Raw genomic sequence first — 230,686 nt, 5'->3', positions numbered from 1 at the left:
CTTCCAATAAATGGTAAACAAACAAAACACCAAAGCTATGCTTTGGTGTTTTGTTTGTTCTATAAAAATTATAGGTAGTTTTCAATAGGTTCACAAGAACAAACTAAGTTTCTATCTCCGTAAGCATCGTCTACTCTACGTACTGTAGGCCAAAATTTGTTTTCAGCAATATTATCCATAGGAAAGGCTGCTTTTTGTCTAGAATAGCTAAATTCCCAATGGTCGCTCGTAAGCATTTTTTGAGTATGCGGAGCGTTTTTTAGAATTGATGTGTCATCATGATTATCCAGTTCATCAATTTCTTTTTTGATACTTAACATGGCTTCAATAAAAGTATCCAGTTCTTGTTTGTTTTCACTTTCAGTAGGTTCAATCATCAGAGTACCTGCAACGGGAAAAGAAACGGTTGGTGCGTGAAATCCGTAATCCATCAAACGTTTGGCAACATCTACCACCTCAACTCCTTTGGATTTGAATGTTCTAAAATCAACAATCATTTCGTGTGCACAAAATCCGTTTTCACCAGAGTATAAAATTTCGTATGCTGTTTCTAATCGTGTTTTGATATAATTTGCATTGAGGATGGCATTTTCTGTAGCCGATTTTAATCCTTTGGCTCCAAGCATTTTTATGTATCCGTAAGATATTAAACAGACCAATGCAGAACCCCAAGGGGCAGCAGAGATAGATTTAATTGCATTTTGACCTCCAGTTTTTATGACAGGGTTAGAGGGTAGAAAAGGAGCTAAGTGTTTTGCAACACATATAGGTCCTACTCCTGGTCCTCCACCTCCATGAGGTATAGCGAATGTCTTGTGTAAATTTAAGTGACATACGTCTGCACCAATTTTTCCCGGACTTGTTAGTCCTACTTGAGCATTCATATTGGCACCATCCATATATACCTGGCCTCCGTTATCATGAATAAGTTGCGTAATTTCTTTAATTCCGCTCTCAAAAACACCATGGGTAGAAGGATAAGTAACCATTAAACAAGATAAATTATCCTTGTGCATTAGGGCTTTTTCTCTTAAATCGTCAATATCAATATTACCTTCTTCGGTAGCTTTTGTAACCACTACTTTCATTCCTGCCATCACTGCAGATGCAGGATTAGTTCCGTGAGCAGATGACGGAATTAAACAGATGTTTCTGTGATAGTCGTTTCTAGATTCGTGATAAGCTTTGATAACAAGTAGTCCTGCATACTCACCCTGAGCACCCGAGTTGGGTTGTAGTGAAGTGGCGTGAAAACCAGTAATCTCGTTTAAATCTTGTTCTAAACTTTTTAAAACCTTTTGGTATCCTTGGGCTTGCTCCACAGGTACAAAGGGGTGAATGTTTCCCCAATTAGGCCAACTTAGGGGCAGCATTTCGCTCGCAGCGTTCAATTTCATGGTACAAGAACCTAAAGAAATCATAGAATGATTGAGTGATAAATCTTTACGTTCTAATTTTTTAATGTATCGCATCATTGCTGTTTCAGAATGATGTGTGTTAAATACAGGATTTGTTAAAAATTCACTATCTCTTTTAAAAATTGATTTCACATCAACTTCTTCAATTTTATGAACAGCTACAAAGTTTTTATCCGTTGCTTTGGTTAGAATTTTTATGATCTCGTTAATATCATCAAGATTTGTAGTCTCATTTATTGCTATAGAAATAGAAGTTTCTGAATTATATAAAAAGTTAACATGTAGTAACTCAGCAATTTCTTTTACCTTTTTTGCTGATGGAACTTCTATGTTCAAAGTGTCAAAAAACACCTCGTTTACTTGATTAAATCCTAAGTTTCTTAGAGCAACGTTAAGAGTGTGCGTATGATTTAGAATTTTTTGAGCGATGTATTTTAATCCTTTAGGACCGTGAAATACTCCATACATACCTGCCATTACAGCTAGTAACACCTGTGCTGTACAAATGTTAGAAGTTGCTTTTTCTCTTTTTATATGTTGCTCTCTAGTTTGCAAAGCCATCCTTAGAGCTCTATTACCATCTAAATCCTTAGTAACTCCAATAATTCTTCCAGGTAAGGATCTTTTGTAAGCTTCTCTAGTTGCAAAATAAGCAGCGTGAGGTCCTCCATATCCCATAGGAATTCCAAATCGTTGTGTTGTACCTACCACAATATCTGCTCCCCATTTTCCTGGAGGTGTCAGTAAAGTCAAACTTAATAGATCTGCTGCGACAGCAATTCTGGCTTCAACTTCGTTGGCTTTTTTAACAAAGTTCTCGTAATTAAGAACTTTACCATTTTTACCTGGATACTGAACCAAACCACCAAAAACATCATTGGTAAATTCAAATGATTCGTGGTCTGCTAGTATAATTTCTATATTTAGAGGTGTTGCTCTAGAGTAAAGTACATCAATGGTTTGCGGGAGCACGTTGTCCGAAACAAAGAATTGGAGTGCTTTGTTCTTTTTTTGTGTTCTACTACGTGTGTTATATAGTAAAATCATAGCTTCTGCAGCAGCAGTACTTTCGTCCAATAAAGAGGCATTGGCTATTTCCATTCCTGTTAAATCAGTTACCATTGTTTGGTAATTTAACAAGGCTTCTAGTCTTCCTTGGGCAATTTCTGCCTGATAAGGAGTATAAGCAGTATACCAACCCGGATTTTCTAGAATATTACGTTGTATAACTCCTGGTGTAATAGTGGGATGGTAGCCTAAACCTATATAGTTCTTGAATAGTTTATTTTTTACAGAAAGTTTCTGAATATGTTCCATGTATTCATATTCGCTCAAAGCAGTATCTAATTCTAAATCTTGCTCAAGTAAGATGTCGCTAGGAACCGTTTTCTTGATTAATTCTTCAATAGATGCTACATTAATAGCCTTTAACATTTGATTTTGTTCATCGTTGTTAGGGCCTATATGTCTTTGTGCAAAAACGTCTGTTTTCATTCTAAAAAAATAAAAATTAAGGACCACAAAAATAGGCATAATAAAAGTTTTATTTTTGTTTCCGTATCAAATGTTTTTATCAATTTTAAATCTAAATGTTGATAAGTCGATCATGCTTATGAAAATATTTTACACCTTATTTAGATTTTATGTTTTCAGCAATTTACACGTGTCGTTGTCAGTTGCTTGTTTGGTATTGGTAAACGGCAAATTTTTGGGTAAAGAAGTGTTTGCAGAATCTATCCTGTTGGGTTGCGGAACTTTTATAGCCTATCATTTAATTAGATACATAAATAGGTTTAAATACGGAAAAGAACATTTATTAGATCAATTCAGTAATCAGCATAAATCTACGATTAAATTGTTGATATGTATTGCTTTCGGAATTTCTGTGTTTTTGCTTAAAGAAATAGAAATATCTCAACTACTTAAAATATTGCCTTTTGGAATTTTAACATTGCTATATGCTTTTAGTTTCTTCAATGTAAAGGGAGTTAGATCTTCTTTGAGATATGTTCCTTTTCTTAAAATATTTTTGATAGGTTTTGTATGGTCTGGGGTAACAGTATTTTTTATCGAGGACTTAGATGTAACATCTATGCTGTATTTTATACAAATCATGCTTTTTGTTATAGCCCTAACAATCCCTTTTGATATTAGAGATCTAGAGTTTGATAGAGGAAATGTTAAAACTATTCCTATGCTGATTGGTATTCACAACACCAAATGGGTGGGGGGTGTATGTGTGGTATGTGCATTATTGATTCATATGACTATTATGAAATCATATTCTTTGTCGTTTGTACTAGTGAGTATTGCTTTGGTCTTTTTAATTGTAAGAACTAAAGCATCGCAATCAAAATATTTTGCTGCCTTTTGGGTAGAAGGAATTCCTATACTTTGGCTGGTTTCTAGTTATTATATATAAAAAAAACTCCACTGTAATAGTGGAGTTTTTTTTTAAAACGGCTGGTATTTGCTATTCTGTAATGTAATTTAATACAACATCCACATCTACAACATTCCATGTCTTACTGACTCCATCTTCTCCAGTATGAAGAGCTTCACAAGCTTTATGAATGGATGCTAATGCCTTTTGAGCGTTCCATTTATTGATATCAATGGTAGCTTTTAAATAAGAACTATTTCCTTGTTCCTCTAAGGTAAAAGGTAAATCGTGAGTTTCGTTATTCATATCAAAAGCGATAATTCCAGAATTACCTTCAATACTTTTAACAGTAGCAGACAAAAGTTCCGTGTTGTCCATAAATCCAAAAAACAAAGATTTTAATTTTGCATCTCTCACCCCATTGTTACTGAAAATACTACTTACAGGAATAGATACTTTAACACCTGTTAGCGCTGCTGCTTTGGTAGCTGCTTTCTCGTTGTTTTCAATGTTCACCTTTTGGAATTGACCTTTCACTCCTTTTTTGTCCGTAAACTTATAACCTGTCCAGTTGACAACAACGGTTTCTGCATCTAATTGATAAGTAGTTTCCGCAGGGTTCGAACTAACTTTGGTTTCTTTTTTACTCTCTTTACATGCTGTTAACGATATTACAGCAAGTAGCATAATGGCTAATTTTTTCATATGAAATTTGTTTTGATTAAAGTTATATGACTTGATTGGTATGTTTCTCAACAAGCTTGATATATTCTTTTTTCGCTTTTTTAGGGGATATGCCTCTTAATTGCATCCATGCATTAAACTTAAAAGAACTTCTAACATCTTCGCTATCTTGGTTGGCGTTAAAGCTAAAATGATCTCCTTTAGTGGCTTGCTTAAAATAAGCATAGAATTCCAACATTACATCAGGAGGTAAAGGCTCCATAGTAGAAGCAATCTTTACCGCTTTGTCAAATCTATCTTGTAATAAATCATCATCCTTACTCATGTTTACATCTAGTTTTATAGAGAAGCAATAACATCTTCCGCACCTTTAACTTTCTGATCTAAAGATACATTAATTTTAGCATCTAGTGGAAGAAATAAATCAACTCTAGAACCAAATTTAATGAAACCTGCATCCGTACCTTGTGCAACTTCTTGTCCTTCTTTTGCGTAATTGACGATACGTTTTGCTAGTGCTCCCGCAATTTGACGATACAATACTTCCCCAAAAATTTTATTTTCCACAACTATAGAAGTTCTTTCGTTTTCTTCGGATGCTTTAGGATGCCAAGCCACTAAATATTTACCTGGATGATATTTACTGTATTTAACCAATCCACTTAGTCCATAACGAGTAACATGTACGTTTAACGGACTCATAAAAATTGAGACCTGTAATCTCTTGTCTTTAAAGTATTCGGGCTCGTATACTTCTTCAATCACAACAACCTTTCCATCTACCGGAGATACTACATGGTTGTCCGATATTTTGGTGTTCCTTTTAGGATTTCTAAAAAATTGTAAAATAATATATACAAAAAATAAAAGAATAGCATATATAGAATATTGCAACCAAGCTAAATCTGTTAATAAGAAATAGGTGAAATCTGCAATAATAATTGCTAAAATAATAGTGACTTTAATAATTAGTTTTCCTTCTTTGTGGAACATAGTTTAAGAAATTAGTTGTAAGTAAAAATAAATAAAAGGTGAGGCAAATAATAAGCTATCAAAGCGATCTAAAACACCACCGTGACCAGGTATTAAATTCCCACTATCTTTTATATTTGCGGATCTTTTAAACATAGATTCTACCAAGTCACCCAAACCACCAAATACACTCACAACAATGCTTAAACCAAGCCATTGTACCAATGTATATTGTGTGAAATAATAGGATAAAATAGTAGCTGTAATCAGTGTAAATAAAACTCCTCCCGCTGAACCTTCTATAGTTTTATTTGGAGATATTTTTTCGTATAATTTGTGTTTACCAATGGTTTTTCCTGTTAAATAGGCAAAGGTGTCTGTAGACCAAATTAGTATAATACAACCTAAAAAAGTAGTTCCTTCGTAACTACCAGCAGCGTTGCAAAAAGGAATTGATAGAATAATGGTAAAAGGGATGATAGCGTATAGGTAAGTTAAAAACACGATACCTATATCTGTAAACGGATTTTTGTTTTTTCGATTAAATAAAATAATAAGAAAAGCAAAAAAAAGTAAAACATAAACAAAGCTGTCGTTAAGAATATTATTGGACAGCTTATTGCCTAAGTTAAACTTAGAACTTAAAATTTTTATACTTCCAGCAGAAAGCACAAAAGTAATTACTCCTAAAATATTAAAGAATGGAGATTTATAGTTACTTAATTTTTGAAATTCAAAAATGGCAACAATCATAAAAAAGAAAAATAAAATATAAAAAGAAAAACTACTATACAAAGTAGCGCTAATTAGTATAATGATAAATATAATTCCTGATATAGCTCTTTGTAGCATAATAATTTTTTATAGGTCTTCAACAAGTATCAAATACAAATTCTTACTATTTGAAACCCCATAATTTAAAAAGTTATCTTTGTTTTTTTCTATCTGATAATTCCGTATTGCACAGATGTTGGTGGGTAACTTGTCTTTACAGTTAGATTTGATTCCTGTTAAACCTTCTCCCATATTTTTTACTATTTGGCTAGTTTTAGCTATCACAATAAAATTAGCATTTAATTCACCAAGTCTCTTTTCACTGATTTGATTGGAAGACAACATAATATTTCCAGAGTCGGCAACCAAATGCTCGCACTTGGTAAAAAATGGCTTATGAGCGTTGATGTTACTGGTTGATGAAATTTTAATTTTATCAAGTAATTTGATAAGTTCTTTATTGTTACAAGATAAATCTGTCCATTGGTTTTCTAACAAAATACGATGCAAGGTTTGTTGCGCTTCACATTCGTTGACACAGTATAGAAATTTACCACCTTTATTGATAAAGTTGTTAACAAACAAATCATCTAAAGACAATACAACGGGTTGTTCGTTGATTTTTTGATCTTTAGATGACGGTTTGGTATTTGAAGTTTTAAAAAATTTACTAAATAAACTCATCAAATAATCCCTTTATAGGGTTTAGTTTGTAACCTCTGTATCTTCGGTTGTGATTTCTTCTTTTTTAGGCTCTAACTGGTTGTCATCATTTAAAAAAGCTCTTTCTCCAAAAATTTTAACTAAGTCGTCTTTAAAAATAACTTCTTTTTCTAATAAACGCTCAGCAAGTTCAGTCAACTTGTCTTTGTTTTCTGTTAAAATTTGAATAGCTCTTTTGTACTGACTTTCGATAATGTTACTAATCTCCTCATCAATTAATTTAGCAGTTGTTTCGCTATAAGGTTTGGTAAATCCATATTCTTGTCCACTAGAATCGTAGTAAGTTAGGTTACCAACTTTATCGCTCAAACCGTAAATGCTAACCATAGCTCTGGCTTGTTTTGTCACTTTTTCTAAGTCACTTAAAGCACCTGTAGATATTTTATCAAAGATGATTTTCTCTGCAGCTCTACCCGCTAAGGTAGCACACATTTCATCTAACATTTGCTCTGTACGAACAATCATTCTTTCTTCTGGTAAATACCAAGCAGCACCCAAAGACTGTCCTCTAGGAACAATGGTTACTTTTACCAATGGAGCAGCATGTTCTAACATCCAACTTGCAGTAGCATGTCCAGCCTCGTGAAAAGCAATAGTTTTCTTTTCTCCTAAAGAGATAATTTTATTTTTCTTTTCTAAACCTCCAACAATTCTGTCAACAGAATCTAAAAAGTCTTGATTTTCGATAATAGTTTTGTCGTTTCTCGCAGCCATTAAAGCAGCCTCATTACACAGGTTAGCAATATCAGCACCAGAAAAACCTGGAGTTTGTTGTGCTAAAAACTCAACTTTAACATCATCGCCAACCTTTAAAGGTTTTAAGTGAACTTTAAAAATTGCTTGACGTTCGTTTAAGTCTGGTAAATCAACATAAATTTGTCTATCAAATCTACCTGCACGCATTAGGGCCTTATCTAACACGTCTGCACGGTTTGTGGCAGCAATTACAATCACGTTGGTGTCAGTACCGAAACCATCCATTTCTGTTAACAATTGATTCAGCGTGTTTTCACGTTCGTCATTACCACCAGTCATGTTATTTTTTCCTCTAGCTCTACCAATGGCATCAATCTCATCGATAAAAATAATAGAAGGAGATTTTTGTGCAGCTTGTTTAAATAAGTCTCTAACTCTAGAAGCCCCAACTCCAACAAACATTTCAACAAAATCTGAACCAGATAAAGAAAAGAAAGGAACTCCCGCTTCTCCCGCAACTGCTTTCGCTAATAAGGTTTTACCTGTACCAGGAGGTCCTACTAATAGAGCTCCTTTAGGTATTTTACCTCCTAAATTGGTGTACTTTTCAGGTTTTTTTAGGAAATCTACAATTTCTTGAACCTCTTCTTTAGCTCCTTCTAAACCAGCAACATCTTTAAAAGAAATTTTAACTTTTTGTTTTTCGTCAAATAATTTAGCCTTGGATTTTCCGATGTTAAAAATTTGACCACCAGCACCTCCACCACCAGCACCACCAGACATCCTTCTCATAAAGAATATCCACAGTCCTAATATCAGCACAAATGGTAAGAAACCAATTAAAGAGTCAAGCAAGTCTGTTTTACTAACATTTTTAACATCAATGGTCAAATTATATTCATCTTTGTTTTCTCTAATAATATTTTCAAAGTTCTCTAAACTACCAAAGTTGTACGTTAACACAGGTTTTTTAGGAGCCCACGGTAATGCAGTATCTTCGGTTTTAGAGGTATATGCTTTTTGAGCCTCTTCAGTTAAATAGATTTCAGCATAATCGTTATTAACAATAAAGATTTTTTCTATACTGTTAGATCTTAATAATTCATCAAACTTATTTCTAGAAATATCTGCTCCAGAAACTGAAGAATCAAAAAAGTTAAACGAAAGAATAACTGCTATAATAGCAGCGTAAATCCAATAAGAATTGAATTTAGGCTTGATACCATTAGGCTTGATATTTTTTTTGTTATTTGTTTTGCTCATTATGTATAAATGCTTTTTACTTTATGAAGAAATTTTTGTGATTTTGGCATCACCCCAAAGGCCCTCTACATCGTATAATTCTCTAGTAGGCTTTTGAAAAACGTGTACCACTACATTGATGTAGTCTATTAAAATCCAATTAGCTTGGCTTTCTCCTTCTACGTGAAAAGGTTTTTCTTGTGCTTGTTTACCCACAAATTTTTGAATAGATCCAGAGATAGCGCTAACGTGTGTGTTGGAGTTCCCAGAACAAACCACAAAGTAGTCACAAATTGTATTGTCAATTTCTCTCAAATCAATCAATTGTATATCTTCACCCTTTAATTCGTCAATCCCCTTGATTACGGTTGCAATTAACTGATCTGTACTTACGTGTTTTTTAGACATTAAAAAATCTTTAGTTTTGTAGCAAAGTTATCGATTTTCAAACGATTCTTAATGCTAATATAATTATAATTTATAGGTGAACTTAATCAAACTTAATGCCATCGACTCTACAAGCCTTTTTTTAAAGGAATTGGCAAAAAATAACGAGTTAGAAAATTTTACAACAGTGGTTGCCGATGTACAATCTGACGGTGTTGGACAGATGAATACAAAGTGGCATTCTGCAGATGGTAAAAATTTATTATTCACCACTTACGTGTGTTTAAAGGAGTTGGATATAAAATATCAACCTTTGATCAGTTTTTTAGTTGCTACCAAATTAGCAGAAGTCTTAAAAGTATATTTAAATAATCACACTAAAATACAAGTAAAGTGGCCTAACGACATAATGTCATACAACGACAAGCTAGCGGGCATATTGGTAGAAAATGTGATTAAAAATGGGAGAGTGGCATCTACTTTTATAGGAATAGGTTTAAATGTCAATCAGCTTAGTTTTCCAAGTTTTTTATCGAATGTAACTTCTATGTCACTCATTACAGGATTAGATTATTCTAAAGAAGTATTGTTAGAAGCAATTTTGAACGAGTTTGAAAGCGTCGTAAACAAGGAGTATATTTTAAGCCATCAAGAACAAATTAAAAAAGATTATATGGCAAACCTGTACAAACTAAAAACTCCTTCTATGTTTAGAGACCAAGATGAAGAAGTTTTTATGGGTAAAATTATAGATGTTACTCCTAGCGGCTTATTGAAAGTCGAAAAAGAGGATGAGTTGATTTATGATTATGCTGTGAAAGAAATTACTTTTCTTTAGATTCTTTTTAAGTTTTCGCTTAGTGTATTGATAAAATTAGTCAAAGGCTTTTTTACCATCATAGCCATCATAGGGTTAAATTTGCCGTCAAAAAAAAGTTGTGCTTTAGTATTGTTTTCGGCTACTGCTTTTAAAACAAAGGTCAGGCTAAAATCTAATTTTCCAGATGCTGCTCCAAAAACAATAGTTTCGTGTGGTGTTGTCTCTTTTAAAAGCAGTCTTATTTCTGGCATTCCAGACAAGGCAAACAAAAATGAATCTTTATCAGCTTCAAACTTTTCGATGTTATCAGGCATCATAGATTCAAAATTTTGTAAATCACTTAAATAATTGAAAACAGACACTGAAGATTTTTGAATATGTACAATCGGAGTTTCAAGTTTCATAAATTGTTATTTTTTCTAAGAAAGCAAAAAGCATCTTAAAATTAAGATGCTTGGTATTGCGGTGTAATTGTTTTTTAGTCTTCTTCGTTAGTCCACTGGTCAGGAGCTTTTCTCCAAGTTTGTACCAATGCCAACTCAGTAGGGGTAATGTAGTTGTCTTTTACAGCTTGTTCTAGCAAAATTTTGTAGTTGCTTAACGTTGTCAAATCTATATTAGCTTTTTCAAAATTTTCATCAGCAACGGGAAATCCATAAGTAAAAATAGCCATCATTCCTTTTACATTTACGTCCGCTTCTTTTAGAGCTTCTACTGCCTGTAAACTACTTTTACCAGTACTGATTAAATCCTCTACCACCACTACGTTAGAGCCTTTTTCTAGGTAGCCCTCAATTTGGTTTTTTCTTCCGTGTTTTTTGGGTTCTGGCCTAACGTAAACAAAAGGTACTCCCAGTTCTTGAGCAATAAGTACACCAATGGCAATTGCACCAGTAGCAACTCCTGCAATTACGTCTGGCTTACCGTACTTATCTTCAATAGCTTTGGCCATATTAATTCTTAAAAAATTTCTTATGGCAGGGTAAGAAAGCGTTATTCTATTGTCGCAGTATATTGGCGATTTCCAACCAGATGCCCATGTAAAAGGATCGTTAGGTTGTAGTTTAATAGCTTTAATTTTTAAAAGCTGCTCTGCGGTATTATTTGCTGTATCTTTGTCAAAAATCATGAGGCAAATGTATAAAGTTTTTATTAATGAAATTCCTGTTTTTTTTACTGATAACGATACCGTTTTAGACGGGTTTAAAACGATAAAATATCAGGAACTAGATTTTCATTTTTTTGTTAGTGAGATTCAAGAGAATCCTTCGGTAAAAATAAATGTTATTTGTGAGAATTTGCCTAATGATTGGTTAAGTTTTTTAGAAAACTTTGAGGTTAGAGAAGCCGCGGGTGGGGTAGTGCAAAACAAATCAGGTAGTTATCTATGGATTCACAGGTTTGGTAAATGGGATTTACCCAAAGGACACATAGAAAAAGGAGAGTCAAAGGAATTGGCAGCGATGAGAGAGGTTGAAGAGGAGTGTAATGTGAGCGGCTTAGTGATTGATAAACCATTACCAACTACTTATCATGTGTTCTTTCATCAAGAAAAAAATATAATGAAAGTTACTTATTGGTTTAAAATGTACACCCATCAGCAAAATCAAGAATTAATCCCTCAAGAGGAAGAAGGAATTACTGAGGTTTATTACAAAACCAAAGAAGAATCGTTAAAATGCTTGTCTAATACTTATAAAAATATAAAATTATTATTACTTCCTATTTTATAAGTTTGTTGTGTAAATAAAAGAAAAATATATCGTCTTACATTTAAATTTACTTTTTATGAAACTAAGAACAGCATGGTTCAAATGCCTTTTGATATTCACATTTTTTACGACTTCTGCACAAGTCTTTAATCCTGTAACTTGGACAACTTCTGTTGAGCAAAATAAAGAAGGAGAGATTGTATTGGTGTCTGTAGCTCACATTGAACAGGGTTGGCATTTATACGCGCAAGATATCAAAGAAGGAGGTCCTATTCCTACTACGTTCTATTACCCTAAAGAACTAAAATTAGATGGAGCTACTTTAGAAGAAGAGGGGGAAGTTGTAAATGACCCTACGTTTGAAATGGAACTCAAGTATTTTGAGGAGAAGGCTAGATTTGAACAAAAAATAATATTGAATTCAGCAGAGAATGAAATAAAGGCATCGGTAGAGTATATGGTGTGTAACGATGAAATGTGTTTACCCCCTAAAGAGGTAGATTTAATTTACGATGTCTCTTCTGTAAAAAGAGTAGATTCTAGTACAAAAGAACAAAATGAAGTTGTGAGCAAAGTGGATAAGAACAACAAAAAACAAAGTTACTGGATGTTGTTTTTACTAAGTTTTTTAGCAGGGCTTTCAGCATTGTTTACCCCATGTGTGTTCCCTATGATTCCAATGACAGTAAGCTTTTTTACCAAACAAAGTAAAAATAAAGTAGTTGGTATAAGAAATGCAATTATTTATGGAGTTAGTATTATTGTTATTTACGTATTGCTGGGGTCATTAGTGGTAGGAGCTTTTGGAGCAGATTCTTTAAATAAATTATCTACCAGCGTGGTTTTTAATATTGCGTTTTTTGTGATTTTAGTCTTTTTTGCCTTGTCTTTTTTAGGAGCATACGAATTGGTGTTGCCAAGTTCTTGGGGAACTAAATTGGATGAAAAAGCAGATAGAGGAGGGCTTGTAGGAATCTTTTTTATGGCCTTGGCCTTGGCTGTAGTTTCGTTTTCTTGTACGGGTCCCATTGTAGGTACAGCACTGGTAGAGTCCGCAGCACACGGAGGCATTGCACCTATTATTTCTATGTTAGGGTTTTCTTTGGCAATTGCCTTACCGTTTACCATGTTCGCTATTTTCCCAGGCTGGATGAATTCTTTACCAAAATCAGGAGGATGGCTAAACACGGTAAAAGTAGTATTAGGCTTTTTAGAACTGGCCCTAGCATTCAAATTTTTGTCGAATGCTGATTTGGTGATGCAAGCACATTGGTTAGAAAGAGAAGTTTTTATTGCTATATGGATTGTTCTATTTTTAATGTTAGGACTCTATTTACTAGGAAAAATAAGATTACCTCACGATTATCAAGCAGTTGAACAATTATCTGTAACCAGACTTGTGCTGGCCATGATAAGTTTTGTGTTCGTTGTTTATTTGATTCCAGGATTGTTCGGGTCCCCCGTTAAATTGGTTGGAGCCTTTGTACCTCCTTTAGAGTATAGTGAATCTATCACAAGATTCAATGATAGAGATTTAAATAATCGACTAAAAGAGTTGCCAGAAGGGGCACATCTCTTAGAGCCATATAACATTTTAGCGTTTAATGACTACGAAAAGGGATTGGCTCATGCAAAAAAAGTAAACAAACCAGCTTTGTTAGATTTTACAGGTTATGCCTGCGTGAATTGTAGAAAAATGGAGCAAAACGTGTGGGCGGATGCTAAGGTGTTAAAGCTGTTGCAAAGTGATGTGGTACTAATTTCTTTACACGTAGACGATAGACAGCAATTTGAAGAACAAGAAATTTCTAAGCGTACAGGTAAACCTTACAAGTACAAAGGACAAAAGTGGTCTGAGTTGCAAGAAGTAAAGTACAAAACCAATGCACAGCCATTTTATGTAATCACCGATGCTATGGGGAATGATTTAAACAGTCCTATAGGTTATAATCCTAACGTTAGCGAATATTTAAGCTGGTTGACGGAAGGGATAAATCAGTTTGAAAACAAGTAAACTAACAAATTCTATAAAGGAGGCGGTTAGGGTTACATTGTAGCGTCTAAAAAATGAATTAGTGGATTTTTTACTAAAATAAAAATTGTATATTTGCAATCCTTTTTAGCGAGCTAGGTTTATATAAAAAGGAAAACAAATCATATTTATAACATCTTTAGCAATATTCACTCGCATTATAACTGACTATTAGTTAAATACAAATTTATTTAGACACATGTCTGAAGAAAACACAAACGCAGTTGAAGCGCAAGAGCAAGAAACTGTACAAGTAGACCCACAACAATTTTTAGCAGATTTTAACTGGCATAAATACGAAGAAGGTATTGATGAGGTTGATGAGGCTCAATTAAAAGAGTTTGATGCTGCATTAGAAGGAACTGTAGGTTTTGTTAATGAGCGTGATGTAATAGAAGGAACAGTTGTTCGTATTACAGACCGTGATGCGATCATCGATATTAACTCTAAATCAGAAGGAGTTATTTCTTTAAACGAATTCCGCTACAATCCTAACTTAGCTGTTGGAGATACTGTAGAGGTTTTAGTTGATAGAAGAGAAGATCACTCAGGACAATTAGTATTGTCTCACAAAAAAGCAAGAGTAATCAAAGCTTGGGATAGAGTTATTGCTGCTCAAGAATCTGGTGAAGTAGTTAACGGATACGTTAAGTGTAGAACTAGAGGAGGTATGATTGTTGATGTTTTTGGAATTGAAGCATTTTTACCAGGATCTCAAATTGATGTGAAGCCAATTAGAGATTACGATCAGTATGTAGACAAGACAATGGAATTCAAAGTGGTCAAAATCAACCATGAATTTAAAAACGTTGTTGTATCTCACAAAGCGCTTATCGAGGCTGATATCGAAGTTCAGAAGAGAGAAATTATCTCTGGATTGGAAAAAGGTCAGGTATTAGAAGGTATCGTGAAAAACGTTACTTCTTACGGTGTATTCGTAGATTTAGGAGGAGTAGATGGTTTAATTCACATTACAGACTTATCTTGGTCTAGAATCAATCACCCATCTGAGGTAGTTGAATTAGATCAAAAATTAAACGTTGTAATTTTAGACTTTGATGACAAGAAAACTAGAATCCAATTAGGATTAAAGCAATTGTCTCAACATCCTTGGGATGCTTTAAATGCTGACTTATCTGTTGGTGATAAAGTAAAAGGAAAAGTTGTTGTTTTAGCTGACTACGGTGCGTTTATCGAAGTTGCTGAAGGAGTTGAAGGATTAATTCACGTTTCTGAAATGTCTTGGTCTACACACTTGCGTTCTGCACAAGATTTTGTAAAAGTAGGAGATGAGGTTGATGCTCAAATCTTAACTTTAGACAGAGAAGAGCGTAAAATGTCATTAGGTATTAAGCAATTACACCCAGATCCATGGGCTGATATTACTTCTAAATATCCTGTAGGTTCTACACATAACGGAGTGGTTCGTAACTACACTAACTTTGGTGTGTTTGTTGAACTAGAAGAAGGAATTGATGGTTTGGTATACATTTCTGACCTATCTTGGACTAAGAAAATTAAGCACCCATCAGACTTTGTGGCTGTAGGAGATAAATTAGATGTTCAAGTATTAGAATTAGATACTGAAAACAGAAAATTAAACTTAGGACACAAACAAACTCAAGATAACCCTTGGGATGCTCACGAAGCTACTTTCGCTTTAAATACTGATCACGAAGGAACAGTAAAAGAGAAAACTGATAAAGGAGCTGTAGTAGAATTCGCTGGAGGTGTTGAGGCATTTGTACCAGGACGTTTATTAGAAAAAGAAGACGGTTCTAAAATTGGAAAAGGAGATACTGCAATTTTTAAAGTAATTGAGTTCTCTAAAGAATTTAGAAGAATTGTTGCTTCTCACACAGCTACTTTTAAAGAAGCTGAAGCTAAGAACATTAAAGCTCAGGCTAAAAAAGTTGAATCTGCAGAAAAATCTACTTTTGGAGATATCGCTGGATTGGCTGACTTGAAGAAAAAAATGGAAGGGAAATAAATCGTCCTCTATTTTATAAATATAAAAGCTGTTTTGATTCGTCAAAACAGCTTTTTTTTATGGGGTCTTTGTATATTTACTTTTGCTACTACGCTAGTTAAGAATTAAAATAAAAGATTATGATATTAATTGCTGATGGCGGTTCCACCAAAGTTGATTGGTTTGCCTTAAACTCAGACAAGACAGATAAATACAAAACAAAAACAGAAGGTTTAAACCCTGCTATTGTTGACGAAGATATTTTAAAGGAAAGAATTTTAGGGAATATAAATTTACACGAATCTAGAGAAGAAGTAACCCGTGTTTTTTTCTACGGAGCCGGGTGTGGAACTCCTAAAGCTATCGCTACTCTAAAAAAAGTTTTTCAGGAAATTTTTGTAAATGCTGATATTGTAGTAGCTGAAGATATGTTGGGAGCCGTATATGCTGCATCGGAGGCAGAGCCAGCCATTGTGTGTATTTTGGGTACAGGTTCTAATAGTTGTTATTTCGATGGTAAAAACATTCACAACTGTACTACTTCCTTGGGTTGGGCTATTATGGATGAGGCAAGTGGGAATTACTTTGGGAAAAAACTAATCAGGGATTATTATTATAAAATTATGCCAGATGAAATCAGAGTTAGGTTTCAAGAAAAGCATAATATGGAAGACGATTACATCAAAAGTGAATTGTACAAGGGTGATGCTCCCAATACATTTTTGGCTACCCACGCTGCTTTTATGTTCGACTTTAAAGAACATATTTATATTAGTACTATGATAGAAGAAGGGGTAGACGAGTTTTTTAGGTACAGAATTTTACCTTATCAAAAGGGAAAGGAAACACCTGTCTATTTTATTGGTTCGATTGCTTATTTTTTTGCTGATATTGTAGCTAAGGTTGCTAATAAATACAACCTACAGTTCGCAGGTTCCATACAAAGACCTATTGATAATATGATTGCCTATCATAAAAAGCACTTGATAAAATAAATTACAAAGAGGATACTTGATTGAGTATCCTCTTTTTTTAATTAACGTCTTCTTCGATTTTTATTTTTCTCGTTGTAAGTTGTCGAGTAGAACTTCTTAGATCGATTGTTATTCCTATCGTTATTGTACTCTTTTCTGGTTATTCTACGTTTGCCACTATTATAATTATCGTACTTTCTGTACTTAATACTGGGTCTGTTGTAAACATAAGATTTAGAAATAATTCGCTTGGGTTGATATAAGTGGTGATGAATGGTAGGTCTTTGATAACTATTATAGACAGGTTTGTAATAGTGATTTACACTATTTATATAACCAGAGCAAGTGTATTGATTGCCGTAATTTTGATAATTAATATATAAGCCCCCTATAGCGCATAAGTAACCGTATCGATTGTAATCAATACTGATGTTTCCTATTTGAATTACTCTCCCAAATCCGTCGTAAAAAATATTCGTTCGGTTGATAGCTGTGACGTCTCCGTATCTGTTTCTTTGGACATACGGAGTGTAATTGCATCCTGAATTAAAACTGATATTGAGGTTTCGAGCTCTAGAATAAACCTGAGAAGATGAATTATTAAGTATATTAAAATCAAATTCGCCATTTTTAAAAACAGCGTATTCTACACCTTTTTCAACAAATACAAAAGGTTGTTCGTACTTGGAGTTTTGGTTTGCAGCATACAAACTCGTAAAAGTGAAAAAGGAAAAAAGGCAAAGTGTGAATATTTTCTTCATAATGTCTAAATTTAAATGAATACTTGTTTCTGTGTTCTTTGAAACCTAACATGAGTTAGATTCCAAAGAACATGCCACAAATTGCTAACCTATACGCACAAAAAAAGCTAGTTACCTTTTGGGTAACTAGCTTTTTTTTAAAACAGATAAAATATTATTTAATATCCTCTAACGTTTTAATAGTTTTTAATCCTTCTTCTATCTTCATCATTTGACTTTTTAAAATCTCTTTGATAGAAGGTGGTGTATCAGTATCGTAAATTACATCTTTGTAATCATCAATAGCTTTCTTTTCTCCAGTAATAGATTCTTCTAACATCGCTTCTGCATTGTCATCAGTAAAGTAAGCCTTTAAGTCCATCCAAGCTCTGTGAGTAGCTCCTAAGGTACTAGAATCGGAATCGAAACTTTCTCCCATTCGAGTAATTTCATTTTCTATTTCGCTTGCAAACAATCTTCTCTGAGAAGCTTTGGTCTTAAAATAAGTTTTAAGTCCAATATGTTTTGTCTTATCACTTGCTTTTTCGAATCCTAAGATTGAATCGTGTGTTCTTGTTAGTAATCCTTGTAAATTTTCTGTAATTGTTTCTTGTGCTGTTTTCATTTGTATAAATATTTTTAGATTGATACTTTTTTGATGTGTATCGGTTTAAACATCGTTGTATAATACAAACTTACAGAGATAAAGCACTTAAGATTAACTCTTTTGATATGAATATGAACTTATATGAAATGAGGCTCAAAAACTTTAAATAAGCTCTAAAACTCTTTCTAAAGCCATCCCTCTAGAACCTTTAATTAAAATAGTTGAACGATTACATTTTATATTTCCATCTTTTTGTAAATCTTCAAAAGACAAATAGAAAGTAGCTCCATTTTGCTTGTGTTCATAAAAATGTTGACCCACGAAAACAACCGTGTTAAAATTACAGCTTAAGGCTTTAGATACTATTTGGGCATGCTCCTTATGAGTTGCCTCTCCAAGTTCAAACATATCTCCAAGAATCACTACTTTTTTTTCGTCTGATAGAGAGTTTAAGTTGTCGATTGCGGCTTCCATACTAGTTGGATTCGCGTTATAAGCATCCAATATAATTTGATTGCTGTTTTTTTCTATAATTTGCGATCTATTGTTCGTAGGAATATAGCTTTCTATTGCTTTTTTAATGTTACGATCATCGATGTTAAAATAGTCTCCAATTTTGATGGCAGCAATAATGTTGTTGTAATTGTATTTGCCAATTAAATTACTTTGAATTACGCTGTTGTTATATGCTATTTGCACACAAGGTGTAAGCTCCAAAAGCGGAGTTTCGTGAGGGTCTATCCAAATGCAATTGCACAGGTCAGCTTGCTCTACCATTCTTTGTTCTTGTAGGTTTACAAAAGCTTTTCCCTCAGAGTTTGCTATATAATCATACATTTCAGATTTTCCTTGAACAATACCCTCTTCAGAACCAAAGCCTTCTAAATGTGCTTTTCCAAAATTGGTAATATACCCAAAATTAGGAGCGGCTATAAAACACAAATGTTGAATTTCTTTTAAGTGATTGGCCCCCATTTCCACAATACCCATTTCGGTGTCTTTGGTCATGCTAAGTAGCGTTAAAGGAACTCCAATATGATTGTTTAAGTTTCCCAAAGTAGCAGAAACTTTATACTGGGTTGATAGAATTTCTCTAATTAACTCTTTAGTGGTTGTTTTACCATTGCTTCCTGTTAAGGCAATAGTAGGAATGGCTAAATACTCTCTATGGTAGTGTGCTAGTTGTTGTAGTTTTTCTAATACATCATCTACTAGTATTGTTCTGTCATCAATATAAAATTCACTTTCATCTATCACTACGTAAGAAGCTCCTTTTTCCAAAGCTTGTTTGGCAAAAGTATTAGCGTTAAATTTCTCTCCTTTGAGTGCAAAAAAGATAGCTTCTTTGTTAATTTTCCTTGTATCTGTAGTAAAGTTTTGTTTTTGCTGTATAAACAGTTTGTGTAAATCTTGTGTTTTCATAAACTACTGTAATAAGGTCATTAACGATGCTATGTAAACTCCGGCCGTTTCCGTTCTAAGTCTGTTGTGTCCCAGCGTAACGGGTATAAAGTTTTGGTGAATTGCGTTCTCTATTTCTTTAGGAGTAAAATCTCCTTCAGGCCCAACAAGAACTAGAATGTCATTTTTGGGTTGGGCAATATGTTGTAAGTATTTTTTATTGTTTTCATCCTCACAATGTGCGATGAATTTTTGATTTGCGTGTTGATTTTTTAAAAAAGTATCGAAACTAATAGGTTCGTTAAACACAGGTAAATAACACTGTAAAGATTGCTTAACAGCAGATTGAATAATTTTTTTCATCCTATCTGTTTTAATCACCTTCCTTTCGGAGTTTTTGCAAATGATGGGTGTTATTTCATCAACACCAATCTCAACTGCTTTTTCTAAAAACCACTCGTATCTATCATTTAATTTGGTAGGAGCAATAGCGATATGCAATTTAAAAGGTCGGGTACTTTTTTTATGTTCGACGTTGGTAATCTTAACATTGCATTTTTTTTCATTAGCAATAGTAATTTCTGTGGTAAAAAAATAACCACGACCATTGGTAATATAAACAGTATCACCTTCTTTTCGTCTTAATACCTTAATAAGATGTCTACTCTCTTCCTTGTCAAAAGTATAGGCAACATCTTCTACATGAATGTCTTCACTGATAGATAGAATCATACGATGTGCTAAAGAATTTAGTAGCTTAACAAAGCATCATCTACTTCTTCTTTTTTCTTTTTAAGTTTTTCTTCTCTCTTTTTTCTTTTAGCCTCGGCTTTCTCAGCTCTTTTTCTAGCTCTCTCTTGTTTTTTAGTATCTACAATTTCATCTAAAAAAGCCTCTTTCTTAAATTCTTTTTCAGCGGGCTGTTCAGGTTTTGAGATTTCCGCTTCGTCATCATCATCTTTTTTACCTTTCACATCAATCCATTTATCCTTGTGTCTATCAATTCGGTAAGTAGCATGAATTCCAAACTCTGAACCTCTAAGTTCTCCAAAGTTGTAGTTAAAGTTTGCAGCAACCGCTAAATTTCTGTTGATTAAAAAAGGAATTCCAGTACCTACACTGTAATATTTAAAACTATCAGCGTTAGATGGGCTTAGTTGATGTAGCTTAAATTCAGTATAAGGGTTAAATCTTCTGAAAAGAACGTAAGACCCCGATAAAGAATATACAAATTCAGGTAAGTCACTACCAATAAACTTATATTCAAATTGATTGTTTACTCTCAGTTTTTTAGATACATGATTTTGAGTAATGATGGCAGTAGAAAAGCTACTTCCGCTATTCCCAAAACTGCTATTGGTGAGTGGTGTGTTAAAATGAGCGCTTACAGCTACTGTAGGAATTAATCCGTTGGTTAAAAAAGAATGTCTTTTTTTCCAACTCCTGGTCATCTCAACAGTTTCTTTAGGTCTATAGTCGAAAACCATATATTTTAGTCCCACAGCTAGCACTTCAGTACCCGTATCATTGATACCACCAATTTCGCTAGACCTAAATTCGTGTACTAAAGAAGCTTCCAATTGTTCCTTCCAAAAACCGTATCTAAAGTTGAACTCATTACCAAAAGACTTAGTAGTGGTTCGGTTTTGTTCATTATTTTCTACATATGCTTTGTTTTCGAACTGAAAAACATTGGTACCAACAGCATAGGGAGTTTCGGTATTTCCAGGCTTGCTAGCATTAATTACATTGGTGTATTGTGCATTACTCAAAGACGTAAACAACAAACAACCACAGAGAAGACTAAATATTCTATTCATAATTTAAAATAAAAATACAGTTGTAAATATAATATTTTAAAATGGGCAAGGTAGGTTCGTTTTCAAATTATTATTTTTGAAGGATTAAAGAAAGGATAAATGGAAGAAGCAAGCATTTTAGGTTTTTTAAGAACCCTACTGATTATTTTAGCGATCTACTATATTGTAAAGTTTTTTGTGAAGTATATTGCTCCAGTTTTATTGGTAAATTACGTTCAGAAAAAAACAGGGCAACAGTACACTAAAACAAAACCCAATCAAAAAGAGGGAACTACTACGATTGACAAGAAACCAAAGGATAAAAACGTTATAAAAGACAATGTTGGTGAGTATGTTGATTATGAAGAAGTAGATTAACCAAGAAAAATAACATGTTGAAAAACAATTTTCAGTACAAACAGCTAGCTGTTTATATAGGCGTATTAATAGCCTTTTGTGCGGTAGCACTTATTTATTTTAAACCAGTTTTAAGAGGCGACAAAATATTCCAAAGTGATATTGCTCAATTTAGAGGAATGTCTAAAGAGTTAAAAGATTTTAGAGAAAAAAACGGGAAAGAAGCTTTCTGGACAGATGCTGCTTTTGGTGGAATGCCGTCTTATCAATTAAGCACCTACTATCCTCATGATTATATCAAAAAATTAGATAGTGTGATCCGGTTTATACCTAGACCAGCAGATTATTTGTTTTTATATTTTGTTGGTTTTTTTGTGCTTCTTACCGTACTTAAGTTCGATTGGAAATTGGCTCTAATCGGTTCCCTAGCTTTTGGATTTTCCACCTATTTTGTAATTATTTTAGGAGTAGGGCACAACGCAAAGGCACATGCTATAGGTTATATTCCTTTAGTTCTGTCGGGTGTTTTATTGCTTTTTCAAAGAAGGTTTTTGTTGGGTTTTATACTAACAGCTGTTGCAACAGGTTTGGAGCTTAATGCAAGCCATCCTCAAATGACTTACTATATGTTGTTTCTGTTTTTGTTTGTAGGAGCGTTTTACGCAGCAGATGCCATAAAAAACAATAAAGTAAAAGAAATTATCAAGCCTATTTCTTTTGTGATTTTGGCGATGGTAGTAGGGGTATTGATTAATGCGCAAAGTCTGTTGGCAACTAAAGAGTACGCATCTAATAGTACTAGAAGCAAATCAGAATTAACAATAAATCCTAATGGAAGCCCCAAAGAAATTACTTCGGGTTTATCTAAAGACTACATTACAGAGTATAGTTATGGAATTTTAGAAACCTTAAATTTGATGGTGCCTAGATTTACTGGGGGGGGCAATAGTGAGCCCTTGAGAGAGGATTCTAATACCTATCAATTTTTATCCTCTAAGATAGGACCCAAACAAGCGGCTAATTTCGCTAATAACGCACCAACCTACTGGGGGGATCAACCTATTGTCGCTGCACCAGCTTACATAGGTGTTGTTTTTGTTTTGTTATTTTTTATTGGATGCTTTTTGGTTAATGGATGGATGAAAAAGGGATTGATAGCAGCTACTATTTTTTCTATTTTGATGAGTTGGGGGAAGAATTTTGGACTTCTCACCGATTTTTTTATTGATTATATTCCATTATACAACAAATTTAGAGCCGTATCTTCCATTCAAATTATTGCAGAAATTACCATTCCTTTGCTAGGAATGTTGGCTTTGAAAGAGTTGTTTTCTGATGAAGTATCTAAAAAAACAAAATTAGAAGCTATCAAAAAGGGTGCGAGTATCGTAGGAGGATTACTAGTGGTTTTTGTGTTTGTAGGTGGTTTTGTATATTCTTTTGGTGGAGTAAACGATGCTTACTACAATCAACAACTACCTGGCTTTTCAGGAGCATTACAAGCAGATAGAAAAGCCATTTTACTTGCTGATGGAATTAGGTCTGTTATTTTAATCTTAATAGTTTTAGGAGTTGTTTGGGCTGTAGTTCAACAGAAAATCAAAAAGCAATATGGGATTTTAGTAATAGGTTTGGTACTGTTATTTGATACGGTGAGCGTGGCAAGACGATATGTAAATGACGAAGATTTTTTACCTGCTTATAAAGTTGAAAAGCCTTTTAGCAAATCAACTGTAGATAAACAGATTTTACAAGATAAAGGACATTACAGAGTTGTGAATTTAGCGAGTTCTTTTATGAATGATGGTGCTACGTCTTATTATCACAAGTCTATAGGAGGCTATCACGCTGCCAAATTAAGAAGATATCAAGAATTGGTAGATTTTCATATTGCTAAAAATAACATGGAGGTATTTAACATGTTACATACCAAATATTTTATTGTACCTACAGAAAAAGGGGGGAAGCAAGTACAGCAAAATCCAGAAGCAAATGGAAATGCTTGGTTTGTGAATCATATTATAAAAGTTAACAATGCCAACGAAGAAATTTTAGCATTGGCAGATTTTAATTCCAAAACTGATGTTGTCATCAATACCAACGAGTTTACAGTCCAAAACATTTCTAAAGATACAGATGCTCGAGTGGCTTTAAAGTCTTATCAAGCAAATCAATTGACTTATGAGTACACAGCTGCAAAACCGCAATTGGTAGTGTTTTCCGAAATATACTATCAACCAGGGTGGAATGCCTACGTAGACGGAAAATTTACAGACCATATCCGAGCTAACTATGTATTAAGAGCAATGAATGTTCCTGCAGGAAATCATGTTATAGAATTTAAATTTGAGCCAGAGGTTATACAAAAAGGAAGTGTAATCAGTCTCATAGGTTATGGCTTGCTACTACTCTTAGAATTCGGCGTTTATTTAATGGAAAAGCGTAAGAAATAAAGTCAAAACACGAATCAATTTTTCCAAAAAGAACATTATTAAAAACAAACTTTGTCAACCACCACAATGGGGTTGAAACTGAGATAATTTGATTCATACTCCTAGAAACACACCAATGAGAAAAAAGATATTAATTGTAGTAGGTACAAGACCCAACTTTGTTAAAATTACACAGTTTAAAAAACAAGCATTGCATCAAAATATAGACTTGAGGATTGTACACACGGGTCAGCATTACGATGAAAAGATGTCTGACATCTTCTTAAAACAGTTTGGAATTGAAATCGATTATTTCTTAAGTATCAGTGGGAAAACACCCAATACACTCATAGGAGAAATTATCTTAAAATTAGAAGAGGTAATTCATCAATTTAAGCCAGATATGATATTATCTGTGGGAGACGTAAACTCAACATTGGCAGCTTCTCTAACAGCCAATAAATTAGGAGTGAAACTAGGACATGTAGAAAGTGGACTTAGAAGTCTTGACAGAGAAATGCCTGAAGAAATTAATAGAATTTTGGTGGATGAAATCTCGGATATTTGCTTTGTTACGGAAGAAAGTGGTGTAGAAAATTTGAAAAAAATAGGTAAAAAAGATCATCAAATAGCGTGGGTCGGAAACACGATGATAGATACTTTAGTTCATTTTAAGAATGAAATTGAAGCCTCTATGGTGTTGGATGAATTTGCGTTTGAAAAATATGTACTGGTTACTATGCACAGGCCAAGAAATGTTGATTCAGAAAAGAGTTTACAAAAGCTGGTCAGTTTGTTAAAAGAACTTACCAAAACGATTCAAGTTGTATTTACGTTGCATCCTAGAACGGAAAAAAATTTGCATAACTGTGGACTGCTATCTATACTAGAGAACATGGAAAATTTAAACGTTATACCTCCCCAAAACTATTTTGCTTTTCAAAAATTAGTCAAATATGCTTTTTGCATCATTACAGACAGCGGTGGAATTCAAGAAGAAACTACTTTTCAAAAAATTCCCTGTATTACACTCAGAAACAATACGGAAAGACCTATTACAATCACAAAGGGAACGAATCAATTGATGTCTTTTGATAATGAAAAAATCCTATCACACTTGAAAACTATTAGTGAGGGTCATTTTAAAAAAGGAGAAATACCTTATTTATGGGGTGGAAATGCAACAAGTAGAATTTTATCTGCATGTAAAGAATTTTTAGGATGAAATACGTAGCAATGGTAGTAGATGCTCCTTATCCAAATGATATAAGAGTAAGGAAAGAAGCTGAATCGTTGGTACAAGACGGTTTAAAAGTAGTTGTCGTTTGTCCTAGAAAAAAAGGGGATTTTGTAGAAGAGGAAGTTAACGGAGTTTTAATTCACAGAATCGGTAAAAATTATACCCATACAAAAAAAGGATTACACGATATATTCGAAAGTTTTTTTGACATTAATTTGTTGTTCTATTTTGGAATTAAAAAAGTTCTAAAAAGGTATGAGGTGGATTTTTTACATATCCACGATTTGCCTTTAGCAAGCACGGGTTACAAATTCAAGAATAAAGTAAAAAAGCTTATTTTGGATATGCACGAAAATTATCCAGAGGCCTTAAAAACTTGGTTTGCATGGAAAAAGAATCCAATCATAAAAATCAAAAATTGGATTTTTATGAATCCTATTTTATGGTCGCGTAAAGAAAAAAAATACTGTGAGAAATATGATGTTATCGTATGTGTAGTAGAGGAAATGAAGCAAAAATTGATGAGTAACTTTAAGATATCTTCAAAAAAAATGATGGTCATCTCTAACTACGAGAAAAAAGAATTTGCTAGTAATTTTTCAAGTACAATTTCTCAAAATATTATTACGGATAAAGATTTTTCTATTACTTACGTTGGAGGTTTTGGTCCTCATAGAGGTTTGGATGTCGCTATCAAAGCGATGCCTGTAATCGTTAATAAAATACCCAATGCGACTCTTTTTTTAGTAGGTAAGGGAAGCGTTAGCGTTGAGCAAAAGCTAAAAGAGTTAGTTATTGAGTATAAGGTAGAGAAAAACATAAAGTTTATAGGGTACAGACCTTTTCAGGAGGTGTCTACCATCATGCAAAAATCAAACATCAACATTATTCCACATAAATCTAATGGGCATACCGATAACACGATTCCTCACAAATTATTTCAAATTATGATGAGTAATAGTTTATTATTGGTAAGTTCTTGCAAGCCCTTAAAAAGAATTGTTGAAAAGTACGATTGCGGAATTGTTTTTAAAGCTGATGATGTTAAAGATTTTGCTGATAAGACAATCATGATTTTTGACAAGGGTAATTCATTAAACTACAAAAAAGAAAATGCCCTTGATGCAGTAATGAATCAAGGAGAGAATTGGGAAAAGGAAAGTTTAAAATTAAAACAAGTATATCATTTATAAACTTTGAAAGTACTAATCATTACATATTATTGGCCACCAGCAGGAGGGTCTGGAGTGCAACGTTGGTTAAAGTTTGTAAAATATTTACAAGATTTTGGAATTACTCCTGTGGTGTATACAGTTGAAAATCCAGATTACCCTATTTTGGATGAAACGTTACAAAACGAAATTCCAGAGGGAGTAGAAATTATAAAGCAACCTATCTGGGAACCCTATCAATTAGCATCAATATTTACAAAAAAGAAAAAGGTAAAAACAAGTGCTGGTTTTTTAGGAGCTCAAAAAAGTCTAGCTTCAAAAATAGCATCTTATGTAAGAGCAAATTGTTTTATTCCAGATGCTAGAATGTTTTGGATTAGACCTTCGGTAAAGTTTTTAACAAAATACCTATCAGAGCATAAAATTGACGCTATCATATCTACAGGGCCTCCACATACTACACATATGATTGGTTTGGGGATAAAAAACAAACTGAATATGAAGTGGATTGCAGATTTTAGGGATCCGTGGACTGAGATTGATTATTTTCATCAGTTACCACTAACAAAAAAAGCAATTAGAAAACATCAAAATTTAGAAAAAGAAGTTTTACAACAGGCTGATGAAGTGCTTGTTGTGGGAGATACCATGAAAAAAGCATATGATTCATTTTCTAATCATGTACATGTGATCACTAATGGTTTTGATGGAGCCATAAACAATCATCCAACTTCTTTAGATAGGGATTTTACTATTACCCACATCGGTATGTTAAATGCCGATAGAAATCCTATTGCTTTATGGAGAGCCATTAGCGAATTAAAATTGAAATGGACTATTCAATTAATAGGAAAAGTGGCCGATGAAGTTAAGCAAAGCATTAACGCTTATGGATTATCTCATCAAATAAAATATATTGACTACTTACCTCATGACGAGGTCCGTCAATATCAAAAAAAATCGCAAGTATTATTATTAGCAGTAAATAATGTACCTAGTGCTAAAGGAATTGTTACAGGTAAAATATTTGAATATTTACAGGCTAAAAGACCTGTCTTAGCGATTGCTCCTGTAGACGGAGATTTGGCAGTGATTTTAGAAAAATCTAAAGCGGGTTTTGTTGTTGATTTTAATGAGGTGGAAAAATTAAAAGAAATACTTGTAGATTTACATCAACAATACAAACAAGGCACGTTGATGGTGAGTTCTGTTGGAGTAGCGCAGTATCATAGAAAAGCATTAACAGCACAGCTAGCAAAAATTATTAAAAAGTAGTTTGAAAAAAATAGTAACCATATTAGGGGCAAGACCTCAGTTTGTGAAAGCTGCGGTGCTGAGTAGAATTATCAATCAGCATGGCAAAATTCAAGAAGTCATTATACATACAGGTCAACACTACGATGACAATATGAGTAAAGTTTTTTTTGAGGAAATGCAAATACCCAAACCTAAATACAATTTAAATGTTAACGGGCTAGGGCATGGAGCTATGACAGGACAAATGCTAGAGAAGATAGAAGAAGTTTTATTAATTGAAAAACCCGATGCTGTTGTAGTGTATGGAGACACAAATTCAACATTAGCAGGGGCATTGGCAGCACAAAAAATGGGAATTAAAATTGCTCATGTAGAAGCAGGTTTACGATCTTATAACATGACTATGCCAGAGGAAGTAAATAGAATTCTGACTGATAGAATTTCTAATTTATTATTGTGTCCTACGCAAACAGCTATCGATAACTTAAAAAATGAAGGCTTTGATAAGCATGCCATAGAAATTACAAACTCAGGAGATATTATGAAAGATGCTGTTTCTTTCTACGGAGAATTATCAAAAGAAAAAGCAACCATTTTACAATCCGAAAATTTGAAAGCGAACAATTTTGTCTTGGCAACGATTCACAGACAAGAGAATACTGATGATATTAAGGTTTTAAAAGGAATTTTTGAAGGCTTAACGGAGGTAAATAAACAACAAAAAGTTGTAATGCCTTTACATCCTAGGACTAGAGCCATATTGTTGAAACATGATTTAACATATCCTTTGACGTATATCGAGCCCGTGGGTTATTTTGATATGTTAGCATTATTGAGTAATTGTAGTTTGGTGGTGACAGACAGTGGAGGTTTGCAAAAAGAAGCTTTTTTTAATAAAAAAGCGTGTGTAATTGCTAGAAAAGAAACAGAGTGGGTGGAATTGGTTAAGAACGGTTATGCAACTTTGGTTGGAGGAAGTTCTAAACAAATGATTGAGGCATACCGTAGACTTTCAGCAAAAGATTTAGATTTTTCTATGCCATTGTATGGTGAACGAGTAGGGGAGTCCATTTATAAAGCAATAGAAGAATTAGTTTGTTAGCAATGAGCATTTGAGAATAGACGAGAACGAAAAGCATCTCGACTCCGCCCGATGACCTTAAAAAGTCTAAAGAAGTTACGCTTTTTACCCGTGATGGTGAGAAATATTATTTACGTAAAAAGAAGAATTAAGTAAAACTACAGGGTGTTCGAGCGGAGTCGAGAACAAAAGTAATTTTAGATTTATTTAACCAACAACCAACAACCAACAACCAACCAGCATGGGAATTGTTCTAAAAGAATCTTATAAAAACACACTAACGTTGTTTGTCGCTATTTTTGTAGGGGCTATCAATACGTTGTTTTTATATGTATACTTTTTAGATCCTAAGTATTACGGGTTGGTTACTTTTATACTATCAACAGCATTTATACTGAAACCCATCATTGCTTTAGGGGTAAACATCAGCATCATTAAGTTTTTTTCGTCTTTTAAAAATCAACTTAATAAAGATAGATTTTTAAGTACAGTTTTATGGTTACCATTATTTTTAATGATACCAGTAGCCCTTTTTGGAGCAGTTTTTTATGATAAAATATCCAGTCTTTTGTCAGAAAAAAATCCATTGGTAAAGAATTACACTTACCTCATTTTTTTGGTGGCGATTGCTGCGGCTTATTTTGAGATTTTTTACGCTTGGGCAAAAGTCAATTTAAAATCAGTTTTTGGAAATATTTTAAAAGAGCTTTTTGTTAGAATAGCGGCTTCTGTTTTATTGGTAGGAGTTTATCTAAAGTGGATTAACAATCATCAATTTGTGCTTTGTTTAACAGGAGCTTATTTTTTGCAAATGCTTATCATGATGTTTTTTGCATTTCGTTTGTACAAACCAGTATTCACTTTTAAGTTACCCGACAATTTTAAAGAGATATTAAAATACAGTTTATACATCATCTTAGCAGGTTCAGCAGCCACTATTTTATTAGATATTGATAAGTTTATGATTCCTCAAAAAGAGGTGTTAGAACAAGTAGCGTTTTATGCGGTTGCGGTTTACATAGGTTCTGTTATAGAAATTCCCGGTAGAGCAATGAGTCAAATTGTACAGCCTTTAACTGCCAAAGCTTTGAATGAAGATAACAATGAGAAGGTTTTAGAATTGTATCAAAAGACATCTATTAATTTACTGATAGCTTCTGGATTGATTTTTATTCTGGTGAATGCTAATATATCATCCTTATATCAACTGTTGCCTAGAGATTATACAGAAGGAGTTTGGGTAGTCTTTATGATATCCTTAGTAAAAATGTATCATATGTTTTTAGGAAACAACGGGTCAATTATATCTAACTCCAAATTTTACAAAGTACTACTGCCTTATGGTCTGGGAATGGCACTTACCGTAATTATTTTAAACAATTGGTTGATTGAGGCTATTGGAATAAACGGTGCGGCTTTATCTACGTTAATAGTTGTCTTTATATTTAATACGATTAAACTAGCCTATGTGAAATCTAAATTCAGCATCCAACCGACCACCTCCAAAACTTGGAGCGCTTTACTTTTGATCACTAGTCTATCTGTTATCGGAATTTGGGTGGAATTTAATTTGCATCCTATCATTAATATTTTACTCAAATCCTTTTTACTGATAACTATTTATCTATATGCAGTGGTAAGATTTAGATTGTCGGAAGATATATCCTTGCTTTGTGATCAATTTTTTATAAAGATTAGGAAATAGAATTTGACAACATACTTTTGTAAAACCATATAGAATCACTATATTTGCAGCCGATTTAAATTAATTAAAAACAATCATTATGAATCATTACGAAACTGTTTTCATTTTGAATCCCGTTTTATCTGATACTCAGGTAAAGGAAACAGTACAAAAGTTCGAGGACTATTTGGTTTCTAAAGGTGCCGAAATGTTGCATAAGGAAGATTGGGGGCTAAAAAAATTAGCTTACACTATCGAAAAGAAAAAAAGTGGATTTTACCACTTATTTGAGTACAAAGCAGCTGGTGAAGTTGTTTCTCCTTTCGAATTAGAATTTAGACGTGACGATAGCGTAATGCGTTATTTAACTGTAAAGTTAGATAAGCACGCTGCTGCATGGGCTGAAAAAAGAAAGTCTAACTTAAAATCTGCGAAGTAATTATGGCATCAATTGATCAACAAGCAAAAGGAAATGCTAAAGGAGACGTAAGATACTTAACTCCATTAGACATTGAAACTAAAAAAGAAGCTAAATACTGTAGATTTAAGAAAAAAGGAATCAAATACATCGATTATAAAGATGCAGATTTCTTAATGTACTTAGTAAACGAGCAAGGTAAAATTTTACCAAGACGTTTAACAGGAACTTCTTTAAAATATCAACGTAAAGTTGCACAAGCTATCAAGAGAGCTCGTCACTTGGCTTTAATGCCATATGTTGGTGATTTATTAAAATAATAAGTAGACAATCATGCAAGTAATATTAAAACAAGACGTTGAGAACTTAGGGTTCGCAGACGATATCGTAGAGGTGAAGAACGGTTACGGACGTAACTTTTTAATTCCTACAGGAAAAGCTGTTTTAGCAACTGAGTCTGCTAAAAAAGTATTAGCTGAAACTTTAAAGCAACGTGCTTACAAAGAAGCTAAATTAGTTGAAGAAGCTACTGCTACTGCAGAGGCTATTAAAGGATTAGAAATTAAATTGACTTCTAAAGTAGGTCAAGGAACTAAATTATTTGGTTCTATTTCTAACGTTGATGTTGCTGAAGCTTTAGGTAAAGCTGGTCACTCAATCGAAAGAAAATTCATCAAAATTGCTGGAGGATCTATCAAGCGTACTGGTAAGTATACTGCTGCCGTTCGTTTACATAGAACAGTTACAGCTGATGTAAACTTTGAAATTATTGCTGAGTAGTCTTAGTAATTAAATCATATCAAAAGTTCATTCCGAAAGGAGTGAACTTTTTTGTTTAAACACGATAAGTTTTATCGTCATGCTGAACTTGATTCAGCATTGCATTACACATTTTAAGTATCGCTGTAAATAATAACAGGATGAGACCCTAAAATAAATTTAGGGTGACGAGTACGTAAAATATACTCAATCTTTAAACTATAAGTCATGAAGTACATTCAACTAACCAAAGAGCAATTAGAAGAATTACACCAAGAGTTTGCCACTTTTTTAGCATCGCAACAAATTGATGTAAAAGAATGGAACGAGATTAAAAAAAGTAAACCTGAGGTTGCTGATGAGGAGTTAAATATTTTTAGTGATTTGGTATGGGAAGATGTATTGACCAAAGCTGAATATTTAGAGCATTTTTCTAAAAATAGCATTAATTTATTTTACTGTACAGAGGGTGTAATCCAAAGAATTATGATTAAATCTAATGACGAATCCATAGATTTAGCTTCTCAGGAGGGAATTCAAGTGTTACTAAATAATCCTAAAAGTAGTCAGTTTGAATTTTTTAAAGGGGCCAAAAAATACAGCAAAGAGAGAAATTTAGAAATTTTTGATTTGGTGCTAAAAGGGTCAAATATCAATAAAGAAGGAATCTTGTATCAGAATTTTAAAAAGTTTGTAGATTAAGGAGTTATGAATCAAGATTTATTAAATTACCTAGAGACTTTTGTAACGGAAAAAAGGAAAGCTGCATTTAAAAAAGTGTTGAGCAATAGAACTAGGCATTTTGCGGTCGTGTTAGAAGATTTATTTCAAAAACACAATTGGAGTGCAGTGGTACGTAGCTGTGATGTTTTTGGGGTTCAGGATGTTTATACCATAGAGAATAAATACAGAGCATACATATCTAATGGAGTAGGAAAGGGTTCTCAAAAATGGATTGATTTTCATCGATTTAAAAACAACGAAAATAACACTCAAGATTGTGTAGATGCGCTCAGAGAAAATGGTTATCAAATTATTGTAACCACTCCCCACGAAGAATCTTCTTTTGTAGCAGATTTTGATATTTCTAAAAAATCGGCCTTTGTTTTTGGTGTAGAAGGAACGGGAGTTTCTAACGAATTAATGTCTAAGGCAGATGGTTATTTAAAAATACCCATGGTGGGTTTTACAGAAAGTTTGAACGTGTCTGTAGCGGCAGCAATTACTTTGCAAAATACAACTGATAGATTGAGGAGGTCTGATTTAAATTGGCAATTAACAAAAGAGGAACAAGACGAACTTTACGCTCAGTGGATTGAAAAATCGATAGGCTCTGTAAAGCAAATCAAAGAAAGATATTATCAAGATAAAAAGTCATAAAACTAAAACAGAAAGCTATTGAGCTTCCTGTTTTAGTTTTATAATGGCATTGTTTGGATTATTTTTATCATACTTAACCATGTATGTTTTGTGTAGTATCTCGTTTTTTAAGTGATGCGCTACCTCTTGCGTTTTGATGTACTTCTGTTGATTCACAATGTAACTAAACTTACAAAAGGGCAATTTTCCTCTATGAAATACATGGGTTACAGTACCTGTGGTTTGTATTCCATTTGACTCTAATTGATTACTGGTCTTGGTTTTAACTACGAGTATTGTAACAACTGTAACAGCAATAATTACAAGGATGATTATAAACTTCATATTTGTTAAGGTTGTAATTTAACATCTTTAATAGTAGTTATATACTCACATCTTTCAAAAATAAAGGCAAAATTGTTGGTTACCACTGTATTGTTTTCTTTTTTACCAATGGTGATGTCTATCCAGTAATTGGGACAAGGCTTTTCGTGAACGTTGCTCTTGGATCTATCCCATTCTCCTTTGTGAAGTACATATTTAATATCTAAAGAATCCAGTTTATATTTATCTAAACTAAGCTGTGCCTTTTCAGAAATTTTAAAAGTGTCTCTCAGCCTCAACTGACTCAAAACTCTAGCGTTTGGTCCGTAATTAAAAGAAGTACCTTTTTGTTTATTAATGTAGGTCAAAGCAACCACACCCAAAGCCAAGCCTACCAAATAGTATCCAAACCTTCTGATGAGTTTGGCATCTATTTTATGGATCAATTCTTTAATCATTTTAGTAAATTTAAGACTTCAAAAGTAATTAAGTCTTATGTATTTATAAGGTTATTTATGATTAAATTATAAGCAAATTTATATCGGTAAAAGGCAAATCAAACCATTCTCCTACAGCCTTTTTGGTGAGTACTCCTTTGTACATATACATTCCACTTCTTATAATATTATCATATTTGACAGCAGCTTCAAAACCTCCTTCATCCCCAACAGTTAGTAGGTAAGGAGTAATAATGTTACTGATGGATATACTAGCCGTTTTTGCATATCTAGATGGAATGTTGGGAACTCCATAATGAAATACACCATACCTAGAAAAGGTAGGGCTACTGTGAGTGGTAAGTTCAGAAGTTTCAAAACAACCTCCTCTATCAATACTAACGTCAATAATTACAGCACCTTCTTTCATTACAGAAACCATATCTTCCGAAACTACAATAGGAGCTCTAGTTTTACCTTTAATCGCACCAATAACTACATCACAACGCATCAAGGCTTTGTTTAAAGCTTTGTGGTGTATAGTTGAGGTGTACACTGGATTGTTTAGGTCTTGTTGAAGTTGTCTTAACTTAGTGATAGAATTGTCAAAAACTTTTACGCTGGCTCCCAACGCTTGAGCCGATTTTGCAGCAAATAAACCAACGGTTCCTGCTCCTAAAATAACTACTTCGCAAGGAGGAACTCCACTAATGTTTCCTAACAATCTACCAGAACCTCCATTTTCTGCATTCATGATTTCAGCAGCTATTAAAATAGAAGCTGTTCCAGCGATTTCGCTCAACGATTTTACGATAGGATAGCTATCATGATCATCTTTGATAAAGTCGAACGCGATGGCTGTAATGCGTTTGTTAGCTAGAGCTTTGTAATATTCTTTAGATTGTGTTTTAAGTTGCAAGGATGATACTAAAAAACCATGCGGTCTCATATAATCAATCTCTATTAAAGAAGGAGGAGATACTTTTAAAACCAAATAGCATTGAAAAACTTCTTCGGTGTTATAAGATATAATTGCACCAGATTCGGAGTATTCTTTATCCGTAAAATTAGAAGCCAATCCAGCACCAGATTCTATAATAATTTTGTGTCCCTGTAAGGTCATCGCAGCAACAGCATCTGGAGTTAAGCAAACACGTTTTTCTTCGTGACAAGTTTCTTTGGGAATACCAATGAAAAGATCTCCTTTTTTAGGTTTTACAGCCAATCTCTCTTCTTGAACGTGAAATTCAATTTTACCAAATGCAGTTGTGTGTTTTCCCATAGACAAAGTAATGTTGAGTACAGGCTAATCTTTTAGTAACAAAGTTCTAGAGTTGTCTTCGTTTGTCTCAATTGTAATTACCTGCGCATCTAAAGGTAATAAATTTTCTATATTCTCGGGCCATTCAATAAAAGACCATCGGTTATTGTAGAGATATTCTTCAATACCCATATCGTAGGCTTCGTTTTCATCTTCAACTCTATAAAAATCAAAATGATAAAGGATTTCGTTACCCTTGGTTTCATATTCATTTACCAATGAAAAGGTTGGAGAGGAGCTGATGGTGCAGCCTAGTTGTTTGGCTATTTCTTTAATTAATGTCGTTTTACCAGTTCCCATAGAGGCATAAAACAATAAAGTTTTGCTCTTACTATGCTCAATAATTTTGGCCGCAACTTTTGGAAGTTCGTTTATTGAATAGGTAATTTCCATATAAATTGTTTGTGCACTCAACTGGATTCGAACCAGCACGTCCATAAGGACACTACCCCCTCAAGGTAGCACGTCTACCAATTTCGCCATGAGTGCTTTTGGTATTACAAATATCTTTTTTTATTTAAAATAACACTAAAAAAAATTTAAGTATTTACAACTGAAAACTGTCTGGCGGTGAATTTAAAATAAGCCAAAATGTGATTTTTTTAAACAAAAAAACCTAACTACTTAATTAGTTAGGTTTTGTGACCGGGCTGGGGCTCGAACCCAGGACCCTCTCCTTAAAAGGGAGATGCTCTACCAACTGAGCTACCAGGTCAATGAGGGTGCAAATATAAAGGTTTTTTTAAGTCTAAAAACTTTTTTTCAAATCTTTTTTCTAGGATATTTGTAATCGTTAAGCAAACAGATAAATAAATATGAAAGTAATTCTTTTAGGTTATATGGGGTGTGGAAAATCGGCCATATCAAAATCGTTGAGCAGACAATTGCAGGTTAAAAGAATAGACTTAGATGACTATATAGAACAAAAGGAACAAAGATCCATTACAGAAATATTTTCTAACAAAGGAGAAGTGTATTTTAGAAAATTAGAAACTAGCACATTAAAAGAATTGCTAGATAGCGACGAAAATTTTGTACTCTCTTTAGGAGGAGGAACTCCCTGTTTTGGTAACAACATGGAGTTGGTGAATGAGAAAGGAACTTCTGTTTATTTGAGTGCCAACATTCCTACTTTAGTGGAAAGGTTGTTGCCTGAAAAAAGTAAAAGACCTTTGATAGCTAGAATTACAGAAGAAGACTTACCTGAGTTTATAGGAAAGCATTTATTTGAGAGAAGGCATTTTTACTTACAAGCCAAAGTTGCAGTTTTGGTTGACAATAAATCTGTATCACAAATCACTTCGGAAATTTTAGCAAGTCTGTAGTTTATTAACACAAATAAGCAATAGAATCTGTTTCATTACTAAAATCAACTTCTATATGCTCCTGTAAAGAAGTAGATAAAGAAATTCCTTTAAAATCGGCTTTAATAGGGTATTTTTTATGATTTCTATTAACTAGCACAGCGGTTTTAAATGAAGCTAGAGGAACTTCTAAAAAATGCTTAACTCCATAAATAAGTGTTTTACCAGAGTTTAAAACATCATCTACAAGAACAATATTTTTATTTTGATAAGCTTCTTCAGAAATACTAGTTTCTATTTTTGATAAAGGATTCTTTTTATCCAAAAACAATTCACACAAAGTAATTTTTAAATCGCTAATTTTTTCTAGGTGGGCTTTTAGGTGCTGAGAAAAAACAAATCCATTGCCTTTGATTCCTGCTAAAACAATTTCATCAGTATCATAATTATGCTCTAGAATTTGAAACGCAATTCTCCTTGTTTTTTGCGTAATTTCTTCGTGATTTAAAATAATAGACTTGTTCATGTACAAATAAGTTTAATTTTCGTTGTCAAATGTATTGTTTTCTTGATAGTCATCTAAATCTCTTCTATCTTTTTTACTAGGTCGTCCAGCTCCTTTTTTTCTATAATAATCTTTGGCAAATTTTAACAAATCTGTATGCTCAAACGCTTCTTTAGGAGTGGTATCTTTTCTATATAAATCTACCAATTTGGCACCCACTCTGTTGGGAGGAATGTCTAAAACTTCTAGCTGATAATTAATTTGATTTTTTCTGACAATTATTTTTTCTCCAATGTATACTTCTTTAGAAGGTTTTACGTTAATACCGTTGAGCTTTACGTGTCCTTTTTTGCATGCATCGGTGGCAATAGAACGCGTTTTAAACATTCTTATAGTCCATAAATATTTGTCTATTCGCATATAGAGATTTGTAGAAGTTTATTTTTTTGCTAAGATATGAAAATTGTAAATTGCGATTTCAAAATTAATAAATATGAATTTTAAAAATATATTCTTCGCTTTATTATCAATCCTGCTAGTTAGCTGTGAAGAAGATGAAGTTGATGTACTCACACCTCAAGAAATCTATGATAATGATAAGAGCAATATTGAAGCCTTTATCAATGCAACTTATTATGATGAGTCTATTGATATGTTTAAAATTATTGACGATAATCAGGTTTCTTTAAAGAATGATCCTAATTTAACTCCAGTGACATATAGAAGGGAAGGTATAGACTATATCGTTTACGTTTACAAAACAAAAGAGGGTAGTAATATCTCTCCTGACAGTAATGATATTGTAAAAGTAGGATTTGAGTATTTTAATTTTATAGCAAACGACGAAGGGAATTTCCCTCAAATAGATTTATTCAACCAAAATACTGGAATTAGCAACATCGAAAGAGAGCGTACTTTTTTTAGAAATTTAGCCACAGAAGACAATGCGTATACAGCAACTTTACCTCTTTTTAAGTCTGGAGATGTTGTAGAATCGGTTAATGGTCCAAGAACATTTGAAAATTCAGGTGAAGGGCTTTTGATAGTTCCTACCGGATTAGAACCAACAATAAATGGAGGGGTGTTCAGGCAAACGCTAATTATTAGAATTCAATTAAGGAATGTAACCGAAGTGACTAACCCCAATTAGTCACGATATCGTATATACAAAAAATTAAAAACCTCGTCACCACGAGGTTTTTTGCTTTTAAGTAGCTATCAAAATCAATTTTTGAAGGGTATTCCAATTACGAGTAGTAGCTGTGGTTTGTGTTGTTTTTTCGATGTATGAATTATTCAGCTTAGAGTCACTGTATTGGGTGTGATAACGTATGTGAATGATGGAGTTGTTTACACTGAACAGATCATTTCCAAAATTAGAGAGCTCTAACTGGTTAAGTTGTTTCTGTTTACTCAACGTAAAAGTTACGTAGTTCTTTTTGTCTAAAATTTCGTAAGGATGTTGGTCTAAAATAGCTTTAAACTCATCTACTTTGTAACAAAAGGCAGTAATTTTATAATGATAATTTGCATCAATAAAATCTTCGATTATTTTTCGAATGTTATGAGCAGAAGCAATCGTTGAGGTGATTATAAAATTTCCACTTTGAATATAACTTTTTACTTCCTCAAAACGAGAATCTTGTAATAAAACTTGACAAAATTCTTTCATCAAAATTTTGTTTTTACCAGACACGTTTATCCCTCTAAGTAGTACGATATACTTCATTTTTTACAAATCACCAGATTGTTTAAAAGTATGATTAATATTAGTTTTTTAGAAATTTTAAGTCTTATTTTTGTGTAAAAGACTAGAACATTATGAGTAAAGCTATTTACATTGCGGCTTCACATTCTAACAGTGGTAAATCTATAGTTACTTTGGGTTTAATGCGTTTGTTGTTGGGTAAAACAACCAAAGTAGGTTACTTAAAACCTGTAATTACCACTAAAAAGAATCAAAAAGACTTTCATATAGAAACTATATTATCTCATTTTGATTTAGATATCGAATACAAAGATGCCTATGTGTTTACAGGTAAGGAGGTAATTACCAAAAGGAACCAGGGAAAAAGTGGAGAGGTGATAGATACCATCATCAAACGATATAAAAAATTGGAAGCTAAATATGATTTTGTATTGGTGGAGGGGACGGATTTTGAAGGGAATGCTACTTCTTTTGAAGCAGAATTAAATGTTAACATAGCCAAAAACTTGGGAATTCCTGCTTTGATTATCAGTAAAGCAAAAAAAGGAATATCAGTGCACGACCTTATTGAAAGCACAAAATTAATTTACGACACTTTTACCAGAGATGAGGTTAATGTTTTGTCGGTTATCATTAACAAAGCCAATAAAAAACACGTAGAAGTGATAGAGGAACATTTGTCTAAAATTGTTCCATCATCTGTTATCAAATCTATCATACCTTATTCTAATAAATTATCCAATCCTACTGTGGCAGAAATTGTTAGAGAGTTAGATGCAGAAATAATGTTTGGAGAGGATGGTTTAAATAATCCTATTGGAGCTTATGGAGTAGGAGCTATGCAGTTGAGAAATCATTTAGAGCATTATGCGGACAACTATTTGGTAGTTACTCCTGGAGATAGAGCAGACATAATTTTAGGTTCTTTACAAGCAAACAGCTCAAAAAATTACCCTAAAGTATCAGGAATTGTCTTAACAGGCGGGTTAAAACCAGAAAAAACGATTTTAAAGTTGATTGATGGTTTGTCTGATGTAGTTCCAATTTTATCCGTAAAGACGGGAACTTTTGAGGCTGCTACTAATGTAGCCAATGTACAAGCGCAGATTTACAAAGAGAATACGGATAAAATTTTAGCCTCTATCAGAATTTTTGACAAGTACATTCCAACATCGGAACTCACCCATCAGTTAATCAAAACAAAAGTAGTGGGAATGACTCCAAAAATGTTTCAGTATAACATGATTGATAGGGCTAGTAAAGTAAAAAAGAAAATTGTGCTTCCCGAAGGAAACGATCCTCGTATTTTACAAGCTGCTGCCATGTTAGCCACGTTGAGTATTGTTGAAGTAGTATTGTTGGGAGATATAGAAGATTTAAAATTAAGAGCAGAAAAAATTGATGTTGCCATTAATTTTGATAAAATAAAAGTGCTGAATCCTGCAAGCTCAGCATATTTTGAAGACTTCGTAAACACATTTTACGAGCTGAGAAAACACAAGGGAATGAATCTAGATACTGCTAGGGATACCATGACCGACGTTTCCTATTTTGGAACTATGATGGTTCATAAGGGATTGGTAGATGGAATGGTTTCTGGAGCAGTAAACACAACGCAACATACCATTAGGCCAGCTTTGCAGTTTATCAAAACCAAACCTAATGTATCTGTAGTGTCTTCTATCTTTTTTATGTGTATGGATAATAGGGTGGCCATTTTTGGAGATTGTGCCATCAACCCAGACCCTACAGCAGAGCAGTTGGCAGAAATTGCAATTTCTTCGGCAGACTCTGCAGCCAATTTTGGAATAGAGCCAAGGGTGGCTATGCTGTCTTATTCCTCAGGATCCTCGGGAAAAGGAGCTCAAGTAGATAAAGTAAGAACAGCGACAGAAATTGTAAAAAGCAAACGTCCCGATTTAAAAGTAGAGGGACCAATTCAATACGATGCCGCTGTAGATAAAGGAGTAGCTAAGAGTAAAATGCCAAATTCCGAAGTAGCCGGAAAAGCTACAGTGTTGGTTTTTCCGGATTTGAATACGGGGAATAATACCTACAAAGCTATTCAGCGAGAAACAGGTGCTTTGGCTATTGGTCCAATGTTACAAGGATTGAACAAGCCAGTAAATGATTTAAGTAGAGGTTGTACGGTAGATGATATTTTTAATACAGTGATTATTACCGCTATTCAAGCACAAGAATTATAAAAAGCAAAAATGAATATATTAGTTATAAATTCAGGAAGTTCTTCTTTAAAATATCAAGTGATAGACATGCCGTCAGAAACAGTAATTTGTGACGGTTTGATAGAGCGCATTGGTCAAGAAAACTCAAATTTTGTGTACAATCCTGCAAATGGTAAAGAGGTTTCTGTGGTGGCTGAGATAGCCAATCACAAAGAGGGTTTATCTACCTTAGTTAAACATTTATTAGATGCTAACATTGGAGTTCTAAAATCTACTAAAGACTTAAAAGCTATTGGGCACAGAGTGGTACACGGTGGAAATACGTTTTCTAAAACTCAAATTGTTACTCCTGAAGTAAAATCAGAAATTAAAGGTTTGTTTTCTTTAGCTCCATTGCATAATCCTGCAAATTTACTGGGGATTGAAGTATGCGAAGAGCTATTCCCACAGGCAACCCAAATTGCTGTTTTTGATACGGCTTTTCATCAAACAATCCCTTCTAAAGCTTATAAATATGCCCTTCCGAAAGAACTAACGGAAGAAAAAAAAATAAGAGTTTATGGTTTTCATGGAACTAGCCACAAATATGTATCAGAAAAAGCTAATGAGTTTTTAGGAACAGCTCAAACAAAATTAGTCACCTTACATATTGGTAACGGTGCTTCGGTATCTGCCATCCAAAATGGAATTTGTGTAGATCATTCTATGGGATTTTCTCCTACCACGGGTTTAGCCATGGGGACCAGAACTGGAGATATTGATCCTTCTGTAATTTTACATTTAATAAAAAATGTAGGTTACTCTGCAGAACAGGTGAGTGACATTTTAAACAAAAAAAGTGGGATGCTTGGTATGACGGGTTATTCTGATTTTAGAGATTTGGTGGGCCAGTCCAACGCTGGAAACAAAGTGTGTAAAGAAGCTTTAGATTTGTATGCCTACAGGGTTAAAAAATATATTGGAGCGTATACCGCTGCCATGAATGGTTTAACTGCTATTGTTTTTACAGCGGGAGCAGGTGAAAATAGTGTAGACTTAAGAACTTTGATCTGCGAAAATTTAGAATACTTGGGAATTGAATTGGATGTTGAGTTGAATAACCAACGTCCTAAAGAAACAACTTTAATTAGCAGTAAAAACTCAAAAGTAAAAGTGTTGGTAATTCCTACTAACGAGGAGCTAGAAATTGCCAAACAAGCATATAAATTGATATGACTACGAGTTTAACAAATCCAAATCTCAACTTTTTTAACGCAGTAACGTAAGCATGATATAAGGATTACGAATTTCTAAAATTTTCGTTTCCAGCAAATTTCGATATAAAATTATACTAATAAAGTTAACTCACAATTCAAGAGTATAGTTTGCGGTATAAAATCCCTATCAATTCTACTTATCCAACGGATTTTTTCTCAAGCGGAGCACACGCTAATATGAGCAGAGAGTTTTGTAATTACTAGCGACTAAAAACGACCAAAGTCATTATTTAAGGATATAAAAATTATGACTCAACAACTTTGGTTTATTGAAAATGTGAATTTGTTTGGAAAATTGTGTCCCCATAAATTCAAAGACTATGCTGCTTGTCACCAATTTTTAAATTTTAAAAAGAACGATTACGTATACTTTTCTTTGGACAGCGCTAGCAAATTATTCTTGATTCAGTCCGGAAAAGTAAAAATAGGTTACTACACTCCCCAAGGAGATGAGGTTGTTAAAGCGGTATTAAAAAAAGGGCAAGTTTTTGGAGAAAAAGCGCTTTTAGAGCAAAATACTAGAAATGAATTTGCTAAAGTGCTGAATAATAATACCTCTGTATGTCCCATAGAAGTAAATACACTACATGATTTGATGAGAGATAATCAAAATTTTGCTTTAAATATTTACAAATTCATCAACTACAGAATTAAAAAGTTAGAGAGAAGATTAGAGATTCTAATGTTTAAAGATTGTAGAACTAGAGTGACTGAGTTTTTATCCGACTTGGCTAAAGATTATGGTGCTGTAAACCCTATTACTCATCACACAGAAATTGAACACCCCTACACACAAAAAGACATTGCTAGCTTAATCGGTACTTCTAGGCCGAGTTTAAATATTGTGTTAAACGAGCTAAAGGATGAAGGTTTAATAGCGTTTAATAGAACTAAAATTATTTTAAAAAAAGAGCTATGTGTTAGCTAGCTAACATAATTAATAAACAAGCTCATCTAAATTTGATTTTATAATTAAAATCAAAAACAAAATGAAGAATAGAATTTTTGCAGCTAGTTTGCTATCATTAGGAATGCTCTTAGGATCTTGTAGCGATGACGATGACAACGCTAATGCACAAGCGAGTAATGATAATTTAGAATTATCAATTAGCGGTTTAGAAAATTTGGGACCTAGTTATGTTTACGAAGGTTGGATTATTGTAAATGGAGATCCCGTTTCTACAGGTATATTCACAGTTGATGACAACGGTTCTTTTTCAAAAAATTCTTTTGAGGTGGATGAAACAATGCTAGCAAGTGCTACTAAGTTTGTATTGTCTATTGAACCTACGATTGATCCAGATCCAGCACCTTCTGAAACTAAAATGTTAGCGGCAAATTTCTCTGGAAATTCTGCAGCGGTAATTGCCAATTTAGTTCCAGGAATTAACGCAGCGGGAGATGGTGAATTTGGTAACGCAAACGGAACTTATTTTTTAAGAACTCCTACAGACGAAACTGGAACCAACAATGGCAATGATGAAAACGGAATTTGGTTTGGAACACCTGGAGCACCACCAACAGCAGGTTTAAAAGATATGCCAGAGCTTGAAACCACTTCAGGATGGAGATACGAAGGATGGGTGGTTGTAGATGGTAAACCACTTTCTACAGGTACATTTACCAAATTTGACGAAAGAGATGCTGAGAATTTATTTAGTGGTATTGAGAATGCAGGACCACCTATCCCTGGAGAAGACTTTTTCTTGAATGCACCTGACGGGTTTACTTTTCCATTGGTATTAAATGGAGATGGTACTACAATGACAGTTATTTCATTAGAGCCTTTTCCTGATAATTCAGTAAAACCTTTTTCCATTAAACCACTAGTAAGCACCATTGAAAAAGATGCTGCCACAGCACCTACAACGCACGCGTTCGGAGCTAATTTGGGTAGTTTTCCTTCAGGAATTATTAAAAGAAAATAGAGGATAAGTAGTGATAAATGATAAATAAAAAAAGGTAGATGATTGAGATCATCTACCTTTTTTGCTTTATGATAAGGCTACCATCCAAAGAGATTCTTGCCCTGTAATAAATAATCTTTTTTGCTCAGTATCAAAAGTACAATTACTCACAATGTGTGGGGTAGGTATCTTACCTATTTCTGTACCTTCAGAGTCAAAAATAACAATTCCAGACTTTGAACTAGACCACAGCCATCCCCTGCGATCAATGGCAAAACCATCTGCAATTCCATCTTTCACCTTTGCGAAAAAACGTTTGTTTTTTAATGCCTTACCATCCCAATCAAAAACGTAGATTCCAACAGATTCTGGATCGTCCTGTGGAGTTTGAGAAATATAGAACTTGGTTTCACAAGGAGAGAATCCCAAACCGTTAGGTTGATTAGCCTCAACCATCAATAACAGTTTATAATCGTTTGTATATTGATATACGCTGGTGTGTTTTAAATCCGATTCAATAGGATATCCCTCCGCAGGCATATCAATGCCAAAAGTAGGATCTGTAAACCAAATATTTCCTTTTTTGTCAGTAATGATGTCGTTAGGAGAGTTTAATTTTAACCCTTTGTAATGATCGATTAGTATCTTGAAATCGTTATCTACAAACTTGCTGATTCCTCTACGTCCATGTTCGCAACTGATTAAGTTACCATGGATGTCTATGGTATTCCCGTTATTAAAATAGCTTGTCTTAGTCAATAAACCTACGGTTCCATCTTCTTTCCAACCAAAAACTCTTCTTCCTCTAACATCACTCCATACCAATGTTTTGTTTTTTTCCCACCAGATGGGACCCTCACTCCAAATAGCATCGTTATACAATAAGCGTAGGCATTTCTTTTCTTTTAAAACAGGCTTTAAACGGTCGTCGTAAATTTCCACATCGTTGGTATGAAGTACCTGCGGAGTATGGGCTTGTTTAATAATACGAGTAAAGTTCATGCTAAAACGGATTTTTGGTTTGTGCTGCAGGAGAAGTTTCAAACTGAATGACCATTTGGTAGCAAGGTTCGTCTCCTACAGTTCCAGATTTGTGTCCCTTTTTACTGTCAATTTCTTTGGTACCTATGTCCTGACCAAAATGAATATCTCCAGGCCCCATCTCTACTCTGTTACCGTCTTGTGTTTCTATAAACCAAGTCCCTTTAGTAGGAATTACCCATTGTGGTTTAGGGGTTTCATGCCAGTCTCCAACCCAACCCACGGGTAAAACAGTAAATTTAATATCAGAAACTTTACCTGGAAATGGTTTTAACCATTGCGGGTCGGCACCTTCACCCATATTTTTTTTACCAAACCCGGTCATAAAAGTTTCATCAATTCTACTTTGTTTGTTTTCATCAACCCACATATGTAAAAAGGGGAATTTCGGATTTTCTTTATCGTTGCTCATTGCGTTGTGTTTTTTAAATTATGTTTCTCCCTCTAAAGTATTTAAAGACTGTATATATGCTGTTGATGGCTGTCAATTGTAACATTGAGATATTTAAAGCACTAGTTGTGGTAGTCACACCGTTTGAATTCGCTTCTATCAAATGTTAAACAAGTAGATGATACACAAACAAAATCGACAGATTTTAGCTTGCGAACTAAGTAGTGAGTAAAGTTTTATTTAAGACTATAAATCGTATATTTGCAAGTCAAAATAAGGGGTAAGATAAGTTTGTATTTCCGACCCATAAGCCAAACAAAACACATGGCAAATATTAGAGAAGAACTTAAAAAACGAATTTTAGTATTGGATGGTGCCATGGGTACCATGATTCAGCAGTACAAATTCACCGAAAAAGATTATAGAGGGGAGCAATTTAAAGATTGGCACGTACCCGTAAAAGGGAATAACGATATGCTATCTATTACGCAACCTAAAGCGATTAAGGAAATTCACGCAAAGTATTTTGAGGCTGGAGCAGACATTGCCGAAACCAATACCTTTTCATCAACTACTATTGCCATGGCAGATTACGAGATGGAAGATGCTGTTTATCAATTGAACTACGAGTCTGCCAAAATAGCTAAGGAAGTAGCAGGTGAGTTTACGGCAAGAGAGCCTCACAAACCTCGTTTTGTAGCTGGATCTATAGGGCCTACGAACAGAACTTTGAGTATGTCTCCAGATGTTAATGATCCTGGCTACAGAGCCGTTACTTTTGATGAACTAAGAATTGCGTACAAACAGCAATCCGAAGCTTTGTTGGACGGAGGAGTAGATATCTTATTGGTAGAAACGGTTTTTGACACCTTAAATGCCAAAGCTGCATTATTTGCAATTGAAGAAGTTAAGGACGAAAGGAATATAGATGTGCCTGTTATGTTAAGTGGAACAATTACAGATGCTTCGGGAAGAACTTTATCAGGTCAAACCGCAGAAGCTTTCTTAATATCAGTGTCTCACATTCCGTTGTTAAGTGTAGGTTTAAATTGCGCTTTGGGTGCTGATGCCTTGGTACCACACTTAGAGGCTATTGCTAGTAACACACCTTACGCAGTATCGGCACATCCTAATGCAGGATTGCCAAACGCTTTTGGAGAATACGATGAGACACCTAGCCAAATGGCCACACAAATACAAGGTTATTTAGATAAAAGTTTGATTAATATTATTGGAGGTTGTTGCGGAACTACTCCTGAACATATACAAGCAATTGCAGACATAGCCGCCAAAGCAGAACCGAGAAAAGTTGCTAACAACTAGTACAAAGTAAATAGTAGTTAGTAGTCAGTTATATTTTATGAGACTTTGTACTTTGTACCCAGTACTCGTAACTAAGCGAAAGTAATGAGCGAAATAAAACAAACCAAATACATGAGATTATCAGGTTTAGAACCTCTAATTCTAAGTCCTGATATGAATTTTATCAACGTAGGAGAAAGAACCAATGTAGCAGGTTCTCGTAAGTTTTTACGATTGATTAAAGAAGAGCAGTATGACGAAGCTTTGGCTATCGCGTTGCACCAAGTAGAGGGGGGAGCACAAATCATTGATATTAATATGGATGATGGATTGATTGATGGAAAAGAAGCGATGGTTCGTTTCTTAAACCTAATCATGGCAGAACCAGATATTGCTCGTGTTCCTATTATGATTGACTCCTCTAAATGGGATATTATAGAGGCTGGTTTACAAGTAGTGCAAGGTAAATGTGTGGTTAACTCAATTTCCTTAAAAGAAGGAGAAGAGAATTTTAAAGCCCAAGTCAAAAAACTAAAAATGTATGGTGCTGCTGTCATTGTAATGGCTTTTGACGAAGTGGGACAAGCAGATACTTATCAGAGAAGAATAGAAATAGCGGAACGATCTTACCGTATCATGGTGGATGAGTGTGGTTTCCCTTCCGAAGATATTATTTTCGATTTAAATATTTTTCCTGTGGCTACAGGAATGGAAGAACACAGAAGAAATGCCATCGATTTTATCGAAGCAACGCATTGGGTTCGTACCAATTTAACCAATGCAAGTGTTAGTGGAGGGGTGAGTAATGTTTCTTTTTCTTTTAGAGGAAACAACCCTGTACGTGAGGCAATGCACTCCGTGTTTTTGTATCATGCAATCAAAAAAGGGATGAATATGGGAATTGTAAACCCTGCTATGTTGGAGGTTTATGATGATATTCCTAAAGATTTGTTAGAACACGTAGAAGACGTAATTTTAGATAGACGTGACGATGCTACGGAACGTTTGTTAGATTTTGCAGAAAGCTTTAAAGGAGAAAAGAAAACAGAGGCACAAACATTAGCGTGGAGAGAATTACCGCTACAAGAAAGAATTACCCATGGATTGGTCAAAGGTATTGATCAATTTATTGTGGGAGATGTAGAAGAAGCACGATTGCAAGTAGCCAAACCCTTGGAAGTAATTGAAGGTCATCTAATGATTGGAATGGGGGTTGTAGGAGACTTGTTTGGAGAAGGTAAAATGTTTTTACCCCAAGTGGTAAAATCTGCCCGTGTGATGAAAAAAGCAGTAGCTCATTTAATGCCTTTTATAGAAGCTGCTAAGGATGAGAATAGTCCACCTCAAGGAAAAGTATTGTTGGCTACGGTAAAAGGAGATGTCCACGATATTGGTAAAAATATTGTAGGAGTTGTTCTAGCCTGTAACAATTACGCAATTGTGGATTTAGGAGTCATGGTGCCTCCAGAAAAAATATTGCAAGCGGCCATCGATGAAAAGGTGGATGTGATAGGATTGAGTGGTTTGATTACTCCGTCTTTGGATGAAATGGTGCACATAGCCAAAGAAATGAAGCGTTTAGATTTTAAAATCCCATTATTAATTGGTGGTGCTACAACTTCTAAAGCACATACAGCCGTTAAAATTGCTCCAGAATACGACGGAGGAGTTGTCCATGTGTTAGATGCTTCTCGTTCTGTACCCGTTACAAGTACACTAATTGGAGAAGACAAGACTGTTGCAAAAGCGTTTAGAGATAAAACTTATGCAGAGTATGATAAAGTCCGTGAAGGATTTTTAAGTAGAGCCAAAAAGAAAGTTTATTTACCGTTGGCAGAGGCAAGAGAAAACAATTATAAATTAGAGTTTACTCCTGATACGGTTTATACGCCACGCAAAACGGGTGTTCAAGTAATTCATGATTTACCACTAGAAGAATTGTTACCATATTTTGATTGGACTCCGTTTTTTCAATCTTGGGAGTTACACGGTAAATTTCCAGCTATTTTAAAAGATGAGGTGGTAGGTGCACAAGCTACGGATTTGTATAAAGATGCTAAGGAAATGTTAGATACCATAGTTGCAGAAAAATGGTTTACGGCCAAAGCTGTTTATGGACTATTTCCTGCCAATAGGGTGAATTATGATGATATTGAGTTGTATGCGGATAAAGATAGGAAAGAAGTGTTACAAACTATGTTGACTTTGCGTCAACAATCTAAAAAAGCAAAAGGTAAACCTCAAAGAGCTTTGGCAGATTTTATAGCTCCTAAAGAAACAGGATTGGAAGATTATATAGGTGCTTTCTGTGTAACGGCTGGTTTTGGAGTAGAAGAAAAAGCCGAAGAGTACAAACAAAACTTAGATGATTATAACAGTATTATGGTAAAAGCGCTGGCAGATAGATTTGCAGAAGCTTTTGCTGAATATTTACATGATAAAGTTAGAAAAGAAGATTGGGGTTATGCGAGCGCAGAAAATCTGTCTAATGAAGATTTAATTAAAGAAGCTTACCAAGGAATTCGTCCAGCACCAGGATATCCATCTTGTCCAGACCATACAGAAAAAATTCAGTTGTGGGAGTTGCTAAACGTTAAAGAGAACATAGGAGTAGAGTTAACAGATAGTTTGGCCATGTTTCCTACAGCATCAGTTTCGGGACATTATTTTGCACATAAAGATGCCAATTATTTTGGTTTGGGTAAAATAACAAAAGAGCAGGTTCATGATTTTGCAGCAAGGAGAGGAATTTCAAACGCAGAAGCAGAACGATGGTTAAGCCCTAATATGGCAGAACAATAAAACTTGTAAGTATCAAAAGGAATTATAGACTCATAAGAAAAAGTAATTAATGATATAACCTAATAGCTAAAATATTTCTATATTTTTGCTTTAGTAATTAAGAAGATAAATACATTAAAACATAAAATTATGGCATTAGAAATTACAGATGCAACGTTTGAAGAGGTAGTATTAAAGTCAGATAAGCCAGTATTGGTAGATTTTTGGGCAGCTTGGTGTGGACCTTGTAGAATGGTTGCTCCTATTATAGATGAGTTAACAGAAGAATTTGCTGGTAAAGCAGTCATTGGTAAAGTTGATGTAGATGCAAATCAAGAATTTGCTGCAAAATACGGAGTAAGAAACATTCCAACAGTATTAGTTTTTAAAGGAGGAGAAATTGTAGATAAGCAAGTAGGAGTAGCTCCAAAAGCAACATACGCAGAAAAAATTACTGCTAATTTGTAATAAATTAATAGTTAATCATTACAGAAAGACCACTTTTAAGTGGTCTTTTTTTTGCGTAAAATATTGATAAATAGTAAGATAAAATGGCAAGGTTTTTATTGCTTAAAAAACATTAAAAATCTTTTTGTATAACTAGTGTTTAGTTGTATATTTGCCAGCGCTAATAGCAACGGTCTGGTAGTTCAGCTGGTTAGAATACCTGCCTGTCACGCAGGGGGTCGCGGGTTCGAGTCCCGTCCAGACCGCAAAAAAGCTTCAACATCTGTTGAAGCTTTTTTTGCTTTAGTGAACGCTGTGCGAAATTTAAATTAGATGTCAGATACAATGCTGATTTTTATATCCTAAGCACTAATTGTTATTATTTATTTTCCCTTCATTGCTGAATAGTAAATCATTTAAATTTCTAGACTGATAGATATCAAATAAGTTTCAAGCCAAAAAATTGAACATTACATTGAGTGAATCACATCGCTATAGATTGGTAATTAAACGTTTAACTCATCAATAAAAAATTAAGCTAAAAAATAACTTTCGAGTATTTGGTAAAGTGTAAAAAGGTTGTATATTTGCCACCGCTAACAGCAACGGTCTGGTAGTTCAGCTGGTTAGAATACCTGCCTGTCACGCAGGGGGTCGCGGGTTCGAGTCCCGTCCAGACCGCGAAAAAGCTTCAACATCTGTTGAAGCTTTTTTATTATAACAAATATTGTACGCTATTTAGATCCAAAAGCTAAAAAAAGCGTTCAACATAAGAATGTAAATCGAGTTGTATTCTTAAAGCACTGATTCATCGTATTATTTGTTATAAAAAGAAAACGACAACCAAAGTTGCCGTTTTAAATGTTTTCACAACGGAATAATCCTTATTGTGAATTGATTTCAAATTGTATTGCTAATTTAATTTTTTTTTATGAAGTAATGACATAAATAATTATATTTAATTATAACGTTTTATAAATTAAAATAATTTCTTTTAAAAACGAAGTCAATTCACTATTGCTCTTAGGCAATAGACATATAAAAAATAGCATGAAAAAAATTTTAGGATTAGACTTAGGGACAACCTCCATTGGTTGGGCCTTAGTTCGTGAAGCAGAAAACAAAGAAGAAGTATCAGAAATCGTAAAACTTGGTGTCAGAGTCAATCCACTTAGTACAGATGAAATTACTGACTTCGAAAAAGGGAATTCTCTAGCTGTCAACGCAGATAGAACTTTAAAAAGAGGTGCTCGCAGAAACTTGCAACGTTTTAAACTAAGGAGACAAAATTTAATAGAAATTTTGCTGAAAAATAATATCCTTAAATCAGAATCTATTCTTACAGAAACGGGAAAGAACTCCACTTTCGAAACACTTAGTCTTAGGGCTAAATCGGCTAAAAAGCGCATTGAAAAAGAGGAACTTGCTAGGGTTCTATTGACCATTAATAAAAAAAGAGGATATAAAAGTAGCAGAAAAGCTAGAAATGAGGAGGAAGGAACCTTAATTGATGGTATGGCTGTGGCAAAAGAATTGTATGACCAAAATGTAACCCCAGGTCAATACGTCTATCAATTATTGAAAGAAGATAAAAAGTACGTTCCAGATTTTTATCAATCTGATTTAAAAAATGAATTTTTAAAAGTATGGGAGTTTCAAAAGCAATATTACTCAGATGTTTTAACGGACGAATTATTTCGAAATTTAGAAGGTAAAAACAAAAATCAAACATGGGCGATTTGTAAAGAGCCTTTTGATATCAAAGGAATTACTCAAAAAGGTAATGCAATTAGCAAAAGATTAGAAAAGTATAAATGGAGAAATGAGTCTTTAAATATTAAAATTGATTTAGAAACTTTAGCGATTGTACTACAGGAAATTAATAATGATTTAAACAAATCAAGCGGTTATTTAGGAGCTATAGGTGATAGGAGTAAAAAGTTATATTTCAACAAAATAACAGTAGGGCAGTATTTATACAGACAGATTCAAAATAATAGACACACCAGTTTGAAAAACCAAGTTTTTTACAGACAAGATTATTTAGATGAATTTGAACAGATATGGGAGACTCAATCTAAATTTCATTCTGAACTAACAAGCTCTTTAAAAGAGGAAATTTGAGATATGTATTGTCCTGAAATAGGTTGACCTTTTTTTGGTTATTTAAAAGGTTAATAACTCGAGTTTGTTTTTGTTTCTTCGGTACGATTTGTAGTTTATATTTTGATTTAAGTGGACGTGTTTTGGTGTGTATAAATCAAGACTACAATGTGGACGAAGATTATTATAAATATCGACTGCCTTTTTGGTAATCATTTTTGCTAATTTAAGATTTTTTATGGCATTTTTTAGCCCATATTCATATTTTAAGGTTCTGTTAATTCTTTCTGCAATTGCATTTTCGTAAGGGTCGTATTGTTCGGTCATACTCATTATTATTCCATTGTCTTCGGCAAACTTTGTATAGTTAGGATTACAATATTGGAAACCTCTATCTGAGTGATGAATCAATTTTTGATTAGGATACTTTCTGTTTTTGATAGCCATTTTAAGGGCATCTAAGCAGAGTTCAGTCTTCATGTTGTTATCTATCTTATAGCCCATAATTTTCTTAGAATACGCATCTGTAACGAGCGCTAGGTATGCATGTCCTTTATCTGTTTTAATATATGTGATATCCGTTACCCAAACTTGTTCGGCTCTAGTGGGTACTTTGTCTTTAATTAAGTTCTTGTATTTGTAAAATAGGTGCTTTGAATTGGTGGTTACATGATAGTTTTTGTTTCTTTTAATCAGTAGTTTATGATTTTTTAGAAATGTAAAAAACTTATCTCTTCCCATTTTAATTCCAAGGTTTTTGAACTTGTTTTTGAGTTCATGATATAGTTTTTTAGCTCCTAAGAACTGTCCAATTTTGTTACGACATTCCTTTACAAGCTTGATGATAATTTGTTCGTTATGTAGTTGTTTTTGATGATTTTTCAAGCGTTTATAGAAAGCTTGTTTACTAATCCCAAAACATTGAGTTAACCATTTTCTTTTAAACGGTTTTGTTTCTTTTTCTGAATCTCGTCTGCTAAAGTTTTGGACAATGACTTTTTTGACAACTCGGCTCCAGTGATGATTTCCATGTTGGCTATAATGTCTTGTTGAAAATCTTTCACGAATTCAAGTTCTTCAATTTTCTCTTTCAATTTTTTGATTTCGTCCTGTTTACTCATCGCTTTTTTCTTTTGCTCTAAGGTAGAATATTTTTTAATCCAATAATCGATAGAAGATCTAGGAACGTTATATTTTTTAGCAGCAAAGTTGGTAGAAATTTGACCGTTTTGAATTTGATCAATGATGAATAATTTGAGTTCAAAACCTACTTTGGTGTACGTTTTTTTTCGGCAGTGTTGTTTTTGATTACTTTCCATAAGTGACTAATATTAGATGAATTTTTAGTCAACCTATTTCAGGATTTCGTGCATTCAATGTTCTAACGCAACAACTGTTGCAATTTTTTGATTAATACTAAGCTACATTTTTTAGTTCAGATTCCAATATTTCTTTAGGGGTTTTATAACCAATAATTTTACGAGGTCTATTGTTTAATTTTTCTTGAATTTCGATTAGTTTTTTCTCATCAATTTTATCGAATTCAGTTCCTTTAGGTAGGTCTCTTCTAATGATTCCATTGGTGTTTTCATTAGTACCTCTTTCCCAAGAAGAGTAGGGATGCGCAAAGTAAATTTTCATACCTGTTTTCTGGGTTATGATTTCGTGTTTAGCCATTTCAATTCCGTTATCGTAAGTCATAGATTTTTTAAGAATATTATTAAGTTGATTTAATTTTTGGGAGAACATTTTCGCAACTTCATCAGCTTTTTTAGATTTAAGTTTTACGATTATCGTGTATCTAGATTTTCTTTCTACGATAGTTCCAATAGCAGATTTATGTCCTTTACCAATAATTAGATCTCCTTCCCAATGACCAATTTCTAATCTGTTCTCAATATGTTTGGGTCTATTGTCTATGCTGACTTGGTTGATGATTTTTGACCCTTTACCACGTACTTTTTTGATAGGTCTTCTTCTGTTTTTTTTACGCACGAGTAGTTTGATTAATTTTTTATTTAGAACTGCTTGTGGTCTAGTGTAAATATGTCTATAAATAGCTTCATGTGATATTGACATGATTGTATCGTTAGGGTATTGGATTTTAATTCTCCCTGAAATTTGTTCTGGAGTCCATTGTTTTAAGAGTCCTTTGTAAACATAATTTCTCAACTTTTTATGAGTTGATATTTTATCAAGATTTCTTTTGTTAGCGTAATCATCTTTAGCACACCAATCCGCAATTTTAGCATCATATTTACCTTTTCCATTAACAAACCATTTATTAATTTCTCTAGAGATTGTAGAGCGAGATCTGTTGAGTTTTTTAGCGATGTATGCTTTGGATTTCTCTTCGTTTAAAAGTGTTTCAATTATGATTCTTTCGGCAAGTGAAAGTCGTCTATGTTTTTTACTCATTTTACAAATCTATTATTTTAAGATTTGTTGCGTTAAGTTACTGAATAGACCTTTCATTTATATAATTATTTACAACGGCTCTGGCTAAGGTTAGTGTGGGAGTTGATAATCGACAAATTATCGGATTAGCTACTGAGCTTAGACTTATTTTATAGTTTTTACTTCGGCGGATTAAAACTAATTAAATAAGTTTAAGTGGACAAAGTAAAGAAGCCAAAAACTTCGAGAAAACTGAAAAACCCACATTAAGTTTAGCCGTTGTTGTAAATAGTTTATTTTAATTTGTTTTCAATTATTTGTATTCGCTTTAATAGAGATTCTAAAATTTTATTTTTTTTCTCAAGGGTCTCTATTTTTTTTTCTTGCTCAATTGTATACAGTGTTAATTCTTCAATTTTTTGAAGTAATTTAGAGTTCATTTCACCTAATAAAATACCGTTTAAATTTACATCTTCTGAAGTAGGAATATCTTTTAGATGACCTTTTTCTTTTATGTGCTTTTCCACTTCTTTTAAAGTAGGAAGTTTGTATTTTTCTGTAAAAACAAAATCAGCCCATCCAGTTTCAACTTTAATTTCTTTTGCTCTGATTTTTCCATTTACTGCAAGTTTCCAATTATCTCCAGGATTTAAAGTACCAATACCTACATTACTATTAGTTCTAGATACGGATAACGAAATTACATCAGGTTGTCCTACTATACCTATCCCTCCTCCTTTGTTACTTCTTAACAATGCCCAGTCACCAATATCAGAATCTCTATATATTATAAGATTACTGTTTTGATCGTCCATTTCCAGTAATTTAGATTTTAATGAGACTTTAGAAAAAATTTTTTCAGAAGAATAAATATTACCACTAACATCGAGCTTTTGAGTAGGTTTTTCAATTCCAATTCCAACATTACCATCAATATAAGATAAGTTATTTATTTCTCTTTGCCATTGGTATGAAGATCCTAAAATGTTAGGAATCACATCACTTTCATGACTCTTTATTTCCTTAATAAACGTTCGTAGATAATATTTTGAGTTATGATTAGTTTTAATTTTTACTGTATTATTATCTATAAATAATAAAGGATGATTTGAAGATTTTCCACTTATATTTACAGCTCTTAATTTCCATTCATTATTAGAGAACCAAACTAAGTATTCAGCTCCACTCTTAGTTCCAGTATTTCTCGTAACTATTTGAATTCGATAAATATTTTGAGAATTTAAACTGTTGTTTTCTAAATCAGTTACTTCAAGGGGGCTAGATGAACTTACATAAAACTCTTTAGAGAATTCTTTAGTACCTACTAATTGAGAATACGATTTTTTTAAAGTTAGCAATAAAATTAAGGTTAAAAGTATTTTTTTCATTTATATAATTATTTACAACGGTTTTGGCTTAAGGTTAGTGTGGGGGAGATAAATCAGCGATTTATCGGATACGCACTAAGCTTAAGCCTTTTTGTTTAGTTTTTAATTTGTTTGTCAAAAGCTAAATCGAAAAGGATTTAGCGACTTAGTAAATATACACAAAACATCGGATTAAAAATCAAGCCCGCATTAACTTTAGCCGTTGTTGCCTACTGCCATTTTCATAACTACTTTTCAGTCGAATAGTTACGATAAATTCACGTTTCAGCTTTTCAGTTACTTAGCTACGATTATTTCGACGTTTCAGCTTTCGGTTACGCGTTTATGATTATTTCAACGTTTTAGTTTTGCGGTTACGTGGTTACGATTACTTCAATTGTTTCAGCTTTCGGTTACGTGTTTATGATTATTTCAACGTTTTAGTTTTGCGGTTACGTGGTTACGATTACTTCAACGTTTCAGCTTTCGCTTACGTAGTTACTATTATTTCAACGTTTCAGTTTTTCAGTTATGTAGCTACGATAAATTCAATGATAAGGTAAGAGAATTCTATTCCGTAAAATTTTTCGTCACGGTTGTAGGCAACGGTTTTAGCTATGATTAGTACAGAGTTAGACAAAGAATAATGTGTCGGACTAAGACTAAAGCAGAAACCTTTTTTTTTGTTTTTAAATTTTAAAATTAAAACTAACAATAAAGGTTTTTGTGACCAAGTAAAACAGCTACAAACTTTGAGGCTAGGAGTGAAGCCTGTATTAATTATAGCTGTTGTTAACTTAATTTAGCATTTCGATTCAAAATTTCAAAAGAATAGTGATTTTTCAAATACATAACTTATATAGAAAAATCGTTCATATTTTCAGATTATAGATATTTAAGCATATTCAAATTTCAAGATTATTCACTTTCAATAAACTCTTCGGAACATCTTCTGATATTTTCGTTTAGTAAAAACTATTTCGATTTGATTCAAATTTTCAAGATTAGTTACGTTCAGCGAAGTCTTCCACACGTTTCCATATTTTAAAAGGTTTCAAATTTCAGCGTACAATTCGGCACGTTTTATTTGATTGTCAAGAGAGTTTTCGTTCGTGTTTTCAGTAGCTCAAAATTCGAAAGTTAGTGAAGATTTTTCGGCTGCGAGCTCGGGACTTTTTTAAGTGATTTTTTACAGAAACGCTTATCTATTTACCGTTAATTTAAATTCCTACGCCTAATTCCACCGGAATTAGTGGGCTATTTAAGTTAACGGCTTTAGCTATGATTAGTACAGAGTTGGACAGAGAATAAAGTGTCAGACTATGACTAAAGCAAAAACCTTTTTGTTTGTTTTTATATTTATAACTAAAACTAACAATAAAGGTTTTTGTGACCAAGTAAAACAGCCACAAACTTTGAGGCTAGGAGTGAAGCCTGTATTAATTATAGCTGTTGTTAACTTAATTTAGCATTTCGATTCAAAATTTCAAAAGAATAGTGAATTTTCAAACACGTAACTTGATAGAGAAATCGTTCATGTTTCACATAGTAGACATTTCAGCGTGTTTAAATTTCAAGATTATTCACCTTCAACAAACTCTTCGGAACATCTTCTGATATTTTCGTTTAGTAAAAACTATTTCGATTTAATTCAAATTTCCAAGATTGGTTAAGTTCTGCGAAGTCTTCAACACGTTTCTGCATTTCTAAACAGTTTCAAATTTCAGCGTACAATTCGGCACGTTCTATATGATTGTTAAGAGAGTTTTCAAACGTGGTTTTCGACAATTCAAAATTCTAAAGTCAGTGAAAAATTTTCGGCTGCGAGCTCGGGGTCTTATTAAATCTATTTTTGGAGAAACTCTTACTTATTTACCGTTAATTTAAATTCCTGCGCCTAATTCCACCGGAATTAGTGGGCTATTTAAGTTAACTGTTTTGGCTAAGCTTAATGTGGGAGTTGATAATCGGAAGATTATCGGACGAGCCACTTAGCTTAGACTTATTTTATAGTTTTTTCTTTCGTCGATTTAAAACTAATCAAATAAGTTTAAGCGGACAAAGTAAAGAAGCCAAAAACATCGAGAAAACCGAAAAACCCATATTAAGTTTAGCCGTTGTTGTGTTTTCGTGATTTTCATAGTTACGATTAATTCGGCGTTACTACTGAATCTTTTCGTGGTTGCGAATAATTCAGCGTTGTTACAGAATCTTTCCGTGGTTCTGATTAATTCAGCCTTGCTACTGAATCTTTTCGTGGTTGCGATTAATTCGACGTTACTTCTAAAACTTTTGGATTTGTGATTAATTCAGCGTTGTTACAGAATCTTTTCGTGGTTGTGATTAATTCAGCGTTGTTACAGAATCTTTTCGTGGTTGTGATTAATTCAGCCTTGCTACTGAATCTTTTCGTGGTTGCGATTAATTCGGCGTTGCTACTGAATCTTTTCGTGGTTACGATTAGGTCAGCATCGCTACTGATTTCAAAAGTATTTGAATTGTAAACTACATTTTCGGCGGAAAATCACCATGAAACACAACTGCTCTGGCTAAGGTTAGTGTGGAGGAGATAAATCAGCGATTTATCGGATACGCACTAAGCTGAAGCCTTTTTGTTTAGTTTTAATTTATTGTCGAAAGCTAAATCGAAAAGGATTTAGCGACTTAGTAAATATACACAAAACATCGGATTAGAAATCAAGCCCACATTAACTTTAGCCGTTGTTAGCCATCCGGCTTTTTTCTGATCTAAAATTCTAAATGATTTTCTCCTCCAATTTTATGGTTTATTTTTTGTCCCATTCCGCCAGTTACATATCCAGCAACAATTTCGTTCTTTTTTTCTCCGTTTTCTTGATACTTAACACTAATTGAACAATCACCTGTAATTCCAACCCAAATAGTTTTACTTTCGTTCGGTTCGAGTTCCGAAATATATTCAGTTTCGCAGCCGATAATATTTATTTCAGTTAGCTTATTTTCGGTTGTATTTGTAAATGTAATTCGCATGTTTCCAATTAACAACATAGTGAACCAAACATAAATAAATAGAATCGGAATGTTTAAAAGTGTATCGTCCTGAAATAGGTTGACCTTTTTTAGATGTTTAAAAGGTTAATAATTCCAGTTTGTTTTTGTTTCTTCGGTATGATTTGTAGTTTATATTTTGATTAAAGTGCACGTGTTTTGGTGTGTATAAATCAAGACTAAAATGTGGACGAAGATTATTATAAATATCGACTGCTTTTTTGGTAATCATTTTCGCTAATTTAAGATTTTTTATGACATTTTTTAGCCCATATTCATATTTTAAGGTTCTGTTAATTCTTTCTGCAACTGCATTTTCGTAAGGGTCGTATTGTTCGGTCATACTCATTATTATTCCATTGTCTTCGGCAAACTTTGTATAGTTAGGATTACAATATTGGAAACCTCTATCTGAGTGATGAATCAATTTTTGATTAGGATACTTTCTGTTTTTGATAGCCATTTTAAGGGCATCTAAGCAGAGCTGAGTCTTCATGTTGTTATCTATCTTATAGCCCATAATTTTCTTAGAATACGCATCTGTAACGAGTGCCAGGTATGCATGTCCTTTATCTGTTTTAATATATGTGATATCCGTTACCCAAACTTGTTCGGCTCTAGTGGGTACTTTGTATTTAATTAAGTTCTTGTATTTGTAAAATAAGTGTTTAGAATTGGTGGTTACATGATAGTTTTTGTTTCTCTTAATCAGTAGTTTATGATTTTTTAGAAGTGTAAAAAACTTATCTCTTCCCTTTTTAATTCTAAGGTTTTTGAACTTGTTTTTGAGTTCATGATATAGTTTTTTAGCTCCTAAGAACTGTCCAATTTTGTTACGACATTCCTTTACAAGCTTGATGATAATTTGTTCGTTATGTAGTTGTTTTTGATGATTTTTCAAGCGTTTATAGAAAGCTTGTTTACTAATCCCAAAATATTGAGTTAACCATTTTCTTTTAAACGGTTTTGTTTCTTTTTCTGAATCTCGTCTGCTAATGTTTTGGGCAATGACTTTTTTGACAACTCGGCTCCAGTGATGATTTCCATGTCGGCTATGATGTCTTGTTGAAAATCTTTCACGAATTCAAGTTCTTCAATTTTCTCTTTCAATTTTTTGATTTCGTCCTGTTTACTCATTGCTTTTTTCTTTTGCTCTAAGGTAGAATATTTTTTAATCCAATAATCGATAGAAGATCTAGGAACGTTATATTTTTTAGCAGCAAAGTTAGTAGAAATTTGACCATTTTGAATTTGGTCAATGATGAATAATTTGAGTTCAAAACCTACTTTGGTGTACGTTTTTTTTCGGCAGTGTTGTTTTTGATTACTTTCCATAAGTGACTAATATTAGATGAATTTTTAGTCAACCTATTTCAGGATTTTACAAAGCATTAATCCGCTTGTCTTTAGTAGTTTTTTTCGATTTTCAGAGTCGTTATTTACTTTTCTCAGCGTTAAAATCAGCATGATTATATTAAAAATTCCTACAACAATTATAAATCCATAACCGACAAAAAGTAATTGCCAATTAGATGTCAAAAAATATATTCCAAAAATTAGAGTTCCGATAATGAATGAAATAAGAGCTGTCTTTTTTCCTAATGCTATTTGTTTCTCGGTTGTCATTTCAGCTTGTGTGTAACGGATTTAGCTATGATTAGTACAGAGTTAGACAGAGAATAATGTGTCGGACTATGACTAAAGCAAAAACCTTTTTGTTTGTTTTTAAATTTTAAAATTAAAACTAACAATAAAGGTTTTTGTGACCAAGTAAAACAACGACAAACTTTGAGGCTAGGAATGAAGCCTGTATTAATTATAGCTGTTGTTAACTTAATTTAGCATTTCAATTCAAAATTTCAAATGAATAGTGAATTTTCAAACACGCAACTTAATAAAGAAATTGTCTATGTTTTCAAATAGTAGATATTTCAGTGTATTTAAATTTCAATATTATTCACTTTCGACAAACTCTTCGGAACATCTTCTGATATTTTCGTTTAGTAGAAACTATTTCGATTTGATTAAAAATTTCAAGATTAGTTAAATTCTGCGAAGTCTTCAACACGTTTCTGCATTTCTAAACAGTTTCAAATTTCAGTGCACAATTCGGCACTTTCTATATGATTGTTAAGAGAGTTTTCAATCGTGATTTTCGACAATTCAAAATTCCAAAGTCGGTGAAAAATTTTCGGCTGCGAGCTCGGGGCTTTATTTCAAGTATTTTTTTGGCGAAATACTTGTTTACCTACCGTTAATTTAAATTCCTGCGCCTAATTCCACCGGAATTAGTGGGCTATTTAAGTTAACGGCTTTAGCTATGATTAGTACAGAGTTGGACAGAGAATAAAGTGTCAGACTATGACTAAAGCAAAAACCTTTTTGTTTGTTTTTAAATTTTAAAATTAAAACTAACAATAAAGGTTTTTGTGACCAAATAAAACAGCCACAAACTTTGAGGCTAGGAGTGAAGCCTGTATTAATTATAGCTGTTGTTAACTTAATTTAGTATTTTGATTCAAAATTTCAAAAGAATAGTGAATTTTTAAACACGTAACTTATATAGAAATATCGTTCATGTTTTCAGATTATAGATATTTCAGTGTATTTAAATTTCAGTATTATTCACTTTCGGCAAACTCTTCGGAATATCTTCTGATATTTTCGCTTAGCAAAAACTATTTCGATTTGATTCCAATTTTCAAGATTAGTTACATTCTGCGAAGTCTTCAACACGTTTCTGCATTTCTAAACAGTTTCAAATTTCAGCGTACAATTCGGCACGTTCTATATGATTGTTAAGAGAGTTTTCAAACGTGGTTTTCGACAACTCAAAATTCTAAAGTCGATAAAAAATTTTCGGCTGCGAGCTCGGGGCTTTTTTTAAGTGATTTTTTAGAGAAATACTTGTTACCTACCGTTAATTTAAATTCCTGCGCCTAATTCCACCGGAATTAGTGGGCTATTTAAGTTAACGGCTTTGGCTAAGATTAGTGTGGGAGTTGATAAATCAAGGATTTATCGAACGAGCCACTTAGCTTAGACTTATTTTTAGTTTTTATCTTCGTCAGTTAAAACTAATCAAATAAGTTTAAGCGGACAAAGTAAAGAAGCTAAAAACACCGAGAAAACCGAAAACCCCATATTAAGTTTAGCCGTTGTTGTACATTCGGCTATTTACTAGCTAAATATTCATTCGCGGTTAAAACAGGAAGTTTAGAATTTTTAAAATCTTTTTTATTTCGAGTTATAATAATATCTACTTGATTTTCAATAGCAGAATAATATTGTAATCCATCCTCAAAATCGGAAAAATTCTCATCATTAAGTGCTAACTCAGTAACCTTATCGTCTAATGATAAAGTTTCAACGAGAACTTTAAACTTACGTAATATAGTTCTAGCTTCTTCTTTTGACTTTAATTTTGTCAGAATATAATTTGTATTCGCAAAACTCAAAGATGAAACGGTCAATGTAATTACGTTTTTGTCAGCTAAAGAAAATAAGGTAGCTGCTTCAGTATAAAATTCTTCACGCTTAGCTAATAAATCTATTATTATATTGGTATCAATTAGTAAGCGACTCATTTATATTTTTCTATTAAAAAATTAGTATAATCGTCTTTTGAATTACCTGTGCTATCTAGATTGATTACACCACTTAAACTTTCAACTAGTGGAGTGATTTTATTCGTTTCAGTCTTTTTTTTTGTCAACGAAGATAGGTATGATTCAATAAGTTTAGATAAGCTAACTTTATTAGACTTAGCATAATTTTTAGCTTGCTCAATCACAGATTTATCGAGACTCAAAGTTAATTTAGTATCCATAATTAATTCATTTACGTACAAATATAATTAATTTACACGTAAAATTGATTTTTTCGGATTGTATTTTTTGCTGATATACAACGGCTCTGGCTATGGTTAGTGTGGGAGAAGAAAATCATAGATTTTCGAGAACGCACTAAGCTGAAGCCTTTTAGTTTAGTTTTTAATTTTGTTGTCAAAAGCTAAATCGAAAAGGATTTAGCGACTTAGTAAATATACACAAAACATCGAATTAAGACTCCAGCCCACATTAACTTTAGCCGTTGTTGGGCAATGTTTTCATCAAGTTTCATTTTCAATAATTAAAATAGTGATTTATAGATAATAAAATTAATTTTTTCATATTACACTACACGTTGTCTAAATCTTGTAATATATAAATCAACTTTCTATTTTTCATTAACTTAATAAATTCAAATATTTGTTTTCTTAATTAGGTGTCTTTATTCTAATATTTGTTGTTGCCTACTTTTTTAAGTTGTTTATTTTCAAGAATATATTTATGAATATTAATTGTTTTAGGCCAAGGAAGGATACAAGCTTCTAGCTCTTTAACGTAAATTACTCCTTTGTAAATTTTATCAAATTCAAAGCAATACTCGGGTTCAAATCCAGATACTACTTTGAGTTTTCCATTGTAATTTATATAAACTGCTGCTTGTTTGAATAAAAAACTATTTGCATCAGCTTCAGCCAGTCCAAATACTACAATAGCATCATTTAAATTATCATTATTTAAGTCTCCAATTATTACTTTTCGATGATGGATTTTTAGATTATGAGATTTTTCAATTTTAGGTGAATAGTTGTCAAACATAGTTAATGCTTGTTTTTTAATATTATCTTGTGAATAAATTGAATTTATAACGCAGAATAATAAAAGTAAGATTTTCATTTTTTTTCAAATATTGCCCAACGGTTTTGGCTAAGCTTAGTGTGGGAGTTGATAATCGGAAGATTATCGGACGAGCCACTTAGCTTAGACTTATTTTATAGTTTTTTCTTTCGTCGATTTAAAACTAATCAAATAAGTTTAAGCGGACAAAGTAAAGAAGCCAAAAACATCGAGAAAACCGAAAAACCCATATTAAGTTTAGCCGTTGTTGTGTTTTCGTGATTTTCATAGTTGCGATTAATTCGGCGTTACTACTGAATCTTTTCGTGGTTGCGAATAATTCAGCGTTGTTACAGAATCTTTCCGTGGTTCTGATTAATTCAGCCTTGCTACTGAATCTTTTCGTGGTTGCGATTAATTCGACGTTACTTCTAAAACTTTTGGATTTGTGATTAATTCAGCCTTGCTACTGAATCTTTTCGTGGTTATGATTAATTCAGCCTTGCTACTGAATTTTTTCGAGATTGAGGTTAATTCGGCGTTACTACTAAATCTTCTCCCAGTTACGATTAGGTCAGCATCGCTACTGATTTCAAAAGTATTTGAATTGTAAACTACATTTTCGGCGGAAAATCACCATGAAACACAACTGTTTTAGCTATGATTAGTACAGAGTTAGACAAAGAATAATGTGTCGGACTAAGACTAAAGCAAAAACCTTTTTTTTTGTTTTAAATTTTAAAATTAAAACTAACAATAAAGGTTTTTGTGACCAAGTAAAATAGCCACAAACTTTGAGGCTAGGAGTGAAGCCTGTATTAATTATAGCTGTTGTTAACTTAATTTAGCATTTCGATTCAAAATTTCAAAAAGAATAGTGGATTTTCAAACACGTAACTTAATAGAGAAATCATTCATATTTTCAGATAGTAGACATTTCAATGTATTTAAATTTCAAGATTATTCACTTTCGGCAAACTCTTCGGAACATCTTCTGATATTTTCGTTTAGTAAAAACTATTTCGATTTGATTCAAATTTTCAAGATTAGTTACGTTCAGCGAAGTCTTCCACACGTTTCCATATTTTAAAAGGTTTCAAATTTCAGCGTACAATTCGGCACGTTCTATATGATTGTTAAGAGAGTTTTCAATCGTGATTTTCGACAATTCAAAATTCCAAAGTCAGTGAAAAATTTTCGGCTGCGAGCTCGGGGCTTTATTTCAAGTAGTTTTTTGGCGAAATACTTGTTTACCTACCGTTAATTTAAATTCCTGCGCCTAATTCCACCGGAATTAGTGGGCTATTTAAGTTAACGGCTTTAGCTATGATTAGTACAGAGTTAGACAGAGAATATAGTATCGGACTAAGACTAAAGCAAAAACCTTTTTTTTTGTTTTTAAATTTTAAAATTAAAACTAACAATAAAGGTTTTTGTGACCAAGTAAAACAGCTACAAACTTTGAGGCTAGGAGTGAAGCCTGTATTAATTATAGCTGTTGTTACACACTGGCTTTTTCAATTTTATTTAAAAGAGAGACTATTTCCTCATGCGGTACTTTCCAATTTAATTGTTTGAAAGGTGTTTTGTTAAGTTTTTCAGTCATTTCTCGGATTACGGAAGAGTTAAAAATAGGATATTCATATTTAAAATAATTTAGTTTTTCAACATTATAGTTAAGAATACCTGTCATTTGTCGGTTGTTATTTGTCGAGTGAAATCTTATGTTTCCAATAATAGAGAAAATTGTTTTAAATTCAATATTTATATTTTCATATAGTAACTGATTATATAAATTTTCTATGAACATGTCGCCGATTTTGTCAATATCTTTTACAGAAAATCTAGGAATTATAACCGAGAAAAATGTTTCAGCATTCGAAATAAGTATGCATTTCTTTTTCGCTATGTGTAAAACTGTTGCATTCCAATTTCCGAGATTTTTTTCAACAGTTAAATGACTATTTTCAATTTTTTCATGAATGATTTTTTCAAGTTTCTTTGTAGTGAAAATTTTGGTCATCGGCTTGTGTGTAACGGCTCTGGCTAAGGTTAGTGTGGGGGAGATAAATCAGGGATTTATCGAGTACGCACTAAGCTGAAGCCTTTTTGTTTAGTTTTTAATTTGTTGTCAAAAGCTAAATCGAAAAGGATTTAGCGACTCAGTAAATATACATAAAACATTGGAGTAGGACAGAAGCCCACATTAACTTTAGCCGTTGTTAGCTACAGATGCTTTGCTCAAATATAATACCTTTCAAATCTAAGCTTTCAAGGTGTTTTTTTAGACGTTCGGATACATGGATTTCATTACTTAGAGAATTGAAATTAAATAAGTCGATTTCATTCATTTGAGTTATTTTAAGTTTAATCTTTTCAGCTTCTATCCAGCCCATTTTTCCTATTTCTTTTTCTCGTATGATTAGGTCTTGAGTTGAATTAATTTTGATTTCACGTTGTTTAAAACCATATTCGGTTATAAAAAATTTTGAATTAATAAAGTCGATCCAATTCAGATTCTCAGGGTTACATAAATGAAGCCAGAAATACTCTTCACCTTTTTTCCAGAATTTTTCTTTGATTGTTGCTTTGAAAAATTTATGATTTATTAGATTGAATTTTTCAAGTTCAAATTTAAGTTTTTTGCTAATTAATATTCCAGATGCGTTGATAGCAACTTGTCCAATAATATCGGATAGTTTTCCTTTTTTATTCAGAGTGAATTTGAGTTTAGGTTCAAAATTAGGGAATTCGTAATGTTTTAATGAATGAGCATCTTTTAGTGAATAACAATTCACTTGAGGAAAAGTCTTACCAACATCTTCACTATTAACATTAACTTTCATGGTCCAGAAACTCATTTTATAAGTGTAGTTTGAAATTTGTAGCTAACGGGTTTGGCTATGATTACTTTGGTATTTAAAAACAACGCCCAATCGAAAATAACCAAGCCAAAAACCTTTTATTATTTGTTTAACTAAAATAATAAAAGGTTTTTAGCGAGAACGTTAAAAAGAAAAAACTTTGAGAAATAAATCAAAACCAAAGTAATTATAGCCGGTGTTACCCAACGTTTTTTATTTTTTGAATGAATTCATCAATAAGATCATTCAACTCAATATTTTCTTCTATTTTCTTTTCCTTAAAGAGTTTTACTATTTCTAATTTTGTCTTTTTATTAATTCTTTTAGCAATGTCTAAAATTGATATTTCTAATTGTTTAATTAATTCTGTTTCAAGTCTAGGTTTAATCCAATTATTAATTGTTAAATCACTTTCCGAAAATTCATTAATTAATGATTTCTCTATATCATTTATATAATTTTCAGTCTGATTTAATTTTTTTCTGACTTGATGTTTTCCTTCGAGTTTATATGCAAATATAGGGTCAATTTCAGATAATTCTTCAATTGTTTTATCCATATTAATCTCTACTTTCCCGTACTTTAAATTATTATCAGTTTTATTTTTTAAATTTTCAGAAATGACTGGCATTATTTTTTTAAAAACAATTTCTGAATCAGCTTTATCAATTTCTCCTATTTCTTTGGAGTACTTTATTATGAAGTATTCAAAATATTTTAATATTTCTTTTTCTAGTTCTATATCTTTTTTAAGTAACCATCTTAGTTCTAAAAGATTGTAAATAACTTTTTTTAATTTTTTTCTATCATTCTTCTGTTCTAAATTATACTTTCCATATTCGGATAATCCCCAGCCAAAGAATAATGTTAATATCGGGAAAATTTTATCTATCCAGTTCATTTTTCATAATGTTGGGTAACGTTAAATATATGGCAAGTTGGGCAAAAAAAAGCGATTAATATCGGTTTAGCCACAAGCCAAATCTTTTGTGTTTTAACTTTCCTCTTTTAATACCAAATCAAAAGATTTAGCGATTTTGCAAATAGACAACGACCTTTCGGTTAAACACTAATTGCCCTATTTGCCATATATAGTGTTATAAGCTTTTTATTTTTTGAATTCCAACTTTTCAAGTCGCGATTGTAATTCAATAATTTTTTTGTTTAACAAAATAAGTTGCCCATTCTTTTTTTCAAGCTTTTCTATTTTAGAGTCTTGAGATTTTAGTTTTTTCTCTTGCTGGATTGTGTAAAGAATCAGTTCCTCAATCTTTTGGAGTAATTTAGAATTCATTTCTCCTAGAAAAATTCCATTTTTTTCTACTTCTTTGGCACTTGGGATATCTTTTAAATGGCCATTTTCTTTTATGTGGTTTTCTACCTCTTTAAGCGTTGGTAATATATAATTATCATAAAAAACAAAATCAGACCAATTACTCATTAATGCTACTTTGACTTCAGTAGCTGCAATTTTTCCGTTTACACCTAGTTTAAAACCTTGGGTGTCGGTTGTTCCAATACCTAAATTACCAGAACTGATTATTACATCTTTAAGGAACTCAGTGTAGTTTGATCCAGCAGTCCATTTCACCCAATTTCCACCGTTAGTGTTATCGTGTATTTTAAAAGTACTTCCAAATCCAGCAAGTTGAATATCCATCCACCCTCCTTCAGGAGTTTGAATTCTATTAAATCCATAAATATTCCTTGAACCTACAGCATTTATATTGGCATTAATTCTAATATCTTTAAGAAATTCGGTGTAATTTACTCCCGCAGTCCATTTTAACCAACTTTGTCCGTTTGTATTATCTCTAATTTTGAATGAACTTCCTGCTCCTAAGAGTTGGATATCCATCCATGCTCCATTTCCAGTTTGTATTCTGTTAAAACCAGTTATATTCCTAGTCGATTCGTTTACAGTTTGAGCATTACTCCCTAAAAATGTGTTAATTAATATAATTGATAATAATATTTTTTTCATTTTTATGTGTTTAGATAAGTGTTATTATTTAGAGCAATTGCTTATAACGGGTTCGCATAAAAAAAGTGTGGGATTAGGAAATCAGGGATTTTCGAATCGCGTACTGAGCTTATGCTTATTTATAGTTTTGTTTCTTATCGAACTAAAAATAGTAAATAAGTATGAGCGGACATAGTAAAGAAACAAGAACCTTCGAATTAAGCCACAAAACCCACATTTTTTTTATGCGTTGTTGTAATACGTTATTTCTTTTTTCGTCCATTTCTCTTTTCCATTTTTGGAACACCATCACCTGGGCTGATTTGAGTAATAACTTTTAAATTAGGCATTAATTCAGAGATAATTTTTGCAATTGGTTTTCTTGCCTTTTTGTTTATTTCAAAGGCTTTTTCTAAAATTTCTCCTGTAATCATTTCTCCTTCTTTGGCCATAATCATTGATTGTCTTCTGAATGTTGCATTTTCTTCATCGTCTGTTGTTTTTAGACATTCATCAACAATTTTAAGATTCTCAGGATTTTCTAAAACAGATATACTTTCTCCATATGGATGTTCATAGGACACAAAATCTCCAGCTTGTTTTAGCATTTCAATAGTAAATAAATCACTATCAGAAAAGGGAATGTGATAATCATTAAATTTTAATATAATTCTATTATCCACTTTCATTTGAATGTGATAATGAGGTTCTTTTCCATGAGTAGAATTTTCATGACCTCCTAAGTCAGATTTTCCTATTGAAAAAGCCCATTCAATATTTTTATAACGATATGTAGTTTCTAGATATGATTTTTCAGATGTTTCAGATTTTAAATCATTTATATTTCCAAACGGTTTCTCAATATTAGCTAACCACCTGAAATAAGCGTCTAATCGAAAAAATCCGATTGGTTTAGATAAATATTGCTTTAAGTACTTTTTTTTAAATCCTTTAGGGTACGTAAACCAATGAAAACATTCTTTGTCTGAATTAAAATAGTCTATTTTCTCATTACATAAGTAACAAATTCCTCTATCTAGTTCTCTAGTAAAGTTTTCATATTCTATTTTATCTTCTTCAATTTGTTCTTGGTTTTTTCTTTCAATTTCATCTTGAGAAAAAGATTGTAAAAAACTTCTTATGTCATAATTTTCAAATTTATTCATAGCTAAATATAAGATGTATTACAACGGTTTTGGCTTAAGGTTAGTGTGGGGGAGATAAATCAGGGATTTATCGAGAGCGCACTAAGCTGAAGCCTTTTTATTTAGTTTTTAATTTGTCGTCAAAAGCTAAATCGAAAAGGATTTAGCGACTCAGTAAATATACACAAAACATTGGAGTAGGACAGAAGCCCACATTAACTTTAGCCGTTGTTAGGTGTAGTCTTATTTCAGTTTGTTTTTTAAATTCATTCTTCCGTGTAAGACTCTAGTTATTTCAATTTCAGTATTTTCTATTTTTCGATAAAATACAATATGCTTTTTTACTTTTAGGCCGAATAAATCTTTTCTTATCTCTTCATAATTTTTACCTAATGAAGGATTGTATGATATATCTTCGAAAGTTGAAATTAACTTTTCATAATATTTATCCGCTTGGTGTTCGGACCATTCTTCAAGTGTATATTCCCAGATGCTAGTCAAATCGGCAACAGCTTTTTTAGTCAGTGAGTATTTAGCCATTCAACCTATTTTTCGTCTTCAAAGATTCTAAATGTTTTTTGGGATTAAATTCTTCAGCAATACCGCTTTCTATTCCTTCGTTGATAGCATTTTTAAGAGCTATAATTCTTGTCTCTTCTTCTTCTAATAATCTCAAACCGGCTCTGACAACTTCGCTAACATTTTTAAATCTCCCATCGGATATTGTTCCCTGTACGAAACTGTCAAAGTAATTTCCTAGAGTTATAGATGTATTTTTATTCATTTTGAATGTTTTAACAAATATACCTAAAATTGGTATATTTTCAAAATTTTCATATTACACCTAACGGTTTTAGCTATGATTAGTACAGAGTTAGACAGAGAATAGAGTTTCGGACTATGATTAAAGCAAAAACCTTTTTGTTCGTTTTTAAATTTTAAAATTAAAACTAACAATAAAGGTTTTTGTGACCAAGTAAAACAGCCACAAACTTTGAGGCTAGGAGTGAAGCCTGTATTAATTATAGCTGTTGTTAACTTAATTTAGCATTTCGATTCAAAATTTCAAAAGAATAGTGATTTTTCAAACACGTAACTTAGTAGAGAAATCGTCTGTGTTTTCAAATAGTAGATATTTCAGCATATTCAAATTTCAAGATTATTCACTTTCGGCAAACTCTCTGGAGCATCTTCTAATATTTTTCGTTTAGTAAAAACTATTTCGATCTGATTCAAATTTTCAAGATTAGTTAAGTTCTGCGAAGTCTTCAACACGTTTCTGCATTTCTAAACAGTTTCAAATTTCAGCGTACAATTCGGCACGTTCTATATGATTGTTAAGAGAGTTTTCAAACGTGATTTTCGACAATTCAAAATTCTAAAGTCAGTGAAAAATTTTCGGCTGCGAGCTCGGGGTCTTATTAAATCTATTTTTGGAGAAACTCTTACTTATTTACCGTTAATTTAAATTCCTGCGCCTAATTCCACCGGAATTAGTGTGCTATTTAAGTTAACGTCTCGTATATGAAAAGTAGCGCTGAAAATAAGCTTTTACTTTTCGGATAAACACAAGCCGAATTTTTAAATTTTATTATTTATCTTTTTTATTGGAAATCGTCAAATTTAAAAATTTGGCGACTTTCCAAAAATGCCCAAACCATTATGTTAGCAACTACTTGTGCTATTTTTTATATACATTGTTAGGCACAGTATTTTTCCGCACTTTATTTCATTTTCTGCCTTTCTTTAGCTAAAAAGTCAGTTATATTTCTAATCTGTTTATCAATGTCTTTTTAGCTTTACGAAACTATATATTAAACTTCTCTTTTTTCCGTCTGTTAGCTTATCGAAAATTACTTTTGAATCCGCATCTTGTTCAAGAAAAACAGTCAGAACCTCTGGCATTTCAACTCCTAATTGGTCTGGGTCTTCATCAATTCTGTAATTAACTTCTTCTCCGATTTCTTTATTTAGTTCCTCAAGATATTTTCCAGCAATGATTACATAAAAATTTCCGTCTCCCAAATGATTCAGACCACAGCGATAAGAAATTTTTTCATCAATGGTGCAAATCATTCTCGTAGCTTTTTTTTTACTAAACTGATTTATTATTTCTGAATCGAGTTTTAAGTAATAATAACCACCTTTTCTCTTTTCGAGTTGTTTTATTGTCTGTATTCCCTGATGCGTTTTCATTCTTAAATTGTCCGTTATGCGATAAGTTCAATTCGTACTATTTTATTTTTTAAACGCGGTTTCTTTTGTTTCGCGTAGGTTGTGTATTGTCCTGAAATAGGTTGACCTTTTTTGGTTATTTAAAAGGTTAATAATTCCAGTTTGTTTTTGTTTCTTCGGTACGATTTGTAGTTTATATTTTGATTTAAGTGGACGTGTTTTGGTGTGTATAAATCAAGACTACAATGTGGACGAAGATTATTATAAATATTGACTGCCTTTTTGGTAATCATTTTTGCTAATTTAAGATTTTTTATGACATTTTTTAGTCCATATTCATATTTTAAGGTTCTGTTAATTCTTTCTGCAACTGCATTTTCGTAAGGGTCGTATTGTTCGGTCATACTCATTATTATTCCATTGTCTTCTGCAAATTTTGTATAGTTAGGATTACAATATTGGAAACCTCTATCTGAGTGATGAATCAATTTTTGATTAGGATACTTTCTGTTTTTGATAGCCATTTTAAGGGCATCTAAGCAGAGCTGAGTTTTCATGTTGTTATCGATCTTATAGCCCATAATTTTCTTAGAATACGCATCTGTAACGAGTGCTAGGTATGCATGTCCTTTATCTGTTTTAATATATGTGATATCCGTTACCCAAACTTGTTCGGCTCTAGTGGGTACTTTTTCTTTAATTAAGTTCTTGTATTTGTAAAATAAGTGTTTAGAATTGGTGGTTACATGATAGTTTTTGTTTCTTTTAATCAGTAGTTTATGATTTTTTAGAAATGTAAAAAACTTATCTCTTCCCATTTTAATTCCAAGGTTTTTGAACTTGTTTTTGAGTTCATGATATAGTTTTTTAGCTCCTAAGAACTGTCCAATTTTGTTACGACATTCCTTTACAAGCTTGATGATAATTTGTTCGTTATGTAGTTGTTTTTGATGATTTTTCAAGCGTTTATAGAAAGCTTGTTTACTAATCCCAAAACATTGAGTTAACCATTTTCTTTTAAACGGTTTTGTTTCTTTTTCTGAATCTCGTCTGCTAATGTTTTGGGCAATGACTTTTTTGACGACTCGGCTCCAGTGATGATTTCCATATCGGCTATGATGTCTTGTTGAAAATCTTTCACGAATTCAAGTTCTTCAATTTTCTTTTTCAATTTTTTGATTTCGTCCTGTTTACTCATCGCTTTTTTCTTTTGCTCTAAGGTAGAATATTTTTTAATCCAATAATCGATAGAAGATCTAGGAACGTTATATTTTTTAGCAGCAAAGTTGGTAGAAATTTGACCGTTTTGAATTTGATCAATGATGAATAATTTGAGTTCAAAACCTACTTTGGTGTACGTTTTTTTTCGGCAGTGTTGTTTTTGATTACTTTCCATAAGTGACTAATATTAGATGAATTTTTAGTCAACCTATTTCAGGATTTTACAGTTTTTTTGCTTGTGTGTAACGGCTTTAGCTATGATTAGTACAGAGTTAGACAGAGAATATAGTGTCGGACTAAGACTAAAGCAAAAACCTTTTTGTTTGTTTTTAGATTTTAAAATTAAAACTAACAATAAAGGTTTTTGTGACCAAGTAAAACAACGATAAACTTTGAGGCTAGGAGTGAAGCCTGTATTAATTATAGCTGTTGTTAACTTAATTTAGCATTTCGATTCAAAATTTCAAAAGAATAGTGATTTTTCAAAAACGTAACTTAGTAGAGAAATCGTCTATGTTTTCAAATAGTAGATATTTCAGTGTATTTAAATTTCAATATTATTCACTTTCGGCAAACTATTCGGAACATCTTCTAATATTTTCATTCAGTAAAAACCATTTCAGTTTGATTTAAATTTTCAAGATTAGTTTAGTTCTGCGAAGTCTTCCACGCGTTTCATTTCTAAACAGTTTCAAATCTCAGCGCAATTCAGCACGTTTCGTTTAATTGTCGGGAGACTTTTCAATCGTATTTTCGACAACTTAAAATTCTAAAGTGTATAAAAAATTTTCGGCTGCGAGCTCGGGGTCTTATTAAATCTATTTTTGGAGAAACGCTTATCTATTTACCGTTAATTTAAATTCCTGCGCCTAATTCCACCGGAATTAGTGGGCTATTTAAGTTAACGGTTTTGTATATGGCTCGTAGCGTGCAAATTAGTGATAACTATTCGGTTAAGCACGAGCCGAATTTTTTAATTTTCTTATTATCTTTTTTTCTCAATAAGCCAAATTAAAAAATTTGGCAGACTTTGCAAATATGCCTTAACTTCGGTTAAGCAACTAATTAGCTATGAGCTATATACGGTGTTGTGCGTAGTTTTTTTATTCCAAATCCCAATCATCAATTTCAAACCACGCAGATTTTCCTTTCTTTAAATACTTTACTATTCTTTTCTCTGGTCGAGTCCATTTTTTTGTTTCCTCATTCAAAATCCGAATGTTATCATTATTGTAAATTACTATACCTTTTCTATCACAACTTTCAATAACCTTGACTTTGATTTTTAAATTTTCAGCATCTTTCTCAATTAGAATTCCTTTAACCAAACAGGTGTCGTCCATCCATTTATCTTCTTGACTTTGGCTGGCAAATTCATAATTATAATTGAACTCCAAAACATCGCCAATATTAAATTCAGCGAATGTCTCTTTCTTTTCTTCCAATTCTTTTTTTTCGCGTTCTAATTCATTCGCTTTTGCTTTTTCTTCCCATTCTACATATTCTTTTACCTGTTCCTCAAATCTTATATCTTCATTCTTTAAAGAACGGTAAAAACTTTCTAAAATCACAACAGACATTGATTCGGGATGACCAATTTTACTATCCCGAAAAAATTTGGAAAGTCGAGAACCTCCCCAAAGTTGCCAGTTATTCCTCATCCACAACCCAATCCCAAATCGATAATTTCCATTCACATAATCTTTTTCGGCAAGTTTGGTAATTTCCACTTTTAAGCTGTCTGAATAAATTTTATTTAGTGAGTTTATTGCATCATCAAGGTCTTTCGGAATGTAATGTCCTCTCAAGCTATCTATTGTATATCTAACTTTATCTTCCTCATTCCATTTTAACTCTAATTTTTTAAAAGGTTCAATTATCTTTTGTTCGTCAAATTTTCCATTGTTTAGATATTCTTTAAAGGCAATTAAAATAATTTCTGTCTGATGTTGAGATACACCTTTGTCGTCCAAATACTTTACGATTCTTGAACCGTAATTATCTCTATCGGTCCAATTAAAAATGGTCTCGTATTTACCTCCCCAAGGATAGCTTATTTTTTTTATTGTATCGTTTCCACTTATTTTTATTAGACTTTTAATACTATCAGAAGCGTGAGTATTAAGATAAGAAACTGCTTTTTCCAAATTCTTTGGTGATTTAGTTTCTTGTCCGAATGTTGCAATGGAAAAAAATAAGAGTAGTAAAGTAATCGAGAGTTTCATTTTTCAGTTATTTAGTTTCTCGAAAATAATTCGGTTCTTTTAATTACAAAAGTCATAATGAGTGAACTATGTTTTTGGTTGAGTAACGAGGTTTCTTAAATTACGCACAACGGCCTTAGCTATGATTAGTACAGAGTTAGACAGAGAATAAGGTGTCGGACTATACTAAAGCAAAAACCTTTTTGTTTGTTTTTAAACTTTAAAATTAAAACTAACAATAAAGGTTTTTGTGACCAAGTAAAACAGCCACAAACTTTGAGGCTAGGAGTGAAGCCTGTATTAATTATAGCTGTTGTTAACTTAATTTAGCATTTCGATTCAAAATTTCAAAAGAATAGTGAATTTTCAAACACGAAACTTATATACAAAAATCGTTCATGTTTTCAGATTATAGATATTTCAGCACATTTAAATTTCAAGATTATTCACTTTCAACAAACTCTTCGGAACATCTTCTGATATTTTCGTTTAGTAAAAACTATTTCAGTTTTATTTAAATTTTCAAGATTAGCTGCTTTTTACGAAGTCTTCTACACGTTTCCATATTTTAAAAGGTTTCAAATTTCAGCGTACAATTCGGCACATTCTATATGATTGTTAAGAGAGTTTTCAGTCGTGGTTTTCGACAATTCAAAATTCCAAAGTCAGTGAAAAATTTTCGGCTGCGGGTTCGGGGCTTTATTTCGAGTAATTTCATAGAGAAATATTTGTTTACCTACCGTTAATTTAAATTCCTGCGCCTAATTCCACCGGAATTAGTGAGCTATTTAAGTTAACGGTTTGGCTAGGGTTAGTGTGGAGGAGATAAATCAAGGATTTATCGGATACGCACTAAGCTGAAGCCTTTTTGTTTGGTTTTTAATTTGTTTGTCAAAAGCTAAATCGAAAAGGATTTAGCGACCTAGTAAATATACACAAAATATCGGATTAGAAATCAAGCCCACATTAACTTTAGCCGTTGTTACACACTGGCTTTTTCAATTTTATTTAAAATAGTGACTATTTCCTCATGCGGTACTTTCCAATTTAATTGTTTGAAAGGTGTTTTGTTAAGTTTTTCAGTCATTTCTCGGATTACGGAAGAGTTAAAAATAGGATATTCATATTTAAAATAATTTAGTTTTTCAACATTATAGTTAAGAATACCTGTCATTTGTCGGTTGTTATTTGTCGAGTAAAATCTTATGTTTCCAATAATAGAGAAAATTGTTTTAAATTCAATATTTATATTTTCATACAGTAACTGATTATATAAATTTTCTATGAACATGTCGCCGATTTTGTCAATATCTTTTACAGAAAATCTAGGAATTATAACCGAGAAAAATGTTTCAGCATTCGAAATAAGTATGCATTTCTTTTTCGCTATGTGTAAAACTGTTGCGTTCCAATTTCCGAGATTTTTTTCAACAGTTAAATGACTATTTTCAATTTTTTCATGAATGATTTTTTCAAGTTTCTTTGTAGTGAAAATTTTGGTCATCGGCTTGTGTGTAACGGATTTAGCTATGATTAGTACAGAGTTAGACAGAGAATAATGTGTCGGACTATGACTAAAGCAAAAACCTTTTTGTTTGTTTTTAAATTTTAAAATTAAAACTAACAATAAAGGTTTTTGTGACCAAGTAAAACAACGACAAACTTTGAGGCTAGGAATGAAGCCTGTATTAATTATAGCTGTTGTTAACTTAATTTAGCATTTCAATTCAAAATTTCAAATGAATAGTGAATTTTCAAACACGCAACTTAATAAAGAAATTGTCTATGTTTTCAAATAGTAGATATTTCAGTGTATTTAAATTTCAATATTATTCACTTTCGACAAACTCTTCGGAACATCTTCTGATATTTTCGTTTAGTAGAAACTATTTCGATTTGATTAAAAATTTCAAGATTAGTTAAATTCTGCGAAGTCTTCAACACGTTTCTGCATTTCTAAACAGTTTCAAATTTCAGTGCACAATTCGGCACTTTCTATATGATTGTTAAGAGAGTTTTCAATCGTGATTTTCGACAATTCAAAATTCCAAAGTCGGTGAAAAATTTTCGGCTGCGAGCTCGGGGCTTTATTTCAAGTATTTTTTTGGCGAAATACTTGTTTACCTACCGTTAATTTAAATTCCTGCGCCTAATTCCACCGGAATTAGTGGGCTATTTAAGTTAACGGCTTTAGCTATGATTAGTACAGAGTTGGACAGAGAATAAAGTGTCAGACTATGACTAAAGCAAAAACCTTTTTGTTTGTTTTTAAATTTTAAAATTAAAACTAACAATAAAGGTTTTTGTGACCAAGTAAAACAGCCACAAACTTTGAGGCTAGGAGTGAAGCCTGTATTAATTATAGCTGTTGTTAACTTAATTTAGTATTTTGATTCAAAATTTCAAAAGAATAGTGATTTTTCAAACACGTAACTTATATAGAAATATCGTTCATGTTTTCAGATTATAGATATTTCAGTGTATTTAAATTTCAGTATTATTCACTTTCGGCAAACTCTTCGGAACATCTTCTGATATTTTCGTTTAGTAAAAACTATTTCGATCTGATTCAAATTTTCAAGATTGGTTAAGTTCTGCGAAGTCTTCAACACGTTTCTGCATTTCTAAACAGTTTCAAATTTCAGCGCACAATTCGGCACGTTCTATTTGATTGGCTAAAGTGTTTTCAATCGTATTTTCGACAGTAAAAAGTTCAAAAGTCGACAAAAAATTTTCGGCTGCGAGCTCGGGGCTTTTTTTAAGTGATTTTTTAGAGAAATACTTGTTTACCTACCGTTAATTTAAATTCCTGCGCCTAATTCCACCGGAATTAGTGGGCTATTTAAGTTAACGGTTTGCATAAGAGAAGTGTGGGAGTTGATAATCAAAGATTATCGACGAGTAACTGAGCTTATGCTTATTTATAGTTTTGTTTCTTATCGAACTAAAAGTAGTAAATAAGTATGAGCGGACATAATAAAAAAGGACAGAACATCGAAGTTAGCCACAAAACCCACATTTCTTTTATGCGTTGTTGTAAGTAGTATTTTCATATAGAAAAACCACATTATTTACGTCAATGTAATAGTCTACATAAAATTCATATTTAGTTGAGTAATAAGTTCCTTTATAAAAATCTTCTTCATATTCCAAAGTGCTTTTGTCGGATAGTTTTATCTCATTAAAATAATTTATATCTATTGAGTTTAGAATAATTTCAAAATCATCAATTCTTATTTTTTCTAAAAGAAGTCCTTCTGTTGTTATTTGTTTGAATTTTTTTATGGATAATGAATTGTTTATGTACCTTTTTCTTATCAAATCAAAATCATTTTTAATTAAATGTTTAATCAAGATCAGTCCAGTATTAGTTAAGCTTTCATAATTAATTTTAATTTCTTCAGTTCTTTTCCAGATGTAACTGAAACTATGATTTTCTTCTTTCGTATTTATTAATTCACAATTATGAAAATGATTTTTTATGTGCTTTTCGATAGGGTTACATTTAAAAAACAAACTAAAATCAATAAAACGATCTAGATAATGAATTTTAAAATTATTTATTTTTTCTAAAGCATCATAGTATTCGATAAGAGTTATTCGGTTGTATAATACCTCAGTATAATAATAACTCATTATTTTGGATTTTTGAGTGGTATCTATTTTATCTATATATGATAAAAGTTTCTCTCCAAAAGTTTCTCGTTTATCTTCAGTGTCTAATTTTTTTTGAATAAACTTTTCCTTTTCAGTTTTACTAACCTTATTTGATTCTATAAGAAAAGCATGCATCTTTTTAATTAATAGATAGTTTTTCACATCCAAACCAGCTTTCGATATAGTATAAAGATTACCTAAAACAGGTATTTTTTTTAAAACATCATCTTTCATGAAAGAATCTAATATAATTTCAGCATTGTCAGTAGTCAATTTAATTATTTTAGATTTTGAATCTTTCATATTACTTACAACGGTCTTGTGTATGAAACGTAGCGTATAAATAAACGCTAACTTTTCGGATTTAGCACGAGCCGAATTTTTTATTTTTATGTTTAATTTTCTTTTCTAAATATAACCAAATAAAATATTTGGCGTACTTTGTAAATATGCAAAACCCTCTCGGAAAGCCTATAATAGCTATGTTTTATACACGTTGTTGTAAGTAGTGCTTCACGTTCAGCTTGGTTTTCCGATGTTTATTATTTAGTTCCAATGTGAGCGTTGGCAAGACATACTCTTTTGCAATTTTTGGCGTAGCGTTGGCTGTAGCGAATTGCGAATGTGTATGGCTTTGAGCTTCGGCTTTATTCATATATTCCTTTCAATTAATTCCATGTATTCAATTCCAATACTAAACCGGATTTAATATGTCAAAAAGAATATTACCGGATAATGTCATATTTCGTAACATATCTTCTTCTGTGATTTCAGGCACAGTTCTATCTCTAAATGTTGTATTTAATCCGTTTGTTGCTTTTTCAATTGTAAAAGGACTTTCCTTAATTTTAATTAATAAATCATTAATAGTCATTGGTTCAGCTGGTATACCTGTTGGAACTGCATATTGAACTCCTTCTCTTGACCAATCTTTAAAAAAGATTACAATTGGACTTTTTGTTTTCGTACCGTCATTGTCAACTTCATAAATGTTTTTAGCAATTTCAATTTGTGCAGTATAACTTATTGCTGCTAAATCCAAATTAAAAACACTTCCTTTTTTAATCAGCAAAGACCGAGTTGGTAGTTGTAAATTTTGTAAATCCTCAATTACTTTAAAAGCCTTTTCTAAATCGTTTTTGTAAATCGGACTATCGATATCATTATGCGATAAAGGATTAAAAAGTATAGTTTTATAATTGTAGAGACTAGAAATTAATTGACTAGGTGGAATTAAACCTAAATCTTCGTAATATGTTTTTAACCTATCTATAAGAGTTTCTAGTTTTAAAGGTTTAACGTAAGATTTTATTCCTTCTCCAAAAGTATATGTCTCCAAAAGTTTATCTTTAAAAACACGCTCACATTCTTTTCTTAAATTAGTTGCGCATTCAGGATAATCGTAAGCATCAAAGTAAATTTTCGCTTTTTCTATGTAAGTCTTTATGTGTGTATTAATTTCTGGACCATTTGCACCTTTGTAAAACTCAATAAATTTCCAATTATCTAAATTTTGCTTTGCTACCTCATACCAATGTCTATCGTAAGTCGTAATAAAAACTTGAAAATCAGGAAAATCCTCTTTTAATACTTTAAGTAATTTTAAGCGATTGGAATTGTCTAATCCAATTAGAATATCGTCCAGAAACAAGGGTTTTATATCTGCTGAAAACGGACTTTGTTTTTTTATTGTTCCTAAAAAAATGCTGATTGCTATTGCAGATAATTTTGCTTCATTTAGTGTAAACTGCGGATTGCTGTTATCTATATTTACTCCTTTAAAAGCTATTTCTAATAGTATTTTCGCTTCAGAAATGTTTCCTGATTCATCTACTTGAATTGTATTCCTTTTAAACTCTATTACAATTTCAGGAATGAACTTTTGTAAAATAGGATTTACACTTGGTGCTAAATAATTTAAATTAGTTTCACCTTCTCCTGGTTTTAAGAAAAGAGCGTTAAGAACAGCATTAAAGCGTATTGCTTTACGTTCTACAGATGCTTTTTTCTGTCTTTTGTAATGGAAAGATTGTCCTTTACCATATGGTTTCTTACTTTCGGTTACCACATCATTCCATAATTCACCTAACTCTACACCACCTGTAATAGAAGATTTGTAGTGTTTCAAAATACCATTAACTAATAAATCAAATACGTTTATCTTCTTATCAATTTTAATATTGTGAACTGCTAATAGATGTTTATAGGTTATAAAACTTTTTAATCGATTGGCATCTATTATTGACGGTATGTCTGTGTCTTTGGTATTTTCGTTTAACACATTTTTAGTTCCACCATCAAATTCTACTTCAATAGAACAATCTAGTAAACCATCATCCAAAAACATATTTCGAAGCCTAGACATTTGAATAGGCTCAACACTCGATTGAAAAAAGTCTTTTAATGCGTAATAAAATGAACTTTTTCCAGCACCATTTTCACCATAAATAAATATGTTTTTACATTCAACAGGAATTGTCTCTTCTTTTTGAAACGATTTGTATTTATTTATTATTATGGTTTTTATTTTCATCTATATTCAATGGTTGTATTTAGTTCAGTATCTATTTCTATTTTAAAGCTTCTTTAATTATGCGAACTTCCTCTATGCTGTCTAAAGTTTCGATAGCATAGCGTACAGGATGGTCTGGATGATATAATCGCTCATACTCACTTTGTATAATACCTAGCTTTTCTTCATCTCTCATATTATCATTTATAGGTTTTAGGTCTGAAAGGTGTTTTAGTATAGATTTATTAGCAGAATGAAATGACTCTATAAAAAAGGTTTCATAAACACCTGAATCAATTACTGTTGTGAAATAATCTGATATTAAACTATCATTTACATCATTCATCAGAAACATTACGTAATCAACCATTACTGTTAATTCTGATTTATAATCATTTAAATAATTACTAACTGGTAGTGAGTAATAATGAAAAATTCTAGTTTTAGTGAATGCTCCTTCTGTTCTGCCAAAGGCTAACAGAACCATAATGAAATGTATCAATTCAGAATGTAAAAGTGCTAAAATTGTCTCTAGAGTATATCTTTTGTCAATTAAAAAACCTGAATATAAAGTCGACAAAGCATAATAGCCGTCTCTATCTATTGTGGCAATTATTTTGTCACCTGTTTCTCTTATAATAATTTTATCGTTCTCAAATAACTCTGGGTCTCTTGGGTTTGCAAGATGACTACCATAATCAACATATCTCCAATCTTTAATTTTCCATCTATCAACATTTTTTCCTCCAATTAATTTTTGCCAACCTTTTATTTCTTCGTTTGAGATATACTTGTTATTATTACCTGTATCAATACCATCTTTTATTTTAAATACACTATCTAGTTTAATAGAATTATCGTAAATCTTATCTAAAAGCTCCTTATACTCAACTTTTCTTAATGTAAATGAACAGTTGTCTTCTTTCAAGAAAAATTCCTTCGAACCCCAAAAAATACTTTCTTTACTAATAGAACCTACTTTACATTTGAGCAAATAATTATCTTTTTTATGATTAGACCAAGAGACAATCATTGAATGAACTACCGCACCTTTAAAAACCTTGTCATCTAATTCTATTAGCTCATTCACACCATTATTCAAAAGATTTAATCTAATTTTTTTACTATAGAAGTTATCCATTAAATTACTTGGTATAATGTAAGTGGTCAATCCTTTATGTTTCATTAAAGAATTAGACATCAAGACAAACACCTCATAAGAATCAATTTTAAATTCTAAATCAGGATATTGTTTTCGAAAGTTATTTTTTTGAACCTTACTTAAGGTAGCTCCGTAAGGTGGGTTTCCAATAACTACATCAAAACCGCCTTTTTCTCTCCATACTTCAGAAAAATAAAGTTTAAAATCAAAATCTATTTTATAACCTGCAAATATTTCAGCTGTATCTAATAGCTCTCTAATTTTGGTGTTTATTTTGTTTCGTAATTCTTTTTTACGTCTAGCATTGGTTACGTTATAAAATTCTTCTTTTAGTCCTTCTAATTCTTTTTCTACTTCTAAATCTCGCATTGTGCCATCTGGCATTCCAATCAAAGAGTTGCCACAAACAATTTTATAATCGAGGTTAGGTAATGTTTCTATAGGTTCAAAATCATCTTCATCCACTACTAAAGACAACCATAAGCGTAAACGTGCAATATCTATGGCAGAACGGTCTATATCTACTCCATAAATGCTTTCTTGTATAATGTGTTTTTTAAGTCGATACACATAACGACTTTCATTTACACTTTCACGTTCTTGGAAACCAAAATCAATGAGTTTATTATTTAAATAAGTATAACTTAAATGTGGTTTTAAAACCAATTGAGCGATTACCAATTCGTGTAACAAGCCTACAGGAAATGCTCCAGAACCAATTGCTGGGTCGCAAATGCGTATTTCTGTCAACTTTTTATCGATAACATCTGCATTGTTACGCACACTTTCTGATAACTGAAATTGATAGGTTTTTGTTTCGCCTCTTTCTGCAACACGTACATCGTTTTCTAATGCCAAATGACCTTCACGTATGTATTTTTCAATATCTTCTTTAGGTACAAGAATTTCGTTTATATCTGACTGAATGGAATGCTGTCCATTATTACCTTCGTTACCGAACATATTGGTTTGGTCATTTCCAATTTCTTGATAGGCGTTATTGTAATTGTTAAGTGCATTATCTAAATAGTGTATCAAACTTTCTTGACACATATAATGTACAATTTCACGAGGTGTATAGAACGCTCCTTTACTTTTTCGTTCTTTAATCTCTAACATATTTTCGAAGACTTTCCCTAACATTTCTGGGTCAACAGCAACTTCTTTGTCAAGAGGTTCATCTTCCTTAATGGTAAAGTTGTAACGGTCGAATACATCTAGAATTCCTGTTCCGATATCTCCAGACTTGTTTTTTTCATCGTTTCTGAAAAGGTCTGTTGGGATTGAAATATTAGCATTTTTCCAATCGTATTGTGCTTCAAAAAGTCCACCATTTAAAAATGGAATACGACCATTAAAACGAGGATAAAATGAGTTGTCATTATTGCGTTCTTTCGCTAACGCTTCATAGAATAGATATTGTAAATAATCTTTAAAGAAGTTTTTGTTATTATCTAAAGATTCGTCATACAATTTTTGCAAGAAATCTCTTTTTCCCTTTCCCCATTTTTCATTCTTTGGTACACCTAACCATCCTTTTTTTTGCAAAAAGTATAAGAATACTATTTGCCCTAATAATTTTTTGGTAAATCCAGAAGCGTCTAATTGACCATCTTCAAATATGGATACGTCTTGTTTATCAAAATGCTCGTAGACTTTAATATAGAGGTTTTTATATTGCTCGAAAAATTCATCAGTAACACGTTCAATACTAAACGCTTTTTCTAACTCTGCAATAGTTGGATTATTTGCTATATTCTGTAAAAGAGGTAATAGCTGGGTTTTAGCTGTATGCGATTTTTCATATTCACCAACTATAAAAGAATAACGCTTTGCAGGTGTAAATTCTTTACGCATTTTTACCTTTTGCGTTTCTTCATCCATATAAGCTTGGATTTCTCTTTTTACAAAAGAAAAACGCCAGTCAAAACCTTCATCCTCTTTAGAGTAAAATGCAATCAACGCATAATCTTTTTCAAAATTATTGAGATGCTTTGTTACAAAATTTCTCAATGCAGTACGTGCTCTTTCTAATTTTGAAACGTTTTTAACTTGAACAATAAGGACATCTAAAGCCTCACCTTCTGGGTCGATATATTTACCAATACGTTTGTAATAACTTATGTGGTCACGTTGGTCTTCCCATATGGTGTTACCACTTGCTTTGTAAGGTTTTATTTCAAAATCGTTCAATAAGTTCTGAATGAAGTTGGTAAACTTTACTTCATCAAACGCTTTATTAAAAGTTTTATCTATAAGATTAATCGCAGAATTTTTATCCATAATTAACTGTTGGTAATATATCCTGAAAGAATCACTTCTCTTTTTTGGAATTTATTATTGTTTTGTTTGTTGATATCCATTCTGATACGTCCATACTTTCTTAATACTTGTAAAACGTGCAATGGTTCAATAACTTTCTCTAATTCTTTTTTGACTATTTGAGCTGTTTTTTTTGCCATTTTCCCTTCTTTGAGCGTGGTTTTTGCAGCTGTAATAAACTCTTCGTCTGTTTCTGTGAAACCTTTAAAGTTTTTAAATAGTTTATCCTTGATGATTCGGTCTTCAATATATTTCGCATTTGAGCGACCTCTATTACCACCTATTTCTTCTTTTGCAGTAGTGTCAATTGTGAATTTCGCTCTGTTTGTTTGCAACATAGGGAAGAAGTTACTTGGTACTTTTCCTCTTGGTGTTTGCGGTTTACATTCTAATTCTTGTACAGCATCAAAAAATGTTGCTTCATCAGATTTGCCACTTTGGAACTGATAGAACTTTTTAAGTTTACCAATTCTAAAAAATGTTATCATTTTTTGAAGCTCTAACTCTTTATTTACAAATCCACTTCGTGCCTTTTTTGGAAGATTTTTAATTCGTTCAAATACATCAGGATTATTGTCTCGAATATCTCGAATAATTTCTAAATACTTTAATTCAGAATCACCAACTTCATCTTCACCTGAATATGCTTTTTTGTTATTTAAAGTGTTGAAAAGCTCTTGACTTCCAAATTCTTCACCATCGCTTAAATATTTGGCATCTTCTCCTAAAATATCGTGAAACATTTGAATCTTGTTTGTGATATTTATTTCTAAACCCAAATGAGCATCGGAATGCGTTGTTGGGAAAAAGTTGTAGATATATACAAATGGGAACGTGCTACCTAAACGATTAACACGTCCAGCACGTTGTAAAACTCTTGTTGGATTCCAAGGTAAATCATAATTTACAAGTACATTCGAGCGATGTAAGTTGATACCTTCTGCCAAAACATCGGTTGTTATTAATAGCCTTATGTTATTAACTTGGTCTGCTTTTTTACGATTAGGGTCGTAATTGCATTGAATAATATCTCTAGAAACGTTTTGATTTGATAAAAGTGTTTTATTACTATGTCTACCACCAATACTAGAGAAAAACATTACCTGTTCTGGAAATTCGTCTATTAAAGCTTCATATAAATAATCACCAGTTTCTTTAGATTCTGTAAAGATTACAAGCTTATTCTTTTTAAATATTTTATCTGTTTTAAGTTCATTAACGAACTTCTCTAATTTTGGGTCTTCGTTTACAGTTGCCCAAACATCTCTTATATATTCAAGAATTAATAAGTCTTTATTTAATTTATCAATGTAGTCTTTTGTAAAGTCTTCAGATTTGTATTTATGTGCTTTATCTTCATTAACTAACTCTTCTAATCTATCAATATCATCATTTTCTAATAAGTCATAGACATTTACTTTCTTACTGATGTATATTGTCCCAGACTTGTACATATCAATAAAGTTCTCGTAAGATTGAATAAATCGACCAATACTCATACGAAAAGCGTGGAAACTACTTTCTAGACGCTTTACTAAAATACCTTTCATAAATCCACCAACGTTTCGTTGTTGTTGCTTTTCAAATTCAGAAAGTTGTTTGTTTCCTTTATAAAATAATAAAGGTGTATAACGAGCGTATGTAAATTCTAATAGTTGTTGAATGGTAGATTTAAAGATATGCTCTAAATTTCCTTCATATTGATATACAATTTTATTTGGGTCATTTAGAGTAGGGAAGACCAAGCCTTGTTTTTGCATATCATTTTTGAAGTACGTCATAACATCGTTACGAGTACGCCTTACCATTACATAACGCAACACATTGTTGCGAATATCGTCTGAAATTTCTTTTATGAGTTGTTTGTATTCTGGTTCTGCCTTATCAACTTTGTTAAGACGTGTTCTCAATCCTGCAAAATATTTTTCAAGATTTGGAACTCCAGGAATAGTCGAGTTTTTTGGTGATTGAAATAGCTTTAATTGAGCAAAAATATCATTAATCGTATTGTTCAGAGGTGTTGCAGTTACTAGAATTACTTTCTTATTAGTGCAAATTTCTAGTAAGTCTGCATAGGCTTGTGTTCCTTCATTTCTAAATCTATGTGCTTCGTCAACTACTATATAATCATAACGTTCTGTTCCTTTTTTGAGAATGTGAGGTAACTTACCTAACGACTCTACTTCAAAACTTCTAATTCCAAAATCGAAAAGAGAATCTTTCCAATAATCTTTTAAAACTGGTGGACAAATTACTAAAGTACGACCAATCAATTGTTGTAGTAATAAGGCAGTTATGAATGTTTTACCTAAACCTACCACATCAGCTAAAAAGACACCATTATACCTTTCGAGTATTTTTTTGGATTGGATTGCAGCTTGACTTTGGTATTTAAGCTTCATAAAACCATCAGGTAAAAATGGGTCGAACTCATCTTCAAGGTTTATATCTTCTTCTAGATATTCATAAATTAATTTTAGATACAATTCGTAAGGTGAAATGTTTTCGCTTAACCAAGTTTTCTTTTCTATTGTATCAATAAAGTCTTCTGAAATATCTACAGATTCAGCCCATAATTTGTTGAATTGGTCTTCTGCGAAGAGTACGTCTCTTTTAGTTCTTAATTCAACATTAAATTCTCGATTTGCAATTAAACCAGATTCTGAAAAGTTACTTGAACCTGTAATTACGAAACCATAATCTCTATCATCTGGCTCGAACTTTCCTATATAAACTTTGGCGTGAATATTTTTTGAAGGATAAGCTCTTATCTCTAATTTTTTTCCATTTCCGTGATATGCTTTGTCAATTTCTGGGTCTTGGCATTCTGTATTTAAAAACTCAATAAACTTTTTAATTCCTAATTCAAGTTTATCTTCATTCTCATTTGCATCTTCAATTTCTTCTTTGAGATTTTTTTGGTAAACTTTTTTTGTTCGTTGATGAGATTCCAAATCCATCATTGACATTTGTTCATTATATGCTATGATGTCATATGAATCTTTATCTACATTCAGACCAACTAATATTCTGATTTTTTCTAATGGCTCTAGCGATTCATATATTCTATGGAAACCACTCATTCTAAAATAACCTACTAAAACATCAAAGAGTTGAGTATCTCGTAAGGTTGATTTGAACCTACTTAATAGGCTGTGTCCTTCTTCGTTTGTAAAAAATGTTAAGTCGGTTTGGTCTATGTTTGACATATTAATTTTTAATCTATCTAAAGTTCTGTTCTTTCAATTATTAATTCTTTGATTCCAACATTTAAGATTTCAGCAATCTTGTACAAGTCCTCCAAACTGGGTTGGCGTTTGTTTTGGGCATAAGAGTGTACCATATTGTAACTCTTTCCAAGTTGTTCAGCTAACCAGATTTGTTTTATTCCTTTTTGTTTTAAAACCTCTTTTATTCGGTTCATTTTGAATTTTTTTAATTCAGTTCACTAATGTAATTAAGATTTTTCACATACTCACTAAATGAGTATTAAAATTATCATTCCGTAAAAGTGTGTGGTGGGAAAAGGCAAGCTCTTTTTATTTTTTGAGGTACGAGAAAAATGAAATGTGCTTGACTGTGCGGTTGGCTTTTTTAATTTAAATGTTGAATTTTAGCTCGATTTTCGCATTACTTACAACGGCTCTGGCTAAGGTTAGTGTGGGGGAGATAAATCATTGATTTATCGGATACGCACTAAGCTGAAGCCTTTTTGTTTAGTTTTTATTTTGTTGTTTAAAGCTAAATCGAAAAGGATTTAGCGACTCAGTAAATATACACAAAACATCGGATTAGAAATCAAGCCCGCATTAACTTTAGCCGTTGTTGTGTTTTCGTGATTTTCATTGTTACGATTAAGTCAGTGTTACTACTAAATCTCTTCATGGTTGCGATTAATTCAACGTTGCTACTGACTCTTTTCGTGGTTGTAATTAATTCAACGTTGCTACTGAATCTTTTCGCGGTTGTGATTAATTCAACGTTACTTCTTAATCTTTTCGTAGTTGTGATTAATTCGGCTTTGCTACTTAATCTTTTCGTAGTTGTGATTAATTCAACATTGCTAATTAATCTTTTCGTAGTTGTGATTAATTCAACATTGCTACTGAATCTTTTTCTGGTTGCGATTAAGTCGATGTTACTATTTATTTAAAGAATATTTGATTTGCAAATTACATTTTCGGCGGAAAATCACCATGAAACACAACGTTGTTGTATATGGTTTGTTGCGTGTTTTAAGCACCTAATTTAGCAAATACAAACCGAATAGAAAATCCGCGAGAATTTTCGTAAGTAGGCTAGAACTAGCAATAAATTATATACGGTGTTGCCACCAGTTTTTTATTCTTCTGCTCGTTTCTTTTCAACTTTCAGAATATTATTTTGAATATCTTTCATTATTATTTTTCCCCACCAACCAGCATAAAAATTAAAAGTTGTATTCATTTTGAAATTACTATATAAATGCAAACGATATTTTCCTTCGTTCAGTTTTTCAAGTTCATAAGTTCCGTTTAATACATCAAAATATTTTCCTCCGATTAAAATGTGTTCGTCAAGAGTTGTAGATGGAATTTCGTAAGTATTAGCCTTAATTGAAAAGACCATTTTCTTATTTTCTTCATATTCTGTAACTGTTTCTCTGAATATTAGTCCGTTTGTAAAAATTGCTTCTCGATAAGCACCAACTCCATTATAATTTAATTCGGCTTTTAAAGGTCTTGGAAATCCTAAAAACTCTGTCAAATATCCAGTATCTTCTTCTTTTTCAATTGTTTTAACTCTTGTTATATTTTCCCAGATTTTTTCTGCACTTGAATTAATATCTATATATGTATAAGCTTTATATGTTCCTGGAATTTTTTCAATTAACTGTTCAACTGGTGAAATTAAAAAAGGAATAAGGATAAGTAACGAAATGTTTAGTCTGTCATTTCTTCTTTTTAACTTTAAATAACCGCCAATTAATCCACCTATTGATGCTGCTATTAGGAAAATGGGAAGAATCATTAACCAACAAGCCCAACCTTCAATTGCCAAGGCAAGTGTGATTATGAGAAATAAAATTATTGGAATCCAAGGTGTGAAAATCCGATACCACAATTTTTGAACTTTATTTTTGTCGGAAAGATAGACAGTTAATGCACCAACTATTGTTGGAAGAAGAAAAAGAAATGTAACTGACATTACAGAAAACAATTCATTCCAATCTTTAACTCCGAAAGCTAATCTTAAAACTATTGCGTAGAGAGTCGGAATTCCAATTGCAATAAGTATGTTCTTTAAGTTTTTGTTCATTTTTTAATTGGTGGCAACGGTCTTGTGTATGAAATGTAGCGTGCAAAAAGACACTAACTTTTCGGATTAACACAGAGCCAATTTTTTATATTTTGTTTTAACTTTTCAGTTTTAAAGCCAAATTAAAAATTTGGCGGTCTTTGTAAATAAGCACAAACCTTTCGATTTAGTACTTATTTAGCTATGTTTTATATACGTTGTTGCCAGCAGTTATTTTAGTTCACTTTTCTCTATTTCCTTTATGGATTGTCCTTTGTCATTTTTCCAAACATTTCTTCCATTAACAGAATATCCGAGAATTACTGCAGCCGCAGCTGAAGCACTTGAAAAGAGATAATTTCTCGCAAAATATAAATCTCCGTTTGGTTTTTTCTGAATTACATTTTCAGCTATTAGGGAATCTCTCAAATTTCCATAACCATAATTTTTAGTTGGATTTTTAGAGACATTCGAACTTTCAATAACTACAAGTCCTTCGTTTGTTTGTATAGCATTAGCTTCAATTCCGCTTACACTTAAATTCAGTTCTAAATCTCCAGTAGCATTTATAATTATATTATTTTCAGTTGTTGCTGTTAATGCAATTTCAGTCTCGTGAATGTTCTTAAAAGCAATCGGGTTTTCCAAGAATTTATGACCCAACGTTCCTGTAAGTACTTTAATATTAGATAAAAACTCCTCCATTGCATCTCGGTCGGGAAGAGGAAGAGAGCTTAAAGTCGGATTATTTCCATTTTTGAGTCTATATCTTTTTGTTTCATTTGCTATTTGAACAATTCTACTTTCAAGATATTTTATGTGTGACTTTGTTAGATTGTCATCTTTACTTGTAAATAGAATTACTTCGTTCCAAAAGTCTTTTTTAGAATCGTGATTTTTCAATCTATCCCAAACATTTTCAGCTTCTCCAACATAAGCGATTTGTTTTAAAGTATCTTGCTCATAACCAATCAGGAAATAAACTCCTTGTGTGTTTATCTCTTTGGAGAAGTGTTTATTTAATTCCGATATTTTTGTTCTAGGACAGGAAAGTGCTTGAATTGTCTGATTAACAACTTCAGCAAATTTGATTCCGGTAACACTACCTTCTTTTAAATAAATTCTAATACTTTTTCCTAATGTCATTGATTTCGTTTAATTGCTGGCAACTGTTTTGGCTAAGCTTAGTGTGGGAGTTGATAATCGGAAGATTATCGGACGAGCCACTTAGCTTAGACTTATTTTATAGTTTTTTCTTTCGTCGATTTAAAACTAATCAAATAAGTTTAAGCGGACAAAGTAAAGAAGCCAAAAACATCGAGAAAACCGAAAAACCCATATTAAGTTTAGCCGTTGTTGTGTTTTCGTGATTTTCATAGTTACGATTAATTCGGCGTTACTACTGAATCTTTTCGTGGTTGCGAATAATTCAGCGTTGTTACAGAATCTTTCCGTGGTTCTGATTAATTCAGCCTTGCTACTGAATCTTTTCGTGGTTGCGATTAATTCGACGTTACTTCTAAAACTTTTGGATTTGTGATTAATTCAGCGTTGTTACAGAATCTTTTCGTGGTTGTGATTAATTCAGCCTTGCTACTGAATCTTTTCGTGGTTGCGATTAATTCGGCGTTGCTACTGAATTTTTTCGAGATTGAGGTTAATTCGGCGTTACTACTAAATCTTTTCCTAGTTACGATTAGGTCAGCATCGCTACTGATTTCAAAAGTATTTGAATTGTAAACTACATTTTCGGCGGAAAATCACCATGAAACACAACGGTTTTGGCTTAAAATTAGTTTGGTGTTAGATGAGCAACGCCCATTCGGAAGAACCACTAAACAAAAACCATTTAATTATTTTTTGAGTTAAAAATAAGGTAAATGGTTTTTGTGGCAAAGTAAAAAAGCCTAAAACTTCGAGAAAGGAGAGAAGCCCAAATTAATTTTAGCCGGTGTTGGCATATGCAAGTTCCGCAGCTACGTTTTCACTTCACCTTTTACGTTTCTACAAACGCAATTATAACTTTATTTTCGTAGTTATTTTATGTTTCAATGATTTTACTAATTCCTTTTTAATTTTCGTTTCCACTGACTTGTTCGCAATTTTATAGCTTTCGGCATTGTTACTGTTTGATTTTCAGGGCTACGATTTTCAGCGCTTCTACTGGTTTCATTTTCGTAGCTGCGTTTCATTCAGCATTGCTACTAATTTTTCACATAATTCCAATTTTCAGCGTTTCACCTATCTTTTCAATTCTTAGCAAATTATCCTGTTAAGACTTAATTTTCGGATTTAGTTTTTACGCGTAAGATGTAAGCTAGATTTTCTTAGAATAGGTCTATTTTATTTGAACTGCGCGAAATCAGACGTGATTTCGACCTTGTTTATGCCAACGGCTTTAGCTACGATTAGTACAGAGTTAGACAGAGAATGTAGTGTCGGACTATGACTAAAGCAAAAACCTTTTTGTTTGTTTTTAAATTTTAAAATTAAAACTAACAATAAAGGTTTTTGTGACCAAGTAAAATAGCCACAAACTTTGAGGTTAGGAGTGAAGCCTGTATTAATTATAGCTGTTGTTAACTTAATTTAGCATTATCGATTCAAAATTTCAAAAGAATAGTGATTGTTCAAACACGTAACTTATATATAAAAATCGTTCATGTTTTCAGATTATAGATATTTCAGCACATTTAAATTTCAAGATTATTCACTTTCAACAAACTCTTCGGAACATCTTCTGATATTTTCGTTTAGTAAAAACTATTTCGATTTGATTCCAATTTTCAAGATTAGTTACGTTCTGCGAAGTCTTCCACACGTTTCTATATTTAAAAAGTTTTAAATTTCAGCGTATAATTCGGCACGTTTTATTTGATTGTCAATAGAGTTTTCGTTCGTGTTTTCAGTAGCTCAAAATTCGAAAGTTAGTGAAGATTTTTCGGCTGCGAGCTAGGGGTTTTATTTCCGAGTAGTTTTTTGAGAAATACTTGTTTACCTACCGTTAATTTAAATTCCTGCGCCTAATTCCACCGGAATTAGTGGGCTATTTAAGTTAACGGTTTTGGCTTAAGGTTAGTGTGGGGGAGATAAATCAGCGATTTATCGGATACGCACTAAGCTTAAGCCTTTTTGTTTAGTTTTTAATTTGTTTGTCAAAAGCTAAATCGAAAAGGATTTAGCGACTTAGTAAATATACACAAAACATCGGATTAAAAATCAAGCCCGCATTAACTTTAGCCGTTGTTGCCTACTGCCATTTTCATAACTACTTTTCAGTCGAATAGTTACGATAAATTCACGTTTCAGCTTTTCAGTTACGTAGCTAAGATTATTTCGACGTTTCAGCTTTTCGGTTACGTGGTTACGATTACTTCAATTGTTTCAGCTTTCGGTTACGTGTTTATGATTATTTCAACGTTTCAGCTTTCGGTTACGCGTTTATGATTATTTCAACGTTTTAGTTTTTCGGTTACGTGGTTACGATTACTTCAATTGTTTCAGCTTTCGGTTACGTGTTTATGATTATTTCAACGTTTCAGCTTTCGGTTACGCGTTTATGATTATTTCAACGTTTTAGTTTTTCGGTTACGTGGTTACGATTACTTCAATTGTTTCAGCTTTCGGTTACGCGTTTATGATTATTTCAACGTTTCAGCTTTCGGTTACGCGTTTATGATTATTTCAACGTTTTAGTTTTTCGGTTACGTGGTTACGATTACTTCAACGTTTCAGCTTTCGCTTACGTAGTTACTATTATTTCAACGTTTCAGTTTTTCAGTTATGTAGCTACGATAAATTCAATGATAAGGTAAGAGAATTCTATTCCGTAAAATTTTTCGTCACGGTTGTAGGCAACGGTATTGTATAAAATCAGTTTGGGGAGAAAGCTCGTTAGAGTTTCGAACCGTGCTGATTTAGTTAGTTTAAAAGTACAGAACTTAGGGAAAGAAACCAAGCCCAAATTGTTTTTATACGTTGTTAGCTTTAGTATTTTTCAATGTTACTGCACGTTTTCCACAAGGAGAGATAATAAGGATTCTGTCAAACATTAAATCAAAATTTATTTTTTTTGATAATTCAACTAATTCATTTTCAACGATTCCATAGCCTATGTTATCTATTAATGCAAGCCACCAATTATTATATTCAGATTTAAAAGTGAGTATTTTTTCATATTTTTCGGGTATTATTTGTTTCAAACTTTTAATGATCTCACTTAAAACAAACACCCAGTTATCCAAATCATTCGAAGCTCCAATGAAGTATTTAGATTTTAATTTGTGCTCCGAAGGAAATATATCTAATTTGAGATTATTATTTATTTCATAACTATGACTTTCATTCATTCTTGAACTATGATATTCTAATATAGAACTGATTTTTTTCTTTATTTTAATATTATAATTGAGAGGTCTTGAGTATGTAATTCCAACAAAAGCAGATTTATTATAGTTTATATTTCCAAAATTTTCTATTTGCTTACGAATTTTAGGAATTATATTGAATTGAATTTTTTCAAGCGGAATCTCGTTCTTAAAAATATTCAGTCGTCTAACTTCTACAGCAATTTTATTATTCAATTCAAAGTCAGGGGTTCTTTGTCCTTTCGGCTCAAAGATTATTTTTTCAAAACCTATAGAGTTGAAGTAATTTTTAGCTATTTTTTCTTCCTGTTTCAATATTAAAGCTAACGTTAAATATATGGCATTTAGGGCAGAGGACAAGCAATTATTTTCGGTTTAGTACTAAGCCAAATTTTTGCATTTTGTTTTATCTTTTCTTTATAAAGCCAAATCAAAAGATTTGGCGACCCAGCAAACAAGCACAAACTTTTGAATCGACTTAAATCGCCCTATTTGCTATATATAGTGTTGTGCACTGTTTTCAATTTAGATAAGGTGTGTTTTAATTGGCCTTTAATTTTTTGGACCAAATAGTTAAATCGCAATCTGTTTTTAAAAGTAGAAAAAGCTCTGGGTATTTTTTCTTGCAAGATTCTTTTTCTTGAGGAACATACCCTAGCTTAGAATACCATTTTTTTAAAAATTCTTTTGTGTGATGTTTCCAGTTTGAAGGTGTTAATAATTCAAGTTTCATTATATTTAATTCATTAGAAACAGCCCATTCTTCAGCTTTTTTAATTAATTTATTTCCAATTCCTTTTCTTTTATAGTTGATATCTACTGAGAGCATTCCGAATTCTCCTGTTATTCCATCTTTCATTTTTTTTACTAATACAGTTCCAATTATTAACCCTTTCTCTTCAGCAACAATCAATTGGTTATTTCTTATGTTCTTTTTTAATTCATTAACAGAGGTTCTATTTGAATTTACTGCCCATAGACCTTCTTCCCCTTTTTCATATGTTTTATTAATCAAATTGCAAATAGAATTGATTGTTTGATCAGAGAAATCATTGCGTTTAGCAAAATAAATTTTTAATGTTTGATCCATCATATTATGTTATTTAGATAGTGCTATTTTCCTCCAGCAATATCAATTAAAGCTCCTGACGTATAACTTGCTTCTTCTGATATTAACCAAACGACAGCTTTTGCTATTTCAATTGGTTCTCCAATTCGTTGCATTGGAATTAGTTTCTTAACATCATCAAGTCTATTAGGTGTTTTATGTATTTCTGTTTTTATAAAGCCGGGTCTTATAGCGTTTACTCTTATCCCGATAGAAGCAACTTCTTTAGCTAACCCAATTGTAAATGTATCAATAGCGCCTTTAGAAGAAGCATAATCAATATATTGATTAGGAGAACCTGATTTGGAAGCTCCTGAAGAGATATTAATTATACTACCTCCTAATCCGTTCTGGTTTATTGACATTCTATTAATGGCTTCTTTAGAACAAGCAAAAGTCCCGAAAACATTTGTGTCAAAAGTCTTTTTTATTCTTTCTAAAGGCATATTTGCTAAATCCGATTGAGCTTCTAATACTCCAGCATTATTAATTAATCCAACTAATTTCCCATCAATTTTATCAATTTCTTTGAAGAGTTTAATTATATCTTCTTCTTTTGATATATCAGCTTTTATTAAAGAGCCTGTTCCTCCATTTAAGTGTATTTCATTAATTACTTCTATTGCTGAATTCTCATCATTTCTGTAGTTGATACATATGAAGTAATCTTTTTTTGATAATTCTAGAGAAATGGCTCTTCTTATGCCTCTATTTCCTCCTGTGATGAGAATGATTTTTGCCGTTTTTTGGTTTTAATAGTGCACAACGGGTTTGCATAAGGACAGTGTGGGAGTTGATAGGCAAAAGTCTATCAGCCACAGACTGAGCTTATACTTATTTTTAGTTTTGTTTTTTGTTGAAATTAAAATTAACAAATAAGTGTGAGCGGACATAGTAAAGAAGAACTAAACTTCGAATTAGTCCACAAAACCCACATTGTTTTTATGCGTTGTTGTGCTCTGTTTTAAGATTTTAACCAAGTCATTCTCTAAAATTATCGTAAGGTTGAATTAAAATTTCGAAGTTACCATCTGTAATTTTATCTGATAAAGATGTCTCAAAATTAAAAATGTTTGATTCAAATTTTCCTGTAATAATAAAATTACCATTACAGAATCTTTCTTTCTTTTCGATGATGAACGAGGATTTATTATGATTAAAGGATTGAATTTGTTCTTTGACATCTCCATAATCATAATACCAGTCATTAATATTTGTATTTGATCTATAATTATCAATTGAATCATTAGTATACCATATTTCTACCCCTTCAAGTTGATTTTTATAATCAAATCTATATTTCATACTCTCAGTTTTTATAAGTGTATCAAAATCAAAATAATTTAAAGTCATATGTCCATATCTATCTCTCCTCAAATGTTCTCGTGAAATTTGATAATATAGAGATAGACTTATCCCTTGATTGGAAGTGTTTTTTCCATAAATATTATATCCAATTCTAATAGAATCATTTTTATATGAACTATCTCTAGATAGTCCTATTTTCGATAGATGATTTACCTTATAGTGTACGATTTTGTTATTGAGTTTAAAATTGATGTATGAGCTATCAATTTTCTCCAATCCATTATCACAAGATATGTTATTTTGTTTTAAGCCTAATTGATCATCAGGTTTGTCACATTTACTTAGTATGGAAACAATTATTAATAATATAAATATTTGATTTATTTTCATTGTCATTTTCTCAAATAGTGCACAACGGCTCTGGCTAAGGTTTGTGTGGGAGAGATAAATCAAGGATTTATCGGATACGCACTAAGCTGAAGCCTTTTTGTTTAGTTTTTTAATTTTGTTGTCAAAAGCTAAATCGAAAAGGATTTAGCGACTTAGTAAATATACACAAAACATCGGATTAGAAATCAAGCCCGCATTAACTTTAGCCGTTGTTGGGCACAGTTACGATATATTTTGTTTTATTCATTTCTCCTATTTTGTTAAACAAGCCTAATTCAATTCCTTTTTTCAAGTCTCTTGTTGCCGTGGAAGAAGAAATATTTTTAAAAGTATTCATATAATCCTTTCGAGTAAATTCACTAATATCTAGTGAACTAAAATATTTAATTCTTTCTCCTGTGTTGAAATTTCGATTATTAAAATTTAATAAACTGTCAAGAGAATTTTCAATTATAGATAACATATATTCTACAAAGAGTGTAGATTTTCCTAGCTTATCACATTGAGAAAGTACCCTATAGTATTCATTTTGATTTGAACTTATTAGAGTTTCAAAAGGAATATATTCGAATACAGTGTATTTTTCCAATAGTATTAACGTTTGCCATAACCTTCCCATTCTTCCGTTTCCATCTATGAAAGGATGGATGAATTCCATCTCATAATGAAAAACACAACTTTTAATAAGTTCAATCTCATCGGATTCTAAATAGTTAAATAAGTCTTTCATTAAAAAAGGAACATTCTCAAAAGGAGGAGCTAAATGTTCAACCTTAGCACCTTTAACTATTCCAACACCTTGTTTCCTATATTTTCCAGGATGTTCCATCAGTCCATTCATTAATAAATGATGGGCCTGTAAAAATGATTTTTCAGATATGGATTTAAAATCATTTACACTTTCATATACTTTTATGGCATTGATTACCTCAATAACATCTTTTTCAGGTCCAATAACTCTTTTATTATCCAATAAAGCTGTTATTTGTTCTTCGGTTAAAGTGTTTCCTTCAATTTTCAGTGAAGAATGAATTGTTTTTATTTTATTTTGTTTTCTAAGGGTAGGAGATGGTTTATCTAGAAATGTTGCGTTAATTTCTCCTAATTTTTCAGATATAGTAGAGATTAATTTTAAAATTCGAGGAGTTATATCGTAAGGTGGTTTCATTTATTGATACTATCATTTGATGCTATCAAAGATAATTCAATTATGATGTTATTAGATGTTTTTCGTGGTAAATTTTATTGTGCCCAACGTCTCGGCTATGGTTAGTACGGGAATTAAAAGTAATTAATTTCCGATTAAGCACTTAGCCAAATCTTTTTATTTTGTTTTATCTTTTTCTTTTTAAAGCCAAATCAAAAAGATTTGGCGGACTTCGTAAATATGTGTTAACTTTGGGTTAAGCACCAAAACCCGTATTAATTATAGCCATTGTTAGGTAGCGTATTTATTCATTTTTTATAAAATTCTCATATTCATTTGTCTTCATAATCGTTGATTGATATGGAACTATTGCATTTGGGTCTTCGTCATTATATTCGTCAAAAAATTTACCGATTAAATCCACTTTTATTAAATCTGGTTTGGTGTCAGGAAAATAATACAGTCCTCTTTTTTCGCCAAGAATAACCAAATTACTCTTCTGTTTTTTAGAATAGTAATTAACATATTTTGCTGATTGCTCCACAAGTTCAAATATTCCATTTTCAGATATTTCACGTTCAACACCGCATCCGTGTTCCAATAGTTTGAAATTGATTGTTTTCGGAAATTCAATTGAGTCTTTTGTTATAATCTCAAAGATTATATCAGTTGAATAACAGTCAGGTGCTCCGCAATCGAAACTGTGAAGATTAAAGGGAAGTTCGAACTTAATATTATCGTTTATTTGATTTACAAGTCCTCTGATATATAATTCTTGTAAAACACTATTAGACTTTAGATTTTTATTCGGTTTTGAATTCAGAATTAAAATTCGCAAAGAGTCTTGAGTTTCTTCAAAAGTCAATTCTGTATTAATTACTTTTTCATTTTCCGTAATTATTTTTTCAGATACAACTTCAGTCTGGACATTAATTTTCTCCTTTTTCTCTTTAATAGAACAGGATATAATTAGTAGACTAAAAAAGAAAAGAGTAAGTCTCATAGTTTTGTTTTCGTTGATTTTGTCATATGCTACCTAACGGGTTTGGCTAAGCTTAGTGTGGGAGTTGATAAATCGAGACTTATCGGACGAGCCACTTAGCTTAGACTTATTTTATAGTTTTTCTTTGTCGATTTAAAACTAATCAAATAAGTTTAAGCGGACAATGTAAAGAAGCCAAAACTTAGAGAAAGAACCCAAAACCCACATTAAGTTTAGCCGTTGTTAGGCATTGGTTTTATTTTGCTTCTAATTTTTCTAATCTTTTTTGTATTTGAATTAATCTTAAATTTAAAAGTTCGAGTTCTTTAATTTTTTTTCCCTGTTCAATAGCGTATAAAGTTAATTCTTCTATTTTTTGCAATAGTTTAGTATCCATTTCACCAAGATGAATCCCATTATTTTTGACCTCTTCAGCATTTGGTATGTCTTTCAAGTGTCCTTTTTCTCTTATATAATTTTCTACCTCTGTTAATGTTGGTAAATTATAGTTTTTATCAAAAACAAAATCAGCCCAATTATTATATAGAGCAACTTTTACTTCTGTAGCGGCTATTTTTCCATTTACACCAAGTTTATAACCTTTAGTGTCTATTGTTCCAATACCTACATCTCCATTTCTTGTAATTCTGACTCTTTCTGCCCCAAATGTTGAAAAACCTAGAAATCCACCAGAACCGCTTTGACCTCTGTAAAATGAAATAAAACCATTGTTTTCATCATTATCATATTTTAATCCCAGTCTGAAAGATTCCACATCCGTAGGTTGAGTAGTCAAAGTTTTTGTATACAATGAAAATTTACTTTCGTTAGCATTGGCTAAAATTGAACCGTAACTATTATTTCCGTTATTAATATGTAATTTTGCATTAGGAGTTGTTATTCCAATTCCAATATTTCCATTGTTTTTAATAACAAATTTAGTTCCATCATTATAAAATCCTAAATCTCCAACACCAGTTCTTCCGTTTTCAATATTCCAATCTATGTTGTTAGTAGAATCAAATAATTGAATAAGTGGAATATTATTTTGAGTTGTAGAGGCAATAAGTCTACTACTCTTAATACTCCCATTTACCTCTAATCTCGAGTCGGGAGTAGCTGTTCCAATTCCAACATTTCCATTTCCTGTAATTCTCATTTTTTCAGTTTGTCCATTTGAATAACTTGCTTGAGTGAAAAATTGCATTCCATAAGTATTATTACCAGCACTTTGAGTTATTGTTCTTAGAGATGTTCCAAAAGTATCATATTCTCCATGATTTATTGAATGAGCAATCATAACTGCAGAAGAGTTATCACTATTGTTTAAATTTCGAATTAATAGGTTACCTCCCTTTATTTCAAGTTTTGACAATGGATTGGTAGTTCCAATTCCAATATTTCCATTTTTGTATATAAAATCATTTTTTAGCCCTGTTTCTGTTTGTATTTTCTCTTGAGCTTTAATACCAAAACTCATTCCAATTAACGTAATTAATAAAATTCTTTTTTTCATAGTATTTTTATTTTGCCTAACGGTTTTGGCTACGAAATGTTTGGAGTTTGTAATCAGCGACGTATCGATACTTACTTAAACAAAAGCCATTTAATTATTTTATTTAAAAGTAATATAAATGGCTTTTGTGACAAAGTAAAAAAGCACTAAACTTCGAGAAATCAGGGAAGCCCAAATGTTTTGTAGCCGGTGTTGTACTGCGTTTTTTCGCTATTTATATTTCTTTCTTCAGTTTATTTGGATTTTGACGCGTATCAAATATCGTAACAATTGTAATTTTTTCACGAGTATATCGATAGAATAAAGTCGTTTGTTTCGTTATTACACATTTATACAATCCAATTTTATTTTCAGATTGAGGAAAACTTTCAGGATTAATTTTTATTAAGTTGATGTTTTTATCTAACTTTTTTATGAAGTCCGACTTAACTTTTAAACTCCAATTTTCAAGAAGAAATTTAAATAATTTTTCAAGTTTTTTCTCAGCCGTTTTTGAAATAATTACAGTTCTATTCATTATCTGTGAGAAGCCATAAAAATTTCATAATCGGTTGTTTTACCTTGAGAAATTTCTATATCAGCATTGTTGATTTCTCGCTGTTGTTCAGAACTGAGTTCATCCCATAAATCAGAAGTTTTATCTTTCTTTAAAATGTTTTTTATAGACTCAATTATTGAAGGATTGTTTGTGTTTATTAACAATTTCATTAATTCTAACTTTTCTGCTTGTATATCCATAATTAAAACATTTATTACAAAAATAGCAAATTTCGATTTGAATATAGTTTTTCGGGGTTATTATTTAATGCTGTACAACGGGTTAGTATAAGCTTCAGTTTGGGTTTTGAAAATTTATTTTCGAACCAAAATTAGAAGCTAGTTAAAAATAACAAATTTTGTTTTTTTAATATAGCCCCAAATTGAGTTTATACATTGTTAGCTAATGTTTTTCATTTCAATTATAACATTAATTAATACTTCAACATTTTGATATTCTTTATCTAAATCCATAGCTACTAATTTTTCAAAATGTTTTAAATAAGGATCTAATGTATTCTCTTTTGATGTAGTTTTTAGATGTATAAAACTATTTCTAACCTTACTTAATTGTAATATTTTCGAATATCTATTCTGATATTCTTTCTGGTTTTTAATTTCTTTAATTAGAGGAATTACTTCACGGAATTTATCTTTTAAATTATAATTCTTTTCAATCTCGTTTTTAAAGTCTTTCTTTCCATCTTTTTCAATAATTAATTTTTCTGGAATAAGATTATTAATAAAAGACTCAACAGTCATTATTAAAAAAATAAGAGAACTTATTTTATTCAAAATAAACTGATTGTATACTTGTTGATTTAGAACTTTTACATTAAAATTTTCACTTAGATTAAATTCTGTTTCAACATTTAATTTAAACTGATTTTCCATCTCCCTAATTTTAAGATTTAGGGATTTTGAATTAGCTAAAAAGAGCATATAAGGTTCGGGCATAAAACCTGAGTAAAATTTATTCTTGAAGTTGATTTGGGTAAGATATTTTACGGTCTCATTAAATAACAGAATCCAAGTTGTTGATTTTCCCTCTTTGGTGTATTTTTTAAAATGAGAATCTTCTCCTTTTTTTACTGGAACTTTATTTATTTCATCTTGCGTAATACTATATTTTTTTAAATTAGATTCCATTTTTTAATGTTAGCTAATGATTTTATTTGGAATGCTTTTTTCTTTTATCCGCCTCTTTTAATATCAAGTAATATATTTCAATAAGTATTTTATCAAGCTTCCTATTAATATTATAAACTTCAAAAGATATATTATAAATCAAAGTAGTATCTAAACTATACATGTTATTTATTAACAAAAGTGCATCTTCATTTTTATGTGCTGAAGTTTGATTTCTAGCTGGAATTAGCATTTTCTCATGTTGCTTTCGAACATTTGATAATTCCTTATGTATTGCTTGAATTCGGGTTATATATTTATGATACTTATTTTCTTTTAATTCATTGATGAACTTTTTTCCAATTAAGGAATTAAAATCTTTCAAATATTCAGCAAGGATTAAGCATAACATTCTAGCACAAAGTAACTTTTCAAATCTCCTATCAGAAAGTCTAATTCTTTCAAAGAAGAGTGTTAAGTCAGCTTGTACTATATACAAATGGAGTTGTGTATTAAGGATATTATCAAATCGATTTATGCCGTAATTTTTCGTTTTTTCACTAAAAGCTCTAGTCATTTCTGCAGAGGTTTCAGTCAACTCCAAATTCTTATAAATTACTTTTTTTAACTCTTCTTTACTTTTTTCTAAATCATCAATTTGTTTAAGTAAGTTTTTATCTTTTTTACTAAATATTTTTCTTAGGATCATAGCAATATTAGCTAACGGGTTTGGCTTAAGGTTAGTGTGGGAGAAGAAAATCATTGATTTTCGAGCACGCACTAAGCTGAAGCCTTTTGTTTAGTTTTTAATTTTGTTGTCGAAAGCTAAATCGAAAAGGATTTAGCGACCTAGTAAATATACACAAAACATCGGATTAGAAATCAAGCCCACATTAACTTTAGCCGTTGTTACCTTTTCGTTTTTTCAGAACGTAACTATTTATTCAGCGTTGTGATTTTTTCAATTCGTGTAGCTATTTTTTTAAAATTAATAATCTCATATAACTCCTCTAAGATGACTGCTAAATTTTTAGTTATTCTAAATTCTGCCTTTTAAACTCAGATTCAATGTTTTCAAAGCGTGTCTTAACAATTGATGTATTTATCCAGTAATTCAGAAGATAAAGAATTGTTGAAATAATAATTCGACTTGTCAAACTAGTTCCATTTGCCCAAAAAAAGATAAAGGAAGCAATACTGAATAAAGCAGATTTAAAATAATAGAATCTATCTCAATCTTCCAATTATTTTTGTTGTATTCACCAGCAATTGTCGGCTTAAACCTAGGGGCAGTCCTTTTGGCATAAGTTTTAATTGAATTTTTAAATTTAAGGCTTATTGTATCTGTAACAGTAAAATCATTTTTCTCTAGAATGTCAATTAGTATTTGTTTGTTTTTATCTGTAATTTCAATTGTAGATTTAATTTTCATTCCAATGAAAGGTAACGGGTTTGCATAAGAATAGTTTGGGCTAAAGAATCGAAAATTATCGAAGCTGTACTAAGCTTAAACTTATTTTATGTTTTTAATTTTTTCTTTTCTTAAAAATAGTAAAATTAAGTTTAAGCGACATTGTAAAAAAGCTTAAAACTTCGATAAAGTACTAAACCCCAAATTGTTTTTATGCGTTGTTAGCACCTGGCGTTTTCAATTCGTAATTTGTACTTCTTCCTCCTGATTCTTCCTGTTTTAAGATATCTTTTGAAATTAAATCTTTGATATCTCTAAGAGCAGTATCTGTAGAACATTTCGTGATTTTTGCCCATTTTGACGTCTTTAATTTGCCATCAAATCCATCTAGAAGTTTGTTTAGCATTTTTCTTTGTCTACTGTTTAAATCAGTTTCCTTATGATATTCCCAAAAATTAGATTTATCTAAAATTTTTTGAAACGTTGTTTCTGTCAATTGAAGTGAACTGTACAAACAATTTAAAAACCATTCTAACCATTCTGTAATATCTCCAGAGCTATGTTGAACTTTTTGTAAAACAGAATAATATGTCTTCTTTTCTGCTAAAATTTGATTTGATAAACTGTAAAATCTCAAAGAACTATTCTCAGATTTAGCTAGAAAAAAGTCAGTCAATGCTCTTGCTATTCGTCCATTTCCATCATCAAAAGGATGTATTATTATAAACCAAAAATGTGCTATCGCAGATTTAACCACGAGATCTATTTTATTTTCATTATTTATCCAGTCAAGCAAAATATTCATTTCTGTTTGAATATTGTCATGATGTGGTGCTTCAAAATGAACTTTTTCTTTTCCCATTGGACCAGAAACGATTTGCATTTTATCAGTTCTATAGCATCCTGTGTCTATTTTATATAATCCACTGTATCCAGTTGGAAATAAAGAGGCATGCCAACTAAATAATCGCTCATTTGTTAAGACTCTATCGTAATTTTTTGTGGCGTCCAACATCATTTCTACAATGCCTTCAACATCACGGCTTACGTGAATAATTCCTGAAGTTTTTATTCCAAGTTTTTGAGCAATAGAAGATCTGACTTGTTCATAATTTAGAAATTCTCCTTCAATTTCGGAAGACTTTAAAACATCTAAAGTTAAAGTTGATAAATAGGTTTCTTCTTTGAGCGTAAATCCAATATTGCTCATTTTTCCAAATATCTTGCCTTGAAGATGTCTAACCTTACCTAAAATACTTCCAATTTTCTTTTCATTCCAAGTAAAGTTTGGCCATTGATTATATTGATAAATGTATTTGAGCATTTGCGGTGAATGTAAGTTTATTTACCGCAAATATAATGAGAATAAAATATTTATTCACCGCATTTAGATTTTTTTTGCTTGGTGCTAACGGCTTTAGCTATGATTAGTACAGAGTTGGACAGAGAATAAAGTGTCAGACTATGACTGAAGCAAAAACCTTTTTGTTTGTTTTTAAATTTTAAAATTAAAACTAATAATAAAGGTTTTTGTGACCAAGTAAAACAGCCACAAACTTTGAGGCTAGGAGTGAAGCCTGTATTAATTATAGCTGTTGTTAACTTAATTTAGCATTTCGATTCAAAATTTCAAAAGAATAGTGAATTTTCAAACACGTAACTTATATAGAAATATCGTTCATGTTTTCAGATTATAGATATTTCAGTGTATTTAAATTTCAGTATTATTCACTTTCGGCAAACTCTTCGGAACATCTTCTGATATTTTCGTTTAGTAAAAACTATTTCGATCTGATTCAAATTTTCAAGATTGGTTAAGTTCTGCGAAGTCTTCAACACGTTTCTGCATTTCTAAACAGTTTCAAATTTCAGCGCACAATTCGGCACGTTCTATTTGATTGGCTAAAGTGTTTTCAATCGTATTTTCGACAGTAAAAAGTTCAAAAGTCGACAAAAAATTTTCGGCTGCGAGCTCGGGGTTTTTTTTAAGTGATTTTTTAGAGAAATACTTGTTTACCTACCGTTAATTTAAATTCCTGCGCCTAATTCCACCGGAATTAGTGGGCTATTTAAGTTAACGTTCTTGTATATGGCTCGTAGCGTGCAAATTAGCGATAACTATTCGGTTAAGCACGAGCCGAATTTTTTAATTATCTTATTACCTTTTCTTTTCAATAAGCCAAATTAAAAAATTTGGCGGACTTATAAATATTCCTTTACTTCGATTAAACAAATACCTAGCTATGAGCTATATACGTTGTTACCACACGTTTTTACTCGGTTTCTTCTACTGCTTGTTTCGGACTTGGAAAACTTGTTCCAACTCTTGGGTCCATTATATTTCCACCAAATCCTGTTTCTTCATCAGATAATTTGTCCGCAATTTCCAATAGTTTTGTCTTAAATTCTTCTCCGCCAATTTTTTTCAGAGAACGAATTGCAATAACTTTTTCAAAATTGTCATTATTCTCGCTTTGTATAAATTCGAATAGGAATTCTTTCGTGATTTTGTCATTTAGTAATGACATAAGTTGAACAGAAGAAACCTTTGAGTGAAAATTGTTAGATTTCGCAAATTTTTGCAGTCTTCTAAATTCGATTGGAATATCTAATAAATAAGCTGTTTCTAAAGAAGCGTGTTGTAAAAAGAAAGTTGAAATTTCATTTTCCTCAAATCCAGCTGGTTCTTTTTCAATCTGCTCGTTTATAAACTCCATTACCAAAGTTTTATCGTATTCAAGATTATGATAATAGTTCCAAATTGCTTGATAAGTCAATTCGTAAATATCTTTTGGAATTAAAGCTTGATGATAACTATGACGATAGGTTGCAAAAACATTATTTTCTTCGTCTAATACTGCAAAACCAGATGTCGGTGTTGGAATTGCAAAATTCCCATCTTCCTTTTTCGTTAGTAAGAAATATAGTTTTTGTCCTTTCTCAAAGTCATAATGAACTCCTTGACCTGAAGAACTTCCCAAGTTTAAAAGTGAAAATCCATTGATTAAAATTCTATTTGGTAAATTATTTTGTCCGAAATTTTGCAGAATTTCAAGATGAACTCCAAGACTGTCTAATTCAATTACATTCGCAAGTACAAAATATTCCGCTTTTTGAATTATTTCTTTCTGCCAAGGTTCGTTCCAAGTTTCCGCTTTTAAATTGGTTTGAATTCCAAGCGTTAAAATCAGAATTACTAAAAGTTTAATTTTATGCATAATGTTTTTTTCAAATGTGTGGTAACGGCTCTGGCTAAGGTTAGTGTAGGGGAGATAAATCAGGGATTTATCGAGAACGCACTAAGCTGAAGCCTTTTTGTTTAGTTTTTAATTTGTTTGTCAAAAGCTAAATCGAAAAGGATTTAGCGACTTAGTAAATATACACAAAACATCGAGAAAGAAATCAAGCCCACATTAACTTTAGCCGTTGTTGGGCTTAGTTTTATCGGATTTTATTTAATTCAACAGTCATCAAATTTTTATAATAAAAATGCATTCCGATATATAATGGCATTCCTATCATAAAATATATTATTGCATCAAATTGGGATCTTTGAGCACCAGTTACTTTATAGAATTTTTCTTGAACCAAAAACGATTTTATTATATAAACTAGAAAAGTAATTCCAATTACTAGCGAAAGTAAACTCAAAACAGGTAAAATATTCTCTGATATTTTCAATATTAAAAGAACTAAGTAAGTTACAAAAGCAATTTTAGAATATTTACTAAATGCATTATATAACTCTTCGGAATCCTTGAATGTTTCATTATTTAGATTGCCCTGAAGGTCTAGCATTTTACTGTTTATTCCTCTTTCGTTTAAAATTTCTAATGTTTCATTTCGTAACTCAATACTGTAGCCATATTGTTTATAATTTTTCACAATGTCAGTTAGTTTTTCGTCTGAAAATTTTAAAAGCTTTTCTCTCATGGTTTCTTTTATTGTTTAGCTATTAATCCTTATTCGGTTGTGAAGTAACTTTTGCTATATATATTTCTATTTGTTACACAAAAGTAATATTAGTTAACAAAATATTGAAATTTTTCACTTTTTGTTAAAATATTTTAGGACTTCACGATGTGTTCAATTAAGCCCAACGCGTTTGGCTAAGCTTAGTGTGGGAGTTGATAATCGGAAGATTATCGGACGAGCCACTGAGCTTAGACTTATTTTATAGTTTTTACTTCGTCGGATTAAAACTAATCAAATAAGTTTAAGCGGACAAAGTAAAGAAGCCAAAAACATCGAGAGAACCGAAAAACCCACATTAGGTTTAGCCGTTGTTGGCAACTGGCACTTTTCCTCTGACTTCATTCAGTTTCATTGTCATAGAAATAGCTTTGGTTTCAACCCATTCATTATATTCTTCAATTGCTTTTAATCTCAAATCGTTGTCTAAATATCCTTCTTCAACCATTTGAATAGAACCAGCAACTTTAGACCAAATTCCAACTTTTGATTTAAAATCTTCTCTATGCTTTTCGTAATGCTCGTTTGAGTTTATTTTTTCAATTTCAACTAATCCAATTTCCTTCATAAGGAGAGGTAAATCATCCGCAATTCCATTATTCATTCCCGCATCATTTCTCCATTTTAAGAAAGTCTTATAAAATTCTTTCATAGTTGTTGGTGGTTCAGGATTCCATTCTAAATTATTGTGATTATAATCTAGAATTGAAATTCTTCCATTTGGTTTTAACAATGATTTCATTTTTAATAATGCTTCTTTCGGATTACTTAACCATTGTAAAGTTCTTGCAGAAGTAATTAAATCAAATTTTTCATTAGTTTGAAAATCAAATAGGTCGAAATGTAAAAGCTTTAAATTTTCAATATTTTTGTATGTTTCATTTCCACTTTCTATAAATTTTGCTGTATTATCTATACCTGTAACTTTTCCTAATTTGCCAACAATGTTTGCAATGTCTTTAGAAATAGAACCAGTTCCGCAACCAACATCTAAAACAGAAATCCCTTCTTTCAGAATCGGTTCAAGAGTTCTATAATCAATACTTAAACTTCTATTGTCGAATATTTTCGTGGCTGCTTGCCCATCTCTTTCTATATGTTTATTATCTTTCATGGATTCATTTTCGCTTGTTGCCAACGGCTTTAGCTATGATTAGTACAGAGTTAGACAGAGAATATAGTGTCGGACTAAGACTAAAGCAAAAACCTTTTTGTTTGTTTTTAGATTTTAAAATTAAAACTAACAATAAAGGTTTTTGTGACCAAGTAAAACAACGACAAACTTTGAGGCTAGGAGTGAAGCCTGTATTAATTATAGCTGTTGTTAACTTAATTTAGCATTTCGATTCAAAATTTCAAAAGAATAGTGATTTTTCAAAAACGTAACTTAGTAGAGAAATCGTCTATGTTTTCAAATAGTAGATATTTCAGTGTATTTAAATTTCAATATTATTCACTTTCGGCAAACTATTCGGAACATCTTCTAATATTTTCATTCAGTAAAAACCATTTCAGTTTGATTTAAATTTTCAAGATTAGTTTAGTTCTGCGAAGTCTTCCACGCGTTTCATTTCTAAACAGTTTCAAATCTCAGCGCAATTTAGCACGTTTCGTTTAATTGTCGGGAGACTTTTCAATCGTATTTTCGACAACTTAAAATTCTAAAGTGTATAAAAAATTTTCGGCTGCGAGCTCGGGGTCTTATTAAATCTATTTTTGGAGAAACTCTTACTTATTTACCGTTAATTTAAATTCCTGCGCCTAATTCCACCGGAATTAGTGGGCTATTTAAGTTAACGGCTCCGTATATGAAAAGTAGCGCTGAAAATAAGCGACAACTTTTCGGTTTAAACACAAGCTGAATTTTTAAATTTTACTATTTATCTTTTCTATTGGAAATCGTCAAATTTAAAAATTTGGCGACTTTCCAAAAATACCCAAACCGTAGTGTTAGCAAGGACTTTCGCTATTTTTTATATACCTTGTTGTGCGTAGGCTTTATTTCTTTTTTAATTTCAGTAATATATTTTCTAACCATAAAAAAAGAAGGCCAATCAAATCTAACATTATTATGCTGAACATTCAAGTATATCGATTTCCCTCGTAAAATAAAGTTTAAATGTGCACTGCTAAATAGACTTCGTTTTTCGGCCTGTAAAAAATTATTGTTTTTGTATAGAAAGTTTAATTTTTTATCTGCTGTGATTTTTCCTATTAAAGCTCTATTTTCTTTGATTGTTTTGTTTGTATTAATTACAAAAACTTTATTTGATCTTTTGTGTTTTAAAATTGATAGGATTATAGATGCAATTATTAACAATGTTATCATTAAATCATATCTCAAAAAACTCTCAAATATTATTGTAAAAGGCAATATTAGAAGTACACCAAACATCATTATATCAGTAATAAAAGTGAAGTAATTCCAGAAATTTTTTGTATAAATCAATCTTTTTTTATCGATAGTCTTTTCAAAATCAATATTTTTTAGATTATATACCATTATAATTTTTTTCTTGAATTAGTTTTATGAATATAATAATTTTTTTTCAACGTTTAGTTTTAGTTGCTTACGCACAACGGTCTAGTATAAGAATAGTAGCGGATTTTTACACACTAACTTTTCGGTTAAGCACAGACCTTTTTTTAATATACTTACTTTCGTTTTAGCGATTATACCGCTATTATTTTTATACATTGTTACCACCAGTTATTTATTCATAAGTTGTATCAGTATTCCTAATATTCCAATTATCAAACACAAAGGGATAAACCATTTCGAATCAGCTTTCGCAAATTCAGTATTCTTTATTTTTTTAAATAACCCAACATAATTAAAATCACCAATTACTCGTAAAATAAAAATGGAAGGAATTATCCAACTTCCATAGGTAATTATCCAATTCGGAATTTGAAAATTGATTAAGCCTATTTTTATAAAATAGATTAAACCAAATGAAATTAAGCCAATGCCCACAATTACAGTAGCAATTTTTGGTGGTTCCATTGCTTTTTGTCCAGCTTCTTTTGTGGGTAAAGCTTTTTCAAGTCCCCATTTTCCGCCCAAAAACCAATAAAAGTGGATAAAACCTAGTGAAGAAAAAACAGCAAATAAAATTATGCATAATACTGTTATCATATTTTTGCCAATTGAAAAATTTGTTCATTCTGTTTTCTATTAACAGACGAAGGTGTTAATCTCAACATTTGATTACGCAGACCAATTAATACTGGGTTTGTAAGATGTGCCATTTTTCCAACAAGCCAACTCGCTTTCACTACTTGATGTGCTTTAGGCAATCTTAAATTTTGATATTCGGAAAATGCTTTAGTAGTTTTATATTTGCTCAAACATTCTGAAAGAACATAAGCATCTTCTATGGCTTGACAAGCACCTTGTCCCATATTTGGGGTTGTTGCGTGTGCAGAATCTCCGATTAAGCAGACATTTTCTTTATACCAAATATTTGTTGGTTTTAAATCAGAAATTTCGGCAGTATTTATTTGTTCTTTTTTAGTTGATTTTATAATGCCTTTAATTACTGAATTGTAATCGCTGAAATACTGTTCTAAATCGTGGATAGAAAACTCTTTTTTATTTTTTTTGAACGATTTTAAAGCATACCAATAAACTTTATTTCGGGCAATTTGAACAAATCCAAAACGTTCTGATTTTCCCCAAGCCTCGTTTAGTTCGTTTCTGAATTTTATTGGTAATTCGTATTCCGTAATACCTCTCCAACATATTTGATTAGCATTTCGTATGCTATTATTCGGGAATAAATTTTGTCTAACTACTGAATTTAGTCCATCAGCACCCAAAACCGTTGAGGATTGTATTCGTTCCCCATTTTCAAATTCTAACGAATATCCATTTGTGGTTTCAACTATTGAAGTTAGTTTATGGTCAAGATTAATTTTGGTCGATTTTAATTTGTCAATTAATATCTGTTGTAAAGTTCCTCTATGAATTGCAATGTTTTTAGTGTTATGTTTTTGTTCAAAATATGACAAGTCGATTTTAGAAAGAGGTTTTAGGCTAGATTTGGTAATATTCATTGAAGAAATTGGATTTCCATTTTCCTCAATTAGTTTTCGCAAGCCTAACTTTTCATAAACTTGCATTGCATTATTAGCCAAAATAATTCCCGCTCCAACTGGTTTTATTTGTTCAGCTTGTTCAAAAATTCTTGTTTTGATTCCTTTTTGTTCAAGTGCAATAGCGGTAGTTAATCCTCCTATTCCTGCTCCAATAATATCTATGTTCATAAATGTTTTGTATTGTCCTGAAATAGGTTGACCTTTTTTGGTTATTTAAAAGGTTAATAATTCCAGTTTGTTTTTGTTTCTTCGGTACGATTTGTAGTTTATATTTTGATTTAAGTGGACGTGTTTTGGTGTGTATAAATCAAGACTACAATGTGGACGAAGATTATTATAAATATTGACTGCCTTTTTGGTAATCATTTTTGCTAATTTAAGATTTTTTATGACATTTTTTAGTCCATATTCATATTTTAAGGTTCTGTTAATTCTTTCTGCAACTGCATTTTCGTAAGGGTCGTATTGTTCGGTCATACTCATTATTATTCCATTGTCTTCTGCAAATTTTGTATAGTTAGGATTACAATATTGGAAACCTCTATCTGAGTGATGAATCAATTTTTGATTAGGATACTTTCTGTTTTTGATAGCCATTTTAAGGGCATCTAAGCAGAGCTGAGTTTTCATGTTGTTATCGATCTTATAGCCCATAATTTTCTTAGAATACGCATCTGTAACGAGTGCTAGGTATGCATGTCCTTTATCTGTTTTAATATATGTGATATCCGTTACCCAAACTTGTTCGGCTCTAGTGGGTACTTTTTCTTTAATTAAGTTCTTGTATTTGTAAAATAAGTGTTTAGAATTGGTGGTTACATGATAGTTTTTGTTTCTTTTAATCAGTAGTTTATGATTTTTTAGAAATGTAAAAAACTTATCTCTTCCCATTTTAATTCCAAGGTTTTTGAACTTGTTTTTGAGTTCATGATATAGTTTTTTAGCTCCTAAGAACTGTCCAATTTTGTTACGACATTCCTTTACAAGCTTGATGATAATTTGTTCGTTATGTAGTTGTTTTTGATGATTTTTCAAGCGTTTATAGAAAGCTTGTTTACTAATCCCAAAACATTGAGTTAACCATTTTCTTTTAAACGGTTTTGTTTCTTTTTCTGAATCTCGTCTGCTAATGTTTTGGGCAATGACTTTTTTGACGACTCGGCTCCAGTGATGATTTCCATATCGGCTATGATGTCTTGTTGAAAATCTTTCACGAATTCAAGTTCTTCAATTTTCTTTTTCAATTTTTTGATTTCGTCCTGTTTACTCATCGCTTTTTTCTTTTGCTCTAAGGTAGAATATTTTTTAATCCAATAATCGATAGAAGATCTAGGAACGTTATATTTTTTAGCAGCAAAGTTGGTAGAAATTTGACCGTTTTGAATTTGATCAATGATGAATAATTTGAGTTCAAAACCTACTTTGGTGTACGTTTTTTTTCGGCAGTGTTGTTTTTGATTACTTTCCATAAGTGACTAATATTAGATGAATTTTTAGTCAACCTATTTCAGGATTTTACATTTTTTCTAATTGGTGGTAACGGTGAGTATAAGCAACGTAGGGCAGAGTGTGTACTCTAACTCCAAGTTTATAACTAAGCCAAATATACTATTTTGTGTTTATCTTCAATATTGAAACACCAAATTTTATATTTGGCGACATAGCAGATAAGCTCAAACCTCTCGAACAAACTTAATCCGCCCTATGTTTTTTATACATTGTTAGGCACTTTTTACTTTAGGACCAAATGTGTTAAAATCAAAAGCTCTATACACTTTTCTAATGTTTGTATGAGCATTTGAAAAATCATTATTGTTCAAGATGTTTGCTAATACGGGTAAATCTTCTGATTCTGGCATAATGGTCGTCATTTTAGCAATCCAGTATTTTTTTACTGATTTTTCTATAGTTTCATCAATTACTATTTTTTCTAATACTTCACCAACTGATATTTTTTCTTCGAATAGGTCTTGTAGATAATGTTCATAATCTTCAGAAAGCCCTTTTAATCCATTTTTATTATAAAAGAGATGAAGCTTGTCTAATTGTAAATTGAAAGTATTTATTTCAGATACTATTTTTGTTATAAATACGGAGTTGGTTTCGATTGGTTTGTCATTTTCAATAGCCTCGATTCCTCCGAGAACAAGTGTTGCGTTTTTCTTTAGAGAACTGTTACCATATTTAGAAGCCTTTTTTATACAGGACTTTAATTGACCTAAATCCTCAGTTTTTCTAATAAAAAACCAATAGGGAGCGTTTGTATTGTTTTTGGCTATATTAATTGCTTCAATAATAAAAGGCCAAGATTGATGTGCCGTAAATTTCTTGTCTTTTTTTAGTATTTTTAATTCGTCTAAATCAAAAGAGAAAGCATTGTAAATAGAGGTTTTTGGAGGTAAGTCTAATTGTTTGTTTTTATTTAATCTTCCATTTGCATTTGCAACATCTGCATCAAATTGGTCTTTTATTTGAGTGAATTCTGATTTCAATGATTGTACTGAGATAGGTATAGCTCCTTGAATATCTCTACCAACTATTCTCACATCTAAGCTATCAGTACTATCTGTAACTTTATTTAAAGTAACAGGGTTTGCTTTTTCTAATGCATTAATCAGATAGACAATATCTGTTTTTTTTGGAGCAATTTTTATGTTCTCAAACTTAGATATCCATTCGGGTAATTCTTTAGGAATCTCAGGTAAAATTAAGAATAGAGAAGAAATAATTGATTTTTGTTCTTGAAGATTTTTAGTTTCATTAAAACGTTTGTATAAATCATTTATAACCAAATCAGAGTCAATTTTGATGCCAATTAACTCAGGTATTTTTGTTAAATACGGCTTAAAGTTATTGGATTCTCCTATTAATTTTAAGAAACAGCTTACGTTTTGGAATAGTGAAGCAACTAAGTCATAATTAATTCCATACCCATTATGAAGACCATTTGCCCTTCCTGTAATTATTAGTTGAAACCGACTTGTTAAACTTAATAATTTATCAATATGTTGGATAGAATTACTTATGCCGTTTGATAAGAATAAAATATTTGAAGATGATTGTTTTAATAGGGTTCTAAAGTCAGATAAAATTTCAGAAGCTGTTTTGTATTTTGCATTTTTATAATCACGATAGATACTTTTTTTTCCTAGTGCTTGAATTAAAATAGAACTCATAGCTAATTCAATAGAAGTTCCTATCAAACCAATTTCAGGAGAGTAACGCACTTGTTCCATTTTTAAAACATCTCGTCTAAATGAACAAATTCCAATTTGAGCTAACCCTAGAGATTCTATACTTGCTTCAATTAATCTTACTGTATCATTTTTTAATAATCTGGGCATTCGGGTTGGATTTAATCGTGCCTAACGGACTTGTGTATGAAACGTAGCGTGTAAAAATACGCTGACTTTTCGGATTTAGCACAGAGCCGAATTTTTATATTTTGTTTTTAATTTTTCATTTTTTAAAAGCCAAATTAAAAATTTGGCGGACTTTCTAAACATACACAAACCTTTCGGTTAAGCACTTATTAGCTATGTTTTATACACCGTGTTGTAGGTAGTTTTATATTTCTTTATCCATAATCACAATGTTTTTTCCATCTATTTGGTATCTATCAATTTCCTTCCACCCTTTTCTTATGTATAAAGATTCAGCAGTATGAGTAAATAGGTAAATCTTTTCAAACCCTTTTTTTTGAGCTTCCAATTCAATTTCTTCTAATAATTTTCCGCCGAGTCCTTTTCCTCTCACTTCAGGTTTAGTAAACATCAAAGCAATCCAAGGAGAATGATTTTCATATTCTTTAATTCGGTTTTGTATTCCAACCTTATGATAAAGTCCACCAGTTCCGATTGGAGTCTTTTGGTCAGTCATTAAGACTTGGAAAATCACATTTCCATTTGAGTTATCTGCTAAACTTTCGACTGTTTTTTGTTTAGGTATTTTCCATTCATTAAAATACCAATCTGAAATTTGATTTATAATCTCAGTTTCCGTCGAACTTAATTTTTTGTAATCAATTTTCATTTTTTTTGGTAATTACCTACAACGGTCTTGTATATGAAAAGTAGCGGGTTTTACACACTAACTTTTCGGATTATAACTGAACTTAAATTTATAAAAATCATTTTTCGTTTAAGCAACAAACCGCTATTTTTTATATACGTTGTTGTGTTTTCGTACTTTTTTTTCGCAAACTTGCTAGCGTTGGTAAAGACATACTCTTTTGCAATTTCTGGCTTATGTGGTGGCTGTAGCGAATTGCAAATGTGTATGGCTTTAAGCGTTGGCTTATCCGTTCACAAATATGTGATTCGTAAATAAAGTATGTGGTGCACTCACTAAATTGATATCAAATTTCAATGAAGGCTCAACTCTCGAACTTGCATTATGAATTCTAAAAGATATTTGCCAACCTTCGTTCAAAGAAACCAATAATGTCGTAGTCGAGTTTTCTTGATAGACAATTTCGATTAATCTTGTCGGCAATTTTAGTTTAGGAATCTTCGCTTTTGGTTTTATCTTCTCAAAAGGTAAATTCAAAGTTCCGTGTAAATTGTAAGCCTGAATCTCAACTTTCTTTTTGCCTTTGATGACTTTGTAAAAATCTTGATTTCCAATTAAATATTGTACCAAATTTTCCGCTACAATACTTGGATTTCCTTTGTCCAAACGAAGTAGTTCTTTTCTAAAAGCATCTAAAATTGGCAAATACACAACTTGATGCATATTTTCAATTGAAGTCCACTTGGTTGATTTGTCTTTTGCTCTCAAATCAGAAAGCATATCAAATATAGGATTGATTTCGTCAAAGTAATTTTTAGAACAAGAAACGCCTAACCACTTTTCTCCAAAGTTGATTTTGTTGGATAATCTTGAATGCTTAACTGCTCTGTGATTGTTTTTAGCAGAAATACCAATTTCCCACTTTTGTAAAGAGCGAATCATTAAAACGTCTCGTACATCTCCAGTCTGTCCAGCTTGGTCACTTACTAATTCTAAAATCAAAATATCATATTCGCTAATTCCATTCGATAATCTAGGCTCAATATCAATAAGAAAATTAATCGAAGCACTTGCAGTTATTCTAAAAGTGTCTTGTTCAGATTCGCTAAAATTATCAAAAAATCCTTTAGCTGTTTTATAAGGTTCGTTTTTTGTAATTGAAACGCTTGTTATAGTTTTTAAACGTTCGTAAAATTCAAAGAGTAAAGCATATTCGAACGCTTTACCATTAATTGTTTGACTAGCCATAAATTATGAAAGGGTATTTTCTAATTCTAATTTTTTCTTGGTAACTCGTTTAGGTTTCTTTTCTGCATTCTCGATTTGAGATTTAATACTTATGGCAATATGTTTGGCCAAATTTACAGGAACTGCATTTCCAATCATTTTATATCCAGCAGCAATATGATTGTAATGAAAAACAAAATCGTTCGGAAAAGTTTGGATTCTTGCACACTCTCTGACGCTTAATCTGCGATATAAATCTTCTTTTCCTGGAACAAAAACACGTATATTTTGCTCAATGAATTTCATTTTAGGTGCTTGTGGATGAATTGGTGCGTGTCTTCCACCAGCTTGAATTGTAAAAGATTGTTCATCCCAACTCCTTACTCTATTTCTTGACATAAACATTGAAGAAAAACCACCAATCATATATTCGTGATTTGGTACTTTACAATTTTCTTTGTTTGTTTTGTTACCTTCTTTTGCAGGAACAACGGAATCTTTTAAATCCGCTATCTTTTGCTCAAGTGTAACTTTCTTTTTTAGCGGTTGAGGAAATTGAAATTCAAAACCTAAGTCTTCTCGAATGCCAACAAAGAATACTCTTTTTCTATCTTGAGGTACACCAAAGTCAGATGCATTTAATAATTTAAAAGACAATCTGTAGCCAGCATTTTTAAACATTTCTTTAATGTTTTTTAAAGCTTCGCTATGTCTTTCCAATAACATTCCGCTCACATTTTCGGCAAGAAAGAACTTTGGCTGTTTAGCTTCTAATATTCGGATAAAGTCATAAAATAATTGTCCTCTTTTATCATTTATTCCACGTAGTGAACCAGCTTCACTCCAGCTTTGACAAGGTGGTCCGCCAATAATTCCATCGCATTCTGGAACTTCGTCAGATTCTATATCTACGATACTTCGTCTGTTAAGTATTGTGCTTTTATGATTCTTCTCGTAAGTTTCCCAAATATCTTTGTCATATTCGTTTGCCCAAACAACATTAAATCCTGCTTTTTCAAATCCTAAATCTAGTCCGCCAGCTCCTGCGAAAAATGATACTACATTCATATATTATTGTGTTTGAAGTGATTTATTAAGTGTTCTTCTATATTCTGCTTTTTCCTCGGCAACTTGCAAAAGTTGTTTTGTACAATTAGTTTCGTAAATATGTTTTCCAATTTGGTCAGTCACATATTCATTTCGCAATTCCGTAAGATTGAGTTTGAAGATTTTGGCAAGTTTTGGTAAACGTTTTTCATCGAAGTCTCGTTTTCCGTTCTCGATTTTGCTCAAGTTTGCAGAGTCCAAATTCAGTTTGGCCGCAAGTTGAGTTAAAGTCAATTCGTTTTCATTTCGTAAAAGTCGGATGTATTCTCCAAATGTGGTTTTCATAAGACTTGTCATTTTTTGACAAATCTAAATGTTTTAATTGGAATATTCAATTCGAGCGTTGGGAAATTTTAGCTCTTTTGGTTTTTTAAGCGTTGGAACTAGCGTGTTGGCAAAAACCGAAAGTGCTAAAATATGTGGCTGGCAGTATGAAACACAACGTGTTTGTATATGAAAAGTAGCGTGTTAGTATACTAGATTTTTATTATTAAAACTATAGTAACAAAAAGAGCAAAACTTTATGTCTTGTACTTAATAAGCTATTTTTTATATATGTTGTTAGCTGAATTATTCGAATTGAACATTTTCATCAAATTTCCAAAAATTTGTAATATGACCTTTTATTTTTATAGACTTAATATTATTATCAATGCATTCTAAATATCTTAATCTATTATTATTTGTCAAGTCTAGATGAGTTAATAAGTTTTTATTACAATAAAACAGTTCTATGTTAGGGTTGTTTTTCAAGTCTATTTCAGTTAATTTATTCCTTGAACAGTTTAAAGTTTCTAATTTTAGGTTATTGGAAATATCAATGTATTTTAAATTGTTATTATATATGTCTATATAGGTAAGTAAAGTGTTATTATAAACCTTAAGATCATCAATATTATTTGACTCAATATTGACAGCTTTTAGAAGTTTATTTGTGTTCAAATCAAGGGAGTTTAAATCATTATGACCTACAAAAAGAGATTTTAAAGATGTACATTCTTTCAAATCTAATTCTTTTAAATTATTATTGGTAATATGTAATTCAGATAGATTTACAGCACCTGCTAAACTGATATCATTTAACTTATTAAAAGAACACCAAAGACTTATCAATGAGTTTTTATTTTGGTTTAAATTTATATTAGTGAGTTTATTATTATTACACTGAAGGTATTTCAAACTATCATTAATTATTAAAGAATCAAGCTGATTATTATTACAATATAAACCTTCTAATAATTGGTTTTTTGACACATTTAAACTTTTAATAGAGTTGTCGTGACATATAAGATTCCTTAAATTATTAAAATGTTCTATTCCTGATAAATCTGTTATTTGCTTGTTTTTTAAGTCTAATCTAACGATGTTTTTAATCGTTTCTTTATCTACATACCCATCAAGACTATCATCATAAGATAGTCTTATCAATTCTGTTTCAAACGCACTATCGACTATGTTTATTTTTTCAAATGGAGGTTTGTTTTTAGCGTCTATTATAGTTTCATCATTAGAACAATTTATGATTAATAGAGGTAGAATGTATAATATAATTTTTTTCATGTTTCTGCTAACGGCTTTAGCTATGATTAGTACAGAGTTGGACAGAGAATAAAGTGTCAGACTATGACTAAAGCAAAAACCTTTTTGTTTGTTTTTATATTTATAACTAAAACTAACAATAAAGGTTTTTGTGACCAAGTAAAACAGCCACAAACTTTGAGGCTAGGAGTGAAGCCTGTATTAATTATAGCTGTTGTTAACTTAATTTAGCATTTCGATTCAAAATTTCAAAAGAATAGTGAATTTTCAAACACGTAACTTGATAGAGAAATCGTTCATGTTTCACATAGTAGACATTTCAGCGTGTTTAAATTTCAAGATTATTCACCTTCAACAAACTCTTCGGAACATCTTCTGATATTTTCGTTTAGTAAAAACTATTTCGATTTAATTCAAATTTCCAAGATTGGTTAAGTTCTGCGAAGTCTTCAACACGTTTCTGCATTTCTAAACAGTTTCAAATTTCAGCGTACAATTCGGCACGTTCTATATGATTGTTAAGAGAGTTTTCAAACGTGGTTTTCGACAATTCAAAATTCTAAAGTCAGTGAAAAATTTTCGGCTGCGAGCTCGGGGTCTTATTAAATCTATTTTTGGAGAAACTCTTACTTATTTACCTACCGTTAATTTAAATTCCTGCGCCTAATTCCACCGGAATTAGTGGGCTATTTAAGTTAACTGTTTTAGCTATGATTAGTACAGAGTTAGACAAAGAATAATGTGTCGGACTAAGACTAAAGCAAAAACCTTTTTTTTTGTTTTAAATTTTAAAATTAAAACTAACAATAAAGGTTTTTGTGACCAAGTAAAATAGCCACAAACTTTGAGGCTAGGAGTGAAGCCTGTATTAATTATAGCTGTTGTTAACTTAATTTAGCATTTCGATTCAAAATTTCAAAAAGAATAGTGGATTTTCAAACACGTAACTTAATAGAGAAATCATTCATATTTTCAGATAGTAGACATTTCAATGTATTTAAATTTCAAGATTATTCACTTTCGGCAAACTCTTCGGAACATCTTCTGATATTTTCGTTTAGTAAAAACTATTTCGATTTGATTCAAATTTTCAAGATTAGTTACGTTCAGCGAAGTCTTCCACACGTTTCCATATTTTAAAAGGTTTCAAATTTCAGCGTACAATTCGGCACGTTCTATATGATTGTTAAGAGAGTTTTCAATCGTGATTTTCGACAATTCAAAATTCCAAAGTCAGTGAAAAATTTTCGGCTGCGAGCTCGGGGCTTTTTTTAAGTGATTTTTAGAGAAATACTTGTTTACCTACCGTTAATTTAAATTCCTGCGCCTAATTCCACCGGAATTAGTGGGCTATTTAAGTTAACGGCTCTGGCTAAGGTTAGTGTGGGGGAGATAAATCAGGGATTTATCGAGTACGCACTAAGCTGAAGCCTTTTTGTTTAGTTTTTAATTTGTTGTCAAAAGCTAAATCGAAAAGGATTTAGCGACTCAGTAAATATACATAAAACATTGGAGTAGGACAGAAGCCCACATTAACTTTAGCCGTTGTTAGCTACAGATGCTTTGCTCAAATATAATACCTTTCAAATCTAAGCTTTCAAGATGTTTTTTTAGACGTTCGGATACATGGATTTCATTACTTAGAGAATTGAAATTAAATAAGTCGATTTCATTCATTTGAGTTATTTTAAGTTTAATCTTTTCAGCTTCTATCCAGCCCATTTTTCCTATTTCTTTTTCTCGTATGATTAGGTCTTGAGTTGAATTAATTTTGATTTCACGTTGTTTAAAACCATATTCGGTTATAAAAAATTTTGAATTAATAAAGTCGATCCAATTCAGATTCTCAGGGTTACATAAATGAAGCCAGAAATACTCTTCACCTTTTTTCCAGAATTTTTCTTTGATTGTTGCTTTGAAAAATTTATGATTTATTAGATTGAATTTTTCAAGTTCAAATTTAAGTTTTTTGCTAATTAATATTCCAGATGCGTTGATAGCAACTTGTCCAATAATATCGGATAGTTTTCCTTTTTTATTCAGAGTGAATTTGAGTTTAGGTTCAAAATTAGGGAATTCGTAATGTTTTAATGAATGAGCATCTTTTAGTGAATAACAATTCACTTGAGGAAAAGTCTTACCAACATCTTCACTATTAACATTAACTTTCATGGTCCAGAAACTCATTTTATAAGTGTAGTTTGAAATTTGTAGCTAACGGTCTTAGCTATGATTAGTACAGAGTTGGACAGAGAATAAAGTGTCAGACTACGACTAAAGCAAAAACCTTTTTGTTTGTTTTTAAATTTTAAAATTAAAACTAATAATAAAGGTTTTTGTGACCAAGTAAAACAGCCATAGACTTTGAGGCTAGGAGTGAAGCCTGTATTAATTATAGCTGTTGTTAACTTAATTTAGCATTTCGATTCAAAATTTCAAAAGAATAGTGATTTTTCAAACACGTAACTTATATAGAAAAATCGTTCATGTTTTCAGATTATAGATATTTCAGTGTATTTAAATTTCAATATTATTCACTTTCGGCAAACTCTTCGGTACATCTTCTGATATTTTCGTTTAGTAGAAACTATTTCGATTTGATTAAAAGTTTCAAGATTAGTTAAATTCTGCGAAGTCTTCAACACGTTTCTGCATTTCTAAACAGTTTCAAATTTCAGCGCACAATTCGGTACGTTTTATATGATTCTTAAGAGAGTTTTCAATCGTGGTTTTCGATAATTCAAAATTCCAAAGTCAGTGAAAAATTTTCGGCTGCGAGCTCGGGGCTTTATTTCAAGTAGTTTTTTGGCGAAATACTTGTTTACCTACCGTTAATTTAAATTCCTGCGCCTAATTCCACCGGAATTAGTGGGCTATTTAAGTTAACGGCTTTAGCTATGATTAGTACAGAGTTAGACAGAGAATATAGTATCGGACTAAGACTAAAGCAAAAACCTTTTTGTTTGTTTTTAAATTTTAAAATTAAAACTAACAATAAAGGTTTTTGTGACCAAGTAAAACAGCCACAAACTTTGAGGCTAGGAGTGAAGCCTGTATTAATTATAGCTGTTGTTAACTTAATTTAGCATTTCAATTCAAAATTTCAAATGAATAGTGAATTTTCAAACACGTAACTTGATAGAAAAATCATTCATATTTTCAGATAGTAGATATTTCAGCACATTTAAACTTCAAGATTATTTACTTTCGGCAAACTCTTCGGAACATCTTCTAATATTTTCGTTTAGTAAAAACTATTTCGATTTGATTAAAATTTTCAAGATTGGTTAAGTTCTGCGAAGTCTTCCACACGTTTCCATATTTTAAAAGGTTTCAAATTTCAGCGTACAATTCGGCACGTTTCGTTTGATTGTTGAGAGAGTTTTCGTTCGTATTTTCGATAATGTAAATTTCCAAAGGCAATAAAGAATTTTCGGCTGCGAGTTCGGGGCTTTTTCTAAGTGATTTTTTAGAGAAATACTTGTTTACCTACCGTTAATTTAAATTCCTGCGCCTAATTTCACCGGAATTAGTGGGCTATTTAAGTTAACGGCTCTGGCTAAGGTTAGTGGGGGAGATAAATCATTGATTTATCGGATACGCACTAAGCTGAAGCCTTTTTGTTTAGTTTTTAACTTGTTATCAAAAGCTAAATCGAAAAGGATTTAGCGACTTAGTAAATATACACAAAACATCGGATTAGAAATCAAGCTCGCATTAACTTTAGCCGTTGTTGTAAGTAGTTTTTTTACTCTACAATTTTTCGAAATAATTGAATGTATTCTTTTTCATAAACAAGTCTCATTTCAGATTCATTTATAGAAATAACGATATCATTTGACACATCTAAAAAATTCCCTTTATTATCTTTTCTCCATTTCTTATTAATTAATTTCTGAGTAAAAACAATCAATTTTCCTTGTCTAGAATTTTTAGGAATAACCATTTCAAATTGAATCTCATTTTCAGATACTAGTTTCCAATTTCCTTTATCTATATTTTCTTCTGTAAATTTCTTTGAATAAGTTCCGTCTTCATTGATTATAATATCTGGTCCATTTGCCTTGACAATATTTTCACCACGCTTAACTTCTTTTATTTCATTTTCATTTTTATCGATTGTTTTCTGAAATTCCCATTTACCAATTAAATCAGTTTTAATATTTTGGGAAAATACGTTTAAACAAATCAGACATAAACCAATACTCAAAAATAGTTTCATTTTCATTTTTTTTATTACTTACAACGGTCTTGTATATGGCTCGTAGCGTTTAAATTAGCGATAACTTTTCGGTTATGCACAAGCCAGATGTTTAAATTTTACTATTTATCTTTTTTATTGGAAATCGTCAAATTTAAAAATTTAGCGACTTTCCAAATAAGCCATAACTTCGATTAAGCAACTACCAAGCTATGAGCTATATACGTTGTTGTGCACAGTTATTTTTCGATTTCATTTTCCACTAATTGCTCTAAAGCTTCAAAATTTTCCTGTCCTGAAATAATTTCTTCAGCTTTAGCTCTTAAATCAAGATATTTAGTTTCTATTAATTTGTCTTCCTCAAAAGATAATGATTCTAAATTTTCATTAATCATAGAATGTTTTAATCCTATTCTTGACGACCAAGAGCCAATACTAACTCCAATATATAAAATTGCTCCAAACCTCCAAGAACAACCATCTGTTCTACAAGCTCTATAAAACATTTTGTCTGCTCTACGTCTTTCTCTATAAGTTACATTTGGATTATTTCCTTCTCCAACAAAATAATCGTGAACGACAGAAGCTCTTCTGTAAATACCAACAAATGGTGAACCAATAAAACCCCAAAGTCTTCTAGGAATTGTGGCACCGTTAAGTTCTCCACCTTTTGGTGATAGCCAGACTTTTCCTTTTTTGTCTGTATAAGAAAAATCTTCCTCAAGTATCATAAGTCTATTTCCTTTCCATCTTGTCAATGGATAACCGCTGAATTTTGCCATTTTAAAAAATTCTATCTTCTGCAATTGATTCTAAAACGTCAATCATTTGAGGTCCATCAATATTTTCTCCATCAATTATCGATTCTGCCATATTACCTATTTCATAAGGTGCAGTATTATCAAAATACCCACAATTATGTCCAAATTCAATTATACTATTATTGACATTATTATCTAATGCGTGAATACATTCGTGAATGATTGTATTTGTAATGGAATTAGTTTCGCGATAAATTTTTCTAACGTTAAGAAAAACTGTGTTAGGACGACTTTTGACAAAATAGCCTAATACTTTACTCCATTTCCATTTTGGTTTATATAGTTTTACTTCGATATTCATTTCAGAGTCACTTAAAAGCTTTGATATTTCTTTTGGACTTTTTTTAGAACAACTAAAACCTGGATGTTTTTCAATTAAGTCAAACAATATGTCTGAGTTAAGAAGTTCATTAGCATCTTCAACAGCTAAAATAATTTGAGTTTTTTTTCCTTCGTAATTTACTTTCATAATATTTAGTTTAAAGTTTGGTTTAATTGTGCACAACGGCTTTAGCTATGATTAGTACAGAGTTAGACAGAGAATATAGTGTCGGACTAAGACTAGAGTAAAAACCTTTTTGTTTGTTTTTAGATTTTAAAATTAAAACTAACAATAAAGGTTTTTGTGACCAAGTAAAACAACGACAAACTTTGAGGCTAGGAGTGAAGCCTTATTAATTATAGCTGTTGTTAACTTAATTTAGCATTTCGATTCAAAATTTCAAAAGAATAGTGATTTTTCAAACACGTAACTTATATAGAAAAATCGTTTATGCTTTCAGATAGTAGATATTTCAGTGTATTTAAATTTTAATATTATTCACTTTCAACAAACTTTTCGGAACATTTTCTGATCTTTTCGTTTAGTAAAAACTATTTCTATTTGATTCAAATTTTCAAGATTGGTTAAGTTCTGCGAAGTCTTCAACACGTTTCTGCATTTCTAAACAGTTTCAAATTTCAGCGTACAATTCGGCACGTTCTATATGATTGTTAAGAGAGTTTTCAAACGTGGTTTTCGACAACTCAAAATTCTAAAGTCAGTGAAAAATTTTCGGCTGCGAGCTCGGGGTTTTTTTTAAGTGATTTTTTAGAGAAATACTTGTTACCTACCGTTAATTTAAATTCCTGCGCCTAATTCCACCGGAATTAGTGGGCTATTTAAGTTAACGGCTCTGGCTAAGGTTAGTGTGGGGGAGATAAATCAAGGATTTATCGAGTACGCACTAAGCTGAAGCCTTTTTGTTTAGTTTTTAATTTGTTTTCAAAAGCTAAATCGAAAAGGATTTAGCGACTTAGTAAATATACACAAAACTTCGAATAAGAAATCAAGCCCACATTAACTTTAGCCGTTGTTGGGTAATCGTGATTTTCAAAGCTACTTTTTCAATGACTTTTGTTTTTTAAAGCCATTTGCTTTCAATTTTCATGTTTCGACTGTAGAGTCACAGAGCTATTTTCTATGTTCTCAATGTGAAATCATACATTCACTTTTTCATATTTTAGTGAGTTTTGAGCTTTTCAACTTTTCATGCTTCATTTTTTGTATTTCAGTTGTAATATCTCGGAGTATTTTTTCATTTCAGAGAGATTTTTCGTTTCGGCTTATGCGTTTCAGTTTTAGATTTCAGATAGATACTGAATATTTTCAATAAGTCTTACGTATTTCACCTTTGCGTTTCAATTGTAAAATCGCATAGCTACAATTTGCATTTTCAGAAATAATTCAAGAATTTTAATTTCACGAATTGGAGTTGAATTTCGGCGGAAAATCACCATGTTACCCAACGGCTCTGGCTAAGGTTAGTGTGGAGGAGATAAATCAGCGATTTATCGAGTACGCACTAAGCTGAAGCCTTTTTGTTTAGTTTTTAATTTGTTGTCAAAAGCTAAATCAAAAAGGATTTAGCGACTTAGTAAATATACACAAAACATTGAATAAGAAATCAAGCCCACATTAACTTTAGCCGTTGTTGTGTGTAGGTTTTTTCAAGTGGTTTAATTGCTCCATTCGTAGAAATTACAACTTTCGTTTAATTCAAATCCAGTTTTAGGATATAAGCTATTTCCAATTAAATTTGATTTTTCAGTTTCTAAAGACATTCCACAAGCGTTAGTTTCTCGAACAAGTTGTTTCGCTCTTTCAATTAAACCAATTGAAATCCCTTTTCCTCTTTGGTTAGGATTGATAAAAAGATCGTTTAGTAGCCAGAATTTTTTCATTCTCGTTGATGAGAATAGCGGGTATAGTTGGATAAAACCAACTAATTTATTTTCGTTTTCAGCGACAAATATTTCAGAATCATTGTTTTCAATTCTTTCTTTCAAAAATATTTTAGCTTCTTCAAGATTAGAATCTTTTCTGTAAAATACTCTGTAACCGTTAAATAATTCTGCAAGTTGATTTAGGTCTTTTTCGGTAGCTTTTCTATAGTTCATTTTTATAATTCTTCAATTATTGATGTTCCTTTTGATTTATCTCCAGAGGTCCATTCCCATTTCTCATGTAAATGGATTTTTCCATTAGGTAATATTTCAGGAGTAGATTTACATATTCCAGTCATTAACTCGTTTTTGGAATTCAATTGATGATATCTCATTTCAATTTTTCCACTTTTGGAAACGATTCCAATTAAATGACCTGTTTTAATTTTTCCTCCAGAATATTTAGATGTTAGAATATTACCTTCTTGTCTATATTCAAAAATAGTTTCTTCTGAAGTTTCTCCATTTTCGGTATTACTGATAGCTTTAAATTTTTTTCCGTTATAATTCATTTTGATAAACGATTTCATAATGTTCAACTTTAGGGAAAGGATCATAATAATCATGCAATAATTCTTTCCACCTCAAATATTGTTCAAATTTTCGGAAACCTATTTCGTGACTTTCAATATCTATCCAATCTACTAGTAGAATATCTTGATTTTCAATTTCAATACATTTTCTCAAAGTATGAGATTTGTATCCTTCAATAGAACTTACGTATTGACTAGCTATAGCAAAGTCTTTTTCGAATTTATCTTCGAGATTATCTTTAACGTTTAATATCGCAACTTCAAGTATCATTTTCAGGAGTTTTTTTTTGACTTACACACAACGGGTTTGGCTTATGGAACGTTTGGGTTTTAAAGACACAAAGTATAGAAAAAGCCCCAAGCAAAAGCCATTTAATTATTTTACTTTAAAAGTAATGTAAATGGCTTTTGTGACAAAGTAAAAAAGTCTAAAACTTCGAGAAAGGAGGGAAGCCCAAATGTTTTATAGCCGGTGTTGTACACTGGCCTATTTATTATTTAATTTTTTGTCAGCATTTAGTAAATATTCTAAATCAAAATTTTCAATATTATATTCATCTAGATGCATTCTTAAAGTGAATTTCTTTGTTTTTTCTACTGAGTCTGTAGCTTTAATTTTAGTTAAGATTTCTTTTATGGTAATTTTCTCGTTTTTAACTACCTGCATTAGAATGTCCCATGTTTTTATATCAATGAAAAATAAATTTTCAATAGGTATTATTCTTAAGTCTTCGTTAGTACAGATCTTTAAAGTTTCTTCTTTTAAGAATTGCTCCCATATATCAAATGAATTTCCTAAATATAAATTTTTATATGTAATTATAACCCCAAAATATTCTTCAAATTTATTAAGCTTATTAGCTACATTAATCATTTGTTTAGCATACGCTTTAACCAGATTCTTTCTAAATTCATTAGCTAATAGATTATCTTTTGGATTTATACTTACGTATGGTTTTATTTCAATGGCTTTTACTTCAATTAATATATTTTCTTCAATTATATAATCAACAAGGTTATTTTTAATACCTAATTCTAGCTTTAATTCATTTTCAGTGATTAATTTAATGTGATTTTCTTTAAGACCTAATTTTACATATTTCTCAAGTCTCATTCCAAATTCAGTTGTGAATTCAGGGTCTTTAGATTTTAAATATTCATATATAAAATAAGAAAAGTTAGGTTGAAGAATATCTTTATAAGGTATAATGTATTTTCCTTTATAAAATAAAAATGGTTTTCTAGTAAAAAAAGAAGTTTCAAAAGGTTGCAAATTATAATTTCTTATTACCCTACTATCTTCTAATAAATCTTTTTTAATGGTTTCTTTTGAAACACTTAACAAATCGATATATAATTTTATTGTTTCTGGTTTGTGAATTGCTGTTATAAATTTTAAGAGATTATTAGATAGATAACCATCGTATTTAAAAATTTTAGTGTTAAAATTAGAGGTTAATAACCAGATTAATTTAGATATTTGTACAAACTCTTCTAATTTTATACCAGTGAGTGAATAAAAAGAATTACTGATATCATATTTATGCTTTAAGTCATTAAATATAATTAATTGTCGAGCAAATGTATCCCAATATGCTCTATGTTGATATATAAATTGTTGACTAGCTAAAATTGTAAAAGTCTTACTAATAGGGTGATTTTTTTTTATTAAAAATGTTTGATGTGACATTTCTAGTTCATCAATTTTTTTTATGATGTTTTTTAAATCTCTTATTGTTGCTGGTTTTGATTTGTAATTTTTTTCTGAGAACTCTAAGTTCCATTTTAAAATCAGTAAAAGATGCCAATATGGAGTAGGGGTATCTAATTTTTCAAACTCTGATAATTTACCTAATAATAAACTAGTCAACGAATCAAATGTAAGTTTCTTTATCTTATTTCTAATTGGATTAAAATACAATATTCGGAAAGTTTTTAACGGCTTGTGTACAACGGGTTTGCATATACTCAGTTTTGGGTGAATGGATAAATTAAGTATCAGTTTCAAAACCAAGCTTTTATAAAAGTAGCGAAGTAGGGTGTAATAACAAAGACCAAAATTGAGTATATGCGTTGTTACCTACAGTTTTATTCAATTAATACCGTTTGCTTAGTTATAGTATTGGATTTAATTTCCATTTTTATTAAATCATTAGCTTTTATATTCAATTTCATAGGAAGTTTAGATTCATACCTAGTTAAAAACTTATGCTTTCTATCATATTCCACAATTCCACTTCCGCTTCCTTCAGCTTTTACATCAACTTGTTTCTGACTTAAATCCATTTCTATTTTTTGTTTAATATCAAATAATGCAATTTTCTTATTAAAATTCTTTAGAGTATAAATCGTATTTATTTTTAACTGTACAGGTTTCATACCTTGAATAGGTATAGTCATTGGAATATTCTGTTCAAAACTTTCGCCAATCTTTATTGGTTTTTTGGGGAATGATATTTTTTGTTGTAAATTTTCCATTAATGAACTAATAGTTTTTTTCATTGTTTCATTTAAGTCTCCTCCAACTATAGAATCAATTTTAAAATCTTTCTGATTAATATATTTTCCAATCATTCTTAGACTATCTAGTGGACTTTTTTTTGTGTCCTTTTTCCCGTTCATAATAATTGAAGAAGTAATATGTCCAAATTCTAATATTGCAGGTATTTCTTTTTCTTTATTCCTTTTACTTGTTTTTATTATAGTTGGAGTTACTTTTTCAATATCCATTATCATTGGGTTTTGTATCCCTCTTGATTTGAAGCCTTCCAATAGTAATGAATCTGCAATGAAAGTAATTGAAGATTTTGCTTTGGTTGATAAATGCGTTTTATAAATTGTTTTAGGTTTCATTATAATTTCAAGCTTTAAACTTTTTTGAGAAAAAACATTTAAAGACACTAATACAATTAAAAAAGATAATTTTATTTTCATGTGTTTTATTGTAGGTAACGGCTCTGGCTAAGCTTAGTGTGGGAGTTGATAATCGGAAGATTATCAAACGAGCCACTTAGCTTAGACTTATTTTATAGTTTTATCTTTATCGACTTAAAACTAATCAAATAAGTTTAAGCGGACAAAGTAAATAAGCCAAAAACATCGAGAAAACCCCAAACCCCACATTAAGTTTAGCCGTTGTTGTGTAGCGTTCTTTATTCAAAACAAAGATTGTTGATTTTCATTTATTACTTTAATTTTATTATTCTCTATTTTAAATTTTGCTATTGACTTACGTTTATCATTTAATTTTATTTCAGAGTATAAATATTTAAATTCTTTGATAATATTATGAAACTTACTGTATGGGTTTTGTTTTTCATGTATTTCAGAGTATGTTATATATTCAATATTTATGTTACTCTCAGTTGAATAATATGTATGTGTTTTAATATAAATATTATCTTCAGTTTCACTTAAATTATGATATTTAAATATTTCGTTATCGTATTTTTTTAAATATGATTTGACAATAGGGTATTTAAAACATTTACGATAATATTTAAAATCCTCATCATCCATTTTCATTTGATTATAATATTTCCTCTTTTTTTCTAAATGTCTCTGTAATCTAAGTTGCTCTTCTAATTTATTATTTTCAAGTATTTTAATTTCCTCGAGTTGTTTTAATCTTTCTTTTTTTAATTGAATTATTTCTCTTCTTTTTTGTATTGAATTATATGTGCTTAATATATTTTTTGCTTCTATTTCTAGTGATAGTAAATTTTCCAGAAAATAAGTTTTATCCAAAGAATATGAAAGTTCATTATTAGGATTAATTACTCTATAAATTTTATCTTTAAAATCTATGAAAAGATTGTTTGATTTACCATATAGAGAGTTTATCCATTTTGACAATTTATTTTTTATCTTTTCATTATTTAAAGAATATTGAAGATATTCTTCTAAATTATATTTAGTAAAGTCTATAACTAAGTAGGGAATTAATTTATTTTTTGAATGTGCTATATATCTTGAATTCATTTCATCAATATTAACACTTAAAGTGTGTTGAAATTCAATAGCAATATTTTCAATTAAACTATCAATTCGATGATATTCATTATCAACTTTAATTGTTCTTTCATATGATTTAACACCATATTTTTCAAAACCATAGAAATTCTCAATTAGGTCATATTGCCAGACTCTATGCCATTCACTTAGTTCATAGTCTTTCTTTCCGTCATTAATTACTGATTTTCGCCTTATATATGGTTTACTTTCCCTCATTACAGAGATAAAGATTGTACCATGATGATCATACCATGTTTCTTTTTTAGGAAACTTTTGTTTTGTGAGTTTTTTTGCTGTTGCCCAACGGCTCTGGCTAAGGGTAGTGTGGGAGAGATAAATCAGGGATTTATCGAGAACGCACTAAGCTGAAGCCTTTTTGTTTAGTTTTTAATTTGTTTGTCAAAAGCTAAATCGAAAAGGATTTAGCGACTTAGTAAATATACACAAAACATCGAATAAATCCTCAAGCCCGCATTAACTTTAGCCGTTGTTAGCTTTAGTTTTATTCAGATTTAATTCCAAAATTGGTCTTCTTTAAATATGGAATCAGGTAGTTTTTCTAAGTTGATTTTTGAGTTAAGTTTTATCAATACTTTGTTAAACCCTGTTGAATCATTTGTGTAATAACTTTTCAAATATTCAAGATATAAATAGTTTTGTCGTCTATATTCTTCTAATAATGTTTTAATGTACAAATCTTCACTGATATTTGATGCAATCTGTAATTTCTTGTTTGAGTGTTCGAAGGTTCTAGTATGACTTTCAGGAACTTTATCCAAGTAGTTAAATGCTTCTCTATAGTTTCCAGATTTTAATTCAGAGTTAGAGTAATTGTAGTAAGTATTAGCTTTGTATCTATTACCATTTCTATTACTTGCAATATATTTTGAATTTAGATTCATTAAATTTTTCAGTTTTTCACTAACCCAAATATTATCCTTTAAGGATAGTATATCCGTTATCCATATTTTACTTTTAATTTTTTCAATTCTAAATTTGCAAAAGTCAATATTGTTATCATATGTTGATACTAATGATAATATCGCTGTATTACCTTCGATTTCTGTATCAGCTAAATATATTTTACCATTTAATTTTTCAATTACTTCAATATATTCAAGACTATAATTGATTACTTTTTCATTAAAAAAACTTTCAAAATAAGCATTCAGTACTGTACGTTCAGTATTTGATAATTTTGAGATTCGTTTTTTGAAATTATCTTTGTTCCAAGAAGTTCTCACAAATTGATAATTATAGAGATTTATTTCATTTATAAGTTGATTAGAAAACTCAGAAAATTCAGATTCAGGTAAATTCGATGTTTTCTTTTTTTCGGTTTTACAACTAATTAATAATCCTACAAGTATAAATAGTTTTATAAATTTAGATTTCATTTTTTCGCTATTAAAGCTAACGGGTTTGCATAAAAAAAGTGTGGGATTAGGAAATCAGGGATTTTCGAATCGCGTACTGAGCTTATGCTTATTTATAGTTTTGTTTCTTATCGAACTAAAAATAGTAAATAAGTATGAGCGGACATAGTAAAGAAACAAGAACCTTCGAATTAAGCCACAAAACCCACATTTTTTTTATGCGTTGTTGTAATACGTTATTTCTTTTTTCGTCCATTTCTCTTTTCCATTTTTGGAACACCATCACCTGGGCTGATTTGAGTAATAACTTTTAAATTAGGCATTAATTCAGAGATAATTTTTGCAATTGGTTTTCTTGCCTTTTTGTTTATTTCAAAGGCTTTTTCTAAAATTTCTCCTGTAATCATTTCTCCTTCTTTGGCCATAATCATTGATTGTCTTCTGAATGTTGCATTTTCTTCATCGTCTGTTGTTTTTAGACATTCATCAACAATTTTAAGATTCTCAGGATTTTCTAAAACAGATATACTTTCTCCATATGGATGTTCATAGGACACAAAATCTCCAGCTTGTTTTAGCATTTCAATAGTAAATAAATCACTATCAGAAAAGGGAATGTGATAATCATTAAATTTTAATATAATTCTATTATCCACTTTCATTTGAATGTGATAATGAGGTTCTTTTCCATGAGTAGAATTTTCATGACCTCCTAAGTCAGATTTTCCTATTGAAAAAGCCCATTCAATATTTTTATAACGATATGTAGTTTCTAGATATGATTTTTCAGATGTTTCAGATTTTAAATCATTTATATTTCCAAACGGTTTCTCAATATTAGCTAACCACCTGAAATAAGCGTCTAATTGAAAAAATCCGATTGGTTTAGATAAATATTGCTTTAAGTACTTTTTTTTAAATCCTTTAGGGTACGTAAACCAATGAAAACATTCTTTGTCTGAATTAAAATAGTCTATTTTCTCATTACATAAGTAACAAATTCCTCTATCTAGTTCTCTAGTAAAGTTTTCATATTCTATTTTATCTTCTTCAATTTGTTCTTGGTTTTTTCTTTCAATTTCATCTTGAGAAAAAGATTGTAAAAAACTTCTTATGTCATAATTTTCAAATTTATTCATAGCTAAATTGTATTGTCCTGAAATAGGTTGACCTTTTTTGGTTATTTAAAAGGTTAATAATTCCAGTTTGTTTTTGTTTCTTCGGTACGATTTGTAGTTTATATTTTGATTTAAGTGGACGTGTTTTGGTGTGTATAAATCAAGACTACAATGTGGACGAAGATTATTATAAATATTGACTGCCTTTTTGGTAATCATTTTTGCTAATTTAAGATTTTTTATGACATTTTTTAGTCCATATTCATATTTTAAGGTTCTGTTAATTCTTTCTGCAACTGCATTTTCGTAAGGGTCGTATTGTTCGGTCATACTCATTATTATTCCATTGTCTTCTGCAAATTTTGTATAGTTAGGATTACAATATTGGAAACCTCTATCTGAGTGATGAATCAATTTTTGATTAGGATACTTTCTGTTTTTGATAGCCATTTTAAGGGCATCTAAGCAGAGCTGAGTTTTCATGTTGTTATCGATCTTATAGCCCATAATTTTCTTAGAATACGCATCTGTAACGAGTGCTAGGTATGCATGTCCTTTATCTGTTTTAATATATGTGATATCCGTTACCCAAACTTGTTCGGCTCTAGTGGGTACTTTTTCTTTAATTAAGTTCTTGTATTTGTAAAATAAGTGTTTAGAATTGGTGGTTACATGATAGTTTTTGTTTCTTTTAATCAGTAGTTTATGATTTTTTAGAAATGTAAAAAACTTATCTCTTCCCATTTTAATTCCAAGGTTTTTGAACTTGTTTTTGAGTTCATGATATAGTTTTTTAGCTCCTAAGAACTGTCCAATTTTGTTACGACATTCCTTTACAAGCTTGATGATAATTTGTTCGTTATGTAGTTGTTTTTGATGATTTTTCAAGCGTTTATAGAAAGCTTGTTTACTAATCCCAAAACATTGAGTTAACCATTTTCTTTTAAACGGTTTTGTTTCTTTTTCTGAATCTCGTCTGCTAATGTTTTGGGCAATGACTTTTTTGACGACTCGGCTCCAGTGATGATTTCCATATCGGCTATGATGTCTTGTTGAAAATCTTTCACGAATTCAAGTTCTTCAATTTTCTTTTTCAATTTTTTGATTTCGTCCTGTTTACTCATCGCTTTTTTCTTTTGCTCTAAGGTAGAATATTTTTTAATCCAATAATCGATAGAAGATCTAGGAACGTTATATTTTTTAGCAGCAAAGTTGGTAGAAATTTGACCGTTTTGAATTTGATCAATGATGAATAATTTGAGTTCAAAACCTACTTTGGTGTACGTTTTTTTTCGGCAGTGTTGTTTTTGATTACTTTCCATAAGTGACTAATATTAGATGAATTTTTAGTCAACCTATTTCAGGATTTTACAGTTTTTTAATGTGCTACAACGGTCTAGTATAAGAATAGTAGCGGATTTGCACGCACTAACTTTTCGGTTAAACACAGACCCTTTTTATATTTTCTTACTTTGGATTTAGCGATTAAACCGCTATTATTTTTATACATTGTTGTCTGTAGTGCTTTCTATTCTTTCGTAAATATTTTCGGTGTTTCACTTATTGGTAAAGGACTTGCATCAGCTATTTTTATTAGTGATGAAAAAGCAAATGCCTCTCCTAAAACCAAGGCTTGTTGTTGTTTCAAACTTGTAAGTAAATCAATTTGACTTTTGTCGTCATATTCTATTGTGTTTCTTACAAATTCTAAATCCCTATTGTTGGTTATTTTATGAACTATTAAAGAATTACATTGAGAAATTACTGTATTAGAAACCTCAGACGGTCTTTGGGTCGACACTAATAAGTTAACTCCAAATTTCCGTCCTTCTCGGGCTAATTTTTCGATATAGTAATTATTCATTTGGTCAGTTGATGAAGTAGAAATATATCTGTGAGCTTCTTCTAAAACTAATAAAATATTATCCTTGTTTCTATTTGCAGGATTGGACTTGTAATTAAAAATGCTTTTACTAATCATATATACCAAAAGAGCTAAAATATCATTTGAAACTCTTAACGATAATATTAGAACGCTTTCATTTGGTGAGTCTAGAAAATCTTCAATTGAATTTCCTTCTTTTTTGAATACAGAATCAAATCTTTCATCTGACGAAAAATGTTTAATTCTTTTTACAATATGTTTTAAAAAACCAATCGTGAAATTATCTTTATTTCCTTTGTAATCAAGAGGTACAGCATTTTCAATCTCTACTTGTAATTCCGAAAATTCATAGTAGATTTTTGCATCTGCATTTGTGTGATTTTTTAATTTGAGAACAGCCTCTTTTAAATACGGTATTACATTGGGGGAATCTTCTTTAAGTAACTCTGTTAACTCATAAAAACTTAAATCTTTATGAGACAATTCTAAATCAGAATAGTCCTTCAAAACGACCCAATCTGGCTTTGCAGAGTCTGGCGAATTAAAGATTTCAGAGTATTCTTCATTTGAATCAATAATTATAGTCTTCAGTTTTTTATTAGTAGTATTTAGTAATCTTCCTTTTTCGAGATATACACCTTGAAGAATTGATGTAACTGTACAAGACTTTCCACTACCTGTATTTCCAAATACTGCACAATGTTTGCCAAAAAGAATATTTGGGTCAGCATTTATACTAACTTGATTATAATATATATCGCTCCCAATCTTTAAGGTCGCTGTATCACTTTTGATTGTTGAATTATAAATTGATTCTAACTGTTTTTCATCAACAGTAAAGACATCAGAATCGAGAGTTGGGAAAAAATCAACACCTCTTTTGAAACTATTATTAATAGGATTAAACGAACCAATAAGTCTAATTTTAGATATAATAAGCTCTGTTTTGGATGAAAATAATGCTTCTCTTTCTTTTGATGGTTCAAGTTGTTCGAATATTATACCAATTGCATTTTGAGCATTGAAAAGTGGTATTGAAATGTAGCTATTTAGCATACCTACAATATGTAGTCCATTACCCGAAGATATTGGTTTTGAGAAAATATCCTTATCGTGAATTATTTCTAAATATCGATTTGTAATTCTATAGACTTGTCCGATTTTGAATGCCATACTCTTTTTATTTAGATAATTCTTTTAATGTTTCGATAAGAGTATCTTTTGGCTGAATAAATGAATTTAAAGGAATCAAATATTTCACAATATTTGTAAAATCTCCTACTAAACTTCCTTCAAAAATGATTATTCTGTTATCACTCGAACTTCTGTTTTTAAGAGTTTGTAAAAATTCAGGACTTGTATCATTAATTAAGCTATACGAGTGAATTATTAGAGTTAAGTTAGGATTGTATAAACCTGTCCTGATGATGTCATTTATGTGTTCGTCAATAAATGAATATCCTATTACTACAAGAGTATTCTGGGTCTCTGTTAAAGATTTAGAAAAGTTTCTAAATAGTTCTGAATATGGTAAGTCTAATGAGTATGATTTTTTAGTTTGTATTGGATAAATCATAATAGAGTCAAATCCAATATCCTCTTTTTTTGATGTGTCAGAAATTTGCACCTCTTTTACATTATACAAATCATTGATGTTTTCAGCATATTGCCAAGAAATACTACCGTGAAGTTTGTATATATTTAAATAGGTTGAAATCCTCTTTCCTTTTTGACTTGAATCTTGTTTGATATATGTTTCATTATGGAATGTGTCAGGGTCGAATTTTCTCATATGAACACCTCTAAATCCATTATTATAACTTACTCCTATTTTCTCGCAACCATTTTCAAATGCTAGGTCATAATTTGGTGTGAAAATTTTAGGTCTATTTAAAGTATCTTTTCTACTAATTATCTTATTAATAAATAATTCGTGAATACTGAGTTTGTCTTTCACATAATCTATTGGAAATGGAACATAATTTTCAACGAAAATCTTTAGAGATTTATCCAAATAATTTTTTATTTCAGTCGCTGAATCTTCATCTTCTTTGTTGTTTAGATAGTATAAATATTCCTGGTTGATTTTATCAAATTTCTTTTCTAATAAATCATCCGATTCTAAAAACTTAATTAGTTGTGAAACATATTCTTTTGGTTCTGATAAAGCTTTTAATTCAGCGATAACTGTAGCAAATGGATTTTCATCTTTATTAATAGTTTTCCCTCCAATACTTACAGATGTTCCTGAGCCACATAAAAAATTCAAACTTTCGTTCAAATAATATTTTGCGAGCTTACTTAACGGAACTTTCTCCTCATCCTTGAAAAAGTTACTTAATTCTGTCTCGTTTGCAATGTTTTCATCAGGAAATTCAGACACTATTGTTTTTCCTTCAATTGTTATTTGATTCTCCATATTATTTTTTTCGCATTACAGACAACGGCTCTGGCTAAGATTAGTGTGGGGGAGATAAATCAAGGATTTATCGAGTACTCACTAAGCTGAAGCCATTTTGTTTAGTTTTTAATTTATTTGTCAAAAGCTAAATCGAAAAGGATTTAGCGGCTTAGTAAACATGTACAAAACATCGAGAAAGGAGAGAAGCCCACATTAACTTTAGCCGTTGTTGTAAATAGTTTATTTCATTTTGTTTTCAAGAAAATTTATTCTTTTAATCAACGATTTTAGATTAATATTTTCTTCTTCAATTTTGTTCAACCTTTTTTCTTGAGCAATTGTATAAAGAGTTAATTCTTCAATTTTTTGAAGTAATTTAGAATTCATTTCACCTAAATTAATTCCATTTTTAATTACTTCTTCAGTGCTTGGAATATCTTTTAAATGTCCATTTTTTTGAATGAATTTTTCGACCTTTAATAATTCAGGTAATGTGTAATTCTCATAGAAAACAAAGTCAGACCAATTAGGAGATTCTACTTTTATTTCTCTGGCTCCAATAGAACCTTCAACGGCTAGTTTATGACTTCCTGTATTAGAAGTTCCAATTCCTACTTTTCCTCCACCATTAGCTAGGTATACGTTTGCTAAACTATTGAATCCAATAGCGACATTGTCATTTTTGTATCTATTTAAATGTAACCAGTGTGAGTTACCAGATGTTTCTATACCCTGGTAACCGTCAAACTTAATGAGATAGCCATTACCAGTATCTATCAAACTTTTACCTACGACATGTAGTTTTTCTTCGGGGATAGACTTTCCAATACCTACTTTATACTGATTAATTCTCAATACAGAAACTCCAGTATGGTCTGTAAATTCAAATCCTCCATCAAGATTAGAACTGTCCATACTATTTGTAAATCGAATCATTTGATTTGAACCTCCAGAGGAATATTGTTGAATAGACCTATTTGGCCATCCCCAGTATATTTTATTAGTATTAGAGCTAAATTTTAAATTACCATTTATTTCTAATTTTTCTTTAGGGTCAGAAGTTCCAATTCCTACTTTTCCTCCACCATTAGCTAGGTATACGTTTGCTAAACTATTGAATCCAATAGCGACATTGTCATTTTTGTATCTATTTAAATGTAACCAGTGTGAGTTACCAGATGTTTCTATACCCTGGTAACCGTCAAACTTAATGAGATAGCCATTACCAGTATCTATCAAACTTTTACCTACAACATGTAGTTTTTCTTCGGGAATAGATTTTCCAATTCCTATTTTATACTGATTAATTCTCAATACAGAAACTCCAGTATGGTCTGTAAATTCAAATCCTCCATCTAGATTAGAATTATCCATACTATTGGTAAATCGAATCATTTGATTTGAACCTCCAGAGGAATACTGTTGAATAGACCTATTTGGCCATCCCCAGTATATTTTATCGGTATTAGAGCTAAATTTTAGATCTTGAGAAAATGAAAGAGAAGAACTAACAGCGACAAGTAGGGTTATTTTTTTTATCATAGTATTTAATTATTTACAACGTTGTTGTGTATGATTAGTTGCGTGTTTTAAGCACTAAAGTTAGCAAATAAAACACAGATAGAAAGTCCGCGAGGACTTTCGTAAATTGGCTAAAACCAAGCAATTAATTATACACGGTGTTGTAAACAGTTTTTATTTCAACCATATTTGTTTTCTTACGAAACTTGGTATTTGTAATATCCAATAATGGTCTTTTGTTTTATCTAAATCAATATTCAAATTAGATTTGTTTGACATATTCATTAAAGTTAGATTATGCATTTGACTTTGTGTTATGAAATACAGATTCTCTAAATCAAATTCGGTCTTTAATGGATATTTATCTTTGTCGTGTTTATAAACGTAATCTCCTTTTTCGAGATATTGATTTAATTTTAAAAATTCAGTTATATATGTATATTCTAATTCCATAATTTATGCTTGTTCATAAAATTTACCTTGATATTTTGAAATTAAAGTCGGTAAATTTAAATTAAGATTCAATTGTTTTTTTGCTACGTCAATTACTACAGCCCAAGTCCCAATTGGACTTATTGGTGAGTTTGATAAATATTCTGAAAGATTTATATTTTGTACCATTATTGTTTGTGGACTAAATTCAAGACCAGAAACAGCTCCATATTCAATATTATGAACTTCATCAGTCTCAATATCTATATCGTTAATAATTGGTGCGTTTCTCGCTTCTTCTTGCAAAGTTTTTGTGATTGCTATATCGAAAACTTTTCCATTAATTTCAATCCAAGAATGGTCAAAAAAATAGTTGTTAGCTTTGACCTCTCCTAATTTCCATTTGCAATCAATTCCAGATTCTTTTAATAAAACATATATCGCAGAACTACTTTCGTGACAGGCTCCTTTCCAATCTAATTTATAAGTTATATCTAAAAAGTCATTAAAAATTTTTCCGATAATTTCTTTCTTTTCTAAATCTTCAATCGCTTTATTTAGATTGATTTTCCAATGTTTGTTCGGCATTTTCTTAAATTGTTTACAACGGTCTCGTATAAAAATAGTAGCGGATTTTTACGCACTAACTTTTCGGTTAAACACAGACCTGTTCTTTAATTTACTTAATATTGTTTTAGCGATTAAACCGCTATTATTTTTATACATTGTTGGCAGCTGCCTTTTATTCTTTTTCAACACTTTCAGGTGTTATTACCTCTTTGTTTTCTTCTTTAAAAAATTTCGATTCTTTTTTAAACGCTTTATATTCTTCGGTTTCTCTAAAATCTTTTAAAATCGGAAATTCTTCTAGTCTTTCAATATTCGTTTGATTAGTTTCGAGTACAATTGGTAATATGTTTAGTACTTTTTCTGTCTCGCCTCTCAAAGCAAAAAGTCCTAGTTGAAAGATTTCTTTTTTATCTGAAAAATCCGCTTTTTTAATATCGTTTTCTATGGCTTTATAGTCATCCATCTCTTTTTTGCATAACCAATAATTAATTTGGGCAATAACTTTGTCTACTGGATTAACTTGAGCATCTTTTAAAGAAAAAAAGCATAATCCCTCGCAAATATCCCATCTTGAATGTATTAAATTTTCATATACAATATCTCCAAGTATTTCTCCTCTCTTTATATCTTCTGGACTTAATTTTTTCCAAAGTTCTGCTCCGATTAATATAAATGCTTTTTGAAGTTTACAAATGGCATTATCTAAATATGATTTATCAACAGATAATTTGTCATTAAGGGATATACCTTTCCGTTGATTTTCTGATACTTTTGATAAATAAATCGAGTTTACAATTCCTCCATTATGAACAAAAAGATTTCTTCTTTGATAAACCTCTGTTAGTTCATCTTTAATGTCTTTGAGATAGCCTAACCCAAGAGATAATTCTGATTTCAAAAGTGTAATCCAACTTTCAAAGTTGCCTCTTAAAATTTCATCAATTTTCACATCAATTAGATATTTTTCGGCATCTTCGATTGTTCCGAAAGTCTTTAATTCGGTTAAAGTCATTGTTCTTTTTTGAACACCAGCAGATTCAGGGTGTTTATCGTAATAGAAATGTAATAATTGCGAAAAAAACCATTCAACTGAACTTAATGTAGAAATTAGCGAATTGGTATATAATAATTCTATATGTTCCCTGTTCTTTTTTGCATTATCTAAATGTTTTGAAATTTCATTATTTGAATTGGAGATTTTTATAGAAACCCTCTTTCCATCTTCATCTTCCTTTTTTTCAAATTTAACTTCTGGTATTTCCTTGTATTTCTCGTCTAATTCTTTTGCTATTTTTTCTTGAAACTCAATAAATTTTTCTTTGTCTTCATCTTCAATTTTTTCTCCATTACTCAAAAATTCTTTAAGCATTGCCGATAAAATAATAGGCTGAATATGTTTGTCGTGTTCCTCGAATTTTTCAGTTAGAAAAGGGTCGATTAATTCTACGAAATCTCGTAATCCTATTAAATTTTCGTTGAAATCTGTAATTTGTTTATCTAGCATTTAGTTTCTTTTTCAGGTTGCTGCCAACGGCTTTAGCTATGATTAGTACAGAGTTGGACAGAGAATAAAGTGTCAGACTATGACTAAAGCAAAAACCTTTTTGTTTGTTTTTATATTTTATAATTAAAACTAACAATAAAGGTTTTTGTGACCAAGTAAAACAGCCACAAACTTTGAGGCTAGGAGTGAAGCCTGTATTAATTATAGCTGTTGTTAACTTAATTTAGCATTTTGATTCAAAATTTCAAAAGAATAGTGAATTTTCAAACACGTAACTTATATAGAAATATCGTTCATGTTTTCAGATTATAGATATTTCAGTGTATTTAAATTTCAGTATTATTCACTTTCGGCAAACTCTTCGGAATATCTTCTGATATTTTCGCTTAGCAAAAACTATTTCGATTTGATTCCAATTTTCAAGATTAGTTACATTCTGCGAAGTCTTCCACACGTTTCTATATTTAAAAAGTTTTAAATTTCAGCGCAATTCAGCACGTTTCATTTAATTGTCGGGAGAGTTTTCAATCGTATTTTCGACAACTTAAAATTCTAAAGTGAACAAAAAAAAATCGGCTGCGAGTTAGGGGCTCTATTCCGAGTAGTTATTTGGAGAAACACTTCTTTATCTACCGTTAATTTAAATTTCTGCGCCTAATTCCACCGGAATTAGTGGGCTATTTAAGTTAACGGTTTTAGCTATGATTAGTACAGAGTTAGACAAAGAATAAAGTGTCAGACTATGACTAAAGCAAAAACCTTTTTTTTTGTTTTAAATTTTAAAATTAAAACTAACAATAAAGGTTTTTGTGACCAAGTAAAATAGCCACAAACTTTGAGGCTAGGAGTGAAGCCTGTATTAATTATAGCTGTTGTTAACTTAATTTAGCATTTCGATTCAAAATTTCAAAAAGAATAGTGGATTTTCAAACACGTAACTTAATAGAGAAATCATTCATATTTTCAGATAGTAGACATTTCAATGTATTTAAATTTCAAGATTATTCACTTTCGGCAAACTCTTCGGAACATCTTCTGATATTTTCGTTTAGTAAAAACTATTTCGATTTGATTCAAATTTTCAAGATTAGTTACGTTCAGCGAAGTCTTCCACACGTTTCCATATTTTAAAAGGTTTCAAATTTCAGCGTACAATTCGGCACGTTCTATATGATTGTTAAGAGAGTTTTCAATCGTGATTTTCGACAATTCAAAATTCCAAAGTCAGTGAAAAATTTTCGGCTGCGAGCTCGGGGCTTTTTTTAAGTGATTTTTAGAGAAATACTTGTTTACCTACCGTTAATTTAAATTCCTGCGCCTAATTCCACCGGAATTAGTGGGCTATTTAAGTTAACGGGTTTAGCTATGGTTAGTACAGAGTTAGACAGAGAATATAGTGTCGGACTATGACTAAAGCAAAAACCTTTTTGTTTATTTTTAAATTTTAAAATTAAAACTAACAATAAAGGTTTTTGTGACCAAATAAAACAGCCACAAACTTTGAGGCTAGGAGTGAAGCCTGTATTAATTATAGCTGTTGTTAACTTAATTTAGCATTTCGATTCAAAATTTCAAAAGAATAGTGATTTTTCAAACACGTAACTTATATAGAAAAATCGTTCATGTTTTCAGATTATAGATATTTCAGTGTATTTAAATTTCAGTATTATTCACTTTCGGCAAACTCTTCGGGACATCTTCTGATATTTTCGTTTAGTAAAAACTATTTCGATTTGATTCAAATTTTCAAGATTGGTTAAGTTCTGCGAAGTCTTCAACACGTTTCTGCATTTTCTAAACAGTTTCAAATTTCAGCGCACAATTCGGCACGTTTCGTTTAATTGTCGGGAGAGTTTTCAATCGTATTTTCGACAGTAAAAAGTTCAAAAGTCGATAAAAAATTTTCGGCTGCGAGCTCGGGGCTTTTTTTAAGTGATTTTTTAGATAAATACTTGTTACCTACCGTTAATTTAAATTCCTGCGCCTAATTCCACCGGAATTAGTGGGCTATTTAAGTTAACGTTCAGTATAAAAAACGTAGGGCAGGTGATAATCGATACGTTTCGGATTGGCACTAAGCCAAATATAAATATTTTGCTTTTATCTTTTTTGTTGAAAATGCCAAATTTTATAGTTGGTGACTTTGTAAATAAACTCAGGTTTTTCGGGAAGCCTAAACCCCCTATGTTTTTTATACATTGTTGTATGTAGGCTATTTTCTCGGTAAGAAGAATCCTTTAATACAGCTCATATTCCTAATACAAATTTGAATGTGACTTTTCTTTTGTATTCCAGCTCCAGGATAAGCGGGACCTCCTTCTATAAAGACACCTCTTGTAGAGTCAAATTCTTTTAAAGAACTTGTTTTGTTTTGATTAACCTCTTCTTTTATTTGATTATGAAGATATTCAATTACAGCACAATCAAGTTCCCTAATTAAAAGGTCTTTATGTTCATCCTCCTTTACATCCTTATTCTTGGGTAATGTTTTTCCAAGGGTTTTAAAATCCTTTTCCATTAACTCGTAATATTGAGTAAGAACATTTATAAATTCGCTATCGATTAAATCAAGACAATAATCAAGTGTGAACACAACTCCAATGACTGAAGCTTTTTTTATTTTACCTCTTTTTTCTTTGTCTTTTGCCCACTGTAAAGCTCTGTCGTAATTGTTTTCCCAAATATAAAATCCGTGACCTAACCAGTCAAATGGCTTTTCACTAATTTTTACTTTTTTAGGTTTGGTAAGAAGTTCTTGAACTACAGATTCATCACATCCGTGAAATCCGATAATAAGGTTAGACCTTGAACTATACATTTATTCAGCTATAGTAAGAACACGCTCAAGATTAGGGAAAGCTTTTGTTACTTTTCCTTTTTTATTAACTATTCCAGCAGAATTTAATGACTTTATAGCAACCTCTTTAGAGTTTCCTTTTTTCTCTAATTTTTTTGCCAATGCTAATAATAATGATGTTTGGGTCTTGTTCATAAGAAATGAATTTGATATCAAATATACAATAATTGAACCAATATTGTTCAGTTTTACGTTTATTTTTGCTTACATACAACTGTTTTGGCTAAGCTTAGTGTGGGAGTTGATAATCGGAAGATTATCGGACGAGCCACTTAGCTTAGACTTATTTTATAGTTTTTTCTTTCGTCGATTTAAAACTAATCAAATAAGTTTAAGCGGACAAAGTAAAGAAGCCAAAAACATCGAGAAAACCGAAAAACCCATATTAAGTTTAGCCGTTGTTGTGTTTTCGTGATTTTCATAGTTACGATTAATTCGGCGTTACTACTGAATCTTTTCGTGGTTGCGAATAATTCAGCGTTGTTACAGAATCTTTCCGTGGTTCTGATTAATTCAGCCTTGCTACTGAATCTTTTCGTGGTTGCGATTAATTCGGCGTTGCTACTGAATCTTTTCGTGGTTATGATAATTCAGCCTTGCTACTGAATTTTTTCGAGATTGAGGTTAATTCGGCGTTACTACTAAATCTTTTCCTAGTTACGATTAGGTCAGCATCGCTACTGATTTCAAAAGTATTTGAATTGTAAACTACATTTTCGGCGGAAAATCACCATGAAACACAACGGTTTTGGCTTAAGGTTAGTGTGGGGGAGATAAATCAGCGATTTATCGGATACGCACTAAGCTGAAGCCTTTTTGTTTAGTTTTTAATTTGTTTGTCAAAAGCTAAATCGAAAAGGATTTAGCGACTTAGTAAATATACACAAAACATCGGATTAAAAATCAAGCCCGCATTAACTTTAGCCGTTGTTGCCTACTGCCATTTTCATAACTACTTTTCAGTCGAATAGTTACGATAAATTCACGTTTCAGCTTTTCAGTTACGTAGCTACGATTATTTCGACGTTTCAGCTTTTCGGTTACGTGGTTACGATTACTTCAATTGTTTCAGCTTTCGGTTACGTGTTTATGATTATTTCAACGTTTCAGCCTTCGGTTACGCGTTTATGATTATTTCAACGTTTTAGTTTTTCGGTTACGTGGTTACGATTACTTCAATTGTTTCAGCTTTCGGTTACGTGTTTATGATTATTTCAACGTTTCAGCTTTCGGTTACGTGTTTATGATTATTTCAACGTTTCAGTTTTTCAGTTATGTAGCTACGATAAATTCAATGATAAGGTAAGAGAATTCTATTCCGTAAAATTTTTCGTCACGGTTGTAGGCAACGGCTCTGGCTAAGGTTAGTGTGGGGGAGATAAATCAAGGATTTATCGAGTACGCACTAAGCTGAAGCCTTTTTGTTTAGTTTTTAATTTGTTTTCAAAAGCTAAATCGAAAAGGATTTAGCGACTTAGTAAATATACACAAAACTTCGAATAAGAAATCAAGCCCACATTAACTTTAGCCGTTGTTGGGTAATCGTGATTTTCAAAGCTACTTTTTCAATGACTTTTGTTTTTTAAAGCCATTTGCTTTCAATTTTCATGTTTCGACTGTAGAGTCACAGAGCTATTTTCTATGTTCTCAATGTGAAATCATACATTCACTTTTTCATATTTTAGTGAGTTTTGAGCTTTTCAACTTTTCATGCTTCATTTTTTGTATTTCAGTTGTAATATCTCGGAGTATTTTTTCATTTCAGAGAGATTTTTCGTTTCGGCTTATGCGTTTCAGTTTTAGATTTCAGATAGATACTGAATATTTTCAATAAGTCTTACGTATTTCACCTTTGCGTTTCAATTGTAAAATCGCATAGCTACAATTTGCATTTTCAGAAATAATTCAAGAATTTTAATTTCACGAATTGGAGTTGAATTTCGGCGGAAAATCACCATGTTACCCAACGTTGTTGTATAAGATTAGTTGCGTGTTTTATGCACTAAAGTTAGCAAATAAATCACAGATAGAAAGTCCGCGAGGACTTTCGTAAGTAGGCTAAAACCAGCAATTAATTTTATACGGTGTTAGCTGTAGTAATTTATTCGAACAAATTAAAATTAACACTTTGAGTAATTCTCAAATTATTCCCATTATCATTCCAATATTCTTTGAATGCTTTAATATTTTTGGTTTCTAACTCATTCCAATAATCAGGTGAAATTGCCCAAGTTTCTATTTTAGTTGCGAATAAATCAGTCAATTTCTTTTCAAAATCTACACCAGATAGTTTTTTCCAAGAAGTAATATATTCTTTTATCCAATTATCCGCTTTTGATTTATGATATCCAATTATTAAAGTTAATTTATCTTCTTGTGGAATTAAGTTTATAAAAATATAATTCAATACTTTTTCTGAATCTTTTAAAACTTCCAGAGTATGTTCTGTGGGATTTATTGGGGAATAAACTGCTGAAGCACTAATTGGTATAAAATCATAATCAATTTTTTCAAAGATGTAATCTGTTGTATTATATGAATTATTGATTTCGAGTTCCATAACATCTTTATACCAATTCAAATCTTGAATTCCCATTGTATTCGCCTCAATTTGAGATTTAGCCATTTCTAAAAATTGAAAGTTAGTTCCAAATTGACTTGAGTTTTTTATTCTTTCAAATAAGTCAACATTAATCATTTTTTTTCTTACTTCTGCACATAATGAACGATATGAAAATAATAAATGGCTACTGTAATCATTAAGACTATGTTCTTTTGTTTCTATTGGTGCAAAAACATCTGTATCGTGGGAATTACAGAATAAAGGATATGACATAGCATTATTTATTCCAATTGGTTTGATACTAATAATTCCTTCCTTTTCTGCCTTAAAAAAATCATTTCCTTTAATTTGAATAATATGATTATTAGAACTAATAAAATTCAGAATTCCATTTTTTTGTAATAAATGAGAATTAATTGAATTTTCTTCACATATTAAACATTTATGTTTTTTAGTTCTTGCATTTTTAAACATATTCTGCAAAACTTTAAAATCCTGTTTCATTTTTTTATTCACGAAGGTTTTGATTTATTACAGCTAACGGCTCTGGCTAAGGTTAGTGTGGAGGAGATAAATCAGCGATTTATCGGATACGCACTAAGCTGAAGCCTTTTTGTTTAGTTTTAATTTATTGTCGAAAGCTAAATCGAAAAGGATTTAGCGACTTAGTAAATATACACAAAACATCGGATTAGAAATCAAGCCCACATTAACTTTAGCCGTTGTTAGCCATCCGGCTTTTTTTCTGATCTAAAATTCTAAATGATTTTCTCCTCCAATTTTATGGTTTATTTTTTGTCCCATTCCGCCAGTTACATATCCAGCAACAATTTCGTTCTTTTTTTCTCCGTTTTCTTGATACTTAACACTAATTGAACAATCACCTGTAATTCCAACCCAAATAGTTTTACTTTCGTTCGGTTCGAGTTCCGAAATATATTTAGTTTCGCAGCCGATAATATTTATTTCAGTCAGCTTATTTTCGGTTGTATTTGTAAATGTAATTCGCATGTTTCCAATTAACAACATAGTGAACCAAACATAAATAAATAGAATCGGAATGTTTAAAAGCATTAATCCGCTTGTCTTTAGTAGTTTTTTTCGATTTTCAGAGTCGTTATTTACTTTTCTCAGCGTTAAAATCAGCATGATTATATTAAAAATTCCTACAACAATTATAAATCCATAACCGACAAAAAGTAGTTGCCAATTAGATGTCAAAAAATATATTCCAAAAATTAGAGTTCCGATAATGAATGAAATAAGAGCTGTCTTTTTTCCTAATGCTATTTGTTTCTCGGTTGTCATTTCAGCTTGTGGCTAACGGCTCCGTATATAAAAAGTAGCGCTGAAAATAAGCTGTAACTTTTCGGATAAACACAAGCCGAATTTTTAAATTTTACTATTTATCTTTTTACTTGGAAATCGTCAAATTTAGAAATTTGGCGACTTTCCAAAAATGCGCAAACCATTGTGTTAGCAACGAACTACGCTATTTTTTATATACATTGTTGCCAGTAGTTATTTATTCAAACAGTTTTGAAGTTTAATAATTTCCGCTGGATTTTTATGATTTAAAAGAAACAGAAAATAAAATTTTATCGAGAATTCAATTGAAATTCCCCAATCCTTATTTTCTAGAATTTTCTCTTTCCTTTTAGTTTCTCCGTCTTTAATAAACGTTTCGGTTTCTGCTGAAACTCCTCCGTGAACGTAAGAGGATAACTTGTTGTATTTTTCTAAAAAGTCAAATAACATATTATGCATTGCCTTTTCTTCTTGTGTAACTTTTTCGTGCTCAAAAAGATATTTTATTATTTTTCTGATTCCGAACTGCGAAGCCCTTTGATGAATAGAGTCAATTTCTCGTTGCTCCATACTTTCAAATATTCCATATTTTTCTAAATAACCTTGAATATTTTCGTGCTTTGGATTGCCTTTTATTTTATCTAATTTATAATAATAGTTCTCACGTTTTATAATTTCCGATTTTAGGTATTCATCAAAATATTCGTTTCCAATTCTATCATTTTTATCGGTCGTAGTTTTAAAATACATATAATATCCGACCAAATAATGCTCAAGCAGAATTCTTAATAATACTTGTGAAGAGTAAAAATTTCCATCGCTATTGTCCAATGATTTCTTAATCAACTCGATTTGTCTAACCTTCGAATAAATAGTTAGCATTGATTTCGGATAAGAGTGTTTTTCAATCCGCTCTTCTATATCGCTTAGATAATCGTCGTAAATTTCGCTAATTATTCTATGTCTGTTCTCGATGTTCATAATTACTGGCAACGGTCTCGCATATGAAAATCAGCGTTTAAAACGCAGCGACCTATCAGCTAGTAAATAAACAAAATAAATTAACACTAACCAACGAGAAAACCTAAAACAAAGCTGTTTTTTATATGCAGTGTTGGCAAATCGTTTTTCATACACGGCATATTCATTCAGCCGTTTTTAATGAGTGAAATTTAACAACTATCACCATGCATAAAACACTAATAAAACTACAGATATTAAAAAAGAAACTAAACAACCTAAAAAAGAAAATAAAATCGTGTAGTAATAAAATTTTCCAGTTCTTATTGTTTTTGATTCCAAATCCGAGAGGTGCTGTTTTACTCCCAGTTTTTCAAGTTTCTTGCCAAGAATGTAATAATCAATTGTTATCATGGAAATACAAATTACTCCGAAAAAAATGGATAGTAATAGAATACAAAGAAGATAACGATATACGCAAATGTTGTGATTCTTTGGATCGGATAAAGTTGCAAGAAGTACAACTAATGAAGATCCTAAAAGAATGATATTATTTACAGTTTGAGTAAGAAGCTTGTTAGTCGCTTCGTTTTGGATTTCTATTCCTTTTTCAAGAAGTGTTTTCTGGCTTTCTTTATTCATAAATTAATAAATTTTTCATAGCTGTGTGTATTGTCCTGAAATAGGTTGACCTTTTTTGGTTATTTAAAAGGTTAATAATTCCAGTTTGTTTTTGTTTCTTCGGTACGATTTGTAGTTTATATTTTGATTTAAGTGGACGTGTTTTGGTGTGTATAAATCAAGACTACAATGTGGACGAAGATTATTATAAATATTGACTGCCTTTTTGGTAATCATTTTTGCTAATTTAAGATTTTTTATGACATTTTTTAGTCCATATTCATATTTTAAGGTTCTGTTAATTCTTTCTGCAACTGCATTTTCGTAAGGGTCGTATTGTTCGGTCATACTCATTATTATTCCATTGTCTTCTGCAAATTTTGTATAGTTAGGATTACAATATTGGAAACCTCTATCTGAGTGATGAATCAATTTTTGATTAGGATACTTTCTGTTTTTGATAGCCATTTTAAGGGCATCTAAGCAGAGCTGAGTTTTCATGTTGTTATCGATCTTATAGCCCATAATTTTCTTAGAATACGCATCTGTAACGAGTGCTAGGTATGCATGTCCTTTATCTGTTTTAATATATGTGATATCCGTTACCCAAACTTGTTCGGCTCTAGTGGGTACTTTTTCTTTAATTAAGTTCTTGTATTTGTAAAATAAGTGTTTAGAATTGGTGGTTACATGATAGTTTTTGTTTCTTTTAATCAGTAGTTTATGATTTTTTAGAAATGTAAAAAACTTATCTCTTCCCATTTTAATTCCAAGGTTTTTGAACTTGTTTTTGAGTTCATGATATAGTTTTTTAGCTCCTAAGAACTGTCCAATTTTGTTACGACATTCCTTTACAAGCTTGATGATAATTTGTTCGTTATGTAGTTGTTTTTGATGATTTTTCAAGCGTTTATAGAAAGCTTGTTTACTAATCCCAAAACATTGAGTTAACCATTTTCTTTTAAACGGTTTTGTTTCTTTTTCTGAATCTCGTCTGCTAATGTTTTGGGCAATGACTTTTTTGACGACTCGGCTCCAGTGATGATTTCCATATCGGCTATGATGTCTTGTTGAAAATCTTTCACGAATTCAAGTTCTTCAATTTTCTTTTTCAATTTTTTGATTTCGTCCTGTTTACTCATCGCTTTTTTCTTTTGCTCTAAGGTAGAATATTTTTTAATCCAATAATCGATAGAAGATCTAGGAACGTTATATTTTTTAGCAGCAAAGTTGGTAGAAATTTGACCGTTTTGAATTTGATCAATGATGAATAATTTGAGTTCAAAACCTACTTTGGTGTACGTTTTTTTTCGGCAGTGTTGTTTTTGATTACTTTCCATAAGTGACTAATATTAGATGAATTTTTAGTCAACCTATTTCAGGATTTTACAGTGATTTCAATGTTTGCCAACGGCTCTGGCTAAGGTTAGTGTGGGGGAGATAAATCAGGGATTTATCGAGTACGCACTAAGCTGAAGCCTTTTTGTTTAGTTTTTAATTTATTGTCAAAAGGCTAAATCGAAAAGGATTTAGCGACTTAGTAAATATACACAAAACATTGGAGTAGGACAGAAACCCACATTAACTTTAGCCGTTGTTGGGCAATCGGCTTTATGCAATATTTAAATCTTCATTTAACAATTCAACATTAAAACTAATTTTCGCATTAAGAGCTTTAAAAACTTTTAATATCGTATCAAATCTAGCATTGGTCAAATTATTTTCAATTTTAGAAATTTGGGCTTTTTGCACACCTACTAATTCTCCAAGCTGAGCTTGAGTTAAATTTCTTTCTTTTCGGGCTTTTTTGATAGTTTCAGAAAGTAGTTCTAGTTTTAATTCATTCTCAAACTTGTCTCTATTTTCAGTTCCTATTTTCCCAACGTATTTTTCGGTTACACTTTCAAGTGAATATGTTTTCATAATAACTACTTTTAATTTTTTTTAGATTGAAAATACTCGTTTTTAATTTTCTCTGCTTTGTTTAATTCTTTTTTCGGCGTTTTTTGAGTTTTCTTAACAAAGCCATTTGTTCCAATAACTAAGGTATCTGTTTTTGAGGATTTATCCCAGAAAGCTAAAATTCTGTATTGCTTTTTGTTGTAGAGTGTTCTAAACTCCCATATTTCATCATTCAACTTTTTGAAAAACTTAGTATCAAGTATTATTTGAGATTTTCTCATATTTTGTAAAATCTTCTCGACAGCTTTCTTTTCAATTGAGTCAAAGAATTCAATTACATTTTCTAGAATTTTAATTTCAAAGTTTTTCTTCATTTAGATTTTTAGTTATATATCTAAAAGCAAAGATAATGTTTCTTTTTTAGGAAACTTTTGTTTTGTGAGTTTTTTTGCTGTTGCCCAACGGCTCTGGCTAAGGGTAGTGTGGGAGAGATAAATCAGGGATTTATCGAGAACGCACTAAGCTGAAGCCTTTTTGTTTAGTTTTTAATTTGTTTGTCAAAAGCTAAATCGAAAAGGATTTAGCGACTTAGTAAATATACACAAAACATCGAATAAATCCTCAAGCCCGCATTAACTTTAGCCGTTGTTAGCTTTAGTTTTATTCAGATTTAATTCCAAAATTGGTCTTCTTTAAATATGGAATCAGGTAGTTTTTCTAAGTTGATTTTTGAGTTAAGTTTTATCAATACTTTGTTAAACCCTGTTGAATCATTTGTGTAATAACTTTTCAAATATTCAAGATATAAATAGTTTTGTCGTCTATATTCTTCTAATAATGTTTTAATGTACAAATCTTCACTGATATTTGATGCAATCTGTAATTTCTTGTTTGAGTGTTCGAAGGTTCTAGTATGACTTTCAGGAACTTTATCCAAGTAGTTAAATGCTTCTCTATAGTTTCCAGATTTTAATTCAGAGTTAGAGTAATTGTAGTAAGTATTAGCTTTGTATCTATTACCATTTCTATTACTTGCAATATATTTTGAATTTAGATTCATTAAATTTTTCAGTTTTTCACTAACCCAAATATTATCCTTTAAGGATAGTATATCCGTTATCCATATTTTACTTTTAATTTTTTCAATTCTAAATTTGCAAAAGTCAATATTGTTATCATATGTTGATACTAATGATAATATCGCTGTATTACCTTCGATTTCTGTATCAGCTAAATATATTTTACCATTTAATTTTTCAATTACTTCAATATATTCAAGACTATAATTGATTACTTTTTCATTAAAAAAACTTTCAAAATAAGCATTCAGTACTGTACGTTCAGTATTTGATAATTTTGAGATTCGTTTTTTGAAATTATCTTTGTTCCAAGAAGTTCTCACAAATTGATAATTATAGAGATTTATTTCATTTATAAGTTGATTAGAAAACTCAGAAAATTCAGATTCAGGTAAATTCGATGTTTTCTTTTTTTCGGTTTTACAACTAATTAATAATCCTACAAGTATAAATAGTTTTATAAATTTAGATTTCATTTTTTCGCTATTAAAGCTAACGGCTCTGGCTAAGGTTAGTGTGGGGGAGATAAATCATTGATTTATCGGATACGCACTAAGCTGAAGCCTTTTTGTTTAGTTTTTAATTTGTTGTCAAAAGCTAAATCGAAAAGGATTTAGCGACTTAGTAAATATACATAAAACATCGGATTAGAAATCAAGCCCGCATTAACTTTAGCCGTTGTTGTGTTTTCGTGATTTTCATTGTTACGATTAAGTCAGTGTTACTACTAAATCTCTTCATGGTTGCGATTAATTCAACGTTGCTACTGACTCTTTTCGTGGTTGTAATTAATTCAACGTTGCTACTGAATCTTTTCGCGGTTGTGATTAATTCAACGTTACTTCTTAATCTTTTCGTAGTTGTGATTAATTCGGCTTTGCTACTTAATCTTTTCGTAGTTGTGATTAATTCAACATTGCTACTGAATATTTTTCTGGTTGCGATTAAGTCGATGTTACTACTTATTTCAAGAATATTTGATTTGCAAATTACATTTTCGGCGGAAAATCACCATGAAACACAACTGTTTATGTGTATGAGAAGTAGCGGACCAAAAAGCACTTCACTTTCAGTTTGGTACTAACTTTACAAAAAGTACTGACCTTCGATTTAAGCACTGAAACCGCTATTTCTTATACACGATGTTAGCCGTTCGTTATTTTTTCGTTCGTTTGTCTGTTCATATTTTTTTTCAAAAGTTGTCTAATTGATGTCAAGTGTCCAAACAGTACAATTGGCACAATAAATGTCGGCAGCCAACTAAATGGAAAATATAAAATCGCAATGTTTGGTTGGTCAAATGCAAATTTTTGAATTGGTGATGGTACTGAAAGTAAAGCATTCAATACAATATTTATCAAAAGTCCTAAACAGACAAAGTTCCAAATCAAAATCATTGTTCGACTTAATTTCTGTTTTGTCAAACCAAAATAGGCTATTAAAGGTGCTGTAATTCCAGCAAGTATGTCAAAGTTTCGTCCCTCAAAAGTCATCAATTCAGGAATGGTTTTGTTTAAGAATAGCCAAAACAAAACGATCTCAACAGGTATTCTCACGATGTTCAGATAGGTTAAGTTTTTAAGCGGTAAACTGTCAATAAATTGTCTGCCCTTCGATGTTATAAAAAACAGAATAATTGTCAAAATTGTCGGCAAAATTCCCAATAGCATTATTTTTGGTGGAAAAGAATTTGTATCTGAATTGTAAATATTTTTAAATGTCAGAACTGCCTGAATTGTCAACCAAATTGTCGAACCAATAAAAATTGGCATTGCTTTTTTTCGTGTCAGTTCAGAATTTGAATTTCTAACTGACCAAATAAAAAACAATAAAGTTGTGACTGTTGTCAGTCCAAAAGTCAACGAAATATATGTCGGTAAATTCTCAATCATTTTTCTGTCTATTCGATATTTAAAGTGTCGGTTTTACAATGACGGCTAACGGTCTTGTGTATGAAACGTAGCGTATAAATAGACACTACCTTTTCAGATTTAGCAAGAGCCAAATTTTTAATTTTAATGTTTAAATTTTCTTTTCTAAATATACATAATTAAAAATTTGGCGAACTTTGTAAATAAGAAAAACCGTTCGGAAAGCCTACATTAGCTATGTTTTATACACGTTGTTGTGTGTAGTACTTTTTAGAGTACTAATGTTTTTTCGTAAATTCTATTTATTAAATTTTCCTTTCTTCTCTCTAAGGATTCTACATTCCATTTGTCCTCTTTCATAATATCTTGAGTAATAACAAATGAAGAAATTACATTATCAATATTAGCATAAGCATTTTTCTTTTCGTCAAAATTATAGTTTTGTGCTTGAACATTTTTTCTTAACGACAAAAGTGTAAGATTAGCCAATGAATTTGTCCAGTTTTCAGTTTCTTGTTCGGTAAATATTTCTGACCAATCTTCGTTTAAAGTTTGAGGTAGAATATGCTCTAAATGCAAGTTTGCACTCAAAGGAATAAAATTCTCTTTGTTGTCGTCAGTTGAAAAATACTCAACCAAAAGCAAAACTGCTCTATCCCATCGTCTTCCATAAACATATGAACTTTGTAATTCTTCTTTGAATGATTTTGTAGTTCCGTAATATTCTAAATTAGATTTTAGTTCTTCTTTTATTTTCTCAATAGGTGAGTTGTTCTTAATTAATTTTAGAACATTAAAAGATGATTGTTTAATTCTTGCTACTGTTTTACCAGCTATCCAATTTTGATAATAATAAGCGACTAATAATTTTGTTAATCCTTGAATATCTTGATAGTTCTCAAAAATTGCTGTTGAAATAATTGCGTTCCAATAAATTTTATGTCTCAAATATTTTAAACAAAAAATGTATTTATTCTGCAAACTATGAAGTTTAATATAAGCATCTGAAAAATCGCTAATTTCTTTTATAGTATCGAGTGAGTTTTTTTCTTCTTTTTTGAAAATATCAAGAAGTTCTTTATCTAATCTGCTTTTTGGGTTTGAAGCTAACTTGTAATATAAATATGTATTTAGCATACTGTCTATATCTAATTCAGCAAACTTTAAATTGGAAATTATATTTTCCCATTTAGATTTAAACGCTGTCATATCCTCTTTACTTGACAACTTAACCATTAAGGAAGATTTTAAAATATCTATTGAACTTAATGGCATTCCTCTGTCGTTAAGAACATTGAAAATTTGTATGGCACTATCTTGCGAAGGGCAAGTAATAACTGCAAGAACAACATTTTCGTAAAACCAAATTATGAAATCCTCAACATTTATTTCTTCTGCTTTTACTTTCTCGGTAAAGAATAAATTTATGTAATGAGCATTCGCCAAATATTTTTTCTTTTTTAGTTCTCTTTCTATGTTTTTAAAATCTATAAACTCAATTTTTTTAAGAACATCGGATTCAAAGTCAACTTGATATTTCTCGTTTGTTAAGAAACGTAATTTTCGTTTACTCTCTTCGTATTCGTCTTGTATAGAGTTCGATATATATTTAAGGGCTTTTTTTCCTAAAACTTCTTCGTATAAATCTCTGAATACACAAGCCATTATTGTAAAAGTGGTTATTCTCTGCTGTCCGTCAATAACATCGAATCGATTGTCATTATTGTTTTCCACTAATACGATTGAGCCACAAAAATAATTTTCATTGTCGTTTCTTGAAAATGCACTTACTAAATCGTCTATTAAGTCAGATATATTTTCTTTATCCCACGAATATGGTCTTTGATAATCTGGTATTTGGTAAAATTTTTCATCATCTGCTAAAATCTTTTTCAAATTGCTTATTTCAGCTCCAATTTTGAGGTTCTCCATTAATTTATGTCTTTTTTGAGTTGGTTGCGGTATTACACACAACTTGTTATATCAATCCAAAAGGTATAAAAAACATGGTCGTGTTTCAGGTTATCGTTACCTTTTAGGATTATTTTTCAGTAGTAAATCTAATTAATTTTATCTCTTAATTCAATTTGTTTCACAATTAAATCTAGAGGATTCGTTATCTTTTGTAAGTCTTCACTTTGTACATGCGTGTATAGCATCGTAGTTTCAGGACGAGAATGTCCTAAGAGAGATTGTATGTAGCGAATATCTGTTCCGTTTTCTAATAAATGCGTTGCATAGCTATGTCTGAACGTGTGAGGAGTTACTCTTTTTTGAATACCAGCGTAGTAACAACTCCTTTTTAAAAATTTTCTGACAGACATTGGGCTATATATTTGTCCTTTTTCCAAACCTTCAATCAAATAATAAGTAGGAGTATAGGTCGCTATATAATTTTTGATTAAAGGCAACATTACCTGAGCTATGGGAACATATCTATCCTTTCTTCCTTTACTATTTTCTACCTTTAATAGCATTCTACTCGTGTCTAAGTCTTGGATTTTTAAATTTAACAACTCGCTTATTCTTAAACCGGAGGAGTAGATAAGAGCAATGCATACACGATGTTTTAAGTTACGAGTTACTCTTATCAACGAAATCACTTCATCTTTAGATAAAATATTAGGCAATTTTTTATCCTTTTTAGGAGCCACCGCAGTAAAATCCAAAGTCAAATCAGAACCTACAAAAATCAAAAAATGCTTCATAGCACTGATAAATTGTCTATGCGTACTTACAGACACCTTTTTGGTAACTAATATATTCTCAGTATGTTTTTCTATGCATCGCAAATCCAGAACATCTTCTTTGTCCTTGTAAATAATAAATTCAGCAATCAAATTAGTGTACGTTTTTAGCGTACTTTCACTATATCTTTTACCCCTCAAGTACTTATAAAAGTTATTCAAAATTTCTTTCTGCTCGCTATCTAACAAATGCTTTAAATTAACCTTATCGCCATTTGGAACCACTAAATTACGTTCTGCTAAAGTCTTTCTGTTTTTTAGTTGCGAATAATCTATAGGAATGATCTTGCTCAAATGGTCATACAGTTTTCTTAGCAAACCATCTTGTAAGTCTATATACCAGCTTTTTTTATTAAAACTCCATTTGGCCCCTACGTCAATCTTTTTGATTGCGTTAATAATCTTATCATCGTAATCAAATTGAATCAAAACAACTTCTTTATTTCTATGTACAGTTGGACTCAAAATCAATTTGTTAGCCATCTTTTTTACGTTTATAATTCTGATAATGATAAAAATAACAATAAAATATCATTGTATAAAATAGAAAGTTTATCAATCGTTTTATAAGTATATTTGTTTATCATCATCGCTTAAACATGTCTATAAACACGCTCTTAATTACACCTCCTTTTACTCAATTAAACACTGCTTATCCTGCTACAGCTTACATTAAAGGTTTTTTAGACTCAAAAGGTGTAAACGCTACACAGTTTGATTTGAGTATTGAGTTATTCACATCAGTGTTTACTTCAGAATTTATAGCAGCTATCTTTAAGCAAGCAGAAATGTTTAGAAATTTTGATTTCCCATTGGTATGGAAACAAAAGCAGAGTTATATAGATAAGGTAGATACGGTGATGAACTATTTACGTGTTCAAGAGGTAACCGCTGCTTACCAAATAGTTCATAAGGATTTTTTACCTCACGCCCACAGGAGAACCAAATTGGCTTCGGATTTATCAACAGCGTTTGGTAAACTGGGAATTTTGGACAAGGCAAAACATATAGCCACCTTGTTTGTAGAAGAGTTGGGCGATTTTATCAATGCCAATGTTGATGAGTTTTTCTCCTTTACACGTTATGCCGAACAAATTGCAAGAGCAGCCTCTAGTTTTGATACTATTGATGAGTTTTTGCAGTACGAAACTACTTTGATAGAGGACGAGATGCTCTATTTGTTAAATCAGGAATTACAAAAAAAACAATATAACTTAGTTTGTTTTACAGTCCCTTTTCCTGGAAACTTATTTTCTGCTTTGCGATGCGCACAGTTTATAAAGCGCGAATATCCAACCGTACAAATTACCATGGGTGGCGGTTACTGCAACACCGAACTAAGACGATTATCTGATCCTAGAATTTTTGACTTTGTAGATTTTATTACATTGGATGATGGAGAAGGACCATTACTTAAAATTACAGAATACATCAAAGGTACTATTGATGAAAATGAGTTGGAGAGGACCTATGTTGCCATTAATAATAAGGTGCATTATTTAAACAAACAGCCTAACACTATTTTTCATCATAAAAACCTTCCTGCACCTAGTTATTTGGGGTTACCTAAAGATAAATACTTGTCCTTTTTAGATGTGATGAATCCTATGCACAGAATGTGGTCCGATGGTAGGTGGAACAAACTCACTATTTCTCACGGATGCTATTGGAAACAATGTTCTTTTTGTGATGTAACGCTAGATTATATTGGTAATTATCAAAACACTACTGCGGATGATCTGGTAAATAAAATAGAAAAAATAATAGCGGAGACCGGAACTACAGGCTTTCATTTTGTTGATGAAGCAGCACCTCCCAAAATGTTAAGAGCTTTAGCCAATAAATTGATAGAGCGAAAAGTATTTATTACGTGGTGGACTAATATTAGGTTCGAAAAAACATTTACTCCAGAACTGTGTCAACTACTTTCTAAATCGGGTTGTATAGCAGTAACGGGGGGACTTGAGGTGGCTTCTGACAGGCTATTAGCCAAAATGAAAAAAGGAGTTGATATTGGACAAGTTGCTAGAGTTACCAAAGCTTTTTCTGATGAAAATATAATGGTACATGCCTACTTAATGTTCGGATTCCCAACTGAAACAGAACAGGAAACCATTGATTCTCTTGAAATTGTTCGTCAGTTATTTTATAACAATTGTATACAATCAGCTTTTTGGCATCAATTTGCTTGTACGAGTCACAGCCCTGTGGGCAAAAATCCTGATGAATTTGATATTGTAATTACAGGACCTGAATTTAAAGGTTTTGCAGAAAACGATTTGTATCACGAAGATCCTACCGGAGCAGAGCATCATTTATTTAGTGAGGGACTAAACGTTGCTTTAAAAAACTATTTAAACAATAAAGGGTTTGACATTCCCTTAAATAGCTATTTTAATTTTAAGGTTCCCAAAACAATTCATCCAAAAAACTTAATTCACCAATTTCTAACGGTTAATTAAATAAAGTATCGTGATGTGATTTCTATTTAATTAACGTGTAGTTTTTTAAATTATCGTCTCAAGTAATTTTTAATCAATCAATGTATTGAGAAAGTCAATTTTAAAAAGAAAAATAGCTCACGCTATAAAAACAAATATTCGTCTAATTGTGATGATCTAAATACATCTTTCTTAAATTGAACTGACGTTTGATAAAATCCTATGAACTTAAAATGTTTTGACTTAGTCTTTTTATAAGTAATAGAAACACCAATTAGCTGATGATATAAAATTAGTTTTGTGTTTATATAAAGACAGTACTAGCATTAAGTGTTTGTAGAAGACACCAACTACAAAAGACTATTAAAACTATTTTACTGAATCGGAAACATCTTCTAAAATAACAGCATCAATACTGTTTTTATCGGCACTGTGTAACACAGAAATATCTCCAGTATTCTCAAATATTACGGCTTGAACTTCTGAAATTTTATGAACGTTTGCTTCTCTTAATTTTGCCATCAAATCGCTCTTACTAACATTACATTTTTTTAAGGTATCATAAAAAATTTCTCCATCCTTCATAAGCATTTGAGGCTTGTTAGTAAATACTTTTTTAAACGTACTGCTTTTTCGTACCAAGAAGGAGAATAATGTTTGAAAGCCTATTACACAGATCAAGGCTAAGATACCTTTAGATATATTTTGGTCTTTGTTTAAAACTATAGAGGCTAGTATCGTCCCCACGGCAATGGTAGAGGCAAAATCAAAACTAGACATTTTTGCAAAAGTTCTGAGTCCAAAAATTTTGGTCACCATCATCATTGCAGTAAAAATTCCTATAACGGATAGAATCACCGAAGTTGCTACGTAAATATTCATGGTATTAATTTTTTTAAGTTATTAAAGGGGTTAAGTAGAGGGCTATTCGTAGCTATTAGCTCACTTTAGCAATAGATTATTCAAATATCGACTAATAAAGTGGATTGTAGTCAATAATACAACTACATACTTATCGTATTTATAAAAAAGCAAATATTTGCTCAAAGTATAAAACGCTTACACTTCAAAAAAACTAAAAAAACAACCTCCGTATCGTTTGCTTTGAGTAAAATATTTATTACTACTTAAGTCCGTTTGTTCTGAATGTTCTATAATTAAGGTTCCTTTTTCGCTTAGTAAGTTGTTTTCAAAAATCAAATGTGCAATGCTGTTAAATTGTTCATCAGAAAAATCATAAGGAGGATCTGCAAAAACTACATCGTACACCCCTTGGTGCTTTTCTAAAAAAGAAAAAACATCTGCTTTAATAGTGTCTATCTCAAATTCTAATTCCTTAGCGGTTTTATTGATAAAATGAATACAACAACTGTGCTGATCCACAGCTAAAATATCTTTAGTTCCTCTAGAGGCAAACTCAAAACTAATATTTCCAGTTCCAGAAAATAAATCTAACACGTTGATTTCGTTAAAATGATACCAATTGTTAATGATATTAAACAAGCTCTCTTTGGCCATATCAGTAGTGGGCCTAACAGGCAAGTTTTTAGGAGCTGTTAGTCTTCTAGATTTATATTTTCCTGAGATAATTCTCATAAATGTAATTGTAATAAGTTAAAATGTTGTTGTGGTAAAAAAGAAATATTAGCACTAAGTCGTGAGTTTAATTTTGAATAAACGGACACATTTCTCACATAATTATATATCAGTTGATACGTTTCATCTTCTTCTTTAATATCTCCAAACATCCATAAATTAAATTCGTTTGGATTCATTTTTAATTGCTCTGCTACAAATAAAATATAGTAAGCAAAATCTTCTTTGGTTTGATAACTAAAACTATTACTCAATATCAATTGATGTTGTTCTAATACTAATACCTGAAAGTTTTGGTGGTATACATTAACAAACATTGTTTTTTCTGTAACATCATAAGATTTTAAAATATTTTCTAAAAACACGGTAGAGGAGTGGAGATAAGTAAAGGCTCCAAAAGAATCAAAAATAAAATTGTTAATGTTTACAAACGGAATATAAACGTTATTAGCCTCTATGGTTTTTACTTCATCAAAACTAACAAAATCGTTTTCAAAAGTCTTAACCGTGTATTCTAAATAATTGTGGAGTAATCCTTCATCAAAATGTGTGAGAGGTACAAAGGTGTTGAGACTGTTGTGATGTATCAAAAGAACTTCATCATAATTCTGATGTAAAAGCTCATGAGTTTCAAAAATGTGCTTTACCTCATTTAGCAATACACTAGGAGTAGAGTAACTAGCAGGAAAAGAAACGTGTACAAAATTCTCGTACAATTTCAATTCATCATCATAAGTACAAAAAGAAAATCCATCCGAACTTAATTGGATGGATAATCTTTTATGATTTAATTCTTTCGTATCCTTATTCATTGCTAACCATGGCATCATATAACGGAGGCCAATTTCCACTTACACTTACTTCATTTAAAGACCCAATACTAATGTAACCTCCAGGAATATCATCTCCTCCTAAAGCTTCTTTTTCTTGCTTGATTAAAGAAGTACTCAATCCTTCTAAAATTTCAGCTTTGTCAATTTTAACTTCAAAAACGGAAGCTAAAATTTTGTTAGCTCGTAAGATTGCAGAAGTTTCTATTTTAAATTGTTCATTACTTCTAGGAATGTTTAACATGTTTTTATAATCACGCCCAGCAAATATTTTTTCTCTCACAGGAGTATATCCAATCGTGTCTGTTACTTTTTTCTCAACTTCTACATATAGTGGAGACCAAGTTGTTCCTCTATTTTCTTTAACAATAACCGTACGTGTATCAGTAATAGGAAAAGAGGCCGTATCAATAAACTTTATCAAACCTTCACCATTACTGGTAAATTTACCCAGAATTGTGTTGTGCGCATCTTGTGCATCTGCAATTAATTTTAATTGTTTAATTACTTCTGCGTAACGTACCTTTTTCTCTTCGTGAAATTTAATCGGTTCCATAATACCGCTATAAATTAAAAAAGATAAGTAACCTGCTACACCTAATAACAAAATAGAGATAATTGGTGTTAATTTAGTAGGTAAGAATTTGACAATAAGTATAGCCAATAAAACCGTCACAACTACACCTAAAATAATAAATAATATCATCGTTTATTGAATTAATTTTAATAATGAACGAAGACAAATCTACAATTTTTTTTTATTCATAAAAACTTTTAAGAGTTTTTCAATCTTTATATTTGCGTAAACTTTTTTTATGATAAAAACTGCATCGGAATTTTATAAACGATTGTATCAAAGATTCCCTTTTGAGCCTACAAAAGTGCAACAAGAATTGCTCAATCAATTGGCAGAATTTAGCTTTGATAAGGATGAGGATGCTATTTTTATACTTAAAGGTTATGCAGGAACAGGTAAAACCACTAGCATCAGTACTTTTGTAAATCATTTATGGGAAGTGGGTAAAAAAGCGGTTTTATTGGCTCCTACGGGTAGGGCTGCTAAGGTAATTTCCAATTACTCTAAAAAAAAGGCTTTAACCATTCATAAAAAAATATATCATCCTAAAAAGCAATCTAACGGAAACGTAGCTTTTGTAAAACAACCTAATAAACATACCAATACGTATTTTATTGTTGATGAATCTTCTATGATTTCGGATAGTTCTGGAGAGGTCAATTTATTTGATAACAATTCTTTGTTAGATGATTTGATGGACTACGTGTATAATGGTTTCAATTGCAAATTGATTTTTATAGGAGATACTGCTCAGCTACCACCTGTAAAATCTGAATTAAGTCCTGCTTTGTCTGAAGATACTTTGGCCATCAATTACAATAAAAATCCTTATTTACTTGAATTAGATAAGGTGATGAGACAAAATGAAGGGTCTGGAATTTTAAGTAATGCAACCAGCATAAGGGCACAAATGGAGCATGATGGGTTTTATCATTTTCAGTTTGATTTGGACTTTCCAGATATTGTAAGACTACAAGATGGTTATGATATTGAAGAAGCCATTGTACATGCTTATGATAGCGCAGGAGTAGAAGATACGGCTTTTATTGTAAGGTCTAACAAAAGAGCTAATCAGTATAATCAGCAGATTAGAACTAAAATTAGAGGTCAAGAGAGCGAAATTTCTGCAGGAGATTATGTAATGATTGTAAAGAATAATTATTTCTGGCTCAAAGATACTACTGAGGCTGATTTTATTGCTAATGGTGATATTGCTGAAGTGCAAGAAATTTTTAATATCAAAGAATTGTATGGTTTTCGTTTTGCAGAAGTAAAGCTAAGATTGATTGATTATACAGATTTAAAACCTATAGAAACAGTCCTTTTATTAGACACTGTAACTTCAGAAAGTGCTTCCCTAACTTACGAGCAGTCTAATAAATTGTATAGAGAAGTTTTGCAGGATTATGCAGACGAAAAATCTAAGTACAAACAAATGTTGGCTGTAAAAAACAACCACTATTTTAATGCCTTACAAATAAAGTTTGCTTACGCAATGACTTGTCATAAATCTCAAGGGGGACAATGGAGTACTGTGTTTGTAGAACAACCTTACTTACCCGACGGATTAAATAAAGATGCCATGCGATGGTTGTACACAGCTGTAACTCGTGCCAAAGACAAATTGTACTTAATTGGTTTTGGGAAAGAATATTTTGAGGCAGATTAATTTATGTGATGATAGTTTTACCAGAATTCCAATTTACAGAATCGACGTTTTTTACCTTGCTTCCGATGCTGAAACGAGTCCAGCATAACGAGTTGGGATTTTAATTTTTCATTATTCTAATATATTGAATAATGAAAGCATAGTTTTATTGAAAACTATGCTTTTTGTGTGTTAAAATTTGGTTGAATTCTATTCTATCATCACTTTAATTTTAGCATAATCGTTGTTGCTAGTAATTACTTCTAAAATATATACACCTCCTGCTAATGACGATACATTTAACGTACTATGATCAGACAAATCTTTGTAAGAGGCTACCGTCATTCCTAGCAAATTATAAATTGTTGCTTTGTATGAAGGATTTTCTACATTTATATTGATGATGTTACTTAAAGGATTGGTAGACACCTTCACTTTAAGATTATTAGAAACAAGTGTTGAGGATAATGTGGTGTTAGAATTTTCTGCTCCAAAAGTTGGTGTAGCAGCAGTATAATCGCTAGCGGTATCCCCAGTCCCATCAAACTGAATACTCTGATTTGTGCCCACAGCTGGCACAAAATTATTTGAAGTCCAAGTTCCAGCGCTAACTCCTACAGAAGATCTTGTATGACCAGTGCTTCCCCATTCAACATAATCTACAATAGCATCGGAGGAAGAAAATGCACTAGATGCATATAACCCTAATTCTCCATCACTACCTAAAGAAAAGCCCGTTAACACCAATAATCCCCCAGCGGGAATGGTATTATTACCTGATACTATTGTTAAATTGCTTACTTGTGTATACATAGGGAAATTGCAGAGCCAATAAGAAGAAACATCTACACTTGAAGATCCTGAATTTTTTAGTTCTACTGTGTCTGTACCATCGTACTGTATTTCATTAATTACAATTTGTGCATTTGCCAATGTTGAAAGCAATATTGCTCCAACAAAAAGTAGTTTTTTAATCATGGTTATCTATGTTTTAGTTCGTTAAACATTTAAGTCGATAAAAAAAACAAACATTACATTTTACAATTATATGCTACTAGTGATAACGCTATTATCGTTATTTTTGAGTTTTAATAAGCTATTTATGGATATTAATGCAGATTTGGGAGAGGGTTTTTTATTTGATGAAGAACTTATGCAAATGATTAGTTCATGTAATATTGCGTGTGGCGGTCATACGGGAAACCTGAATTCTATGCAGTCAACTATTCGTTTGGCAAAAAAGCATGGAGTGATTATTGGAGCACATCCATCATATCCAGATTCAAATTTTTTCGGAAGAAAAGAAATGAATATAGAATATATTGTGCTCAAAAAAAGCCTGAAAAATCAAATTCTTAATTTAATTGAAATCGCTAAAGAACAAAATACAACTGTTAAATACGTAAAACCTCACGGTGCGCTATATAACAAAGCTGCTGTAGATATTACTACTGCTAATTTAATTGTTTCGGTCGTTAACGAAATTGATCCCAGTTTAGCAATTATGGGGTTGGCAAATTCTGTAATGGAAGAGATTGCTAAGCAACATAGACTCAAATTTATCAAAGAAAGTTTTGCAGATAGGAGATACAATGCAGATGGTACTTTGGTTAACAGAAGCCACCCCTTAGCCGTGATTCATCAAAAAGAAGAAGTTTGGAAACAAGTAAAAAGCCTGATGTTCAGCAAAAGTATTACTGCAATCAATGGTGAAAATATTGACCTGGAGGTTGATAGTATTTGCTTTCATGGAGATACTCCGGAAGCTTTAGAATTATTGACTTATGTGAAAGAACAATTTTTAAATTACGCTGTTAAAATCAAAAGTTGTGTTTGATATTATACCATACGGAGAAGAAGCACTTCTTATAAAGTTTAAACAAGAAATAAGTCTTAAAATTCATTTGCAAGTAAAATCTTACTACCAGCATTTGAAAAAGATGAATTTACGTGGGGTAACAGATTTTATACCTGCCTATAATTCCTTAACTGTTTGTTTTGACTCCAATGAAACGAACTATCAACAATTGAAACATTTTATTCTGCAAGAAAAGATTACCATTCTTACCACGGATGCTCAGACAAGAAACATTGTAAAAGTTCCCGTGTGTTATGATGCTAGTTTTGGTCTAGACCTAGAGTTTGTATCTCAAAAAACAGGGCTATCGATACAACAAATTATTAGTAAACACACTTCAGAAACGTATCTGGTTTATATGCTCGGTTTTGCTCCTGGATTTATGTACTTAGGAGGTTTAAATCCTAATTTGCATATCTCTAGGAAAGAAACTCCTAGACTAAAAGTTACTGCAGGCTCAGTGGGGTTGGCAGATCAGCAAACGGGAATTTATCCTTTAGAAACTCCAGGAGGTTGGCAAATTATAGGAAGAACACCTTTGAATTTATTTTCCAGAGACAAGCCTTCCTTAGTAGAAATGGGCGATTACGTTCAATTTGTACCTATTGACAAAGCTACTTTTTATAAAATTCAGCAGTTATGAGTTTAGAAGTTCTAAAACCTGGATTATTGACATCCATACAAGATGGAGGAAGGAAAGGATTTCAAGATAGGGGGATTCCTAGAAGCGGATTTATGGATGCTCAATCGGCGAAACTCGCTAACGTACTTGCAAATAATCATCCAACAGCATCATTGATAGAAATGGGCTTAGTTGGAGCTACTTACAAAGTGTTAAAAGATATTTGTATAGCTGTTTATGGAGCGAATATGAACGCTTTTATTGATGATGTTCCACTAATCATAGGAAAACTAATATCTGTAAAAACTGGGGCTATCATCAAATTTTCTCAATCTACAAACGGGGTATATGGTTATTTGGCAATTAGTGGTGGAATCGATTTGGATAATTATTTGGCAAGTACATCTACTTACGTTCCCGCAAAAATTGGAGGTTTACACGGACACTTGCTACAAAAAGGAGATGTGATAAAAACCAAAACTGCCCATTGCGAAAACCTAACTACAGTAGGAAGACTCAAGCCTGTTTTATACAGTAATGATGTTTTATTAAAATGCATGAAAGGACCAGAATATGATTCTTTCTCCAATGAAGATCTTAATGCTTTCTTTTCTAACGAATTCACAGTCTCAAAAGATACCAACCGAATAGGGATAAGACTAGAAGGTCCAACGCTCAACCTAGACTACCAAAGCGAAATTATTTCTTCAGGTATCGTAAAAGGTACTGTACAAATTACAAAGGGAGGTCAGCCCATCATTATGATGTCGGATGCTCATACCACAGGGGGTTATATGCGTATTGCAAATTTAACCGTAGAGGCTTGTCACAATCTATCCCAAATAGCCATAGGAGGGAAAGTATTTTTTGAGCTTTATTAATAATTTACTATTTCCGTTTAGGCTAAGTTTAGCGTCAGAGTGAATGCGATATAGGCAAATTCGAATGAAACCTAAATCTCACCTAAATTTTAGCTGTTATTGTAGATAGTAATTTTTTTAGTCTGTAGGCTTTTCTTGAAATTTAGTAAATCCAAATATTTCAATCTGATTTTTATTAATTCTAAAAACTACAGTATATTTCTGACAGATTAAATCTCGAATAGCGTCGTTTTCGAAATAGATTGACTTTCGAAATAAATATGGGTTTTCAGGAATTTCCTTAATTCGCTTGATGAGTTCAATCTTCAATTTTGTAGCAGACTTAGGGCTTGTCTTAGCTATATACTTTAACTGTCTTTCTAGTCTTTGAACAAAAGTATCTTTGTAGATTATTTTCATAAAACAGTCAAATGATTCTCTTTAATCTGTTTTCAAATTCATGTTGAGAGACGAACTTTGCTTTTCCGCTTTCTATTTCACTTAATTCATTCAATAAATAATCAGAATTGGACGTAAATTCAGAATTTTCATCTATAATTTCAATTTCTTCTTTATTAAATTTACTTAACAACCAAATAAACTTGTCGTAAACTTTATCACTTATTTTCAATTGTATAGTGTGCATAACCGCTCATTTTAAACAAAAATACTAAAAAGCAATTACAAACTTTATATCCTCGAACAATAGTTTTCTTGACTGTTGTTTACAATCCTTTGGTAACGTAACCATGCTTATTGAAATCAGAGCCTTGATAGAGATTATAAAATTCCTCTTTAGCCTCTAACGCTTTATTTTTTTGTACCCAATCTTTCATCATTTTGTCAAATTTCGCTTCTGATATATTTTGACTATTGATAATGCAATCAAATATTTGATTAAGATTTGCTCTTTGTTGAAGTAGTGTGGAACGTTTCATAATGCCTTTTTTAAATGATAGCACAAATATGGTTCGCAAGTGTGTTTTCTTTATGCACAATTCTTTACTTTTGATAAGCACACCAATTAAATTCGACATGGCTACTAATAAAAATGCAGTAATTAGGTATCAAGCCCTAGATAAATGCTTTAAAAATACAGGAAAAAGATATGCGATAAAAGATTTGATAGAGGCATGTAATCAAGCGCTTCTTGAATTTAATCCCGATTCAGATGGTATCAAAAGGAGACAAGTGTATGACGATATCAATTTTATGAGAAGTGAACAAGGGTATGGAGTAGCATTGGAGATTACCAAAGAAGGAAGGTCTGCTTATTATCGCTATATGGATCCTCAATTTTCTATCAACAATCAACCTATGAACGAAACAGAAGCAATGCAACTAAAAGAAGCGTTGCTTACCTTAAATAGAATTAAAGGTATGCCTCAGTTTACTTGGGTAGAAGAACTGGCTTTAAAATTGGAAAAAGATTTTGGTATACACAATTCGCCAAGAGAAATTTTGGGCTTTGAAAACAATCCTTATTTGAAAGGTTTGGAGCATTTGAATGATTTGTTTAATGCAATTCAGTATCAAAAAGTATTATCCGTTCGCTATCAATCTTTTACTAAAAATACCGTTGAGGATTATTATATGCATCCCCAATATTTAAAACAATATAATAACAGATGGTTCGTTTTGGGAACGCAATCTAAGTACAAACCTGTTACGACACTTGCTATTGATAGAATTGTAGCTATTGAGGAATTGAAAGACTTGTATGTTGAATCAGACATTGATTTTACAGAACGTTACGAAGACATTATTGGAGTTACGAGGGGTGGGGAAGATGAAGTGATAACCATTGCTTTAAAAGCAAACACGAGTTTAGCATCCTATATCTTGACGTCTCCTTTGCATGGGAGTCAAAAAAAAGGAAAATTGGACGACACTGGATTAGAATTTACAATAGATGTCATTCCTAATTATGAGTTGGAACAAGAAATTTTGTCGTATGGAGAAGCTATTCAAGTTATTTCTCCTCCTTACTTCGTAAAAAAAATAAAGCAGCGTATAGAAGCTAGTCTGAATAATTATAAAGATTAACTATTTTAGACACGTTGTTTAGTACCAACGCTTTTTTTTCTTCTTAGAAGCTTCGGATTTCCTTCCTTTTTTATACTTGCTTCCTTGTTTTTTATGTACTTCGGGCTTAGCTTTTGGGTCTAACGGATAAGGATGTTCTTCTTCTACAGGAATTAGTTTACCAATTAATTGCTGAATATCCTTCAAATATGGTTTTTCATCAGCCGAACAGAAAGACAGTGCTCTTCCTTCTTTCCCAGCCCTACCAGTTCTACCAATACGATGTACATAACCTTCTGGAATGTTGGGTAAGTCAAAATTTACAACAATATCTAAATCCGGAATGTCAATACCACGTGCAGCAACATCGGTAGCAATTAAAATATTAACGTCATTATTTTTGAATTTGTTAAGGGCTTTGGTTCTGGCAGATTGAGTTTTATCTCCGTGAATGGTGTCTACCTTATAATTATTTTTTAAAAGTGTAGTTTCAAGTTTATCGACTCCAAACTTTGTACGTCTAAAAATAATAATGTTCCCTCTTAAATCATTTCTCAAAAGATGTAAGCAGAGCTCTATCTTTTTTGGTTTGGGAACAAAATATAGCTCTTGACTAATGGTTTTAGCTGCGGAGGATATCACGGAAACGGAAACCTTTTGAGGTTCATTTAAAATTTCATTGGCCAATGCTTCAATTTTCGGAGGCATGGTGGCAGAAAACAACAAACACTGCTTTTGGACTGGACATAAACGTTCAATTTTCTTGACATCATCAATAAACCCCATATCCAACATCATGTCAGCTTCATCTAACACTAAAGTCTGAACGTAATCCAAATTTAAAAGGTCTCTTTTATGTAAATCTAGTAATCTACCAGGGGTTGCAATCAAAACGTCAACTCCTTTATTTAGTACCTCAATTTGAGGTTCCATGGAGGTTCCTCCATATACAGAGGTTGTTCTTAGATTTGTGTAAACGCTGTAAGTTTTAAAATTTTCTTCTATTTGAACGGCTAGTTCACGTGTAGGACTTACAATTAGCGCTTTAATTTTTTTACTCCCTTTTTTGGCATCTTGCTGATCGAACAGTTTGTTTAAAATAGGTAATGCAAATGCTGCTGTTTTACCAGTACCCGTTTGAGCGCAACCAATAACGTCAACACCCTCTAAAACCAAAGGAATGGTTTCTTGTTGGATAGGAGTAGGGCTTGTATAGTTTTGTTCTGATACCGCCTTTAAAATTTTAGCGTTTAGATGTAGATCTTTAAATGTCATAAATCGTGTTTACTTATCGCGCAAAGATAAATAAAGTAAACATGGCAATACCTAATTAGGCAATTATCTATTCACTCAAAATTAATTTTAATCTTTTTTCCAAATCTTGATGGGTTGCAAAGCCGTTGCTTAGGTATGCTTTTTTATCCTTATACGTCACAACCAAAGTAGGCATTCCACTAATTTTATGATCTGCAAAGTTTTTAAAATCTTGCTGTGCCAACTCTAAATAAGCAGTTTCTTGCATTTGTTTGGAAAACAACTTAAAATCATACCCAATTTTTTCTACATAAGTTTGATAATCTTCGATAACTTCTACGTTAATTCCATCGTGATATACCGCAAACAACAGTAGCTCTGCAAATTCCATTGCCTTTTCACTTTTGTGTTGTTTTATAATAGAAAGTGCAATTGCAGGAGGCAAAGAGTTTAACCTTACTTTTCCATCTCCCAATAGTTTATCTAAAAAATCTTTTCCGAATTGAACTTTGGTTGTTTCTTGAACCACCTTATAGGCACCAGATTTTACGTAAGGAGCGACATCATTAATCCAACCTACTCTTTGATTTAAAAATAGTCCTCCATTTACAACTTCAAAATCAATTAAATCTTTATTGTTGTTTACAAACTGGCTAAGTTCGTCCTTAAAACCATAACACCAACCACATAGCGCATCGTAATAATAAGTAACTTTTATTTTTTTATTGTTAATCAAGTTTGATTCAATTTTAATGTCTGTAGCAGGGCTAACATCACATTTACCCGTATTTATATCACAGTTGTAGTTAGATGATTCCATTTATTATTGTTGTTTCCTTTGGTCAAAATATTCACTCAATTCTAGGAATTGATGTGATTTTTTTATTATTTATTAAGTGTTTGGATTATATACTAATCCCACTACAAATAAAATACTTTGTAGTGGGATTGGTCTATAATTAAAGTAAAATATTAAATACCATCAATAAAACTTTCTAAGGTATCTTTAAATGTAAATCCTTCTTTTAACACTTCTTTATCAAGTTTTTGATGCTCTACCAAAGCCCATAAGACAAACTCTTTGTAAAAAGAAATTTCATCTTTGTGTAAATCTGGTCGATGTTCTTTTATAAATTCAGTTAGTGGAGTGATATAGGCCAATTGCTGTTCGTAATCTTCGTTGGTTAAATCGTTAGACAATTCAAAATCTGTTCCTTCTATAAACCAATTGACAATATCATCGTAAGGAGTTATATCACCTTTTCTTACCAACTTTTCTATCATTGGAAAATAATTGGTAAACTGAGATTTTACCGCTTGACGGATTAAGTTTTCTGCAACCGTGGCTGCTCCTTCTTGCTCTCCTTCATAAACCAATTCTATTTTACCGTTAATAGCAGGTATAATTCCCATAAAATCGCCTAATCGGATACTCGTGGTGGTATCTCCATTGGCCAACATTCTTAACTCGGCAGTACTCATTAAACTTTCGTACGCAGAAATACTCAAACGAGCACTCACACCACTTTTAGCATCCACAAATTCGCTATCTCTAGCCTCAAAACCAATTTGTTCTAGCAAATCTTTTGCTAATTCCGGAACATAAATATGATTCGCCTGCTCTTTTTCGAGTTTGGCTTCTTGTTGCGTAATGGTTTTGGCGATTTGAATATCATCGGGATAGTGTGTTAAAATTTGAGAACCGATTCTATCCTTTAATGGTGTGATGATGCTACCTCTGTTGGTGTAATCTTCTGGGTTTGCAGTGAAAACAAATTGCATATCCAAATCAAATCTTAATTTAAACCCTCTAATTTGTATATCTCCTTCTTGCAATATATTAAATAAGGCTACTTGAATTCTTGCTTGTAAATCTGGCAACTCATTAATGACAAAAATACATCGATTAGCACGAGGAATCATTCCATAATGAATGACTCTATCATCTGCATAAGACAGTTTTAAATTGGCTGCTTTAATAGGATCAATGTCTCCTATAATATCAGCAACTGTAACATCTGGCGTGGCTAATTTCTCAGCAAATCTTTCCGATTGATGTAACCAAGTAATAGGGGTTTCATCACCTTTATCTTTGATTAGCTCTTGTGCATATCTAGAAATAGGTTTTAGCGGATCATCATTAATTTCAGAACCCTGTACCACTGGTATATACTCATCTAACAAATTGACCATTTGACGGGCCATACGTGTTTTGGCTTGACCTCGCAATCCTAGTAGATTGATATTGTGTTTAGATAATATGGCACGCTCTAATTGTGGTATCACGGTTTTTTCGTAACCGTGAACTCCTTTAAACGCGTTTTTGTGTTGCTTTTTTAAAAGAATTAAATTGGTTCTTAATTCTTCTTTAATGCTTTTAGATTGATAATTAGAAGCCTTTAGTTCTCCTAATGTTTTGATGTTTGTATCTATCATGATCCTTTAATTCTTTTTTTTCTGTTTTGTTCGTAATCTTCAAAAATCATTTCTCCTAACCCTTTCAATCCTGTAAAAAATGCTTTTCCTTGATTGGCTTTGGTAAACGCTCTTACAAACTGCATCAGGTATTGATCTTGTGCAATCATAAAGGTGGTAATAGGAATGTGTAGTTTTCTCGCCTGGCTAGCTTTGTCGTAGCATTTATTTACAATGTGTTTATCTAAACCGTTACTATTCTTATAATATCTTCCATCTGGCATGCGCATACAGCTAGGCTTTCCATCTGTAATCATAAAAATTTGCTTGTTGGTGTTTTTCTTTCTTCTCAGCAAATCCATTGCCAATTCTAACCCTGCAACTGTATTTGTATGGTAAGGACCTACTTGCAAGTAGGGTAGGTCTTGTATAGAAATTCTCCACGAATCGTTTCCAAACACAATAATATCCAAAGTGTCCTTTGGGTATCTCGTGGTAATGAGCTCCGCCAATGCCATCGCTACTTTTTTGGCAGGAGTAATTCTGTCTTCTCCGTACAATATCATACTGTGGCTAATGTCTATCATCAAAACCGTACTCATTTGAGATTTATGGCTAGTTTCATTTACCACCAAATCGTCTTCGGTTAACTGAAAACCATTGGTAACTCCATTGTTAACTTGTGCGTTTTTGATGCTTTCTGTCATGGAGACATTGTCTAAACCATCTCCAAATTGGTAAGCTCTTGTTTCTCCTGTAGCATCATCACCTAAGCCCATTTTTTTCGTACTATGGTTTCCTGACCCCGATTTTTTAAGCTTCCCAAAAATTTGATTTAACGCTCTCTGTCTAATGGCTCTCTCTGTTTTAGCCGTGATACCCGTTCCGTTGCTTCCGTCTGGTTTTACGCGTTGTTGTATAAAACCTTTCTCAAACAAATCTCTTTTAAAATCTTCTAAGGTATATTCAGGAGTGGTTAACTGATAAGTTTTATCTAACTGTTCCAGCCAACTTAATGCCTCGTCTACATCTCCTGATGTATGTGTGATTAGCTCTTTAAAAATCTCTAAAAGCCTATCAAAAACACTAAGTTCTGGAGCTTCGTATTTTTTGAACACAAATCCAGTATATGATGCATCTCTATTATTCATTATTAAGCTTTAAAAAGTTAATACTAAGCTAGTGCAAATTTGCTACGTTTACATCAGTCGTAAAAAGAAGTGAATTATTAAGACTAATTTTAAGTTTGTTTAAAAAACTAAATTATTGCACTAATCCGCTAATCTGTTCTAGCCAATATTGCGTTCTACTAGCCACTTTTCCGCTGCTGTAGGTGTGATTTGTGTTATTTAGCAAATCATTGTTAATAGCATTGATTATTGGCATTTGTACGTGTTCAGGATAAGGAATATTGTAAGAGGTAATTTTGCCGTTTTTGTCGATTACGATGATAGGGGAGTCGTTAAAGCAGGCTAGTTCTATTTTACCATGACTCCCGTGAATTTCAAGACTATCTATTCTTTCTTGAACACCAGTATTAAAAGCCCAAAAGCAATTGGCAACTACGTTATTTTTAAATAAAATATTGGCTGTAACTACATCGTTGGACTCATATATATTTGACTGATTGGTAGCAATACCTTGAACATAATCAATTTCACCTATTAAAAATTCCAAGATATTTAGTTGATGTGAACCCAAATCATAAAAATATCCATCTCCTGCCATTTTTGGATTTACTCTCCAGTTTCTAGCATCGTAATTTTCATCTTTCATATCTAATGGTTTTGTTAAATCAACCTTTACATGCAAAACTTTTCCGATTGTATTTTGATGAAGTAATTCTTTGACTTTTAGAAAATTAGGAAGACAAGTTCTGTAATAGGCTACAAATAAAGGCAGTTGTTTGTCTTTAAAAGCTTTGGTAATTTCTAAACATTCTTCATGAGTAATAGCCATAGGTTTTTCTATATAGCAAGCTTTGCCCGCCTTTGCTACTTTCAAAGCATATTGCTTGTGATATTTTGGTGGAGTGGCAATATAAACTGCATTTACGTTAGGATTATTAATGACTTCCTCCGCATCCGTCGTCCAATTTTCTACGTGATGTTTAAGTGCATAGGCTTTGGCTTTCTGCGCATCTCTCCTCATTACAATTTCTAAAGTTGAATTGTTGAGTTTATACATAGCGGGAGCACTTTTAACCTCGCATACATTTCCGACACCAACAATACCCCAGTGAATTTTTTTCATAAAGCTTTAGTTTATCTATAAAAGTAAACCGTTTTTAACAAAAAATAAATTTTCAGAGAAAAAAGGTAATTTATTTCAAGTCAATTTTGTTTATTTGCAATCCAAATATTTAAAGAGAGGTGCCAGAGTGGTAATGGAGCAGCCTGGAAAGCTGTGGTCGAGAGATCGGCCCCAGGGTTCGAATCCCTGTCTCTCTGCAAGGTCAACGAAAAAAACTCAGTAAAAACTGAGTTTTTTTTATGCCGATTTTTCACAAAACGGTAGACGATGCTATTTATAATATCTGTTTTGCATTATCTACTGTATTCTGATTCAATTCCTTTTTGTTTTTTATTCCTAACTTAGATAATTTATCCATCTGAAGCACCAAATTGTCATTACCAGTTTTTAATTTTTTGATAGCCTCCTGGTGTTTATGAGTTGCTTTTTCCATGTAATCGCTCACTTGGTCTAAATCTTCTATAAATCCAACAAACTTGTCGTACATTTTGGCACCTCTATCAATAATGGCTTGTACGTTTTTATTCTGATATTCACGTTTCCATAAATCAACAATCAATTTTAAAGAAGTAATTAAATTGGTGGGATTCAATATCAAAATTCTTTTATCATACGCGTAATTCCATAAATTAGGATCGTGTTGAACCGCAGAGATATATGCAGGTTCACTAGGAATAAACATCATCACAAAATCCAAAGCTTTGTCATAGTCGTCGTAACCTTTTTTACTTAAAGTATCTATGTGATTTTTAATTGCTTTTACGTGCTGATTTAGGTAGACATTTCTATCAGTCTCGTTATCGCTGTCAGTGTACCTCAAATATGCGTTTAGTGACACTTTGGAGTCAATAATAACGTGTCTCTCACCAGGGTATTTAATCACGGCATCAGGTCTCATTTTTTTATTCTCTGCATCACTCCTTAAAGGAGTACCGTTTGCATCCGTTAGTTGATGCTCCATAAAATACTCTTCATCTTTACGCAACCCACTTTTTTCTAAAATATTTTCCAGTATCATTTCTCCCCAACCTCCTTGCGTTTTAGATTCGGTTTTTAAGGCTTGAGTCAAATTATGTGCTTCCTCCTTTAAACTGTGATTTAGAGCCGTTAGCTTTTTAATTTCTTCTCCTAAACTAAACCTCTCTTTAGCTTCATTTACGTAAAGTTCTTCTACTTTGCTCTTAAACCCTTCTAGATCTTTACTCAGAGGTTTTAAAACATCTCCTAACGATTTTTGGTGATGATTGATAAATCTTTCATTGTTCTGTTCTAATATTTTTTGTGAGGCTATTTTAAATTCCTTTTCAAACGTTTGTTGCAAACTATTTAGGGTTGTTTTTTGTAACTCTAATTTGTCAGTCAAATTATTATTCTCTCCTTTTAAGACCGTTTTAGCAGTTTCTAACGTTAACAATTTCTGCTCTAAATTCTTTTTATTTTGTGTAACGGCATCAAGCTCGTTTTCTAACTTTTTAAGAGTAATGTTTGCAAACTCTAGCTTGTTTAAAGCAACAGCCTGTTCAGAGATTAATTTATTGTTATCCAGCGTTAAACGTTCAAACTCTTGCTGAAGATGTAGGTATATAGGTGTCTTGTATATATTGTTGTACTTATTTTTCAGTAACAAATAGCAACTCATAAAACCTATCATTAAACCTAAAAGTGAATACGTAACTTCCATCATTCCTGTTTTTGTTACAAAGAAAAGAGATATGTATGCACTGTAAACACATTACACCTGATTCTTTTTCTTTTATTAAGAGTTAGAAACCTTAAAAACAGTATCAATTAAATATTTTAATGTCGATTTTATTATAACAGCAAAACTTAAAGTTTTGAAAATTAAAAAAGCCAAACAGATTATGATTACTAAGAAAATTATTTGCTAATATTGTTTTTTTTATAATAAATTGTACGAAATAGACTAGAATCAGCAAAAAAAATAATGATTGTAGTTAATCCATTGCAAATTATTAGAGTCTAAAGGATATAATTTAAATATGCCACGTGCTAAACACCATATTTAAAATCGATAAACTATAAATTTAATATCAAATAATCATTAATCACTACACAATGACAAAACCCAAGTTACACCACATAGCTTTTTTGCTTTTACTTTTTGTAACCATTTCAATTCAGGCAACAGAGATAGTTACCTTAAAGCCATCTGAAAAAGACATAACTTCTTTAGTAAGGAAAACCATTGCTAACTTTCAAGAAAAAGAGGTAAAATTGATTTTTGAAAAAGGAACTTATCACTTTTATCCAGACTATGCATTGAGTAAGTATTGTTTTATTACCAATCACGGAAACGGATATAAAAAAATTGCGTTAAGATTCGAAGATTTAGATGCAGTTGAGATTGAAGGAAACAATTCTGAGTTTATTTTTCACGGAAGAATGGCCCCATTTCAGTTTGAAAACTGTAAAAATATTAAAGTTAGTAATATAACTATCGATTGGGATGTTCCTTTTTTATTTCAAGCAAAGGTTTTAGCAGTAGACAAAAAAGAGCATTGGATAGACGTAGAACCTCTAGCTAGAGGGTATTCTTGGAAATTTAGAAATAATAAAATTAGTTTTCCAAATATCGATGGATTTAGGTTTCATGAATTTGGACACACGCATTGTTTTGATCCAAAAACAAAATCGACCTTTTATGGAGCTTCTGGACTGCATTTAAATCCAGAAAAAGTAGAGAAACTAAAAAATGGGGTTTACAGATTTCACGAGAAATTATCAAATTATCCTCCAGTGGGTTGTATTATCGCTTCTAAAGGTGAAAAAGATTTAAATAGATATGCTCCTGCTTTTCAAACTCAAGAATGTAAAGATGTAGTTTACCAAAATGTAATTGTTCATCATGCTTTGGGAATGGCTTATTTGTTTGAGAGAACTGAAAATATCAAAATTTTGAATTCTGGGGTGTATACAAGAGATGGATCAGATAGATACATTTCTAGCACAGCAGATGCGACACATTTTGCGAACTGTAAGGGAGATGTGCTGGTAGAAAACTGTAGAATAGAGGGGATGTTGGACGATGGAACTAACGTGCATGGTACCTATGTTAAAGTTGATGCGATTGTGGATGAGTACACTGTTAGAGTAGCCCTAAAGCATTTTGAGCAATATGGTTTTAAGTTTGCCGGTAAAGGAGATGAAGTTTGGTTTATACAACAACCGAGTCCTAGTAGAGGAATTGTAAACACCGTAGCCAAAACTACTTTTATAAACGATATTTACACGGAACTTACTTTTAAAAATAAAATCCCAAGCAACCTAAAGAAAGATGATATTCTAGAAAACAAAACTTGGAATCCAGTGTTTACTATGAGAGGTTGTAAAGTAACCAAACACAGAGCTAGAAATGCGATGATTAAAACTCCTTTAAAGATTGTAATTGAAGACAATGTGTTTTCTTCTGATATGTCTTCTATAGGGTTAAGAGGAGAAACGGTGAATTGGTACGAGTCTGGTGCAGTAGAAGATGTAATTATTAGAAACAATTACTTTTATGACTGCGCACATGGAGCTACAGATCATTCTGTTTTATGGATATCTCCTAAACTTAATAAAAAGTACAATCAAGAAGAGATTTACGATAGAAATATCATATTTGAAAACAATACCATAGAAACTTTTAACAACAGAATTGTTTGGGCCGATAGAGTAGAGAACTTAATTATTAGAAATAATAAAATTACTCAAACTAAGAATGTAAAAGCGCAGTATCCAGACACCCCTATGTTTGAACTAATCAATAGCAAAAATGTAGAAATATCTAAAAACGTTTACAAAGGAGATCAAATAAAAGTTTTGACCGCTGACGAAAATTCAAAAAAATCATTAAAATTCAAAAGAAATAAAGGATTTAAGCTGAAATAAATTAAACCCTTACTTAATTGCTCAGTCTTATGAGCATCAACTAAATATGAACACTTATGAATTTTAGCAATTCTTTAGATAGTAAATGGATAATCGTTTTATTAGTGACACTTTCAGTCTTTAATATTACTGCTCAATCTAAAAAGAAACCCAATGTAATTTGGATTATTACCGACGAACACAACTTTAGGACTTTGGGTTGTTACCAAGAACAATTAAGTCCAGACCAAGCTTTTGTATGGGGAAAAGAAGCCGTTGTAAGCACTCCTAATATAAATTCGTTAGCAGAAAATGGTACTTTATTTAATAGAATGTATTGTAGTGCGGCTGTATGTACGGCTTCAAGAGCCTCTATGTTTACGGGAATGTACCCAATGACTTTAGGAATACCTAACAACTCAAATAAAAAAGGAGACGGCAAATATTTAAAACCAGACGTAGTAACGATTGCTGATGTTTTATCTGAAGCAGGTTATATGACTGGGTATTCTGGTAAATGGCATTTGGCGGAAAGCAACGGTGTTAATGGAAACAAGGACAAAGACGAGTGGTGGTCTCCTTATCCGGTAGGTCATCCAGAGGACACTTACGGATTTCAAGACAAACGATTTATGTTTAATGGAGGTCACGATAAGTACAAAGGAATTGATGCAGAAGGAAATCCTTACAGAGCTTCTAAAAGACCAAAATTAATAGGAAAAGATAAATATGGTCAACCGTTATTTGCAGATAGTAAATCTAGAAATGTAAAGCACACTACGGATTGGTTAGCAGACAGAACTATCGAGTTTATTGGGGACAATAAAGCCAAACCTTTCTTTTATGTAGTAAGTATTCCAGATCCACATACCCCAAACGAGGTAAGAGCTCCTTATGACCAATTACTAGACAACGTAGAGGTAAAGTTGCCAGAAACTTACTACATTTCCCAGAAAAACAAAAATCAGAGTCCCAAATGGCAAAAGCCTGATGGAAAATCTGACGATCCAAAAAAGATGAAGCACGATATTCGTCAGTATTTAGGAATGGTTAAGTTAATTGATGATAATGTTGGGCGAATCATTCAAAAATTAAAAGATGATGGAGTTTACGAAAACACTATTATTATGTTTTCTTCAGATCATGGAGATTTATTGGGAGAGCACGCTAGATCTAATAAGGGTACTATCCACGAAGCTTCTGCTAAGATACCTTGCGTAATTGCACAAGGAGCTAATCGTAAAAATCCATTAATTCCAAGAAAAAAAGTGGTAAACTTAGCTGTTAACAATACAGATTGGATGCCTACCTTTTTAAGTCTTTTAGACATTGATTGCCCCAAAGTAGCGGGTAGAGACGTTAGTCCTTTGTTACAAGATAAAATTCCAACCAACTGGAATGACGTAACTTTTACTAGATTAGGACATTACGCAGCCATTACGGAACGTTATAAACTGCACATTATTCCGAAACAAAAGCCTTGGTTGTTTGACATTAAAAAAGACCCTAATGAATTGATTAATTTTATTGATGATTCACAGTACAGTGATATTATTGTAAAACTATCAAAAGAATTGAGAAATTACATGGAAATATCTGGAGACAACAATCCTAAAATAGAACAAGAGATTCAAAAATTATTAAGAATTCATTCGTAAACAGAAATAATCTTATTGTAATTTTTAAGTCCATAATTTTATCAATTAACAACAAAAAACAGAAAAGGTGTAGCTCAAAAAAGCTACACCTTTTTTCTTATTTTATCATTTATTTGATTTTATATCCTGTGAAACGAAAAATAGTTCAAAAAAACATCAACATTATTCAAGTTGATGAAATATCGCGTCGAACCTAGTGTTTATCTATGTTCTTTGGGTTTTACGATTATTTATCTATTAAAACGTCTAATCTGATTTACATCAAAAAATAGCATTGAAGAATCATTACCCGACTACCATAAGTCACTTAAACAATTAATAATATGTATTTTATGATTTATTCCTTTGTATTTAACAAGAGCCATATGTAGTTTTCTGGTAGTCTGCTAAATATCACGTAGGATTGTTTAGTAGGTTTGTAAAGTTGTTTTATCTTTGGAAGACCTTTAATTGTTAGAAATATATTGCCGAAACAATGACCAAAAAAGCTTTAAACATTTCTGTAGAAGGACCTACAGAACTTACCGATATCAAACTTACAAAACCCCAAAATTACGCAGCAGGTATTGGAGCTGTAAAAGTGGCTCTACAACATGCTATTAAAGAAATGGGGTTGAGCAAATCCATTGCTACGCTATCTAAATTAAATCAAGAAGAAGGAATTGATTGTCCTGGTTGTGCTTGGCCAGATCCTGAACATCGATCACCCGTGGGAGAGTTTTGTGAAAATGGAGCCAAAGCTATTGCTGAAGAAGCTACCAATGCACGAGTTGATATTCCTTTTTTTGAGAAGTACACCATTGAAGAAATGTCTGAATGGACAGATTTTAAAATAGGAAAAAGTGGTAGAATTACAGATCCTATGATTTTAAGAGAAGGAAGTAATCACTATAAACCCATTTCTTGGAACGATGCTTTTGAAATCATTGGAAAAGAATTGAATGATTTAGAAGATCCTAATCAGGCTTTATTTTATACTTCTGGGAGATCTAGTAACGAAGCAGCCTTTCTGTACGGATTGTTTATTAGAATGTTTGGAACGAATAACATGCCCGATTGTTCTAATATGTGTCATGAATCTAGCGGAGTTGCACTAGATGAAACTTTGGGTATAGGAAAAGGATCTGTTACCCTAGAGGATTTTGAATATGCGGAAGCTATCATGGTCATTGGCCAAAACCCTGGAACGAATCACCCTAGAATGTTATCTGCATTGCAAAAATGTAAAGAAAACGGAGGGAAAGTGATCTCTATCAATCCACTTAAAGAAGCTGGTTTAATTAATTTTAAAAACCCTCAAGAAATTAAAGGAGTTTTATTGGGAGGAGCTGATATAACAGATGTTTATTTACAAGTTAAAATTAACCAAGATGTAGCTTTGTTGAAACTTATCACCAAACGTTTGCTGGATTTAGAAAATAAAACTGGAAATGTTTTTGATAAGGAGTTTATTGCAAAAAACACCAATGGTTATGATGATTATATTGAAAATTTAAACATCTACAGCGAAGACGAACTTTTGGCTTCAACAGGACTTAATAATGATGAGATCAACAAAGCCGTTAAAATTTTAGCAGCCAGCAAAAAAATTATCATTTGTTGGGCGATGGGCTTAACTCAACATAAAAATGGCGTAGAAAATATCAAAGAATGTGTAAATCTACTATTGCTAAAAGGAAGCATTGGAATTAAAGGAGGAGGAACTTGTCCTGTGAGAGGCCATAGTAATGTACAAGGAGATAGAACTGTAGGAATTACGCATCATGTATCCGAAAAACTGAATAACTCTTATCAAAAAGTATTCAATTTTAGTCCACCAACAGAAGAAGGTTTGGATGTTGTAAAGGCCATCAAAGCAATGCACGATGGAGATGCTAAGGTATTTATTTCTTTAGGAGGTAATTTTCTATCTGCTGCTTCAGACACATTATACACGGGTAAAGCACTACGAAATTGTAATTTAACAGTTTCTGTAAGTACTAAATTTAATAGAACTCATCTAGTACCTGGAAAAACTTCTATCATACTGCCTACGTTAGGTAGAACCGAAGTAGATAAAAATAGATTTGTTACCGTTGAGAACAGTATGGGTAGAGTACATCGTTCTAAAGGTAGAATTGAGCCTGCTTCTGATAATTTGATGAGCGAGCCAGAGATTATCGCTCATATTGCTCATGCTACTTTGGCTAACAAATACAATATGGATTGGTTAGCTCTAGGCAAAGATTATGACTTAATTCGTGAGAAAGTTTCTCTAGTTTTTGATGGATTTGATAACTATACAGAACGTTCACAAAAAGCTGGATTCGACTTGCCTAATCATACTCGAAGAGGGGATTTCTCAGAATTACCAAATCAATCTATTCCTTTTTCCGTATGTAATTTGCCTGTGCACGATTTGGAAAAAGATGACTTTTTATTGATGAGTATTCGTTCTCATGACCAATATAACACCACTATTTACGGAATGGACGATAGATATAGAGGTGTTTATAATGAAAGAAGAGTAGTTTTTATCAATCCCAAAGACATGGAGTCTTTGAACTTGAAGAAACTAGACAAGGTAGATTTAGTTAGTAATTACGAAGACGTAGAAAGATTGGCGAAAAACTTTTTGGTGGTGCCTTATAATATTCCACAAGGAAATTTGGCTGCTTATTACCCAGAAACAAACGTGTTAATTCCCAATAATCAGTTTGCAGACAAGAGTTATACTCCCATAAGTAAATCTGTAAAAGTGAAAATAAAATCGATCTAATTTATATCGAAATCTATATTAAAAAATCAATTCTGAGCATTTATAAATGTTTGGAATTGATTATACTTACCCTAACCCTTGCATCAATAATTGTCTGTATAGTTATAGCTCTCAAAAATTAATTAATCCTAAGAAAAATATAGATTAGTAATAAGTGATTCGTATCCTTGAAAAAGTCTGATATTTTCTGTTGTTTAATTTGAAATGATACTATTCTCTTTTTCCAACCATAATAAATACATTGCCAAGGTTAAAGAATTAGATTTTCTGAAAACTTCGTAGGTGAATTTTTCTGTTAAATAATGGGGATTTAACAATTTATCAAGCAAAGCATTCAAAGCCTTCATATCAAGCATTGATTGGCATAATGGTGATTTTTTAATTTGTTCAACGGTATGTTGTAATACTTCAATATCTGCTCTAAGTATACTAACGATATCAGAGACCTGCAGTGCTTTTTTGTCATTAAACACTACTTCATCAGGTAATTTACCTTTAAAAGCTCTTTTAAATAAAAATTTCTGATTCCCTAACCTATTAAATTGATGATTGGGAATAGAACTAATGAATTCAAACATTTCCACGGAACGCGGAACTAAATTATATATTAAATCATATTTAGAACCTACCTCATTGGAAATACCATGCCTACAGCTAAAAGGGCTCAATTGATTAAAAAGTATCTTTTGATGAGTATTATATTGTTTGTTTTTCTCAAAAACAAAATAATTCATAATATCTTCACCATTTACTCTGTCGTAAAAATCATCGTTAATAAAGGTTCTAAAATCTAAATATTTTTTCAAATTTTTGTTTTTCCCTGTTTTAGTACCCCTTTTATAATTGTCGTAACTGCCGTATATAGCCTTTAACATAAGCATAAACTTCTGGCTAACATTAGCGTGCTTATTTAGCCCATTGCTCATATCCTCTAAAAATAGAGAAATGTCGTGATTCGACGATCTTCCTTCGTATGAAACTGTTGAATTACCACCTTCCGCAGATAATATACCGTTTCCTTTTCCTGATTGTTTGGCCATTTTACCAATTTCTTCAAACCACCAAAAATGAATAGTATTTGGGGGTTTTTTAAAACTGTCAAAATTATTACCTAAAAAATCTATAAATCCCTCTGGTCTTCTTTTCACAAAATTAACATTGATGTTAGAATTCGCCTTCGCTAAAAGATCTATAAAGGGTTTTTCATCACCAGATCTCTTTGTTGGACCTAGGGCATCAAAATCCTTAAAATACTGGACGTAAGAAAAAACATCTAATTTTTTATCTTGCTTTTTTAGATATTCTGAAGCTAAATAGGTTGTGGAACTTGAATCTAGCCCACCGCTCAATGTTCCCATCCAGTTTACAGGTAACTCCATTATTTTATTTACACCTCTCTTGTAAATATCGTAAAAGGCCTTTGTATATTCTTCATCTGTTTTAAAACGAGTTTCGCTTCTTTGCTTTAAGTCCCAATATTGCTTTATTTTAATTTGTTGATTTTTGTTGAAGGTTAAAAAATGTCCCATATAAAGAAACTTTATTTCTCTATATATGGTTCTATCTTCAAATTCCATATACTGACAAAACTCAGTGAAAACCTTTTCTTGATCTAAATGAAGTTTGACTCCGTCAATGTTTACAAGACCTGCAATTAATGTAGAAAAATATAACACTCCATTATGGAAGGCATAAAACAACGAATTTTCTCCTGTTTGACTCATAGACAAAACAAGTTCTTGATTTTCATGATCCCAAATAGCAAAAGTCCAATCACCTAATAATTTTTCTGAACAAGATTTCCCCCATTTTAAGTAAGCTCGTAATATAATCTCTTCGTGATTTATGGATGGATAAAAATCTGTCTCTAATAAGGCACACAACTCTTTTACATTTATAAGTAGGGCATAAGCCGTAATTATATATTTATCGGACATCTTATTTAAGAAGACAGACTCTTTTTCAAAAGGAGAAAGGGTGTTTGATTGTAAAGAAGCAAACACTGCCGTTCTTCCTAGTTTTCTTCTCTCTGTGGTATATTGCTTATCAAAGTTAAGGTTTTCATACATTTGACCTATAACGTGATTAGGTATCTTATGGTTAAAATCTACGTACCCGCAAAAATTTCTAGTCATACTTATATTAAGTTTTGAAAAAAAAAGAAACTTACAAAATAAACATTGATTTATATAAAATTATTAAAATAAAAAAGCTACAAGCACCTATTAAATGCTAAAACCCATAAGAAAAAACACCTATAAAAAACAACCTTGGCCAACAAAAGATGCCATGGCACAAGTCTATGAAATGAAGTTGTGGGGTGGAGAAGAGCATGATTTTTATTCTGGTGAAGGTTCACATAAAGAACAGTTGGTAAAACCTTATGTTAATGTGGTAAGTTCTTTCTTATCATCTTTTACAAATCCTCCAACTGTATGCGATTTAGGTTGTGGTGATTTTAATGTTGGAGCGCAATTACTCTCTTATGCAAAACGTTATACAGCAGTAGATATTGTACCCGCATTGATAGTTAGAAACAAGCAAAAATTTAATCATCCAAATTTAAGTTTTGACTGTTTAAATATTGCCGAAGACACATTACCTAAAGCTGACGTGGTTGTTATCAGGCAAGTATTACAACATTTATCCAACAAAGAAATAAAAGCCGCAATTAAAAAGTTAGAAAAATACAAATACATTATTCTCACAGAGCATATTCCTAATGGAGAATTTGAACCCAATCAAGATATCATATCTGGTCAAGGTATTAGACTTAAAAAGAAAAGTGGTGTGGATATCACCAAAGAGCCGTTCAACCTTAAGTATGTAGAATCGAAAGATTTGCTAATGGTTCCTTTAGAAAAAAAGCTAGGTGTGATAAAAACTACTTTATACTCAACATATTAACCCCAAATTCGTTTTATACTGGAACTACTTATCTTCTCCTAATACAGAAATTAGCTTTACTTTAAAAATAAAGACCTGAAAGTTGTAAGCTATACAGATGCAGTACACATTTATCTGGTGATTATCTTTATTTATACATTATCTATATATCCATATCTAATTAGTTCATGTTGTTTTAGATTGTGTGATTCTATGTGTTCCCACTCATACAAACCATTATACATAAAACACAAAAAGGGCTTTTCATTTTTATAAAAAAGTAAAATATCGTCAACTTCAATATTCATTTCAACATCAAAAAGCTGTTCAGTTTTGTTTAATAAATATGCTATTTTATTTTCATACGCTAATTCATTAAAAAAATAATGAACAATACCAAGTGAAGATTCACCTACAAGCTGTGTTTTGTTTGGACTGTTACTTTTAAAAAACTTCCAAGTATAAGTAGATTTACTTTTTGTTTTACAAGTACATAATTTAATTTGTTTTGTTGAATCACACATAGTTTTTAGTTGAGTTTAATTCCTGTAGCTTTTACAATAAAATCAGGTTTGTTTATTGGAACTTCTTTTTTATACATTATTTATAATTATAGGTTATGTCGTTCTCCTATTTTTAATTTAAAATTAAGATGATTACATATAAGCTTATAAAACCAAGACTAGAAATAAACAATAGTCTTTGCTTTGTTTTATTTTTAGTTTGTGAAGCAAAATAAAAAGATATAAACGGAATGATAATAGGAACTATACAAAGCATTAAACATCCTAATAGAAGTTTTCTGAAACTTGCAATTAAACCTAATATGATAACAATTGATAATATCATTTAGTTTTTTTTTATCAAATTTAAAAGCTAGGTATGCATTCTATTTACACAAGTAAATTGTTTATGAGTCGTACTTTGTATATTTATTGAAAAATAATACAAATTAAGTCTATAAACTATGCCCAAAAACAAAAATTACCATAAACGAATTACGATACTAGATGAATGTTTTGCAAGTAGATCTGGTATGTATACTTTAGATAAACTAGAACAAGTAATTTATGATAAACTAGGGGAGTCTGTTTCTAGAAGAACCATACAAAATGATATTGCATCGATCACTAATTTAGTAGAAAAAGACATTTCTAAAAATGATGATTTAGAATTGTATCCTGTTTTTCAACCCAAATTGTTTGATGGGAAAAAGACTGTTTTTAGATATTCAAAACCCGATTATGCATTGGGAAATCAGTTACTGTCTAAGTCCGACCAAGAACAATTAGAAGAAACTTTAGCTATTTTGTCTCGTTATAGAAATAGAGAAGAGTTTAATTGGTTAGATGAACTATTTCCACGTATTCAATCTGCTTTTGATTTGGCTCATGAAGACTACAGTGGTTTGATAAGTTATGAAACCAATAGAGATTATACAGGACAGTCTTGGCTCGGCAAATTATACAATCAATTGATAAAAAAGAAAGTTTTGGAAATAGAATACCAAACCTTTACTAGCCAAACTAGTTATGTAAGAACAGTACATCCATATCATTTAAAGCAATACAACTCTCGTTGGTTTTTATTTGGTTTTGAAGAAGGCGATAACTACACAGGAATTACCAATTTGGCTTTAGATCGTATCGTTTCAATTGCAGAAACTACACAGAATAGTTTTCCAGATACAATCAATTGGGGAGATTATTTTGATGAAATTATAGGAGTTTCCAAACCTAACGACGTTGAACTAGTAAAAATAAAACTCCGTTTTGCTACAAACCGTATTCAATACATCCTTACGAAACCTATTCATGGAGCAACGCAAAAAATAGACAAATCAGATACTGAAGGTAGAACCATTACCATAGAGGTAATTCCTAACAGAGAATTATACCAAACCCTTTTATCTTTTGGAAAAGATGTAGAAGTATTGACTCCTTTATACGTAAAAAACACTTTAGAAAGCTACAAGTAAAGCCACGCAAATACGCTTCACATCTACATTCCATATTTGTACTATAATCAATCAACAAAATTATAGCTATGAAAAACAACAACGTAAAATGTCCAAAGTGTAAAGAAGTGTTTAAAGTAGATGAAACAAGTTATTCAACTATTGTAAAACAGGTACGTGATGCGCAATTTGAGTCTGAACTTGAGACTAGATTAAACTTGGCCGAAAAAGAAAAGAAAACAGCAATAGAACTGGCTGAAGAAAAAGTTAAAAATAATACACAAGCACAACTATCTAAAAAAGACCAGGAATTAGCACAATTAAAAGCAGACAACCAAGCTTTGTTAAGCAAGCAACTAGCTGTTAAAGAGAAAGAGATTGATAAATTAACGAGTCAACTTAAAAATGCCGAATTGCAAAAGAATTTAAGTATTGCAGAAGCTGTAAAGCAAATTGAAAAAGAAAAAGACTCTTTGTCTAATAATCTAAAAATAAAGCAAATAGAGATAATATCCCTTGAAACTACGATAGCGCAAAAGTACATAGGTAAATTATCTGTAAAAAATGAAGTCATCAAATTACAAGAGGATGAAATTGAGCGTTTAAAAGATTTTAAACAAAAGCAGTCTACTAAAATGATCGGTGAATCTTTAGAACAGCATTGCGAAACAGAATTTAATAAATTAAGAGCTACTGCTTTTCCGCAAGCTTATTTTGAAAAAGACAATGATGCTAGCCAAGGTACCAAAGGAGATTATATTTATAAGGAAACAGATGTGCATGGTAACGAAGTGATATCCATCATGTTCGAAATGAAGAACGAAAATGATGAAACAGCTACTAAAAAGAAAAACGAAGATTTTTTTGCTAAGTTAGATAAAGACCGTAAACACAAAGGTTGCGAATATGCCATATTGGTTTCGTTATTAGAGGCAGATAACGACTTATACAACACAGGCATTGTAGATGTTTCACACAAATACCCTAAAATGTATGTAATACGTCCTCAGTTTTTTATTCCATTAATTAGTTTGTTACGCAATGCAGCGTTAAATTCTCTTCAATTTAAGCAAGAGCTAAATATTATTAGGAATCAGAATTTAGATATTACCAATTTTGAAGATAAAATAGAAGATTTTAAGACAGGTTTTGCTAAAAATTACGATTTGGCTAGCCGTAAGTTTAAAACCGCTATTGATGAGATAGATAAAACGATGACTCACTTGCAAAAAACCAAAGATTCATTACTGTCTTCTGTAAACAACTTACGTTTGGCAAATAACAAAGCAGGAGATTTAACCATTAAAAAATTAACACACGGAAATCCAACAATGAAACAAAAGTTTAATGAATTAAGTAATAGCTAATCTATGTAGTTTACCTTATTTTAGAGCTTTTAAATTAGACAGTAAACGTGGTCATTTCGAGTAATTTTTGAAGTGAAACAAAAGGATAGAAGGCAAAACAGTTTTGTCATTTCGAGTGATTTTTGAAGTGAAACGTAAAAAATAGTATCGAGAAATAAAACAGCATCATACAGTATGATTACAGGAGAAATAAAAAGTAAAATAGACAGTATTTGGAACGATTTCTGGACCAATGGAATTTCTAACCCTATGATGGTGATAGAGCAGTTCTCGTACCTAATATTTTTAAAACAGTTAGACGATCGTCAAATAAAACAAGAGCAAGAAGCCAGCCTGTTAGGTTTACCTATAGAAACCCCTATTTACACAGAGGCACAAGCTCCTTTGCGATACTCTAGATTTAAAAACCTAGATCCACAAAGCATGTTTGATTTGTTTACCAAGCCACAACGTGAGCTGGGTGATATTACTGCTTTTGATTTTATGAAGCAAGTAGGTACCCAAGGAGGGGTGTTTTCTGAAAATATGAAAGGAGCTACGTTTATGATTGCTAGCCCAAAGCTATTAAGTAAAGTGGTAGACCAAATAGATACCTTACCGCTAGATAATAGAGATACCAAAGGAGATTTGTACGAGTACATGTTGGGGAAAATAGCCGAGAGTGGGCAAAACGGACAGTTTAGAACTCCTCGCCACATTATTAAAATGATGGTGGAGCTCATGCAACCTACCAAAGAAGATACGGTTTGTGATCCATCGTGTGGTACCGCAGGATTTTTGGTAAGTACCGGAGAATATATTTATGATAACAAAGTCGATTGGTTTTCTGATGCCGAATTTAGAAATCACTTTGAAAGTAATATGTTTAATGGTTTAGAATTTGACCCAACCATGGTACGTATTGGGGCAATGAATTTACAATTGCACGGGATAGATAATCCCGATTTACTGAGTGTAGACTCTCTAAGTAAAAACAACACTATAGAAAATAAATACAGCTTAATACTGGCCAACCCTCCATTTAAAGGAAGTTTAGATTATGACGATGTAGAAAACAGTTTATTGCAAACCACCAAAACCAAAAAAACAGAATTACTGTTTTTAAGCCTCATTTTGCGTATGATGACTATTGGTGGCCGTGCTGCCGTTATTGTGCCAGATGGTGTTTTGTTTGGTAGTTCTACTGCACACAAAAGCATCCGTAAAGAATTGGTGGCCAACCAACGTTTGCAAGCGGTGATTAGTATGCCTAGTGGAGTATTTAAACCTTATGCAGGGGTAAGTACTGCCATTTTAATATTTACCAAAACCAATCACGGGGGTACAGACAATGTGTGGTTTTACGACATGAAAGCGGATGGTTTAAGCCTAGACGACAAACGTAACCCTATTACCGAAAACGACATTCCAGATATTATTGCAAGATATTCCTCCCTACAAGGAGGCCAGGAGGGTGCAAAATCCCTACTTGAGAACGAAAAAAATCCCCCTTCCAAGTGGGCTAGGGGGATGTTAAACACACCTCCCTCAATCCCTCCTCAAGGAGGGACGGAAGCAAACCGCAAACGTACCCAACAATCTTTCACTGTACCACTTGCCGAAATAGAAGCCAACGATTGGGATTTATCCATCAACCGATACAAAGAAATTGTATATGAAGAAGTACAATACGAGGCTCCTAGTACCATTATAGCCAACATAAAAACACTAGAGAACCAACGTACGGAGGCTTTGTTGAATTTGGAAAAATTGATGAAGTGATGAAATCTAATTTAGTTCAGAATATTGAAGCATTAAAGTTATTACCAAATAATTGGGATGTGATTGATTTCAAAAATCTTGTTAGTGATAATTCAGGTGGAAATAAAAAAATTAATAAATCAAAGTTTCTTAAAAAAGGAACTATTGCAATAGTCGATCAAGGAAAAGAAATGATTGCAGGTTATTATAATGATGAATCGGTAATAGTAAAGACTAAACCTCCTTATATCATATTTGGTGATCACACCAGAGTTTTTAAGTTTATAGATTTTCCATTTGTAATGGGGGCTGATGGTACTAAAGTGTTACAGTCAAAAAGAGAAGATTGTAATGTGAAATATCTATACTATTTTTTTAAAAGTATAAATGTTCCTAATACAGGGTACAATAGACATTTTAAATATTTAAAAGAACTAAAAATCCCATTACCCCCCATAGAAGAACAACAACGCATTGCCCAAATATTAGATACTGCTGCGGAGTTAAGAGACAAAACCAAAGCCGTATTACAACAATACGATGCCTTAGCACGATCTATTTTTTTAGACATGTTTGGTATGAATGATGGTGAATTAATTGAATTAGGAGAGGTTATTAAGCTTGTTGGTGGAGGAACACCATCTAAAGCTAATGATTCATATTGGAATGGTGATATACCGTGGGCTAGTGTAAAAGATTTAAAATCTGATGTACTAATAAAAACTCAAGATACAATATCTTTATTAGGTGTAGAAAATAGCTCAACTAGAATAATTTCAAAAGGCTCTCTTATAGTTTCAACAAGAATGGCTGTTGGTAAAGCTGTTATTGCAGGTATTGATGTGGCTATAAATCAAGATTTAAAAGGGGTTAAAATTATAGGTGAAATTAACGTCCATTATTTATTCCATTTATTTAAAAGTAAATTATCTCATTTTGAGTCAGTTTCAACTGGAGCAACAGTTAAAGGTATCAAAATAGAACATATTACTAAATTAAAAGTTTCGTTACCTAATATTACTAAACAAAACCAATTTGCAAAAAAAACAGCCAATATAGAACAACAAAAAAAATTGGTACAGCAAGAGTTGCAAGAAGCAGAAAACTTGTTTAACTGTTTGTTGCAAAAAGCGTTTAAAGGGGAGTTGTAAACACCTCCCTTAATCCCCCTCAAGGAGGGAATTACACGTAAATCACCCTTTGAAGGGGGCATGAGGGATGTTGTATACGCAAACAGAGAGGTTAGGTGGGTGTGCTACACGCATAGGTGGAAACTACAATGTTCTACACACAACTCACATTAAATTCCTTATCTTCTATATCGCAAATTCAAGCCATGAAAAGAACAATCATCCCTTATGACAAAGAACTCCGAGAAAAAGCAAGATATTTACGTAATAACAGCACACTCTCTTAAGTGTTGCTTTGGCAAAAAATAAAAGGAAAATCCTTAGGAGTACAATTCCACAGACAAGTGCCCATGCTACACTTTATGGTAGATTTTTACTGCTATGCATTACAACTAGCTATAGAAATAGACGGTTACAGTCACCACAACAAACAAGAGTACGATGCTAAAAGACAAGCTATGTTAGAAGAACAAGGGGTTCGTTTTCTACGTTTTACAGATACAGCAGTAAAAAAAGACATGCAATCTGTTTTGGCAGAGCTACATAATGTTGTAAAAACACATTCGCAACATTCCTCTTCCAAGTGAGGGAACTACTACAATTCCTCCCTCGAGGGAGGTTAGGTGGGTGTGTTGTACGCAAACATGGAGGTTAGGTGGGTGTGTAATACGCAGTCACGGAGGTCAGGTGGGAGAGCTACATGTAAAGTAAAACGTTAAAATTAAGTGGGTATACGTTTTCTCTTTTAATTAAAACAATATTGTGTATTTATAAGGTTCTTTTACATGACTCGTTGTATCTTAGTGTCTAAAAAGAGTAAACAAAACCTATTATTGGCAAACAATGTTACCTTTTGTGTGAAAAAAGAAAAAGATGCAAAGTAATTTTCAGTTTTTAAAACAAGCATTTCCAGAAATCTACTTAGATATTTTAGAGGCAGAAAAGCACACCTTAACCACACCTGTTTATGGTGCTATTATGTGTAGGGCAACTTTAGAAAAAACGGTAAAATGGCTCTATGCTAACGATGAAGATTTATCTGCCCCTTACGACACTAACTTGGCAGCAATGTTAAAGCATCAAGATTTTAAAGACAATATAAAACCAAGTATTTTACAAGCCGCAGACATTGTCCGTAGAATAGGAAACGATGCTGCACATGGAACAAAAATAAACACTAACAAGTCTTTAAAATCTTTAAAGTACATGTACGAGGTGTTGTCTTACGTAACTATATATTACGGAGAATCTTACGAAAGAAGTGTTTTTCAGTTTTCTGAAGAAAACATTCCAAAAGGAGAACAAACTAACATTAATAAAGCAGCTGCTGTAGCCAAAGCAAAAGAATTAGATAAAGCAGTTGCAGCTTTTGAAAAAATACAGCAAGAACAACAAAAACTAGCAGAAGAAAACGAAGCCTTAAAAAAGTTATTAGAAGTACAACAGCGAGCGCTTACCATTCGTAAAGAAGAGCGTAAACGCGATATAAATAATGAAAAAGCAATACCACAACTAAGCTCAGAGGCAGAAACTAGACTGTTGTTAATAGACTTAATGTTATCAGAAGCAGGCTGGAAAAACTTAAAAAAAGGATTGGATTTAGAGTACCCTGTTACAGGAATGTCTTTGGTAACTAATCCATCTGGTAAAGGTTATGTAGATTATGTTTTATGGGCTAAGGACGGATCTCCTTTAGCAGTAGTAGAGGCAAAAAGTACGTTGCACAGTGCAAAAAAAGGACAACACCAAGCAGAGTTGTATGCCGATTGCTTAGAGGTAGAAAAAGGACAAAGACCCATTATATATTATACCAATGGTTACGAAACCTTTATAGTAGATGATACTTTTGAAAGACCTAGACAAGTACATGGCTTTTATACGCAAGAGGAATTAGAGCTAAGAATACAACGTAGAAGTTCAAGAATAGACATTCGTACTTTTGAAGTAGATAAAGACATTGCGGGTAGACCTTACCAATTAGAAGCGATTAAGAGAGTATCTGAAAACTTGGTAGTTACAGGAAAAAATAATGAGTTACGTTCAAAAAACAGAGAAGCCTTATTAGTAATGGCAACAGGTGTGGGGAAAACACGTACCGCAGCTGCTATGGTAGACATGTTTACCAAGTGTAACTGGGCAAAAAGAATCTTGTTTTTGGCTGATAGAAATGCCTTAGTTACGCAAGCTAAAAACGCTTTTAAAAATCAGCTTCCTAATTTAGCGAGTATAGATTTAACCAAAGAAAAAGAAGACAACGGAACAAGGTTGGTGTTTTCTACCTATCCTACCATCTTAAATAAAATAAACAAGACAAAGGGAACGGATGAAAGCTATTATGGTGTAGGTTATTTTGATGTGATTATTATTGATGAAGCACACCGTTCTGTGTACAATAAGTACAAAGACATTTTTGATTATTTTGACGCTATTTTGATTGGCTTAACTGCAACTCCTAAAAAAGATATAGATAAAAACACGTTTGAATTATTTAATATAGAAGACGAAGATGCCACCTTCGGATACGAATTAAACAAAGCCGTTGCAGATAAATTTTTGGTTCCTCCTAAAGCTATAGAAGTTCCATTAAAACTACCAAACGATGGTTTAAAGTACAAAGACCTTTCTGATAAAGAAAAAGAGGAGTATGAAGCTTTGTTTGGAGATCCCACCTTAAATACAGAAGATTATCAAGAACAAGAAATAGGAGCTAACCAAATAAATAGTTTTTTATTCAATGCTGATACCGTAGATAAAGTACTGGATTTTTTAATGTCTAACGGAATAAAAATAGCAGGGGGAGACAAAATAGGTAAAACCATATTATTTGCTAAAAACCATAAACACGCTATTTTTATAAAAGAACGTTTCGATAAAAATTATCCTGAATACGCAAATTCTTTTGCACAAGTAATTGACAATTACAATGATAAAGCACAAGATTTATTAGAGAAATTTTGTGATGAGAAAAAAGAAATAGACCCACAAATTGCTATTTCTGTAGATATGATGGATACGGGAGTAGATGCTCCTAGAGTAGTGAATTTAATTTTCTTTAAAAAAGTAAAATCATCTTCTAAATTCTGGCAAATGATTGGTAGAGGAACACGTTTGTGTCCTAATCTTTTTGGACCAGGCATGGACAAAAAAGAATTTGTCATTTTTGATTTTTGTAATAATTTTGAGTTTTTTGATGCACATCCCGATGGTTACACATCTAAACAAGCAAAATCTATTTCACAACAGCTATTTGAGGTACAAATAGATATTGTACAAGCCATACGTAACAATGTGAAATCTACTAAGGAAGAAGATGCTTATGCAGTAGAAATTGTAGATCACTTACACCAAACCATTACTGGTTTAAATACTGAAAGATTTGAAGTCCGTAAAGTGTTAAAAACAGTACATAAATATAAGAATCGTACCAATTGGCTAATCATATCTCAAACTGATGAAATTGATTTAAAAGAAGATCTCTCTTTATTATATATGGTTGATAAAGATGAAAAAGCGATCCGTTTAGATATTCTTTGCTTTAAATTACAATTAGCTAAAATTTTAGAAGATAAAAAAGCAGAAGAAAACTTTACGGATAGATTGGCAACGATTGCTCAAAAGTTAGAAAAGAAAAGAAATGTACCTGCAGTAGCCATACATTTATCAATACTAAAAAATATTCAAACAGAAGGCTATATAGAAACCTTGACAATCAATAGTTTGGATGCTTTAAGAAATGATATTAGAGAGTTGATAAAGTTTTTAGAAACAGAAACATTAATTCCCGTATATGCAGATTTTGAAGATACAATTCAAGGAGTTAGAGAAGTCGATGTTCTAGCTTATGGAACCAATAGTTTGGAAGTTTATAAAAAGAAAGTAGAACAGTTTGTCAATAATCATAAAGATTACCTAGTAATCAATAAGTTGTACAAAAATATACCAATCACTCACAAAGAACTAGAGCTTTTAGAATCTTTTTTACTAAAAGAAACAGAAGTTCCAAAAGAAAAATTAAATGATATTACAAGCACTCTAGATTTAGGGAAGTTTGTACGATCTATAGTTGGTTTAGATATTGAAGTTGCAAATCTTTTATTTACTGATTTTATTCAACAGAACAATTTAAATGCTCAACAAATTAGATTTATAGATCGTTTAAAAGAGTTTTTTAATAATAATGGAGTTTTAGATAAGACTCTTTTATCGTCAACGATGCCTTTTACAGAAAATGCAGATAATGGTATTTTAGGATTGTTTGAAAACGATAAAGTTGTAAATTTAGTAGCTATTATTAATGAGGTAAATGATAATAGTATTGCTTAAAACTCTTTGAAATTATAATTGTATTATGGTAGCAATACTTAACTATTTCATCAAATTCATTATAGATTTATCGTTTATTCTTAAGTTCTGAATGAGTGAAAATCTATATCTACTAAAGCAAGGTCTTTTTAAATCTAAGTTTATTGATAGATAAGAAAACCTCTTGAGCCGTAATCAAGTGTACTATATATAATTCTATTATAACTTATAACCTTTAATTATTACTATATGATGAAAAAGCAATAAAATATTAAGAAAGAAATGAATACAATTATTAAAGCTTCTGAATTTTATAAATTGATAACGAAACAAGATGTTTATAAAGCATTTAGACATATTGTATCTAACGATATAGACTTAATACCCGCAACTAAATACGAAGTAAAAATGCACGATCAATTATTTCCTCCTAAGGATTTTTTAAGAATTATAGCACAACAAAAAGGGTATAAAATTTTAGAGAAGAAAAAAGATGGCCTGTAAAATTGGTTTATGCCCAAGGGTTTACTCGAATAGGCGAAGCTTTTTATAGAGAAAAACAAATACAAGGTTGGAGTAGAAAGAAACAACAAGCATTGATAATTGGAGATTTTAATCAATTACCAATATTATTCATTGCTTATAGAGATAAAAAAGAATAGCTAAAGAAAAAATGAATTTAGATAAATATGAAAAGTGGCTTGTTACCAGAGATAATAAAACTGAGGGGTCTGCTAAAAGCTATAAATCAGCTATCCCAAAAATACAGGAACACTACAATCAGCACAATGGTAATTCTATTGATTTTTTTCAAAATAGTATATTAGAATTTGAAAAATTAATAGAACTGTATAGTCAAAAAGGTATTTATAATGAATTTGGAAATAAATCCAATGGCACATACAGAAACGCACTAAATGCCTTGCTTAGATTTAAAAATGATATTGAAATAATTATAGATAGAACTAAAAATTACTACTGTGTTGGATTTCATTTTTACAGTAAAAAAGCCTCAGAACAGAATCAATTAAAAACATTTATAGATAACAATGTTTGGGTTAATGGTTATGACAACAAATACCATAATAGGGTAAATAAAGTTAAGGTTGGGTCAGTTATAGCTGCAAAAACAACCTATACTATGAACGAAGATGATAAAACAATACCTGTAATGGGTGTCCATTGCATTGGTATAGTTACAGGGAATCCCAAAAACGGAAAGGAATTAACAGTAAAATGGAAGAATAACTTTAAACCTTATGTTTTAAAAGGTACAGGTGGGTATAGAGATACAATTAGTCAAGTTCATAAAAAAGATAATATTAAAATAATTTTTGGGATGGGAGATGTTGATTCAGAGTTAGTAGAAGAAGATGAAAAAAACAAAATTAAAGCTCAACCCATCAATCAAATTTTGTATGGACCTCCTGGAACAGGAAAAACACATTACTTAAAAAACGAGATATTTCATCAATACACAACACTTGAATCTAATATTACAAAAGAAGAAAACTTCACCAATATTGTGGGGCAATGTTCTTGGTGGCAAGTAATAGTAGTAGCACTAACAGAACTCGGAACTTGTAAAGTAAACGATATTTTAAATCATGCTTGGGTACAAAAAAAAGCAACGCTTTCTAATGCTACCAATGTAAGGTCTATTTTGTGGAGTCAACTCCAAAGCCATACAGTATTAGATTGTAAACATGTAAACGTTACAGATAGAGCTAACCCTTTATTATTTAGCAAAACATCTGATTCACTATGGAGCATAGATACTTTAGTAGCCAAAGAGTTAGTGCCAGAGTTGTTGGAATTACAAGAATCTGTAACCAATTTTATACCCAACCCAGATAAATTAATCAAACGATATAAGTTTGTTACTTTCCATCAGTCCTACGCTTACGAAGATTTTATAGAGGGAATAAAGCCTGTTTTAACAGAAAATGAACAGAATCCTGGGCAAATATCTTATTGTATTGAAGATGGTATTTTTAAAGATTTGTGTATTAAAGCTAAAAACGACCCAAAACACAGATATGCTATTTTTATAGACGAGATTAACAGAGGAAATGTATCTGCTATTTTTGGAGAACTTATCACTTTAATAGAAAAAGACAAAAGAACAGGGGCAAAGAATGAAATTTTGATAGAATTACCATATTCCAAAACCATTTTTGGAGTTCCAGCTAACCTTGATGTTTATGGAACAATGAATACTGCAGATAGATCTGTAGAAGCATTAGATACCGCTTTAAGACGTAGATTCGTGTTTAAAGAAATAATGCCTGATAGTTCTAAAATAAAAACTCCTGAATTTCTTATTAACACAAGTATTAAACTGTCTAATGTTCTAGACACAATTAACAAACGTATTGAAGTGTTAATAGATAGGGATCACACCATAGGACATTCTTATTTTATGAATATTACTACAGAAGCACAATTAGCTAATACATTTAATAATAGCATTGTTCCTTTATTACAGGAATATTTTTATGGAGATTACGGTAAAATTGGTTTGGTTTTAGGTACTGGTTTTGTAAAAGCTCCTGAAAATAATATAGTTGAATTTTCTAATTTCAATTATCCAGATGTTGACCAGTTTGAAAACAACACCTATATTTTAAAATCAGTAGATAAAAACACTATAATTAATGCTATTAAAACATTATTAAACATTGAGGAAACTACTAAAAATGAGTAGTCACAATAACATACAAGTTTTTGAGCATGAAACCTTAAAGTTAAACACCAATGGCTTTACTGATCACCATTTAAATTTATTATTAAAACTGAATGATGCTCATGGTGGTGTTTATTTTCAACCCGTATATAAAGGCATTAAATTCAATCAATACGTAGGTGTATTACAAGTAAAAGGATTAACTATTGAAATAAATCCCAAGGCAGATAAATACGACACCAACGATAAGTGGAAAAACGTATTAATCCCAATGCTAAAAGCATGTGGAAAATTAAATGTAAAAAACTCTGGTAAGGCACAATTAAAAAGACAAAAAGTAAATTTATTAGAAATTTACTTTGAAAACTATTTACAGGAGATAAACATGCTTTTAAATCAAGGGTTTATAAAACAATACAGAAATCACACCGCGAATATTAATACCTTAAAAGGAAAATTAGAATTTGCTGCTAATATTCGTAAAAATCTGGTTCGTAAAGACCGCTTTTATACCACGCATCAAGTATATGATCAAAACCATTTATTACACCAAATATTATACAAAGCGTTAAATATTATTGGTGGTTTTACCCAAGGAACTTATTTGTATGATGCGGTACAAAGAATAGAAATTCAATTTCCTAAATTAAGTGCTAAAAACATAACTGTTAAAGATTTAGATAGTATAAAGCTCACTAGAAAATCGTTTGCTTATAAAGAGGCACTAGACTTAGCAGAGCTGATTATTTTAAATTATTCTCCAGATTTATCTGGAGGTAAACAAAATATGATAGCCTTCCTTTTTGATATGAATAACCTTTGGGAGACTTTTGTACTAAAACAATTGCAAAAATATACTAAAGGCAAAGAAAATATGAGTGTCTATGGCCAGGAATCTAGAAGTTTTATTGGGAATCATACTTTACGACCTGATATTAGAATTTGTATTAATAATGAAGATTATATAGTAGATACCAAATGGAAAATTCCATATGATGCTAAAGCCAGTGTACAAGATTTAAGACAGATGTATACGTATGGACGCTATTGGAATGCTAAAAAAATAATGTTATTATATCCTGGAGCAGAAGAAAAATCAAAAGTCTATAGAAATTTTGTAAATCGTACTGATTATTCAGAACCTGAAACATTTCATCAGTGTAAAGTAGGCTTTGCGAGCGTTATAACTAAAAATAATATGACTAGATTGAATACAAATTTAGCTTTAAATATTATTGAATTATTAGAAAACTCACACTTGCGAAAATAGATTGCGTAGCTAGTTTACACATTTGTGTTAAATACAAAATACACGAATATGAAAACTACAAAAAAACACATTAAATCTTTTAGTATTGCAGGTTATCAATATAATGAAGGAGCTTTAGTTTACAATAAACTTAAAGTAGGAAAAAAAGTATCATTGATAGCAGAACCCGATAATCGTTTTGACGAAAATGCAGTTGCTATTTATTATAAAGATTTCAAACTAGGTTATATTCCTAAAGCAATGAATAAAACAATAGGTACTTTATTAAATTTAGGACATACAAGTTTATTTTATGCGGTAATTCAACAGATAGATCCCACTTGTTTATATGATGGTATTAAAGTAGTCATTTATGCTCAATACAATAATAATGAAGAGTAAATTTAAAAGGTTCTCTAGAAAAGACGAAGAGAATTACGAAGAGGTTGAATATACATATTCATTAGATTTTAAAATTAACAGATGTTATGAGTTGCTATTTGTAATTACAATCATACTTTTTATTTTATAAGTAAAATCATTTAATAATCAAAAGCGAAATAAAGAACGTTATTTCGCTTTTTTATTTACCACACTTCAACTATGCAATTAGGACGTATATCTGTTTTACACATTTGTACTATTATTAATCAACATATAAAATAATAGTTATAAAAAAAGCAGTAAGATTTTTAGCAATGCTTGTGAGTACTACAATCAATCTTTCACAAGAAAAATAGGGGAGTACTCATCTTCTTATTTTAAAAACAAAACATTTAGAATTGCAGTATAAAACCTTAAACTTATGCTGTGATTTGTTTGACCTGTTTATTTCCCCCAATATAGAAAATGAAATTGTCTTTATTTATTGAGTTTGATGCTTATAAGGGACTTTTAAGGGACTCTTTTTATATGAATTATGTATTTGTTGTTTTTTAAAAGAAATTTTGTTATGTAGATTTTTGCATTTATTTTAAACAAAGTTACCTTTGAATAAAACTATCAAAAATTGAAGGGTAACTTAAAAGCGGTTGATTTTTTTTGTGGAGGTGGTGGTATGAGCTATGGTATGAAGAAAGCAGGAATAAAAATTCTTGCTGGAATAGATCATGAGCTTGCTTGTAAGGAAACTTATGAGGCTAATATTAAAGGAGCTAAATTTATTGCAGCAGATGTTTTCGATTTAGATGCTGAAAAACTACAAAAAGATCTTAGGCTAAAACGTAATGATGATGATTTATTATTGATAGGTTGTAGTCCTTGTCAGTTTTGGAGCATAATCAATACAGATAAGACCAAATCTAAAAAATCTAAAAACCTACTAATAGAATTCGAGAGATTTGTGAAGTTTTTTAATCCCGGATATGTTGTTGTAGAGAATGTTTCAGGGGTATTAAGGAAGAAAGAAGAAAGTGGTCTAGATGATTTTATAAAGTGGCTAAAGTCAAAAAAGTATAATGTTCATTTTGAGGTACATAACATTAGCGATTATGGTGTTCCTCAAAGTAGAAAACGTTTTACTTTGGTTGCAAATAGAATCGGAGAAAATAAAATTTTTCCTGATAAACATAAAGGAAAAAAAATTACGGTTAGAGATGTGCTAGGTGTTAAAAACGGCTTTCCTAAAATAGAAGCTGGTCATAAAGATTCCACAGAGTTTATACATTCTGTTCCTAACATATCAAAACTCACATTAGAAAGAATTCAAACTGTACCTCATAATGGTGGTAATAGATTAAGTTTTGCTAATAATCCCAAATTACAATTAAAATGTTTTATAGATAGAGATACATCTCACACGGATACTTTTGGTAGGCTATACTGGGATAAACCTTCACCTACAATTACAACAAAATTTTTTAGTGTTTCTAATGGTCGTTTTGTGCATCCAGAAGAAGATAGAGCTCTTTCATTAAGAGAAGGAGCAACTTTGCAGTCGTTTCCTAAAAAATATAAGTTTTTTGGAACTAGTCAAGCTGCAATAGCAAGAATAATAGGTAACGCAGTTCCACCAGAATATGCTAGGCGAATAGGCTTAGCTATAAAAAAGAATCATTTAAATGGCTAATTTTAAAACCAGAGCTAGAACATTAGATTTATTAGGAAGACAACAAATAGCTGGAATCCCTACTGCTATCAATGAACTTTTGAAAAACGCTCATGATGCTTATGCAGATAAGGTTGATATTGATTATTTCAGAAAAGAAAATTTTCTTGTACTCCGAGATGATGGGGTTGGTATGTCAAAAAAAGATTTTGAATCTAGGTGGCTTACATTAGGTACTGAAAGTAAGTTTTTAAGTAAAAAAATGTCTCCACCACCTGTTGATAATACAAAGCCTTTAAGACCATCTATGGGAGAAAAAGGAATAGGTAGATTAGCGATTGCTTCCATCGGGAAACAAGTGTTGATTTTGTCTAAAAGAGAAAATCATAAAATAGTTGGAGCATTAATTAATTGGCAAATTTTTGAATTACCGGGTCTTAATCTAGAGGATATCGTTGTTCCAGTAAGAGAGTTTAACTCACTTCCTAATTTAAATGATATTAATGAAATGAAAAAAGAGCTATTAGACTCTGTTTCAGTTTTATTAAATCAAGGTGATATTGATGATGAGGAAGCTAAATCTATATCATCAACTATTTTAAGTTTTAAATTATCTCCCAAAGAATTAGATAAGAAATTAATAGGAGATTATTCAATTAATGATAATAGGGGTACTTTTTTTTACATTTCCAATGTTGATGATATATTAAATGCTGATATAGATGGAAGAAAAAATAATAAAGATGCTACTAAAATAGAAAAAATGCTAATTGGGTTTCATAATACAATGACACCAGATCACCCTAGTCCAGTATTAAATATTTTGTTTCGGGATTATCGAGGAGAAGATGACACTTATTTTAGTATTATTGACCAAGAACATTTTTTTACTCCAGAAGATTTTGAATTAGCTGATCATCATATTCAAGGGGAGTTTGATAAATTTGGTCAATTTAAAGGAATGGTTAAAGTATATAGAGATAAAAATTTTGACCATATTGTTAATTGGAATGCTAATAATTTTAAGGAGACTCAATGCGGAGCTTTTAGTATAAACCTAGCCTATGTTCAAGGTACTAAGGCTGAGACAGTAATAGATCCAGAAAATTTTTCTAGAATTCTAGCTAAAGCAGATAAATTTGGAGGTCTCTATATATACAAAGATAACATTAGGATTCTTCCCTATGGTGATTCAGATTTTGACTACTTAGATATAGAAAAAAATAGATCAAAAAGAATATCTACCTATTTCTTTTCATATAGAAGAATGTTTGGAGTAGTAAATATTCATCAAAAGGAAAACTTTAAATTAAAAGAGAAGGCTGGTAGGGAAGGTTTTATTGAAAATAAAGCATTTAGACAGCTACAAGATATACTAAAAAATTTCTTTACTCAATTAGCAGCTGACTTTTTTAGAGATGATAAAACAGCCGGTCCAAAAGCTGAGGCTTGGAAAACTAAAAGACAAGAACTTCAATCAGCTCATAAAGCTTTAGAGAGAAGAGATAAACAAATTAAGATTAGAAAAGAAAAATTTGAAAATTCAGTAAACGAATTTTTCATCAACCTAAATAACGAAGTATTTAAAAAAGAGGTAGAAAGTATTCTTGAAAAATCTGAGATTCAATTTGGAGCTGTTTATAGCATTAAAGGACATGATGATGCTAGTCAGAAAGTTTTAGATATTGAATCGGACATTAGGTTAGAATTAACAAATTACAAGAAAAAGATAAGTATTTCACAACCTAGAGGTTTTGTAATAAAAAAGAGTATGAAAGTTGATTATGAAACATATTTATCAGAAATCAACACATTAGAATACAAATTGTTTGTACCCGCTTTTAACCGAATTGATTCGTTAGTAGAAAAAACTGTAGATACTTTAAATTTAGAGATAAGTAAAAGAAAACGATTAGAAAAAGCAGTTGATTTTATATCTACTGAAGCAAAAAAAATCAATCAAAAAAAACAAAGTGATTTATCAAGTTCTGTGAGTGACATAACGAAAAGAGTTAAGGAGTTGACTAATGATTTGATGATAGACTTAGATAATAAAATTAGAGGGGTAAAGGATGACTTTAAAAATTTAAACCTCTCGCAAGGTTCCGATATTGATATAGTAACTAAACGAAAAGAGTTAGAAAATGATATAAATTCAGTTAGTGATCGGAATGCCATAATTTTTGATTCTATAATAAGGCAGTTAGAAAGTGTTTATTGGGAAAGAGATGCTGATGATCATATTATTACTAATGAAGAAATTACTAACGCAATAGGGGAGGAATTAGATGATTTGAGAACTAGAGTTCAGTCAGATATTGAGTTAAGTCAGTTAGGTTTGGCTGTTGGGGTAATACACCATGAATTTAGTAGTACTATCAAAACTGTTAGAGCTGGATTAAAAGATTTAAAAGCTTGGTCTGATGTTAACGAAGATCTTGAAGGTGTTTATAAAAATATCAAGATAAGTTTTGAGCATTTGGATGGTTATTTGAACCTTTTTACTCCTTTAAACAGGAGATTAAATAGAAATAGAGAAGAAATAAAAGCTCTTGAAATAAAGACTTTCTTACTAGATTTATTTAAAACTCGATTGACGAGACATAATATTAAATTTAAGCATACGAAAGGATTTTCTAAATCTAAGTTATTTGGTTTTAGATCAACATTTTACCCTGTATTTGTTAATTTATTAGATAATGCTATTTATTGGCTCAACAATTCTCCGGTTAAGGAGAAAATAATATTGCTTCACTCTGATTTAGAAGGAAATGTTTTTATTTCTAACAATGGTATATCCATACCTGTTCAGGATAATTATAAAATTTTTGATTTAGGATTTACTCGAAAAGAAAATGGGAGAGGAATGGGACTTCATATTAGTAAAGAAGTTCTAAATGCAGAATTTTATGATATCTATTTAGATGTCCCTAGAGAAGATTATTCTGTAACTTTTAAAATTGAAAAATTAAAGAAAGAAAATAATGAGTGATAACTTTTTAATTGAATGTAAAAAAATAGCTGATAAATATATTCAAAATATTGTGTTTATTGATGATGATGTTTATGGTGAGAGAAAGAAACAAAAGCATCACTTGGATCAAGAGAAAATAATAAAAGCTTTTTCTAATGCTGAAAAAATTTGTGCTGTTTATAATCCCGAAAAAGATATTGATATTATTTCATTGACTAATATTTCTAAGAAGTCAGACATTGTAATTCTTGACTGGAATATGGACTTGTTAACTACTGAAGAATTTGGAGACGATGACGATGTTGTTGAGGAAGAAGATCACAGGGGTAAATATACTCTAGACTTAATCGATGGAATACTTTTTGACGATACACAATTTACAGGTCTTAAAAGTATTATTGTTTATACTGGTGAAATAGATTTAGATGAAATAATTAATCAGATTTATTCCAGAGTTATCAAAAAAGATTTGGGTCTTGTAAAAAATGAATATGAATTAATAGGTAATTCATATAAGATTTCTGTAATTATAAAAGATACTGGAAGTGAAAAGAAATATGTAGGTGAGAAAATAGAAAAAAGAGTAATCTCTTATGAAAAACTTCCTGAGTTTATAATAAATGATTTTACATCTATTACCCAAGGGATTCTACCTAGTTTTTCATTAAAAGCAATTTCTGAAATTAGAAGTAATTCAAGTAAAATTTTAGGTCTTTTTTCAAAAGAGTTAGATAACGCTTATTTAGCTCATAGATCATTACTACCTAATCAAGAAGATGCTGAAGATCTTTTGATAGAATTATTAAAGGATGCTCTAGCCGATACATTAAACTATAAATCAGTAACAGGTTTTATTAACAAAGATTTTATAAATAATTGGGTAGATTTCAATATTAACGATGAAACAAAATACACACTTAATAATGAAGGTGTTGAAACTACAGATACTTACATTAGAAATAAAATGTTACTCAACAATCTATTAACAAATTCCAATTCTGAAATAAATAAACGATTTAATGAAGTTCTTTCAAGTTTACAATTGAATGATGGTGAATCAATATCAAAAGGTAAAGTATCCAAATGGATTAAAAGCTTACTTAAAGATAGTAATATCACATTATTTCTAAATAATAATGAGTTGAGTAATAAGAATAATATTAATCATAAATTTGCGACACTAACTCATCACAAAAGTTTGCTTTTACCGTATAAATCGAACCCTAAATTGAGTTTAGGAACAGTAGTAAAAAGCACAAAAAAAACTAATGATTTTTATGTATGTATTCAGCAAAAATGTGATAGTGTTAGGTTATATGGCTTTGAGCGAAAGTTTTTGTTTTTACCTCTCTCTAAAATTTCTGAAGGGAAGTTTAATTTTGTTACACCAGAAGGAGATAAGTTAGCTTTAAAAAAGAAATCATTTGAGTTAAGAACAATTAAATTTATTGGAGATAAGACCGAAGGTGTTGTTAAAAGTGAGAAAGTAGATGATAAATATCTCTTCAAACAAAAATATAATGGTGAGGAAGATGAACAATTTGAGTGGGTTTTTGATTTAAAAGATTTACATGCTCAGAGAATTGCTGTTGAATATGCTTCTCAATTATCTAGAGTTGGATTAGATGAGTCGGAGTGGTTGCGTATGGGGAGTATGTAAAATGGTTGTTTAAAAGTCTGTTATTTAATCAATAAAATAATTTTTATACTTAATTAGTATTAAATATTACAACTTAAGATAACAATAAGTATAACCTTTATTTTCAAACTTTTATCTATGGTTTCAAGTTCATAACTTAGTTTATTTAACAGTAAAAATATAAGAAATGAACCAAAGAAATTTTAGAAAAAAATCGGCAGAAGAATTAAAGGATTTAACGGCAAAAGAACTGTTGTCAGGAGAAATGAAACCGCATTTTAAAGGAGTAGGTAAGAATATTAAGATGCTATCACCTGATGAGCAATTTCAGTTTACAAAATATATGGCAAAAATTTTGGGAAAAGGTAATGATGTAATAGCCCAAGAGACAAGACATTTACTTTATAATAGTATGAAGGAACATTTTGAAAAATGTAAATTCTATTTTAATCACTTACCTCAACATAAAAAAGCAACTGAATTAAGACAGTTATTAACTCTTCTACCTTCTGAAAGTAAAGAAGATATAGCAAGTTTAATAAAAAATAAATAAAAGGGTACAGCCACAAATTAACGCTTTTAAGGCTTATTCTATTTAAATACAAAAGACTTTCCAGTTAAATCCAGAAAGTCTTTTATTTATTAGTGTTTCCGCTTTATAAATGGGTACAGGTTACCCCCACCATTAAAATATAAATATATTTAAGAGTAGCAACTAGGAGAGAAGTACTCATCAGCCTGATTTTTAGCATTTTTTGAAAAATCAATATACACAATAGCCTAATTCATTACCTATGGTAGTTTTTTCATCAGATACTTTTACCCAACATTGTTCTAAAAATTCATATCTAGTTAATTCGTATGAATGACCTTTAGAATTAACTATTTTCACATAATAATCATTTGGATTAGATTTATATTTACAAGAAATAGTTCCTAAGTATTGTTTGTCGTATCTATTTCCCGAATAGATTTTAGTTCCATAGTTTTTAAATGTTGGTCTTTTCCATTCGGATTTAATATGATTTTTAGCCAATAAAGGATGCGGTATGAAATTTATTGTAGTTTCTAAATCTGTAACACTGTTGTGTTTTTTCAGTCCTTTTTGATAAGATTTTTTTAACATGGGTTGCCATGTATTTACATTGGCTATAAATGCTTTTGTAGCTTGTTTACTAAATGTAAATTTGATTGAATTAGATTCAATACTTGATTTAAGAATAAACAAACCTTCAAAAGACTTAACGACACTATCAGCCCATTTTTTTTGAAAAGCTTTTAATCGGATAATTTTTTTTTTTGTTAAATCAAGATTTATTTTTTCAATACTATCCATTTTTTTTGCTTTAAGTTTTTTTTGCTTTAAAAAAATCTTATTGATTTGCCTCATTTTAACCCTAGAGTCTTTGTAGTTTTTATTTGATGGAGTAACAAGTTCAAAATTATGGATAGCTTTTACGTATTCTTTTTTCTCGAAATTTTCAATTCCTGCTTTGTAATAATCAGTTAAAGAATATGTAATTATTATAATTAAAAAGAAAATAGCAGGAAGCCCAGCTATTACTTTTTTAGTTATTGAAGTTTTTCGTTTTAAAATACCATAAAGACCTATTGGATAAAAGAATAACAGAGATAGAATAAGTAAACTATTTTTATCGTACCATTTTTTCTGATTTAAGTTTTTTTGTTCCATTTATTTATTTTTAGTTGATTAATAAACCTCAACACGGATACGAACAAAAAATAACGTGCCAATATCACGTTAGTAGAGGAAGGCTCGCCAAAGCCCAAACAAAGTAACGGAAAAGGCACGCCTTTACAGGCGTACTTTTTGAATCCATCTCACTTTGTTTTAAAAAATTGGCGATTTTCCTAAACTGAGACTATTTCTAGTACGTATGTGCAAGACCCCTAAGGGTATGTTTTATATTTTTAATGTAAATGTATTGTATTTTAATTTTGGTACAAAATACCATTAGATATTTTCTCGATATATTCTTTTATACAATAGCAACCTATATAACTATCTACAGATTTAAAATATCTTAAGCTATGATTTAAGTTATTACCTGGGTACAGTTTTTTATTTCTAAGAAGCACACCAGTAATTTCACAGTCGTTTCGTCTGTATTCTGTTTTTGCAGGATTTATTTTTATGTATTTATGTTTGAACATCCTTAGTATATATCTTTGCTTGTTTTTAAAGTTAGTATCGCTAGAAATAGTTATATCGTCAACATATACAGATATAACAAATTTTTCTTTTTGTAGCAGTTTAAAAGTAGATTTAAACTCATGTTTTAATACTAATGCAGACAAAAATGATGAGGTAGGGCTACCTTGTATTAAATAACCTTTTTTAGTACAAATACGTGTTATTAATTTAGCTGTTTTATCAGGGATGTTTTCTTTTATTAAAGCGAAATAAATCATTCTATAATTAATGGTATTAAAAAAGTTTTTAAAGTCTAGTAAAAGAAAGTTAGAATTGTACGAATGATATTTTGCGTTTTTTACAAAATCTCTTTTTTTAATTCCTCCAAAAAAATAATTAGGCAGTTCAATAGCTGAAAGAATTTCATCTAAAATAACCCTCTGTACGAATTTCAGTTTATATACTGGCTTATATATTTTTCTTGAACCCATATTATTTCGTTTAGGAATAGTTTCATCGATGTACAGTGTAGAATCGTTAGAATTTAATTGATGAAGTAGAAGTTTTAATTTTTTCTTTTCAAACTCAAAACTTTTATTTATTTCTTTTGGAGTTGGGGGAGGAAATACCCGCCTGGGATATTTTTTTTTTAGTTCTCTTTGTTTTATTTTTTCTTTTTTTTGAGTTATGGCGATAACTAAGTTTTTAAATTTAATCTTAACAGGTATTATTTGGAATTAATTTCCCTAGAACAAAATGAGAAGTGATATGTTTATTAATTATTTTACCTGAGTTTATTTTAATAAATATCAAATTTCACTTCTCATTTCTTAAGTGTTTTAGGCTTTGGACGAAATTCGCTTTCTAGTCGTTGTAATTGCTGCGAATTTTGTACGAACTTTATAAAGGGAAGTTTTCTTAACTAGTAGGAAGAATAGATAAACTAACAAACTAGGTCAAATTATATTAAATGACTTGAATTACTCAGAACTTCTAATATGAAGGTGTGTTGTTATTATTTTATAGATTCAGTCACTTCTGATTTAGTTAAAATTTTATGCTTTTTTATTAAATCTATAAGTTCAATCCTAAAGAAGAATAATTTTTTACCTAATTTATAATGAGGAATTTCATTTCTATTACAATATTGATAAATGGTGTTTTTAGTAAGCCCTAAAAATTTAGAAGCTTCATTAATCCCTATAGGATATCTATCTATTCTAGGTTGAGTTAATACTGTTGTATTTACAGTTTTTTGAAGTTGAACAATTTTGTTGGTTAGAGAAGCCACTGCTTCGGGCAAGTCTTCGATTTTAAGTTTAGTCATAATTACTGTTTTTATTAATTTTACAGCAAATATGAGTTCGTATATTAAAGGGTTACAATAGGGGGGGGACTACCCGTATTTAACCCGTATATTTTGTTATTAATATTGTGTTATTTTCTTTTATTATATCAATTATAGGATTTTTGCGGAAGTTAATTTTTGAACTGATTTGGTCTTCTGCATTTTTATAAGTGAATTCAGTAGATGTTTTTCCATTTTTCAAAAACATAAAATTATCAATCACCCATGTTATCAAATCTTTTTTAGTAGAAAAGCATAACAAATTATTTATGTAAAGTTTTTTAAAAGAATCGAGCAGCTTGTTTCCGTTATTTTTGAATCTCAATTTTTTGTTTATCTTTTTTCCATTTATAAGTTCTTTTAGTTCAATTTGGTCTTCTGTATCAAAATAATCTTGAAAGATTATTAAAAAAGAATTTGAAATTTCTGAGCTACAGCTAAAAAGGCTTTGATTAGAATTAATTTCCTTATTACCTAGTTTAAATTGTTTTTCTATGGTTGTACAATCTTTACTAATAAATTTTTCATAAGAAAAGTTTGAATAGAGGTATTTTTTTTGGATGCTAGAATTGTGATTTACTTTTAGGATTAGTTCTTCTAAATAGTATTCTATATCTCTTTTACTAGTAAAATCCATCATATTACTATCCTGAATAATTACATTTAATGATGTAATAAACTCATTCAATAAGAATGGACTTGAATTTGGAAAAAATCCAAATTTTTCAATATACGATGATATCGCTACTTTTATTTGTTTTTTAAAATTGTTTTTATCATTTCTATATAAATTTGAGATATCATTAAAACAATAATAAATCCATTTGATTACAGTAGTTCCATAATTTTTAAAACTGTCTCTTTGTATTACTTCTTTAGCAGAAAGTGATTCATGATATTCACAACAGTATGGAAAAACATCTGCTCTATCTTTAATGTGTTGAAATTTATAATCATATTTTTTTATAAGGAACTCTATATTAAGATTTCTACGACTGTGTAGAGAGCCCTGAACTACATATTTATCATCTTTTTCAAACCTTGGTTTTTTGAAGTCCCTCATAATTAAATACTTAATATAATTTTATTCGTTGTTTCTACCTTTTTTTCATCTACTAATTTAGCATAGCGTAAAGTTGTATTTATACTAGTGTGCCCCATCATTTTCATAACAGTAAAAATACCTGTACCGTTAGAAAGTTGAAGTACAGCATAAGTATGTCTAAAGCAATGGTAGGTTATTTTTTTGTTGATGCCAGAGCTGTTTACCCAACGCTGTATTTTTTCGTTTAGATGATTACTATATTTAATTTTTCCTTCAAAAATCAAATCATTGGGTTCTTTAGGTTTTCCTAATAGAGTGAGACATTGTTTAGATATAGGTATTTCTAAAGGGACTCCTGTTTTGTCTTGAATAAATTGAAGACTATGCACGTCTGTATCTTTATTATATTTCAAGTGTTCCCATTTCATTGAATTCATATCTACATATCTGACTCCTGTAAGTACTGATATAAGGCACATTCGTTTAATATCAGGTTCAATACTCTCATTCTCAATAAGATTATTAACCTCATTTAAAGTCAAAAACTCTTTTATGACCTCTTCTTCTTTAATACCTGTAATTTTTTTGTTGAGGTCTTTTTCAAGAATGTCTTCTTTATAAGCTTGCTTTAATACATGTTTGAATTTATTGAAATAACTAGAAGCTGTGTTTATAGAGATTTCTTTATTTGAATTATTTTTTGATTTTGCTGAAAGTAAATATTCTTTATACCCCTCACAGAGGGCAACGTTTAAATTTTTAAAGCTTATACTATTTCCAAAGTAGTGTTTTAAATAATAGATAGTAGCTAACCAATTCCCATAATTAGATCCCTCACGCTTTTCGGAGAGCTCATGATAATATTGTATAAAACACTTTTCTCCTTTTTTAGTTTTTTCTATTCTTTCCTTTTCAAATTCATTATAAACCTCTGGTTTTAGGAGTTCATTTTCTCTTTTAGACCTTAATTGTTCCGCAATATTGAGTGTGTTTTTCTTGTCAATTTTTTCAAGTGGCTTCTTGGGTTTATCAATAACATGTAGTTTAAGATATTCCTTAGTTCTTTTACCGTTAATTGTATAATCTAAGTAAAGACCACTTTTCCCATTTTTAAGTGGTTTATGTCTTAATTTGACTTTTGGCATAAGTTTAACTTAATAGATTGTCGATTTCTTTTTTTGGTACATATGTGTACTTTCCTTTTTTAATTTTTGGAATCTGATTCCTTTTAATCATTGAATAAAGAGCTTTTTCACTAACATTATAAATGTCTAAAATTTGGTTGACGAAATAACAATCTTTGATATCAATATCTTCAGGGAGACGTGTTTCCTTTTTGATTTGGAAAAGTTCATCAATATCTATACGTCTAATCATAGTTTTCTGAATACCTAGATTAAATGATTTTAAACGTTTTGATTCAATTAATCTATATATAGTCCACTTAGAACAACCCAGCAGAGTAGAAGTCTCTTTAACAGTCAGATACTCTTTAGTTTTAAACAAGCTCACTTCTTGTGTTATTGTTGACTGAGTTTCTTTATGAGCTTCTTCAATTTTTTGATTCCTCATCCTTAGCTTGTAGGCTTTTCTAGAACATTGAAGAGAACAGTATTTAGTAACAGTCGTTTTTGCTGTAAATTCACTCTTACAGTGTTGACATTTTTTTTGAATTCTAATATTTGAACTCATAAGACCTTAATTGTTTCAATATTTAGCTGAGCACTCTTAATTGTAGCAAATTGTTGCATTATTTCCTACATTAGAATACTAATTAATGTAAATATACAAAAAGGGACGATACAGGGGACAAGTACAATTGAAATAAAACACTAACAAAACAATATTAAAAGAATCTTAGTTTTGTTAGTTATTAATTAAATAGAGGCTTTGTTTCGTTTTTTACCAGTTTGGTTGATTTTTGTTTAAAGGACTTATTTCCCAATACAGAAATTTGCAAACACATTCGATAAGAGATCATCGGTGGTAACTTCACCAGTAATGAGTCCGAAATAATAAAGAGCTTCCTTAATATCAATATCCAACAAATCTCCTGAAAGTCCCTGTCGTAAACCCGCATCAACTTTGTCAATTTCATTTAATGCTTTTAACAAAGCATCATAGTGGCGTGAGTTGGTTACAATCGTTTCATTGTTATTTAATGCACCAATATTTACCAATTTAGTCAGGGCATTGGTTAAGGCTCCAATACCTTGCTTAGATTTTGCAGAAATAGGAATAATTCCAGGAATATCCATCTTTAACTGCTGTACTAATTCATCAGAAATCTGATCTACTTTATTAGCTATAATAATAAGTTGTTTTTGTGGAAACTTGTTTTTTATAGACTCCAATTCAACTTTGTACTTAGTACTTTGTACCGAGTACTCTTTAACATCAAACAAATAAATAACTACCTGTGCTTGCGAAATTTTTTCAAAAGTTTTTTGAATTCCAATATTTTCAACTACATCTTTAGTTTCTCTAATCCCAGCAGTATCAATAAATCGATAAGCGACTCCATCAATAATAATTTCGTCTTCTATGGCATCTCTCGTAGTTCCCGCAATGTCCGATACAATGGCACGCTCCTCGTTTAACAAGGCATTTAGCAAGGTGGATTTACCAACATTGGGCTCTCCCACAATGGCCACAGGTATTCCGTTTTTAATCACATTACCCACAGCAAAAGAGTCTATCAACCGTTTTAGAACCACTTGTATTTTAGCCACTAGGTTTTTAAATTCTGTTCTATCTGCAAATTCTACGTCCTCTTCAGCAAAATCTAATTCTAAAGTAATTAACGAAGCAAAATTGATTAGTTGATCTCTAAGATTTTGAATTTCGTTAGAAAAACCACCACGCATTTGTTGCATGGCTACTTGGTGAGAAGCTTCAGAATCTGAAGAGATTAAATCGGCAACAGCTTCTGCCTGTGATAAATCCAATTTTCCGTTGATAAAAGCTCTAAGCGTAAATTCACCAGCATCAGCCATTCGGGCTCCTTTTTGCAATAAAACCTGTATAATTTCTTGTTGAATGTACACAGATCCATGACAAGAAATTTCTATAGTATCTTCTCCTGTATAGGAATGAGGATTTTTAAAAACAGATATTAAAACCTGATCTATCGTTCTTTTATCATCAATAAAATGTCCTAAATGTAGTGTATGAGATTTTTGCAACAACAAAGACTTATTTTCTTTAACAGAAACAAAGCAATCCTCTGCAATTTTAATAGCATCGGGACCAGACAAACGAATAATAGCAATAGCTCCCACACCAGAGGCTGTAGCCAAAGCAACAATAGTATCTTTTAATATCATGTAACAAAATTACACCATTCATTAATATTTAACCAATAGAAATCTATTTAAATTAATTTCAAAAGTCATGTCTGAGTTTAGTATTTGTAAAAAATATACTGCTTATAACCTATACTCAATTGTTGTGGTTTAGTATATTTGAAATTATGGGAAATCCAGAAAAAATAAAACTAATTGAATGTCCTAGAGATGCCATGCAAGGGATTAAAGATTTTATTCCAACACATCTCAAAGCAAAATATATCAATGCTATTTTAAGTTGTGGTTTTGATACTGTTGATTTTGGTAGTTTTGTTTCTCCGAAAGCCATCCCTCAAATGAGAGACACCGCAGATGTTTTATCTAAATTAAATTTAGACGCAACTAGCAGTAAACTTTTAGCTATAGTAGCCAACTCTAGAGGGGCTGAGGATGCTTGCAGGTTTGATGAAATTAATTATTTAGGATATCCATTTTCAATATCAGAAATATTTCAAGTAAGAAATACCAACAAAACCATTAAAGAGAGTTTTTTAGAGCTACAGAAAATTATCAACTTAGCTTCCAAACATAATAAGCAAGTGGTTACCTATTTATCTATGGGCTTCGGAAATCCTTATGGAGACCCTTGGAACGTTGATATTGTAGGGGATTGGGTAGAAAAATTATATCAAGCTGGAGTTCAAATATTATCACTCTCGGATACTGTCGGAACTTCAACTCCAGATTCTATTGAATATTTGTTTAAAAATTTAATTCCGTTATATCCTAAAGTTGAATTTGGAGCACACTTACATACAACTCCCAGTCGATGGCATCAAAAATTAGAAGCAGCTTATCTTAACGGTTGTAAGAGATTTGATGGTGCTATTAAGGGCTACGGAGGCTGTCCTATGGCGACAAACGCTTTAACTGGAAATATGCCCACGGAAAAAATGTTGTCTTTCTTTACTGAGCAAAAGGCCTTAACTGGAGTGAATTCCTTGAGATTTGAGAGTGCTTATAATGTAGCCTTACAAGTGTTCTAAATCCGAAAACGTTTTCGTAAATTTATTTATAATAAATTAAAATAAGGTTTGTTTATTTAGAATTGGTCTGTATATTTGCAGTATTAAATCAAATTAACTGTAACAAGTCTAAATAAATTAAAATGAAAATCAATAAAACAACATTTACTACATTGCTAGCTGCAACAGCCCTGTTTACCTCGTGTTCTAGCGACGACGATACTAATAATAACGACACTAATAATAGCATATCTTTAGAATTAAGTGATATCGACACTAATGGATTAACGGTTCCTACTTCTTACGAGTTTTCAAGGAATAATGAATCATCAGTAAGCTTTAGTGGTCAAACAACACGATTACTACAAGTTCGAGAAATTGCAGAAGCGTTAAAGAGTTCTGAGACCACTCTAAACAGTCTACAAGACCAGTTTAATAAAGGTATCGGATTTGCTAATGCAAGTTTGGCTAACGGAAAAAAAATACGTAATAAAACAGCAAATTCTTTAGGGTTATTTAATAATGGAGTATCAAATAACTCAGATGCTATTAAGCAAGAATTTGATGCTTATTTATCTAAATATGTAAATGATGTTTTTCCTAACGTTGCTATAGTTGCCTCTGCAGGAAATGCAGGTTTGGCAGATGGGAAGAGATTTGTAAATGGAGATGGATTAGAATACAATCAAGCGTTTATAAAAGGTTTGGCTGGTGCCTTGGCATCAGACCAAGCTCTGAATCATTATTTTGATAGGTTAGACGAAGATAAATTTGATGAATCTAACTCTTTTAGAATTGCAAACGATGCTAATGAATTAGTAGTTGACAAAAACTACACAACTATGGAGCATCATTGGGATGAAGCTTATGGTTACGTATTTGGTGTGGAATTAGTAGAAGACGAACTTTTACAAAAATACATCGGAAGAGTAGAGAGTGATGATGATTTTAAAGGAACCTTAAATACCATAAAAAAGGCCTTTATTATTGGTAGAGCAGCAATTGTTGCTAAAAATTATGAAGTTAGAGACCAAGCTATTGAGGTTTTACGTTTTCAAATCTCCAAAGTAATTGCAATTAGATCTGTGTATTATCTACAACAAGGAAAATCTAAGTTGGATGTACGAGTACAATCATTTCACGACTTATCCGAAGGATATGGGTTTATCTACTCTTTACGATTCACACATAACCCAGAGACAGGAGAACCTTATTTTACACAAACTGAAGTTGACGGATTTATCAACGGTTTAGAAGCTGGTAACGGATTCTGGGATATTACTCCTAAAAAGTTAGACGAACTCTCTGAGGCTATTGCTGCGAAATTTAATTTTACTGTAGCACAGGCTGCAAACTAGTTTAAATATTAGATAAAATTTTTGAAGGATTGACTTTGTGTCAATCCTTTTTTAGAAGTATATTTGCGCTTAATTAGAATAAATTAAAATAAAAAATGAAGAATTTAACCCTATTATTAGTACTGATAACCACCTTATTTGTTTCTTGTAATAATGATTCTGAAAGTGGACCTGTGGATAACTTTAATAGAACTACATTGTTGAATACATGGGTAAACAATATTATTATTCCTTCATTTGAAGATTTGAGTGCAAAGCTAACCGAATTAAAAACTTCTCAAAACAACTTTAGTGCGAACCCATCCATTAGTGGTTTGCAAGACTTGAGAGAAAAAACAATAGCGGTTCAAAAAGTGTGGCAGCATGTGGCTGTTTTTGAATTTAGAAAAGCAGAGGAATTAAACTATCGTTTGTTCATGAATTCCTTTCCTGTAGATTTTGAAACTAGTGTAAATAATTCAATAGAAGATGATGATACTATTAAAACCAATTTACAATCTGGTAAAGATGTTAATTTCCTGCTAACTCAAAGAGCAGATGAACAAGGATTACCTGCCTTAGATTATTTGTTAAATGGTTTAGCAGACACCGATGCTTCTATACTAGCACTTTTTACAGCAAAACCTGAAAATACGGAAAAGTCCCATCATTTGAATTATTTAGAAAAGGTAATAGACCGCATGATATCCCTAACAAACGATGTACAAGCTTTTTGGATTAAAGATGGTGCAAGTATTGCAGCAGACGGAGGTTCTTCGGCAGGTTCTTCACTAAATAAAATGATAAACGATTATATAGTATATGTAGAAAGAGCTTTTAGAGAAGCTAAAATAGCAACTCCCTCAGGTAAAAGAGATGGTGTAGTTAATCCAAGTGCTGTAGAATCCTTTTACAGTTCCGAGAACTCCAAGTTGTTTTATTTAGAGGCCTTTAAAGCTGTTCAAAATGTCTACTTTGGAAATAGTTATACTGATGGTACGGAAGGTATTGGAATTGATGACTACTTAATAGAATTGAATACGATTCCTATGGGAAAAGATGTACTGCTAAACGACATTATTAAAGAGCAGCTTGATGCTATTTCTGAACAAAATACCAATCTAGAAAATGATTTTGTTTCGCAAATCAAATCAGGGCCGGTAGGAGTAAATACATTTTTAACAACATTTAACACAATACAGGAATATGTGTTACTATTAAAGGTCAATACACTTTCTGCTACCAATATTGCTGTAGACACTGTTGATAGCGACGGAGATTAAATTTAATTAAAAGCTAATGATTAATAGCGTTTATAAATACATTCACACTGAGAAAGAAGCTAGTATACTAGCTTCTTTTCGTATTTTATTTGGAATATTAAGCATTATTGGACTCGTTCGATTTATCAATATGGGATGGGTAGAAGAATTTTACGTCACCCCTAAGTTTCACTTTAAATACTATGGATTTCAGTGGGTAAAAACTTGGGGAGTATATACCTATTTACTCTTCTACATTGCCATTACGGCATGTGTAGGTATTATCTTAGGGTACCGTTATAAGTTATCTATGTTGATGTTTTTTTTATCTTTTACTTATATTGAATTGATTGATAAAACAACTTATTTAAACCATTATTATTTTATTAGCTTATTAAGCTTTGTGCTTATTTTTTTACCTCTAAATGCTACTTTTTCTTTAGACAACATCAGAAAGCGAGAAAAATATAATAAAGTACCTCAATGGACTGTGGATACTATCAAAATACTTTTAGGCATTGTTTATTTTTATGCTGGCTTAGCCAAATTAAATTCTGACTGGCTATTAAAAGCCATGCCTCTAAAAATTTGGCTCTCTACTAAAACTGATTTGTTTTTGATTGGCCCTCTAATGAGTCAAAATTGGTTTCATTATTTAATGAGCTGGAGTGGAGCATTATATGATTTAAGTATTCCTTTTTTGCTATGTATGCGAAAAACAAGGCCTTATGCTTTTTCTTTAGTGGTCATATTCCACGTCTTTACAAGAATACTATTTAATATTGGTATGTTTCCTTACGTAATGATTGTAGCAACACTCATTTTCTTTGAAGCTCCATTACATCTGAAATTTATTAACTATTACAAATCATTCATCAGCAAGATTTTGAAAATTGATGCAAAGAAAAATCGTGTAATAGTTGTGAAGTCTAGCTTAAAGCTTCACAGAAATAAATTATTTATAATTAGTCTATTTATAATAATTCAATTAATTTTGCCTTTTAGAAGCAAACTTTATCCTGGAGAACTGTTTTGGCACGAACAAGGATTTAGATTTTCTTGGCGAGTAATGTTAATTGAAAAATTAGGAGATACTAACTTTACTGTAAGAGATAGTGTAACTGGTAAACAGTTTTATGTTGATAATAGTGACTTTTTAACTTCTTTTCAACAAAAACAAATGAGCTCACAACCAGATTTTATTTTGGAATATGCACATTATTTGGGAGATCATTTTAAAAGTCAAGGACATCAAAATATCCAAATTTTTGCAGAAAGTCATGTAACCTTAAACGGAAGATTGCATAAAGAATTTATAAATCCTAAAACAGATTTATATAGACAGAAAGAAAGTTTTAAAAATAAAGAATGGATATTACCATTAGGAGATGAAATTAAAGGTTATTAAATTACTAATGTGCTTTTGTTGCACGTTAAACTGGGCATATGCACAAAATGTGAGTTTTGAAGTTTTAGATCAAGAGACCCTTTTACCCGTATCAGAAGTTCAAATAATTACAAAAAAGGGGAGAATACTAGGGCTTACCGATAAAAAGGGACTGCTTACTACAGCAGTAAACTCATCAAAACAATATATCTATTTTATACATCCTGAATATAAAATATTAGAAAGAGAATTTCTAATTGAAAATAATATTACTTTAAAAATCTATTTGAATTCGGCTACAGAAAAACTATCTGAAGTTGTTTTAAGAGCAAAGAAAAAAGAAATTTACGCTTTGACAGCTCTAAAACCCGTAGAAGGAACCCATATTTACGAAGGAAAAAAATCCGAAGTAATTAATTTGGATTTGGTTGATGGAAACAAATCATCAAACAATGCACGTCAAATTTTTTCCAAAGTTGCTGGTTTAAATATTTACGATTCTAACGATGGAGGTTTACAGCTTAATATTGGAGGTAGAGGATTGGATCCAAATAGGACTTCTAACTTTAATACTCGTCAAAATGATTACGACATTAGCGCGGACGTTTTAGGTTACCCAGAAAGTTACTACACACCACCGTCCGAATCTTTAGAAAAAATACAAGTAATAAGAGGGGCAGCCTCGTTACAATACGGAACTCAGTTTGGAGGATTGATTAATTTTATCACCCACAAACCAAGCTACAGTCCCATTGAATTTACCACAAGAAATACGGTCTCTTCTTTTAATACATATACTAACTTTACTTCGTTAAGTGGTACCAAAGGCAAGTTTTCCTACTACACGTATTACAATTTTAAGAAAGGGGATGGATTTAGACCTAATTCCGAATATGAATCAAACAACTTCTTTATTCATTTAGGCTACCAATTTAGTGAAAAAACCCATGTAGAATTTGAATATACGCTTTTAGATTATCTGGCTCATCAGCCAGGTGGACTGTCAGATGTTCAGTTTTTAGAAGATCCTACACAGAGTTATTTAACCAGAAACTGGTTTGATGTGAATTGGAATTTATTCAACTTAAAATTTAATCACGAATTCAATGCAAACAATAAAATTACATTTAGTGTATTTGCCTTAAATGCTTCTAGAAATGCTATAGGATTTAGAGGGGATGTTCGTGCAGAAAATCCCAATATTTTTCTAATCAACGGAGATGCCATAGATGAGGACGGTAATTTTGTGGACCCAAGAGATCTTATTGTAAATAATTTTAAAAACTGGGGGACAGAAACTCGTTTTTTGTCAAATTATCAAATAGGAGGACAAGACTCTTATTTATTATTGGGTCTAAAAACATACAAATCTGACAATGATGCTAGGCAGGGTGCTGGTAGTACGGGTACGGATGCCGATTTTAATTTTATAGAATCTGCCCAATTTCCTAATCAAAATAATTTTGATTTTCCAAATTTTAACACTTCTATATTTGGAGAAAACATCTTTAACATAACCGACAAATTCAGCGTAACTCCTGGTTTTAGATTTGAACACATCACAACAAAAGCCGAAGGTACATTTTACAATGCCTCAATAAACAAAAACATACCCGATAACAATTCCCTAACAAGAAATTTTGTTTTGTTAGGTTTGGGCTTGAGCTATAAACCTAATGGCTATTTAGAATCTTATGCCAATTTTTCTCAGAACTATCGTTCCGTTACATTTTCAGATATTAGAACGGTTAATCCTACTTTTAAGATTGATGAAAATATTGCAGACGAAGAAGGTTATACTTTTGATGTAGGGATTAGAGGTAAACTCAAAAAAGCGTTTTCTTATGATCTTAACGTTTTTACCTTGTTATACGACAACAGAATAGGGCAAGCTATTGATAACAGAGCTCAATTTGTAAGAACCAACATTGGTAAAGCAAATATTGTTGGGTTTGAATCTCTGTTACAATGGAACCTCAAAGAAACCTTTTTTAAAAACAATAAACACCTAACTTTAGATATTTATAATAATTTGTCTTTGACTAGCTCTGAATATATTGAATCAGAAGTTAGTGGGGTGAAAGGTAATCAGGTTGAATTTATCCCTTTTTACAATTTAAAAACGGGAATTCATTTAGGTTGGAAAAATGCTTTGGTTGGATTACAATATTCTTTTGTTGATGAACAATTTACGGATGCTTCCAATACTCCGTATGATCCTGACAATTCATTCAATACTTTTGGAGCTATTCCTGGTTATGACATTCTAGATTTAACGACCTCTTATAAGTTTAGCAAAAACTTTAAATTAGAAGCAGGTGTAAATAATTTGTTAGACAATAGCTATTTTACTCGTAGAGCTACAGGGTATCCAGGACCAGGAATTATTCCTGCTGCACCTCGAAGCTATTACGCTACTTTAGAAATCAAATTTTAGACATAATGATTAAGAAGATTGTACTCGTATTATTGGCCATTTTTATAGTGATTCAATTTGTAGACAGTAACAAAAATAATGCAGCTGTTAGAGAACTTGAAAACTTTACTAGCGAAACAAGACCCAACGAACATATAAGCAGTATTTTAAATAGTAAATGTTACGACTGCCATAGTAATAAAACCAACTACCCATGGTATGCCAAAATAGCTCCTTTGTCTTTTTGGTTAGACCACCACGTAGAAGAGGGTAGGGAACATTTGGATTTTTCTAATTGGGCAAATTACGACAACAAAAGAAAAAGGCATAAGTTAGATGAAGTGATAGAAGAAGTTGAGGAAGGTGAAATGCCTTTAACTTCTTACAAAACTTTACATGGAGATTTGGGCGAATCTGAAAGAGAAGCATTAATTACCTGGGCTCAAAAGGCTATGAGAAACTACTAGTAGAATAATTGCTGTAGTAAACACGTCCTCATAAACTATTGAGGATGTGTTTACTTTAATAGCCTTTTTCATCAATCTCCATCATTGTCTGTAGGTAAAGTAGCTACCGATAAAAGACTAGCTCCGTCAACGGAAAATAAGCGGATTAGTTCACTTAACGAATCGTATATTTTGTTAATCTGAGGGTCGTTTACCTTTATAGCTTCAGAAAGGCTACTCTCTAATTTATCTATCTCCAGATACAACTCGTTAAAAGCAGCATTTATAGCCTTAGTTAACTGCTGTTCCTCGTCAATAGCATTCACAATACTCGCAAAATTAGTACTACTTTTACTATAAACAGATTCCACTTCGTTCAATTGAGCCACAATCAAGTCTAAAGATTTTTTACTTCTAAAAGCTTCTAAATCTGAAATAGAGGTACCTTTTGAACCATTAATTCCAGCAGGCTTTTCTAATTTGGTAACCCTAGCAACATCTAAAATATTTATTATTTGGTTAAATGCTAGACACCTAGCATTTTTTATGCAAGACTTACCGCCAGAGTTAATGAATACATTTAAATAATCTTCCTGCCAAAACTGGATCAAATCATTGGCTTCATTTAAAATTTCTTGAGCAATAGCAAGTAAATAATGATAGCGTTGGGTATTTCTTTCCAACCGCGTTTTACTACCATCATCAAAAAGTAAGTATTCAACTGTAGCCAGCCCTTTGGTTGTGGAACTTTTTCTATCTAAATAAGTGCTATTGTAAATAACATCTTCATCAATATTATCTTCTATACTGCTCACATTTGCAGGAAAATTATAAATTTTGATATCAAAAAACTGCTTGTTAATTTCTTTAAAATTGTAAACCCTGGCTTTAGAATATAACGAAGCGCAATTAAACCACTGCTGTTGTAGATTGTTAAAATTCTCATCTGTTCGGTTGTTGTTGAATTTTGTAATGAGTTCAACTTGTTTTTCTGCTGCAGATTTGAAGTTGTCTAAAGAAGGGAAAATATTATCATGATAATATTTTTCAAAAAAAACATCATGTGTTAGTTTATTTTCCTCCTTCCCACAAGAAGCTATTCCGATCAAAAGTAGCATTACTATTGATAACTTGTATCTAATTTTCATATTATAAAGAATTTAAAAAGGCTAATAATTGTGCTCGTTGGCTCTTGTCTAGATGCATGAATTGATTTTTTGACTTTTCAGCTTCACCACCATGCCATAGAATAGCTTCTTCTATATTTCTAGCTCTACCATCGTGTAATAAAAAAGTATGATTGTTAACGGTTTCAATCAATCCGAGTCCCCATAAAGGTTGTGTTCTCCACTCTTTACCGTTGGCTAAAAAATCTTCTCGATGATCAGCCAATTCATCTCCCATATCGTGCAGTAAAAAATCTGAGTAGGGTTTTATTTTGATGTTTTCTAGCTGAGGCATAAAACGATATTCACTTGTGGTAAAATTGTTTACATGACATTTAACACAACTTAGTTCGTTAAATAGTTTTTTTCCTTTTAACACCTCAATATCCTTAAAATTTCTTCTGATTGGTACCGTTAATGCTGTTTGATAAATTAGAATTCTATTGAATTGTACAGGGGGTACTTCCGAAATATCACCAAGATTCACTCCATTAGGCTTCTCTGAACAATCTATCCCATGAGGACAATTTTCTTCTGGAAAAAGATTGGTAGTTAACCCCATATCTCCATTAAATGCAGCTGCTACTTGCTGTTCTAAGCTGGGCTGATTGGCTTTCCATCCGAATTTACCAATGGTTAATTCTCCTTTCTTTACATTCCATACGTAATTGGCCTTTCCAGAAATACCATCTCCATCTAAATCTTGTTCGTCTGCATTGGCAAGAATACTAGCAGCTGATAAAGCATCCACAAATCCCAATCCCATCACTTGTTGACCTATTCTAGGAGAAGTTTTTACGTTGGCTAGCGTTCCGTAATTTGCGTTGTTAATGGTGTAAGTAGGTTTTCGTAATTCATAACTCGTACCGTCAGGATATTTTCCGTTGATGATTGTAAAATTAACAGCTATATCTCCTTCTGGATCAAATGTGTTATTTGCCCTGTCTTGTAACTGGTTTCCATAATTAGGAATAGGAGTGGGGCCATCATTAAAACTATTCCCTGTACTCAACCTTATCAGAAAACCTCTAGAATTACCATTATCATTTAATATGGGTTTTCCTCTTCCATCTTTTTGATGACAATTGGCACAAGCATGCGCGTTAAATAAAGGACCTAATCCATCTCTTGTGGTAGTTGATGCAGGGGAAGAAACCCAGCTTTGATCAAACATAGAATTTCCAACCCCAAAAGAAAAATTTTGAGTTCTAGACAAATTAGGAATCGCTCTTCCAAAGGCTTTGTCTCCACTATAAATTCTTACTGATAATTCTGAAACTAAGGACTCTTCATCTTCTTCGTAGTGATCAATAACAAATTGCTCTTCGTCTGAAATTAGTTCTTTATACTCATCCGATGAGCAGGAATAAAGTATTGATATGGTTAGTAATATGAGTAAGTTTTTCATGAATCATTTTAAAGATAAAATACAGAGTTAGAATGCTTAAAGCATTTAACTCTGTATAGGTAGATATTGGAGGTTTTAAACAAATAAAGTGTTAGCTAGTTGATACTAATAGAAGCCCCTAGTTTAAAAGCAGCATCTGCAATAGCAGCTCCTTGGTCTTTTAATGCTGTGGATAATTGTCCTGCTGGACCGTTAGAATCTTCCGTTTCTTTACTGATAATTTCATCAAAATTACCTGAAGCACTCAAAAGAGCATTCAGCTTAACTAGGGTAGTAGTTGCTTTATCTTTTAACTCATCTGCAATTTCGTTATCTACGTTTTTAACCAAATCAATTAGTGAAACCCCCTGAATTTTAGCTCCAGACTTACTGGTGTAAATTCCGTTAATTACATTGTTAATTCCGTTTACGTTGGCCCACATATCTTGCTTTGTGTTATCGGAAAAACAAGAATGTTCATTTTCTTGTCCATCAGCAATCGCAGGATCAAGTCTTTCCGCTGCCACTTCTCCGTTAGAAATAAAACCTATTCCGTTTAAAATATTGGTCAAAGCGATATCCTCATCCAAAGCTTCAAAAGTGTTTCTATAACTACCTCCATCGGCCCAAGTATCGTTTAAATCTTTTAAGTCTTTAATTAACAAGTCTGTTACTATTTGCAAATACTGTTTTCTTCTATCGGCATTTACCTCGGTAGTATAATCAGTAAAAGGCCTTTCTCCAGATTTAGAGAAATCATCAGCCATATGTGTTACACTATTGTAATTTAAATCTTGTCCCCATAATAAGAATTCAATGGCATGCCAGCCCGTAGTTATATTGTCCGCGTTGTCTTCATTTTCTTCGCTTTCGCCATCTTGCAACTCTTCATTTTTACCCAAAATACTAGCTTCTGTCAAAACAAATTCAGTATCACCAATAATACCGTTTTGAACCTTTTGACCTCTATTACCCGACACATAATCGATAAAACCTTCTTCTAAAGGCCATGCGTTAATTTGTCCTTCAGTGTTTAGTAAATCAGGATTATCAATAGGACCATTGGCCTCTCTAAAAGCTTCTGTCTGTCCATAATAATCCCTTGCGCTCAACCATGCTTTTTGAGCATTATTTAAAGTAGAAGCAGAAGGTGTAGCTATGAATTCGTTGATTTTGGTTTGCATTTCCAGAGCACTTGCATATGAATCATTATAATTCTTGGCTACAATGGCCGCATAATTTTTAACAAATGCTTCCTTGGTCACTTCACTAGGTGGCGAACTCGGTTCGTTATCATTATCGTCATTACAACTTGTTAATGTCATAACTAACATTAAAGTTGATTTTGTAATTAGTTTAAAATAGTTAAATTTCATTTTATTTAGATTTAGTTAAAATAATAATTAATGCAAACATATTATTTATTTAGACTTTATAAAAATAAAATTAAGATATTTTGTATTTTGATAGCATATCTTTCATTGACAACTTAAATGCAGTACCTTTTAATAAATCATTTAACTGAATTAATTGATGGTAGCTTAATAGCATTCTGATTTCCATTTGTTTACTTTGATAAATCACGGTTTTGTTAACCAAATCTTTGGAACAACTACAGCTCGCATGGTAGTTTAATATTTTGTAAGTGGATTCAACAAAAGACTCTAATTCTTGCTGATTTACTAAAAAAGAAATTTGATTGATTTCCAATGCCATCAAGTGGTGAAAGGGTTCATGATCATCAATAACTTGATAACTAGCTCCCAATTGATTGTTGTAAATATTTTTTAAAGTCTTCATGATGTGTAATTTTTAGGCAAATATATTTATTATTTTTATTTAGAATTGATAAAAATAGATATATTTGTAGAAAATATAATTTAAATGATAGGTTTATTTTACGGATCAGATACTGGAATTACAGAAGAGGTGACCAATGAAGTTGTGGAATATTTTGAAGAAATTGAAGTACATGAGATTTGCGATGTTACTCTTAATACTTTCAATCAATATCAACATATCATATTAGGTTTGTCTACTTGGTACGATGGTGATTTACAAAGCGATTGGGGGGCTTTTTTTGAGGATTTTAAAACGATTGATTTTACTGACAAAAAAGTCGCTATTTATGGACTAGGAGATCAAATTGGGTATGCAGAATATTTTATAGATGGAGTAGGAATTTTGGCAGAAGAAATTATAAAAAATGGAGGAGAAGTGGTTGGTTTATGGCCTACTAATGGATATTTACAGACAGAATCAAAAGCTATTGTTCCCCATAATCCCAATTTATTCTATGGTTTGGCTATAGATAATGATAATGAAAGTAACTTGACTGAAGAGAGATTAAAAAGATGGATTGATATCATTAAAGAAAAGTTTTAGTATTTCACTAGAATTTGAATTGTTTGTTTTGTTTAAGCTCCTATTTTAGAATTGTAGGAGCTTTTTTTGTGAAATTAAATATGTTTAATTATTTTAACTAAATCTAAATAGTTCTTATCTTCGCGATTCTAAATTTTATGTTTAGTAGTCAATTGTGGATATATAATCTCGACATAAACAAGTTAAATGATAAACACACTTACTATTTCCGATTTACAAAGAGGAGAAAGAGCGATTATAAAATCTTTTGATGAAATAGACGTGCCTCTAAAATTGATAGAGATGGGATGTATAGAAGGTAATTACGTAGAAGTACTACAAAGAGCTCCTATGCAAGACCCAATTTACCTCAACATAAGTGGTACTTACTTGGCTATCAGGTTAGAAATAGCTTCTAAAATACTAGTAGAAAAATTATGAGCGATATTAAAGTAGCTTTAATAGGAAATCCAAATACGGGAAAAACTTCTTTATTTAATCGCTTAACAGGACTAAATCAAAAAGTAGGGAATTACCCTGGAATTACCGTTGATAAAAAAACAGGGAGCTGTAAACTAGAGAATTCTAGTGTGGCCGAAATTATAGATTTGCCTGGTACTTACAGCTTAAATGCCAGCTCGCTGGATGAGGATGTTGCTGTTAAAGTTTTGTCTGATAAATCCAACACCAATTATCCTGATGTGGTCGTAGTGGTGGTAGATATTGAAAACTTGAAAAGAAACCTCTTTATATACACACAAATTAAAGATTTAGGGATTCCAACTATTCTAGCTATTAATATGGCGGATAGAATGGCCGACAGAGGAATAGACATAGATATCCCTGCTTTAGAAGAATTGTTGGTTACTAAAATAGCCCTAATAAGTTCTAAACAAAACAAGGGAATATCTTACCTTAAAAAGTTGATTTTAAATTATCAAGAAATAAATAGTGCTC

General features: G+C 31.4%; 200 protein-coding genes, 5 tRNA genes and 1 pseudogene (1 of these 206 running past the window's edge). 64 read left to right on the top strand and 142 right to left on the bottom strand.

The window, feature by feature from the left end; all coding sequences use genetic code 11:
- Positions 1-68: 68 nt before the first annotated feature.
- Positions 69-2,912, bottom strand: a complete 2,844-nt coding sequence (gene gcvP / locus ACXGQW_RS01280) for an aminomethyl-transferring glycine dehydrogenase (RefSeq protein ID WP_457823301.1) — start codon at positions 2,910-2,912, stop codon at positions 69-71.
- A 118-nt stretch (positions 2,913-3,030) separates the two neighbouring features.
- Between gcvP and ACXGQW_RS01275 the strand changes: the two genes are divergently transcribed.
- Positions 3,031-3,840 (top strand): hypothetical protein, encoded by an 810-nt coding sequence (locus tag ACXGQW_RS01275; protein ID WP_457823300.1) that lies wholly within the window; start codon positions 3,031-3,033, stop codon positions 3,838-3,840.
- A 51-nt stretch (positions 3,841-3,891) separates the two neighbouring features.
- On the opposite strand, the gene ACXGQW_RS01270 is transcribed toward ACXGQW_RS01275, so the two are convergent.
- The 7 genes from ACXGQW_RS01270 to rsfS are packed head-to-tail and all read right to left on the bottom strand — an operon-like array spanning position 3,892 to position 9,300.
- Entirely contained in the window at positions 3,892-4,506 is a 615-nt protein-coding gene (locus tag ACXGQW_RS01270; protein ID WP_457823299.1) for a YceI family protein, read from the bottom strand.
- A gap of 22 nt (positions 4,507-4,528) precedes the next feature.
- Positions 4,529-4,810 (bottom strand): acyl-CoA-binding protein, encoded by a 282-nt coding sequence (locus ACXGQW_RS01265; protein WP_457823298.1) that lies wholly within the window; start codon positions 4,808-4,810, stop codon positions 4,529-4,531.
- Positions 4,811-4,824: 14 nt separating this feature from the next.
- Positions 4,825-5,478, bottom strand: a complete 654-nt coding sequence (locus tag ACXGQW_RS01260) for a phosphatidylserine decarboxylase family protein (RefSeq protein WP_457823297.1) — start codon at positions 5,476-5,478, stop codon at positions 4,825-4,827.
- Positions 5,479-5,481: 3 nt separating this feature from the next.
- The gene (locus ACXGQW_RS01255) at positions 5,482-6,309 is read right to left on the bottom strand and encodes a phosphatidate cytidylyltransferase (protein WP_457823296.1); all 828 of its coding nucleotides are present in this window, start codon (positions 6,307-6,309) and stop codon (positions 5,482-5,484) included.
- Between the two features lie 9 nt (positions 6,310-6,318).
- Positions 6,319-6,915 (bottom strand): LUD domain-containing protein, encoded by a 597-nt coding sequence (locus ACXGQW_RS01250; protein ID WP_457823295.1) that lies wholly within the window; start codon positions 6,913-6,915, stop codon positions 6,319-6,321.
- A gap of 21 nt (positions 6,916-6,936) precedes the next feature.
- Complete coding sequence (ftsH, locus tag ACXGQW_RS01245) at positions 6,937-8,913, bottom strand: ATP-dependent zinc metalloprotease FtsH (RefSeq protein ID WP_457823294.1); 1,977 nt, start codon at positions 8,911-8,913, stop codon at positions 6,937-6,939.
- A gap of 21 nt (positions 8,914-8,934) precedes the next feature.
- Positions 8,935-9,300 (bottom strand): ribosome silencing factor, encoded by a 366-nt coding sequence (gene rsfS, locus ACXGQW_RS01240; protein ID WP_457823293.1) that lies wholly within the window; start codon positions 9,298-9,300, stop codon positions 8,935-8,937.
- A 76-nt stretch (positions 9,301-9,376) separates the two neighbouring features.
- Between rsfS and ACXGQW_RS01235 the strand changes: the two genes are divergently transcribed.
- Positions 9,377-10,117, top strand: a complete 741-nt coding sequence (locus ACXGQW_RS01235) for a biotin--[acetyl-CoA-carboxylase] ligase (RefSeq protein ID WP_457823292.1) — start codon at positions 9,377-9,379, stop codon at positions 10,115-10,117.
- On the opposite strand, the gene ACXGQW_RS01230 is transcribed toward ACXGQW_RS01235, so the two are convergent.
- On the bottom strand, positions 10,114-10,503 hold the full coding sequence (locus tag ACXGQW_RS01230) for an SRPBCC family protein (protein WP_457823291.1): 390 nt from the start codon (positions 10,501-10,503) through the stop codon (positions 10,114-10,116). The two genes, ACXGQW_RS01235 and ACXGQW_RS01230, sit on opposite strands and share 4 nt — an antisense overlap.
- 74 nt (positions 10,504-10,577) lie before the next feature.
- Positions 10,578-11,228: an orotate phosphoribosyltransferase gene (gene pyrE / locus ACXGQW_RS01225; protein WP_457823290.1), complete on the bottom strand. Its 651-nt coding sequence runs from the start codon at positions 11,226-11,228 to the stop codon at positions 10,578-10,580.
- A 7-nt stretch (positions 11,229-11,235) separates the two neighbouring features.
- On the opposite strand from pyrE, the gene ACXGQW_RS01220 reads away from it, so the two are divergent.
- The 4 genes from ACXGQW_RS01220 to ACXGQW_RS01205 all read left to right on the top strand — a co-directional run bounded on the left by ACXGQW_RS01220 (position 11,236) and on the right by ACXGQW_RS01205 (position 16,807).
- The gene (locus ACXGQW_RS01220; protein ID WP_457823289.1) at positions 11,236-11,832 is read left to right on the top strand and encodes an NUDIX hydrolase; all 597 of its coding nucleotides are present in this window, start codon (positions 11,236-11,238) and stop codon (positions 11,830-11,832) included.
- Between the two features lie 55 nt (positions 11,833-11,887).
- On the top strand, positions 11,888-13,825 hold the full coding sequence (locus ACXGQW_RS01215) for a cytochrome c biogenesis protein CcdA (RefSeq protein ID WP_457823288.1): 1,938 nt from the start codon (positions 11,888-11,890) through the stop codon (positions 13,823-13,825).
- A 217-nt stretch (positions 13,826-14,042) separates the two neighbouring features.
- The gene (gene rpsA / locus ACXGQW_RS01210; protein ID WP_457823287.1) at positions 14,043-15,833 is read left to right on the top strand and encodes a 30S ribosomal protein S1; all 1,791 of its coding nucleotides are present in this window, start codon (positions 14,043-14,045) and stop codon (positions 15,831-15,833) included.
- A 119-nt stretch (positions 15,834-15,952) separates the two neighbouring features.
- Complete coding sequence (locus tag ACXGQW_RS01205) at positions 15,953-16,807, top strand: N-acetylglucosamine kinase (protein WP_457823286.1); 855 nt, start codon at positions 15,953-15,955, stop codon at positions 16,805-16,807.
- Between the two features lie 41 nt (positions 16,808-16,848).
- On the opposite strand, the gene ACXGQW_RS01200 is transcribed toward ACXGQW_RS01205, so the two are convergent.
- From ACXGQW_RS01200 to ACXGQW_RS01180, 5 genes are all read right to left on the bottom strand, one after another.
- Positions 16,849-17,547 (bottom strand): hypothetical protein, encoded by a 699-nt coding sequence (locus tag ACXGQW_RS01200; protein WP_457823285.1) that lies wholly within the window; start codon positions 17,545-17,547, stop codon positions 16,849-16,851.
- A gap of 154 nt (positions 17,548-17,701) precedes the next feature.
- Complete coding sequence (locus ACXGQW_RS01195; RefSeq protein WP_457823284.1) at positions 17,702-18,151, bottom strand: ferritin-like domain-containing protein; 450 nt, start codon at positions 18,149-18,151, stop codon at positions 17,702-17,704.
- 144 nt (positions 18,152-18,295) lie between these two features.
- On the bottom strand, positions 18,296-19,555 hold the full coding sequence (locus ACXGQW_RS01190; protein ID WP_457823283.1) for a UDP-N-acetylmuramoyl-tripeptide--D-alanyl-D-alanine ligase: 1,260 nt from the start codon (positions 19,553-19,555) through the stop codon (positions 18,296-18,298).
- Positions 19,556-19,558: 3 nt separating this feature from the next.
- Positions 19,559-20,266, bottom strand: coding sequence for a 16S rRNA (uracil(1498)-N(3))-methyltransferase (locus ACXGQW_RS01185; protein ID WP_457823282.1), 708 nt, complete (start codon positions 20,264-20,266; stop codon positions 19,559-19,561).
- Between the two features lie 17 nt (positions 20,267-20,283).
- A complete protein-coding gene (locus tag ACXGQW_RS01180) occupies positions 20,284-21,354 on the bottom strand; it encodes a hypothetical protein (RefSeq protein ID WP_457823281.1) in 1,071 nt (356 codons plus the stop codon).
- A 99-nt stretch (positions 21,355-21,453) separates the two neighbouring features.
- Between ACXGQW_RS01180 and ACXGQW_RS01175 the strand changes: the two genes are divergently transcribed.
- From ACXGQW_RS01175 to ACXGQW_RS01120, 12 genes are all read left to right on the top strand, one after another.
- Complete coding sequence (locus ACXGQW_RS01175) at positions 21,454-21,711, top strand: DUF4834 domain-containing protein (protein ID WP_457823280.1); 258 nt, start codon at positions 21,454-21,456, stop codon at positions 21,709-21,711.
- A 14-nt stretch (positions 21,712-21,725) separates the two neighbouring features.
- Positions 21,726-24,143: a YfhO family protein gene (locus ACXGQW_RS01170; protein WP_457823279.1), complete on the top strand. Its 2,418-nt coding sequence runs from the start codon at positions 21,726-21,728 to the stop codon at positions 24,141-24,143.
- Positions 24,144-24,258: 115 nt separating this feature from the next.
- Positions 24,259-25,347, top strand: coding sequence for a non-hydrolyzing UDP-N-acetylglucosamine 2-epimerase (gene wecB / locus ACXGQW_RS01165; protein ID WP_457823278.1), 1,089 nt, complete (start codon positions 24,259-24,261; stop codon positions 25,345-25,347).
- Positions 25,344-26,555, top strand: coding sequence for a glycosyltransferase (locus ACXGQW_RS01160; RefSeq protein ID WP_457823277.1), 1,212 nt, complete (start codon positions 25,344-25,346; stop codon positions 26,553-26,555). Before wecB (ACXGQW_RS01165) ends, ACXGQW_RS01160 begins: the two co-directional genes overlap by 4 nt.
- 3 nt (positions 26,556-26,558) lie before the next feature.
- Positions 26,559-27,809 (top strand): glycosyltransferase family 4 protein, encoded by a 1,251-nt coding sequence (locus tag ACXGQW_RS01155; RefSeq protein WP_457823276.1) that lies wholly within the window; start codon positions 26,559-26,561, stop codon positions 27,807-27,809.
- A 1-nt stretch (position 27,810) separates the two neighbouring features.
- Positions 27,811-28,893 (top strand): non-hydrolyzing UDP-N-acetylglucosamine 2-epimerase, encoded by a 1,083-nt coding sequence (gene wecB / locus ACXGQW_RS01150; RefSeq protein WP_457823275.1) that lies wholly within the window; start codon positions 27,811-27,813, stop codon positions 28,891-28,893.
- 220 nt (positions 28,894-29,113) lie between these two features.
- Positions 29,114-30,577 carry a lipopolysaccharide biosynthesis protein gene (locus ACXGQW_RS01145; protein WP_457823274.1) on the top strand — a complete coding sequence of 488 codons (1,464 nt, stop codon included), beginning with the start codon at positions 29,114-29,116 and terminating at the stop codon, positions 30,575-30,577.
- A gap of 79 nt (positions 30,578-30,656) precedes the next feature.
- Entirely contained in the window at positions 30,657-30,995 is a 339-nt protein-coding gene (gene rpsF, locus ACXGQW_RS01140) for a 30S ribosomal protein S6 (RefSeq protein ID WP_457823273.1), read from the top strand.
- Between the two features lie 2 nt (positions 30,996-30,997).
- Positions 30,998-31,294, top strand: coding sequence for a 30S ribosomal protein S18 (gene rpsR, locus ACXGQW_RS01135; protein WP_457823272.1), 297 nt, complete (start codon positions 30,998-31,000; stop codon positions 31,292-31,294).
- Between the two features lie 13 nt (positions 31,295-31,307).
- A complete protein-coding gene (gene rplI, locus ACXGQW_RS01130; protein ID WP_457823271.1) occupies positions 31,308-31,754 on the top strand; it encodes a 50S ribosomal protein L9 in 447 nt (148 codons plus the stop codon).
- A 207-nt stretch (positions 31,755-31,961) separates the two neighbouring features.
- The gene (locus ACXGQW_RS01125) at positions 31,962-32,435 is read left to right on the top strand and encodes a DUF6495 family protein (RefSeq protein WP_457823270.1); all 474 of its coding nucleotides are present in this window, start codon (positions 31,962-31,964) and stop codon (positions 32,433-32,435) included.
- Positions 32,436-32,441: 6 nt separating this feature from the next.
- On the top strand, positions 32,442-33,113 hold the full coding sequence (locus tag ACXGQW_RS01120; RefSeq protein WP_457823269.1) for a TrmH family RNA methyltransferase: 672 nt from the start codon (positions 32,442-32,444) through the stop codon (positions 33,111-33,113).
- Between the two features lie 15 nt (positions 33,114-33,128).
- On the opposite strand, the gene ACXGQW_RS01115 is transcribed toward ACXGQW_RS01120, so the two are convergent.
- From ACXGQW_RS01115 to ACXGQW_RS01090, 6 genes are all read right to left on the bottom strand, one after another.
- The gene (locus ACXGQW_RS01115) at positions 33,129-33,437 is read right to left on the bottom strand and encodes a hypothetical protein (RefSeq protein ID WP_457823268.1); all 309 of its coding nucleotides are present in this window, start codon (positions 33,435-33,437) and stop codon (positions 33,129-33,131) included.
- A gap of 5 nt (positions 33,438-33,442) precedes the next feature.
- Complete coding sequence (locus tag ACXGQW_RS01110) at positions 33,443-33,874, bottom strand: DUF4258 domain-containing protein (RefSeq protein ID WP_457823267.1); 432 nt, start codon at positions 33,872-33,874, stop codon at positions 33,443-33,445.
- Between the two features lie 61 nt (positions 33,875-33,935).
- Entirely contained in the window at positions 33,936-35,135 is a 1,200-nt protein-coding gene (locus tag ACXGQW_RS01105; RefSeq protein WP_457823266.1) for an alanine dehydrogenase, read from the bottom strand.
- 24 nt (positions 35,136-35,159) lie between these two features.
- A complete protein-coding gene (gene tsaE, locus ACXGQW_RS01100) occupies positions 35,160-35,567 on the bottom strand; it encodes a tRNA (adenosine(37)-N6)-threonylcarbamoyltransferase complex ATPase subunit type 1 TsaE (protein ID WP_457823265.1) in 408 nt (135 codons plus the stop codon).
- Between the two features lie 12 nt (positions 35,568-35,579).
- Positions 35,580-35,663 (bottom strand) — tRNA-Leu (locus tag ACXGQW_RS01095).
- Positions 35,664-35,816: 153 nt separating this feature from the next.
- Positions 35,817-35,889: transfer RNA gene (locus tag ACXGQW_RS01090), tRNA-Lys, on the bottom strand.
- A 100-nt stretch (positions 35,890-35,989) separates the two neighbouring features.
- Here ACXGQW_RS01090 and ACXGQW_RS01085 point away from each other — a divergent pair.
- Positions 35,990-36,499 (top strand): shikimate kinase, encoded by a 510-nt coding sequence (locus ACXGQW_RS01085; protein WP_457823264.1) that lies wholly within the window; start codon positions 35,990-35,992, stop codon positions 36,497-36,499.
- 4 nt (positions 36,500-36,503) lie between these two features.
- Here ACXGQW_RS01085 and ACXGQW_RS01080 read toward each other — a convergent pair whose 3' ends face one another.
- Both ACXGQW_RS01080 and ACXGQW_RS01075 read right to left on the bottom strand, forming a co-directional pair.
- Positions 36,504-37,004 carry a phosphoribosyltransferase family protein gene (locus tag ACXGQW_RS01080; RefSeq protein ID WP_457823263.1) on the bottom strand — a complete coding sequence of 167 codons (501 nt, stop codon included), beginning with the start codon at positions 37,002-37,004 and terminating at the stop codon, positions 36,504-36,506.
- A 12-nt stretch (positions 37,005-37,016) separates the two neighbouring features.
- Positions 37,017-37,403, bottom strand: a complete 387-nt coding sequence (locus ACXGQW_RS01075) for an RNA-binding S4 domain-containing protein (RefSeq protein ID WP_457823262.1) — start codon at positions 37,401-37,403, stop codon at positions 37,017-37,019.
- A gap of 73 nt (positions 37,404-37,476) precedes the next feature.
- On the opposite strand from ACXGQW_RS01075, the gene ACXGQW_RS01070 reads away from it, so the two are divergent.
- On the top strand, positions 37,477-38,133 hold the full coding sequence (locus ACXGQW_RS01070) for a hypothetical protein (protein ID WP_457823261.1): 657 nt from the start codon (positions 37,477-37,479) through the stop codon (positions 38,131-38,133).
- Between the two features lie 57 nt (positions 38,134-38,190).
- Here the strand turns inward: ACXGQW_RS01070 and ACXGQW_RS01065 are convergent, their stop codons facing one another.
- Entirely contained in the window at positions 38,191-38,712 is a 522-nt protein-coding gene (locus ACXGQW_RS01065; RefSeq protein WP_457823260.1) for a DUF1697 domain-containing protein, read from the bottom strand.
- 92 nt (positions 38,713-38,804) lie between these two features.
- Here ACXGQW_RS01065 and pta point away from each other — a divergent pair, with 92 nt between their 5' ends.
- The 4 genes from pta (at position 38,805) to ACXGQW_RS01045 (ending at position 44,061) form a co-directional block, all read left to right on the top strand.
- Positions 38,805-40,898, top strand: coding sequence for a phosphate acetyltransferase (gene pta / locus ACXGQW_RS01060; protein WP_457823259.1), 2,094 nt, complete (start codon positions 38,805-38,807; stop codon positions 40,896-40,898).
- A gap of 9 nt (positions 40,899-40,907) precedes the next feature.
- Positions 40,908-42,092 carry an acetate/propionate family kinase gene (locus ACXGQW_RS01055; protein ID WP_457823258.1) on the top strand — a complete coding sequence of 395 codons (1,185 nt, stop codon included), beginning with the start codon at positions 40,908-40,910 and terminating at the stop codon, positions 42,090-42,092.
- 288 nt (positions 42,093-42,380) lie between these two features.
- Complete coding sequence (locus tag ACXGQW_RS01050; protein ID WP_457823257.1) at positions 42,381-43,061, top strand: Crp/Fnr family transcriptional regulator; 681 nt, start codon at positions 42,381-42,383, stop codon at positions 43,059-43,061.
- Between the two features lie 61 nt (positions 43,062-43,122).
- Positions 43,123-44,061 (top strand): anti-sigma factor, encoded by a 939-nt coding sequence (locus tag ACXGQW_RS01045; RefSeq protein WP_457823256.1) that lies wholly within the window; start codon positions 43,123-43,125, stop codon positions 44,059-44,061.
- 66 nt (positions 44,062-44,127) lie between these two features.
- On the opposite strand, the gene ACXGQW_RS01040 is transcribed toward ACXGQW_RS01045, so the two are convergent.
- Together ACXGQW_RS01040 and ACXGQW_RS01035 are read right to left on the bottom strand one after the other, a co-directional pair.
- Complete coding sequence (locus ACXGQW_RS01040; protein WP_457823255.1) at positions 44,128-45,042, bottom strand: SMP-30/gluconolactonase/LRE family protein; 915 nt, start codon at positions 45,040-45,042, stop codon at positions 44,128-44,130.
- 1 nt (position 45,043) lies between these two features.
- Entirely contained in the window at positions 45,044-45,493 is a 450-nt protein-coding gene (locus ACXGQW_RS01035; RefSeq protein WP_457823254.1) for a hypothetical protein, read from the bottom strand.
- A 303-nt stretch (positions 45,494-45,796) separates the two neighbouring features.
- Here ACXGQW_RS01035 and ACXGQW_RS01030 point away from each other — a divergent pair, with 303 nt between their 5' ends.
- The 6 genes and pseudogenes from ACXGQW_RS01030 to cas9 form a co-directional block, all read left to right on the top strand.
- Positions 45,797-46,795 carry a homocysteine S-methyltransferase family protein gene (locus ACXGQW_RS01030; RefSeq protein WP_457823253.1) on the top strand — a complete coding sequence of 333 codons (999 nt, stop codon included), beginning with the start codon at positions 45,797-45,799 and terminating at the stop codon, positions 46,793-46,795.
- Between the two features lie 84 nt (positions 46,796-46,879).
- Positions 46,880-49,576, top strand: coding sequence for a methionine synthase (gene metH / locus ACXGQW_RS01025; RefSeq protein WP_457823252.1), 2,697 nt, complete (start codon positions 46,880-46,882; stop codon positions 49,574-49,576).
- 129 nt (positions 49,577-49,705) lie between these two features.
- Positions 49,706-50,023 (top strand): thioredoxin, encoded by a 318-nt coding sequence (gene trxA, locus ACXGQW_RS01020; RefSeq protein WP_457823251.1) that lies wholly within the window; start codon positions 49,706-49,708, stop codon positions 50,021-50,023.
- Between the two features lie 171 nt (positions 50,024-50,194).
- A tRNA-Asp gene (locus ACXGQW_RS01015) sits at positions 50,195-50,268 on the top strand.
- Between the two features lie 341 nt (positions 50,269-50,609).
- Positions 50,610-50,683 (top strand) — tRNA-Asp (locus ACXGQW_RS01010).
- Between the two features lie 369 nt (positions 50,684-51,052).
- Positions 51,053-52,123: pseudogene (gene cas9 / locus ACXGQW_RS01005) on the top strand (type II CRISPR RNA-guided endonuclease Cas9); the annotation flags it as partial.
- 45 nt (positions 52,124-52,168) lie between these two features.
- Here the strand turns inward: cas9 and ACXGQW_RS01000 are convergent.
- The 89 genes from ACXGQW_RS01000 to ACXGQW_RS00560 form a co-directional block, all read right to left on the bottom strand.
- On the bottom strand, positions 52,169-53,017 hold the full coding sequence (locus tag ACXGQW_RS01000; RefSeq protein WP_457824206.1) for an IS3 family transposase: 849 nt from the start codon (positions 53,015-53,017) through the stop codon (positions 52,169-52,171).
- Between the two features lie 14 nt (positions 53,018-53,031).
- Positions 53,032-53,424, bottom strand: coding sequence for a transposase (locus tag ACXGQW_RS00995; protein WP_457823250.1), 393 nt, complete (start codon positions 53,422-53,424; stop codon positions 53,032-53,034).
- A gap of 97 nt (positions 53,425-53,521) precedes the next feature.
- Positions 53,522-54,523 (bottom strand): IS30 family transposase, encoded by a 1,002-nt coding sequence (locus ACXGQW_RS00990; RefSeq protein ID WP_457823249.1) that lies wholly within the window; start codon positions 54,521-54,523, stop codon positions 53,522-53,524.
- A 272-nt stretch (positions 54,524-54,795) separates the two neighbouring features.
- Positions 54,796-55,890, bottom strand: a complete 1,095-nt coding sequence (locus ACXGQW_RS00985) for a hypothetical protein (RefSeq protein ID WP_457823248.1) — start codon at positions 55,888-55,890, stop codon at positions 54,796-54,798.
- A 2,727-nt stretch (positions 55,891-58,617) separates the two neighbouring features.
- The gene (locus ACXGQW_RS00980) at positions 58,618-58,878 is read right to left on the bottom strand and encodes a hypothetical protein (protein ID WP_457823247.1); all 261 of its coding nucleotides are present in this window, start codon (positions 58,876-58,878) and stop codon (positions 58,618-58,620) included.
- 97 nt (positions 58,879-58,975) lie between these two features.
- Positions 58,976-59,824, bottom strand: coding sequence for an IS3 family transposase (locus tag ACXGQW_RS00975; RefSeq protein ID WP_457824205.1), 849 nt, complete (start codon positions 59,822-59,824; stop codon positions 58,976-58,978).
- A 14-nt stretch (positions 59,825-59,838) separates the two neighbouring features.
- A complete protein-coding gene (locus tag ACXGQW_RS00970) occupies positions 59,839-60,231 on the bottom strand; it encodes a transposase (protein ID WP_457823246.1) in 393 nt (130 codons plus the stop codon).
- 1,838 nt (positions 60,232-62,069) lie between these two features.
- Positions 62,070-62,483: a type II toxin-antitoxin system VapC family toxin gene (locus tag ACXGQW_RS00965; RefSeq protein WP_457823245.1), complete on the bottom strand. Its 414-nt coding sequence runs from the start codon at positions 62,481-62,483 to the stop codon at positions 62,070-62,072.
- Positions 62,480-62,725, bottom strand: a complete 246-nt coding sequence (locus ACXGQW_RS00960; RefSeq protein ID WP_457823244.1) for a DUF6364 family protein — start codon at positions 62,723-62,725, stop codon at positions 62,480-62,482. The genes ACXGQW_RS00965 and ACXGQW_RS00960 overlap by 4 nt, the downstream gene beginning before the upstream one ends.
- 448 nt (positions 62,726-63,173) lie before the next feature.
- Complete coding sequence (locus ACXGQW_RS00955) at positions 63,174-63,620, bottom strand: hypothetical protein (RefSeq protein WP_457823243.1); 447 nt, start codon at positions 63,618-63,620, stop codon at positions 63,174-63,176.
- A 1,441-nt stretch (positions 63,621-65,061) separates the two neighbouring features.
- The gene (locus ACXGQW_RS00950) at positions 65,062-65,583 is read right to left on the bottom strand and encodes a DUF6933 domain-containing protein (RefSeq protein WP_457823242.1); all 522 of its coding nucleotides are present in this window, start codon (positions 65,581-65,583) and stop codon (positions 65,062-65,064) included.
- Between the two features lie 199 nt (positions 65,584-65,782).
- Entirely contained in the window at positions 65,783-66,406 is a 624-nt protein-coding gene (locus ACXGQW_RS00945; RefSeq protein WP_457823203.1) for an imm11 family protein, read from the bottom strand.
- A gap of 217 nt (positions 66,407-66,623) precedes the next feature.
- Positions 66,624-67,325, bottom strand: a complete 702-nt coding sequence (locus ACXGQW_RS00940) for a hypothetical protein (protein ID WP_457823241.1) — start codon at positions 67,323-67,325, stop codon at positions 66,624-66,626.
- A gap of 207 nt (positions 67,326-67,532) precedes the next feature.
- Entirely contained in the window at positions 67,533-68,408 is an 876-nt protein-coding gene (locus ACXGQW_RS00935; protein ID WP_457823240.1) for a hypothetical protein, read from the bottom strand.
- Between the two features lie 242 nt (positions 68,409-68,650).
- Positions 68,651-69,553: a hypothetical protein gene (locus tag ACXGQW_RS00930; protein WP_457823239.1), complete on the bottom strand. Its 903-nt coding sequence runs from the start codon at positions 69,551-69,553 to the stop codon at positions 68,651-68,653.
- Between the two features lie 222 nt (positions 69,554-69,775).
- Positions 69,776-70,072, bottom strand: a complete 297-nt coding sequence (locus ACXGQW_RS00925) for a type II toxin-antitoxin system RelE/ParE family toxin (protein WP_457823238.1) — start codon at positions 70,070-70,072, stop codon at positions 69,776-69,778.
- Positions 70,065-70,316 carry a type II toxin-antitoxin system ParD family antitoxin gene (locus tag ACXGQW_RS00920; protein ID WP_457823237.1) on the bottom strand — a complete coding sequence of 84 codons (252 nt, stop codon included), beginning with the start codon at positions 70,314-70,316 and terminating at the stop codon, positions 70,065-70,067. The genes ACXGQW_RS00925 and ACXGQW_RS00920 overlap by 8 nt, the downstream gene beginning before the upstream one ends.
- 998 nt (positions 70,317-71,314) lie before the next feature.
- Positions 71,315-71,728, bottom strand: a complete 414-nt coding sequence (locus ACXGQW_RS00915) for a DUF1905 domain-containing protein (RefSeq protein ID WP_457823236.1) — start codon at positions 71,726-71,728, stop codon at positions 71,315-71,317.
- Between the two features lie 119 nt (positions 71,729-71,847).
- Positions 71,848-72,696: an IS3 family transposase gene (locus ACXGQW_RS00910; protein ID WP_457824203.1), complete on the bottom strand. Its 849-nt coding sequence runs from the start codon at positions 72,694-72,696 to the stop codon at positions 71,848-71,850.
- Positions 72,697-72,710: 14 nt separating this feature from the next.
- The gene (locus tag ACXGQW_RS00905) at positions 72,711-73,103 is read right to left on the bottom strand and encodes a helix-turn-helix domain-containing protein (protein WP_457823182.1); all 393 of its coding nucleotides are present in this window, start codon (positions 73,101-73,103) and stop codon (positions 72,711-72,713) included.
- A gap of 928 nt (positions 73,104-74,031) precedes the next feature.
- Positions 74,032-75,153 carry a DUF6794 domain-containing protein gene (locus ACXGQW_RS00900; RefSeq protein ID WP_457823235.1) on the bottom strand — a complete coding sequence of 374 codons (1,122 nt, stop codon included), beginning with the start codon at positions 75,151-75,153 and terminating at the stop codon, positions 74,032-74,034.
- A gap of 961 nt (positions 75,154-76,114) precedes the next feature.
- Positions 76,115-76,636, bottom strand: coding sequence for a DUF6933 domain-containing protein (locus ACXGQW_RS00895; protein WP_457823234.1), 522 nt, complete (start codon positions 76,634-76,636; stop codon positions 76,115-76,117).
- Positions 76,637-78,156: 1,520 nt separating this feature from the next.
- A complete protein-coding gene (locus tag ACXGQW_RS00890) occupies positions 78,157-79,092 on the bottom strand; it encodes a hypothetical protein (protein ID WP_457823233.1) in 936 nt (311 codons plus the stop codon).
- Positions 79,093-79,483: 391 nt separating this feature from the next.
- Entirely contained in the window at positions 79,484-81,322 is a 1,839-nt protein-coding gene (locus ACXGQW_RS00885; RefSeq protein ID WP_457823232.1) for a hypothetical protein, read from the bottom strand.
- Positions 81,323-81,359: 37 nt separating this feature from the next.
- Entirely contained in the window at positions 81,360-84,746 is a 3,387-nt protein-coding gene (locus ACXGQW_RS00880; protein ID WP_457823231.1) for an Eco57I restriction-modification methylase domain-containing protein, read from the bottom strand.
- Between the two features lie 2 nt (positions 84,747-84,748).
- A complete protein-coding gene (locus ACXGQW_RS00875) occupies positions 84,749-87,994 on the bottom strand; it encodes an SNF2-related protein (protein WP_457823230.1) in 3,246 nt (1,081 codons plus the stop codon).
- Between the two features lie 17 nt (positions 87,995-88,011).
- The gene (locus ACXGQW_RS00870; RefSeq protein WP_457823229.1) at positions 88,012-88,209 is read right to left on the bottom strand and encodes a helix-turn-helix domain-containing protein; all 198 of its coding nucleotides are present in this window, start codon (positions 88,207-88,209) and stop codon (positions 88,012-88,014) included.
- Positions 88,210-89,126: 917 nt separating this feature from the next.
- Positions 89,127-90,083: a hypothetical protein gene (locus ACXGQW_RS00865; RefSeq protein WP_457823228.1), complete on the bottom strand. Its 957-nt coding sequence runs from the start codon at positions 90,081-90,083 to the stop codon at positions 89,127-89,129.
- Between the two features lie 210 nt (positions 90,084-90,293).
- Complete coding sequence (locus tag ACXGQW_RS00860; protein WP_457823227.1) at positions 90,294-91,208, bottom strand: GIY-YIG nuclease family protein; 915 nt, start codon at positions 91,206-91,208, stop codon at positions 90,294-90,296.
- A gap of 2,825 nt (positions 91,209-94,033) precedes the next feature.
- Positions 94,034-94,744 carry a hypothetical protein gene (locus tag ACXGQW_RS00855; RefSeq protein WP_457823226.1) on the bottom strand — a complete coding sequence of 237 codons (711 nt, stop codon included), beginning with the start codon at positions 94,742-94,744 and terminating at the stop codon, positions 94,034-94,036.
- Positions 94,745-94,970: 226 nt separating this feature from the next.
- Complete coding sequence (locus ACXGQW_RS00850; RefSeq protein WP_457823225.1) at positions 94,971-95,519, bottom strand: GNAT family N-acetyltransferase; 549 nt, start codon at positions 95,517-95,519, stop codon at positions 94,971-94,973.
- 23 nt (positions 95,520-95,542) lie between these two features.
- Positions 95,543-96,262, bottom strand: coding sequence for an SDR family oxidoreductase (locus ACXGQW_RS00845; RefSeq protein ID WP_457824204.1), 720 nt, complete (start codon positions 96,260-96,262; stop codon positions 95,543-95,545).
- Between the two features lie 256 nt (positions 96,263-96,518).
- Positions 96,519-97,121: a hypothetical protein gene (locus tag ACXGQW_RS00840; RefSeq protein WP_457823224.1), complete on the bottom strand. Its 603-nt coding sequence runs from the start codon at positions 97,119-97,121 to the stop codon at positions 96,519-96,521.
- Between the two features lie 316 nt (positions 97,122-97,437).
- Positions 97,438-98,403, bottom strand: coding sequence for a Fic family protein (locus ACXGQW_RS00835; RefSeq protein WP_457823223.1), 966 nt, complete (start codon positions 98,401-98,403; stop codon positions 97,438-97,440).
- Positions 98,404-98,686: 283 nt separating this feature from the next.
- A complete protein-coding gene (locus ACXGQW_RS00830) occupies positions 98,687-99,385 on the bottom strand; it encodes a hypothetical protein (protein ID WP_457823222.1) in 699 nt (232 codons plus the stop codon).
- Positions 99,386-99,620: 235 nt separating this feature from the next.
- On the bottom strand, positions 99,621-100,880 hold the full coding sequence (locus ACXGQW_RS00825) for a hypothetical protein (protein WP_457823221.1): 1,260 nt from the start codon (positions 100,878-100,880) through the stop codon (positions 99,621-99,623).
- A gap of 214 nt (positions 100,881-101,094) precedes the next feature.
- Positions 101,095-101,397, bottom strand: a complete 303-nt coding sequence (locus ACXGQW_RS00820) for a type II toxin-antitoxin system RelE/ParE family toxin (protein ID WP_457823220.1) — start codon at positions 101,395-101,397, stop codon at positions 101,095-101,097.
- On the bottom strand, positions 101,397-101,618 hold the full coding sequence (locus ACXGQW_RS00815) for a hypothetical protein (RefSeq protein ID WP_457823219.1): 222 nt from the start codon (positions 101,616-101,618) through the stop codon (positions 101,397-101,399). The genes ACXGQW_RS00820 and ACXGQW_RS00815 overlap by 1 nt, the downstream gene beginning before the upstream one ends.
- A 198-nt stretch (positions 101,619-101,816) precedes the next feature.
- Complete coding sequence (locus ACXGQW_RS00810) at positions 101,817-102,566, bottom strand: hypothetical protein (protein WP_457823218.1); 750 nt, start codon at positions 102,564-102,566, stop codon at positions 101,817-101,819.
- A gap of 22 nt (positions 102,567-102,588) precedes the next feature.
- On the bottom strand, positions 102,589-103,308 hold the full coding sequence (locus ACXGQW_RS00805) for a hypothetical protein (RefSeq protein ID WP_457823217.1): 720 nt from the start codon (positions 103,306-103,308) through the stop codon (positions 102,589-102,591).
- Between the two features lie 390 nt (positions 103,309-103,698).
- Complete coding sequence (locus ACXGQW_RS00800) at positions 103,699-103,977, bottom strand: hypothetical protein (RefSeq protein WP_457823216.1); 279 nt, start codon at positions 103,975-103,977, stop codon at positions 103,699-103,701.
- Between the two features lie 190 nt (positions 103,978-104,167).
- Positions 104,168-105,280 (bottom strand): Fic family protein, encoded by a 1,113-nt coding sequence (locus ACXGQW_RS00795; protein ID WP_457823215.1) that lies wholly within the window; start codon positions 105,278-105,280, stop codon positions 104,168-104,170.
- Between the two features lie 949 nt (positions 105,281-106,229).
- Positions 106,230-107,174 (bottom strand): hypothetical protein, encoded by a 945-nt coding sequence (locus tag ACXGQW_RS00790; RefSeq protein WP_457823214.1) that lies wholly within the window; start codon positions 107,172-107,174, stop codon positions 106,230-106,232.
- Positions 107,175-107,397: 223 nt separating this feature from the next.
- Positions 107,398-107,889, bottom strand: a complete 492-nt coding sequence (locus ACXGQW_RS00785) for a hypothetical protein (protein WP_457823213.1) — start codon at positions 107,887-107,889, stop codon at positions 107,398-107,400.
- Positions 107,890-108,232: 343 nt separating this feature from the next.
- Positions 108,233-109,042 (bottom strand): class I SAM-dependent methyltransferase, encoded by an 810-nt coding sequence (locus ACXGQW_RS00780; protein WP_457823212.1) that lies wholly within the window; start codon positions 109,040-109,042, stop codon positions 108,233-108,235.
- 852 nt (positions 109,043-109,894) lie between these two features.
- Positions 109,895-110,431 (bottom strand): hypothetical protein, encoded by a 537-nt coding sequence (locus tag ACXGQW_RS00775; RefSeq protein ID WP_457823211.1) that lies wholly within the window; start codon positions 110,429-110,431, stop codon positions 109,895-109,897.
- 207 nt (positions 110,432-110,638) lie between these two features.
- Positions 110,639-111,067, bottom strand: coding sequence for a DUF3995 domain-containing protein (locus ACXGQW_RS00770; protein ID WP_457823210.1), 429 nt, complete (start codon positions 111,065-111,067; stop codon positions 110,639-110,641).
- Complete coding sequence (locus ACXGQW_RS00765; RefSeq protein WP_457823209.1) at positions 111,064-112,197, bottom strand: FAD-dependent monooxygenase; 1,134 nt, start codon at positions 112,195-112,197, stop codon at positions 111,064-111,066. Before ACXGQW_RS00765 ends, ACXGQW_RS00770 begins: the two co-directional genes overlap by 4 nt.
- 45 nt (positions 112,198-112,242) lie before the next feature.
- Positions 112,243-113,091: an IS3 family transposase gene (locus ACXGQW_RS00760; RefSeq protein WP_457824203.1), complete on the bottom strand. Its 849-nt coding sequence runs from the start codon at positions 113,089-113,091 to the stop codon at positions 112,243-112,245.
- Positions 113,092-113,105: 14 nt separating this feature from the next.
- Positions 113,106-113,498 (bottom strand): helix-turn-helix domain-containing protein, encoded by a 393-nt coding sequence (locus ACXGQW_RS00755; RefSeq protein WP_457823182.1) that lies wholly within the window; start codon positions 113,496-113,498, stop codon positions 113,106-113,108.
- 252 nt (positions 113,499-113,750) lie between these two features.
- A complete protein-coding gene (locus tag ACXGQW_RS00750) occupies positions 113,751-115,373 on the bottom strand; it encodes a hypothetical protein (protein ID WP_457823208.1) in 1,623 nt (540 codons plus the stop codon).
- 223 nt (positions 115,374-115,596) lie between these two features.
- Complete coding sequence (locus ACXGQW_RS00745; protein WP_457823207.1) at positions 115,597-116,061, bottom strand: GNAT family N-acetyltransferase; 465 nt, start codon at positions 116,059-116,061, stop codon at positions 115,597-115,599.
- A gap of 264 nt (positions 116,062-116,325) precedes the next feature.
- On the bottom strand, positions 116,326-117,288 hold the full coding sequence (locus ACXGQW_RS00740) for a HaeIII family restriction endonuclease (RefSeq protein ID WP_457823206.1): 963 nt from the start codon (positions 117,286-117,288) through the stop codon (positions 116,326-116,328).
- 3 nt (positions 117,289-117,291) lie between these two features.
- On the bottom strand, positions 117,292-118,335 hold the full coding sequence (locus ACXGQW_RS00735; protein WP_457823205.1) for a DNA cytosine methyltransferase: 1,044 nt from the start codon (positions 118,333-118,335) through the stop codon (positions 117,292-117,294).
- A 3-nt stretch (positions 118,336-118,338) separates the two neighbouring features.
- Complete coding sequence (locus ACXGQW_RS00730; RefSeq protein ID WP_042294514.1) at positions 118,339-118,659, bottom strand: helix-turn-helix domain-containing protein; 321 nt, start codon at positions 118,657-118,659, stop codon at positions 118,339-118,341.
- Between the two features lie 285 nt (positions 118,660-118,944).
- The gene (locus ACXGQW_RS00725) at positions 118,945-119,934 is read right to left on the bottom strand and encodes a hypothetical protein (RefSeq protein WP_457823204.1); all 990 of its coding nucleotides are present in this window, start codon (positions 119,932-119,934) and stop codon (positions 118,945-118,947) included.
- Between the two features lie 1,527 nt (positions 119,935-121,461).
- Positions 121,462-122,085: an imm11 family protein gene (locus ACXGQW_RS00720; RefSeq protein ID WP_457823203.1), complete on the bottom strand. Its 624-nt coding sequence runs from the start codon at positions 122,083-122,085 to the stop codon at positions 121,462-121,464.
- A 1,576-nt stretch (positions 122,086-123,661) separates the two neighbouring features.
- On the bottom strand, positions 123,662-124,141 hold the full coding sequence (locus ACXGQW_RS00715) for a hypothetical protein (protein ID WP_457823202.1): 480 nt from the start codon (positions 124,139-124,141) through the stop codon (positions 123,662-123,664).
- Positions 124,142-124,353: 212 nt separating this feature from the next.
- A complete protein-coding gene (locus tag ACXGQW_RS00710) occupies positions 124,354-124,896 on the bottom strand; it encodes a DUF1353 domain-containing protein (protein WP_457823201.1) in 543 nt (180 codons plus the stop codon).
- A gap of 1 nt (position 124,897) precedes the next feature.
- Positions 124,898-125,404 carry a hypothetical protein gene (locus ACXGQW_RS00705; protein WP_457823200.1) on the bottom strand — a complete coding sequence of 169 codons (507 nt, stop codon included), beginning with the start codon at positions 125,402-125,404 and terminating at the stop codon, positions 124,898-124,900.
- A gap of 1,529 nt (positions 125,405-126,933) precedes the next feature.
- The gene (locus ACXGQW_RS00700) at positions 126,934-127,374 is read right to left on the bottom strand and encodes a GNAT family N-acetyltransferase (RefSeq protein ID WP_457823199.1); all 441 of its coding nucleotides are present in this window, start codon (positions 127,372-127,374) and stop codon (positions 126,934-126,936) included.
- 2 nt (positions 127,375-127,376) lie between these two features.
- Positions 127,377-127,730 (bottom strand): n-acetylglutamate synthase, encoded by a 354-nt coding sequence (locus ACXGQW_RS00695; protein ID WP_457823198.1) that lies wholly within the window; start codon positions 127,728-127,730, stop codon positions 127,377-127,379.
- On the bottom strand, positions 127,702-128,004 hold the full coding sequence (locus ACXGQW_RS00690) for an antibiotic biosynthesis monooxygenase family protein (RefSeq protein WP_457823197.1): 303 nt from the start codon (positions 128,002-128,004) through the stop codon (positions 127,702-127,704). Before ACXGQW_RS00690 ends, ACXGQW_RS00695 begins: the two co-directional genes overlap by 29 nt.
- Positions 128,005-128,220: 216 nt before the next feature.
- Positions 128,221-129,603, bottom strand: coding sequence for a hypothetical protein (locus tag ACXGQW_RS00685; RefSeq protein ID WP_457823196.1), 1,383 nt, complete (start codon positions 129,601-129,603; stop codon positions 128,221-128,223).
- Between the two features lie 218 nt (positions 129,604-129,821).
- Positions 129,822-130,667: a DUF6263 family protein gene (locus ACXGQW_RS00680; RefSeq protein WP_457823195.1), complete on the bottom strand. Its 846-nt coding sequence runs from the start codon at positions 130,665-130,667 to the stop codon at positions 129,822-129,824.
- Between the two features lie 222 nt (positions 130,668-130,889).
- Complete coding sequence (locus ACXGQW_RS00675) at positions 130,890-131,963, bottom strand: hypothetical protein (RefSeq protein ID WP_457823194.1); 1,074 nt, start codon at positions 131,961-131,963, stop codon at positions 130,890-130,892.
- A 296-nt stretch (positions 131,964-132,259) separates the two neighbouring features.
- Positions 132,260-133,144, bottom strand: a complete 885-nt coding sequence (locus ACXGQW_RS00670; protein WP_457823179.1) for a hypothetical protein — start codon at positions 133,142-133,144, stop codon at positions 132,260-132,262.
- A gap of 215 nt (positions 133,145-133,359) precedes the next feature.
- Positions 133,360-134,262 carry a hypothetical protein gene (locus ACXGQW_RS00665; protein ID WP_457823193.1) on the bottom strand — a complete coding sequence of 301 codons (903 nt, stop codon included), beginning with the start codon at positions 134,260-134,262 and terminating at the stop codon, positions 133,360-133,362.
- 45 nt (positions 134,263-134,307) lie between these two features.
- Entirely contained in the window at positions 134,308-135,156 is an 849-nt protein-coding gene (locus ACXGQW_RS00660; protein ID WP_457824203.1) for an IS3 family transposase, read from the bottom strand.
- A gap of 14 nt (positions 135,157-135,170) precedes the next feature.
- Positions 135,171-135,563, bottom strand: a complete 393-nt coding sequence (locus ACXGQW_RS00655; protein WP_457823182.1) for a helix-turn-helix domain-containing protein — start codon at positions 135,561-135,563, stop codon at positions 135,171-135,173.
- Between the two features lie 206 nt (positions 135,564-135,769).
- The gene (locus ACXGQW_RS00650; RefSeq protein ID WP_457823192.1) at positions 135,770-137,299 is read right to left on the bottom strand and encodes an ATP-binding protein; all 1,530 of its coding nucleotides are present in this window, start codon (positions 137,297-137,299) and stop codon (positions 135,770-135,772) included.
- A 7-nt stretch (positions 137,300-137,306) separates the two neighbouring features.
- Complete coding sequence (locus ACXGQW_RS00645; RefSeq protein WP_340199029.1) at positions 137,307-138,545, bottom strand: SIR2 family protein; 1,239 nt, start codon at positions 138,543-138,545, stop codon at positions 137,307-137,309.
- A gap of 222 nt (positions 138,546-138,767) precedes the next feature.
- Entirely contained in the window at positions 138,768-140,069 is a 1,302-nt protein-coding gene (locus ACXGQW_RS00640) for a hypothetical protein (protein WP_457823191.1), read from the bottom strand.
- A 435-nt stretch (positions 140,070-140,504) separates the two neighbouring features.
- Positions 140,505-141,068: a lasso peptide biosynthesis protein gene (locus ACXGQW_RS00635; protein WP_457823190.1), complete on the bottom strand. Its 564-nt coding sequence runs from the start codon at positions 141,066-141,068 to the stop codon at positions 140,505-140,507.
- 154 nt (positions 141,069-141,222) lie between these two features.
- On the bottom strand, positions 141,223-142,554 hold the full coding sequence (locus ACXGQW_RS00630; protein WP_457823189.1) for a hypothetical protein: 1,332 nt from the start codon (positions 142,552-142,554) through the stop codon (positions 141,223-141,225).
- 2,212 nt (positions 142,555-144,766) lie between these two features.
- Positions 144,767-145,372, bottom strand: a complete 606-nt coding sequence (locus ACXGQW_RS00625) for a hypothetical protein (RefSeq protein WP_457823188.1) — start codon at positions 145,370-145,372, stop codon at positions 144,767-144,769.
- The gene (locus tag ACXGQW_RS00620; protein WP_457823187.1) at positions 145,373-145,546 is read right to left on the bottom strand and encodes a hypothetical protein; all 174 of its coding nucleotides are present in this window, start codon (positions 145,544-145,546) and stop codon (positions 145,373-145,375) included.
- Positions 145,547-147,512: 1,966 nt separating this feature from the next.
- Positions 147,513-148,478: a hypothetical protein gene (locus ACXGQW_RS00615; protein ID WP_457823186.1), complete on the bottom strand. Its 966-nt coding sequence runs from the start codon at positions 148,476-148,478 to the stop codon at positions 147,513-147,515.
- A gap of 246 nt (positions 148,479-148,724) precedes the next feature.
- Positions 148,725-149,282, bottom strand: coding sequence for a hypothetical protein (locus ACXGQW_RS00610; RefSeq protein ID WP_457823185.1), 558 nt, complete (start codon positions 149,280-149,282; stop codon positions 148,725-148,727).
- A gap of 213 nt (positions 149,283-149,495) precedes the next feature.
- Positions 149,496-150,263, bottom strand: coding sequence for a hypothetical protein (locus ACXGQW_RS00605; RefSeq protein WP_457823184.1), 768 nt, complete (start codon positions 150,261-150,263; stop codon positions 149,496-149,498).
- A gap of 201 nt (positions 150,264-150,464) precedes the next feature.
- On the bottom strand, positions 150,465-150,884 hold the full coding sequence (locus ACXGQW_RS00600; RefSeq protein WP_457823183.1) for a hypothetical protein: 420 nt from the start codon (positions 150,882-150,884) through the stop codon (positions 150,465-150,467).
- A 63-nt stretch (positions 150,885-150,947) separates the two neighbouring features.
- The gene (locus ACXGQW_RS00595) at positions 150,948-151,796 is read right to left on the bottom strand and encodes an IS3 family transposase (RefSeq protein WP_457824203.1); all 849 of its coding nucleotides are present in this window, start codon (positions 151,794-151,796) and stop codon (positions 150,948-150,950) included.
- 14 nt (positions 151,797-151,810) lie between these two features.
- Entirely contained in the window at positions 151,811-152,203 is a 393-nt protein-coding gene (locus ACXGQW_RS00590) for a helix-turn-helix domain-containing protein (RefSeq protein ID WP_457823182.1), read from the bottom strand.
- A 271-nt stretch (positions 152,204-152,474) separates the two neighbouring features.
- Positions 152,475-152,786, bottom strand: coding sequence for a helix-turn-helix domain-containing protein (locus tag ACXGQW_RS00585; protein WP_457823181.1), 312 nt, complete (start codon positions 152,784-152,786; stop codon positions 152,475-152,477).
- Between the two features lie 11 nt (positions 152,787-152,797).
- Positions 152,798-153,139: a type II toxin-antitoxin system RelE/ParE family toxin gene (locus ACXGQW_RS00580; RefSeq protein WP_457823180.1), complete on the bottom strand. Its 342-nt coding sequence runs from the start codon at positions 153,137-153,139 to the stop codon at positions 152,798-152,800.
- Positions 153,140-153,435: 296 nt separating this feature from the next.
- Complete coding sequence (locus tag ACXGQW_RS00575) at positions 153,436-154,320, bottom strand: hypothetical protein (protein WP_457823179.1); 885 nt, start codon at positions 154,318-154,320, stop codon at positions 153,436-153,438.
- Positions 154,321-154,989: 669 nt separating this feature from the next.
- Complete coding sequence (locus ACXGQW_RS00570) at positions 154,990-155,736, bottom strand: hypothetical protein (RefSeq protein WP_457823178.1); 747 nt, start codon at positions 155,734-155,736, stop codon at positions 154,990-154,992.
- A gap of 249 nt (positions 155,737-155,985) precedes the next feature.
- A complete protein-coding gene (locus ACXGQW_RS00565; RefSeq protein ID WP_457823177.1) occupies positions 155,986-157,647 on the bottom strand; it encodes a DUF262 domain-containing protein in 1,662 nt (553 codons plus the stop codon).
- A gap of 128 nt (positions 157,648-157,775) precedes the next feature.
- Entirely contained in the window at positions 157,776-158,945 is a 1,170-nt protein-coding gene (locus ACXGQW_RS00560; RefSeq protein ID WP_457823176.1) for a tyrosine-type recombinase/integrase, read from the bottom strand.
- 116 nt (positions 158,946-159,061) lie between these two features.
- Between ACXGQW_RS00560 and ACXGQW_RS00555 the strand changes: the two genes are divergently transcribed.
- Positions 159,062-160,924 carry a B12-binding domain-containing radical SAM protein gene (locus ACXGQW_RS00555; protein ID WP_457823175.1) on the top strand — a complete coding sequence of 621 codons (1,863 nt, stop codon included), beginning with the start codon at positions 159,062-159,064 and terminating at the stop codon, positions 160,922-160,924.
- A gap of 348 nt (positions 160,925-161,272) precedes the next feature.
- On the opposite strand, the gene ACXGQW_RS00550 is transcribed toward ACXGQW_RS00555, so the two are convergent.
- From ACXGQW_RS00550 to ACXGQW_RS00535, 4 genes are all read right to left on the bottom strand, one after another.
- Positions 161,273-161,785 carry a DUF421 domain-containing protein gene (locus ACXGQW_RS00550; RefSeq protein ID WP_457823174.1) on the bottom strand — a complete coding sequence of 171 codons (513 nt, stop codon included), beginning with the start codon at positions 161,783-161,785 and terminating at the stop codon, positions 161,273-161,275.
- 177 nt (positions 161,786-161,962) lie between these two features.
- On the bottom strand, positions 161,963-162,499 hold the full coding sequence (rsmD, locus tag ACXGQW_RS00545; RefSeq protein ID WP_457823173.1) for a 16S rRNA (guanine(966)-N(2))-methyltransferase RsmD: 537 nt from the start codon (positions 162,497-162,499) through the stop codon (positions 161,963-161,965).
- Positions 162,496-163,311 (bottom strand): DUF3822 family protein, encoded by an 816-nt coding sequence (locus ACXGQW_RS00540; RefSeq protein ID WP_457823172.1) that lies wholly within the window; start codon positions 163,309-163,311, stop codon positions 162,496-162,498. Before ACXGQW_RS00540 ends, rsmD begins: the two co-directional genes overlap by 4 nt.
- The gene (locus ACXGQW_RS00535) at positions 163,304-164,035 is read right to left on the bottom strand and encodes a hypothetical protein (RefSeq protein WP_457823171.1); all 732 of its coding nucleotides are present in this window, start codon (positions 164,033-164,035) and stop codon (positions 163,304-163,306) included. Before ACXGQW_RS00535 ends, ACXGQW_RS00540 begins: the two co-directional genes overlap by 8 nt.
- A gap of 109 nt (positions 164,036-164,144) precedes the next feature.
- Between ACXGQW_RS00535 and ACXGQW_RS00530 the strand changes: the two genes are divergently transcribed.
- Positions 164,145-165,575, top strand: coding sequence for an ATP-dependent DNA helicase (locus tag ACXGQW_RS00530; RefSeq protein ID WP_457823170.1), 1,431 nt, complete (start codon positions 164,145-164,147; stop codon positions 165,573-165,575).
- Positions 165,576-165,764: 189 nt separating this feature from the next.
- Here ACXGQW_RS00530 and ACXGQW_RS00525 read toward each other — a convergent pair whose 3' ends face one another.
- Complete coding sequence (locus ACXGQW_RS00525) at positions 165,765-166,532, bottom strand: T9SS type A sorting domain-containing protein (protein ID WP_457823169.1); 768 nt, start codon at positions 166,530-166,532, stop codon at positions 165,765-165,767.
- Positions 166,533-166,656: 124 nt separating this feature from the next.
- Between ACXGQW_RS00525 and pxpA the strand changes: the two genes are divergently transcribed.
- The 3 genes from pxpA to ACXGQW_RS00510 are packed head-to-tail and all read left to right on the top strand — an operon-like array spanning position 166,657 to position 168,915.
- Entirely contained in the window at positions 166,657-167,391 is a 735-nt protein-coding gene (pxpA, locus tag ACXGQW_RS00520) for a 5-oxoprolinase subunit PxpA (RefSeq protein ID WP_457823168.1), read from the top strand.
- Entirely contained in the window at positions 167,384-168,055 is a 672-nt protein-coding gene (gene pxpB / locus ACXGQW_RS00515) for a 5-oxoprolinase subunit PxpB (RefSeq protein WP_457823167.1), read from the top strand. Before pxpA ends, pxpB begins: the two co-directional genes overlap by 8 nt.
- Positions 168,052-168,915 carry a 5-oxoprolinase subunit C family protein gene (locus tag ACXGQW_RS00510; protein ID WP_457823166.1) on the top strand — a complete coding sequence of 288 codons (864 nt, stop codon included), beginning with the start codon at positions 168,052-168,054 and terminating at the stop codon, positions 168,913-168,915. Before pxpB ends, ACXGQW_RS00510 begins: the two co-directional genes overlap by 4 nt.
- A gap of 117 nt (positions 168,916-169,032) precedes the next feature.
- Here the strand turns inward: ACXGQW_RS00510 and ACXGQW_RS00505 are convergent, their stop codons facing one another.
- The 3 genes from ACXGQW_RS00505 to ACXGQW_RS00495 form a co-directional block, all read right to left on the bottom strand.
- Entirely contained in the window at positions 169,033-169,314 is a 282-nt protein-coding gene (locus tag ACXGQW_RS00505; RefSeq protein ID WP_457823165.1) for a type II toxin-antitoxin system RelE/ParE family toxin, read from the bottom strand.
- Between the two features lie 7 nt (positions 169,315-169,321).
- Positions 169,322-169,540 (bottom strand): tRNA pseudouridine synthase A, encoded by a 219-nt coding sequence (locus ACXGQW_RS00500; RefSeq protein ID WP_457823164.1) that lies wholly within the window; start codon positions 169,538-169,540, stop codon positions 169,322-169,324.
- Positions 169,541-169,619: 79 nt separating this feature from the next.
- Positions 169,620-169,832, bottom strand: a complete 213-nt coding sequence (locus tag ACXGQW_RS00495; RefSeq protein WP_457823163.1) for a hypothetical protein — start codon at positions 169,830-169,832, stop codon at positions 169,620-169,622.
- Positions 169,833-169,929: 97 nt separating this feature from the next.
- Between ACXGQW_RS00495 and ACXGQW_RS00490 the strand changes: the two genes are divergently transcribed.
- Positions 169,930-170,940, top strand: coding sequence for a helix-turn-helix transcriptional regulator (locus tag ACXGQW_RS00490; RefSeq protein ID WP_457823162.1), 1,011 nt, complete (start codon positions 169,930-169,932; stop codon positions 170,938-170,940).
- Positions 170,941-170,958: 18 nt separating this feature from the next.
- Here ACXGQW_RS00490 and ACXGQW_RS00485 read toward each other — a convergent pair whose 3' ends face one another.
- The 5 genes from ACXGQW_RS00485 to ACXGQW_RS00465 form a co-directional block, all read right to left on the bottom strand.
- Positions 170,959-172,194, bottom strand: coding sequence for a DEAD/DEAH box helicase (locus tag ACXGQW_RS00485; RefSeq protein ID WP_457823161.1), 1,236 nt, complete (start codon positions 172,192-172,194; stop codon positions 170,959-170,961).
- 67 nt (positions 172,195-172,261) lie between these two features.
- Positions 172,262-172,993, bottom strand: coding sequence for a DsbA family protein (locus ACXGQW_RS00480; RefSeq protein WP_457823160.1), 732 nt, complete (start codon positions 172,991-172,993; stop codon positions 172,262-172,264).
- Between the two features lie 152 nt (positions 172,994-173,145).
- The gene (locus ACXGQW_RS00475; RefSeq protein ID WP_457823159.1) at positions 173,146-174,609 is read right to left on the bottom strand and encodes a magnesium chelatase; all 1,464 of its coding nucleotides are present in this window, start codon (positions 174,607-174,609) and stop codon (positions 173,146-173,148) included.
- A complete protein-coding gene (locus ACXGQW_RS00470; RefSeq protein WP_457823158.1) occupies positions 174,606-175,739 on the bottom strand; it encodes a vWA domain-containing protein in 1,134 nt (377 codons plus the stop codon). Before ACXGQW_RS00470 ends, ACXGQW_RS00475 begins: the two co-directional genes overlap by 4 nt.
- 112 nt (positions 175,740-175,851) lie before the next feature.
- Positions 175,852-176,841, bottom strand: a complete 990-nt coding sequence (locus ACXGQW_RS00465; RefSeq protein WP_457823157.1) for a Gfo/Idh/MocA family protein — start codon at positions 176,839-176,841, stop codon at positions 175,852-175,854.
- Between the two features lie 113 nt (positions 176,842-176,954).
- Between ACXGQW_RS00465 and ACXGQW_RS00460 the strand changes: the two genes are divergently transcribed.
- Positions 176,955-177,038, top strand: a tRNA-Ser gene (locus tag ACXGQW_RS00460).
- A gap of 77 nt (positions 177,039-177,115) precedes the next feature.
- On the opposite strand, the gene rmuC is transcribed toward ACXGQW_RS00460, so the two are convergent.
- Entirely contained in the window at positions 177,116-178,522 is a 1,407-nt protein-coding gene (gene rmuC / locus ACXGQW_RS00455) for a DNA recombination protein RmuC (RefSeq protein ID WP_457823156.1), read from the bottom strand.
- A gap of 395 nt (positions 178,523-178,917) precedes the next feature.
- Here rmuC and ACXGQW_RS00450 point away from each other — a divergent pair, with 395 nt between their 5' ends.
- The 3 genes from ACXGQW_RS00450 (at position 178,918) to ACXGQW_RS00440 (ending at position 185,127) form a co-directional block, all read left to right on the top strand.
- On the top strand, positions 178,918-180,732 hold the full coding sequence (locus ACXGQW_RS00450) for an alpha-1,3-galactosidase-related protein (protein ID WP_457823155.1): 1,815 nt from the start codon (positions 178,918-178,920) through the stop codon (positions 180,730-180,732).
- 56 nt (positions 180,733-180,788) lie between these two features.
- Positions 180,789-182,369, top strand: a complete 1,581-nt coding sequence (locus ACXGQW_RS00445) for a sulfatase-like hydrolase/transferase (RefSeq protein WP_457823154.1) — start codon at positions 180,789-180,791, stop codon at positions 182,367-182,369.
- A 475-nt stretch (positions 182,370-182,844) separates the two neighbouring features.
- Positions 182,845-185,127 (top strand): FdhF/YdeP family oxidoreductase, encoded by a 2,283-nt coding sequence (locus tag ACXGQW_RS00440; protein WP_457823153.1) that lies wholly within the window; start codon positions 182,845-182,847, stop codon positions 185,125-185,127.
- Positions 185,128-185,321: 194 nt separating this feature from the next.
- Here ACXGQW_RS00440 and ACXGQW_RS00435 read toward each other — a convergent pair whose 3' ends face one another.
- Positions 185,322-187,262: an asparagine synthase-related protein gene (locus ACXGQW_RS00435; RefSeq protein WP_457823152.1), complete on the bottom strand. Its 1,941-nt coding sequence runs from the start codon at positions 187,260-187,262 to the stop codon at positions 185,322-185,324.
- 94 nt (positions 187,263-187,356) lie between these two features.
- Here ACXGQW_RS00435 and ACXGQW_RS00430 point away from each other — a divergent pair, with 94 nt between their 5' ends.
- Complete coding sequence (locus ACXGQW_RS00430) at positions 187,357-188,034, top strand: class I SAM-dependent methyltransferase (RefSeq protein WP_457823151.1); 678 nt, start codon at positions 187,357-187,359, stop codon at positions 188,032-188,034.
- Positions 188,035-188,165: 131 nt separating this feature from the next.
- Here the strand turns inward: ACXGQW_RS00430 and ACXGQW_RS00425 are convergent, their stop codons facing one another.
- Complete coding sequence (locus tag ACXGQW_RS00425) at positions 188,166-188,537, bottom strand: hypothetical protein (RefSeq protein ID WP_457823150.1); 372 nt, start codon at positions 188,535-188,537, stop codon at positions 188,166-188,168.
- Between the two features lie 443 nt (positions 188,538-188,980).
- Here ACXGQW_RS00425 and ACXGQW_RS00420 point away from each other — a divergent pair, with 443 nt between their 5' ends.
- The 14 genes from ACXGQW_RS00420 (at position 188,981) to ACXGQW_RS00355 (ending at position 209,657) form a co-directional block, all read left to right on the top strand.
- Entirely contained in the window at positions 188,981-189,991 is a 1,011-nt protein-coding gene (locus tag ACXGQW_RS00420; protein ID WP_457823149.1) for a helix-turn-helix transcriptional regulator, read from the top strand.
- Between the two features lie 68 nt (positions 189,992-190,059).
- Complete coding sequence (locus ACXGQW_RS00415) at positions 190,060-191,337, top strand: DUF2130 domain-containing protein (protein ID WP_457823148.1); 1,278 nt, start codon at positions 190,060-190,062, stop codon at positions 191,335-191,337.
- A gap of 174 nt (positions 191,338-191,511) precedes the next feature.
- Positions 191,512-193,098 carry a type I restriction-modification system subunit M gene (locus tag ACXGQW_RS00410; RefSeq protein ID WP_457823147.1) on the top strand — a complete coding sequence of 529 codons (1,587 nt, stop codon included), beginning with the start codon at positions 191,512-191,514 and terminating at the stop codon, positions 193,096-193,098.
- A complete protein-coding gene (locus ACXGQW_RS00405) occupies positions 193,098-194,228 on the top strand; it encodes a restriction endonuclease subunit S (protein ID WP_457823146.1) in 1,131 nt (376 codons plus the stop codon). The genes ACXGQW_RS00410 and ACXGQW_RS00405 overlap by 1 nt, the downstream gene beginning before the upstream one ends.
- 269 nt (positions 194,229-194,497) lie before the next feature.
- Positions 194,498-194,794: an endonuclease domain-containing protein gene (locus ACXGQW_RS00400; protein ID WP_457823145.1), complete on the top strand. Its 297-nt coding sequence runs from the start codon at positions 194,498-194,500 to the stop codon at positions 194,792-194,794.
- Positions 194,795-195,080: 286 nt separating this feature from the next.
- Positions 195,081-198,530, top strand: a complete 3,450-nt coding sequence (locus ACXGQW_RS00395; protein WP_457823144.1) for a DEAD/DEAH box helicase family protein — start codon at positions 195,081-195,083, stop codon at positions 198,528-198,530.
- A 261-nt stretch (positions 198,531-198,791) separates the two neighbouring features.
- Positions 198,792-199,013, top strand: coding sequence for a hypothetical protein (locus tag ACXGQW_RS00390; protein ID WP_457823143.1), 222 nt, complete (start codon positions 198,792-198,794; stop codon positions 199,011-199,013).
- A 169-nt stretch (positions 199,014-199,182) separates the two neighbouring features.
- Positions 199,183-201,216: an McrB family protein gene (locus ACXGQW_RS00385; protein WP_457823142.1), complete on the top strand. Its 2,034-nt coding sequence runs from the start codon at positions 199,183-199,185 to the stop codon at positions 201,214-201,216.
- Positions 201,209-202,465, top strand: coding sequence for an McrC family protein (locus ACXGQW_RS00380; RefSeq protein WP_457823141.1), 1,257 nt, complete (start codon positions 201,209-201,211; stop codon positions 202,463-202,465). Before ACXGQW_RS00385 ends, ACXGQW_RS00380 begins: the two co-directional genes overlap by 8 nt.
- 48 nt (positions 202,466-202,513) lie before the next feature.
- Positions 202,514-202,846, top strand: a complete 333-nt coding sequence (locus ACXGQW_RS00375; protein WP_457823140.1) for an HIRAN domain-containing protein — start codon at positions 202,514-202,516, stop codon at positions 202,844-202,846.
- A gap of 607 nt (positions 202,847-203,453) precedes the next feature.
- Positions 203,454-204,512, top strand: a complete 1,059-nt coding sequence (locus ACXGQW_RS00370) for a DNA cytosine methyltransferase (RefSeq protein WP_457823139.1) — start codon at positions 203,454-203,456, stop codon at positions 204,510-204,512.
- Positions 204,505-207,483 (top strand): ATP-binding protein, encoded by a 2,979-nt coding sequence (locus ACXGQW_RS00365; protein WP_457823138.1) that lies wholly within the window; start codon positions 204,505-204,507, stop codon positions 207,481-207,483. Before ACXGQW_RS00370 ends, ACXGQW_RS00365 begins: the two co-directional genes overlap by 8 nt.
- Entirely contained in the window at positions 207,476-209,125 is a 1,650-nt protein-coding gene (locus tag ACXGQW_RS00360; protein WP_457823137.1) for a response regulator receiver domain, read from the top strand. The genes ACXGQW_RS00365 and ACXGQW_RS00360 overlap by 8 nt, the downstream gene beginning before the upstream one ends.
- A 166-nt stretch (positions 209,126-209,291) precedes the next feature.
- Positions 209,292-209,657 carry a hypothetical protein gene (locus tag ACXGQW_RS00355; RefSeq protein ID WP_457823136.1) on the top strand — a complete coding sequence of 122 codons (366 nt, stop codon included), beginning with the start codon at positions 209,292-209,294 and terminating at the stop codon, positions 209,655-209,657.
- A gap of 210 nt (positions 209,658-209,867) precedes the next feature.
- Here ACXGQW_RS00355 and ACXGQW_RS00350 read toward each other — a convergent pair whose 3' ends face one another.
- From ACXGQW_RS00350 to mnmE, 7 genes are all read right to left on the bottom strand, one after another.
- A complete protein-coding gene (locus tag ACXGQW_RS00350) occupies positions 209,868-210,797 on the bottom strand; it encodes a hypothetical protein (protein ID WP_457823135.1) in 930 nt (309 codons plus the stop codon).
- Between the two features lie 260 nt (positions 210,798-211,057).
- Entirely contained in the window at positions 211,058-211,768 is a 711-nt protein-coding gene (locus tag ACXGQW_RS00345; RefSeq protein WP_457824202.1) for a reverse transcriptase family protein, read from the bottom strand.
- A 506-nt stretch (positions 211,769-212,274) separates the two neighbouring features.
- Positions 212,275-212,586 carry a helix-turn-helix domain-containing protein gene (locus tag ACXGQW_RS00340; RefSeq protein WP_457823134.1) on the bottom strand — a complete coding sequence of 104 codons (312 nt, stop codon included), beginning with the start codon at positions 212,584-212,586 and terminating at the stop codon, positions 212,275-212,277.
- Positions 212,587-212,665: 79 nt separating this feature from the next.
- Entirely contained in the window at positions 212,666-213,670 is a 1,005-nt protein-coding gene (locus ACXGQW_RS00335) for a hypothetical protein (protein WP_457823133.1), read from the bottom strand.
- A 2-nt stretch (positions 213,671-213,672) separates the two neighbouring features.
- Positions 213,673-214,797: a phage integrase SAM-like domain-containing protein gene (locus ACXGQW_RS00330; RefSeq protein ID WP_457823132.1), complete on the bottom strand. Its 1,125-nt coding sequence runs from the start codon at positions 214,795-214,797 to the stop codon at positions 213,673-213,675.
- A gap of 4 nt (positions 214,798-214,801) precedes the next feature.
- Positions 214,802-215,344: a helix-turn-helix domain-containing protein gene (locus ACXGQW_RS00325; protein WP_457823131.1), complete on the bottom strand. Its 543-nt coding sequence runs from the start codon at positions 215,342-215,344 to the stop codon at positions 214,802-214,804.
- A gap of 242 nt (positions 215,345-215,586) precedes the next feature.
- Positions 215,587-216,978 carry a tRNA uridine-5-carboxymethylaminomethyl(34) synthesis GTPase MnmE gene (gene mnmE / locus ACXGQW_RS00320; protein ID WP_457823130.1) on the bottom strand — a complete coding sequence of 464 codons (1,392 nt, stop codon included), beginning with the start codon at positions 216,976-216,978 and terminating at the stop codon, positions 215,587-215,589.
- A gap of 146 nt (positions 216,979-217,124) precedes the next feature.
- Here mnmE and ACXGQW_RS00315 point away from each other — a divergent pair, with 146 nt between their 5' ends.
- The 6 genes from ACXGQW_RS00315 to ACXGQW_RS00290 all read left to right on the top strand — a co-directional run bounded on the left by ACXGQW_RS00315 (position 217,125) and on the right by ACXGQW_RS00290 (position 224,833).
- The gene (locus tag ACXGQW_RS00315; RefSeq protein WP_457823129.1) at positions 217,125-217,985 is read left to right on the top strand and encodes a hydroxymethylglutaryl-CoA lyase; all 861 of its coding nucleotides are present in this window, start codon (positions 217,125-217,127) and stop codon (positions 217,983-217,985) included.
- Positions 217,986-218,107: 122 nt separating this feature from the next.
- Positions 218,108-219,322 (top strand): DUF4856 domain-containing protein, encoded by a 1,215-nt coding sequence (locus ACXGQW_RS00310; RefSeq protein WP_457823128.1) that lies wholly within the window; start codon positions 218,108-218,110, stop codon positions 219,320-219,322.
- 95 nt (positions 219,323-219,417) lie between these two features.
- Positions 219,418-220,584: an imelysin family protein gene (locus ACXGQW_RS00305; protein ID WP_457823127.1), complete on the top strand. Its 1,167-nt coding sequence runs from the start codon at positions 219,418-219,420 to the stop codon at positions 220,582-220,584.
- Positions 220,585-220,600: 16 nt separating this feature from the next.
- A complete protein-coding gene (locus tag ACXGQW_RS00300; protein WP_457823126.1) occupies positions 220,601-221,971 on the top strand; it encodes an HTTM domain-containing protein in 1,371 nt (456 codons plus the stop codon).
- Entirely contained in the window at positions 221,952-224,387 is a 2,436-nt protein-coding gene (locus tag ACXGQW_RS00295) for a TonB-dependent receptor family protein (RefSeq protein ID WP_457823125.1), read from the top strand. Before ACXGQW_RS00300 ends, ACXGQW_RS00295 begins: the two co-directional genes overlap by 20 nt.
- 5 nt (positions 224,388-224,392) lie before the next feature.
- On the top strand, positions 224,393-224,833 hold the full coding sequence (locus ACXGQW_RS00290; RefSeq protein WP_457823124.1) for a heme-binding domain-containing protein: 441 nt from the start codon (positions 224,393-224,395) through the stop codon (positions 224,831-224,833).
- Between the two features lie 71 nt (positions 224,834-224,904).
- Here ACXGQW_RS00290 and ACXGQW_RS00285 read toward each other — a convergent pair whose 3' ends face one another.
- The 4 genes from ACXGQW_RS00285 to ACXGQW_RS00270 form a co-directional block, all read right to left on the bottom strand.
- Positions 224,905-225,960: an imelysin family protein gene (locus ACXGQW_RS00285; protein ID WP_457823123.1), complete on the bottom strand. Its 1,056-nt coding sequence runs from the start codon at positions 225,958-225,960 to the stop codon at positions 224,905-224,907.
- A 1-nt stretch (position 225,961) separates the two neighbouring features.
- Complete coding sequence (locus tag ACXGQW_RS00280; RefSeq protein WP_457823122.1) at positions 225,962-227,386, bottom strand: di-heme oxidoreductase family protein; 1,425 nt, start codon at positions 227,384-227,386, stop codon at positions 225,962-225,964.
- A gap of 95 nt (positions 227,387-227,481) precedes the next feature.
- Positions 227,482-228,741 carry an imelysin family protein gene (locus ACXGQW_RS00275; RefSeq protein WP_457823121.1) on the bottom strand — a complete coding sequence of 420 codons (1,260 nt, stop codon included), beginning with the start codon at positions 228,739-228,741 and terminating at the stop codon, positions 227,482-227,484.
- 70 nt (positions 228,742-228,811) lie between these two features.
- The gene (locus ACXGQW_RS00270) at positions 228,812-229,165 is read right to left on the bottom strand and encodes a hypothetical protein (protein ID WP_457823120.1); all 354 of its coding nucleotides are present in this window, start codon (positions 229,163-229,165) and stop codon (positions 228,812-228,814) included.
- Positions 229,166-229,249: 84 nt separating this feature from the next.
- Between ACXGQW_RS00270 and ACXGQW_RS00265 the strand changes: the two genes are divergently transcribed.
- The 3 genes from ACXGQW_RS00265 to feoB all read left to right on the top strand — a co-directional run.
- Complete coding sequence (locus ACXGQW_RS00265) at positions 229,250-229,750, top strand: flavodoxin (protein ID WP_457823119.1); 501 nt, start codon at positions 229,250-229,252, stop codon at positions 229,748-229,750.
- Positions 229,751-229,936: 186 nt separating this feature from the next.
- Positions 229,937-230,170 carry a FeoA family protein gene (locus ACXGQW_RS00260; RefSeq protein ID WP_457823118.1) on the top strand — a complete coding sequence of 78 codons (234 nt, stop codon included), beginning with the start codon at positions 229,937-229,939 and terminating at the stop codon, positions 230,168-230,170.
- Positions 230,167-230,686, top strand: partial view of a ferrous iron transport protein B gene (gene feoB, locus ACXGQW_RS00255; RefSeq protein WP_457823117.1) — the beginning only. The gene runs 1,445 nt beyond the window's last position; the window shows 520 of its 1,965 coding nt (coding positions 1-520); the start codon lies at positions 230,167-230,169; its stop codon lies beyond the right edge, outside the window. Before ACXGQW_RS00260 ends, feoB begins: the two co-directional genes overlap by 4 nt.

Source organism: Wenyingzhuangia sp. IMCC45533 (assembly GCF_054111225.1).
The sequence above is the reverse complement of the archived record's forward strand: the minus strand, read 5'-3'. Positions and strand labels throughout refer to the sequence as shown.

Coding starts and splice junctions, on each gene's coding strand:
- ACXGQW_RS00570 (WP_457823178.1), bottom strand. CDS start 155,736: ATGATTGAGAATTTACCGACATATATTTCGTTGACTTTTGGACTGACA.
- ACXGQW_RS00825 (WP_457823221.1), bottom strand. CDS start 100,880: ATGAAAAAAAGAATTTTATTAATTACGTTAATTGGAATGAGTTTTGGT.
- ACXGQW_RS00895 (WP_457823234.1), bottom strand. CDS start 76,636: ATGACCAAAATTTTCACTACAAAGAAACTTGAAAAAATCATTCATGAA.
- ACXGQW_RS00355 (WP_457823136.1), top strand. CDS start 209,292: ATGAACCAAAGAAATTTTAGAAAAAAATCGGCAGAAGAATTAAAGGAT.
- ACXGQW_RS01265 (WP_457823298.1), bottom strand. CDS start 4,810: ATGAGTAAGGATGATGATTTATTACAAGATAGATTTGACAAAGCGGTA.
- ACXGQW_RS01105 (WP_457823266.1), bottom strand. CDS start 35,135: ATGGGAAAACACACAACTGCATTTGGTAAAATTGAATTTCACGTTCAA.
- ACXGQW_RS00470 (WP_457823158.1), bottom strand. CDS start 175,739: ATGAATAATAGAGATGCATCATATACTGGATTTGTGTTCAAAAAATAC.
- ACXGQW_RS00940 (WP_457823241.1), bottom strand. CDS start 67,325: ATGAACTGGATAGATAAAATTTTCCCGATATTAACATTATTCTTTGGC.
- ACXGQW_RS00480 (WP_457823160.1), bottom strand. CDS start 172,993: ATGGAATCATCTAACTACAACTGTGATATAAATACGGGTAAATGTGAT.
- ACXGQW_RS00625 (WP_457823188.1), bottom strand. CDS start 145,372: ATGTATAGTTCAAGGTCTAACCTTATTATCGGATTTCACGGATGTGAT.
- ACXGQW_RS00885 (WP_457823232.1), bottom strand. CDS start 81,322: ATGAAAATAAAAACCATAATAATAAATAAATACAAATCGTTTCAAAAA.
- ACXGQW_RS00405 (WP_457823146.1), top strand. CDS start 193,098: ATGAAATCTAATTTAGTTCAGAATATTGAAGCATTAAAGTTATTACCA.
- gcvP (WP_457823301.1), bottom strand. CDS start 2,912: ATGAAAACAGACGTTTTTGCACAAAGACATATAGGCCCTAACAACGAT.
- ACXGQW_RS00555 (WP_457823175.1), top strand. CDS start 159,062: ATGTCTATAAACACGCTCTTAATTACACCTCCTTTTACTCAATTAAAC.
- ACXGQW_RS01200 (WP_457823285.1), bottom strand. CDS start 17,547: ATGAAGAAAATATTCACACTTTGCCTTTTTTCCTTTTTCACTTTTACG.
- ACXGQW_RS00805 (WP_457823217.1), bottom strand. CDS start 103,308: ATGATTTTCTTCTCCCACACTAACCTTAAGCCAAACCCGTTAGCTAAT.
- ACXGQW_RS01275 (WP_457823300.1), top strand. CDS start 3,031: ATGAAAATATTTTACACCTTATTTAGATTTTATGTTTTCAGCAATTTA.
- ACXGQW_RS00645 (WP_340199029.1), bottom strand. CDS start 138,545: ATGGAGAATCAAATAACAATTGAAGGAAAAACAATAGTGTCTGAATTT.
- ACXGQW_RS01190 (WP_457823283.1), bottom strand. CDS start 19,555: ATGAAAACACAAGATTTACACAAACTGTTTATACAGCAAAAACAAAAC.
- ACXGQW_RS00935 (WP_457823240.1), bottom strand. CDS start 68,408: ATGAAAAAAATATTATTATCAATTATATTAATTAACACATTTTTAGGG.
- ACXGQW_RS00690 (WP_457823197.1), bottom strand. CDS start 128,004: ATGATACTTGAAGTTGCGATATTAAACGTTAAAGATAATCTCGAAGAT.
- ACXGQW_RS01205 (WP_457823286.1), top strand. CDS start 15,953: ATGATATTAATTGCTGATGGCGGTTCCACCAAAGTTGATTGGTTTGCC.
- ACXGQW_RS00530 (WP_457823170.1), top strand. CDS start 164,145: ATGATAAAAACTGCATCGGAATTTTATAAACGATTGTATCAAAGATTC.
- ACXGQW_RS00720 (WP_457823203.1), bottom strand. CDS start 122,085: ATGAAAGTTAATGTTAATAGTGAAGATGTTGGTAAGACTTTTCCTCAA.
- ACXGQW_RS00510 (WP_457823166.1), top strand. CDS start 168,052: ATGAGTTTAGAAGTTCTAAAACCTGGATTATTGACATCCATACAAGAT.
- ACXGQW_RS00560 (WP_457823176.1), bottom strand. CDS start 158,945: ATGGCTAACAAATTGATTTTGAGTCCAACTGTACATAGAAATAAAGAA.
- ACXGQW_RS00630 (WP_457823189.1), bottom strand. CDS start 142,554: ATGCTAGATAAACAAATTACAGATTTCAACGAAAATTTAATAGGATTA.
- ACXGQW_RS00835 (WP_457823223.1), bottom strand. CDS start 98,403: ATGAAACCACCTTACGATATAACTCCTCGAATTTTAAAATTAATCTCT.
- ACXGQW_RS00475 (WP_457823159.1), bottom strand. CDS start 174,609: ATGATAGATACAAACATCAAAACATTAGGAGAACTAAAGGCTTCTAAT.
- ACXGQW_RS00790 (WP_457823214.1), bottom strand. CDS start 107,174: ATGCATAAAATTAAACTTTTAGTAATTCTGATTTTAACGCTTGGAATT.
- ACXGQW_RS00615 (WP_457823186.1), bottom strand. CDS start 148,478: ATGAAACAGGATTTTAAAGTTTTGCAGAATATGTTTAAAAATGCAAGA.
- ACXGQW_RS01215 (WP_457823288.1), top strand. CDS start 11,888: ATGAAACTAAGAACAGCATGGTTCAAATGCCTTTTGATATTCACATTT.
- ACXGQW_RS00590 (WP_457823182.1), bottom strand. CDS start 152,203: ATGGAAAGTAATCAAAAACAACACTGCCGAAAAAAAACGTACACCAAA.
- ACXGQW_RS00650 (WP_457823192.1), bottom strand. CDS start 137,299: ATGGCATTCAAAATCGGACAAGTCTATAGAATTACAAATCGATATTTA.
- ACXGQW_RS00920 (WP_457823237.1), bottom strand. CDS start 70,316: ATGAATAAAAATACATCTATAACTCTAGGAAATTACTTTGACAGTTTC.
- ACXGQW_RS00740 (WP_457823206.1), bottom strand. CDS start 117,288: ATGGCTAGTCAAACAATTAATGGTAAAGCGTTCGAATATGCTTTACTC.
- ACXGQW_RS00485 (WP_457823161.1), bottom strand. CDS start 172,194: ATGACATTTAAAGATCTACATCTAAACGCTAAAATTTTAAAGGCGGTA.
- ACXGQW_RS00890 (WP_457823233.1), bottom strand. CDS start 79,092: ATGAAAGATTCAAAATCTAAAATAATTAAATTGACTACTGACAATGCT.
- ACXGQW_RS00815 (WP_457823219.1), bottom strand. CDS start 101,618: ATGGATATACAAGCAGAAAAGTTAGAATTAATGAAATTGTTAATAAAC.
- ACXGQW_RS00640 (WP_457823191.1), bottom strand. CDS start 140,069: ATGATAAAAAAAATAACCCTACTTGTCGCTGTTAGTTCTTCTCTTTCA.
- rpsR (WP_457823272.1), top strand. CDS start 30,998: ATGGCATCAATTGATCAACAAGCAAAAGGAAATGCTAAAGGAGACGTA.
- ACXGQW_RS00390 (WP_457823143.1), top strand. CDS start 198,792: ATGAATACAATTATTAAAGCTTCTGAATTTTATAAATTGATAACGAAA.
- ACXGQW_RS00775 (WP_457823211.1), bottom strand. CDS start 110,431: ATGGTATATAATCTAAAAAATATTGATTTTGAAAAGACTATCGATAAA.
- ACXGQW_RS00315 (WP_457823129.1), top strand. CDS start 217,125: ATGGGAAATCCAGAAAAAATAAAACTAATTGAATGTCCTAGAGATGCC.
- ACXGQW_RS00810 (WP_457823218.1), bottom strand. CDS start 102,566: ATGGAATCTAATTTAAAAAAATATAGTATTACGCAAGATGAAATAAAT.
- ACXGQW_RS00865 (WP_457823228.1), bottom strand. CDS start 90,083: ATGAACAAAAACTTAAAGAACATACTTATTGCAATTGGAATTCCGACT.
- ACXGQW_RS00875 (WP_457823230.1), bottom strand. CDS start 87,994: ATGTCAAACATAGACCAAACCGACTTAACATTTTTTACAAACGAAGAA.
- ACXGQW_RS00985 (WP_457823248.1), bottom strand. CDS start 55,890: ATGAAAAAAATACTTTTAACCTTAATTTTATTGCTAACTTTAAAAAAA.
- trxA (WP_457823251.1), top strand. CDS start 49,706: ATGGCATTAGAAATTACAGATGCAACGTTTGAAGAGGTAGTATTAAAG.
- ACXGQW_RS00955 (WP_457823243.1), bottom strand. CDS start 63,620: ATGAAAATCTTACTTTTATTATTCTGCGTTATAAATTCAATTTATTCA.
- pta (WP_457823259.1), top strand. CDS start 38,805: ATGAGTAAAGCTATTTACATTGCGGCTTCACATTCTAACAGTGGTAAA.
- ACXGQW_RS00620 (WP_457823187.1), bottom strand. CDS start 145,546: ATGAACAAGACCCAAACATCATTATTATTAGCATTGGCAAAAAAATTA.
- ACXGQW_RS00665 (WP_457823193.1), bottom strand. CDS start 134,262: ATGAATAAATTTGAAAATTATGACATAAGAAGTTTTTTACAATCTTTT.
- ACXGQW_RS00980 (WP_457823247.1), bottom strand. CDS start 58,878: ATGCGAATTACATTTACAAATACAACCGAAAATAAGCTAACTGAAATA.
- ACXGQW_RS00500 (WP_457823164.1), bottom strand. CDS start 169,540: ATGCACACTATACAATTGAAAATAAGTGATAAAGTTTACGACAAGTTT.
- ACXGQW_RS00705 (WP_457823200.1), bottom strand. CDS start 125,404: ATGAAAGTAAATTACGAAGGAAAAAAAACTCAAATTATTTTAGCTGTT.
- ACXGQW_RS00340 (WP_457823134.1), bottom strand. CDS start 212,586: ATGACTAAACTTAAAATCGAAGACTTGCCCGAAGCAGTGGCTTCTCTA.
- rpsA (WP_457823287.1), top strand. CDS start 14,043: ATGTCTGAAGAAAACACAAACGCAGTTGAAGCGCAAGAGCAAGAAACT.
- ACXGQW_RS00820 (WP_457823220.1), bottom strand. CDS start 101,397: ATGAATAGAACTGTAATTATTTCAAAAACGGCTGAGAAAAAACTTGAA.
- ACXGQW_RS01030 (WP_457823253.1), top strand. CDS start 45,797: ATGGCAAATATTAGAGAAGAACTTAAAAAACGAATTTTAGTATTGGAT.
- ACXGQW_RS00425 (WP_457823150.1), bottom strand. CDS start 188,537: ATGTGTGATTCAACAAAACAAATTAAATTATGTACTTGTAAAACAAAA.
- ACXGQW_RS00800 (WP_457823216.1), bottom strand. CDS start 103,977: ATGAAAATTAAATCTACAATTGAAATTACAGATAAAAACAAACAAATA.
- ACXGQW_RS00900 (WP_457823235.1), bottom strand. CDS start 75,153: ATGAAACTCTCGATTACTTTACTACTCTTATTTTTTTCCATTGCAACA.
- ACXGQW_RS00915 (WP_457823236.1), bottom strand. CDS start 71,728: ATGAAAACGCATCAGGGAATACAGACAATAAAACAACTCGAAAAGAGA.
- ACXGQW_RS00505 (WP_457823165.1), bottom strand. CDS start 169,314: ATGAAAATAATCTACAAAGATACTTTTGTTCAAAGACTAGAAAGACAG.
- ACXGQW_RS00285 (WP_457823123.1), bottom strand. CDS start 225,960: ATGAAAATTAGATACAAGTTATCAATAGTAATGCTACTTTTGATCGGA.
- ACXGQW_RS00765 (WP_457823209.1), bottom strand. CDS start 112,197: ATGAACATAGATATTATTGGAGCAGGAATAGGAGGATTAACTACCGCT.
- ACXGQW_RS01055 (WP_457823258.1), top strand. CDS start 40,908: ATGAATATATTAGTTATAAATTCAGGAAGTTCTTCTTTAAAATATCAA.
- ACXGQW_RS01065 (WP_457823260.1), bottom strand. CDS start 38,712: ATGAAGTATATCGTACTACTTAGAGGGATAAACGTGTCTGGTAAAAAC.
- ACXGQW_RS00375 (WP_457823140.1), top strand. CDS start 202,514: ATGAAAACTACAAAAAAACACATTAAATCTTTTAGTATTGCAGGTTAT.
- ACXGQW_RS00445 (WP_457823154.1), top strand. CDS start 180,789: ATGAATTTTAGCAATTCTTTAGATAGTAAATGGATAATCGTTTTATTA.
- ACXGQW_RS01175 (WP_457823280.1), top strand. CDS start 21,454: ATGGAAGAAGCAAGCATTTTAGGTTTTTTAAGAACCCTACTGATTATT.
- ftsH (WP_457823294.1), bottom strand. CDS start 8,913: ATGAGCAAAACAAATAACAAAAAAAATATCAAGCCTAATGGTATCAAG.
- ACXGQW_RS00290 (WP_457823124.1), top strand. CDS start 224,393: ATGATTAAGAAGATTGTACTCGTATTATTGGCCATTTTTATAGTGATT.
- ACXGQW_RS00420 (WP_457823149.1), top strand. CDS start 188,981: ATGCCCAAAAACAAAAATTACCATAAACGAATTACGATACTAGATGAA.
- ACXGQW_RS00365 (WP_457823138.1), top strand. CDS start 204,505: ATGGCTAATTTTAAAACCAGAGCTAGAACATTAGATTTATTAGGAAGA.
- rsfS (WP_457823293.1), bottom strand. CDS start 9,300: ATGTCTAAAAAACACGTAAGTACAGATCAGTTAATTGCAACCGTAATC.
- ACXGQW_RS00385 (WP_457823142.1), top strand. CDS start 199,183: ATGAATTTAGATAAATATGAAAAGTGGCTTGTTACCAGAGATAATAAA.
- ACXGQW_RS00435 (WP_457823152.1), bottom strand. CDS start 187,262: ATGACTAGAAATTTTTGCGGGTACGTAGATTTTAACCATAAGATACCT.
- ACXGQW_RS01170 (WP_457823279.1), top strand. CDS start 21,726: ATGTTGAAAAACAATTTTCAGTACAAACAGCTAGCTGTTTATATAGGC.
- ACXGQW_RS00335 (WP_457823133.1), bottom strand. CDS start 213,670: ATGAGGGACTTCAAAAAACCAAGGTTTGAAAAAGATGATAAATATGTA.
- ACXGQW_RS00575 (WP_457823179.1), bottom strand. CDS start 154,320: ATGAAATCTAAATTTATAAAACTATTTATACTTGTAGGATTATTAATT.
- ACXGQW_RS00750 (WP_457823208.1), bottom strand. CDS start 115,373: ATGCCCAGATTATTAAAAAATGATACAGTAAGATTAATTGAAGCAAGT.
- ACXGQW_RS01075 (WP_457823262.1), bottom strand. CDS start 37,403: ATGCGAATAGACAAATATTTATGGACTATAAGAATGTTTAAAACGCGT.
- ACXGQW_RS00905 (WP_457823182.1), bottom strand. CDS start 73,103: ATGGAAAGTAATCAAAAACAACACTGCCGAAAAAAAACGTACACCAAA.
- rpsF (WP_457823273.1), top strand. CDS start 30,657: ATGAATCATTACGAAACTGTTTTCATTTTGAATCCCGTTTTATCTGAT.
- ACXGQW_RS00430 (WP_457823151.1), top strand. CDS start 187,357: ATGCTAAAACCCATAAGAAAAAACACCTATAAAAAACAACCTTGGCCA.
- ACXGQW_RS01115 (WP_457823268.1), bottom strand. CDS start 33,437: ATGAAGTTTATAATCATCCTTGTAATTATTGCTGTTACAGTTGTTACA.
- ACXGQW_RS00305 (WP_457823127.1), top strand. CDS start 219,418: ATGAAGAATTTAACCCTATTATTAGTACTGATAACCACCTTATTTGTT.
- ACXGQW_RS00565 (WP_457823177.1), bottom strand. CDS start 157,647: ATGGAGAACCTCAAAATTGGAGCTGAAATAAGCAATTTGAAAAAGATT.
- wecB (WP_457823278.1), top strand. CDS start 24,259: ATGAGAAAAAAGATATTAATTGTAGTAGGTACAAGACCCAACTTTGTT.
- ACXGQW_RS00715 (WP_457823202.1), bottom strand. CDS start 124,141: ATGAAAATGAAACTATTTTTGAGTATTGGTTTATGTCTGATTTGTTTA.
- ACXGQW_RS01110 (WP_457823267.1), bottom strand. CDS start 33,874: ATGATTAAAGAATTGATCCATAAAATAGATGCCAAACTCATCAGAAGG.
- ACXGQW_RS00870 (WP_457823229.1), bottom strand. CDS start 88,209: ATGAACCGAATAAAAGAGGTTTTAAAACAAAAAGGAATAAAACAAATC.
- rmuC (WP_457823156.1), bottom strand. CDS start 178,522: ATGGAAGTTACGTATTCACTTTTAGGTTTAATGATAGGTTTTATGAGT.
- ACXGQW_RS01125 (WP_457823270.1), top strand. CDS start 31,962: ATGAAGTACATTCAACTAACCAAAGAGCAATTAGAAGAATTACACCAA.
- ACXGQW_RS00990 (WP_457823249.1), bottom strand. CDS start 54,523: ATGAGTAAAAAACATAGACGACTTTCACTTGCCGAAAGAATCATAATT.
- ACXGQW_RS00540 (WP_457823172.1), bottom strand. CDS start 163,311: ATGAATAAGGATACGAAAGAATTAAATCATAAAAGATTATCCATCCAA.
- ACXGQW_RS01070 (WP_457823261.1), top strand. CDS start 37,477: ATGAATTTTAAAAATATATTCTTCGCTTTATTATCAATCCTGCTAGTT.
- ACXGQW_RS00350 (WP_457823135.1), bottom strand. CDS start 210,797: ATGGAACAAAAAAACTTAAATCAGAAAAAATGGTACGATAAAAATAGT.
- ACXGQW_RS00755 (WP_457823182.1), bottom strand. CDS start 113,498: ATGGAAAGTAATCAAAAACAACACTGCCGAAAAAAAACGTACACCAAA.
- ACXGQW_RS00330 (WP_457823132.1), bottom strand. CDS start 214,797: ATGCCAAAAGTCAAATTAAGACATAAACCACTTAAAAATGGGAAAAGT.
- ACXGQW_RS00925 (WP_457823238.1), bottom strand. CDS start 70,072: ATGGCTAAATACTCACTGACTAAAAAAGCTGTTGCCGATTTGACTAGC.
- ACXGQW_RS00830 (WP_457823222.1), bottom strand. CDS start 99,385: ATGAGACTTACTCTTTTCTTTTTTAGTCTACTAATTATATCCTGTTCT.
- ACXGQW_RS01040 (WP_457823255.1), bottom strand. CDS start 45,042: ATGAACTTTACTCGTATTATTAAACAAGCCCATACTCCGCAGGTACTT.
- ACXGQW_RS00440 (WP_457823153.1), top strand. CDS start 182,845: ATGACCAAAAAAGCTTTAAACATTTCTGTAGAAGGACCTACAGAACTT.
- ACXGQW_RS01035 (WP_457823254.1), bottom strand. CDS start 45,493: ATGAGCAACGATAAAGAAAATCCGAAATTCCCCTTTTTACATATGTGG.
- ACXGQW_RS00880 (WP_457823231.1), bottom strand. CDS start 84,746: ATGGATAAAAATTCTGCGATTAATCTTATAGATAAAACTTTTAATAAA.
- ACXGQW_RS00410 (WP_457823147.1), top strand. CDS start 191,512: ATGATTACAGGAGAAATAAAAAGTAAAATAGACAGTATTTGGAACGAT.
- pxpA (WP_457823168.1), top strand. CDS start 166,657: ATGGATATTAATGCAGATTTGGGAGAGGGTTTTTTATTTGATGAAGAA.
- ACXGQW_RS00675 (WP_457823194.1), bottom strand. CDS start 131,963: ATGAGGGAAAGTAAACCATATATAAGGCGAAAATCAGTAATTAATGAC.
- ACXGQW_RS00850 (WP_457823225.1), bottom strand. CDS start 95,519: ATGGATCAAACATTAAAAATTTATTTTGCTAAACGCAATGATTTCTCT.
- ACXGQW_RS00310 (WP_457823128.1), top strand. CDS start 218,108: ATGAAAATCAATAAAACAACATTTACTACATTGCTAGCTGCAACAGCC.
- ACXGQW_RS01085 (WP_457823264.1), top strand. CDS start 35,990: ATGAAAGTAATTCTTTTAGGTTATATGGGGTGTGGAAAATCGGCCATA.
- ACXGQW_RS00745 (WP_457823207.1), bottom strand. CDS start 116,061: ATGAAAATTGATTACAAAAAATTAAGTTCGACGGAAACTGAGATTATA.
- rsmD (WP_457823173.1), bottom strand. CDS start 162,499: ATGAGAATTATCTCAGGAAAATATAAATCTAGAAGACTAACAGCTCCT.
- ACXGQW_RS00600 (WP_457823183.1), bottom strand. CDS start 150,884: ATGAATAAAGAAAGCCAGAAAACACTTCTTGAAAAAGGAATAGAAATC.
- ACXGQW_RS00300 (WP_457823126.1), top strand. CDS start 220,601: ATGATTAATAGCGTTTATAAATACATTCACACTGAGAAAGAAGCTAGT.
- ACXGQW_RS00960 (WP_457823244.1), bottom strand. CDS start 62,725: ATGGATACTAAATTAACTTTGAGTCTCGATAAATCTGTGATTGAGCAA.
- ACXGQW_RS00270 (WP_457823120.1), bottom strand. CDS start 229,165: ATGAAGACTTTAAAAAATATTTACAACAATCAATTGGGAGCTAGTTAT.
- ACXGQW_RS01230 (WP_457823291.1), bottom strand. CDS start 10,503: ATGAAACTTGAAACTCCGATTGTACATATTCAAAAATCTTCAGTGTCT.
- ACXGQW_RS01050 (WP_457823257.1), top strand. CDS start 42,381: ATGACTCAACAACTTTGGTTTATTGAAAATGTGAATTTGTTTGGAAAA.
- ACXGQW_RS00280 (WP_457823122.1), bottom strand. CDS start 227,386: ATGAAAAACTTACTCATATTACTAACCATATCAATACTTTATTCCTGC.
- ACXGQW_RS00785 (WP_457823213.1), bottom strand. CDS start 107,889: ATGAGAGAAAAGCTTTTAAAATTTTCAGACGAAAAACTAACTGACATT.
- ACXGQW_RS00965 (WP_457823245.1), bottom strand. CDS start 62,483: ATGAGTCGCTTACTAATTGATACCAATATAATAATAGATTTATTAGCT.
- ACXGQW_RS01145 (WP_457823274.1), top strand. CDS start 29,114: ATGGGAATTGTTCTAAAAGAATCTTATAAAAACACACTAACGTTGTTT.
- ACXGQW_RS00380 (WP_457823141.1), top strand. CDS start 201,209: ATGAGTAGTCACAATAACATACAAGTTTTTGAGCATGAAACCTTAAAG.
- ACXGQW_RS01160 (WP_457823277.1), top strand. CDS start 25,344: ATGAAATACGTAGCAATGGTAGTAGATGCTCCTTATCCAAATGATATA.
- ACXGQW_RS00275 (WP_457823121.1), bottom strand. CDS start 228,741: ATGAAATTTAACTATTTTAAACTAATTACAAAATCAACTTTAATGTTA.
- ACXGQW_RS00780 (WP_457823212.1), bottom strand. CDS start 109,042: ATGAAAGATAATAAACATATAGAAAGAGATGGGCAAGCAGCCACGAAA.
- ACXGQW_RS00695 (WP_457823198.1), bottom strand. CDS start 127,730: ATGAAATCGTTTATCAAAATGAATTATAACGGAAAAAAATTTAAAGCT.
- ACXGQW_RS00495 (WP_457823163.1), bottom strand. CDS start 169,832: ATGAAACGTTCCACACTACTTCAACAAAGAGCAAATCTTAATCAAATA.
- ACXGQW_RS01260 (WP_457823297.1), bottom strand. CDS start 5,478: ATGTTCCACAAAGAAGGAAAACTAATTATTAAAGTCACTATTATTTTA.
- ACXGQW_RS01270 (WP_457823299.1), bottom strand. CDS start 4,506: ATGAAAAAATTAGCCATTATGCTACTTGCTGTAATATCGTTAACAGCA.
- ACXGQW_RS01045 (WP_457823256.1), top strand. CDS start 43,123: ATGAAGAATAGAATTTTTGCAGCTAGTTTGCTATCATTAGGAATGCTC.
- ACXGQW_RS00610 (WP_457823185.1), bottom strand. CDS start 149,282: ATGACAACCGAGAAACAAATAGCATTAGGAAAAAAGACAGCTCTTATT.
- ACXGQW_RS00415 (WP_457823148.1), top strand. CDS start 190,060: ATGAAAAACAACAACGTAAAATGTCCAAAGTGTAAAGAAGTGTTTAAA.
- ACXGQW_RS00680 (WP_457823195.1), bottom strand. CDS start 130,667: ATGAAAATAAAATTATCTTTTTTAATTGTATTAGTGTCTTTAAATGTT.
- ACXGQW_RS00930 (WP_457823239.1), bottom strand. CDS start 69,553: ATGAATAAATTTGAAAATTATGACATAAGAAGTTTTTTACAATCTTTT.
- ACXGQW_RS00725 (WP_457823204.1), bottom strand. CDS start 119,934: ATGAAAAAAATTATATTATACATTCTACCTCTATTAATCATAAATTGT.
- ACXGQW_RS00730 (WP_042294514.1), bottom strand. CDS start 118,659: ATGAAAACCACATTTGGAGAATACATCCGACTTTTACGAAATGAAAAC.
- ACXGQW_RS00655 (WP_457823182.1), bottom strand. CDS start 135,563: ATGGAAAGTAATCAAAAACAACACTGCCGAAAAAAAACGTACACCAAA.
- ACXGQW_RS00535 (WP_457823171.1), bottom strand. CDS start 164,035: ATGATATTATTTATTATTTTAGGTGTAGTTGTGACGGTTTTATTGGCT.
- ACXGQW_RS00550 (WP_457823174.1), bottom strand. CDS start 161,785: ATGAATATTTACGTAGCAACTTCGGTGATTCTATCCGTTATAGGAATT.
- ACXGQW_RS00325 (WP_457823131.1), bottom strand. CDS start 215,344: ATGAGTTCAAATATTAGAATTCAAAAAAAATGTCAACACTGTAAGAGT.
- ACXGQW_RS00395 (WP_457823144.1), top strand. CDS start 195,081: ATGCAAAGTAATTTTCAGTTTTTAAAACAAGCATTTCCAGAAATCTAC.
- ACXGQW_RS00795 (WP_457823215.1), bottom strand. CDS start 105,280: ATGCTCAAATACATTTATCAATATAATCAATGGCCAAACTTTACTTGG.
- ACXGQW_RS00525 (WP_457823169.1), bottom strand. CDS start 166,532: ATGATTAAAAAACTACTTTTTGTTGGAGCAATATTGCTTTCAACATTG.
- ACXGQW_RS00265 (WP_457823119.1), top strand. CDS start 229,250: ATGATAGGTTTATTTTACGGATCAGATACTGGAATTACAGAAGAGGTG.
- ACXGQW_RS00635 (WP_457823190.1), bottom strand. CDS start 141,068: ATGCCGAACAAACATTGGAAAATCAATCTAAATAAAGCGATTGAAGAT.
- ACXGQW_RS00450 (WP_457823155.1), top strand. CDS start 178,918: ATGACAAAACCCAAGTTACACCACATAGCTTTTTTGCTTTTACTTTTT.
- ACXGQW_RS00670 (WP_457823179.1), bottom strand. CDS start 133,144: ATGAAATCTAAATTTATAAAACTATTTATACTTGTAGGATTATTAATT.
- ACXGQW_RS00970 (WP_457823246.1), bottom strand. CDS start 60,231: ATGGAAAGTAATCAAAAACAACACTGCCGAAAAAAAACGTACACCAAA.
- ACXGQW_RS01185 (WP_457823282.1), bottom strand. CDS start 20,266: ATGATTCTATCTATCAGTGAAGACATTCATGTAGAAGATGTTGCCTAT.
- ACXGQW_RS00950 (WP_457823242.1), bottom strand. CDS start 65,583: ATGACCAAAATTTTCACTACAAAGAAACTTGAAAAAATCATTCATGAA.
- ACXGQW_RS00860 (WP_457823227.1), bottom strand. CDS start 91,208: ATGACATTAGGAAAAAGTATTAGAATTTATTTAAAAGAAGGTAGTGTT.
- ACXGQW_RS00995 (WP_457823250.1), bottom strand. CDS start 53,424: ATGGAAAGTAATCAAAAACAACACTGCCGAAAAAAAACGTACACCAAA.
- ACXGQW_RS00585 (WP_457823181.1), bottom strand. CDS start 152,786: ATGAAAACATATTCACTTGAAAGTGTAACCGAAAAATACGTTGGGAAA.
- ACXGQW_RS01220 (WP_457823289.1), top strand. CDS start 11,236: ATGTATAAAGTTTTTATTAATGAAATTCCTGTTTTTTTTACTGATAAC.
- ACXGQW_RS00605 (WP_457823184.1), bottom strand. CDS start 150,263: ATGAACATCGAGAACAGACATAGAATAATTAGCGAAATTTACGACGAT.
- ACXGQW_RS00580 (WP_457823180.1), bottom strand. CDS start 153,139: ATGAAGAAAAACTTTGAAATTAAAATTCTAGAAAATGTAATTGAATTC.
- ACXGQW_RS01195 (WP_457823284.1), bottom strand. CDS start 18,151: ATGAAAACAGCACAAGAAACAATTACAGAAAATTTACAAGGATTACTA.
- ACXGQW_RS01250 (WP_457823295.1), bottom strand. CDS start 6,915: ATGAGTTTATTTAGTAAATTTTTTAAAACTTCAAATACCAAACCGTCA.
- ACXGQW_RS01120 (WP_457823269.1), top strand. CDS start 32,442: ATGAATCAAGATTTATTAAATTACCTAGAGACTTTTGTAACGGAAAAA.
- ACXGQW_RS00700 (WP_457823199.1), bottom strand. CDS start 127,374: ATGAACTATAGAAAAGCTACCGAAAAAGACCTAAATCAACTTGCAGAA.
- metH (WP_457823252.1), top strand. CDS start 46,880: ATGAGCGAAATAAAACAAACCAAATACATGAGATTATCAGGTTTAGAA.
- ACXGQW_RS00360 (WP_457823137.1), top strand. CDS start 207,476: ATGAGTGATAACTTTTTAATTGAATGTAAAAAAATAGCTGATAAATAT.
- ACXGQW_RS00260 (WP_457823118.1), top strand. CDS start 229,937: ATGATAAACACACTTACTATTTCCGATTTACAAAGAGGAGAAAGAGCG.
- ACXGQW_RS00945 (WP_457823203.1), bottom strand. CDS start 66,406: ATGAAAGTTAATGTTAATAGTGAAGATGTTGGTAAGACTTTTCCTCAA.
- ACXGQW_RS00735 (WP_457823205.1), bottom strand. CDS start 118,335: ATGAATGTAGTATCATTTTTCGCAGGAGCTGGCGGACTAGATTTAGGA.
- ACXGQW_RS00770 (WP_457823210.1), bottom strand. CDS start 111,067: ATGATAACAGTATTATGCATAATTTTATTTGCTGTTTTTTCTTCACTA.
- mnmE (WP_457823130.1), bottom strand. CDS start 216,978: ATGATATTAAAAGATACTATTGTTGCTTTGGCTACAGCCTCTGGTGTG.
- tsaE (WP_457823265.1), bottom strand. CDS start 35,567: ATGGAAATTACCTATTCAATAAACGAACTTCCAAAAGTTGCGGCCAAA.
- ACXGQW_RS00465 (WP_457823157.1), bottom strand. CDS start 176,841: ATGAAAAAAATTCACTGGGGTATTGTTGGTGTCGGAAATGTATGCGAG.
- pyrE (WP_457823290.1), bottom strand. CDS start 11,228: ATGATTTTTGACAAAGATACAGCAAATAATACCGCAGAGCAGCTTTTA.
- ACXGQW_RS00295 (WP_457823125.1), top strand. CDS start 221,952: ATGAAATTAAAGGTTATTAAATTACTAATGTGCTTTTGTTGCACGTTA.
- rplI (WP_457823271.1), top strand. CDS start 31,308: ATGCAAGTAATATTAAAACAAGACGTTGAGAACTTAGGGTTCGCAGAC.
- ACXGQW_RS01080 (WP_457823263.1), bottom strand. CDS start 37,004: ATGAACAAGTCTATTATTTTAAATCACGAAGAAATTACGCAAAAAACA.
- ACXGQW_RS00490 (WP_457823162.1), top strand. CDS start 169,930: ATGGCTACTAATAAAAATGCAGTAATTAGGTATCAAGCCCTAGATAAA.
- ACXGQW_RS00710 (WP_457823201.1), bottom strand. CDS start 124,896: ATGGCAAAATTCAGCGGTTATCCATTGACAAGATGGAAAGGAAATAGA.
- ACXGQW_RS01255 (WP_457823296.1), bottom strand. CDS start 6,309: ATGCTACAAAGAGCTATATCAGGAATTATATTTATCATTATACTAATT.
- ACXGQW_RS01180 (WP_457823281.1), bottom strand. CDS start 21,354: ATGAATAGAATATTTAGTCTTCTCTGTGGTTGTTTGTTGTTTACGTCT.